The following is a 228359-nucleotide window of genomic DNA, read 5'->3' as shown; positions in this document are numbered from 1 at the left end:
GGCCTTAGCTGCTGCTGCGGACCAGCCTAGGTTGAGATCCAATGCTTGTGGAGCCTCCTCGAATGATCGGGTCCGCGAGTAGGCCCGGGGCCACGGGAGTGGCCTCGCAGGCGTCCACGGAAGGTCAGCGAAGCGGGTGGTGCTGGTGGCGACCGGTCGCCGCCCCGGAGCCATGGGCCACTTGTGGGCTAGGCTCTCGGCCTGTTCCTCTAGCGGAGGTTCCGGCCGACGTCAGAGCGCATTGCGTTCGGACTGCGGCTCTGATCTTGAAAACTGTCGTGAGGTAACCCCTCACCGTGGGTTCGAATCCCACATCCTCCGCAGGAGAACGGCCCCTGACCAGCAACTTTGGTCAGGGGCCGCCTGCATCGTTGCGGACTAGCGGGGAGGGCCACAGTGCTTGAGGAGCGCGAGTCGATCGGGAAGCGCATCCGGCGTCAACGACTCCGACTGGGCATGCCGCAAGCTGACTTTGCGGCCGCTGTCGGCAAGACGCAGGGGTGGGTGTCGAAGGTCGAGCGTGGTCGGATCGAACTCGACCGTTCCAGCACCATCAACGAGGTGGCAGCCGCGCTGCACTGTCATCCGAACGATCTGATCGAGCGGCCTTACGTCGCCGGGAACGCGTCGGAGAACCAATGGCAGGTGGCCGCGGCATCCATCCTGCGTGAGTTGCGGCGCTACGACCTGACGCCGGTGTTCGACGGTGCCCCTCGCTCCTCGGCCCAGTTGTGGCAGGAGACCGCCAGGCTCCACCGGCTTCGGGACGCGGCGGCCAATGTCGCCATCCTGCGCGAGCTTCCCGACTTCCTCCGGGAGGCCCGAGCCTTGGCGGAAAGCGGGGCGGGACACGAGCGGGAGGAGGCGTTCGGCATCTACGCGGTCTGCTGCAAGTTCGCCCACACCGCCGCGCACACTCTCGGCCACCCCGAACTGATCGCCATGGCCTGCGAGCGTGCGACCTGGGCAGCGCAGCGTTCCGGAGATGCCGTGCTGCCGGCAGTGGCTGACTGGATGCGGGTCTGGGACATGTGGGCCACCGCCGACTGGGAGGACTCTCTCGCGCTCACCGACAAGGCATTGCGGTCAATCGATTCGGCCTACGAGGCCGGCGAGCCGCTCGCAGTCCGGGCCTGGGGCACTCTGCAGCTTCGCGCGGCGGTGTCGGCAGCACGCGCCAACAACCCGGGGGAGACCGAAGATCGCATCTCCCTCGCGCGGGCTGCTGCTGTCCGGTTGGACACCCCGGTTGCACCTGTCTTCGATCGACACTCGTTGACCTTCTCCGCCGGGAACGTTCAAATCCACTCCATCTCCGTCCAGTTGGAGATGGGGGACCACGCAAAGGCGCTGATGCTCCATGAGCGGGCCGATCCCGCACAGGTCGCCACACTGCCCAACTCCCGGCGCGGCCACCATCGGATGGACCTGGCCCGTGCATGGCTGTGGGACGGTCGCCGCGACAAGGCGCTCGCCGAACTGGAAGAAGCCGAGCGGATCGCTCCTCAACTCGTGAGGAACCATCCGATCGGACGTGCCACCCTGCGCAAGATTGTCTATGCCGAGCGAGCCGGCACGCGCGAGAAGCTTCGCCGCATGTCCGACCGCTTTCACCTGGACGGATAGCAGTATTCCCCTGATTCATATTCAGCTGTAGTCGCCCGCCTACTGTCTGTTGCATGAGCGGACGACGCATCAATGACACGGGCGCGAACGACCCCGCAGATCTCGTTCAGGACTCGTCCACCGACCGCATAGGCGTCGCGGTGGATGTCCCGGGTGACGGCTTTCTTGCCCGAGCGGAAGGCGGTCCGCGCAGATGAGCCCTTTGGATACCGCGTCGTTCCCAGTACCGCAGGAGTGGGACGTTGAGCCCACTGTGGCCGCTGTGCCCGCCGCTCGGCGACTGATCGTGAGCATCGCCCGCTTCTGGAAGGTCCCACTGTCGGAGGATGCGCTTCGGGATGTCGAGCTGTGCGCAGGCGAGTTGCTGGCCAACGCGATGGAGCACACCCAGGCATCGTGCCGCGTCACCGTCAGGTGGACGGGTGAACGGCTGCGCGTGGAGGTCGCGGATACCAGCATTCGCCTGCCCGACCCGGACAACGCCCAGGACACCGCCACGGGCGGAAGGGGCTTGTGCCTCGTTTCTGGCCTGTCGCACTCGTGGGGCTGGACGCCGACGGGCGCGGGAAAAATCGTCTGGTTCGAGTGCGCGGCTGACCAACTCGTAGCCGGGGACAGGCATCTCGCAGTCCTCGTCCACGCCACTCAGAGCCAGGTCATGGACCGGTTCTCGCAGTCCGCCTGACCCAGCCCCAAATTCCCTTCCGGGGCAGAACGACGAGCAGAAACCCCGGGAGCTAGCACAACCGCGGCATGGGTCCCCAGCTGCGGCCACCGGTCAACATGAAAGGTCACCACCATGGAAAACATCACCGTCAGCGACCCCGAGCCCGAGCCCGATGAGGAGATCGTGGCGCTCGGCGACGCGACCACGCTCACCAAGGGCAGCACCAGTGAGAGCGTGGAGAACAAGCGCTCCCCGTACGGCGGCTGACCAGAAGCCTGCGGCGGCACCCCGACGTGACAGCCGGGGTGCCGTCCCTCCACACGGCGTCGACTTCGGAGATGATCACATGCTCTGGTACGGGGGCTACCTCACTCGGCCCGACGGGCAACGGCGGCCTGTCGGTGCTCAAATGCTGTGGGACACGCCCGCGCTGTGGTCAGCAGGCGTGCCGGTGCGGATCGCTGCTGGGTCCAACGGGCGTCGTCTGGCCGTGTTCGGTCCGTGTACCGCCTCGAACACCCAGCTCGATCAGCTTCTTCGCCGTCATGACCTCGCGGCGTGGGATGCGGCGGTCACGGCCTGGGCCGGGGCGTACACGCTGGTGCTGGACGACGCGGGTGGGTCGGTGTTCGTGTGGGCCGATCCAGCTGGGGCCTGCCCGTTGTACGTGGCGAGATCCGGTGGCGAAGCGGTGTGGGGGTCCAGTTCTCTGGCACTGGCTGCGCTGATCGGCGCCCGGCCGGATACCGCATGGCTGGCCGGACATCTGGTTGACCCCACCGCGTTCACCCCGGGGCGTTCCGCCTGGACGGGCGTTGAGCAGATCCCTCCTGGGCACCGCTTCACTGTGCGCTCCGGCGACTCAGTGACCACCGTCCCGTTCTGGCACCCGTCACAGCTTGCCTGGCCCGATGCCGTGCATCGACTGCGCGAAGACCTCGCCGGTAGCGTGCGTGCCCGTGCTGGGTCTGGGCCGGTCTCCTCGGACCTGTCGGGCGGCCTCGACTCTTCGACCTTGGCCGTGCTCGCGGCCCGCCTGGGTCCGGTCCTCGGGGTCACCTACCATCCCAAGGGGGTCACGTCGGGCGGCGACCTTGACCATGCCCGCGCGGTGGCCCGTGCTTCCCCGTCGATCCGCCACGAGCTGATGCCGATGTGCCGCGAGCACCTGCCGTTCACCGACCTCAGCAGGCTGCCGCTGACGGATGAGCCCGCACCCTCGGCCATCACCGTTGCCCAGTTGTCCGCACAGCTCAACTTCCTCGTCGGCCTCGGTGCCACGACGCACCTGACGGGCGACGGTGGTGACAGCCTCTTCATGCCACCGCCCGTCCATCTGGCGGACCTCGCCCGTTCCGGCCGGCTGTTCCGCCTGGCTTCCGACGCCCAGAGCTGGGCACGTCTCTACCGGGCCAGCCCCTGGCCTGTGGTCTCGTCTGCCTGGCGCGAACCTCGACGCCTCGTCGGTCGATCGAAAGCGGCACCGTGGCTGACCACCAACGCCAATGAACTGGCGCTTTCGGTCACCGCCCCGTACCCGGACATGCAACTGCTCGGTCATGCAGATGACTTCGTGCTCACTGAGGCCCGCTACGTCGGCCGGACTGCGGCCACAGAGGGGCAGTTGGCCTCGGTACACGGCATCACGATGCACAACCCGTTCACCGATCCGCGCGTAGTTGAAGCCGTTCTGTCTGTAGACGCCTCCCGGCGCTGGTCCGCGCGCCGCTACAAGCCGTTGTTGTCGGATGTTGCGGCACCGCTCCTCCCCGCGCAGGTGCTGGACCGAGGCGCGAAGGGCTTGTTCGCTGTCGATCATCACCACGGCCTGCGGGCCAACAAGTCCCAGGTCCTGGACCTGGTGGACGGTCACCTTGCCGAGCATGGGTTAATTCGGCCGGCTGCGGTCCGTGCTCTGCTCAGCCATGCCCTGCTGGGCGTCGACATCCCGTGGGGCCGGATCGAACCAGTACTCGGTGCTGAACTCTGGCTCCGCGCCGCCGAAGTGACACCCTCAACAGTCAGGTGGGAGGTAGGAGCCGCATGAAGCCTGACCCGGATACCCGCACCGCATTACTCGACCATGCCGCCGTGGTCGTCAACTATCGCACTGGCACTACCGTGGTCCTCACGGGTGACACCCTCGCTCTCTGGCTCGCGGCTCTACCCGCCAGTGGAGCACCCGCGCCGGTCACCGTCCCCGACTCGGACCCCTCGTGGGGCACAGTTGAAACCCCGGTCCGCCTAGAACCGCTGGATGCTCCGCCCTGGCGCTGGCGTCTGCCCGCGCTGGCCTGCCTGCTTGCCACCCTCTTGAGCCGCGAGATCGGCCCAGCCTCAACTCGCTTCGTCCGCCTGCTGCGCTTGGCCGAAGCCGGCCGGGCCCTTCCCGCTGCCGACAGCGCCAGCGCCCGCTTGGCAGTGCGCTCGGTGCGCTGGGGCGCCCGATGGATACCGGCGCGGGTCGCGTGTCTGGAGGAGTCCACCGCGGCTTCGCTCCTCCTCGCTCTCACCGGCCGGGGCAGAGCCTGGCGACACGGGGTAGCTACCGATCCGGTCCGACTGCATGCCTGGATCTGCGACAACCTTGGGCAGCCGGTCGAGGAACCGTCGCACACTGGCCAATACACCGTCCTCAACGGGTCCGACCGCCTTGGAGCAAAGATCAGATGAGCACTCCTCATGTCCTGCTCGCCGGTAAGCGCGTCAGTCTCGCCATGACCAACCGGGACCACCTGCCGGACTACCACCGCTGGGAGAACGACCCCGGCACGATCCTCGGGTACGGCACTCAGGTCACCCAGTCCTGGGAAGTCCGCGCCGGCGGCTGGGAGGGGCAGGGACGCAACCGCGACTATCCCCAGTTCGAGGTGATCACCACTGACGACCGTGCTCCCGTCGGCCTGACCACCTTGCAGATCGATTCCGCTGTGCGGACTGCCGAGTTCGTGATCCTCATCGCCCCTGAGCACCGGGGCAAGGGCCTGGCCACAGAGGCCACCTCGCTGACCCTGCGGTGGGCGTTCGAGTACGCGGCCCTGCGCATGGTCTGGCTCAAGGTGCTTGAGCCTAACGCTGCTGGGCTCACCGCCTACCAGAAGGCCGGTTTCCAGCCTGCCGGGCAGCTACGGCAATCCGGCTACTGGCTCGGTCGCCCCTGCAACGAACTGCTCATGGACGCCACCGCTGATGACTTCCTCGGCGGGGCTGAGCGGCCCTGACCCCAAGAGAGCGTCATAGCGCGCCGGACCAACCCGAATCTCTGATGGCTTGTCAGGGGCCGTCCCGGGTCCTGACCTTCCCCTTCCTCGTTTCAGACTTCCAGCCCACGGACACATTCTCGTCAGGTCCTCGGCTGGCCAAACACCTTGGCGTGGCACGAGGGACGATCGACAAGGTCCTTGGGCTGCTCCGCACGGAGGGGCTGATCGTGACTCGGCAGGGCAGCGGCCCGTTCGTCCGCGAGCGCACGTCCCGCGCCCCGTCGGGCTGCGTCCGCACCTCGAAGCCGCCTTCGAGTAGGAGCAGGTGACCTTGGACTTCGGCGGGTTCTCGAGCGAAAAGCTGCACAACGCGATGCAAGAGCCGATCGACAAGATTCGCTCGGCCGCCTGGCACCGGAGTCCATCACGGTGCCCATGGCCGTCCCGGTACTGGTCGACGACCTCCAGGACGAACCCGCGCTCCGTGAGCGCGCGCGGAACATCGCACTGACCAACGCCGACGGCATCGCGCACTCGGTCGAGGTACTGGCAGCGCTGGGGCTGGTCCAGTCAGCCGCAGCGCAGGTCAAGGTCTACAAGGCGTCCAGCCTCTTCAAGATCTACATCCTGAACCGCTCCGAAGCGTTCTTCGGCTTCTACCCGCTGCGCGAACGGACCGTCGCAATCGGCGGCGACAGCCACACGTTCTTCGATGTCACCGGGAAGGACACCACCCTGTTCCACCACTCGGCCGGCCCGGACGACGCGTCGCTCGGCTCGCAGTACGTTCAGCAGGCCCAGATGTGGTTCGACAGCGTATGGTCCTCTATCGCTTATGAGCGCCAGCCGTGACCGGTGCCCCGCCGTTCCTGGTGAACGTGCTTCGTCCGGTGAAGCACGTTCTGCTCGACTTCGACGGGCCGGTGTGCTCGGTGTTCGCCGGGCTCCCGGCTCCTGAGGTAGCGGATCGGCTCCGCGCGGCCCTGCTCGCCGCTGGCGGGCAGGGCCTGGCCGGCAGTAAGTCAGAGACCGACCTTCTCGCCCTACTCCGCCTAGTCGCTGACACCCGGCCTGACCTCGTCACGGTGGCTGACGACGTGCTGGCGGAGCTGGAGACAGAGGCCGTCCGAGTGGGTCGACCGAATCCTGGTGGTGAATCGGTTCTGCGGGCCTGCGCCAGCTCTGGCCGCTCCGTCTCGGTGGTCAGCAACAACGCAGGTGTGGCGATCGAGGAGTACCTATCCGCACGCGGTCTGACCGACTATGTGGTCGGGGTCTTCGGGCGCACTCCGGGAGAACCTGCATCCATGAAGCCGAACCCCCGCCTTCTCTTGGAAGCGATGGAGGCTACGGCCAGTAGGCCGGGTGACTGCATCTTCATCGGCGACGCGGTCAGAGACGTGGAGGCCGGTGACGCAGCTGGCGTGGCCACCATCGGCTACGCCAACAAACCCGGGAAGGATGCCAAGCTGGCCGCCGCCGGGGCTGTCGTCGTCGTGGACTCAATGCAGCTGATCGCCGACGTCTTGGGTGCTGGCTTGGGTGCCCTTTGAATGTGGTGGAGGCGCCGACAGGCTGCCGACGCCTCTACCACATTTCGATGCCGGCAAGGCGCAGTGCGCCCTCCCGATCTCTGGCCGCACCGCGCCAACGGTCCGGCCGAACCCTGTGTTTGCCGAGCAGCAAGAGCCGGGTCAGCCCGCAAGAACGTCGCAAGGCGCCTACTGGTTCCCAACGCTGTGCTTGCGGGGACATCCTGTCTACCTCGCTGTCAGCTGACAACAGCGCATGGGACCGCTCGCTGCCGGCTGGTGGGACAGCTGTCGACGCCAAGATTCTTCTTCCACTTCTGGAAGTACTTCTGACCTGGGGATCTGCGAGAGCCGTCCCAAAACGTACCCAGTCCGGATGGGCTTTTGTTTCATCGCCCAGTCTTGGACAACTTGAAACAACGGCGACTGGGATTGGACTCTTTCTGGCTGACAGACAATCATCTCCCGTGTGGCCACTGCGCTCTGGAACGCCAATTCCGGTGTGGCCTGCCGAGCAGCAAGATCAGTTGCAGCCTGCCGGGCTGCCCAGCATTGGGAGATCCCATGAAGAACCGTGAGGTGGCGCAGTTCCGAGTCCAGATTCCCGGGCGCGACGTTGCGACCCCGACGGCGCCCGCCGTTGTCATCATCTTGGTTGTGCTTGTGCTGGCGGCCCTGCTGACCGTCGCAGGCGTGGCCCCGTCCACCGTGTATGCCGCGCTCGCGACGGGAGGGATGGTTGCCTCTTCCCTCCTCCAGCAGCTCGGCGTCATCGCCGGCCCGACGAGGCCGTAGGGGTTCACGTCAGATGGGTCGCAAGAAGACACCCATCACGGCAGAGTCGCCCCTGCGGCCGCTCGCGCAGTTCCTCAGGGAATTGCGCGAGCGAGCAGGACTGACCTACCGGCAGATGGAAGCCATGCTTGATGGTCACCCGGGTTGCTCACTGGCGACGCTATCCCGAGCCGATCGTGGCACTAGCCTCCCGGCACTAAAGACGGTCGCGAGCTATGTGAGTGCGTGTGGTGGTGATCAGGTAGTTGCATTTCGCCTTTGGCAGCAGGCGCTTCGCGACTACCGATACTTGGACCATAATCCTGGGAAGCCGATTCCGCGGCGGCGCCCGCGGCCCGTAGTGAACCCCGAGTTCATTCACGAGCCATTGCAGTTGAGAGAAGCCATGGTGCGCATGCGGGCGCAGGCTGGTGAGCCCTCTCTGCGGGAACTTGCAACTACCGCGGAAGCTCTGGGCCTCGAACTGGCGAGGAGCACGCTCAGCGATGTGCTTGCTGGTCGGCGGCTGCCGTCCCTCCAGATGTTGCGCGCCTTCGTTCGTGTCTGCCGGGACAGGTACCCCGCCGAAGCGTGGGACCGGGCGTGGCTGCGTGTAGTCATGGGTGGCCACGGAGGCCAGCCGGACGACCGCCAACCTCCTCGATCTGGGTCGACTTGGACTCTGGTCCCTCTAGCGGCTTTGTCCCAAAGCTGGGTGGAACGGTTCGGCGCCGGTCAAGGGTCGGGGCCAGCTCGGGGCCACAGAATCACGTAGCACCGGCAGGATCGTAGTTCCCGCTGGTGAGCGTGTGAGTGAGCCCGCGTGCGGCTTCGATCTTGAAAACTGTCGTGAGGTAACCCCTCACCGTGGGTTCGAATCCCACATCCTCCGCAGGTGGGGGAGACCCCAGTCCAGGGCGGGTACCGGCGCGCAGCCGGTACCCGCCCTGCGGCGTTCGTCGCCCGGGCGGCGCAGTCCCGCCCCGCAGTGGCGGCCGTGGGCAGGTATGCCTGGAGGCATGGTGTCGCTCCGTGCAAGGTTCAGGGCTACTCGTGGCTGTCCCCACCACACTCCCGGCAGGGTGGTGGTCGATCTCGACCAGGTGCCCAAGCTGCTCGTCGCGGTGGATCCCCCCGCGCCGCCGCCTCGCCCGGTCGTCGGGCCCGTGGATCGGTTTCTGCTGGTGGTCCTGGTGCTGGCGTTCCTGGCGCTGATGGCCTTTCTGGGGTTCAGCATCGCCACGACCCGCAAGCTCGGGGTGCCGGACCTGTCGAGCGGGGTGTCCGTGGTGGCCGCCGGTCTGCTGGGGGCGGTCATCAATCCCCTGCAGGAGGGGGTCTTCTGGCGCAGGGTGCTGCCGGCGGTCGTTCTTCTGGCGTCTGCGGGGATCGGGGTCTGGGCGGCGGTCGAGATCTTCGCCGTCCCGGCGCGGCCGTCCGCCGGGACGGCGCTCACCGCGGCCCTGGTGGCGTTCAGCGCTCTCTTCCTGGACACCAGCAAGATCACGCACCCCAACAGCTGAGCCGACCGGGGTCGGCTTCCGTCGGGGCGGGGGTGCGCGGCAGAGTGCGGGGGGTGGGGTGTGTGCCTGGCGTGCCCCCGGGGCGAGAGGAGGCGGGCCGGTGAGTGAGCTGGTGGAGCGTTTGGTGAAGGGGCTGCCGGCGGGTGCGGTGGTGGTGGACCCGGCGGTGACGGAGGCGTACCGGCACGACATGGCGGGGTTCTGCGCGTCGGGGGCGCCGGCTGCGGTGGTGTTCCCGTCCACGGTCGAGGAGGTGCAGCACGTGATGCGCACCGCGACCGAGCTGCGGGTGCCGGTGGTGCCGCAGGGTGCGCGAACGGGGCTGTCGGGTGCGGCGAACGCGGTGGAGGGGTGCATCGTGCTGTCGCTGGTGAAGATGGACCGGATCCTGGAGGTCGACCCGGTCAACCGGATCGCCGTGGTCGAGCCCGGCGTGGTGAACGCGGTGCTGTCGCGGGCAGCGGGCGAACACGGGCTGGCCTATCCGCCGGACCCCTCCAGCTGGGAGTCCTGCACCATCGGCGGCAACATCGGCACCGGCGCGGGCGGCTTGTGCTGCGTGAAGTACGGGGTGACCAGCGAGTACGTGCTGGGTCTGGACGTGGTGCTGGCCGACGGCCGGCTGCTGCGCACCGGTCGGCGGACCGCCAAGGGGGTGGCCGGTTACGACCTGACCCGGCTCTTCGTCGGCTCGGAGGGGACGCTGGGCGTGGTGGTCCGTGCCGTGCTGGCCCTGCGTCCGGCCCCCGCACCGCAGTTGGCGATGGTCGCCGAGTTCGCCGGCGCGGACGCGGCCTGCGAGGCGGTCTGCGAGGTGATGGCGGCCGGGTTCACCCCGTCGCTGATGGAGCTGATGGACGCGGTGAGCGTACGGGCCGTCAACCGGCTGGCGCAGATGGGACTTCCGGAGACCACCCAGGCGCTGCTCCTGGTGGCGTTCGACGGGACGGACCCGGCTCGGGAGTTGGCTGCGGTCGGCGAGATCTGCCGGGCCGCCGGGGCCACCGAGGTGGTGCCCGCGGAGGGCCAGGCGGAGTCGGAACTCCTGCTCCAGGCCCGGCGCTTGTCGCTGACGGCGATGGAACTGCTGGGCACCACGATGGTCGACGACGTGGCCGTGCCGCGCTCCCAGCAGGGCGCGATGCTGAACGGGGTGGCCGCGATCGCCGAGCGCTACGGGCTGACCATCGGCGTGGTCTGCCACGCGGGCGACGGCAACACCCACCCGATCGTCGCCTTCGATGCCGACGACCCGGACGAGGTGGCCCGGGCCAAGGAGTCCTTCGACGCGATCATGGCGCTCGGTCTGGAGCTGGGCGGAACCATCACCGGCGAGCACGGCGTCGGACTGCTCAAGCGGGAGTGGCTGGCACGGGAGTTGGGGCCGGTCGGTCTGGAGCTGCAAAAGCAGATGAAAGGATTGTTCGACCCGCTGGGAATCCTTAATCCGGGCAAGCTGTTCTGAGCCATTCCGAAGGTGTTCGTGTGGGGACGGAGCGCCTGACCTGGCCTGTCCGGCTGATCGGTTGACCGATAACTATCGGCTTTCCGGCCGTCAGGGTTTAGTGCTTCGGCATCACGCGTTCGAGCTAAAAGCTCTGGGGGGGCTGGTGCTTTGTCGATTTGTTGCGCAAGTCTGTGTCTCGGCGTCGCAGCCCGCAGGGGTTCGTCTGGCCGCGAACTCCCGCACCAGTTCTTCGAATTCAGCTTCCTGGAGGATTCCATGGCTCGCTTCCGTACCGCTCGCGTGATCGTCGCCCTCGCCGCCGCCCCGCTTGCGGCAGGTCTGCTGCTGGCAGGGGCCGGCGCCGCCGCCGCCGACAACGGCTCCCTCGCGGGTGATCACTCGAACAGCAGCGTCGTCTCCAACGTGGGCAGCGGGAACGTCTTCGGATCCGTCGACGGCAACTACAACTGGACACAGCAGACGGCCACCGGCTCGGGCGCCTCGAACCAGAACAACACCCTTGGGGTGAAGGACAATTCGGGCCTCGTCTACGCTGACCAGTCCAACAAGAACGTACACATCGACTTCGCGCCCGTGATCGGCTGAGCGCGGGCCTGACCGGGCGGCGGGAAAGGGTCACCGCATTTCCGGTCCGTGGGCGGTGTCGGCAACGGCACCGCCCACCGGCATGTCCGCCCCCGGACGCCCCGGTCGCCCCGGTCGCCCCGGTCGCCCCGGACGCCCCCCGACGCCCCGGTCGCGCCCGGACCGGGCCTGCACGGCCCGCCGGCCTCCGCCGCCCGGGTGAAGCCTGCCGAAGCCTCGGGCGCGCCCGTCGAACCATCAGCTGATCTGACCTCAGGATCAGAGGATGGTCCGCTATCTCCGTCCTGCGGCACTCTCGGCCGCCGCCCTCGTCCTGCTGCTGGCCACCGACGGGACGGCCGCGCAGAGCGCCGACCTCGCGCTCACCGCCGCCCGGGTGGGGACGCTCCCGCCCCGGCCCGCGGCCCCCGCTCCGGCCCGCGCCCCCGGCGCGGTGCCCGCCGCGTTCCTGCCGTCCGCCACCGTGCTGGCCGATCCGGGCCGGGCCCTGCTGCGGGCGGTCCCGCACGAGCTCTTCACCGGCCCCGGCTTCGACGCCTGCAGCGCCCCGCCGCTGGAGGCGATGCGGGCCTGGCACGGCAGCTCCCCGTTCGGTGCCGTCGGCATCTACACCAGCGGTCGGCAGCGCGCCTGTGGCCAGGCCCAGTTGACCGCCGACTGGGTGCGCCAGGTGCGCGCGCTCGGCTGGCGGCTGCTGCCCACCCACGTCGGCCTCCAGGCGCCGTGCAGCAACAATCCGCGCAAGCCGCAGAAGATCGACCCCGCGAACGCCGTGCAGCAGGGACGCGACGAGGCGGCCGAGGCGGTCCGCGGCGCCCAGGCGGTCGGCCTGGGGCCGGGCAGCCCGGTCTACCTCGACATGGAGGCCTACCCGCCCGGGGACCCGGTCTGTGCGAAGGCCGTGGTCGACTTCACGCTCGGCTGGACCCAGGCGCTGCACGGCGCGGGGTACTGGTCCGGCTTCTACTCCAGCGTCGACTCCGGCGTCGCCGACCTCGTCAGCGCCGTCCGCGCCGGAGCCGCCCCGGCGCCGGACGCACTCTGGTACGCCCGCTGGGACGGCCGGGACACCACGGACGGGAGCGGCGCGGTCCCCGACGACATGTGGACCGGGCACCAGCGGATCCACCAGTACCTGGGCGAGGTCCACGAGACGTACGGCGGCGTCGGCCTCGACATCGACCGCGACGAGCTGGACGCCGTCGTGGCGCGCTGAAACGGACTCTCAGCCGGAGCTGGTGGCCGACCCGCGGCGGCCGGTGGTCGGCGTCGCGGCGCCCGGGGCAGCGGCCGGAGCCCCGCCGGAGGTGGTCGCCGATCCGCCGCCGCTGGTGCTGATCCGCCCGCCGGCCGCAGGGGCCTCGCTGCCGCCGCTGGTGCTGGTGCTGGGTCGTGCGTTGCGGGCGGCGGGCGTCCCGGGGGCGGTGCCGCGTCGGGCGCCGGTGATCGGTGTGCCGGCGGCGGTCGCGTCGAGGTCGAAGTCGGCAGCGGCCCCGGGCCGGCGCCGGGGGGTGCCCAGGGCGTAGTTCAACGGCGTCCCCGTCCCCGTTCCCACCCGCAGGGCCGGCACCAGCTGCCCGGCTCCCGGCGCCACGCCGGCCGGCTCTCCCCAGCGCCGCGTGCTCTGCCCCGAGCTCTGCCCGACACCCTGCCCCGCGCTCTGCCCGACACCCCGCTCGGCGTCCCGTCCCGCGCCCTGCCCCAAGCTCTCCGTGGCACCCCGCGCGAGGCCCTGCCGCTCGTCCCGCGGCGCCGCCGCCTCGGTGCCCACCCGAGTCGCCCGGGTCACCGGCTCGGCGCTCGGCCGGGGCACGTCGGCCCGGTCGATCCGGATCACCAGGTTGCGCTCCCGGTTGTCCCGGCCCGGCCAGTCGACGTCCTTGCTGTGGATCAGCTGGCTGCGCACCCCGCCCGTCTCCGTCCACTTGCCCAGCACCGCGCGGATGTTCGGCCGCCAGGCGCCGCCGTACTCGTGCTCCAGGGCCAGGTCCCACCCGTTCCTGGAGGCGGTGTCGTCGATCAGCTGGCTCGCGCCGACCGTGCCGGGGAGGATCACGGTGGCGCCGCGCCGGATGTTCACCACCACGCGCTGCGGGAAACTCGCGGACACCCCGACGACCGTGATCCTGCAAGGGCCTTCGTACCAGGGCATGGGAGATACCTCCGCGCTCGTGTCGACCGGGGGGCCCGGAGCCGAACCCTCCACCCAGTGACACGGCTGCCCGCGGTCGCGGGGTTCGGACCGGTCCGCGCTCCTCCTGAGCTCCTGGTCTCATCCGCAGCGATGCTGCTGACAACGGGCTCGGGCGGCGACAGAATCAGAGGGTGGTCCTTGCTACCCGCCGGTAGTGATCCCCCCGGGACCGCACCGCCCGCCCGGTCAAGGAGGACCTCCGTGTTCAGCACGATGCAGGACGTACCACTCACCGTCGCCCGGATCCTCGCGCACGGTTCGACCGTCCACGGGCGCGCCACGGTCACCACCTGGGACGGCACCGGCCCGGTCACCCGGACGTACGCCGAGCTCGGCGCCCGCGCCGCCCAGCTCGCGTACGCGCTCCGCGACGAGCTGGGCGTCACGCCCGAGCACGTGGTCGGAACGCTGATGTGGAACAACGCCGACCACATGGAGGCCTACCTGGCCGTCCCGGCGATGGGTTCCGTGCTGCACACGCTCAACCTTCGGCTGGCCCCCGCCCAGCTCGCCTACATCGTCAACCACGCCGCCGACCACGCGATCATCGTCAACGGCAGTGTGCTCCCGCTGCTGGCGGGCGTGCTGCCGCAGCTGGCCCCGACCCTCAAGCACATCGTGGTGAGCGGTCCGGGCGACCTGTCGCTGCTGGCCGGCTTCGCCGGGACCGTCCACGAGTACGAGCAGCTGATCGCCGGCCGCCCCACCGAGTACCCGTGGGAGGAGGAGATCGACGAGCGCCGCCCGGCGATGATCTGCTACACCTCCGGGACCACCGGCGACCCCAAGGGCGTCGTCTACAGCCACCGCTCGATCTACCTGCACTGCCTCCAGGTGAACTCCGCCGCCACCTTCGCGCTCACCCCGCAGGACACCGCGCTGCCGGTGGTGCCGATGTTCCACGTCGGCGCCTGGGGCATCCCGCACGCCGCCTTCATGTCCGGCGCGAACCTGCTGATGCCGGACCGCTTCCTCCAGCCGCAGCCGCTCGCCACGATGATCGACCTGGTCAAGCCCACCGTCAGCGGCGCCGTCCCGACCATCTGGAACGGGCTGCTGGACGAACTCGACCACCCGACCGCCCGCGAAACGCCGTACGACACCTCCTCGTTGCGGATGGTGGTGATCGGCGGCTCGGCCTGCCCGCCGGCCCTGATGCGCGGCTTCGAGGAGCGCCACGGCATCCGGCTGGTGCACGCCTGGGGCATGACCGAGACCTCACCGCTGGGCACCTTCGCGCTCCCGCCGGCCGGGCTCAGCGCGGACGAGGAGTGGGCCTACCGGGTCACCCAGGGCGTCTTCCCGGCCTCCGTGGAGGCCAGGCTGACCGGGCCGGGCGGCGAGCGGATGCCCCACGACGGCGTCTCCGCAGGCGAGTTGGAGGTCCGCGGCCCGTGGATCGCCGGTGCCTACTACGGCGGGGCCGGCCAGGACCCGGAGCGCCCGGAGGACAAGTTCTCCGAGGACGGCTGGCTGCGCACCGGCGACGTCGGCACGATCACCCCGGACGGCTTCCTCACTCTCACCGACCGCGCCAAGGACGTCATCAAGTCCGGCGGCGAGTGGATCTCCTCGGTCGAGCTGGAGAACCACCTGATGGCCCATCAGGAGGTACTGGAGGCCGCCGTGGTGGCCGTCCCCGACGAGAAGTGGGGCGAACGCCCGCTGGCCGCAGTGGTGTTGCGCCCCGGCGCCACCGTCGACCTGCCGGGCCTGCGCGCCTTCCTGGCCGGCCGGGTCGCCTCCTGGCAGCTCCCCGAGCGCTGGTCGCTGGTCGCGGCCGTGCCGAAGACCTCGGTCGGCAAGTTCGACAAGAAGGTGATCCGCGCCGAGTACGCCGCCGGCCTGCTCGACGTCACGGTGCTCGGCAAGGAGTAGTCCCCCCAGCCGCGTTGCGCGCGCTACTCCGGCACGGTCAGGTCCATGCCGGGGTAGTGCGCCGCGACGAAGCCGGCCCGCTCGTAGACCGGCGCGCCGTCCGCGCTGGCGTGCAACTGGACGAAGCGGACGCCGAGTTCACCCAGCCACCCGACCAACTCGCCGACGATCCGGCCGGCATGACCCTGCCCGCGCGCCGACCCGTCGGTGACCATCCCGTCGATGTACCCGCGCCGCCCGTCCAACCGCACCGGGCTCGGCAGGTGGTACGTCACCCACGCCATCCCGGCCGCGACCAGCGGCTCCCCGGGCGCGCCGCCGACGACGAAGCACTCCCAGTCCGCTCGCCGCCCGACCCGCTTCCCGAACCACCCGCGCGCGCTCGCCCGCCACGGCGCGTCGTCCGGCCCGGGATCGACCCCCAGGCCCTCCAACGCCACCGCCCGCAGGCGCACCAACTCCGGTATGTCGCCCGGCAGTGCCTGACGAGGCTGCATCCGACCCCCCGCCTCCGTGCCTAGTTTCCGGTCATCCCCAGCATCTGGCCCGGCTCGCCGAGAGCGCCGATCCGGCCCAGCAGGTCGACGATCCGGGACTGGACGTCGCCGCTCGTCGAGCGTTCGGCGAGGTAGAGCACGGTCTCGCCGGTGCGCAGGCGCGGGAGTTCGGCGGGATCGAGGTCGACGGCGGTGTAGACGACCAGCGGGGTGCGGTGCAGGCGGTCGTTGGAGCGCAGCCAGTCCAGCAGTCCGAGCCGCCGACGGCGGATCTTCAGCAGGTTCATCACCACCAGGTTGGGCTGCACACTGCTCGCCTTGGACACCCCCTCGATCTCCGAGATGGCGTGCTCGACGTGCATCCCGCGCCGCTCCAGGCTGCTGATCAGGGCCGAGGCGATGTCCGGGTCGGACTCCACCAGCAGCACCCGGGCGGCGTGGTTGGCGCTGTCGCGCGGGGCCAGCGCCCGGAGCAGGACGGCCGGGTCCGCGCCGTACGCGGTGTCCCGGTCGGCCTGGCCGAGGCCGGCGGTGACGAGCACCGGGACGCGGCTGTTCAGCGCGGCGGTGCGCAGCGACTGGAGGGCGGTCCGGGTGATCGGTCCGGTCAGCGGGTCGACGAAGAGCGCGGCGGGGTACGCCGCGACCTGTGCGTCCACCTCCTCGCGGGAGCGGACTATCACCGGGCGGTAGCCGCGTTCCTGGAGCGCCTGCTTGGTGGACGGGTCGGGCTCCGGCCAGACCAGCAGCCGGCGCGGGCGTCCGTCGGCGGTGGGGTTCACCATCGTGGGGTAGTCGGGGTACTCGGGGACCCGGGGGGTGCTGTTCGGGCCGCCGGGCGGCACGGCGTCGTCCTCGCCGGTCAGGCGCGGCAGGCCGCGGTCGCCCTCAGCGTCACCAGGGGCGTGAACAGGGGCCGGGCCCAGTTCGGCGATCGCGCGCGGTGCCTGGCGCTGCTCGACGGGCGCGGCCACCGGCGCCGGGGCGTCCGGCACCGGGAAGGCGGCGGGGAACGCGCTGGCGAAACCGCCGGCCGGACGCGGCGGGGTCAACTCGCCCAGCCCGCTGCCGACCGGGACCTGCTGCGGTACGGGCAGCGGACCCGGCGGGGTGCTGGGCATCGGGGGCACGGGCGTCTCGGTGAGGGCCAGCGCCGTGGAGGGCGCCGGTTCGGACGAGCGCGGCGCGGCGGCCTCCAGCGCGGCCGGGCCGCCGTCGGGACGCTCCTGGCGCTCGGCGCCCGCCGTCTCGGGAGAGCCGTCGATCGGGGCGCCGGGGATGCCGAGCCGGCGGCGGCGCCCGGTGGGCTGCACCGGCGCGGCCGGGCCGCCGGCACCGGCGGGCGCCTCGGCGGGCATCGGCGGCAGCGCGTGCTCAAGGCCGGGGTAGATCGGCATGCCGGCGTCGGGGACGCCCGGCAGCGAGAGCGCCGGTGCCTCGTCGGGCGCGCTGCCGGGGGCGGGCAGCGCGCGTCGCCGGCGGGACGGCGTCGGGGCCGGCGCGGGGTCGGTGTCGCCCGGCACGCCGTCGGGGCCGGCGGCGGAGCTGGGGCCCGGACCGAGTGCGAACGGGGTGCGCGGCTCGGCCGAGGCCTGCGCCGGAATGGCGGCCGGGCCGCTCGCCGTCGCGGTCTCGGCAGCCGGCTCGGAACCGGACGCGGCCGACGGCCCGGGGCCGAGCGCGAGCGGGCCGAGCGAGGGGCCGGTCTCCTTGGCGCGCGCCGCGCGGGCGGACCGCCTGCCCTCCGCCGGCGGTCTGCCGTCGGCCGCCGCCTGTGCTGCGGGCGCCTCGGCGGCCGGGTCACGTTCGTCTGCGGCGCCCGTGCCGTCGGCGTCCGCGGTCGCGGTGAGTTCGGGGACACCGGGCAGGTCCGGCAGGACGGCGGTGTCGGTCTCGCGCGGGACGAGCCGTCCGGCGCCGGACGCCGCGCGCGCTGCGGCGGCCCGGGCGGCCGCCGGGTCGAGGGGGAGTTCCACCACGTACGTCGTGCCGGCGTGGTTCGGCAGCTCGTGCGGCTGCAGCACCCCGCCGTGCCGCTCGACCAGGCCGAGGGCGATCGGCAGGTGCACCCTGCTGCCGCCCCGGCCGGGGCCGCGGACCTCGATCCGGGCCACCTCGCCGCGCTGGGCGGCGGCCAGCACCACGGTCGGCAGGCCCGCTGTGCCATCCGGATACGTCGTGCTGGTGAGGGACAGTCCGCTGACGTCTGCCACCAGGTGGGCCAGCGCCTGCGCCAGCCGCTCGTGGTCGGCGGTCACCTCGACGGGCGCGGCGTGCACCGAGAAGCGCAGCCGACCGGTGCCGACCAGCTGTCCGGCGAGCTCGACGGCGCGGTCCACCAACTCGTCCAGGGTGCTGACCCGGCGGGTCAGCCCGTCCGCGCTCTCGCGCGGCTCGCGCACGTCGCGGCCCTCGGAGGCGTCCGCACTCGTCGGAGCGGTCGCCGGCGCGGGGGCGGCGGCGGCAGTGTCCGCGCCGCGCTCGAAGCGCTGGTGGCTCAGCACGCCGTCGATCAGCACGCCGAACCGCCGGCACTCGTCCGCCAGCGCGCGCAGCGTCCAGTTGGCCTCCGGCCAGAGCTGGCCGGCCGGGTCGGCGGCCAGCGTGTCGATCCGCCGGCGCAGAGCGGCGAGGGCGCCGCTGACCTCGGTCTCCAGGACCGCCGTGAGGTGCTCGTTGCGGGCGGTGAGGGCCAGTTCCCTGGTCCGGTCGGTGAAGGTCATCACGGCGCCGACCAGCTGGTCGCCGTCCCGGACCGGAGCGGTGGTCAGGTCGACGGTGACCGCCCGGCCGTCCTTGCGCCAGAGCGTCGCGCCGCGCACCCGGTGCTTGCGGCCCGAGGTGAGGGTGTCCAGCAGGGCGGACTCCTCGGCGGCCAGCGGCGTGCCGTCCGCGCGGGAGTGCTGGATCAGCGGGTGCAGTTCGCGTCCGCCGAGCTCGCTGGCGCGGAAGTCCAGGATGTGCGCGGCCGCCGGGTTGACCAGCACCACGCGGCCTTCGAGGTCGACCCCGAGGACGCCCTCGGCGGCGGCCCGCAGGATCATCTCGGTCTGCTTGTGCTGGCGCCGCAGCTCCGCCTCCACGCCGAGCCGGCTGGAGAGGTCGCGGACCAGCAGGAGCAGCAGGTCGTCGGTGCCCGAGCGGGAGCCGGTGGCCCGGTAGAGGTCGTAGGGGACCGTGGGGGAGAGCGCGTAGCCGCGGCCCTCACTGGAGTTCTCGTCGGCGAAGTCGTTGCCGGAGACCTCGACGGGGAAGGTGGTGCCGTCCGTGCGGCGCGCGGTCATCCGGACCGGCCGGTCGGCCTCGTCCTGGTCGCGCGGGGCCGGGCGCATCGAGCCGGGGATCCGGCTGGGGTCGAACTCGGGCAGCAGGTCCAGCACGCCCATCCCGACCAGGGACGTCCCCGGGGTCTGCATGCTGCGTACGGCGGCGTTGTTCGCGTCCACCACCGTGCCGTTGCTGTTCACCAACAGCAGGGCATCGGGGAGCGCGTCGAGTATCGCGGCGAGGCGAGCAGCGCCTCGGGTCGGCCTGCTGCTCACGTCGACAGGTCTCCTTACGACTTACGACTTGCGGCTCGCCACTGCGGACCGGGCTGCTCCGGGGCTTGGAGTATCCCATTCTTTTTGCCGAGAGGACGACCGGCCTAGTAACGTTGTCAGCGGTTGGTGCCGAGCCCCCAGGCTGTGGCATCATCACATGCACACGGAGTGCGCCACCTGGTGGCGCGGTCCGGGTGCATGGAGGCTTCGCCTAGTCCGGTCTATGGCGCCGCACTGCTAATGCGGTTTGGGTCTTAAAGCCCATCCGGGGTTCAAATCCCCGAGCCTCCGCTCCGAAGAGAGCCCCGTCGACCTCGGTCGACGGGGCTCTTCTCGTTCCCGAGCAGGGACCGGCGGGAACCGGCAGGTGCCTGCCGGCCTCCGGCGGGCCCCCGCCGGCGGCCCGGAGATATCCGATTTCACCCCAGGTCGACGGTCATGTAATGTTGTCCCCGCACCGCCCCGGAGGATCGAATCGCCGGGGCGAGCGCTCATAGCTCAACGGATAGAGCACTTGACTACGGATCAAGAGGTTGCAGGTTCGAATCCTGCTGAGCGCACCGCGACAGACGAGGCCCCAGGCTCCGGCCGGGGCCTCGTCGCTTGCGAAGCGCGAGGTCACCCTCCCGGGATCGGGTAGGCTGGCCGAGCAGTACCGCAGGGTGGCTCCGGTCCCCCTGAGGCGCTCATAGCTCAACGGATAGAGCACTTGACTACGGATCAAGAGGTTGCAGGTTCGAATCCTGCTGAGCGCACCGAACCGAAGGCCCCCTCCAGCGGAGGGGGCCTTCGGCGTTTCCGCGCTCCTCGGGGGCGTCCGGACGGGTGGTTGCGGCGGCGTGGCGTGGAAACCCGCCGGTGACTTCCCGTTAGATCGTGATTCCTTCTTGTCACATCGTGTGCACAGGAGGGTCCATGAGCCCGAGAACGCCCCGGGGAAAACGCCGTCCGGTCGTCGTCGCCGTGGCGCTGGCCGCCGGGCTCACGCTCGGCTGGCTCCCCTCCGTCTCCCAGGCGCAGCAGTCGCCGGACGGCTGGTCGAACGACCACCAGGCGGTGCTGCGCTCCGGACTCACCGTCGACCTCGACTTCGAGGCCGCCCCCGGCGTCACCGTCCAGGCCCGGCCCGGCACCCTGGACGGCGCCGCCGGCCTGGGCACCCAGCGGGTCCCGGCCTACACCGACGGCGTCCGCCCCGGCGCCCCGGCGCAGACCTTCCAGCTCAGCCAGGACCGGCCGCAGGCCGACGGCGCGTGGCGCACCCTGGGCGCGCTGCGGCTCACCTTCTCCCGCCCGGTCCGCAACCCGCGGCTGCACGTCAGCGGCCTGACCGCAGCCGCCAAGGGAGCGGACGGCAGCACCGAGAGCGCCACCCGGCTGACCGTCATCGGCGGCACCCCGGCCGGTCCCGCGCTGACCGGCCGCTCCCCGTGGTCCGGCTGGACGGTCGGCGACGGCGTGCTCGCGCCGACCGGCGCCGACGGCTCCGGCGACGCCGCCGCCGACCCGGCCGGCACCATCGAGCTGGACGGCACCTTCGACACCGCGACCCTGCGGGTCGAGCAGCGCAGCACCGCGTCGGCGGGCGGCAGCACCCCGCCGGCCGCGCTGCGCCAGGCGTACACCGTCACCCTGGACGAGTCGCTCGGCAGCGCGCCGTCGGGGTACGGGAACGCCTCGCACGTGGTCTCCGACCTCTTCCTCGGCGCCGACGCGACCGGCCTGACGCCGGAGCACGTCCGCGGCGCGGTCCCCGCGCCCGCGCCGCCCGAGATCCAGCCGGGCCGGGTCGAGCACCTGGCCAACGACCCCACCCTGGCGTTCCCGCACGACGCCGCGATCGGCGGCTACTACGACCTGACCGTGCCGATCAGCCCCGGTCAGGGCCCGGCCACCCTGGCGGGCTGGATCGACTTCGACCGCAACGGCCGCTTCGACGCCACCGAGCGCGCCCAGGTCGACCTCCAGCCGGGCGCCGGCAGCGCGACCCTGGAGTGGACGGTCCCGCCGAACGTCTCCGCGGGGGACACCTGGGCCCGGCTGCGGATCGGCCGCGACCCGGCCCAACTGGTCGAGGCGGGCGGCTTCGCGGACTCGGGGCAGGTGGAGGACCAGGCCGTCCAGCTCGCGGTGGTCGCCGCCAGACCCGAACTCACCAGCCCGGTGGGCGGTGCGGCGGTCGGCGACACCCGGCCGGAGTTCCGCGGCGACAGCGGCGTGTCTGGCGCGACCGTGGAGGTCCAGGAGGCCGGGGCGGCGCTCTGCCGGGCCGCGGTGGGCGGCGACGGGACGTGGTCCTGCCGCCCCGACACGCCGCTCGCGCAGGGACGGCACACCGTGCTGCCCGCCGAGACGACCAGTGGGGGAGTGGTGCTGCGCGGGGATCCGGTGCAGCTGACGGTCAACACCACGCCCCCGCCGGCGCCGCTCTTCACCCTCCCGGAGTACACCAACGACCCCGGTCTGCTGATCACGGGCACCGGCGGTCCCGGCACCACGATCTCGGTCACCGACGAGAGCGGCGCGGAACTGTGCCGGACGGCCGTCCGGCCGGACCGCTCGTGGTCCTGCCTGCCGGTGGAGGAGCTGGCCGAAGGGCCCCACCAGCTCACCGCGTCCTCGGTCGACCCGGCGGGCAACCGGACGGCCGGGCGGCCGACCGCGCTGATCGTCGACACCATCGCGCCGGCCAAACCCGTCGTCACCTCGCCGCAGGCGGGCGAGGAGCTGCACGTCGTCCGGCCGCGGCTGGCGGGCCGGGCCGAGCCCGGGGCGACGGTGACCGTGGTGTCCGGGACGGACGGCGCGCTGTGCAGCGCGGTGGCCGCGGTCGACGGGAGCTGGACGTGCGCCGCCTCCCGGGACCTGGCGCAGGGCGAGCAGTTCCTGACGGCGACGGCCACCGACCGCGCGGGCAACGCCACTCGGGGAGACGTGGTCCGGGTCGTGGTGGCCCCGACGGTGGCTCCCACTCCCACTCCCTCTCCCTCTCCGTCGTCCTCTCCCACTCCCTCTCCCTCGCCGTCCTCGACTTCGAGCCCCAGCCCCAGCCCGAGCCCGACGCACGCGGCTTCGCCGACGGCGACGCCCAGCGCCGTCGCGGTGCCCATCCCCGTCCCCGTCCCTGTCCCCGCACAGTCGGCCCCGCCGACTTCCCCGTCCGCAACCCCCTCCGCAACCCCCTCCGCAACCCCCTCTGCCTCTCCCTCTCCCTCTCCCTCTCCCTCCGCTTCGGCGCTTCCGCTCGCCGTCCCGCTCGCGGAGCGGGAGCTGGCGGTGCCGCCGGAGGCGATCTCCACGGTGCGTCACACCTCCCTCGGCGGCTGGCGGACGGCGGGCTGCGGCGTGCTGCTGATCATGGCGGGCCTGTCGCTGCTCATCCGCAGGGTCTTCGCCCGAGGTTCGGGGGCTCGCCGGAGGTGACGGCGGTGATGAAACGTCAGATGTCGCGACACGCCGCAGATCAAATGTCGCATATACGCACTTATGTACTTAGCCTGACGACACAACGACCCTGAGGATCCGAGCATGGAAGCACCAACCCACTCTCCGCGCCGCACACCAGTCGGGGCGACCCCGATCCCCAAGGCGCTGCCGCCCGCCCCCGACGTCACCCCCACCCCCACCCCCGTGGCTGGCCCGCGCGGGGCCGGCGCGCAGTATCCACACCCTGTGGACGCCCGCGCCGAGATCGCCGCCCGCCGCCCGCCGCGGGCCGACCCCGATCTGCGCGAGCGCGAGGCGGTCGCCCTCCCGGGGTGGATCGCGCTGCTCGCGCTGCTGCTCGGGCTGGCCTCCATCGTCCTGGTGACGGCCCGGGTCGGACTGATCCCGCACTTCACCGACGCCGTCCCCGACCTGCGCTCGCCCGAGGTGCTCGCGGCCGGCGGACCGGTCGTCACCGGCCGCGCGCTCGCGGCCGTGACGGCGACCGGGCTGGCCTGCCTGATCGCCCTCGCCGGGCTGCTCACCAACGCGGGCGGTGAGACCCGGGTGCTCAGCCGGTGGGGACGCTACCGCGGGACGGTCCGCCGGTCCGGGCTGCTCTGGATCAACCCGCTGCTGCGCCGCCGCCTGGTCGACGTCCGGCTGCGGCACTGGCGCAGCGAGCCCGTCCAGGTCACCGACCGCACGGGTACGCCGATCGTGGTCCGGCTGCTGGTGGTCTGGCGGATCAAGGACACCGCGCGGGCGCTGTTCGCCGTCGCCGACCATGAGGACTACCTGCGCGAGCAGATCCACGCCGTCCTCACCCGTACCGCCAGCATGCTGCCGTGCGACAGCAACGCCGGTCCGGGCCCGGCGCTGCGCGATGGGCAGTGGTTCGCCGACGAGCTCACCCGCGCGCTCGCGGCCGAGGCGGCCCCGGCCGGTCTGGAGGTCTACTCGGTGCAGCCGCAGGCCCTGGACTACGCACCGGAGGTGGCCGAGTCGATGCGTCGGCGCCGGCTCGCGGACCTGGACGCGGGCCTGCGCACGGTGCTGGTCGACGACGCGGTGGAGGCTGCCGCGCTGGCCGTCCGGCGGCTCGAGCGGGCCACCACGCACGAGTTGGACGACGCGGCGCGCAGCGCGCTGATGGAGCAGTTGCTGGTCGCGTTCGTCGCTCCGGCCGGGGTGCCCAGCGCGATGTCCAGTGCGATGCCCGGCACGGTTCCGGCCCCCGCTGCCCGCGCGACCACCAAGAACCCGGCTCGCAAGGAAGGAAATCGAGCATGAGGATATCCACCGACCCCGCCCTGATCGGCTTCGAGGAACGCCGCGGCGACCTGGCGGAGCCGCGGGGCTGCGGGTGCCTGCACTGCGTCTCGCGCGGCAGCGCCCGGCGACTCGCCCCGGCGGGCGGGAGGGCGGCCCGACCGGCCCGGCTCGCCCGCACCGTTCGCGGCACCTGCCTCGCCACCACCGTGCTGGCCGGCGCCGGCGTGGTCGGCCTCGGTCTCGGCAGCGGGACGGCCAGCGCCGAGTCGGCGCCGAGCCGTGCCGGCTGGGACGGTTCGAAGTACTGGTTCCAGAACGCCGCCGGCGAGTGGCGCTACACCAGCCACTACGACGTCTACCTGAGCCGGACCTCCGGGGCGTCGACCGCTGCCCAGGCTCCCGAGAGCCCGGAGCCCGCCGCCACCGACGGCGGCATCCAGCAGGGGTGGGACGGCTCCAAGTACTGGTTCCAGAACGCGAGCGGCGAGTGGCGGTACACCAGCCACTACGACGTCTACCTGGCCCGGACGTCGGTCAGCGGCCGTCGGCAGGGGTGGGACGGCGCCAGGTACTGGTTCGTCAACGCGAGCGGCGAGTGGCGGTACACCAGCCACTACGACGTCTACGTCAGCCGCACCTCCGACACCCAGCAGGCGCAGCAGCCGTCTGCGTCGAGCAGCGGCGTCGAGGCCGCCGTCGACTACGCGCTGGCCCAGCTCGGCAAGCCGTACGTCTGGGGCGGCGACGGTCCGGACGGGTACGACTGCTCCGGGCTGGTGCAGCAGGCCTACGAGCGGGCGGGGATAGACCTGCCGCGGGTCGCGGACGACCAGTACGCGGCGACCACCCCGGTCAGCTCGGCCGACCTGCGGCGCGGTGACCTGATCTTCTGGTCCGACAGCAGCCGGGCCTCGGGCATCCACCACGTCGCGATCTACCTGGGCGGCGGCAGCTACGTGGAGGCCCCGCGCCCGGGTCGGAGCGTGCGGATATCCACGCTCAACCGCTCCTACTACCCGACCCACCTGGGCCGTCCCAGCTGAGTCGGCCCGCGTCCAAACCCCCGGGGCCCTGTCCACAGCCTGTGGACAGGGCCCCGGTCCGGTTCGGGTCAGGCCGAGGCGGCGTCCAGCAGGGCCAGCTCGTCCGCCGTCAGCTCCAGCGTGGCGCCGACCAGCAGCGGGGGGAGCTGCTCGACCGTGCGGGCGCTGGCGATCGGCGCGGCGACGGTCGGCTGCGCGGCCAGCCAGGCCAGCGCCACGCCGGCGAGCTCGACGCCGTGCGCCGCCGCGACGGTGTCCAGTGCGTCGAGCACCCGCGGGCCGCGCGGCTCCTCCAGGTAGCGGCCGGCGCCCTGGGCCCGCGCGCTCTGCACGGCCGGGCCGCCCGGGCGGTACTTGCCCGTCAGGAAGCCCGAGGCCAGCGCGGAGTACGGCAGCGCGGAGAGCCGGTGCTCGGCGGCGACCGCGGCCAGCTCGCCCTCGTAGCTGTCGCGTGAGACCAGGTTGTAGCGCGGCTGGATGGCGACGTACTTGGCCAGGCCCTCCCGGTCGGAGAAGTCCAGCGAGGCGGACAGCCGCTCGGCGCTGATGTTGGAGGCGGCTATCTCGCGGACCTTGCCCTCCTTCACCAGGGCGTCCAGGGTGCCGATGATCTCGGAGACCGGCGTGTCCAGGTCGTCGAAGTGGGTGTAGAGCAGGTCGATCCGCTCGATGCCCAGCCGGCCCAGCGACTTCTCGACGGTGGCCCTGATGTTCTCGGCCTTCAGGCCCTTGGCCTCCGGGTGGGCGCCGACCTTGGTGGCCACCGTGATCGAGTCCCGGTTGCCGCGGGAGCGCAGCCAGTTGCCGATGATGGTCTCCGACTCGCCGCCCTTGTTGCCCGGCACCCAGGCCGAGTAGACGTCGGCGGTGTCGACGAAGTCGCCGCCGGCCGCGGCGTAGGCGTCCAGGACGGCGAACGACTGGGCCTCGTCGGCCGTCCAGCCGAAGACGTTCCCGCCGAAGGAGAGCGGGAAGACGGTGAGGTCGGAGGTGCCGAGCGTCACACGGCGGCGGGAGTCACGGTGGTTATCGGTCATGAACGGGAGCAACGAGCCGGGGGCGTCGGCCATTCCGCGCCGCGCGGCGGACCGGAAGATCTTCACGCCGCTGTCGCAATAGCATGCGCGGGCCGAAGTTCGTTAGAGTCCCAGCCATGGCTGAGAACTATGAAGACCCCGCCGGCAGCACCCAGATGTTCCGCGCCTTCGTGGAGACCCCGGCGCCGCAGGCCCCCGGCAACGTCTCCGTGCACCGCAGCGGCAACCGCAGCGGCATGATCGCCGTCGTGGCGATCGTGGCCGTGCTGGTCGTCGGCGCGGTGGTCTGGCTCGCGATCTAGGGACCCATCAGGCGCGGGCCGTCAGCACGGCTCGCGCCACGCGTCCAGCTCCAGGTGCTTCTCCATCGAGCTGAGCTGGAGCTGCTTGGACTGGGCGCAGTACTGCGAGTTCGGCACGTTGTACTCGACGTGCAGGACCGCCTTGCCCGCCTTGATGAACGGGGTGAGCTGGTCGCACTCCTGGAACTCGGCGCACTGCTCGTCGATCGAGAAGTCGAAGTCGTTGACCAGGTCCGCGACCTGGGCGACGTCGTTCTTCAGTGCGACGCCGAGGCCCAGCTGGTGGGCGATGTCGGCCACCATCTTGTTGTACGCCAACTGGTCGGCCGCCGTCAGCGGGAAGCCGGACTTGTTGGCGTAGGCCTCCAGCAGGTCGGGCTCGATCGCGTCGAAGCCCTTGGCCTTGCACATCTGGAAGCGCTGGGTGAGCAGCGGGCGCAGCACGCCGAGTTGGCGGATGTCGAGCCACTTCTCGCCCTTCCACCCGTCGCCGGAGCCCTGCACGGCCTGCGGGAAGGCACCGGCGTCCGGGCGGAAGTTCTCCCAGGAACCGGCGTTGATGTAGCAGATCACCTTGCGGCCCTTGGCGTGCAGCGAGGCGACCACCGAGGCGTCGTTCTCGAAGCCGTCGATGTCGTACACCGGGACGTCGACCGACTGGTCCACCGTGCCGCTGAGTTGCCACTGCCAGGCGGTCCCCGGGGTCGGGTGCCAGTACGCCTGCGGGGTGGTCGTGGTCGGTGAGCTGGTGGTCGGTGAGCTGGTGGACGGGCCCGGCGAGGAGGGCGCGGCGGACGAGGCCGGCGGAGCCGCCGGGGAGGAGCCGGGCGCCGTCGGGGAGATCGCTGTGGTCGGCGAGCCGCTCGCGTCGCCGTCCCCGTCGTCGCCACCGCCGTCACTGCTGCAGGACGTGACGAACAGTGCGGTGGACAGGGTCAGCGCGGCCAGTAGCACGCGGGTGCGGCGCGTCACGGTGAGCACTCCAGGGATCGGGTTCAGGGTCGCAGGTGCGGGAGTGCCGTGGCGGCGGCGGAGGGGGGAGCTTCAGCGGGGACGGGGAGGCCGTAGGGTGCGCCGGCCCAGGGGTTGGCGCCGCCGCCGGCCACCGCGCAGCCCGCACCGGCCCGTCGGGAGGCGATCAACGCGCCTGCCGCGCGCGCTCGTTCGGCGGGGACGTCGTAGACCAGGTGGCAGAACCGGGCGGCCGGGTGGTGGCCCGTCCAGAGCGGCAGCACCAGGGCATCGTACTCGGTCCAACTGCCCTCGAAGGTGACCAGCAGGTCGCTCAGTTCGGGCTCGGCGTAGGCCGGTTCTGGGTGCACGCCGTGGCCCAGCACGACGGTCGCGCAGCCTGCCGCGCGGGCCGCGGTGGTGAGCCGGCGGTAGTGCGGGAGGGCGTCCGCGTGGCTGGCCGCCTGGTCGAAGTAGACCCCGGTGGTGCCGTACCACTGGCGGTAGTTCAGCAGTTCGGCCACCACCTCGGCGTGCGGGCGGCGGCCGTAGCCGGTGTCCACGTACCCGAGCAGGGTGACGCCGGCTGCGCGCAGCCGGTCCGCGGCCTGCTCGAAGGCGGGGTCGGGGGCCGCGCCCGGGCCGTCGGCGATGTTCAGCACGACGCCCCGGACGGCGGACGGCCCCGCCTCCGCGACCGCCTGCCAGGCCGCCGGGTCCACCGCGGGGTGGACGTACAGCGGCACCAGCAGGCGGGATTCGGTGAAGGTCATCTAGCGGTGGCCGCCAGCCAGAGGTCGCGCAGGGTGTCGGCGAGCGGGATGACGGGCTGCCATCCCAGTGCCTTCTCGGCCGCCGAGACGTCGGCCTGGTGCCAGGAGACCGCGGCCGAACGCTCCGAGCCCGCGCCGGTCTCGTGGATCCGGCCGGTGAAGCCGGAGGCCGCCACCAGACCGTCGGCGATCGCCCGGACCTGCTGGGCCTGCCCGGTCGCGACGTTGAGGATCCGCGGGAGCGGCCCCTCGGCCGTGACCGTGAGGGCGACCGCGCGGGCGACGTCCCGGACGTCGACGAAGTCGCGGTAGGCGGAGAGGTCCCCGACCGTGATGTCCTCCCGGCCGCCCAGGGCCTTCACCAACTCGCCCGCCAGCGAGGCCGCCGGCGCGCCGGGGCCCACCGGGTTGAAGACCCGCAGCACCACGGCGTCGAGCTTGGAGCCGGCCACCGCCAGGCTGCCGGCCAGCTTGGTGACGCCGTAGATCCCGACCGGGCGGGTGTCGGAGCTCTCGCTCAGCGGCACGCCCTGCTCGCACAGGCCGTACTCGCCGGCCGAGCCGAGGTGCACCAACCTGGCGGAGGGAGCCGCGAGTTGGAGCGCCTCGCAGAGCAGTGCCGGACCGCGGGCGTTCACCTCGGTCTGGTGGAGCGCGCTACCGGCCACCGCCCCGGCGCAGTTGACCACCACGTCGGGGGCAAGTGCCGCCAGGTCGTCGGCCAGCGTGGAGAGTTGGGCCGTGGTGAGGTCGACCCGCAGGTCGTGGCTGTCCCGGCGCCCACCGGTGACCAGGTCGGCCGCCGGGAGGGCGCGCAGGGCTGTGGCGACGTGCCGGCCGAGGAAGCCGTCCGCGCCGAGCAGCAGGATTCTCATGCGGCCCGCCCGTCAGCCGTGCTGTCGGTCTCGGCCTCGCTCGCCCGGTCGGCGGCCGCTCGGTCGGCGGCCGCGAGCGCGCTGTGCACCGCGTGCAGGCCGTCGCCGATCGGCGCGGGCTCCCGGAGCAGCAGCGAACGGCGCTCCGCGAACTCGGCGTTGGCCCGGTCGTAGTCGTCGGGGCGGCCGATATCCAGCCAGTACCCGTCGAACTCGTAGGCCGACGGCGGGGTCTTGGCCGCCAGCAGGTCGAGCACCAGGTCGTCGAAGCCGAGCGGCAGTCCGGGCGTGTAGGCGGACAGCGCGGAGCGCGAGACGCCGTAGACGCCCATCGAGACCCGGTAGTCCATGCTGGGCTTCTCGCGGAAGCCCGTGATGCTGCCGTCCTCGGTGTCCAGCACGCCGAAGTCGATCTTGACCTGGCGCGCGTAGGTGGCGATGGTGAGCGGCGCCCCACTGGCCTCGTGGTGCTTGAGGATGCCGGAGAAGTCCAGGTCGGTCAGGATGTCGCCGTTCATCACCAGGAAGTTCTCGGGCAGGCGGTCGAGCATGGTGAGCAACGGGCCCATGGTGCCGAGCGGTGTGTCCTCGACGGCGTAGCCGACCCGCAGCCCCCACTGCGAACCGTTGCCGACGTAGGCGCGGATGATGTGGCCGAGGTGGCCGATCGCGAGCGTGACGGTCTTGAAGCCCGCGCTGGCCAGTTGGCGCATCACGATTTCCAGGATGGCGTGCTGATCGCCGATCGGAACCAGCGGCTTGGGCAGTGCCGTGGTGTACGGCCGGAGCCGAACGCCCTTGCCACCGGCCAGGATCACTGCGTGCATGTGGTTCCCCCACAGGTAATGAACGAAAGAGACGAGCGGACAGGGTGCGAGTGCGGCCGGAGGGGCAGGTACCGGCCGCGTGGCACTGTGCTCTCGGAACCGGGTGGGCCCGCGAGGACCCGGCCTGGTTCGGACGGTTCAGATGGTGGTCGTTGGCGTCAGACGTTGTAGATGTCGGTCTTGTAGCGGGCCAGGTTGCCCGGCTCGCGGAAGAAGGCGATGGTCTGCTCCAGCCCCTCCTCCAGCGAGTGCGCGGGCGCCCAACCGGTGGCCGTGCGCAGCCGGGTGGCGTCCGCGACCAGCCGCATCACCTCGGAGTTGGCGGGGCGGATGCGCTGCTCGTCCTCCTTGACGGTGACGTCCACGCCCATCAGCTTGCCGACCAGGGTGACCAGGTCGCCGACCGAGATCTCGCCGCCGGTACCGGCGTTGAAGGTCTGGCCGACCACCGTCTCGGCGGGCGCGGTGCCCACCGTGTGGAAGGCGTTCGCGGTGTCCTTGACGAACATGAAGTCGCGGGTCGGACGCAGGTCCCCCAGGGTGATCTCCCGCTCACCGGCGGCGAGTTGGGCGATCACGGTGGGGATGACGGCCCGCATCGACTGACGCGGTCCGAAGGTGTTGAACGGGCGCAGGGTGACCACCGGGGTGGCGAAGCTGGCGTGGTAGGAGTCCGCCAGCCGGTCCCCGCCGGCCTTCGAAGCCGAGTACGGGGACTGGGTGTTGATCGGGTGGTCCTCGGTGATCGGCACGGTCTGCGCCGTTCCGTAGGTCTCGCTGGTCGACGTGTGCACCATACGCGGGATGTCGAGGTGGCGGACGGCTTCCAGCACGTTGAGCGTACCGGTGACGTTGGTCTCGATGTACGAGTGCGGGGCCTGGTACGAGTACGGGATGGCGATCAGGGCAGCCAGGTGGTAGACCGCCTCGGTGCCCTTGACCAGCCCGTTCACCGACCCCGGGTCGCGCACGTCGCCGAGGACGATCTCCACCGAGCCGAGCGTGTCGCGGTCCAGCGTCTCCAGCCAGCCGAAGGAGGAGAACGAGTTGTACTGGACCATCGCCCGGACGTGGTGACCGTGCGAGACGAGCTTCTCGACCAGGTGGGAACCGATGAATCCCTCGGCTCCGGTGACTGCGACAGTACTCATGACGTGGAATGCCCTATCTGTGGTGTGGTGGCGAACAGTCAGCGGTGCGTGGTGGTGCGCCCGAGGACGACCGTGGCGAGCAGGAAGAGCAGTACGGCGGCTGCTCCGCAGCCGTACAGCTGGACCTGCAACGGATCGGCCCCGGTGAACAGGACGGCGGACTCGAAGGCGGCCGCCGCCAGGCAGAGCCCGGCGGTGCGCCAGCTCAGTCCGAGCGCCTGGAGCAGCAGCGCCATCCAGAGCGTGGCGGCGAGCAGCAGCAGGGCGCCCAGGCGGGGCGGGTCCACCAGTGGGGTGTGCGGCCACAGCCGGGTCGCCGCCAGGTCCAGCGCGCCGACCACGGCCAGGTAGCCGAGCAGGCAGCCGGCCAGCAGCAGTACGGTCCGGCGGCGGAACCCGCCGGGGCTGTGGCTGGTACGCAGCGCGGCGGTCGCCAGGCTGCGGTACCGGTACAGGAGCCACTCGGCCAGGCCGAGGCTGAGCGTGAGCGCGACCATGGCGGCCCCCGTGCCGCCGCCCGCCACCGGCGGGTCGGACGGTCGGACGGCGTGGTGCACCGTCGCCCCGAGCCCCGCCACCAGCGTGAGGGTGCCGACGCCGAGCCCGAACAGGCCCGCCGCCGCGATCTCGTGCCGGGGTGGTTCGCTGCCGCCGGTGACCGCGGTGGTCCGCAGGCAGCGCACCACCTGCCAGACGGCCAGCCCGAGCGCGCCGGCCAGCGTGGCGAGCAGGATGGCAGCGCGCACCACGGTCGGTAGCGGCAGGGCCAGCACAAGGCCCGCGCCGACCACCGATGGCGCCAACGCGGCCAGCAGCAGACGTTCCTGACCGAGCACCAGGAGCACGGTCGCAGCCCCAAGGTACGCCGACTGACCGCCGGTGAACCAGAGCGCCGACCGCGGCCCACCCAGCAGGTAGCCGAAACCGGCCGCCAGCAGCGCGCCGCTCGGCGCGCCCACGGCCAGGGCCCGTCCGGCCGAGCGCCGATCGACCCGGCTCAGCCAGCTGTACGCCCGGTGCGCCAGCGCCTGGTTCCAGGCCCAGCTCAGCAGGGTGGCACCTGCCATCGCGGCCATCCCGGAGGGCATGCCGAAGCGCATCCGGTGGACGGCGAACAGGTCGGCGCCCAGCAGGTAGCCCAGGCCGGGCAGGGCGAAGACCAGGCCGCGCAGCGCGCAGCGCCAGGGATCGGCCCGCCACGGGTCGACCGCTGCCGCGGGGGTTCCCGGGTAGCGGCGGTCGACCTTGGCGAAGAGCTCCTCGGCGAGCGTGAAGGCGTCCGGGCGGCCGTAGTTCAGCGCGGCCTGCTCGTCCGTCAGACCGTCCGACTCCAGGAAGGCGGCGATCTCGTAGGGGTGCACCGCGTCGGCGCAGATGTCGGCCAGCCGCTCGGCGAGCTCGTCGATCGGGTCGGGGGAGAGCTCGGGGGAGGCGGTGGCCGTGCTCTCCAGGCGCGGCCGCTTGCGCTGGCGCGGCAGCGAGCGCAGCTGCATGGTCTCCTCGGCCCAGCCCGGGGTGCCCTCGTCGGGGACCAGGCGCAGCGGGCCGCTCATCCGCTTGCCTCCGCGCGTTCCCACCAGCCGTAGCCCACCTCGGGCTCGGCCGCCGTGGCACCCGCCAACACCGGTACGGGCTCTGCCGCTTGGTCGACCGCGACCACGGTGTTCGGCAGCCAGCGGCGCTCCCCCAGCAGCTCGGTGTAGATCCCGCGGAAGCCGTCGATGTTCTGCCGCAGGGTGAACTGCTCGATCACCCGCAGCCGGGCCTGCGCGCCCATCAGGGCCCGTCTCTCCGGGTCGCGCAGCAGCTCCAGCGCGGCCTGCGCCATCGGGGCGGGCTCGCGCGGCGGCACCACGAGACCGGTGTCGCCGACCGCTTCGCGCACGCCGCCGACATCGGTGGAGACGGTCGCCCGGCCCGAGGACATCGCCTCGATCAGGGTGAACGGGAAGCCTTCGCTGATGCTGCTGAGCATCACCACGTTGCCGGCCGCGTAGGCGTCCTGGATGTCCTCCACCCGTCCTTCGAAGACCACGGAGTCGCCCAGACCGAGCTCCGCGGCCAGGGCTATGCAGCCGTCCCGGTAGCCCTCCGCGCCGCGCGCGGTGCCGCCGAACATCCGCAGTCTGGCGTCCGGCATCTCCTGCCTGACCAGCGCGAACGCGCGGATCAGGGTCTCCAGGTCCTTGATCGGGTCGACCCGTCCGGCCCAGCTCAGGGTGGGGGTGGCGGGCTCCGCGCCGGCGGCCGGGAAGAGGTCGGGGTCCACGCCGTTGTAGACGGTGCGGATGTTGTCCGAGGGCGTCCCGCCGCGCTCCTCCCACCGACGGTTGTACCGGTTGCCGGGGGTGACCAGAGCGGCGCGCGAGTAGCTCTCCTCGGCCAGCATCCGGTAGAAGCCGAGCAGCAGGGCCTTGACCGGCCAGCGGTAGGGGCCGGTCCGGTAGCCGAGGTAGCGCTCTCTGAGGTAGATGCCGTGCTCGGTGAGCAGGAAGGGCACCGCGAACTGCTGGGCCGCTATCAACCCGGGCAGCGCCGCCAGTCCGCCGCTGACCGCGTGCGCGACCCCGTCGTGGGGCGGTTCGACGGACAGCGGGCGCAGCGCGTGCTCCAACAGGTCGGTGGCGTGCAGGGCGTCGTGCAGGGTGGGCTGGGCGGCGGCGGTCGGCAGGTAGGCACGGGTCCAGACGTGCTGGAGCGTCTTGAGGGCCGGCTCGCTGCGCAGCGCGGCGCTGAGCAGGCCCTGGCGGGCGTAGTCCGCGAAGCCGTACAGCTCGGTGCCGAAGTGGGTGGTGTAGACCGGGTCGAGGATGGCGTGCAGGAAGCGCTCGTACGCGTCGAGGAACCGTTTCAGCGAACGGCCGCGCGGCGGCTTGCGGTCGTCGGCCGGGCCCCAGAGCGGGGCCGGGGTCACGCTGCGGACGTTCGCCGGAAGCTCCCAGGCCAGGCCCTCGTTGCCGCTGCCGGTGACCGCGATGATGTCGAACTCGACATCGGGCATGCCCTGGACGAGCTGGTCGCACCAGACGCTGACTCCGCCGTGCGAGTGCGGGTACGTCCCCTCGGTGAGCAGGGTGACGCGCATCCTGGCTTCCCTCCCCCTGTCAGGCGCCCGATGGCGGCCGGGCGCTGCATCGGTGGGGACGTGGTGGGCCCCCACCGATGCTTCTGCTTACTGCGTGTTCACCGGGCGGCTGCGGTTGGCGGCCGCCCGGTGCGCACTGCTACTTGCTGGTGTTCGGAACCAGCGACTTGCCCTTGGTGCGCTTGATGTCGCCCGGACCGGCCGGGACCGCCTTGAGGACGCCCTGGGGCACGACGGCCTTCGGCGCGGCCGGGGCGATCTTGACGGTGTTCGCCTTGACGACAGCGGCTCCGCTCGGGGTGTTCGCCGCGCTCAGGGTGAGCGTGACGGAGCCCTGGAACGCGCCCGGGGAGACCCAGCCGGTGAGCGAGCCCGCGTACGGGGCGCCGAAGGCCGTGCTGCCGAGCAGCTGCTTCTGCGTGGTGCCGGTCGGCATGGTCGCCTCGATCTGCACGCCCGAGGGCGCGCTGACCGTCACGGTGCTGCCGATCCGGTAGCCGGTGACCTGGCCGTTGGAGACGGCGCCGGCCCAGGCGGAACGCTTCTGCAGCTCGGTGCCGATGCTGCTCTCGCTCATGTTCACCAGGGGGGTGTTGGTGTTGTACAGCCCCTTGTAGGTGTTCAGGATGCTGTTCAGCACCGGGTAGGCGATCTGGCCCTCGGCGAAGTTGGACTGGTGGATGAAGTGCGGACGCGGGTCGTTGTTCAGCACGTGGCCGAGGTCGATCCGGGTCTCCAGCGGCACGATGTACGAGGTGTAGCCGGTGGCCTCGCTCAGCGGGGCCGGCAGGCAGGTGGAGTTGCCCGAGGTCTCGCAGAGACCGCTGCCGCCGTTGGCCTTGCTGTTGTAGATCCAGTTGTACTCGTCGGTCTCCGTCGCGGCGGTGCTCGCGTTGTAGAAGACGTTCATCGGGTACCGCGGGACGGTCAGCGTGGAGCCGACCGCGCGCTGGGCCGGCTCGCGGGAGGCGTCGCTGCCGGTCCACTTGATGCCGGCGGCGGCGAGCGCGGGGGCGAGGTTCGGGTTGTCGGTGGGCTGCTGGGGCAGCGTCACCAGGCCCGAGTGCTCACCGGTGAGCAGTTCGGTCGGGTCGATCTTCAGGCCCTGCTGCTGGGCCCAGGTGATGTTCTGCTGGATCTCGCTCTGGATGGTCGCTTCGCTGACCCAGATGTCGTTGCCGCTGGCGTCGGTCTGGCACTTCCAGGGCACGACGGTGACGTCCTGCTGGCACCCGAGGAACGGGTGGTCCCAGGTGTGGTTGATGAACCGGAACGACGACTGGTCGGCCAGGAACTTCGTCAGCAGCGGGTCGGTCGTCGTGTTGTTCTCCGACTCCCAGTCCGCACTGCCACCGCCGTTGAACGGGAAGTCGATGGTGAAGTTGTTGGCCTTCTCCCACGCCACCAGGGTGTCGACGTCGGACGGGGTCATCCGGATCGGGTTCAGGTCCGGGCTGGTGTTGGGCGGGCAGGTGACGTCGCCCGGGGTGCACTTGAGGGTGCTGCTCCAGCGATCGTCCGACAGGAAGAGGTCGTCGGCGTGGACCGCGAAGTAGTTCTGGTCGTAGCCGAGGTGAACTCCCTGCGTCACCCAGTCCACCATGCCGCGCGCCAGCAGCCGGAACTGCTGCTGGTACTGGTTGTAGACGAAGGTGACGACCAGTTCCCGGCGGTTGTCGTGGGCGTACTCGCCCACCAGCGAACCGCGCGAGGTGGTTCCCGGGATCGGCGCGTCCACCAGGGGAGTGAACGTGGAGCCGGCGGGCAGGGTGGTCAGCGGGGTGGCGAGGTAGCCGTAACTCTCGCTGACGTTGGGGTCGTTGTCCTCGAAGGGGACGCTCCCCTTCAGGTATCCGAACGGACCCGCGGTGCCGGCGGCGGTGACGCCGCCCTGGGTGCCGTCCAGCGTGCCGATGTAGCCGGGGTTCTGAGCCCAGTTCAGGCCGACCGAGGGCTGCGCGTAGGTGTACGCGTCGATCTGGCGGATGCCGAAGGTCGCCTCGTACGTGGCGAGCGCGGTCATCTCGGCCGAGCCGGTGCCGAAGGGGTTGTCGTTCGGAAGCACGACGCCCTCGAACTTCGCCCGCGGGGCGCCGTTCAGGGTGTCACTGAGGAAGGCGGCGTTGATCGTCGGACGGTTCGGGTCCGAGAGCTTCACCGTGGTGTACGGGGTGCCCTCACTCGTCAGCTCTGCGGCGATGGCGGCGGTGGCCGGGCCACCGTCGTCCACCAGCAGCACGGTGAGGTCGATTCGGTTCTGTGCCGCGGCGTGCGCGGTCACGGTCTGCAGACCGGCAGCCAGCAGACCGACTGCCGCGCAGGCGGCAGCGCGACGGGTCGCTCGACCCATAGTTCGGTGTTCCTCCCCTGAGCAGGGCAGACGACCCCGACGTCCACCCCGAATGATCATTTTCGCGTCCCCCGTGCCGCACGAAAAATCGGTGCGGTTCACTTGCGACCATGGTGGGGCAGAAATACCCGGGCATGCCGCCGAACGGGTGAGAGGACTGCAAATCTGTCACAGATGTTCACGTCGGCGCCATGTTAGGCACTAACTGTGAGTTAGGGAAGACTTAATGGAGCAGGATTTTGCAAGTCCATGACATGTTCTGCTCCATAGGCACGTCACCTGCGGGAATATGACGTGGACAGTGTCAAGAGTGCCCAGCTGATGTGATGAACACTCACCGGACGTACAGGTTCGTACCCTTGTCTGGTAGATACAGCTGAAGGGAGCGGTCAGAGTGCTCTGCCCCCCCTCTGTGCCGCCTCGTTGTTCGATAATCCAGGAGGAACCACTGTGACTGAGCAGCCCACCCCGGCCGCCGACGAACTTTCCGCCCGGAGCCTCGGTTTGCGGGGTGCCGTGAACGCCCGTGATCTGGGCGGCTACCGCACGGCAGACGGCCGGGTGCTGCGCTCGGGCGTCGCACTGCGCAGTGACGGCCTGAACCGTCTGGGTGAAGAGGACGTGGAGCTGCTCGCCGACTTGGGCCTGCGTCAGATCGTGGACCTGCGCAGCCTGGACGAGGTCCGCGAGGCGGGCCCCGACCGGGTCCCCGGACTGCCGGTCGCCGACATCGCGGCCGCCGAACTGTCCTCCGTGCCGGTCACCGTGGAGCGCACCGCCCCCGACGGCATCACCCTGCACCATCTGCCGGTGTTCGCTGCCGACTTCGACATCTACGTCGCGCTGCGTGACGCCCTGGCCGACCGCGACCCGGTCAAGCAGCAGGATCTGCTCGGCGACGGCAAGGCGGCCGGGATGATGACCGGCCTCTACCGCTGGTTCGTCACCGACCCGGTCGCACGCGAGCGGTTCGCCACCGTGCTGCGCCTGATGGCCGCGCCGGACGGCACCCCGCTGCTCTTCCACTGCACCGCCGGCAAGGACCGCACCGGCTGGACGGCGGCCCTGCTGCTCACCGTCCTCGGCGTCGAGCAGGAGACCGTCTACGAGGACTACCTGCTGACCAACGCCCGTTCGGCGGCGCTGATCGAGCAGATCGTGGAGAGCTTCTACACCCGCGGCCTGATGCAGGACCCCTCGCTGCTGCTCCCGCTCTTCCGCGCCGACCGCCGCTACCTGGAGGCCGCCTTCGACGAGGTCGCCGCCGGCTGGCCGTCCTTCGACGCGTTCTGGCGCACCGGCCTGGGCCTTGACGACACCGTGCTGGCCGGACTGCGCAAGAACCTGCTGGACGACTGACGCGAACCGCTACAGTGAATCCGTCACGAGTCGTGCATCCGAGGAGGTGAGTCCGATTACCGCTGCAACAGGTCGGGCGCTCCCCTTTGACGACCACGCGGTCCACCAGGCATAGGTGCGAGGCCGCGGGAGCGCCCACAGGCGTCCCGAAAGGTTTCCCATGTCGGTTTCCCCCGCACTTCTCCCGCTTTCCGTCCTTGTCACCAGGCTCCGGGCCGCAGGCTGCGTCTTCGCCGAGGACGAGGCCCGACTGCTGCTCTCCACCGCCCGCGACCCCGCCGAGCTCACCGCCATGGTGGACCGGCGGGTCGACGGCGTTCCGCTCGAACAGGTCCTCGGCTGGGCCGAGTTCTGCGGCCTGCGGATCATCGTCGAACCGGGTGTCTTCGTGCCCCGGCGGCGCACCGAGTTCCTGGTCGGCCAGGCGGCCGCACTCGCCGGACCGGGCGCCGTCGTCGTCGACCTGTGCTGTGGCTCGGGCGCGGTCGCCGCCGCGCTGCTCGCGGTCCTGGACCGGCCCGAGCTGCACGCCGCCGACATCGACCCCGCCGCGGTGCGCTGCGCCCGCCGCAACATCGCGGCCGGCGACCGGGTCCACGAAGGCGACCTCTACGCACCGCTGCCCGCCGCGCTGCGCGGCCGGATCGACGTCCTGGTCGCCAACGCGCCCTACGTGCCCACCGACGAGATCGGCCTGCTCCCGCCCGAGGCCCGCCTGCACGAGCCACTGGTCGCCCTCGACGGCGGCGCCGACGGCCTCGACGTCCAGCGCCGGGTGACCGCAGAGGCCGCCCGATGGCTGGCCCCGGGCGGCCACCTGCTGATCGAGACCAGCGAGCGGCAGGCCCCCCACACCGCCGAGGCCTTCGCCCGCCACGGCCTGCTCCCACGCGTGGTCAGCTCGGACGAGCTGTACGCGACCGTCGTGATCGGCACCCGACCGTAGGCACAGGACCGGGGTGGTGGGGGTGCGCCCGGAGCTGGGCATCGAGGTCGGCGCGGGCGATCCGCTCGTCCGGAGTGGTCAGGCTCAGGGACTGGACGGCGCGGCTGAGGGCGAATCCTGGCGCCAGGAACGCGACGGAGAGTGCGTAGGTGAAGAACGGGACGGCAAGTACCGCACTGACGAACCGGCCGGGATTCGTTCGGAGCACCTTCCAGAGCAGCAGCCGTCCGGGCAGGGCCACCCGGTACCCCTCCGCGGTCGTGACCACCCCGAAGATCAGGACCCCCCACCACATCGCCCCGAAATGCGTGGTGTTGGGGTCATCCCAGAGGATCAACTTGTAGAGGAGCACGTAGATGACCGTCAGAGTCACGAACATCGCGAAGGCGACGAGGCGGTTCATCCAGTAGACGATTCCGCGTCGGTACCAGCTCGTCCCCACCCCGGGAATCGAGAGAGCCGTGACCCCGTCGGGCAGGTCGGAAAGCTGGACTCGACGCCAGTTCGGGGACACCACGCCGTCAGACGGAGGCAGCAGAGTCAGCCTCGGCCTCGGGGTGTGGGGCGTGCGGCTACCCGAAGATCCCATGCCACGCCTTCTTCCCCAGGTTCTCGACGGTGGACCCGGTCTTGCTCGCCAGGTCGGCCATGTCGGATCCGGTCTTGCTGACGCTGTGACCGATCCCGTCCCCGAGACCGCCCCAGAAGCCGTCCTTGTGCATGTCCTCGTCCCAGTGTTCGTGGAAGAGGTTGGACGTCAGGTCGCCGACGCCGACACAGACCACTCCACCAATCACCGCGCCGGAAGCGACGCCGATGACGCCGGCCCCGGCGAACCCGAGACCCGTCCCAATGGCGTCGGCCGCGCCGGCGGCGAGTGTGCCCGCTACAGCGCCAACGGCGAGACTGCCCACGTTGGCGAGAGCGTCCTCCGGTACGGCCTCGTACCAGGGCTGCCCCTTCTGGATGTCGTCGCGGGCCATGAAATAGGTACCGTCGACCGCAGCGATGGCGTCCAGGAACGGGACATCACCGATGAACTTCTCGGTCTTCTGGAACGCGCCCAGCTCGGCCGAGGTGCGGGCCTCGACGCCTATCAACGAGAGGGCCGTGGTCAGTCGGGTGTCCAGCTTGCTGGACAGGACGGTCTTGCTCTCCAACGCCTCGGCCGCGGTCAACTTGGTCTCGACATCCGCGAGCTTGAGCCGCGTGTCGTGCAGGTTGTCCTTGACGTCCTTGGGCATCGGGATGTTGGGGTTGGGTCGGGCGTTCTTCGCCGCTGTCCAGGCGGCCTGGGCCGCAGCCGCGTCGCCGCGCAGCTTCTCGGCCTGCTCGCCCACGGTCTTGCTGTACGCGGACGGTACGGCCCAGAGCCCGCGCAGGTAGTCGCCCACCGTGCCCTTGTCGCCGGTCGCCAGCGCGCTGTCGGTGCCGGTCTTGGGCGGAGCGACCTGGTCGTAGATCCCCTTCAGCGTGGTCGCCGCATCCACCCGCGCCTGCTCCGCGACCTGCAGACTCTGCGTCCACAGCGTCGCGTAGTCGCTTGCGGCCTGCGCCGCCGCCGGGTTGGCGGGCGGCGGGCTGCTGGGTGGTCCGACCGAAGGTGCGGCAGCGGGCGGCTGGCCGTCCGCGCCGATCGCGACTCCCTGCGTCCGGGCGTGGTCGGCGCCGTCCTCCAGGGCCGACTCGATGGCGGCGAGCTGCACCGCCAGGGTGTCGAGCGCGTCGCCGGTCGCCGAGATCACCGACTGCAGCGCTTGTGCGGCCAGTGCGTCGGTGCCCCAGGCCTGCTGGAAGGCGCCGGCTGCGTCGCCCGACCAGCCGGCGTCGTGGGCGACCTTGCTGACGCTGTTGTTCAGGAACGTCACCGCCTCGTCGATCTTCGGCAGGTAGCCGTAGAGCGTGCCCGCGAGTGCGGAGAGGCCGTGGATGTCGCCGCCCACCCAGGTGTGGGCGAACCCGTCGAGCTGCGTCGGTTTCTTGCTGGCCACTTCTGTCGCCTACTTCAGCTTCGTGATGGCGTAGCTGCCGCTCATGCGGTCTCCCCCACGTACCGGTCGAGGTCTTCGGGCGTCCAGCGCCAGGCCGATCCGGCTAGGGCGGGATCCAGCTCGACACGGGTTACTCCGACAGCGCCCATCAGCGCCCGGACCGCGCGCAGCGGAGACTGCGCCCAGGGCTGCGCCGGTCCGAGTTCCTCTACCAGGCGATCCAGCGAGGTGAACACCGGCAGAACCCGCGTGCCGTCGGGGTGGTCCCGCACCTCGTAGAGGAGCTCGCGCCGTCCATCGTGCAGGATCGGCCGCGCCGGTGCGTACACCAGCTCCGGCAACTGTGCCGCTCCCGTGCCCATGCCAGTCCCCCATGACTCGGATGTCGATGGCCCTGATCGGATCGATCGACCATACGACGAGTACATGGGGTGTGACGGTTCGGGGTCGAGATCGGGCGCTTGGGGGGACTCAGCCCTCGCTGATCAGGCCTTCACGCAGCTGGGTGAGGGTCTTGGTCAGCAGCCGTGAGACGTGCATCTGCGAGATGCCGATCTCCTCGCCGATCTGGGACTGCGTCAGGTTCCCGAAGAAGCGCAGCATGATGATCCGGCGCTCGCGCGGCGGGAGCTTGGCCAGCAGCGGCTTGAGCGACTCGCGGTACTCGACGCCCTCGAGCGCGAGGTCCTCGTAGCCCAGGCGCTCGGCGAGCGGGCCGTCGCCGTCCTCCTCGCCGGGGCTGGAGTCGAGCGAGCTGGCGGTGTAGGCGTTGCCCACGGCCAGGCCCTCGACCACGTCCTCCTCGCTGACGCCCAGGCAGACGGCCAACTCGGCGACGGTGGGCGAGCGGTCCAGCCGCTGGGACAGCTCGTCCCCGGCCTTGGTGAGCGCCAGGCGCAGTTCCTGCAGGCGGCGCGGGACCCGGACCGACCAGCTGGTGTCCCGGAAGAAGCGCTTGATCTCGCCGACCACGGTGGGCATCGCGAAGGTCGGGAACTCGACCCCGCGCTCGGGGTCGAACCGGTCGATCGCCTTGATCAGGCCGATCGTGCCGACCTGGACGATGTCCTCCATCGGCTCGTTGCGGCTGCGGAACCGCGCGGAGGCGTACCGGACCAGCGGCAGGTTGAGCTCGATCAGGGTGTCGCGGACGTAGGTGTGCTCGTCGCTGCCGGCGGTGAGGGTGGCGAGCCGGCGGAAGAGCGAGCGGGAGAGGGTGCGGGTGTCCAGGTTGGGGCCGAGGGCCGGCTGCTGGCGCGGCGCGGGGAGTGCGACGGCGGCGACGGGCGCGACGGGCGTGGCGGGCACGGTGTCCCCGACGGCCGAGGCGTGCTCCTGCGGAGCGTGCTCGGCGACCGCCGTGCTGCCGTGGATCTCTGCGCTGCCCAGCTCTGCGGACATGCACCCACCCCCTCGTGACTGTTCCAACAGGATCCGCCGCTCGGCGGTTCCCCGGTGTGCGCCCAAACCAACGACGCCCCCCACCGCTTGAATACCGGATCACAGTCCCCGGCAAACCCGAACGTCGCAAGATGTCACGCGACGGTAGCGCGCAGCAATGTCCGCTCCGTGATCACGGCGGTCACTCCTCCCAGTCGTTCCCGGTCCGCAGCCGGGTCAGGATCCGGGCCAGCAGCCGCGAGACGTGCATCTGGGACATCCCCAGTTCGGTGCTGATCTGGGACTGCGTCAGGTTGGCGAAGAACCGCAGCATGACGATCCGCCGCTCGCGCTCGGGCAGTTGCACCAGCAGGTGCCGCACCATGTCGCGGTGCTCGACGTCGGTGAGCGCCGAGTCCTCGTAGCCCAGCCGGTCGAGCAGCGCCAGGCCGCCCTCGTGCTCCTGCGCGGCCTCCAGCGAGGCGGCGCTGTAGGCGCGGCCGGCGTCCAGGCAGGCCCGTACGTCCTCCTCCGGGATCCGCAGGTTGGCGGCGATCTCCGGCACCTTGGGGGTGCGGCCGTGCGTCACGGTCAGCTCCTCCATGGCACCGCTGACCTGCACCCAGAGCTCCTGGAGCCGGCGCGGCACGTGCATGGTCCGGACGTTGTCGCGGAAGTAGCGCTTGATCTCGCCGAGGATGGTGGGCAGCGCGTACGTGGGGAACTGCACGCCGCGGTGCGGGTCGAACCGGTCGATGGCGTTGATCAGGCCGATCGTGCCGACCTGGACGACGTCCTCCATCGGCTCGTTGCGGCTGCGGAAGCGGGTGGCCGCGTAGCGCACCAGCGGGATGTTGACCTCGATGAGTGCCGCGCGGACCTGCTCGCGCTCGGGTGCGTCGGGGGGCAGCTCGGCGAGGCGTTCGAACAGCACCCGGGTCAGCGTGCGGACGTCGATCGGGCGGCCCGGCAGGCCGCTCGCGCTCTCGGCCTCCTCCTCCTGCTCGATCACGGCGCCCGCGCCGCTCACCTCGGCCGCAGTGTTGCCGCCGACCGGATCGACCGTGCCGCCACTGTCACTCGCCCTGCTCATGCCGGTGTCCGGCGTACCGTCCTGGATCCGCACGGACGTGTCATCCTCCTCGGTCCACCACCCTGTTGTGCCCGGCGAAATCGGTCATAGCATCACAAGCCGGGCGTAGTTCCTTCAAGCACCGCACCGAGGCGTGTTGGGAGCGGGGTGGCGCACGGGCGGCCACTCGGACCAGCCCGGCCGGGAACGCCGCGGCCCCCCGTCCCGGCTGCGACTGCGAGGCAGTCGACGGCGGGGCGGGGGGCCGTTGGGTCGTGCGGGTGCGATCTACAGGCCGCAGCCGGGATCAGACCTCGAAGTCGGCCACCACGAGGGTGGCGATCTCCTGCCACTGCTTGGCGACCACCAGGTGGGCCGGATGGGTGGCGTACGCCTTCAGGGCGGCTGCGTCCGCGACCAGGCTGTTGAGCGCGAAGTCGTAGGCGATGTCGCGCGGGCTGATGTTCCAGCCGATCTGCCACTCCAGCAGCTCGGGGATCTGCTGGTCGAGGCCCTCGAAGCCCTTGGCGGCGGCGAGCGCGCGCGGGTCGTCCTTGCCGATGCCTTCGTTGAGCTTGAACAGGACCAGGTGCCGGATCACAATGGCGCTCCTAGCGGTGATGAGGGTGGGTGACGTTGCTGACGGACCCCGCCACGGTAGCTGGCACCCACCGAGCCGGGCCGAGCCGTCCACCACCTGATCGGCTGCCCTGATCCGACTACTTGACCAGCCCGGTCATGAAGGCCCCCACCGACTTGGCCGCGTCCGAGATGCCCACGAAACCCGACTGGACCAACTCCGCCGCGCGTGCGGGGGAGTGGATGATCGTGTAGCCCACGAAAATCAGCAGAAGGTACATGCCGACCTTCCTCGCCTGTGCCATCGAACCGCCCTGCTTCCTCCGGCGTACGCCCTTTCGGCCCTGTCTCAGCCGCAGCTTATCCACCGGACGGCCCAACGCAGGTCAGCAACGCGTTCACCTGTTGGGACGAAGGTCCCGGGGCCTGGTGCCCTTTACCCGGATGCCGCCTCCCGGTCCGAGGAGCAGGATGGATCCCGTACCGAGGATCTGGCAGGAATCACCGGTACACCGATCCGGAGCCTCCCCGCTGTGGGACCGGTGCCGCGGCTTCCCCCCGACGCGGCCCCGGTTGTGGGACGCCTCCGCGGGGGAGCGGCCTCTGTCCCCCCGAGGCCGCTCCCCCCTCCTCATCTCCTTACGGACCGACCCGCATCGCCGAGGCCATGCCCAGCGCGCTCCGGGCGGCTTCCATCGCCGCTCGGGCGCGACCGGCGCCCCCGAGGGTCGCCGCCGCCCCGCCACCGACCGCGATCACCCGTACGTCGAGCCCGGCGCACGGTCGGCAGATGCCCGGCTGCGGCACCGGATCGTGGCACTTGGCGCACTCGTCGTACGAGGAGCTGAAGGCTGGGCGCTCGGGCGGCATCTTGCGCTTCAGGCGGGTACGAAGCAGGCCGACCGGGGAGTGCACGGCCGAGGGCAGGCCAGGCAACAGGGCCTGGGTCAGCTCGCCGGGCGTGCCGCCACGCTCCAGCCACTGCGCGACCAGCGGCGCCAGCGCCATCGCCTCGGCCTCACCCAGCCGAAGGCGCGGCTCAGCCTTGATCACCCGGAACAGCGTCACCGCCGCCGCCCGGACCTGCTCGTCGTCAGCCTTGGCTCGGTCAGGGAGGGCGGGTTCTTGGACCCGGTCCTTTACAAGAGGGATGTCAGCGCCGCCGGTTGTCGATTTACCGGAGACCGGACGGGGGACACCCGGCGGCAGGTCCGGTCGCTGCGGCGTGTCGAAGACGTGGGCCTCGCTGCGGATCGTCCCGTCCGGCAGCCGCAGTTTCACAACCCGGTAGTAGCCAGCCGCCGTCAGCTCCTTCAAGGCCTTGCGAATCGCCCCGCGCCCCTGCGGGCTGGAGTCCGCCATGGCCCGACCGTCCTCGCGCCAGTAGTCGGGGCGCGAGAGGAGGTCGGCCAGCAGGCCGCGGGCGGTGTAACTCAGCCGCCGGTCCTGCAGCAGACCGTTGGGCAGCACGGTGAAATTGCGCACGTGGGCGCTACGATGTACGCGCATCGGGAGTTGTCGCTCCTGTTGCCAGACCCCGGAGTGTTGATGCACTGCCGGGGTCACCTATGTTCGGTTGGACTTAACTGTAACTCCGTCAGTTCATTGTTGCGGCATCCACTTTCGGTGCGCTGAGAAGCGCTTAACCTACGGCCGTCCAGTTCCATGGTCGTGAACCGTGTCGCCCCTGGATGCAGGCGAGGCGATAGTGGGCTTCCTCGCGATGACGACGCGGATCCGTGGCGGCGTGCTGGAGGGCGAAGCAGGTAACGCGGAGTTCGCGGATGTCGCGGAGGATCTCGTAGCCGGCCCAGGTGGTCACGTCGGCGCCGTACGCGTCGCAGAAGGCCGCGTACTGCTGGTCGGAAACGGTGCCGAAGGTGGTGTGGCCGACGGCGGTGGCGGTGAGGTCCCACTCGGGTGGGCCCTGGGAGGTGCGTTCGAAGTCGAGAAGGTAGACGGTCGTGGGGGTGAAGGCGGTGTTCCCACCCCAGGCGTCGCCGTGAATGACGCTCGCCGGGCGGCCGGCGGGGAGGCTTGCCCAGGCCACCTGGAGGTCCGCGAGGCGGTTGCGGAGCCACTGCCGCTGCTCGTTGTCGAGCGTGGCAGCACCGTCGATCCGAGCTGAGAGGCGGACGAACGGGTCGAGTCGGCCCAACGGGAAGTCCGGGATCGGCAGTTCGTGGAGGCGGCGAAGGAGCGGTGCGATATCGGCGGCGGTGCCGGGCCGGTGTTCCGGTAGCTCGTGCCAGAAGGTCACCGGGCTGCCGTCGACATCCAGGGGCTCCCGCAGGTGGTCGAGCGGCCGCACAGCCGGGATCTCGCAGGCGCGCAGCCAGCGGGAGACGGCGAGTTCCCGCACAGCGGCGTCCCACTGCCCGGGGCGGCCGATCCGCGCGACGACCTGATGACGGAGTCGCCACAGGGCGTTCTCCCCGATCCGGATGGGCTCGGCCTCCTCTGCTGACAGGCCTGCGGCGGCGCAGGCCTTCAACAGCAGTGCGTGGGAGTCGTCGGTGTTGGTCACACCGCCACCGTAGAGGTGATCTGCTCGCGCAGGTCTCGGACGCCGGGCATCGTGCGGTGGCGGTGGGCGACGCGGCCCAGTTCTCCCAGCTCGTGGTTGGCCCGCAGGGAGCGGAGCCGGCTCACCTCGGCCAGCGCAGTGCGGCCGTCGGCCAGCGCTTGTTCTGGGTCGCCAGCTGCCATCCGCAGGGAGGCCAGCTTGGTCCGGGAGAACGTGCGGGACCTGGCGAATCCGTCGCCGTGACCGTCGACGGCGGTCTGCAGCCGCAGAAGGGCGTTCTGCGGCGGGTGGCCGGCAAGTGCCAGGTCGAACAGGGCGTGGCCGGTGTCGCCATGGTGCTGCGCACTGTCGTAATAGGCCATCCATGGGCCCTCGTTGGCGGTGACGACCGAGGCGAACGCATCGTCGGATGCTCCGATCGCGGTGAGGGTCTGCTGGGTGCGGCCCATCTTGGCCAGAGCTCGGGCGCGGGCGTTGTGGAGCATGGCCTGTTCAGCGGGGGAGAGGCGGTCCGCTCGGGCAAGACCAAGTTCGGCGAGGGTGAGCCCGTTGTCCGGGTCGCCCCGCCAGATGGCCTGCCGCGAGCGCAGGTTGTAGGAAATGGCGCGCAGCGGCCAGTTGTCCACCTCTTCGGCGCACGACGTGGCGAAGGCGAAGAGGCGGTGGGCGTCGTCATGGGCGAAGGCATCGAAGGCCGAGGCGCCGACGATGGTGGCCAGGCGGCTGACGGCACTGAATAGTTCGACTCTGAGCGGGGCAGGGCACTTGCTGTTCAGCAGGTTCGCGGCCCAACGGAGTTGGGCGAGTGCGGTGTCGCGGACCACTCCGGCGCCGCCGTAGAGATTGTCCCAACTGCGAAGTGTGGTTGCTGCTGTGCGGATCTGCTCGATGTCCGCAGGTCGCACGGCAGAGGGCGTGGCGGCAGCCTGGGCAGCGTTCATCAGCTGGAGCAGGGGGCCGGCGGCGAGAGCTGCGCTGGTCGCGGCGAGGAGGTTGCGTCGTTCCATGGGATTGGGCTCGTTCCACTCGGAGGCAGACCGTGGTTCTTCCAGCCTGCCTCCGCTCCCTGTCCGTCGGGGAGTGATTGTGCTCCTGTTGGGCGAGTTGTCCATTTCCCGGGAGCGGTTGTCCATTTCAGCCTGAGCCAGCGCCACGCTTCGTCCGAGGACTCCGCCGGTGTCGAGCACGACGTCCAGCGCCTTGGCATGTCGGAGACGGCAGGGGCGCTCGGCCTTCTCGAACTTGCTGATCAGGTCACCGCTGAGGTGGACCAGCGCGCCGAGCTTGTCCTGGCTCAGCTTCCGGAGCTCTCGCCAGTGCCGGATCTCGGCGCCGAGCCAGTGGGCTGCCGACCGGGTCGGGTCCAAGGGCTTTGGCGGTCGCGGCATTTGGTCCCCCGAGGCGTCTTTGTGGACAGCGACTGCTGTCCACTTGCCGGCACTGGTCAGACAGTTCGCGGCACGGCTGAATGTCTCTCAAGCGCTCACGCTCCATTACACACCGCGACTGGCGCGGTGTGGAGAGCGTTCGGTGTTATCCACGCGATCAGATCAGGACCGGCCAGGGCGCCTGGTGGCCAGTCGCAGACGAGGAGGTTGGTTCGTGCGAGACATCGGGTTCACCTCTGGGACCGGCGGCGTGACGACCAGTTGTGAGGGTCGCTCGGCGGGTTTGGTCGCCGTAGGCGGGAGGGTGGCAAGCGCCATAACGCTCAGGTGCGAGCTGAGGTCTGACACGAGGGCTGCCACGTGGGCTCGCTGGCGGGCCCACGAGCACTTCGGCGGGCATCTGCCGAAGGGCCTGTTGGGAGACCTCGAGCTCGTCCTGGGCGAGTTGGTGGCCAACGCGGTTGCGGCCTCGGGGCCGTCGGACCGGGTCGAGGTGAGCGTGGACCTGGCCGCGGACGGGCTACTTGTCGAAGTCGCCGATCAGTCGCCGGGAACTCCAGCGCCGCGGCCGGCCGACTCGTGCGACGAGGACGGTCGGGGCCTGCTGATCGTGGATGCCCTCACCGAGAGCTGGGGATGGCGTCCCAGCCCGGGCGGCAAGGTCGTCTGGGGCCTGCTGTTGCCCGCATCGCCTGGTATCCCGCTAGAGCCGCGCTGAACCGAATCGCTCATCCGCCTCCGGCTCCGATTCGCTTACTCGCGCCTTGAGTCGGGCCTGCTCTCGCACGCACTTAAGCCCATCATCACCTCGATTACGCAGAGGAGTACGTCATGGAACGCGTCAGCACGACCGTCCACAACGGCAGCATCACCATCGAGACCGGAACCCCGCTCCCCACCAACCTTGTTCTGCTGGAGCGCAAGGGGCTCGGCCACCCGGACACGCTCGCCGACCACCTCGCGGAGGAGCTCTCCCGCGAGTACAGTCGCTACACCCTGGAGCGGTTCGGCGCCGTGCTCCACCACAACTTCGACAAGCTCGCGCTGCTCGGTGGATCGTGCGAAGTCCGCTACGGTTCGGGGCGGATGACGGCTCCAGTGAAGGTCTTGCTGAATGGCCGGGCCGCGTACGCCTGCGGTGACAAGGACATTCCGGTGAAGGCACTCGCCGAGGACGTCGTGCGGACCTTCTTCCGCAGCCGGCTGCCCGAACTCACCGACCACCTCGATCTCGTCTTCAACATCACCAGCAACCCGAGCCCGGGTGCCGTCGTGACCGACGACTCGGGCACCGACCGGTCCCGCTGGTTCGCTCCGCGATCCGTCGACGACCTGCGTGAGCGCCGCGTCCGGCTCGCCAACGACACCTCTCTCGGCACGGGTTGGCGCCTGTGGCGCCATTCGAGGCCTTCGCCCACGCTCTGGTCGACCACTTCTCGGGTGACAGCGACTTCACGCGAGCGAACCCGTGGTGCGGCTCTGACGTCAAGCTCATGGGCCACTACGACGGGGAGCGGGCCGAGACTGTGCTGTGCGTCCCCCAGAAGTCCGCCCTCGTGGCCGATCGCGGCCACTACCTCGCCAACAAGGACGAGATCCTGGCCGAGTGCGGTCGCTTCGCCCAGCAGCACCTCCGGGATACCGAGGTCTCCTTCCGCCTCAACGCCCGCGACGTTCCCGAGAAGGACGAGCTGTACCTGACATACACCGGCAGCTCCATCGAGTCCGGTGACGAAGGCGTCGTCGGCCGCGGCAACCGCGTGAACGGCCTGATCACCCCGTTGCGTCCGATGAACATGGAGGGCGCCAGCGGGAAGAACCCGGTCTACCACGTCGGGAAGCTCTACAATCTGGCGGCGGTCCGGCTGGCCGAGCGGCTCCACGCGGAGACCGGCGGCTACGCGGAAGTCCACCTGGTCAGCGCCACCGGGCAGCGGCTCGATCAACCGTGGAAGGTGCTGGTCCGGCTGTCGGCCGAGGACGCCCCGCTCGACAAGGTTCAGGCTCAGGTGGCGCAGGCTCTCGCCGGTTTCCCTGAGCTCACCGACGAGCTGGTCCACCGTGGCGTCTGCCTCAGCTGATGGGCACTGTCTCCGATCTCACCTCGACTGGTGGGCGCCGGCGTCTGCTGACTCACTACGGTTCTGCCGTCGAAGGGTGGCTGGCGCAGGCCCCGGAGGCGTTCTCGACGGTTGCGCGCCGCTGGAACCTGACGCTGAGTCACTATCACGACGTCGGCCACGCCTCGCTGTTGATGGTCGCGCGCTACAACGGCAGCGGCCATAAGGTACTCCTCAAGGCGTGGCCCGACCGGGAGCGCTACCGCAACGAGCTGCTCGCCCTCCGGGCCTGGGCGGCCGGACCGGTGGCCCAGGTGGTCGGTTGTGCCGACGACCTCGCGATCATGGCGATGGAGGTGGTCGGGGCTGCTCCCGGTGGCGCGGCCCGCCCAGCCGGTGAGTACGAGCCGGTCGCCGCAGCGCTACAGCAGCTGCACGTTCTCGGCCGGCGCCAGTGCGTTCCGACGGCTGGGCTGCCCAGCCTTCAGGACTTCCTCGACATCGAGATGGCCCCTCGGATGCACCGACGCTTGCGGGAGGACGATCCCGGCATCCTCCGAGACTGGATCGGCGGGGTGGGGACCCTGGCCGGCTCGCTGTGGCATGACCCCAAGCAGGTGTCGGTCCTCCATGCGGACCTGTACCGGGAGAACGTGCTCTTTGACCGTGAGCACCGGCCGGTTCTGATCGATCCGTTGCCGCTGGTCGGCGACGTGATCTTCGACTGGGCCTTCTGGACCGTCTACTACGACCTGGGCACCGCCACCCTGGAGCGATTCGAGACTGCGGTCAGGACCGGTGGCCTCGATCCACAGCGCCTGTCGCGCTGGTGCCTGGTGCTGTGCGTGGACGGTTTCCTCTACTACCGCGAAGTCGGAGACGGGCGGGCGCCCGTCATGAAGCAGGTGATCGACGCTCTCGCCAGAGCAGCTGGACCGGGCCGACCCCAGGAGAGAAAGGGACGACTGTGACGACCTACCTGCTGCGCCACGCCAGCACCACCTACAGCACGAGATACCAGGTCAACGGCGATCCTGCGGTCGTGCTCCCGCTCGATGCGGCGGGACGTACCGCCTGCTCGGCGGCGCGCGACGCCCTGTGCACGCTCCGGCCTGCCGTGTGGGTCTGCTCAGGTTTCGCTCGGACGAGTGAGACCGCTCGGCTGCTGATGGCCGAACCTGGCGAGCAGATCGATGTCGAGTACCGACTCGACGAACTGCACTACGGAGAGTTCGAGGGCGGTCCGTTCCTGACCTACGCACGCTGGCTGGCCGCCCATGGTCCGTGGGCGCGACCTCCCGGTGCACGCGAGTCGCAGCGTGAGGGCATTCGCCGGATGCTGGCCGGCCTTCGGCGGATGGTGGAGTTGCCCTCACCCCGAGTCGTGATCGCCCACGGGCTGCTGGTGTCGGTACTGCGCTGGTGGCTGGAGCTGCCCGCCGGGGCGCCCACCGAGCCGATGCCGATTTTCTTCGACGAGGTGCGTTGCCTGGACCTGGTTCAGCTTGGAGACGAGGAACTGCTGTCCCTCGTCGGCGCGCTGCTCAATGAGCTTGCGGCAGAGGAGCGGTCGGGAGTTCCGAGCGGCGGATGGGAAACCGGGAGGGAGGTGGGCCTCCTGCTTGCTAACGTCGAAGCAGTATCTATCCAGCTGGAGGAGACGAACCCCCATGCATGATCCCCGCGTCCTTATCGAGATGGGCTCCGAGGCGGTTCGCCGCCTCGCCCGCCGCGGCTACACCCTGGATCTCTCTGCGTTGGAGTCTCTTCAGTCCCGTCGATCTCAGCTCGTCTTCAGCGTCGACGAGCTGCGGTCCGAGTCCAAGCGCGTCGCCCAGGAGGTCCAGCAGGCGGCCCGCCAGGGCGGCGACACGGAGAAGCTGAAGGAGCGGGCGCGCGAGCTCAAGGAGACGATCCGCTCGTCGGAGGCCGAGCAGGAGCAGGTCCAGGCCGAACTGCGGGACTTCCTCCTCACCATCCCGAACCTCCCGCTGGACAGCACTCCCGACGGTGACTCGGACGAGCACGCCGTCGAACTGCGCCGGGTCGGTGCTCCGCCATCCTTCTCCTTCGAGCCGAAGGACCACGTGGACCTCGGCGAGGCGCTCGGCATCCTCGACTTCGGACGTGCGAGCAAGCTCTCCGGCTCCCGGTTCAGCGTCTCGCGCGGCGCCGGCGCCGCCATCGAGCGCGCCCTCGCCACGCTCTTCCTGGACCTGCACACCAAGCGGCACGGCTACATCGAGCACTCGGTGCCGTTCCTGGTCACCCGCCAGACGATGACCGGTACCGGGCAGCTCCCGAAGTTCGAAGAGGATCTCTTCGCCACCACGATGGGCGACCGGGAGCTCTTTCTGATCCCGACCGCCGAGGTCCCGCTGACCAACCTCTACGCGGACGAGATCATTCCGCCCGCCGAACTCCCGCTCGCCCTCACCGCCCACACCCCGTGCTTCCGCTCGGAGGCCGGTTCGTACGGCCGGGACACCCGCGGCATCCTGCGCCAGCACCAATTCTCCAAGGTCGAGATGGTTCGCATCTGCGATCCCGAGGACTCGCAGGCCGAGCTGGAGAAGATGCTCGGTCACGCCGAGGCCTGCCTGAAGGAACTGGGCTTGGCCTACCGCGTCGTGCAGCTCGCGGCCGGTGACCTGGGCTTCTCCGCCCAGATCACGTACGACATCGAGGTCTGGCTGCCCAGCCAGCAGACCTACCGCGAGATCTCCTCTTGCTCGGACACCGGCGTCTTCCAGGCCCGGCGCGCGGGGATCCGCACCCGGGACGAGCACGGCAAGACCAAGCCCGTCGCCACGCTCAACGGCTCCGGACTGCCCATCGGCCGAACCCTGGCCGCTCTTCTCGAACAGTGCCAGCAGCAGGACGGATCGATCGTCCTGCCCGAGGCCCTAGCGCCCTACCTCGGATACCGCCGAATCGCGGCGGACGGAACAACGGAGGCATAAGTGTTAGTCGGAGTCTGCGACTTCCCCAGCAGCTACACCTTCCCGCCCGCCGGCTACGGCGGGATCGAACGCTGGCTCTGGGCGGTAGCGGAAGGCGCCCGAGCCGCAGGCGCCGACGTACACCTCCTCGGCCCCGGCTGGAGGACCGACCTCGGCGACAACTGGACCACCCGTCCGGTCCGCCTTGAGGACCTCCAGCCGGGCATCCGACAGACTCGCGAACTCCGTGCCACCGGGTACGACTTGCTTGTCGTCGGCCACGAGTACCCGTCGCATGCCGGCTGGCGCCGGGTCTGGGCCGATCTCGACTGTGATGTCGCGACCTTCCAGCACTCGCCGGTCTTCCGGCACACCATTGATGCCTTCGACGCGAAGCGCTCCCGGCTCTACTGCTACTCACCAGAGATGGCCGGGCTGTACGCATCCCACGCCCCGATGATCGAGCACGCCGTCCACCTCGGTATCGGCGAAGCGGAACCACCTGCTGTGCCCGGCCGAGACCTCGTCTGGCTCGGCCGGATCGATGAGGAGAAGGCCCCGCACCTCGCGGTGCGCGCGGCCCAGCTGCTCGGCCGGCGGATCCGCATCGTCGGACCGGTCTTCGATGGTGACTACATGCGGCGGCACCAGGCGCTCTTCGCGTCCGAACACGTCAGCTGGGCCGGGGAACTCGGCGGGGTGGCCAAGACCGCCGCGTTCTCCGAAGCCGCGGTCTACGTCTATACCTGCTCGCGCACGTATGTGGAGGCCGGCGCCGCGGTGTTCGGCGAATCCCTCCGCGCCGGCACCCCAGTCGCCGCGCTCTGCTGGCGAGACGGGACCTGCGCGGAGGCGGCACTGTGCGAGGCCACCGGAGCCGTCGCCCGGGTGGACCCTGAACTCGACGACGAGGCCGTGGCCGGGGCGCTGGCCACGGCGATCGAACTCTGTACGGACCTGGACGCGCCGACCGTGCAGGACATCGGCCTCCAGCGCTTCGACCCCGAGCGGCACTTCCGTGCTCTCGCGACCAGGCCGTGCTGACCACGGACATATCGTCGGGGCCAGTGGATCTCCTGAGCGACGGCCTCGGGCTCGGCTCGCAGTGGGAGTTCCAGCACGGCGACGACGGCCACTTCGAAATCCGCCACCGAGACCGCGGATCGCCGTTCCGGCCCACGACTCGGCCATTCTCCTGGGCCCACCTCCTGAACAAACTGGAGAACGGTTTCCGAGATGCCGGAGTAGACCGGGCCAGGCCACTGCCCATGCGCTGGGGCCGGGACACCGAGCTGACGATTTCCGCCGTACAGGCGCTCGATCCTCTCCTCAAGGACGGCAAGCCGTACGTGTTCCGTCGGGGATATCTTCCTCAGCCGGTCGTCAGACTGACCGGCGAGCGGGATCACACCGGATCCCTTCGAGACGGTTTCCTCACCTCGTTCGTCAACATCTCCCGCATCGAATCCGTCACTCGGCCAACGGAGTTCGCCGGAATTCTCGATCAGTGGCTCACGGTGCTCTCCGGGGTCGGACTCCACGCACGACACATCACCATCCACGGACGCAACGCCGTCTGGCAGCGACGCGAAGTCTGCGGTCTCACCGTGCACTTCCGTCACCTTGACCTGCCGATCGGGGACATCGTCCTGCTTTGGAACGCCGCAGATCCCACCTGCATGGGGGTGGACCTGGGCTCCGGACTCGAACGCCTCGCCTGGGCGCTCACCCGCCGGCCCTGGTGGGAGCTCATCTTCGGCACCTTCGCGGGCACCATCGCACCACCCGACGTACTCGACTCGGTTCGAACCGCCACCCTCCTCATCGGCAGCGGTGTAGCTCCTGCGGCGCGCGGCGCTGGAGGCGTGCTGCGCCGAATCCTCGCATCGGTGCCGCCAGAGGCCGCACCGATGGGAGTAAGTACCTTGGTGCGTCAGAGTCACGGCTACTGGAGTGGCACCTCGCCGATGGCCGTGCCCTGGCCCGAGGTCGCGCGTGCGATAGAGCGAGAGTTGCCCCGCCGAGGCACGGCCTGACAGCTTTGTGCCAGCGGACACGGTCCACTCCTAGGACAGCCCAGACGCCTCTGTCTGTGCCCCGCTTTCGTTTGTGGAACTCAGGGTTTGGTAGAGACTGGCAGCGCCGATGGCCCCGTCAGGCTCCCTGGGTCATGGCTCGCAGCGACTCGTCGGCTAGAGCCCCGAGCTCCTCATCGAGGTCATTGGACGAGAGCGAGTCGAACGAAATGAAGGCTTGAAGCCTCAGAACCCTCTTCAGTAGGTCGCGAAGGAAATCGCGCTCGCTCACCTCGTCTCGAGGCACATCGATTGCTTGCCAGACTCTGAGGATGCCGCGAACCAGGTGGGGGCTACCGCCGATGGAAGTCCGACGGGCGTAAATCTGGTCGAAGGCTGACTCGCCGAGTACGGAGAGGGCGGCGTACAGGTCTTCGCGCTCGGCCTCACTGTCGTGAACGAGATGGGCTCGCCACCACAAACGACCGAATACGTGCCGGGTAACGTCGGTGCCCAGGACACGGTCACGGTGGAGATCGGTGTACCGCCACGCGGCGACGTCGGGCATCGCCACCAGCGAGAGGAACGCCCACAGGTCGCCGGCGACGGCCTCGGCCGGGATGATCCCTGAGTCTCGATGGAGGATCTCGGCCGCGGCGATGTCGAACATGGCGGCTTGCTTGCGGTTGTGCGGAGCGGGGAACCCCCTCGCCTCGGCCGCTTGGACGATCGTGGCGCGAAGGTCCCTTAGCTGGGCGGTAGGCAGTCTGACACCGCCCGTAGCGGCGTAGAACATCGCCGTATGTGACAGTTCGGCGTGGCTCCGGAGTTCCTGTGGGGACTGACCCAGAAACGTCTCCCGCAGTTCCTTGGCCGCTCCGGTGAGAAGCCGAGGGAAGAGGTAGACCATCACGACTCCTTCGCGAAGAGGCCGACGGCACTCTGGACACGGGCTGACAAGAGCGAAGGGTCACTACGCCGCATACTTCGCAGGGAGGCCAAGGTCATGCCGGGAAGATGAGTGCGAACGACGCCGAGGAGCATGTGGCCGAGGGCGTCGGTCTCGAAGACCGAGTCATCGTCGAGGTCCTCGTTGGCGATCGTGTGCTCGATCAGGAGACGTACGACATCCTGACGGAGCGCTGAGTGGATCAGTTTCTCCGCGTGTCTCGCTTTCTCAGCCTTGCGCATGGCGTCCAGTACGACGGTGGTCCTGCTGTTGACGAGCAGGAGCACCGCACCCATGGTCGCGGCTTCGAGATTCGGCCCGACGTCCAGATACCAAGGGGCGTCCTCTGGATAACCCGCCTTTCCGAAGTCCACGACGGCCATTGGGAACTGTGAGGCGTCACCTTGGAGGCGCACCTGGGCGTCACGGTGCCACAGGACGGACCCGGCGCGGCGTGGGCCGGTCGGGTCGGGGTTGTCCAGGCGTGAGGGGAGGACGAGTTGGGTGTCGATGGACAGAACACCGCCGCTGTCCCGTCCGAGGACCGTGAAGGCCAGGTGTACCGATCGGGTCCCTACCCCCTGCAACGGCCTGTCCGCGGCGAGCATGCGCAGCCCGGAGCCGGACGAGTTCCAGACGACTGTGAGGGCGAGTTCGGCCTCGACGGGCAGCGCCGCCGTCTCCCGGACCTTGTCCAGATCCACTTCGACGGTGCACTCGAAGTCCAGGTCTCGCTGGTAGTCCCAATCGACTATCGAGGGTGGGAGCGGGACGCCTTCGCCATCTTCTTGTCTGAGGAACCAACCGCCGGTGGCGACGGCGTCCGGGTGTGGCCTGCGGTATGGGTAGGCGCGGCGGTTCACGTGGGCCCGTCCTTCCGGTCCGAGCTCACAGCGATCTCAGTGACGGTGTCCGGAGCCGGTTTGACGACGAGGGCCCAGATCCTCCCGTCGCCTCCTGGCACGTGGAGCTCCTCGGATCTCGAGATGTCTCCGGTGTCGGAGCGCCACCCCAGTACCGTGGGAACGGAAGCACCGATCGGTGGCTCGCTTTCCCTACCTAGAACATCGCTTAGCGCTACGGCGAGCCGGCCCCGCACCGCCTGCTCTCCTGCGTCGAGGAGTTCGAACCGCTGGATGAGGACCGCGTTGCCGTCGATGGTGTCGTGGAAGGGTTCCTCCAGATAGCGCAGACGCGCTCCCCGCCTGCCGTGGTGTCCGGTGCCGGGTGTCTGGCCCCCACTGACAGCCCCACCGCTGTCCTGCCCCTCGGTGCTGGCTTTCTGCCAGTTGGCGGGACCAATGGCAGTGGGGTCAGGGCCAGTGGGAAAGGCTGCCGAGCCGCCCTGCCCCGGTGCTCCCGCCATGAGTCCGGCCATGAGCTTGCTCATGCCGGCCAACGAGACACCGTCACCGGCGTTGTTGACAACTGCCGTGGGCCCTGACGCCTCCTTCATCGCGTCAGAGATCTTTTTGAGGGCGTGTCTCGCGAGCCGGCGGTCGTCGCCGCTCAACCTGTCGACCATCCAGTTGTCGTGACTGGCCGGCTCCGTCGCCGCGAAGATCCGGTCCATCGTCGGATCCGCTCGGAATACCGCCGCGTATCCGCCGTGCTCTTCGTAGAAGGGCGGGCCCTCGAGGTATCGGACGACGAGGTCGACGGGACGCATGAGACAGGTATGGTGCAGGCGCTCCCCGATGCCGGCCTCCTGTGCGACCCTCGGTGGCGGGCCGGGAGGCGCGATGAACTTGCGGACGCCGATGCGTCCGAGGGGCCGTCCCATCGTCTTGTGCTCGATGACTCTGTCCATCTCTCCATGCGCCCACAGAAAGGGCCGCAGGTGAGGTACCTCCGACGGCCGAGGGACGGGTATCTCCACGCCGTCGCGGGTGACGGAGAAGCGCATAGGGGAGCTTCCACCCTCTGGAAGCATCTTGGGCCAGAGGTTCCAGACCATTGCGTCGACGATCCACTGCATCGCCTCGCTGTCGTCCCGCTCGCCGAAATCGGGGTCGACGACGGCGACGGTGGTGCCGGTCCCGTCGGCCGGGAACGGCTTGAGGCCGAGCTTCCGCGCCATCTCGTCGGCCTCCTCGCCCACGAGAGGTTCGACGTAGCCGTCCTGTACACGCCCCCAGTAGTGCCGGCCGGTGAAGGTCTTGGGGCCGTCGACGGTATCCGTGCTGTAACTCTCGTGAACAGCCCAGCCGATGAGCCGTGTCTCGAACCCGTCGCCAACCCGACAGCGAGTGTGGACGAGCACGGTGTGCGGCCCGGATACGAGGTGGAAGACCACCTTGCCGTAGCCGTACGTACCGCCGCGGCTGTCCAGGTCTTGGGAACTGCCAGTTTTGCGGACGAAGGAGACGAAGTTGGAGTCGCCGTCGGCGACGACGTCGGCACGTGTGGGGCCGCCAAGCCCCTTCGTGCCGGTGTCCGTGACGGTCAGGACGCGTATGACCGGGCGGGCGAGGGAGGCTCGCAGACGGAGGTGTTCGACGGTGGGAGCGTTCTCCAACAGCAGATCGCGCCACACCGGGGCCTCGCTCGGTCCGAGCGTACGCAGCCCGATTCGATAGTCGACCGGTACGTCGCCGCAACGGGCGTCCCAGCTGTTCTGGGCCGACTCTCGGACCAGCAGCGTGACGGGGTCCATCTCGGTCGCGTCGAGATTCCTGAGGATGCCCTCGGCCGCACCGCCGCCACCCGGCCCGTACGACTCCGACAGCCAGCGTGGCGATGTGGTCACGTCGTTTCCCCCAAGAGCCGGAGCATGGTGGTCACCACGGCTGCGTCCAACGGCTCGGAACGAGCACCTGCCAGGTCGACCGTGTACCGGACGTCGAGGACCCCGGCCGGCACCTCTCCGCTGAACACCGAGCCCGTGGTGAGCCGTGGAAACCTGTCGTCGACGCAGTACCAGCGATCCTCGACAAGGGAGAGACGGGGCCCGTTCCGATGCTCGTCGTCCGAGAGCCGATATCCGACGGACGCGAGCTTAGAGAGCAGAGCGGCTTCGTCGTCACACAGTTCCATGGCCCGGGCGACGAGTTCGCCGAGCGTGCTTCCTCCCGGGTGCGACTCGAAGCGGTGCCAGGCGAGAAGGAGGTCTCCTCCTGCCGGGGCCTCCAGTTGGTCCAAACCGTGGACCTGGAAGACGCGGCGCTCGGAGACCGTGATGCTGCTCTTCACTTCCAGCGCGTGCTTGCCGTCGGTGAAGTCGTGGCGCTCGCCATTAGGTCCGACCCAATGGCGAACCGCTCCGGGGTCCTCCTGCAGCAACCGGGTCAGGACGAAGAGTTCGCCGAAGAGGCCGACGACCTGCTCGGTCGTGAGGGCTCGGGGGCTACTGCTGAACAGCTGCTTCCACCGCTCCACTACGGCTCGGGCGGTGCGGTAGGGGCGTTCGCCGTCGGCTTCCAACGCCACGAGGACGTCACCACACAACCCGGTGAAGACGTCGTCCAGTTCGCGTCTCGTGCAAGCTACGTCGGCGAAGCGTCCGTAGCTTTCCTCGTCCTCCAGAGGACGTTCCGAGATCCGGAGGGATGCGCTGACGAGTCCCGCCGAGACGCGCTGTCGTGACTTCAGCGGAACCAATAGGTGCCGCAGACCCGTACCGTCCATTGCGGCCAACAACGGCCCTTGCGCAGTCTGGACCGGCAGCGCAGAAGTCAGAACGGCCTGCCCCTCTGAGAGTGGAGTGGCCTCAAGACGGCGCCAGTGATCGTCCAGAACTATGCGAAGATCCGCCGTGCTCATCGGACGTCGTCCTCGAGCAGCATCGCCAACTCGTCACTGTCCAACTCGTCCTCCTCGAGGACGACGCCTGACAGGTTGGCGCTGTACCACTCGACCTCGCTGTCCTCGCCTCGGGGCAATGGGAAGACGAGACCGACGCCGATCACGTGGTCGACCGCGGCGAGCGGCTGACGACGTTCACGCCTAGTGGGCGACTCTCGATCGATGGGGTAGAGGGTGAGCAGACCGGTTTCCGGACACTGCGCCTGACGAGCCCTCTTGAGGGCAGCCTCGGTGACCTCTTCGAGTGCGCTCAAATCGAGGTCGACACCGGCGTCCCGGCGGCTCATGAGGGTCTTGATGTTCGCGGCCTCGGGACTGCTCGGGAGCTTCGCACGGAACACGCGGTCCACCGCGATGCCTGAGGCGAACTCGTAGCTGCTCTCCGCGGAACCGCTGAGCGGGGTGCCGATGATCGCGACGTTCCACCGCTTCAGGGCGCCTCCGCCGTGGGCCTTTACCCGCCGCTCGACGTAGCTGCGGATCAGGCCTGCGTTGCACTCCATCGACTTTTCATGGAAGCGGTAATTGCCGAGGAAGTCCAGGACCATGTCGTAGGGGACGTCGTGCAGCACATGGCGGCCCTCTGCGGAGCGGTCCTCGTGGCGGGCGCCGGCCTCGTGGAGGGCACGCTCGACGAGTTCACGCGCCGCAGCCTGGTTGGCGCGCAGCCAGTCTGCGTCGTGGGTGCGGAAGTAGCTGGTCTGAATCCGTTGGCCACCGTATGAGGCGCTGGCCTTGACCGCGTCCCGCATCTTGGCCGCTGCGGTGATCCGAAGTGAAGGGTGGTTGCGGAGCCGGACGGCGAATGACAAGGGCGTCTTGTCTTCGACCATGTACAGGTCGATGTCACGACGCATCTCGGACTCGACGGTGGCGATGTGACGGAACCAGTCGCGTAGCTCGTCGGTCATCCAGATTCGGGGCAAGTCAGCGTAACCGTCACGGAAACCGAACCAGCGCCCCATCTGGAGCAGAGTGTCGTAGGTGGAGGCGCCACGTACGAAGTAGCTCACTGCGAGGCCCTCAAGTGTGAGGCCACGAGAGAGGGTGTTGCCTCCGACCGCGATGGCCACCACCGGGCCGGTCTCGTAGTCGAGACGCTCGACGCTCTTGGAGTTGTCCAGGATGATCCGGCAGTCGTCGACGACCCCGGTCAATTTCGGGAGGAGCTCCTCGAAGAGCACCTTCTCCTCCCCGAAGTCCGGTTCCGTTCCAGGTACACGAGCCGTTTCCGAGTCCCACAGCTCACGCAGCTCGTTGAGGAGCGCATCGTCGCAGACCTTGATCATTTCAGAGGTTCGGCAACGGAAACGCTCGAGCGGCCCCTTGAAGCTCTCGTGAACCAGGGTGCTGACACTGGTGTGGACGAGCATCGTGGAATGCGGGACCCCGCGCCCGCGTACCCGGCGCGCGGCAGTGGCCAACCAGAAATAGAGGACGGCGGTCCGGAGGGCTCCGTCGATCTCTGGCGTGAAGTCCTCGATCTCGTCGCGGCAGGGCCGGACGAGCGGGATCTCTTCTTCTGGGACCGTGCGGATCATGTCGTAGCCGTCCGGCACGTCCTCAGGATCCTCACCATCGAGTGGTTCACGGCCGAAGAGGACCTCTGTCCCGAAGTGCCCGCGAGGCTTAGGCAAGTTGACGACGAAGTCCTGGGGATAGAGATCCTTGGCCGTCGGGTCGATGAGGAGGTTTGCGAACGGGGTCGCGGTGTAGCCGATGTAGCCACCGCGGGGGAACAGGTCGATGATCTCTCGGATCAGCGGGTTCGTTCGCTTGGAGGCGATGCTGGCCTGGTCTGCCTCGTCGTCGATGATGAGCGTCGGACAGTTCTTCAGGTAATCGGGGGCCTTCGCGAGCCAGTCCTTCAGCTTCACGAGCCGTGGCACGTTCTTCTTCACCACGCAGAGGACGTGCTGCTGGCTCTTGTGGGTGAAGAAGGCAGCCGGATTGCCGGCAGGGGGCTCGAAGTCGCCGTCCGGGCCCGTGAGGGGGTGCCATTGGTCGATGACCGGGTCGACGAGCTGACGTTCCAGCCGGAGCTGCGTCTGCCGGCGGAGGCCGTTGTGGACGCCCGCGAGGACGATGAAGAACTTGTACCCGGCGTCTGCGGCCTTGGCGATGAGAGCCGTGAAGTTGGTGGTCTTGCCGGACTGGACGTAGCCGACGACGAGTCCACGAGTGGAGAAGTCCTTCTCCATGGGGTGATCGAGCATCGAGACCACCTTGGTGGACGCCGCGTCCAGGTCCCGGAGGCCATCGTCGTCCCAGGACGGCTGCTTCCTCAACAGCTCCTGTAGGGCGGGCCAACACCGGTCGTCGTCCTGCGGCCCGACGTACCAGGTCTCGCGATTGTTGCGGACGACCGAACCGGGCTGACGCTTCTCCCGGATCTCGATGGTCTCCCGCTGGTGGCGCTCGGCGATGCGTTTGGCGAGATCATCGCTCATCCCGAAGAGCTTGATCGTTCCAAGGGCCTGCTCGGGAGTCTGAGTCTTAATCAGGCGCCGGAATGCCTCGTACTGCGCATCGAACTCGTCCACGGATCCCCTTAAGCCCCGCACCTCGGCCCGACACGGAACGTTGGCTCCACGCCGGACACACGACCTGACGACCGTACAGCAGCGACAGGGTCAGGCCACACGGATCGGTGCCGCCCGCAGACCTACCGCTGTCAGGCCGCGGTCAGGGCACGCTCCTTGGCGCGACGGCGGGTCTTAGTCGGCGTCGCCGGACGCTCGGCGGGCTGGGCGAGGAGAAGAGGCGCGAGATGTTCGGCGATGACACGGGCCAAGCCGACGGGGACGGCGTTGCCGATCTGCCGGGCGATCTCGTTCCGTGTGCCACACCACTTGAAGTCCATCGGGAAGCTCTGCAGAAGAGCCGCCTCCAGGTGCGTGATGGGACGGTGGAGCCACGGGTGGAGGTACCTCCCCTTCTCGGGCTTGAAGAACTCCGTGCGGATCGTCACGGACGGCTTGTTCCGGAACAACCGCCCCATGACATCAGCAGATCCGGTCTTGTGCTTCTTCCAGCAAGGGGAGAGCAGTTCCTCGGGGATGTCGAAGCGGTTCCCACCCTCCGGGATGGAGGCATAGCGCTGCATGGAATGCTCGGTGATGCCGTTCCGGCGGAGGTGGAGTTCATTCATGCTGAACGGTCCTTGGATCGCAGAGCCGTCGAACTTGCCTTCACGAATCGGCAGTTGTGGGTCGAGCTTCTTCAGAACGAGATCCGAGATCGTCTGCCAGACGGTCGACGGCTTGTTGGCGGAGGGGCCGGGGATCAAGAGGCTCTGCAGTTCGATCTCCGGTACATCGATGATTCGCCTGTCCGACCCGGGAGCTACGACCAGGTCTTTCCGCGCACCGACGAGGATCGTCCGCTTACGCCGCTGCGGCACGCCGTGGTCGTCCGCACTGATGAGATCGTGCCGGATGAGGTAGTCCGCAAGGAGCCCTCCGGGGCGGGTTTCGTTCACTAGCAGTTGGAACTCGGGGGCTCGCCTGAAGGCGTCGACGTTCTCCATCACGAAGAACTTCGGCCTGACGTCGGCGACGACGGTCAGGTAGTGGCGCCACAACTGGTTGCGCGCGTCGTCCGGGTCTTGGTTCCCGAGGCGGGAGAATCCCTGGCACGGCGGACCGCCGAGGACGATGTCAGCTCGGGGGATGCCGCCCTTCCGTTGTACCCACGCGGCGATGTCACCGTTGTGGACGTGAGAGCCGAAGTTGGCCGCGTAGGTCGCGGCCGCCGCGCGGTCGATCTCAACGGCGGCGATCGACTTGTAGACCTGACGTCCGTTGTGGCGGGCGTCTACGAACCCCTTGGTCAGCCCGCCACAGCCCGCGAAGAGATCGATCATGCGGAATCGACCGGAGGCGGGGAGGGTGCCGATGTCAGTCGGACTGAAGCCGCTGGTCGCGGAGGGGATGTCGGCCATGAGCGCACTCTAGCCGGCGAGGCATACCTGGTACAAGGCAGAGCCTGTATGACTCTACTACGTCGAACTTCCTTCGCGCCGGCCCCCATTTCGGTCACATCGGGCAGAGCCAACGCTTGCCACGGTTGGCCTTGCGAGCCTTATCGTCGGCTTTGAAGCACGCTCGACAGTGAGGGGACCTCAGTGACACCAGAGGGCAAGGGCAGGTCATCGGCGCCAGCCCTCCCCGACCGCATGTGGCGTCCGCGCCCAGGGCTCGACAGAGCGCAGCGGTCTCGGGAGCAGGACCGCACTGCGGGAGGCGCCGACTGTCGTTTGGTGGACGTCGGAGAAGGTCGCCTCCGACCAGCGAGCGTCGTCCTGAAGGGATCCATTCGCACCGGGCTGATCACTGCCGTCCTTCGCTGGTCCGTCGACGGCCGCTCGACGACCGTCCCGCTGGGGAAGCTCGACCGCCCCACCCGCGTCGAGAACCTTCGCGAGGGCTGGCGACTGGCGCGGGAAGCCGGGATGCTCTCGAAGCCGTCGGCCCCGGAGGACTCATGGGCCTCCTCCCCCGCCACACGGAAGTCGATGGTCGGGAATAAGGGCAGGGACACGAAACCGGAGCTGCGCCTCCGATCGCTACTCCACCGTGCCGGGCTCCGCTATCGGGTCTCAGCTCGGCCGATACCGTCACTTCGGCGGACGGCGGACGTGGTGTTCCCGAAGGCGAAGGTTGCCGTCTTCGTAGACGGTTGCTATTGGCACGGTTGTCCGGAACACCGGAGTGTGCCGGCGACGAACCGGGACTTCTGGGTTGAGAAGATCAAAGACACCAAGGCCCGAGACGCGGAGACGGTCCGCCTTCTGGAGAATTCCGGTTGGAAGGTGCTCAGGTTTTGGGAGCACACCCCGCCTGGCGAAGCAGCTCAACTTGTCATCGATGAGGTCGCCGCGGCTCGGAAAAGAATCAACACAGTCGGACCCGCCCTTCCCGAATGAATTGGTCGATGGTGTCACGCCAGAAGCAGTCAGTGGCGAATTAAGTAGGTAGATGACTAGGAGCTCCGGCTGCAATCAGTCGAAGCCCCTCGCGAAGCTGGCGGTGGCGATGAACTTCTAGTTCTCGGGATCTGTATTCGCTCCGTAGTCAACGTCCTGAGGTCCGACTCCATCTCGCCGCAGATGAACTCCCCTGTAGGCGCCACCCTCTAGGACGTCTCGGGTTCGGGCAACTTCTCTTTCTTTTCTGCTGAAGTGCGCATCTTCTACGTCGCCTTCAAGAATTGCGCGATAGTGTTCGTAGTACGTGCGGGCACGGGTCTGAATCTCCTGCCAAGAATAGAGTGCAGCGTCCTCGCGCTGCTCCCAGCTGGCCCGAAGGCCTGAGCTGATTTCAAATTTCTCACTGGAGATGAAGGCCATGAGTCCGACCTTCTGGGCGTCCCCCAAGCGGCGGGCATACTCTTCGAGATTGTAGAGATCATGAGTCGTGACAGCGTGGCCAGCTCGCTTAATTTCAATCACCACCAGTTCTCCATTTCCTGAGAGAGCGAGGAAGTCATACCGGCCCGCATACGCTGGGTCGATCAGATCTTCACGCCCCCAGTCTCGGAGTTTGGTAGTAATTCGCTTCTCTTCCGAGAATACCTGCCACTCGGGATTGATTAGCCAGGGGTAGTCGGCAATCAGGTCGTGGAGATTCTCCCGGCTCTTGCTGGATGCTGTTTCCGGAGCGTCGTCGACGATAAGTTCATAGAACTTGTCAATAATGTCAAGTCTCCCACGTACGACCTCCAATACCGCGCGACTTTCAAGAAGCTTCCAGTCGTGCATGTACTCCACCGCCTGTTGCAGCGCCAGGGGGTCTGATGCGGCAACGTCTAGCTCGGCTATGAAGTCGTGGAACTGCCGATATTCAAATGCGCGGAGGATGGTGTCTGCAAGTGGATCCACCCGGTCGCCTTCGGTGCCTGCTTTTCCGAGAAGCTCCAGAAATTTGTCCACCTGCTTGGCTGAGCTGCGATCGAGCCTGGCAATTCTCGCGGCAAAGGCCGGATTCGTTCCGACCTCGTCCTTGAGTTTCTGCCCTCGCTGCTCGATCCGCTCGCGTAGCAGTTTCCTTGTCAAGGCATCTCCCCATGCCTTCAACGGTACCGAGACATCGTCGTCCCAGTCGATTTCCTGCCTGTCTGTGGAAACTCGATCAGAGTCGTCATCGGATCCGGTGTCGAGATAGTCTGCCTCGATTACTCCGGTCAGATATTTAGTGCCGTGCTGTCCGCTTGCAGTTCCTTCGACGTCGAAGAAGTATGGAGGTGCTTGAGCGGTCTTGCCATTCACAATAACAGTGAAGCCTTGAAGTTCTTTGGGAAGCACGGTGTGACTGAATCCGGCCCACCATTTGATTGACTGTCCGGGTTCGATTTCGGTTGCGGCGTCGCCAGAGGCTGGCTCGCGCATATCAAAGGAAATATCCGGATCCGTTACCCGTTCCCCGTTGAGATAGATCTCCATCTCGCCTCGCACGGTGGCGCTGAAGCGGCGGGCTAGTGATCGATTGAGGCCCTCGATGCCAACGGGGGACTTGTGCTTGAGATCCTTCATCTCAATGCGAGTTCCACTGAGGTGGGGGAGTTCGGAGCTCTTCGGTGCGATAACTCCTGGAATTGCAACATCTTCTGTATGGTCAGAGTCTGTTTTAAGGGATTTGGCATCAAGTGTCAGGGTGCAGGCCTCTCCACCTCGCCACGTGGTGACCACCATAGTCCGAGCCAGGCCGAATCCAGCGAGCTTACCCACGCCCTTGCGGCCCATCACGCGCCTGCCATCGACCGTTCCCTGACCAGCGGATCGCCGATTTCTGCCGATTACTAGATAGTTCTTCTCAATCTCTTCGTCGCTCATCCCAGAGCCATCATCGGTCACCGTAAGGACGCTCGTTGTGGGGCTATAGGATTCTGCTCTTGGAATCTCGATGTCGACACGCTTTGCTCCCGCATCCCAGCAATTAGCCACGAGCTCCGCAATCGCTACGTCCCTTCTCTTATACATTTGGGTCCCAAGGTGCTCCAACGTTCGACCTAGCACGGTGATCTTGAAGTCTCGTGCGCGTGTCTCTGCAGCCATGGCGACACTCTACGGTCGCGCGGTCACCATTAGTAGCCTCCTTGCTCGGGAGTGGGACGGTGGGCGCGCCCTTCGTCAGGTCCCGCGACGTGGCTGCGTTGTCGTGCGCGACTCAGGCGTCGCCTTGCCGGAAGGGTACTGAGTGTTCCCCTCGGAGGTGGGCTGCGCCGCTCATCTCGCGCAGCCATCGAGGCGAGCGGTGGAGCCTTCTCGACTGTTCTCGGACCCGGTACGCCCGGGGTCTCACGCCGCGCGCCAGACTGCGGCCACCGTCGTGGTCATACTGGGTGGGCATCAGTGAGCGGGCGGTGACGGTTGTCATGGAGCGGTCGCCCGTGGCGATGGCCACTGCCGGCAAGCACATGGCCGCACAGTCCGGAACGGCATCGCCCAGCGGATCGGCGGTCTCGTCTGGAAGGTAGCGGCCGAGGGCGTTGAGGAGCCGTCAGGCGGGTCTGAAGCGGGTCCAGGAGCCAAAGCGGAACGGAAGCTGAGACGGCGAACGATGAAGGGCACCTACGAAATTTCGTAGGTGCCCTTCATCGTGCTGCTCTGGCGGTAGCGGTGGGATTCGAACCCACGGTGAAGTTGCCCCCACACACGCTTTCGAGGCGTGCTCCTTTGGCCGCTCGGACACGCTACCGAGGGAGACTCTACCGGACGGGTTGGGCTGGGTGGAAATCCGTTGTGGGAGCGGGGTCAGCGGTGGCCGTCGAAGAAGGTGCGGAGCTGGGTGGCGCAGGCGTCGGCGAGGACGCCGGGGATGACTTCGGGGCGGTGGTTGAGGCGGCGGTCGCGCATCACGTCGAAGAGGGAGCCGGCGGCGCCGGCCTTCTCGTCGAGGGCGCCGTAGACGACGCGGTCGATGCGGGAGAGGACGATGGCGCCGGCGCACATGGTGCAGGGTTCGAGGGTGACGACCAGGGTGCAGCCGGTCAGGCGCCACTCGCCGACGGCGGCGGCGGCCTGGCGGATGGCCTGGATCTCGGCGTGGGCGGTCGGGTCGGCGACGGCCTCGCGTTCGTTGTGGCCGCGGCCGAGGACGGTGCCGTCGGGGGCCAGCAGCAGCGCGCCGACCGGGACGTCTCCGGTGGGCAGGGCCAGGGCGGCCTCGGCGATGGCGAGGCGCATCGGCGCCGTCCAGCGGTCGCGTACCGGGTCGGGGCGTACGGGGGCCGGGAGCGGGGCGAGGTCGGGGCGGGGCTGCATCCCACCAGTGTCGGATATCCGGCAGCCCGTCCCGACCCCGCCCGTCGTCAGCGCACCGCCTCCAGGACCTCGGCGCAGCCCAGCGCGTCGGCGATCTCGCTGAGCGCCTCGCCGGGCTCGGCGCCTTCGCCGCTGAGGCCGAGCAGGTCGGGCGCGGAGATCCCGAACTCGCTCAGCAGCTCGGCGTCGCCGAGCGGGCCGACGGGGACGCCGCCGGGGCCGGTGGCCGGGCCGTCGTCCTCGTCCTCGTCGTCGGAGTCGGCGCCGCCCTCGGCGTCCTCACTGTCCTCCAGCTCGGTCACCAGGCTGTCGAGGTCGTCGAACTCACTGTCGCCGGCCCGTCCGACCAGCTCCTCGGTGAGGACGACGTCCCCGTAGGAGCTGCGGGCGGCAGCCGCGGCGTCCGACACGAAGATCCGTGGATCCTCCTCGCCGTCCACCCGGACGACGGCGAACCACGCGTCCTCCTGCTCGATGAACACCAGCACGGTGTTGTCGTCCTCTGCCGCTTCGCGTGCCAGGTCGGCAAGATCGGCAAGAGTTTCGACACTGTCCAACTCGGTCTCGCTCACATCCCACCCGTCCTCGGTGCGAGCAAGCACTGCAGCGAAGTACGCCACCAGGGACACTCCCAAATGGTCTCGGCCGTAGGCGATCTCGGGCGAACGCGGTCTGGCCGCCCCCGCACCAGAGGCGGTCCGCCTGTTCGGACCGTCCCATCGGCATCGTGACAGAAAGCCTGGCCTTGCGGGGGGTGTTCGGCAGCGCGTCTTTGCAGGTCGTGTCGGAATCGCAAGATCGGGGCGGCGTGTCGGGGTCGGGGTGGCGCGCGGGAGTGGCGCGCGGGGTCTCAGATCCGGAAGGTCCGCATGCGCAGAGCCTCGCGCATCCGGCGCTCCTTGGTCTTGCGCGGCTGGACCCGGGCCCGCAGTTCGCGGGCCTCGGCGAGCTCGCGCAGGAAGACGGCCCGCCGTCGCCGGCGCTGGGCCTCCGTCTCGGAGGGTGCGGCGCGCGGCTGGCCGGTGGGCTCCTCGGGGGGTCCGTCGACCGGGCCCGGGTTGCTCTTCATACGGTCTGACCTTCCCAGAAGTCCCGGTTTGATACCACAGGAGAGCCGTGGCACCTGTGGAGACCCGAGGGACGACAGGTGTGCGGACGAGTGCGGGCGCGGCGGTCGTACGGGTGTCCAGGCGCGGCTAGGCTCGGGAGTATGCGGATCCACGTCGTCGACCACCCCCTGGTGGCCCACAAGCTCTCCACGCTGCGCGATGAGCGCACCGACTCCCCGACCTTCCGTCGTCTCACCGACGAGCTGGTCACCCTGCTGGCCTACGAGGCCACTCGGGACGTGCGGACCGACGAGGTCGAGATCACCACCCCCGTCGCGGTCACGCTCGGCACCCGGCTCAGCTACCCGCGCCCGCTGGTGGTGCCGATCCTGCGGGCCGGCCTCGGCATGCTGGACGGCATGACCCGGCTGCTGCCGACCGCCGAGGTCGGCTTCCTGGGCATGGTGCGCAACGAGGAGACCCTGGAGGCCTCCACGTACGCCACCCGGATGCCGGACGACCTCTCCGGCCGTCAGGTGTACGTGCTGGACCCGATGCTGGCCACCGGCGGCACGCTGGTCGCCGCGATCCGGCTGCTGATCGAGCGCGGCGCCACCGACGTCACCGCCGTGGTGCTGCTGGCGGCGCCCGAGGGCATCGAGGTGCTGGAGAAGGAACTGGCGGGTCTGCCGGTCACGGTGGTCACCGCCGCACTGGACGAGCGCCTGAACGAGAACGGTTACATCGTGCCGGGCCTCGGGGACGCCGGGGACCGCCTCTACGGCACCGCGGGCTGAGGAAAAAGGAACGGACATGGTGAGGGCCTCAGCTCGGTGGAGCTGGGGCCCTCAGTCGTGTGTGGTGGCGGTCAGCAGCTGCCGGGGCCCGGGGAGGCGGACGGCGAGGGCTTCAGTGCCTGAGCCAGCGCGGCGGCTGCTGCGGTCGGGTCGAGCAGGGCGGTGTACGCGTCGCCGACGACGAAGTCCACGCTGCCGTCGGTCCGGGCGTCCGCCATCGAGGCGGCGCCGGCGACCTGGGAGCCGAGCAGGGTCGCCGCGCCGATCCCGGCCGGGCCGGCGATCAGTTCGGCGGTGCCGGGCAGCTTCTTGTCCAGGGCCGACGGGGCGTTGCCGACCTTGCCGACGGTGAAGCCGCGCTTCTTGAGCTCGTCGGCCGTCCGGGCTGCCAGGCCGGCCTTGTCGGTGGCGTTGTAGACGTTCACCGTGACGGTCTGCGGCTGCGGGATGGCGCTGGCCGCGGCGACCGGCAGCGGCGGGGCGGAGACGGCGGGCGAGGCCCCGGCCGTCTCACCCGCGGAGGGGGAAGCGGAGGCGGAAGCGGCGGGTGAGCCGGTGGCGGCGATCGGGGCGGCCAGCGGCTTGCCCGAGGGCGGTACGGACGCGCAGGCCTGCGCGGCGCCGTGCTTGGCCTTGCCGGTGAAGATGCCGACCAGCTGGACGCCGCCCAGCGCGATCAGCGCCAGGGCGAGCATCGAGCTGACGATCATCATGATCCGTCGGCCGCGGCGGGGCGGCGGGCCCAGGCGCGGGTAGCTGGTGCCGGTGACCCGGAACTGCTTCCCCTTCAAACCCTGGGGAGTCAACATGCTCACAGTCTGTCTCCCCTTGGTGGAAGGGCAGCCTTGGTGGCGGGCGAGGAATGCGGCCACCGAGGCGGAGAATCCGGAAACCCGGAGCGTGGCGCTGCCGTGGTCAGCAGCCTAGTCCGGTTTGCGACATGAAGGTAATAAATGATCATCATTTGGCGCAGAGGGACACTCGAAAGGGTGTACTGACGACCCGTTCGCCCGCCGTCCGGGTGAGGCGGGTGTTGACAGGACAGTCCTCATGGACGATCGCCATGAGGACTGTGGGAGGAGGGGAGGAGGGGGAGGAAAGGGAGGAGGGGTGGCTATTCCATTTCGAGCACGCGGGCGTGCAGCACCTGACGCTGCTGCAGGGCGGCGCGCACCGCGCGGTGCAGCCCGTCCTCCAGGTACAGGTCTCCGTGCCACTTCACCACGTGGGCGAAGAGGTCCCCGTAGAAGGTCGAATCCTCGGCCAGAAGGGTTTCCAGATCCAACTGGCCCTTGGTGGTCACCAGCTGGTCCAGTCGCACCGGGCGAGGGGCGACGTCCGCCCACTGGCGGGTGCTGGTCCGGCCGTGATCCGGGTACGGCCGCCCGTTGCCGATGCGCTTGAAGATCACACGGAAAGCCTACCGTTCCGGCGGGGCGTGGCACAGCAAGCTCGGCGTCCCGCGTTCCGGTTGGGGTGTCCGACCTGCGTCTATGGCGCGAACAGTGGACGAAGCACCGGTGTGCCGCAGTGGTCGTCGGGTTGTCCGGGTCGCGGGATTGCGGCGGTTTGATGGTGAATGTCACACCGGGCGGTGTTCGCCTAGCCGCGCAGTGCGGCTCCGATCCGGTCCATGGAGGAGAGCCGCATCAGGCCGTAGTTGTAGAACTCGACCTCGGGGACGCCCAGTTCGCGCAGCACGTTGATCTTCGCGGCCAGGTTGGCCACGCCGTCGCAGTCCTGGGCCATCGGGCGCAGGATCACGGCCAGGTCGGCCGGCCGGACGCCGTGCAGGGCGAAGGCGGCGACCTTCTCGCGGACCGCCTCCGGGGTCTTGGCGTAGCCGAGCGTCTCGATCTGCACGCCGGTGGCGGCCAGTGCGGGCAGGTCGATGCCGGAAAGCCAGCCGGCGCCGGGGCCGCTGCCGTCCATGAAGGTCAGCCGCATGCCGTGCTGCTCGGCCCGCTCGGCCAGTTCGGCGGTGAGCGAGGTGACCGTGGTCGTCCCGGCGTCGATGTACGCGGCCAGTGCGCCGCCCGCGAGCTGGTCCAGGGCGGCGGGCTGGGCGGCGGCCTGCTCGTCGGTCAGCCGGCGGCGGATCTCCGCGGCGGCGACGCGGCGCACCTCGGCGGCCGGGACGCCCAGTGCGTCGGCGGCGGCCAGGCAGTGCGGGCAGAAGCAGATGCCGAGCAGCGCCTCGGTCACCGGGCCGAGCTTCTCGAAGTAGCGCTCGTGGTGGTAGCCGTGCCGCAGGCCGTGGAAGTGCAGCGACTCGGCGCGGATCGCGTCGACGCCGTACCGGGCCAGTTCGTCCACCAGCGTGCCGGCGTACGCGCGGACCTCCGGGTTGGCCGGGCAGAGTTCGGTGAGGTGGCGGTCGCCGAAGGCGTTGGCGGGGGTGCAGTCGGGCTGCTGGAAGCCGAGCCGGTCGTTGTGGCAGAAGACGGTCCAGGCGTGCAGCTTGAGCCCGCGCCGGCCGGCCTCCTCGGCGGCCTCCGCGAACGGGTCGCGCTCGCCGATCGCCGCGGCCGCCCGGGGCACCAGTCGGCGGCCGGCCCAGCGGGCCGGGTCGGGCTGGAAGTACGCCGCGCCGGGCTCCAGGTAGCGGATCACCCGGTGCGGGTTGTGCGGGAAGACGTCGCGGGCCTCGTGGTAGACGGACGCCAGGGTGACGCCGCCGACGCCGGCCCGGTCGGTGAGGTTCCCGAAGAAGCCGTCCGCACCCTCGTCGATCAGGTCGGTGGCGAAGGCGAGGACGGAGGACTGCACGGCGCGGCTCCGGGGCAGAGGGGGCTGGACGGGGGCGGGAGGCCCACGCTAGCCGCCCGCTCCAGGATGGTCTATACCTGTGCCGGGTCGTCAGAGGCCGAGGTCGTCGAGTTCCTTGAGCAGGTCGGCGCGGGAGCCGGGCGCTGGGGAGGACTGGGCGGGAAGGGCGGGGCTCTTCGTACGGACCTCGCGCGGTTCACGGGGTTCGCGCGCCGCGCGGGGGCCGCGCTCGCGAAACAGCCAGGCCCCGGCGAGCCCGCCGACCAGGCCGCCGAGGTGGCCGAGCCAGCTGATCCCCGGCGTCCCCGGGACGGCCAGCGTGACGATATAGGCGAACGAGGCGCCCATCACCAGGCCGATCAGGCTGTCGATCAGGTGGCGGTCGAAGAGGCCGCGCAGCACCACGTAGCCGAAGTAGCCGAAGATCAGTCCGCTGGCGCCGACCGTGACGATGTCGCTGCGCTCGAAGACCCAGACCGCGAGTCCGCTGGTCAGCGTGATCAGCAGGGTGAGCGCGAGGAACTTCTTGACCCCGCGGTAGGCCGCCAGGAAGCCGAAGACGAAGAGCGGGCCCGAGTTGCCCTCCAGGTGCTGCCAGCTCAGGTGCAGGAAGGGCGCGGTGAACACGTCCGGCAGCCGGTCCAGCTGGTGCGCCTGGATCCCGAAGCGCTCGACCAGGAGGCCGCTGTCCGACCAGTTCCCGATCTGGACGGCCCAGATCAGGCAGAGGAACCCGAACATCACGAAGAAGGCCTTGCGGGCCTCCGCGATCAGCCGCGCCTCGGCGCTCTCGGTCCCAACGGTGTGTTTCCCGATGTCCGCCATGATCGATTCCCTCCCGGCCGGGTCAGTCCTACAAAACTGTAGGCCGGATCGGCCGGATGGGTGACTGTGCGCCTGTCCTGGCCGGCCGGGCTGGGCGCTGCCGTCACGATGAGTATATGAGCGCTCGTCAGATTGTCACGACTGGGCGGCTGGGTGCGATCGCACTGACAGCCTGTGCCGCCCTGCTGGCCGGCTCGGTCGCCGGGCCTGCCGGCGCCGCGCCGGCGCGCGGTGGCCGCACGGTCCGCGCCACTGTCAGCGACCCGGCCCAGTACGTCAACCCGTTCGTCGGCACCAAGCAGGGTGCCCCGGACTTCGGGAACGGCGGTGGCGCCGGCAACACCTTCCCCGGCGCCACCGCCCCGCTGGGCATGGTCCAGTGGAGCCCGGACACCGTCGACTACCAGCACGGCGGCTACCAGTACAACGACAACCGGATCCGCGGCTTCAGCCTCACCCACATCTCGGGGGCCGGCTGCGGCGACTACGGCAACATCCCCTTCATGCCGGTGCTGGGCAGCACCCCGGTCGGCCACTCCACCTTCACGCACGCCAACGAGTCGGCCTCCCCGGGTGCGTACGCGGTCACCTTCGACAACGGGGTGACCACCGAGCTGGCCGCCACCCAGCGCTCGGGCATCGCCCGCATCAGCTACCCGGCGGGTCAGACGGCCTCACTCACCATCGACGCGGGCAAGGCGTTCAACAGCGCCTCGGGGTCGGTGACGATCGGCGCCGACCGGGTCTCCGGCTACACCGACAGCGGCGGGTTCTGCGGGACCGGCAACCACTACCGGATCTACTTCACCGCGGTGTTCGACCGTCCGTTCAGCAAGGCGGGCATCGTCTCCAACGGGATCCTGGACACCACCCGGAAGACCGCGAGCGGGCGGACCGACGGCGTCGCCTCGCAGCCCGACAAGCCGATCGAGGGCCCCGGCGGCGGTACCGGCAGCCGGCCGCGGCAGGCCCGCCCGGTCCGTCCCGAGCTGGCCGAGACCGCCTCGAACGCGATGGCCCTGGTCTCCTTCGACACCAGCACCAACCGCTCGGTGACGGCGAAGGTCGGCCTCTCCTTCGTCAGCGCCGACAACGCCTGGGCCAACCTCACCGCCGAGCAGGGCGGGAACAGCTTCGACCAGGTGAAGGCCGGGAGCCGGGCCGCCTGGAACGACATGCTCGGCCGGATCGCCGTCGCCGGCGACAACGCGCAGGAGCTGCGGACCTTCTACACCGCGCTCTACCACGCGACGCTGGCCCCCGCCGTACTGAGCGACGTGGACGGCCGCTACCCGGGCTTCGACGGCGCGGTGCACACGACCGCGCGCGGGCACGTCCAGTACGCCGACTTCTCCGGCTGGGACGTCTACCGCTCGCAGGTCCAGCTGCTCGCCCTGCTGGCGCCCCAACAGGCCTCGGACATCGCCCAGTCGGTGCTCAACCAGGGCGCCCAGGCCGGGTACTTCGACCGCTGGACGCTGGCGAACGGGCCGACCGGCGTGATGATCGGCGACCCGCTGCCGATCATCGCCTCCGACATCCACGCCTTCGGCGGGACCGACTTCGACGCCTCCGACCTGGTCCGCCGCGCGGTTGCCGGCACCCGGGACCAGCGCCAGCGCGGCGGCATGGCGCCGTACGACGCGGAGGGCTTCGTCACGGTGGGCACCGACGGGGAGTACTGGACGGCCTCCGACACGCTGGAGTACGCGAGTTCGGACTTCGCGCTCGCCCAGCTGGCCGGGCGGCTCGGCGACACCGACACGCACGACGCCTTCCTGCACCGCTCGGCGAACTGGCGCAACCTCTTCAACACCACCAGCCACTACATCCAGCCGCGCAACGGCGACCACAGCTGGCCCAACTTCGACCCCACCTGGCAGGACGGCTTCGTCGAGGGCGACAGCGCGCAGTACACCTGGATGGTCCCCTACAACCAGCGCGGGCTCTTCGACGCGATCGGCGGCGACGGCGTGGTGACCAGCCGTCTGGACGGCTTCTTCCAGAAGCTCGACGCCGGCCCGAACGCGCCCAACGCGTACATGGGCAACGAGCCCTCGTTCAACACCCCCTGGGTGTACGACTACGCCGGCCGCCCGGACCGCACGCAGGACGTGGTGCGGCGGATCGTCACCACGCTGTTCTCCGACGCCCCCGACGGCGAGCCCGGCAACGACGACCTCGGCGAGATGTCCTCCTGGGTGGTGTGGGCCGCGCTCGGCATGTACCCGCAGGTCCCGGGCCGCGCGGAACTGGTGCTCGCCAGCCCGCTCTTCCCGCAGATCACCGTCACCCGCGGCAACGGCGTCTCGATCGACATCAGCGCGCCGGGCGCCTCGGACGCCGTCCGGTACGTGCACGGGCTGCGCGTGAACGGCGCTGACTCCCAGCGCCCGTGGACGGACGAGCAGTTGGTCTCCTCGGGCGGCACGCTGGAGTACACCCTGGCAGCGGACCCCGACCCCGGTTGGGGTCGCGCACCGCAGGACGCGCCGCCGTCCTTCGACGTCGGACCGGCCGTCGCGCACAGCGGCCAGGTCACCGGCCTGGCCGGGAAGTGCCTGGACGTCGAGGCCGGCGCGACCAAGGACGGCACGGCCGTCCAGCTCTGGGACTGCGACGGCACCGCCGCTCAGCACTGGACGGTGGCGCCGGACGGCTCGGTGCAGGCGCTGGGCAAGTGCCTGGACATCAGCAGCAGCGACGTGGCCGCCGGGACCAAGGTCCAGCTGTGGACCTGCAACGGGACGGGCGCCCAGCAGTGGTGGCCGCGGGCCGGTGGAGCGCTGCTGAACCCGCCGTCCGGACGCTGCCTGGACGTGCCGCAGAGCAACAGCGCGAGCGGGACCAAGCTGCAGATCTGGGACTGCAACGGGAGTGCCGCGCAGCAGTGGGCGGTGCCCGCCTGACGAGCGGGTTCATTCAGACACCACGACAACTCTTGGGAGGACGCGGATGACCACGTCGAACGCTGCGGGCAGGGTGCGCGGACTGCACGCGCTGGGTGAGTGGTGCGCGCGCCACTTCGTCGTGGTCATCGTCCTCTGGCTGGTCGCCCTCGGTGGTCTGCACGCCTTGCAGAACACCGTGGGCGGCACCTACTCCGACGACTTCTCACTGCCCGGCACCCAGTCGCACCAGGGGCTGGACGTGCTCAGCGCGCACGCGCCGAGCGCGGGCGGGATCAGCGCGCAGATCGTCCTGCACGACCCGAAGGGCCCGCTCACCGGCGTCGAGGACCAGGTCGGCCAGGCGGTCGCCTCGCTGCAGAAGCTCCCGCACGTGCTGGCCGCGGTGGACCCGCTGCCCTCGCCCGGGCAGACCTCGCCGCCGCCTGCCAACGCGGTCTCCCAGGACGGGACGATCGGCTACATCACCGTCCGCTTCGACACCAACCCCACCTCGCTGGGGCACTCGTACCTCACCGGGATCGACGAGGCCGTGGCGCCGATCCGGGCCGCCGGCGTCGATGTCGAGTACGGCGGGCCGCTCGGCGAGCTCGCCCGGCCCAAGGCCGCGGACCTGAGCAGCGAGGCGATCGGGTTCGCCGTCGCGATCGTGGTGCTGCTGATCGGGTTCGGCAGCGTGATCGCCGCCGGGCTACCGCTGGTCACCGCGCTGATCAGTGTGATCGTCGGACTGAGTTGCCTGAGCCTGCTGGCCGCCGCCTTCACCTTCGCGAGCGTGTCGCCGACCCTGGCCACCATGATCGGCCTCGGCGTCGGCATCGACTACGCCCTCTTCCTGATCACCCGGCACCGGCAGCAGCTGATCGACGGCGCCGATCCGGTGACGGGCGCAGGCCGGGCGGTGGCGACCAGCGGGCGCGCGGTGCTGGTCTCCGGCTGCACGGTGATCGTCGCGCTGGCCGGGCTGTACGTCTCCCGGGTCAGCTTCATCGGCAAGCTGGGTGCCGCCGCCGCGGTCACCGTGGTCACCGCGGTGCTCGGCGCGCTCACCCTGGTCCCGGCGCTGCTCGGCCTGGTCGGCCGGCGGATCGACCGCCTCCAGGTGCGCCCGCCGGTCGCCGAGGGCGGCGCGGAGGCGGGCTCGACGGAGCAGGGCGGCTGGCACCGGTACGCCCAGCGGGTGGAGCGCCGGCCGTGGTGGTTCCTGGCCGGGGGCGTGGTGGTGATCGGGATCCTGGCGATCCCGCTGTTCTCGATCAGACTCGGGCACATCGGCGACGGCGCGGACCCCACCAGCTTCACCGACCGCCGCGCGTACGACCTGATCTCCGAGGGCTTCGGGCCGGGGGCCAACGGCCCGCTCACCATCGTGGTCGACCAGAGCGCGGTGCCCTCCGCCGACCGCGCCGCACTCGCCGGCAAGCTCCAGACCGCTCTCACCGGGGTGCCCGACGCGGCGAGCATCAGCCCGTTGCAGCCCACCAGCGACGGTCAGGCGCTGGTGGGCACCGCGATCTCCACCGCCGCGCCGCAGGACCAGGCCACCACCCGGCTGTTCAACCACCTCAAGGACGACGTGCTGCCGCAGGCGGTGTCCGGCACCGCCGCCAAGGCCTACCTGACCGGGACGACCGCGGCCCAGGAGGACTTCCTGGAACTGATCTCCGCGCGGCTGCCGGTGATCATCGCGGTGGTGGTCGGGCTGGCCTTCCTGATCATCCTGATGGTGTTCCGCGGGCTGCTGGTGGCGGTCAAGGCCGCCGTGCTCAACCTGCTGTCGATCGCGGCCTCCTACGGTGTGGTGGTCGCGGTCTTCCAGTGGGGCTGGGGCGGGCCCGCGCTCGGGGTCTCCGGCACGGTGCCGATCGAGAGCTACGTGCCGATGATGATGTTCGCCATCGTCTTCGGGCTGAGCATGGACTACGAGGTCTTCCTGCTGTCCCGGGTGCACGAGACCTGGCTGCGCACCCAGGACAGCAAGGGCAGCGTCGCGCACGGGCTGGAGATCACCGCACGGGTGATCACCTGCGCCGCGCTGATCATGGTCAGCGTCTTCGCGGCGTTCATCCTCAGCCACAACATCGTGGTCAAGATGCTGGGCCTGGGCCTCTCGGTCAGCGTGCTGGTAGACGCCACCGTGGTCCGCCTGCTGCTCGTCCCCGCGGTGATGACCCTGCTCGGGCGGCACGCCTGGTGGCTGCCGCGCTGGCTGGACCGGATCGTGCCGCACGTGGAGGCCGAGGGCGAGGCGTGAGAGCGGCGGTCAGTTGCGGGCCTCGATCAGGAAACGGGTGGTGTGGGCGACGAAGGGGCCGTGGTGGCGGATCTGGTCGTGCAGGCGGCGGAGTTGGTCGCGGTAGCGGTCGACGGTGAAGTCGGGGACCATCCAGATCACCTTGCGCAGGAAGTAGATCACTGCGCCGATGTCGTTGAACTCGGTGCGCAGCGACTCCGAGCGGAGGTCGACCACGCGCAGGCCGGCCGCCTCGGCGGCTTGGCGGGCGTCGTCGGGGTGGCGGCCGCGGCGGACCTTCTCGGGCTGCGGGCCGAGGAAGTACTCGACCAGTTCGAAGACGCTGGACGGGCCGACCTGTTGGGAGAGATAGCTGCCGCCGGGACGCAGCACGCGGGCGATCTCCTCCCACCAGACGGTCACCGGGTGACGGCTGGTCACCAGGTCGAAGGCGTCGTCGGCGAAGGGCAGCGGCGGCTCGTCGGCGTCCGCGACCACCACGACGCCGCGCGGGTGGAGCAGTCGGGTGGCCTTCTCGACGTTCGGCGGCCAGGACTCGGTGGCCGCCGCCAGCGGGGGAAACCTCGCTGCGCCCGCGAGGACTTCGCCGCCGCCGGTCTGGATGTCCAGGGAGGCGGTGGCGTGGGCCAGCCGCTCGCTCATCAGGCGCTGGTAGCCCCAGGAGGGGCGCTCCTCGCGGGCCCGTCCGTCCAGCCAGGAGAAGTCCCAGCCGGCCACGGAGACCGACTCGGCCTCGGCGACCAGTTCCTCGAAGGTTCGTGACATGCCCGGATCGTTCCAGCTGGGGCTGCGAAACGGCCAGTTATTATCCGGTTTGGTGGGAAGTGTCGCCGACGGCCGGGGGAATTCCGGTTGCGGGTGCCGTCGGGGTCGGTCGAGGATCGGCGGATGACCTATACCGTTCGCCCCGTCCGGTCCGAGGAATGGCCGCTGGCCAGGGAGATCCGGCTGGCCGCGTTGCAGGATCCGGACGCGCACCTCGCCTTCCTGGACACCTATGAGGCCGCCGTGGCGCGACCCGAGCAGGTCTGGCGGGACCGTTGTGCGGCCGCCGAGGAGGGGCGGACGGTGCGCCAGTTCATCGGGCAGGACGCGGCCGGGCGCTGGCTGGGCACGGTCACCGTGCTCGTCGAACTGCCCGGCGACGAGGCGGCCTTCGGGGGGCCGCCGAGCGTGCCGCAGGCGCACATCGTCGGGGTCTACGTACGGCCGGAGGCGCGGGGCAGCGGTCTGGCGGAGGAGCTCTTCCGGGCTGCTGTGGCGTGGTCCTGGGCGCTGCCCGAACCGCGGGTGGAGCGGGTCCGGCTCTACACGCACGAGAAGAACCTCCGGGCCCAGGCGTTCTACGCGAAGGTCGGCTTCGTGCCGAGCGGGGTCACGGTGCCGGTCCCCGGTGACGAGTCGGCGCGGGAGATCGAGTTGGTCGCGCCGCGGGGGTAAGGGGGTGTTAGGCGGTTTGGGCCTGGCGGCGGTAGCTGCCGGGGGCCTGGCCGTAGGCGCGCTTGAAGGCCTTGCCGAAGGCGAACTCCGAGCCGTAGCCGGCCTGGGCGGCCACCGCGCTGAGCGGGACGTCGGCCTCCCGCAGCAGCTCGGCCGCCCGGGTCATCCGCCAGCTCTTCAGGTAGGAGAGCGGCGGTTCGCCGACCAGGGCGGCGAACCGCCGGGCGAAGGCCGCCCGGGAGAGGCCGGCCCGGGTGGCCAGCGACTCGACGGTCCAGGGCGCCGACGGATCGTCGTGGATCGCCGCCAGGGCCGGCGCGACCGCCGGATCGCGCAGCGCGGCGACCCAGCCGTCGGCGGCGGAGTCGGGCTGCTCCTCCAGCCAGGCCCGCAGGATGTAGAGCAGCAGCGAGTCGATCAGCGCCGGCACGATCCCGTCCGAGCCGATCCGCGGGTTGTCCAGCTCCGCGCCGAGCAGCTGGACGGCGGCGGCCAGTTCGGTGCGCCGCCCGTGCCGGGCCGGCAGGTGGATCACCTCGGGCAGCTGGCGGACCAGCGGGTGCGGGCGGCCCTGGTCCAGGTGGTAGCTGCCGCAGAGCAGGCTGGTGCGCGGGCCGTCGCCGCCGACCGAGACCGACCCGATCGGCCCGCCTTCGCAGTACTGCTCGGGCCGGGCCTCGGCGGCGGGGGAGGCGGGGTCGTCGGCGAGGATGTGGCCGCGGCCGTCCCGCAGGAACACCACGTCGCCCGGTCCCAGGGCGATCGGCTCCAGGGGTTCGGCCGCCTCCGACAGCGGGATCAGCCAGCAGGTGCCGTGCAGCACCACATGGAATCCCGCCCCCGCCACCGGTGGCAGCCGCAGCCCCCACGGCGCGCGGCCGTCGGTGCGCACCGAGGCCGGCCGTCCGGTCCGCATCGACGCCAACGCCTCGGTGAGGATGTCCATCTGTCGCTCCAGACTGTAGACCGACCGGCAATTGGGGGGCGGCGTCGCGGCCCGATGGCTCTCGCCTGGACGGCTTCTCCTCAGTCGCCGATGCTCCGCATGGACTCCTTCGTCGGCGCCGCCCAGACTCGGCCCTCGACCCGCTCCTTCACCCACCCCCCAATTGCCGGTCGGTCTTAGAGGGTCAGGACGATCTTGCCCTGGGTGCGGCCGGTCTCCAGCAGCTCGTGCGCCTTGGCCACCTCGGCGAGCGGGAAGGTCTCGGCGACGTACGGACGGATCCGCCCGGCGTCGACCAGCGCCGTGATCGCCTCCAGCGAGGCGTAGTCCGGCTCGACCGAGATCCCGGCGAAGCGCCGCCCCGCCGCCCGGGTGGCGGCCGCGAGCTGCGGGTTGCCGTGCTCCAGGATGGTGACCAGCACACCGCCCGGCCGCAGCACACTGAGCGAGCGCTCGCCCTGGGCGTTGGAGTCGAAGACCACGTCGAGGTCCCGCACCGCCTCGGTGAAGTCGGTGGTCCGGTAGTCGATCACCTCGTCGGCGCCGAGCTCGCGGAGATACGCGTGCTTGCCCTCGCTGGCCAGCGCGATCACGTGGGCCCCGCGGGCCTTGGCGATCTGCACCGCGAGGTGGCCGACGCCGCCGGCCGCGCGGTGGATCAGCACCCGGTCGCCCTCGGCGAGTTGGGCCGCGTCCACCAGGCCCTGCCAGGCGGTCAGCCCCGCCAGCGGCAGCGCCGCGGCGTGCACGTGGTCGAGCGAGGCCGGCTTGCGGGCCACCTGGCGGGAGGGGACGGCGACGTAGTCGGAGTAGCCGTTCGCGGCGCGCGGGAAGAACGGCATCCCGTACACCTCGTCGCCGACCGCGAAGCGGGCCCCCGGGCCGGCCTCCTCGACCACGCCGGAGATGTCCCAGCCGACCCCGAACGGCGGCTCCCCCAGCAGCGGGAAGTTCCCCGACCTGACGACCGCGTCCACCGGGTTGAGCGCGCTCGCGTGCACCCGGACGAGCACCTCGCCCGAGAGCGGCTGCGGGCGCTCGGCCTCGACGAGTTCGAGTACCTCGGGACCGCCGAACGAGTGCTGGACGACCGTACGCATGATGACTCCCTGGGTCTGGCGGGTTGATTTGATCAACTCGGTGGACTCCACGGTAGGGAGGATGCGCGAGACGCAGAATGGCCTTCCGTCTCGCATTCATGTCCGTTCGTCTTCCCACTGCGTCGTCGGTGTCCTGAGTCTTCGGTGTCAGAAGTTCTGGTGGCCGACGGTGTGGTGCTGGGTGTCGTACTCGTCGAGGGTGTGCATGTGGGAGGCGGCGGGGATGGGGATGGCGTAGGCGGTGAAGGCGGTGCCGGGGATGGTGGCGGTGGTGGCGGTGGTGGGTGCGGTGTTGGTGAAGTTCATGGTGGCGGTGGCGACGTCGGCGGCGGGTTGGGCGATGAAGATGCTGGCGCCGTCGGGGAGCATGTGCTGTCCGTACATGCCGCTGGGGTTCGGGGCGGTGAGGCCCTTGACGCCGGCGCAGTCGCCGTAGGGGCTGGTGGGCTGGTTGTTGAGGGTGGTTTGCAGGCAGACCAGGCTGCCTGTGCTCTTCTCGCCAGGGACGAAGTCCGGGGGAGTGGTCGGGTAGTAGGTCAGTGTGACCGACCAGGTGGTGCCGTCCAGCACGCCGCTGCCCACGATCTGCGACAGCTGGCCCGGGACCGTCGCCGCGGCGGCGGGGGGCGGGGGCTCCGGTGTTCCCGCCAGGTCCTTCAGGCTCCAGGAGAGGGCGAGGGCGCCGGCCAGTGCGCAGGCCGCGACGCCGGTCCGGACCCGGCGGCGGCGCGTGCGAAGCGCCCGGCCCGACCGCACGATCTCGGTGACCGGCGCGGGTGACGGGGTGATCCGCCGGGCCGAACTGGCCAGGGCGTCCTGGAGTTGATCGGTCATGAGGTCGCTCCCAACAGGTCGGCGGCGTGGTCGAGCAGGGCGGGGTCGGAGCGCAGCTTGGCCAGCGCACGGGACGCCTGGCTCTTCACCGTGCCGACGCTGCACCTGAGTTCCTCGGCGACCTGCTCCAGGCTCAGGTCCTCCCAGTAGCGCAGCACCACCACGGCCCGCTGGCGTTCGGGCAGCGCGGCGAGGGCCGCGACCAGCAGGTCGCGGTCCTCGCCGGGGTGGGCGGCCGCCGGTGCCGGGCGGTCCGGCAGGAAAGGCGTCAGCAGGTGGCTGACCCTTCGCCGCCGGACCCGGCTGCGGTTGTTGTTCACCAGTGCGCTTCGCAGGTAGCTGGCGGCGGTGTCCGGGCGTATCCGCCGCCAGTGCGGATACGCCTTCGCGAGGGTGGTCTGCACCAGGTCCTCGGCCTCGTGGAAGTCACCGGTGAGCAGGTAGGCGGTCTGCACCAGTGATCCCCACCGGGCCACCACGAACTCGCTGAAGCCGGCGTCCTCGCCTGCTCGCTCTGTGCCGCTGCGCACGGAAATGGGCGTCCTTCGGGTCGGTGCCGGTGTCAGAGGTTCTGGTGTCAGAAGTTCTGGTGGCCGACGGTGTGGTGCTGGGTGTCGTACTCGTCGAGGGTGTGCATGTGGGAGGCGGCGGGGATGGGGATGGCGTAGGCGGTGAAGGCGGTGCCGGGGATGGTGGCGGTGGTGGCGGTGGTGGGTGCGGTGTTGGTGAAGTTCATGGTGGCGGTGGCGACGTCGGCGGCGGGTTGGGCGATGAAGATGCTGGCGCCGTCGGGGAGCATGTGCTGTCCGTACATGCCGCTGGGGCTGGGGGCGGTGAGGCCCTTGACGCCGGCGCAGTCGCCGTAGGGGCTGGTGGGCTGGTTGTTGAGGGTGGTGCGCAGGCAGACCAGGCTGCCTGTGCTCTTCTCGCCGGGTACGAAGTCGGCGGGGGTGGTCGGGTAGTAGGTCAGTGTGACCGACCAGGGGGTGCCGTCCAGCACGCCGCTGCCCACGGTCTGCGACCGCGGGTCGCCGGTCGGCGCGGGGGTGGGGACCGGGACGGCCGTGCTGGTGGGCGACGCCTTCGCCGCGGCCTTCGCTGCGGCGAGCTGATCGGCGAGGGCTGCGGGGTACGCGGGGGTGGAGTCGGCGTTGGCGGACGTGCTCAGGGCGAGGCCGGCCAGGGCGGTGGCGGCCGCGGCGGCCACCGCGGCCGCGATGAGCTTCTTGGTCCGTGGCTGGGTCATGGTTCTCCTCGATCGCGCAGGGGTGAACGGTAGGAGTGGCGCCTCTCCACCCGTAAGTACTCCCGCTCTGCCGAACGGGTTGCACGCGTCGAGGACGGACATACGGACGGGCCCCGGCCGCGGGAAGGCGGCGGGGCCCGTACGGGTGTGCGTTCTCAGGCGTCGGTGTCGGCGTCCGCCTCTGCCGTCAGGTGGACCAGGATCTGGTCGGCCGAGACCAGGTCGTGCAGCGCGCAGGTCACCTCGTCCACCACGCCGGCGAACGGCGCCAGGATGCGGTTCTCCATCTTCATCGCCTCCACGATGACCAGCACGTCGCCCTCCGCGACCCGGTCGCCGACCGCGCAGCCCAGGCCGACCACCGTGCCGGGCATGGCGGACTTCACCACGTTGTCGACGCTCTCGCCGTCGCCCTGGTCGAAGGTCCGGGCGGCCAGCGACACCCGGTGGCCGGCCAGCGAGAGCTCGAAGCCGCCGGGGGTGCGCAGGCCGGTCCAGGCGACGTCCCCGACCGTGCCGCGGAACAGCCCGCCCTGGCGCGCGACCGAGACGCTGAACGGACGGCCGTCCAGCCTCACGTCCACCCGACCGTCGCCGCGCAGGCCGGTCAGCCAGGCCTCCCGGGCGCCGCCGGCGTCGCGCGTCAGGACGCGGCCCAGCGGTGCGCAGGGGTCCAGGTCCTGGCGGTTGAGCGCCCCGACGGTGCCGCTCCACGGGGAGGCGCAGGCGTCGCCGGTGGCCGGGAGCTCCATCGCGGCCGCGCAGGCCGCGGCCTGGGCGGCCCGGTCGCGATGGGTGGCCTGCGCGACGAACCCGTCCACCAGGTGGGTGTCCAGGCGCCCCGCGACCACCTGCGGCTCCTGGAGCAGCTCGGCCAGGAACCCGAGGTTGGTGGTCAGTCCGAGGACGGACGTGCCGCCGATCGCCTCGACCAGTTGGCGCAGGGCGGTCGGCCGATCCGGTCCGCGCGCGATCAGCTTGGCGATCATCGGGTCGTAGAAGGCGGTGACCACGTCGGGGTGGTCGAAGGCGGCCTCCACCCGGATGGTGTCGGGCCACTGGACGTGCTCCGCCCGGCCCGGCGCGGGTCGGAACCCCTCGTCCGGGTCCTCGGCGTAGACGCGGCACTCCACCGCGTGCCCGGCGGCGGTGATCTCGTGCTGCTCCCGCGGCAGCGCCTGCCCGGCGGCGACCCGCAGCTGCCACTCCACCAGGTCCACCCCGGTGATCTCCTCGGTGACCGGATGCTCCACCTGGAGACGGGTGTTGGCCTCCAGGAAGTAGAACCGGTCGTCGGTGTCGAGGATGAACTCGAAGGTGCCGGCGTTGACGTAGCCGAGCGACCGGGCACCCAGGACCGCGGCCTCCAGCAGCGCCTCGCGCACCCCGGCGGGCAGGTTGGCCGCCGGGGCCTCCTCGACCACCTTCTGGTGCCGGCGCTGGAGCGAGCACTCCCGCTCGAACAGGTGCACCACGTTGCCGTGCGTGTCGCCGAAGACCTGGACCTCCAGGTGCCGCGGGCGCGGGACGTAGCGCTCGGCCAGCAGCCGCCCGTCACCGAAGCTGCTGCGGCCCAACCGGACGGCGGCGGCGACGGCTTCGGCCAGTTCGGCCTCGGACTCCACCACCCGCATGCCCTTGCCGCCGCCGCCGGCGACCGGTTTGAGGATCACCGGGTAGCCGATCTCCGCGGCGTCCAGGGCGAGTTGCCCGGCCGACTCGGTGGCGTCCGGGGAGCCCGGCAGGATCGGCACGCCGGCCTCGGCCATCAGCGCGCGGGCGGTCGCCTTGTCGCCCATGGCCGTGATCATCGCGGCGTCCGGTCCGACGTAGACCAGGCCGGCCTCGGCCACCGCGGTGGCGAACTGCGGGCTCTCGGAGAGGAATCCGTAGCCCGGGTGGACGGCGTCGCAGCCGGTCCGCAGGGCCGCGTCGACCAGCGCCGCGATGTTCAGGTAGCTGTCCGCGGCGGGGCCGGCGCCGATCCGGACGGACTCGACGGCGCCCTCCAGATGGGCCGCCGTGCGGTCGGCGTCGGAGTACACGGCGACGTACTCGACGTCGAGGCGTCGGCAGGTGCGGGCGATCCGCCGGGCGATCTCGCCGCGGTTGGCGATCAGGACACGCTTGAGCATTTCCATCACATCCTGAACACGCCGAAGCGCGTCTCACGTTCGGGGGCGTCGGCGGCCATCGCCAGCGAGAGCGTCAGCCACTCGCGGGTCTCGGTCGGGTCCACCACGGCGTCCACCCACATCCGGGCCGCGTAGTACAGCGGGTGCGACTGCCGTTCGTAGGTGTCGATGATCGGGCGCTTGATCGACTCCTCCTCCTCGGGGGAGAGGACCCTGCCCTCCTTGGCCAGCTGGTCGCTGCGGATCAGCGCCATCACGGTGGCGGTCTGCTCGCCGCCGACGGCGGTGGACTTGGCGCTCGGCCACATCGCCATCAGCCGCGGGCCCATGGACCGCCCGCACATGGCGAAGTTCCCGGCGCCGAAGCTGCCGCCGATCACCAGGCTGAACTTGGGGACCTGGGCGCAGGAGACGGCGTTGACCAGTTTGGCGCCGTGCTTGGCGATGCCGGCGGCCTCGTACTCGGCGCCGACCATGAAGCCGTTGATGTTGTGCAGGAAGAGCAGCGGGATGTTGCGCTGGGCGCAGATCTCGATGAAGTTGGCGGCCTTCTGGGCGCTTTCGGGGAACAGCACCCCGTCGTTGATCAGGACGCCGACCGGGTAGCCGCCGATGTGGCCGGTGCCGCAGACGATGGTCGGGCCGAACCGGCTGCGGTACTCGGCGAATTCACTGCCGTCCAGCAGCCGGGCCAGCACCTCGCGGGCGGGGATGTGCTCGCGCAGGCTGGCGCTGATGATGCCGGGGAGTTCGGCGGGGTCGTACAGCGGCGGCCGCGGTGTCTGCGGCGGCCGCGACACCGGTCCGGGACCGTTGCGCAGGACGATCTCGCGTACCAGCGCCAGCGCGTGCTCGTCGTTCTCGGCGAGGTGGTCGGCGACACCGGTGACCCGGGTGTGCAGGTCGGCGCCGCCCAGGGTCTCGGCGTCGACCACCTCGCCGGTCGCGGCGCGGACCAGCTGCGGTCCGCCGAGGAAGATCGTGCCGTTGCCGCGCACGATCACCGCCTCGTCGCACATCGCCGGGATGTAGGCGCCGCCGGCCGTGCAGGATCCCATCACGGCCGCGATCTGCGGCAGTCCGAGCGCCGACATCTCGGCGATGTTCCGGAACATCCGCCCGAGGTGGTACTCGTCGGGGAAGAGGTCCTCCTGCAACGGCAGGTAGATGCCGCCGGAGTCGACCAGGTAGATGCAGGGCAGCCCGTTCTCGCGGGCGACCTTCTGCGCCCGCAGGTGCTTCTGCACGGTGAGCGGGAAGTAGGTCCCGCCCTTGACCGTGGCGTCGTTGGCGAAGACCATGGCCGGCCGGCCGCCCACCACGCCGATCCCGGTGATCAGCGCGGCCGACGGGACGGGCTCGTCGTAGACGTCGTGGGCGACCAGCTGGCCGAGTTCCATGAACGGTGTTCCGGCGTCCAGCAGCCCGAACACCCGCTGGCGCGCGGTGAGTTTGCCGCGTTCGGCGTGCCGCCGGTGGGCCTTCTCGTCGCCGCCGGCGATGGCGGCGGCCCGGGCGTCGGAGATGATCCGCCGCTTCTCCTCGAAGGCTTCGACGTTGCGGCGGAAGATCTCTGACGAGGTGTCGATTCGTGAGCGGAGTTGCGTCATCGGACCCTCCTGCTGGTAACGGTCGGGTGGTGGGTGGTTGGAGAAACTCTGGTGCTATCGGCGGGAGTTGCCGCGCAGGACCAGCAGCAGCGCCAGTGCGCTGAGGGCGGTGGCGACGGACGCCCAGGCGAGGTCGGCGTGCAGCAGCACCGCGAGAGTTGACACGACGCCGGCGATGGACTGGGCCAGGAAGCCGCACAGGGCCACCGCGTACGCGCCGTGCTCCTTCACCCCGCCCACCGCGACGGCCATACTGCTGGGGAACAGCGCGGCCTGGCCGAAGGTGGTGGCGCAGTAGAGCAGCACGAACACCGCAAGCGCGAGCTTGAGTTGGAGTCCGGGGACCAGCCACAGCACGATCATCAGCAGGCCGGAGGCGGTCATCACCAGGGCGCCGGTGCGCATCAGCCAGGCCGAGCCGGCCGAGGCCGCCAGCCGGTTCACCATCATCGCGCCGGCGAAGTAGGCCAGCCCGAAGAGGAGTCCGAAGTTGCCGTACGCCTCGACGCTCATGCCGAAGTGCTGCTGGATCACGAACGGCGCGACCTCCTGGAGCAGGACGATGGTGGCGAAGCCGAGGCCGCCGGCCACCGTGGGCAGCAGGAACGCCCGGACGGTCAGGATCCGGAGGTAGATCCGCACCATGCCGCCCTGTTCGTCGCGCCCGCGTCCGCGGCCGGGATCCAGCGCCAGCGTCGTCGTGCCGAGCGCGCCGAGCGTCCCGACCACGGCCAGCAGGACGAACCCGGCCTGCCAGTGCGCGTAGCGGCCGATCAGGCCGCCCAGGAACTGGCCGCCGCCCAGCGCGGTGACGAACGCGATCGAGAGCACCGAGAGCCGGCGGGCGAGCGCGTCGCCGCTGCCGAGGTCGCGCACGAAGATCCGCGCGATGATGGCCGCCCCGCCCGCGCCGATGCCCTGCACCGAGCGCAGGACCAGCAGGCCGGCGGGCGAGGTGTTCACCGCGAGCAGCGCGCTGGAGAGCACGAAGAGCGCGAGGGCGGCCAGCACGGACGCCCGGCGGCCGTAGCGGTCGGCCGCGCGCCCCCAGAGCACGACGGGCGCGGCCGCACCGATCACGAAGAGCGACACCGACAGGGTGGCGACGCCGCGCGAGACGCCGAGGTCGTGCTCGACGGCGGGCAGTGAGGGCAGGTAGATGGTGGTGGCCATCTGGGCCATGAACACCATCAGGCAGGCCACCAGCATGGTGCGCCGCTCGGACTTGCTGCTCGTGGCCGGGGCCGCTGGGGCCCGCAGGGTCTGCTGCTCAGACATGCCGGTCCCGCAACTCGTGCAGCAGACCGGCGAACTCGGTGATCTCGGCGCTGCTCATGTTGGCGCGCAGCATCAGGCGCAGGCCCGCCTTGCCCCGGGCGATCACCGGGAAGAAGATCGGGGAGGCGTAGTACCCGTGCTTCAGCAGGCCCTCGGCCAGCCGGACGGTGGCATCCTCGGCGCCGATGTCGACGAAGCGGATCGGCAGTCCGTCGCCGCTCAGCGCGGTCGGCACCAGGCGGTCGAAGAGGTCGACGTTCTCCGCCAGCCTGGCCTGCAACTCCTTGAGCTCGGGGGAGCGGTGGATCTCGGCCGAGGCCAGCACGGCGCCGAGGCCGGCCGTGTTGATCCGCTGCGACCACATCAGCGGGCCGCCGTTGCGCAGGGCGGTGTCGCGCCGCTGCTGGGCGCCCTTGCGGCCGAGGAAGATCGCGCCGCCGGACGCACCGAAGCCCTTGTTGAGCGAAGTGATGATCAGCGTACGGTCGTTGATCCCGCCGGCCTTCGCCATCTCCTCCAGGACCACGCCCCGGCCGCGCTCGCCGACGGTGGAGATGCCGTGCGCCTCGTCGAAGAACAGGAACAGGCCGTACTTCTCCTGGAGCCGCAGGAGTTCGGCCACCGGTGCCGCGCCGCCGGTGCTGTAGACGCCGTCGGCCACGTAGGCGACCTGGGGGTGCGTGCGGCACAGCTCCTCCAGGGCCTCCAGGTCGTTGTGCGCGATCGTGGTGACCGGCGCCTCGTCGGCGACGTTCGGCTTCATCGCGTTGAGGCAGAAGTGCGCGTTCTTGTCGAAGACCATCAACGGCGGCTGCTCGTCGGTGAAGAGGCCGGAGGCGATCAGCGGCAGGCTCGCCCAGGCCGCCGCGGCGCAGGAGGCCACGGTGATCGCCTCGACGTCGAACAGCTCCGACAGCGCGTCCTCGGCGTCCCTCAGCACGCCGAAGCGGATCCGCATCCGGGACGTCGAGGTGTTCAGCGAACCCTCGGCGAGCACGGCGTCGGCGGCGGCCTGGACGATCTTCGGGTGGGTGTCCAGGCCGAGGTAGGAGTAGGAGGACATGTTCACGAACTCGTGGCCGTCGGCCAGCGAGCGGTGGCGCCCGTCGCCGAGGCCGGCCGCGACGATGTCGAACATCCCGGCCCTGGTGGTGACCTCCCAGAAGTCGTGGCTGATCCGGGCCGACTTCTTGATGTTCATGTAGGAATGCACGCCGAACTCCTCGTTGAGATCTGAACTACGCGTAGTCGTAGAAGCCGCGGCCGGACTTGCGGCCCAGGAAGCCGGATTCGACCATCCGGGAGAGCAGCGGCGGCGGGGTGTACAGCGGCTCCTTGAACTCGCCGTACAGGGCGTCGGCCGCGGCGGCGACCACGTCGAGCCCGATCATGTCGCAGAGCCGCAGCGGGCCCATCGGGTGTGCGCAACCCAACTCCATGCCCTGGTCCACGAGTTCGGCCGAGCTGAAGCCCGACTCGACCATCCGGATGGCGGACAGCAGGTACGGGACCAGCAGCGCGTTCACCACGAAGCCGCTGCGGTCCTGGGTGGGCAGCGGCCGGCGGTCCAGCGTGTCGGCGATGAACGACTCGGCCCGGCGGCTGACGTCCTGGTCGGTCAGCAGTGTTGGAACCAGCTCCACCAGGGGCATCGCGACGACCGGGTTGAAGAAGTGGATCCCCAGTACCCGCTGCGGACGGGTCGTGGCGCGGGCCAGCTTGGTGATGGTGATGGCCGAGGTGGTCGAGGCCAGGATCGCGTCCGGCTCGAGGACCTTGTCCAGGGTGGCGAACAGGTCGAGCTTGATCGACTCGTCCTCCGGGACGGCCTCGATCACCAGCTGCCGGTCGCCGAGGTCGGCCAGGTCGGTGGTGAGCGAGATCCGGGCCAGCGCCGCGTCCCGCTCGTCCTCGGTGAGCTTCTGCTTGGCCACCCGCCGGTTCAGCGAGGCGGCGATCCGCTGCGGGGCGGAGGTGAGCGAGGACTCCCGGGAGACCGCCAGCCGGACGTCGAGACCGCGCACGGCGCACAGCTCGACGATGCCGGCGCCCATCGCGCCGGAGCCGACCACGCCGACGCGCTCGATGGGGTGGGCCGTGGTGGCGACGCCGTTTGTCATGACCGAACCGCCCGGAAATCATTAATGATCCGGATTGTCTTCGGTGGATTAGGGAATGCGTACAACGTGCGGTCTCCGGAGTCTCTCGCCACAGGACGCAGACGGCGTCCTGGCAGGTCGAAAGACTTCCAACGCGTGCTCGCGCCTGTCAACCGGCAATTATTTGCCGACTCCGGAATCCCGGCGGAATGCTGCGCCCGGGCCGACCGGTAAATATTTGCCGGTCGGCGGGTATTGAACCCCGGGCCGACCGGCATGTTTCATGTGATGACGACGAAGCGCAGGCTCTGTCGCCCGGCCGGAATCAGGACCTGGGTGACCACATCGACGACATCGGGGGAGACGTGCGGCAGGCGCAGGCGGAACGCATGGCCGTCCCGATTGGCGACCACGCAGAGCCGCTCCGCCCAGAGCCGGCGGCATTCCGGGTCGCGCAGGACGTCCTGCAGCAGGCTGACCAGCCCGGTGTCGTTCGGGTGCTCGGCCAGCGCGAAGCGGATCATCGCCAGGTACATCCGCGCGTGCCGGGGCCAGTCGACCAGCTGCTCGCGGGCCTCCGGCAGGATCAGGCCCCAGCGGATCAGGTTGGCGTCCGGGGCGAGTACCCACGGGAACCACTCGGCCATCGCCCGGTTGTGGCCCACGATGTTCCAGGAGCTGTCGGTCAGGTAGGCGGGCCTGGGCATCTGCCGGTCGAGGAGGTCCTGGAGCTGGCCCAGGCCGGAGGCGTCATCGGGCTTGTCCAGGGCGGCGTACGGGGTCCCGCCCAGGGCGTAGAGGTAGAGCGTCGCGCGTTCGTCGGCGTCCAGCAGCAGCGAGTCCGCGAGCAGCGTCAGCACCCGCGGGTCCAGCCGCGCGGTCGCGCCGCGCTCCAGGTCGCGGTACCACCGCTCGCTCATGCCGACGCGGTTCGCGAGTTCCACCTGCGGGAGCGGTTTACCAAGGTCGAGGCGCTGCCCGGCGCGGGTGCGCCAGCTGCGTAGCAGGGCGGCGAGTCCAGGGAGTTCTCCGGGCGCCGACTCGTCGGAAGTGAGGTCGACGGTGATTTCCTCGTGCGCCATCGAGACGTTTCTCCGGTCTATTACTCGGCATTCTCCAATTCCCGATGCTACCCCGGCTACTCGCCCGCGTGGGCCTTGCGGAGTGCGGCGATGTCGAGCTTGCCCATCGTGAACATCGCCTGCATGGTCCGCGTCGCCTTCTCCGGGTCCGGGTCGCTGATCAGGTCGATGGCCTCGGTGGGGACGACCTGCCAGGAGACGCCGTACCTGTCCTTGAGCCAGCCGCAGGCGCTCTCCTGACCGCCCTCGGTGAGCCGGCTCCAGTAGTAGTCCACCTCGTCCTGGTCGGCGCAGGGGATCTGGAACGAGATGGCCTCGTTGAAGGTGAACTGCGGCCCGCCGTTCAGTCCCACGAACTTCTGGCCGTTGAGTTCGAACTCGACCACCATCACGTCGCCGGCGGGGCCGGGCCCCGCCTCGGTGTAGCGGCCGATGCGGCCGAGGCTGGAGTTCTTGAAGATCGAGAGGTAGTGGTTCGCCGCCTCCTCGGCCTGACCGTCGAACCACAGGCAGGTGGTGAATCCCTCGGTGGACATCGGTATCTCCTTGCCGGTCAGGTGTTCACGACTGGATAATGCGTTCTCGCGCTCGATGTGATCATCCCCAGGGGGGATCGGCGGGCGCTGAGAACACGACCTCGGGGGCCCGACACTCATGCGCCAGCGCACTCTCGCCGGTTCCGTCGCAGCCGCACTGGCTCTGCTGGGGATCGGCCTGCCGGCCGTCCCCGCAGCCGCAGCGGACGACGCGAGCACGCTCTTCGTCAATCGTACCGACACGAACTGCTCGGACGCAGGCCGCGGTGCTGCGGCCCAGCCGTACTGCACCATCGCCGCGGCCGCCCGGGCGGTGCAGCCGGGGCAGACCGTGATGGTGCTCGGGACCTTCTACTCGGGTCCGGTGACGATCACGCAGTCCGGCACGCCGGGGCATCCGATCACCTTCACCACGGCGTACACGGACCAGGGGGACCGGTACCGCGCCGGGGCGGAGCTGTTCGCTGCGAGTCTGACCGCGCCCGCCCTGACGATCAGCGGCGCGCACGACGTGGTCGTCCAGAACTTCGCCCTCGACTCGGTCGGCTCGCAGGTCCTGGTCAAGGACTCCGCCCGGATCGTGCTCGACCACGACTCGCTGTTCAGTAACTACTACGTGATCCGGGACAAGGCGACCACGCCGCCGCCCGCGGTCCACCTGACCGGCAGCACCAGCGGGGTGACGGTCTCGCGCAACGTCATCCAGTGGTCGTCGGCCCAGGGCGTGCTGATCGACCCGGGTGTCAGCGGGACCGTCGTCACCACCAACGAGATCGCAAGCGGCGCCGGCTCGGCGATCGCCGCGACCGACGCCCCCGGTACGGTCGTGACGTCCAACTCGCTCTCGGGCAACTGCGGTCCGAACATCGTGCTGGCCGGGAACTCGTCCGGCTCCACGGTCGAGAACAACATCGCGGACCGGGCGGTCACCACCAGCCCGACCCCGAGCAATGTCCCGAACTGCGCCACCCCCGTCCAGCCGGTGGAGATCTCGCTCTCCGCCGGTTCCGTGCCGGGTACCACCGTGGACTACAACCTGGTCCACCCGGCCGCCGATGGGACCGCGTACAGCTGGGCCGGGCAGAGCTACGCGACGCCCGCCCAGCTCGCGGCCGCGACCGGTCAGGGCGCCCACGACCTCGACGCGGACCCGTTGTTCGCCGGCGACGCCTACGCGGACCTGTCGCTCGGCGAGGGCTCTCCCGCGATCGACTCGGCGGACTCGAACGCCACTGGGGAGCTCGCCGCAGACCTGATCGGCAACCCGGTGGTCGACGACCCGAACGTGGCCAACTCCGGTACCGGGAGCGGAACTCGGGATCGCGGCGCGTTCGAGCGGCAGGGGCTGGCCAACCTGAAGGTCGCGCTCACCGGAGGCCCGGGCCCCTACCCGCTGCCGGTGACCGCGACCGCCTCGGTCGACCAGCGCTGGCCGATCGCGGTCAGCTACACCTTCGACTTCGGCGACGGCTCGGCACCGGTGGTGTCGTCTTCCGCCACGGTGACCCATGTCTACGCGGGTGCGGGCCGCTACCCGGTCACGGTGACCGCCACCGGGCCGGACGGCGACCGACAGGTCGCCGCAGCGGGTGCCCCCGCTGTGGTCAACCCGCCCGCGCCGCTGGTGGATGCGTTCACGGTGAAGCAGCAGGTTTCGCGACCGCTGGACTACGTCGTTGACACCTCGGCGTCGTCCAGCCCCTGGACGATCACCAGCACCTCGGTGGACTTCGGTGACGGCAGCGGCTCGACCTCGTCCACCGAGCACACCTACAGCGCTCCGGGCCTCTACACCGTCAGCGTCACGTTGAAGGATGCGGGCGGGCGGGTCGCCACGACCTCGCACCCGGTGCAGATCACTTATCCCGTCTCTCGCTACTGGACCGCGGACCCCCGGCGAGTGCTGGACACCCGGGACGGCACTGGCGGCGTGCCGGCCGCGCAGGTGCCGGCGGGCGGATCGCTCACGCTCACCATTCCGAGCGGGCAGTACGCGGCGATGGGCATCGACTACGGGACGAGCGCCGTGGTCATGAACGTCACAGCGGTCGACGCCAGGGACTCCGGCTTCCTCTCGGTTGGTCCCGGCGGCGGGCCCCGGCCGACCAGCTCCAACATCAACTACGCCGCGGCGGCGGCGTCGCCCAACCTGGTGACGGTACGCGTCGGCGCGAGCGACACCGTGACGTTCTGGAACTCCGGTGGCAGCCCCGTGGACGTGGTCGCGGACCTGGTCGGGCAGTACAACTCCGGCTACGGCGACCGCTACACCCCCGTGGCGCCGACCCGCATCATGGACACCCGCGACGGCACCGGCGGCGTGCCGGTCGGTAAGATCGGCGGCCCGAAGGACGGTGAGTCCGGCTCGGGCTGCGGTTCCCACGGGGAGATCACCACGGTGGGCATCATCGGCACGCACGGAGTCCCGGCGAACGCGTCGGCCGTCGTCCTCAACGTCACGGTGACGCAGCCCGATCAGGACGGATACCTGGGGGTCTTCGGCTCGGCCGGGGCCTACGCCACCACCTCCAATCTCAACTACGCGGCGGGGCAGACCGTTTCGAACCAGGTCATCGTGCCGGTGGACAACCTCAACAAGCTGGCCTTCTGCAGCAACACGGGCAAGGAGCACGTCGTCGCCGACCTGTTCGGCTACTACAGCCCCGACGGCCAGGACTCGTTCACGCCGGTCGACCCCAGCCGCCTGCTGGACACCCGCAACAGCGCCAGTGCCAGGCTCGCGGCGAACGGCCAGCTGTCCTTCCAGGTCGCCGGCACCCCGGCGGTGCCCGCCGGCGCGGACGCCGCCGTCCTCAACCTGACCAGCACCGGCTCCGACACCGACAGCTTCCTCACCGCCTACGCCGACGGCGCGGCGCGGCCGGGGACGTCGAACGTCAACTTCGCGGCCGGGCAGACCATCCCGGACCACGCCACCGTCCCGATCGGCGCCGACGGCCGGATCGCCGTCTACAACCACGGCGGCAACACCGACGTGGTCGCGGACCTCTTCGGGTACTTCAGCAAGCCCTGATCTCGTCGAGGAAGTCGGCGATCAGCGGTGCGATCTCGGGCAGCTTCTCCTCCAGGGCGAAGTGGCCGGTGTCGAAGAGGTGGAGCTGCGCGTCCGGCAGGTCACGCAGGTAGGCGTGCGCTCCCGCCTCCGGGAAGAACGCGTCGCCGCGACCCCAGAGGATCAGCGTCGGGGGCCGGTGCTCGCGCAGCCACTGCTGCCAGACCGGGTAGAGCTCGACGTTGCTGTGGTAGTCGAGGGCGAGCGCGACCTGGGCCTCCTTGCGCCCCGGCAGGTCCAGGAAGTGCTGGTCCAGGGTCCAGCCCTCGGGGGCGACGGACTCGGTGTCGGTGGTGCCGCCCTCGTACTGTCCGCGGGTGACCGGGAGGGTCAGGATCTCCCGGACGCGCTCCTCGGCGCCGTCCACCCCCGGGCGGTTGGCGATCATGCCGAGTGCCAGCGGCGAGAGCCCCTCGGTATAGGTGTTGGCGTTCTGCACGATCAGTCCGCTGACCGCGCCCGGGAGGCGGGTGGCGAGCCGCAGGCCGACCGGGCCGCCGAAGTCGAAGGCGTACAGCGCGAAGCTCTTCAGCCCGAGGGTGCGGACGAAGCCCTCCATGACGTCGGCCAGGCGCTCGAAGGAGTACCGGAAGTCCGCCGGTGCCTCGGTGTGCCCGAAGCCCGGGTAGTCGGGGGCGATCAGGTGGTAGCGCGTGCCGAGCGCGTCGATCAGGCGGCGGAACTGGTGCGAGGCGGAGGGGAATCCGTGCAGCAGGAGGAGGGTGGGCGCGTCCGCCGGACCGGCCTCGCGGTAGAAGACCCGCACGCCGTCCACGTCGACGAAGCGGTGCGCCACTCGGGTGATCTGTACTGCGGTCATCTGTCCGGTCTCCCTTGGTGGTTGACGATGTGGTGGGCGGGGCTCAGCTCAGTTGCAGGCGGTCGATCAGCCCGGCCGCGGTGAAGGCGTCGACCAGGTCGCCGCGACCCTCGCTGAAGTGGGCCCAGCTGTCGAAGTGGGCGGGGACGACGCTGCGCGCGGAGAGGATCGCGGCGGCTTCGGCGGCCTGCGCGCTGTCGAGGGTGAGCAGGGCGCCGTCGAAGTTCGCGGTGCGGGCCGCGCCGGCGAAGAGGACGGCGGTGTCCACCGGGCCGAAGCGCTCGGCGACCTCCCGGACCAGGGCGAGCGAGGCGTTGTCGCCGCTGACGTAGACCGTGGGCAGGTCGGCGGCGGTCAGCACGAAGCCGATGACCTCGCCGATGATCGGCTCGCAGCCCTCGGGGCCGTGCAGGGCGGGGGCGGCCGTCACGGTGAGGACGCCGCCGTCGGGGCGCGTCAGCTCGAACGACTCCCAGGGCGCGAGACCGCGGGCGGCGCCGCCGCCGAGGCGCTGCGCGCCGCTGCGCGTGGTGAGGACGAGCGGGACGGTGGCCAGCAGCGCGCGGCCGGAGTGGTCGAGGTTGTCCGGGTGCTCGTCGTGGGAGAGCAGCACCGCGTCGATCGGGCCGAGGTCGGCGGGGTCGACGGAGGAGGGGGCGGTCTTGGTGAGGACGTTGCCGTTGCCGCGCGGGTAGTCGCCGGGGGCGTCGAAGGCCGGGTCGGTGAGGAACCGGAGGCCGCCGACCTCGATGAGGGTGGACGGTCCGCCGAAGACGTGGACGGTGACCTGCTGGTCGGTACTGGTCATGGCAACACCTCACGGGTAAGTCGGCTGTTTGCCGTGAGAGAAAGGTATCCGACTCTCACGGAAAACCGCAAGGTCTACCATGAGAGTCATGAAGGAGACCGCCGTGACCGCTGCACCCGCCCACCTCGTCCCGCCGGCCGCAGTTCCGCCGCCCGCAGTCCCGCCGCCCGCGCCGGGAGCCGAGCGCCACCTCGCGCTCGACTTTGCCAACAGCGCCCTTGTGCAGCCCGGCGGCCGCCTCGACCTGCTGGAATCGCCGGCTGCGGCGGCGCAGTGGCTGGTCGATCGAGATCTGGCGCCGGTCGGGGCCGGGTTGCAGGAGGTGTGCGCGGCTCGGCTGCGCGCGTTCCGTGAGCAGGTGAGAGCGCTGCTCTCGTCGCGGATCGCTGCTCTCGCGGCGCCGCCCGAAGCCCTGGCCGCCGTCAATGAAGCGCTGACCAGCGTCCCCTCGGCCCCGCTGCTGCTCTGGGACGAGGTCCACGGCCTGCACCGCGCCCAGCCGCACCCCACCGACCGCGTGGTGGATCGCGCCCTCGCCGTCCTGGCCGCCGACGCCGCCGACCTGCTCACCGGCCCCGACGCCGAACTCCTCGCCGCCTGCGGCTCCGCCCCCTGCACCCGCCACCTGCTGCGCACCCACGCCGCCCGCCACTGGTGCTCGGTCCGCTGCGGCGACCGCGCCCGCGCCGCCCGCGCCTACGCCCGCCGCAGCCAGGCGAAGGCCGACTGAGCAGCTGAGTCGCGCCGCTGTTATGCGCGGGCGTCGCCGTCACCCGGGGACACCAGGCCGGTTTCGTACGCGAGGACGACGGCCTGGGCGCGGTCGCGCAGGGTGAGCTTGGCGAAGATGCGGGCGACGTGGGTCTTCACGGTGGCTTCGCTGAGGGTCAGTTGGCGGGCGAGCTCGGTGTTGGAGAGGCCGCGGCCCAGGAGGGTCAGAACTTCGAGCTCGCGGGGCGTCAGGGTGGCGAGGTCGCGGTGGACGACAGGCGGACGCGGAGCCTGCGGGCGGTCGGGAACGGAGGCGGCGGAGGCGGCGGAGGGGACGGAAGCGGCGGTGGCGGCGAACTTCGCTACGAGGCGGCGGGTGATCGAGGGAGCGAGGAGGGCGTCGCCGGTGGTGACCAGGCGTACGGCGGAGGCGAGGTGGGCAGCGGTGACGTCCTTGAGCAGGAAGCCGCTTGCGCCCAGGGACAGCGCGGCGTAGACGTACTCGTCCAGGTCGAAGGTGGTCAGCATGATCACCCGGCAGGCGGGTGTCTGCCGCAGGATCTGCCGGGCTGCCTCCAGGCCGTCCATGGTCGGCATCCGGATGTCCATCAGCACGACGTCCGGCTGGAGTTCGATCGCCGCCGCCACCGCCTCGACGCCGTCGGCGGCCTCGCCGACCACCTCGATGCCGCGCGCGGTCAGGATCAGGCGGAAGCCGGTCCGGATCAGGGCCTGGTCGTCGGCGATCAGTACGCGGGGCGCGGGTTCCGGCACACTGCTCATGGCCGGTCCAGTGGGATGCGGGCGCGGACCCGGTAGCCGCCGCCCAGGCGGCGGCGCGCGTCCAGGTCGCCGCCGTAGACGGCGACCCGCTCGCGCAGGCCCAGCAGTCCGCGGCCGGTGCCGTTTCCCTGGCGGGGCTCTCGAACGGTGGCGGTGCCGGAAAGCACGCTCGGCCCGCTGTTCAGCACCTCCACCCGCAGGGAGTTGTCGGCATATCGCACCGTCACCTCGGCCTTCCCCCTGTCCCCGTACTTGAGCGCATTGGTCAGTGCCTCCTGGATGATCCGGTACGCGGCCAGGTCGATTCCGGCCGGCAGCGCGCGCGGCTCCCCGGAGATCCGCACCTCCACCGGGAGTCCGGCGAAGGCGATCCGGTCGATCAGCGGGCTGAGCCTGCTCAGTCCGGGCTGCGGTGCCAGGGAGGCGCCGACCGGACGGCCCCCGTCGGTGTCGTCCTCCCCGCTCGGCGAGGGGGCGAGCAGGCCGAGCAGGTTCCGCAGCTCGGTCATCGCGTCCCGTCCGGCTGTCTCGACGGCCAGCAGTGCCGCTGCCGCCTCGTCGGGCAGGCTGGTGAGCACCTCGCGGGCGGCCCCGGTCTGCACCACCATCAGGCTCACGTTGTGGCCGACGATGTCGTGCAACTCCTGGGCTATCCGGGCCCGTTCGCCGTCGACGGCGGTCCGGGACGCGCTCTCGCGCTCGCGCTCCAGCAGCCAGGCCCGCTCCTCCAGGGCCTGGCGGTGCAGCCGCCGCGCCCGCCGCAGGGCGGTGGCCAGCCAGCCGCAGCCCGCGCAGGCCAGGCACGCCACCGCCGATACGACGATCAGCAGGTCAGATTCGTTTCCCCACACATGATCACCTTCCCATCCCGGGCCGGTAGTCCGCATCCATCCGCGAGTACATCCCCAGGATGACGGGCCCGGGCAGATACACCCGGGGAGTGATCCGCGGTCCGCGGCGCCGCCCGTAGGTTTCCTGTCATGACTACGGGAGACAGCAGCAGCGCAGGTGAGGGCCAGGTCGTCGTCCAACTGGACGCGGTGCGCAAGGAGTACGGCGAGTCGGCGGCCCTGGACGGGCTGTCGCTGGAGATCAGGGCGGGGGAGGCGGTCGCGGTGATGGGGCCGTCGGGCTGCGGCAAGTCGACGCTGCTCAACATGGTCGCGGGCCTCGACCGCCCGACGTCCGGTCGGGTGGTGGTGAACGGCGAGGACCTGGGGTCGATGAACGAGACCGGACTGGCGCTGTTCCGGCGCCGCCGGATCGGCATGATCTTCCAGTTCTTCAACCTCCTCGACGACCTGCCCGCCCTGGACAACGTGGCGCTGGCCGCGCAGTTGACCGGCGCCTCGGCCGCGCAGGCCCGCCGCCGGGCGCTGGAGCTGCTCGACGAGCTCGGCATAGCCGACCGCCGCAACGTCTATCCGGCCGCGCTCAGCGGTGGCGAGCGCCAGCGGGTGGCCGTCGCCCGCGCCCTGATGAACCGTCCGGCGCTGCTGCTGGCGGACGAGCCGACCGGCGCGCTGGACAGCCACGCAGGTGAGCAGGTGATGGACCTGCTGATCGACCTCAACCAGATCGGCCAGACCCTGCTGATCGTGACGCACGACCAGCGGCTGGCCACCCGCTGCGCCAGCCGGCTGGTAGAGGTCGCCGACGGTCGCGTGGTGCGCCAGAGCACCCTGGAGCGGACGGCATGAGTGCCGTGTGGCAGGTTTCCCGCGCGGCCGTCCGGCGCCGCAAGCTCCAGACCTTCGTGATCGGGCTGGTCGTCCTCACCTCCACCGTCGCGCTGGTGGTCGCCCTCGGCCTGCTCGACGCCGCCTCGACCCCCTTCGGCAGCACCTTCGACAAGCAGCGCGGCGCCCAACTCACCGCCACCTTCGACCCGGCGAGCGTCTCGGACGCCCAGCTCGCGGACGCCGCCCACCGCCCGGGCGTGGCGGCCGTCGCCGGTCCGTTCGCCGAGGCCGTCCTGACCGCCCTGCCGCGCACGGCGGCCCCCGTCGCCGGCGTGGACGCCCTGCCGCCCGAACCGATCACGGTGGTCGGCCGCGCCGATCCGGCCGGCCCGGTGGACCGCGTCGACCTGTGGGCCGGCCGCTGGGTCCGCGGGCCCGGCGAGGTCGTCCTGATGCGGCCGCCCGGGCAGCGCTACGGAGCCAACGAGCTGCTCGGCAACCGGATCCAGCTCCCCGGCGCCCCGCCGCTGACCATCGTGGGCTTCGCCTCCACGATCAGCCAGACCGCCGGCGCCTGGGTCTCCCCCGACCAGATGCCCGCGCTGCACCCGACGGCCACCCAGCTGCTCTACCGGTTCACCGGCAGCGGCACGGCCGCCCAGGTCCGGGACGGCCTGGCGACAGTCACCGCCGGTCTGCCGCAGGGCGCGCTGCTGGGCTCGCTCTCGTACCTCACCGTCAAGCAGGACATGACCGGCACCGCCAACGCGTACGTCCCGTTCCTGATGGCCTTCGGCATCCTGGGCCTGGTGGTGGCGGTGCTGATCGTCGCCAACGTGGTCAGCGGCGCCGTCGTCTCGGGGTACCGGCACATCGGCGTGCTGAAGTCCCTCGGGTACACGCCCAACCAGGTCGTCTCGGTCTACCTGGTGATGGTCCTGGTGCCGGGCGTGGCCGGCGCCGTGCTCGGCAGCCTCCTCGGCGACCTGGCGGCGCAGCCGCTGCTGCACATGGTGTTCTCCGGCTTCGACTACGGGTACTTCAATGCCACCCTGAACCCCTGGGTCGACGTGGTGACGCTGCTGGGCATGCCCGCCGTCATCCTGCTCGCAGCCCTGTTCCCCGCGCTGCGGGCGCATCGGCTCTCGGCCGCCCGGGCGATCAGCGCGGGCAGTGCCCCGACCGCCGGACGCGGGCTGCGCATCCAGTGCCGGCTCAGCGGCACCCGGCTGCCGCGCGCGGTCAGCCTGGGGCTCGGCCTGCCGGTCGCCCGGCCCGGCCGTTCGGCGCTGACCCTGATCGCTCTCGTCCTGGGGGTGACCACGGTGACGCTCGCGAGCGGACTCTCCTCCTCGGTGGCCGCGTTCATCGACGCCGGCAACGACCATGTCCAGTCCGTGAGTTACGTGGGGGATTCGCAGGCGCCCGGCATGATCGCGCCCACGCTGACCGACCCCCAGATCGAGGAGAAGTTGAGCAGCCTGCCCGGTGCCCAGCACGTGGTCGCCGCCGCGCCGGTGCAGCTGCACATGGCGGGAAGCTCCCAGATCGTGCGCGGCTGGTTCCTGCGCGGGGACTCGGCGGGCATGAGCTCCAAGATGCTCAAGGGGCGGTGGATGAGCGGCCCGGACGAGGTCGTCGTCGGGTCGCCGTTCGTGACCAAGCACGGCCTGACGGTCGGCGACCACCTGACGCTGGAGCGCGGCGGTCAGCAGAAGACCGTGACCATCGTCGGCGAGATGATGTCCGGCGACGCCGACGCGGTGGACGCGCCCTGGGAGACGCTGACCGAGCTGGCGCCCGACTGGGGGACGGTCAGGTACGTCAACCAGTACTGGGTCCAGCTCGCCCCCGGTACGAACGTCGACGCCTACGACTCCGCGGTCTCGGCGGCGGTCCCCGGCCTCTACCCGTCGGCGAGCGGTGGCACGAACTCCATCTCGGTGACCATCGTCGGATCCACCTCGCTCCTCACCCTGCTGCTGGCCACGGTGGCGGCGCTCGGCGTGTTCAACACCGTCGTCCTCAACACCCGTGAGCGCCGCCGCGATCTGGGCATGCTCAAGTCGATCGGCATGACGCCACGTCAGGTGACGGTGATGATGGTGGTCTCGATGGCCGCCCTGGGTGTGGTCGGCGGGCTGCTGGGCGTCCCGCTCGGGCTGGCCGCCCACCACCTGGTCGTGCCGGCCATGGTCGCGGCGGTGGGCAGTGCCCTGCCGGACTCCATGATGAACGTCTGGCACGTCTCGACACTGGCCCTGCTGCTCCTGGCGGGGGTGGCCATCGCGGTCCTCGGCGCTCTGGTCCCGGCCCGCTCGGCGGCCCGGCTGACGATCGCCGAGGTACTGCGCAGCGAGTGACCACCCCCCCCGGGGGGGAGTCAACGCCGCGGCAGGAGCCCGTTCAGGTCGTCGTAGTCGAGCCGGCCGGCGAGCGCCGTGTAGGTGCCCGTCGCGAACAGCTCCCGGGCCGACTCGCGCACCACGGCGTAGGCGGCCTCGGCGACGGCGGAGCCGAGGCTGACCCGGGCGACGCCGAGCGCGGCGAGCTCGCCGAGCGACGGCGCCCCCGGACCGGCCAGCACGTTCAGCGGAACCGGCAGGCCCTCGGCGAGCGCGGCGACGGTCTCCGGTTCGGTCACGCCGGGCACGAAGATGCCGTCGGCGCCGGCCGCGACATAGGCCGAGGCGCGGTCCAGCGTCTCCTGCAGCCGGGTGGCGGGGTCGCCGACGGCGCGCAGGTAGGTGTCGACACGGGCGTTGACGAACAGCGGGACGCCCGCGGCGTCGGCGGCGGCCCGGGCGGCGGCGAGGCGCTCGGCCTGCTCGGCGACCGCGCGCAGCGGGGCGGAGCCGTCGCGCAGCGCGTCCTCCAGGTTGACGCCCACGGCGCCGGCGGCCAGCACGCCGCGTACGGTCTCGGCGACGCCGTCCGCGGTGCCCGCGAAGCCGCTCTCGATGTCGGCCGTGACGGGGACGGCGACGGCGGCCACCACGCGGGCGATGAGTTCCAGGGCCCGGTCGCGGTCCAGGTGGTCGCCGTCGGCCGCGCCCAGGCCCCAGGCGACACCGGCGCTGGTGGTGGCGATCGCGGGCGCTCCGGCGTGCTCCACGAGACGGGCGCTCATCGCGTCCCAGGCGTTCGCGAGGGCCAGGGGGGTGCCGCTGCGGTGCAGGGCGCGGAAGGTCAGGGCTCGGTCGTACAAGGTGTCCATGGCGACAGTTCAGCAGCCTGCGGCGGGTTCTGTCCGGCGGATTTGCGACAGCATGGCAACTCCTCCCTGGGGAGGGGGTTTGCGGGCCCGGGGCGGGCAGGCTGGTCAACGCCGCCTCGTTCGCGGTGCTCGCGACGCTGGCCTCCCGGCTTCCGGTGCTCAGCGCGGTGGGGAAGAGCCTGCGCCGGCGGTTCTCGGGCAGCGTGCTGCGGGACGGGTCGTTCCTGTCGTGCACCGGGATCAACGCGGTGCTCACGATGCACATGACCCTGCTCAGCATCGGCATCCCCCTGTGGATCGCTGGTGAAGGCCGGTGCCTCGCTCGCTGCCTGCTGCCTGCTGCTCATCGCGGCGCCGAAGCTGCCGCTCCGGCCGTTGGCCGCTGGGCGGGTGCGGGCCGAAGGTGGCCGCCCGGCCGCAGGACGCCGCGCTGGTCGAGGCCGGCTGAGTACCGCACACCGAAATACCGAAATACCGCACACCGAAATACCGCATGCCGCATTGCCGAATTGCCGAATACGCACAACTGAGCAGAACAACATGTCTGTTCCGCTGTACGTTCCGTCGGGCGAGGGCGAGTTCGTCAACATCCGTGACACGAAGAGGACTTACCTCAAGCTCACGCACCAGGAATCCGACGGTGGTGCCAGCCCGCACATTCACGCCAAGTCCACCGAGATGTTCTACGTGGTCAAGGGCGAGATCGAGTTCACCATCGGTGACAAGATCGTGGTCGGCGAGCCGGGTGCCTTCGCCTACGTCCCCAAGGGTGCGCCGCACGGCTTCACCAACCGGGGCAAGGAAGACGCCACCCTGCTGATCATGTTCTACCCGGTCTTCAACCGCGAGGACTACTTCCGCGGTCCGGGGCGCCTGACGGCCAACGGCCGTAACCCCAGCCTGGAGGAGCTGCAGGAGCACATGGCGAAGTACGACCAGGTCATGGTCTGATCCGCGGACTCGGCGATACGAATCCGGGCCTGGCAGCGAATTCGCTGCCAGGCCCGGATTCGTATCGTTGCTCAGTTGGCCGCGTTGATCCGGGTACGGAAACGCAGCTGCAACTCGCGTACCTGGGCTGCGAATTCGGGGGACGGGCCGGCTACCTCAAGTCCCGGGACGACGTCCTGAATGGCCAGCGGGCTCAGCGGCGAGGTCACCGGAACGCCCCATTCGGCCTTCCAGTCCCGGGCCTGCTGGGACGAACTCGCGTACACGATGCGGCCCAGTCCGACCCAGCCGTGCGCGGCCGCGCACATCGGGCAGTGCTCGCCCGAGGTGTAGACGGTCGCCGCGGCCCGCTCCTCGGGGCTCAGGTTGGTCGCGGCCCACCGGGCGAGTTCGAACTCCGGGTGCATGGTCGGGTCGCCGGTGGTGGACTCGCGGTTGCGGTCCTCGGACACGATCTTGCCATCCGCGTCGACCAGCACGGATCCGAACGGCCCGTCGCCGGCGTCCACCGCCTCGGCCGCCAGCTCCAGGCAACGGCGCAGGTAGGGCAGGTCGGCCTCGCTGACGGCGGCGGCGCGGTCAGCGTCGCTCTGGGGAAGGGCGTGGTCGTTGGGGGCCACTGTTGCTCCATCTCGGGGGGAACGGTCGGACATTGGCTAGGACCGGTGCATGGCGACGGTGGCCAGCGCGTGCCATGCCACCTCGGGCCGGAGGGTCTCGTTCGGATCGCCGTTGTACGGGTCGAGCACCACGGTCTCGGCGCCGGAGAGCCGCAGCTGCTCGAGGTCGTCGAGGATCTGCTCGATGGTGCCCTCACCGGCCCGGCGTTCCGGGTGGGTCAGCGGCTCATCGGTCAGCCGCAGGATGATGCGCGGAGCCAAAGCCGGTACCGGCCGCTGGAGTTCGGCGGCAATGGACTTCAGCCGCTCCAGCTTCTCCAGGTACGCCGACATGGTGAGCCGCAGCGGGTGCCAGGCCGTACCGAACTCCACGGCCCGGCGCAATCCGGCGTCGTGGTGGCCGCCCACCCAGAGCGGAATCTGTCCGCAGCGATAGTCGGCCTCGTTGTCCCATGCGGCCTGCATGGCTCGAAGGTGCTCGTCGGTCAGTGCGCCCCGCCGCTCGTGGGGCACGCCGAGCGCCTCGAACTCCTCCCGCGCCCAACCGATTCCGACGCCGAGAATCAGTCGTCCGCCGCTGAGTTGCTGAAGATTGGCCGCCATTCGGGCCGTCAGCAGGGGATGACGATAGGGGACGATGAGAACGGTGGTCCCCAGCTCTATCGTGGTGGTGATCCCGGCCAGCCAGGCGAGCGTGGTGAAGGGCTCGTAGAACGGCGCCGGATACTGTTTGGCGACATCCGGAGTGACAGCGACATGGTCGGAGACCATCAACAGATCGAAGCCGAGACCCTCCACGGTTTTGGCCCAGCGGGCCAGATTGTCCGGGGTTGTACCAGGTCCGAAGTTCGGGACATTCACGCCTATCCGCATGGCGCAAGGCTAGCAAGTGTTCACCGCCGGTGGGTGGTTCCAACTCAAAGCCTTCCCGATATGAGCATTCGTCACCGGATCTGCTGCCGCAGCTGTTTCGTCCTGCGCGCTCACTGCTTGCCCGCCCCCGCCTCGACCGGCCGGATGCGCAGCAGCGCGCGGCCGGGCAGGGCGGTCGCGGCCAGCGCGAGGACGACCACGGCGACGGCCAGCGGCACGGCGGTGCCGGCCGGGATGTACGGCGAGCCGCCGGTGAGGCCGCGGGCGACCGGGACCAGCGTCGTCCAGGCGATCGCGCCGCCCAGCAGCAGGCCGGTGGAGGCCACCAGCAGCGCCTCCCAGCGGAGCATCCCGCGCACCTGGCGGCGGGTGGTACCCGCCAGCCGCAGCAGGCCGACCTCCCGGCGGCGGTCCAGCACGGTCATCACCAGCGTGTTGGCCGAGGCGACGGCTGCGAAGCCGCCGAGCACCGCCGCCATCACGGTGTTGGCCCAGCTGTTGATCTCCCGGTCGTGGTCGGCCTGCACGCCGAAGCCGGCGGCGTCGGTGACGGTCAGCGCGGGGACGCCCAGTCGGCCCAGCGCGGACGCCACCGCGCCGTGGTCGGCGCCCGGCGCGTCGGCGACCAGCACCTGGCTGTCGAAGCCGGCCACCACGTGGCCCGCCAGTGCCGTCCGGGGCAGCAGGACCTGGCCCAGGCCCAGGCCGCGCTGATAGGTGGCGACCAGGGTGGGCCGCACCTCGGTGCCGTCGCCGAGCCAGAACGGGACGGGGTCGCCGACCTTCACGCCGAGGGTCTCGGCCAGCTGCGCGTCGAGCGCCACGTTCGTGGTGCTGTCGCCGGGGCCGCCCAGGGCGGCGAGTGAGCCGCTGCGGATCCCCAGGTCGAGCACCCGGGTCAGCTGCGCAGGGTCGCCCGAGACGCCCAGCACGCTCGCGGAGGCCAGCGTGTCGCCAGAGCGGTAGAGGGCCGAGCCGCGCAGTACCCCGACCGCCGCGTCCACGCCCGGGAGGTGGGCCGCCCGGTCGGCGGTGCCCGCCGGCAGACCCGGACCGGCCGAAATGAGCACCTGGTCGGCGACGATGCCGCCGCGCACCTGCTGGGCGGACACGTGGCTGACGGTGGTCTGCAGGAAGAGCAGCGTGCCGCAGAACGCGGTGACCATGACGATCGGGGTGATCGCGGAGGCCAGCCGGCGGGAGTTGGCGCGGGCGTTGTCGGCGGCCAGCGAACCGGCGGCGCCCGCGCCGCCGCCGCGCAGCGGCAGGCCGAGCAGGGTCGCGAACAGGTGGGCCAGCAGCGGGCCGAGCAGCGCCACCGCCAGCAGGAAGCACATCACCACGCCGAGCGCGGTGTTCGCGGCGTCGGCACCGGCCTGCTGCGCGGCGACCGTCGCCAGCACCACGCCGCCGACCAGGGCCAGCGTGCCGAGCACCGTACGCACCACGCCAGGGCGGACCCGCTCGATCGCGGCCTCGCCCAGCGCCTGGCTGGGCCGCATCCGGGACGGGCGGCGCGCCGCCAGGTACCCGGCGCCCAGCGCGGCCAGCAGACCGATGCCCACCGCGGCCAGCATCGGGATCGGCCCCACCGACAGCGACACCCCCTGCGGCACCGCGCCCCGTGCGACCAGCTGGCCCAGCCACCAGTGCGCCAGCGCCAGACCGGGCAGCACGCCGACCGCTCCCGCGACCGGCGCCAGCAGCATCGTCTCGGTGGCGATGGTGCGCCGGATCTGCCGGGGGGTGGCGCCGATCGCGCGCAGTAGCGCGAACTCGCGTCCGCGCTGGCCGGCTGCGAGTGCGACGGTGCCCATCACCACGAAGACCGCGGTCATCGTCGCGATACCGCCGAAGGAGCCGCCGAGCGCGATGAGCATCACCTTGGCCGCGCCGAGCTGCGGCTGTTCGACGGTGGTGCGGGCGTTCCCGGTCAGCACCTGCGGGCCGGACCCGACGGCCTGGCGGACCTGGCGGGCCAGCTCCGCCGTGCTGACGCCGGCCCGCGGCTGGACGGCGATCGCGTCGGCCAGGCCGGGGTGTCCGGACAGGCGGCCCGCGAGGTCGTCGGCGAACCAGGCTGTGGAGACCGGGAGTTGGGCTTCGGGCGTCAGACCGGAGATGCGATAGGCGGTGGAGTCCGCGCCGGGCGCGGTCAACGTGATCCGGTCGCCGACGGTCAGCCGGCGGGCGTGTGCGGTGCCGGCGTCCAAGGCCACCTCGCCGGCGCCAGGGGCGCGGCCCTCGGCGAGGGCGCTCGCCGCACCGGTCGCGGCGGCGGCCGAGAAGGGCCGACCGGTCAGCGCGCTCGCGGCGTCTGCCGGCGCGGCCTGCGCCGGCGTGAGCAGCAGCGGGAAGTCGAAGTCCGCTGCGGCGGCCGCGACGCCGGGTTCGGCCGCGATCCGCTGGGCCAGCGCCGCGTCCACCCGGGCCCGCTCCGGCAGGGGCGTGGACCGCGTCTCGTGGTTCTTGCCCTGCTTGACGGAGATCCGCGCGCTCTGGTCGGCGGCCACCAGCACCGGCGTCTGCGCGTAGCGCACCGGCGCCAGGTGGGCGGTCAGACCGGTCTGCAGCAGGGTGCCGCAGGCGGTGATGATCGCGGCGGCGAAGAGCAGCGCCACGAAGCTGCCGGCGAACGCGGCGGGACGGAAGCGCACTGAGGCGCGCGCGAGTCCGTTGCTCATGCCGCCACCGCCGTACCGTGGCCCGTGCCGTGGTCGGCGCTCGCGGCCGCCGAGGCGAGCCGGACCATCCGGTCGGCCACGGTCTGCGCGTCGGGCCGCTCCAGCGCTCCGGCCAGCGACCCGTCGGCCAGGAAGAGCACCCGGTCGGCGTGTGCGGCGGCCACCGGGTCGTGGGTGACCATCACGATGGTGGCGCCCAGGGTGTCCACCGCCCGGCGCAGCAGCCCGAGCACCTCCTGCGCGGTACGGGTGTCCAGCGCACCGGTCGGCTCGTCCGCGAAGACCACCTCTGGCTGGGTGATCAGCGCCCGGGCGATCGCCACCCGCTGCTGCTGGCCGCCGGAGAGCTGGCCGGGCCGCCGGCCGCCGTGCTCGCCCAGCCCGACCTGGGTGAGCAACTCCTTGGCCCGGCGCCGGTCCTGGCGCTGCCCCGCGAGTCGCTGCGGCAGTAGGACGTTCTGCTGGACCGTCAGCGAGGGCAGCAGGTTGAAGGATTGGAAGACGAAGCCGATCCGGCTGCGGCGCAGCTCGGTCAGCCGGTTCTCACTCAGCTCGGTGATCGCCTCCCCGCCCAGCAGGACCTCACCCGAACTGGGCCGGTCCAGTCCCGCCGCGCACTGCAGGAAGGTGCTCTTGCCGGACCCGGAGGGACCCATCACCGCCGTGAAGCTGCCCCGCGGCAGCACCAGATCGATCCCCCGCAGCGCCTGCACCGCACTGTCACCCCGCCCGTACAGCCGCCGCACTCCCCGCAACTCGACCGCGGGTGGCTCGATTTGCTGCTGCCACTGCTCGGCCTGCGGGTGCTCGGCACGCGGTCCCATGGTGTTCCCTCCAGCGCTGGTCATCAACACCGTCCACGCTAGAAACCGGGAGGTGCCACGACCACCCCGGCACCCGGCCTCCCGAGGGTGGGGTTTACCCCCGCCTCCACCGGCGGCCGCGGTTGTCGTCGTGGAGGGCTCATGGCAAGGCGGGCGAGCGTGGGCTTGCGCTTTCCGCTACGTCAACTCCTACGGTCAGCTGTGTGGCCGGACAGACCGGCCCGGCGATGGGAGGCGCGGCAATGGCCTGGTCGATCGCGGATGTGGCCCGGATGTCCGGGGTGACGTCCCGGACCCTGCGGCACTACGACGAGATCGGTCTGCTGCCGCCTGCGTGGATCGGTGGCAACGGGCACCGCCACTACGAGGAGGCGGATCTGCTGCGCCTGCAACAGATCCTGCTGATGCGGGAGTTGGGCCTGGGGCTGCGCGAGATCCAGGCGGTCCTGGACAGCCAGGTCGATCAGGTGGCCGTGCTGCGCGAGCACCACCGGCGGCTGCTGAGCGAGCGGGACCGGTTGGACACGCTCGCTCGTACGGTCGGGCGCACCATCGCCGAACTGGAGGAAGCCGAGGAGGACAACGCGATGGCGAAGATCAACAGGCCGGAGAACCTGTTCGAGGGGTTCGAGCAGTCTCCCGAGAACGCGGCCCGCGAGGCCGAGGTGCGCGAGCGGTGGCCGGAGGCGTGGGAGCAGTCCCGGCAGGCCGTCGAGACGATGACCGCCGCGGACCAGGAGCGGTGGCAGCGGGAGGCGACGGCGCAGATGATCCGCATGGCGGAGTTCATGGTGGCCGGCACTCCGGTGGCCGACCCCGCGGTGCAGGATGAAGTGGACGCCCACTACCGGAGCGTCTGCCGGTTCTGGACCCCGAACGCGCCCGCCTACAAGGGCCTGGCGCAGACCTACGTCGACGACCCGCAGTTCCGTGCGAACTTCGACAAGATCGCCGACGGCCTGGCCGTCTACCAGCGCGACGCGATGGTCCGCTACGCCGACGCCCGGCTGAGCTGACCGGTGCCCGCGCGGTCGGGGGCCTCCCGAAAGGCCCCCGACCGTGCTCGAACCCGGTCAGACCAGGTCGGACCCGGGTCAGACCCGGTCGGCGGCGATCAGCAGGTACTGGAAGGAACCGTCCCTGTAGGAGTTGAGGAACGCCTCCTCGATGCCGGTGACCAGCGAGGACGTGGCCCGCAGCTCCCAGTAGGGCAGCGTCGCCGCGGTGAGGTCGATGACGGCCTGCGGGACCAGGCGGTTGTCGGCCATGGCGCGCAGGTACTCCCGACGGGAGTGGATGTTGCACTCGAAGTGGGCGTTGATCTGCGAGACCCACTTCGAGGGCTGCCCGTAGACGGGGTTCCAGCAGCCGGTGATGGTCACGTAACGGCCGCCGACCGACAGCACGCGGGAGTGCTCCGCGAACAGGTCGTGCAGGTCCACGTACATGCTGGACTCGTTGTTCCACGAGGCGGCCGCCTGGCCGGTCTCGAACGGCATGTCCAGCATGTTGCAGACCTGCGAGCGGACGTAGGCGTCGATGCCGAGCTGACGCACGCGCTGGTTGGCGAAGTCGGCCTGCTTGGCCGAGAGCGTCACGCCCTCGACGCGGCAGCCGAAGCGCTGGTGCGCCATGACCATCGAGCCGCCCCGGCCGCAGCCGGCGTCCACCAGCATGCCGTCGCGCGGGACGTCGCCCAGGTGGTCGAGCAGCACATCGGCCTGGGCGGACTCCAGCCGGTGCAGCTCGGTGATCACCTTCTTCTCGCGCTCGCTGTCGCCGGGGGCGCCGAGGGCGGCGACGTCGACGTCCCCGATCCCGTAGTGGTGGTGGTAGAGGCCGTCGACGTCGCCGAGCCGCAGGTTGACGGGACGGGCTTCCTGGTCCCAGTAGCGGGCGATGTCGTCCTGGTACGGCGTCGCAGGACCGGGGATCGCGGTCCCCGCGCCGGCGTCGGTTGCGGTGTCGGGTGTGAGGTCCAGCGTGGTCACTTCGGTCAGCTCCCTGGTTACCAGAAATCGGGCAGGCTGTAGCGGTAGGTGTTGGTGCAGTGCCAGTGGTGGTTTCCGTCGACCCAGGCGGCGACGCCGCGCAGGAAGCGCAGCACCGTCGGGTCGGGATGGGTGAGGGCCAGCGCGGCCGCCGCCGTCTCGAAGGCGTGCATCAGGTCGTTGTGCACTTCGACCGCCTTCAGGTAGGCCTCGCGGTCGCCGCAGCCTTCGCGCTCGGCGACTACCACCGGCAGGTTCAGGTGCTTGCCGGGAGCGGCGAGCTCCTTGGTGTACGAGTACAGGTCGTTGACGATCGTGGTGGCGTTGGAGGCGAGTGCGATGACGCGCTGCATGGCGGGCAGGGTGTGCAGGTCGGCGGGGAGCTCGTAGCCGCCGACGGTGTCGGTGATGGTGGGGCAGGGGCGGAAGTTGTTGAACTGGCGCATCGCCAGGTACTCCCAGACCTGCGGGCTGTAGTCCGTCTCGGCCCAGGCCGCCTCGGCGAGGTACCCCAGGTGGAGGCGGGCCATGTCGTGCCGGTACCGGTCCGCCTGGGAGGGCGTGGCGGCCCGGACGAAGTAGTCCATCGCGGAGCGGTAGGCGCGCCGAGGGGCGTCCGCGTGGAGGGACTCCTCCCAGGCGGGCCGGTACTCCTCGGTGGTGTGCAGCGGGTCGAGGGCGGTGTGGGCCAGCAGGAGCCGGCCGCCGAGGCCGACCGGCGAGCCGCCGTGGTCCTCGCAGTAGCAGTCGTCCAGCACGTTCTCAGCCGCCATGAGCCGGGTGGCGAGCATCAGATGGTCGACGGTGGGGGCATCCGGGTGGCAGGCGACCATGTAGCGGCCGAGGACGAAGCCGTCGAACTGCTCCTCCCACTCCGGCGGGTAGAGCTGGACCTCGTCCACGGCCCAGGTCTTGATCCGCCGGCTCACCTCGGCCACCCGCTCCGGATCGGGCTCGGGGATGGGGTGGTAGTAGAGACCCGGGATCGGCTCACCCGGCTGCGGCGGCCCGTTCCGCTCGGGCGCTACGGCGGGCACGGCCGCTGCGGCTGGTGCTGCCGCCGCGGACGGTTCGGGCGTGTCCGCCGACAGCGGCCGGACCAGGACGTCCAGCGCCGACAGTCCCAACCGGTCGGGACCCACGCCGATCGGCCCGAGCGGAAGCCTGCCGCCCGAGCCGGCCGCGGTGGGCCGCCCCCGCCTGAGAGCGGCCGTGGCGGCAACGGGCGGCGCGGGGACGCCGGCCGCGTCGGTGCCGAGCCCGCTGGGACCGGGGGCGATCCGTCGGGGCCGGTCGGCGAGGTCGGCGAGGTCGGTCAGGTCGGCGAGGCCGTGGGTGGCCGCGGGCGCGGACGTTCGGGGCAGCGATGACACCGTCTCAGCTCTCCTTCACGGTTGGTGACCCGGCACAGGACGGCGCGGGTCAGTCATGCCGACGGCTGACCTCGACGTTCTCCAGCACGCCGAGCGCGTCGGGGACCAGCACGGCGGCCGAGTAGTAGGTGCTGACCAGGTAGGAGATGACGGCCTTCTCGTTGATCCCCATGAACCGCACGTTGAGGCCCGGCTCGTACTCGTCCGGGATCCCGATCTGGTGCAGCCCGACCACGCCCTGGTTGTCCTCGCCGACGCGCATCGCGATGATCGAGGTGGTGTGTCCGTCCGCGATCGGGATCTTGCCGCAGGGGAGGATCGGCACGCCGCGCCAGGCGGGCAGGTGGTGGCCGTCGACGTCGACGCTGCCGAAGTAGAGCCCCCGGCTGTTGCACTCACGGCCGAAGGCGGCGATCGCCTTGGGGTGCGCGAAGAACGCCTTGGTGCCCCGGCGCATGCTCAGCAGCTCGTCCAGGTCGTCCGGGGTGGGCGGGCCCCCCTGGGTCTGGATGCGCTGCTCGTGGTCGGCGTTGTGCAGCAGGCCGAAGTCGCGGTTGTTGACCAACTCCCATTCCTGGCGCTCGCGCAGCGCCTCGATGGTCAGCCGCAACTGGTGCTCGATCTGGTTCATCGGCTTGTTGTAGAGGTCGGCGACCCGGCTGTGCACCCGCAGTACGGTCTGCGCGACACTCAACTCGTACTCGCGCGGCGCGAGTTCGTAGTCCACGAAGGTGCCGGGCAGCTCCTGCTCGCCCTCGTGGCCGGCGGCGAGCTCGATGTCGGCCTCGCCGTGCCTGTTCTGCGCCTGCTGGGAGTCGGCGAGGTACTGCAGGATCTGGTCGCGCAACGCGTCGGAGCGGTCGACGAGTTGCTGGAAGGCCGGCCACGGCAGGGCGAGGACCGTACCGGAGGTGGCGGCCCTGACGGTGTAGCCCCAGCTGGCGTCCGACTGCATCAGCGCCTCGTCACCGAGGTGGTCGCCGTCCGCCAGCACGCCGAGTACGCTGCTCACGCCGTACTTCCCGGCGCCGATCTTGTTGACCTTGCCGTGCGCGATCAGGAAGACCTCCTCGATCGGCCGGCCCGCCTCGACGATCACGTCGCCGTGCTCGAAGTCCCGCTGGGTGAACCGGCTCGCCAGCTCCTCCAGCACCGCGTCGTCCTCGAACCCGCGCAGGACCGGTACTTCGCGCAGCGTCGGCGCCAGCACCCTGACCGCCGTGCCGTTCTTGACGAACGCGACCCGACCGCGCCCGACCGCGTACGACAGGCGCCGGTTGACCCGGTACGTACCGCCGGACACCTGCACCCATGGCAGCATCTTGCTCAGCCACCGCGAGCTGATCCCCTGCATCTGGGGCTCGGACTTGGTGGTGGTCGCCAGGTTCCGTGCCGCTGCGGTACTCAGGCTGAGCTGGGCCTGGTCCTGAGACGGTGTTGCCGTTGTTTCGACTGACATCGTGCTGCCTCTCCACGTGCGGTCTCAGACGCGGAGGCCCCGTCCCGGCCGCGCTCGCTCGACCGCTCGACCAGCTCGCCCGACGTCGAGACGACGCTCCGCAGTCCGATCAAAGCGGACCGTGACGCCCCCATTCGGCGGTATGCGGAGACCCTCGACAGCGTGTCGGCAGCTGCGCGCCGTCGCCGTGCGCTCTTCTGCGCCCTTGCGCGCCTTCACGCTCCGACTGACGCCGGACGCGCTCCCGGACCTACGCTGGAACGGCCGTACCGACTCGACGGCTGCACCGAAGGAGCCGGCCACATGGACACCGCCCCGAATCTGTTCGACGCCGAGCTCGCCGACAGCGACGGACGCGCTGCCGGCCATGCTCCATCGCTCGGCGACCCTCGGGAGCGAGAGGTTCCTCGATCGACTGCGGTCCGCGCCCTTCGAAGGGCTCGAGTTCGGGCAGCGCTCCTACGACGCGGCGGACGGCGACTGAGGCGCGCGGCGGGCAGCCGTCTCGCCGTTGCTCGATGACGGCTTGGTGATCACCCAGCCTCCGGTGAGGGCCTGTTGGAGCGGCGGGAAGAAGGCGTCCGCCATCTTCTGGTAGCCGGAGTCGGTGGGGTGCAGGCGGTCGGCGAAGTCACGCGGTTCGAACGTCGCGCCACCCGCGAACAGGAAGTGTTTCCCGGCGAGTTGTTCGACGAGGGCCAGCTCGCGGGCCCGGTCGTTGTACTGCCGGACGCGGTCCTGCAGTCCGCCGGTGTTGGTGATCAGGCCTTCCATGACGACGGTGACGTTCGGCGCGTCGGTGAAGATCTGGTCCACCAGCTTCTCGAGACGGTCGGCGGCGTGGTCCGGGTCGGGGTCCGGTCGCCAGTCCAGGTCGTTGGTGCCGATGTTCAGCAGGACGACGTCCGGTCGAGCTGCCGCCAGCCAGCTGTCCACTCCGTGCCGAACGTCGTCGACCATGTAGTAGCCGTGGCCCTCGTGCTGGGGGTTGGTCATGGTCCCGCTGGTCTGGTCACCCACGAACTGCACGGCGTACGCGGTCTGGTCGGCGACCAGGTCCCGCAGGTCCGCGCGGTACCCGTTCCCGCTGAGGCTGCCCTGGCCGACGGTGATCGAGTCGCCCAGCGGCATGACCCGAATGACCGTGGCCGCGGGCTGGGCAGCGGCCGCGCCCGCGAAGCCCAGGGCGGGGTTGGAGGTGGCGAGGACCACGGCAATACCGGTGAGAAGGAGTCGCGTCATTCGGTCTCCCAAATCTGGAATCTGCGGTGCCGCACAGGCACGCAGGTGCGGTGCTGACTGGCAGTCAGTATGTCCCCGTATTAACTGATTATCCGACTTTGACATCCAGGCATGACGGCAACACCCCCGATCGGTCGACTGGAGGCTCCCGTGCGCTGATCGCTGATCGCTGCTCATCAGCGCAGTCGGCGCAGTCAGCGCAACCCGCGGAAGAACTCCTGCACGTCGGCGACCAGCAGGTCCGGCGCTTCCATGGCGGCGAAGTGGCCGCCGCGCTCGAACTCCGACCAGTGGGTGATGTTGTTGCCGTACTCTGCGTAGCGACGGATCGCGACGTCCTCGGCGAACACGGCGACGCCGGTCGGCGTGGTGGCGGGCTCGGTGTGCCAGCTGCCGGAGTGCATGTTCTCGTAGTACATCTGCGCGGCCGAGCCCGCGGTGCCCGTGAGCCAGTAGAGCATCACGTTGGTGAGCAGCAGGTCGCGGTCGACGGTGCTCTCGGGCAGCTCGGCCGCCGGGAAGGTCCACTCCTTGAACTTCTCGACGATCCAGGCGAGTTGTCCGACCGGTGAGTCGTTCAGCGCGTACCCGACGGTCTGCGGGCGGGTGGCCTGGATCTGGAAGTAGCCGCCCCCGTCGTCCAGGTAGTTCCTGAGCCGGTCCAGCCTCGCCCGCTCCGCGTCGGTGAGGGCGGCCCGCTCCTCCTGCGCCACCTCCCCGAACGGGATGAACCCGAAGGTGGCCGCGTTGACGTGCACCCCGACGACCTGTTCGGTGGCGGCCCGGCCCAGTTCCGGCGCGACGAACGCACCGAGATCACCGCCCTGGGCGCCGTACCGCCGGTAGCCGAGCCGGCTCATCAACTCGGCCCAGGCGCCGGCGACCCGGGCGGTGTTCCACCCGGTCTCGCGGGTCGGCCCGGAGAAGCCGAACCCGGGCAGCGAGGGGATGACCAGGTGGAAGGCGTCCGCGGGGTCGCCGCCGTGCGCGGCGGGGTCGGTGAGCGGGCCGATGACCTTGAGGAACTCCACGACCGACCCCGGCCAGCCGTGGGTGAGGACCAGCGGCAGGGCGTCCGGCTCGGGTGAACGCACGTGCAGGAAGTGCACGTTCTGGCCGTCGATCTCCGTGCTGAACTGCGGGATCCCGTTCAGCTCGGCCTCATGCCTGCGCCAGTCGTAGGACGTGCGCCAGTACTCGACGAGCTCCCTGAGGTAGCCCAGCGGCACGCCGCGGCTCCAGCCCACGCCGGGCAGTTCGGCCGGCCAGCGGACGGCGGTCAGCCTGGCGTGCAGGTCGTCGAGGTCGGCCTGCGGGATGTCGATCCGGAAGGGAGTGATCGTTTCGCTCATGAGGAAAAAGCTATCGGCACTAGCGGACACCTTCTGTCCTATAGAACTGCCAGGCTTGGCGACATGAAGGAGACCTCCGCCCGCCTGCTCCGACTGCTGACACTGCTTCAGTCCCACCGCGAATGGTCCGGCCAGGAGCTGGCCGACCGCCTCGCGGTGAGCACCCGGACCGTCCGCCGCGACGTCGACAAGCTGCGCGACCTCGACTACCCGGTCAACGCCGTCAAGGGCATCGACGGCGGCTACCGCCTCGGCGCCGGCGCCCGACTGCCGCCGCTGCTCCTGGACGACGAGGAGGCGGTGGCCATCGCGGTGGCACTGCGCACCGCGACCGGCAGCGGCGTCGCCGGCATCGGCGAGATCGCCCTGCGCGCTCTGGTCAAACTCGAACAGGTGCTGCCGGCCCGGCTGCGGCACCGGGTCGACGCTCTCCAGGTCTCCACCGTGCGCGCCCCCACCGCGGCCCCCACCGTGGACGCCGAGGTCCTCACGACCGTCGGCACCGCCTGCCGCGACCACCGGCAACTACGGTTCGACTACCTCGGCCACGACGGCGACGCCACCACCCGGACCACCGAACCGCACGAACTCGTCACCTGGGGCCCGCGCTGGTACCTCGTCGCCTGGGACCTCGAACGCGACGACTGGCGCACCTTCCGCGTCGACCGGATCAGCCCCCGGACCCCCACCGGCCCACGCTTCACCCCCCGCGAGGTCCCCGGCGGCGACGCCGCCGCACACGTCGCCCGCGGCGTCGCCCGGATGTGGCCCTACCGGGCCACCATCCGCCTGCACACCCCGGCCCACTCCAGCACCGCCCGCTCGGCGGCCACCTACGGCACCGTCGAGCCCGTCGACGAGCACAGCTGCCTCCTGCACATCGGCGCCGACAGCCCCCGCGCACTCGCCTTCATCCTCGGCGCCCTGGACATCGACTTCCACATCGAGGACGCACCGGAACTCGCCGAACACCTACGGCGCACCGCCGACCGGTACCGCCGCGCCACGGCCGCCCCGGAGACACCCTGATGCGGCTGATCAGCTTTCGGGCTTGACCTCGGTGTCGACGAAGTCGCCGATGGCCCCGAAGACCGCACCGGGCTGCTCGATGTGCGGGAAGTGCCCGGCCTCGGCGACGGAGCGGAAGGTGGCGCGGGGGAACGAACCGGCCAGGGCGCGCTCGTACCCCACCGGGACGATGCCGTCCTGCTCGCCGGCCAGCACCAGCACCGGGACGGTGACCCGGTGCAGACGGCCGCGCAGCTTCGGGTCGTAGCAGAACGGGTCACCCGCGTAGACGGCGAGAGTGCGCTGGTTGGCGGCCATCGCGGCCTTCTGCTCGTCGCTGAACGCCGCGAAGTCGGGCCGCAGCTCCGGCTTGAAGAAGGCCAACTCGCTGGTGGCGACCGGTCCGAGGTTCGCCGGGTTCGCGATCTCCAGCGGCGGCTCGGGCTCGATGCCGGTCGAACCGAGCAGGACCAGCGCGGTGATCCGGCCGTGGTTGTCGCGCAGTCCCGTCTCGGCGGCGATCCAGCCACCGACCGAGCTGCCGGCCACCAGCACGCCGGTCAGGCCGAGCGAGTCGATCAGGTCCAGGTAGGACGACGCCAGATCGGCGACCGAGTCGAACGACTCCGGCCTGGGTGTGCCGTCGAAGCCGGGGTGGGTCGGCACGACCACGTAGGCGTGCTGGGACATGGCGGCGGCGAACCCGGCCATCGAACGCGGTCCGGCCCCGCCGTGCAGCATCAGCACGCCGGTGCCGTCCGTGTTCTCGCCGTACTCCTGGACGGTGAGGGTCAGGCCGCTGGGAAGGTCGATGGTGCGGGTGGTGCTGATGGGGGCAGTGACAGTCATGGTGGAGGTTCCTTACTCGAACTCGGTTGCGGCAGTGGTGGCGTAACGGACCATCACCTCGGTGACGAGGGGCTGGTCGCCGGGGTTGGCGAAGGTGTGCGGGGCACCCGGCGGAACCATCACCAGCGTCCCGGCGGGCACGGCATCCTCCTTCGTGAGAGTTGACTGTCATGAATGTATGCCGGGTGGCCTCATCATGCAAGTGGACTCTCATCATCAGGGTCGACTTGCTACACTGATCACATGCAGAAGAGCGAACCCAGGGCACCTCGGGACACCGGCGGCCGCGTCAACCAGAAGCTGCGCACGCGCACCGCGATCCTTCAGGCCGCGGTCGAGCTGATGCGCACCGGCGCCGACGTGACCATGCCCGAGGTCGCCAAGGCCGCCCTGGTGTCCGAGGCCACCGCCTACCGGTACTTCCCCGACCTGGCCAGCCTGCTTCAGGAGGCCATGGCCGGGCAGTGGCCCACCCCCGCCGAGGCACTCGCATCGGTCGCGGACTCCCCCGACCCGGTGGAGCGCATCGCCGCCGCGACCGAGCACCTGCTGCGCACCGTCCTGACCCACCAGGGCGCCACCCGCGCCATGATCGCGGCCACCATCACCCGGTCCGAAACCGCCGCCGCCCGCCCAGCCCTGCGCATCGGCCTGATCGACCACGCACTGGCCCCCCTGGCCGACACCCTGGGCGCAGCCGACCCCGCCGCACTGGCCCAGCTCAAGAACGACCTCACCGTCGTCATCAGCGCCGAAGCCCTCTTCACCCTCACCGACCTGTGCCGCCTGGACCCCGAAGCCGCCATCACCAGCGCCGTCCACACCGCAACCACCCTCACCCGAGCCGCCCTGACCGACCACGCCGCCAAGTCCGGGCCCGACACACCGAGCTGACGCCGAGCCAACCCGCGCGGCCCCTCTTGCGCCGTCGTCAAGCGGGTCGGCCAGGCGGAATCCGGTTGGTGCGGGTGAACGGCCGGTTCGTAGGGTTGCGGCATGCTCGACCAACCGACCAACACCCCAGCCGGCCCCGGGGCCGGCGAGTCCCCGCTGATCGCAAGCCTGCGGACGGCTGTTGCCGCAGCGCCGCAGGACATACCCCTGCGCCTCCACCTCGCCGAGCTGCTGCTCGGCGCCGGGTCCGCTGACGCGGCCGTGGCGGAGGCGGCCCTGGTGCTCAGTCAGGCGCCCGGGGACGCGCAGGCGCGGGCCCTGATGGCGCGGGCCATGGCCGCTCCGGTGCCCATGGAGCAAGCGCCGCCGGCCGCCCCCGCAGAGCAGCAGTCCGGCGGCTTCGACTGGGAAGCCGCCGCCCGCGAGGTCGGGGATGCCGTCCCGCCCCGGTTCGCTGCGGAACCTGACGTCAAGGAGGCCCCGCTCACCGCCGACGGCAGCGGCGACCCCGGGGAGGCACCCGCCTACGACGTGGACGCCCCCGGCGCGCCCGGTGCGGTGCGGCTCGCCGACGTCGGCGGGATGCAGGAGGTCAAGGACCGCCTGGAGGCCGCCTTCCTCGCGCCGATGCGCAACCCGGAACTGCGCAAGCTGTACGGCAAGAGCCTGCGCGGCGGCCTGCTGCTCTACGGGCCGCCCGGGTGCGGGAAGACCTTCATCGCCCGAGCCGTTGCCGGCGAGCTCGGCGCGAACTTCATCAACGTGTCGATCAACGACGTGCTCGACATGTGGGTCGGCAACTCCGAGCGCAACATGCACGAGGTGTTCGAAACCGCCCGCCGGCAGGCGCCCTGTGTCATCTTCCTCGACGAGCTGGACGCGCTCGGCGCCAAGCGCAGCCGCACCCAGCACAACGGGATGCGCAACACGGTCAACCAACTGCTCACGGAGCTGGACGGCGTCAACGACGTCAACGACGGGGTGTTCGTGCTTGCTGCCACCAACGTCCCCTGGGACGTGGACATTGCGCTGCGCCGACCCGGCCGGCTCGACCGCACCCTCCTCGTGCTACCGCCCGACGGCCCGGCCCGCGAGGCGATCCTCCACTACCACCTGCGTGAACGCCCCATCGAGTCGGTCGACTTGGCCAAGCTGGTCAAGGCCACCGATGGCTTCTCCGGCGCCGACCTCGCCCATGTCTGCGAGAGCGCGGCCGAGTCGGCGCTGCTGGACTCCGCCCGCACCGGAACCGTACGCATGATCAACACCAGAGACCTGCTGGGCGCTGCGAAGGCGATCCGGCCGTCCACCGAGCCGTGGTTCGCGGCCGCCCGCAACGTGGCGATGTTCGCCAACGAGGGTGGCATGTATGACGAGTTGCTCGCCTACCTGAAGAAGGCCCGGAAACTGTGACGACCGCTCCGCACCGGCTCGTCGAGCAGGCCACGGCACTGATGGACCTCAAGCGCATCGACGAGGCCCGCGCACTGCTCGCCCGGCGGCTCGCCGAGGACCCGACCGACATCGTCGCCTGGCTGCGCCTCGCCAGCTGCCATGAGGAGGTCCGGGACTACCAGGAGGTGCTCAACGCCACCAACCAGGTGCTGGCTCTCAATCCGGAGGAGTACGGCGCGTACCTGCGTCGCACGTACGCGTTCCGCCGGCTCGGCCGTCCGGACGAGTCGCTGGCCGCGGCCCATGAGATGCTCCGGCTGGAGCCGGAGTCCTGGCAGAGTCATGTGGGCCTCTCCGAGGCCCTGGGCGCGTGGCAGCCGCGCTGGCCGGAAGCCCTGGAGGCGGCGGCGACCGGCGTGCGGCTCGGTCCGGACCAGATCGCCGCTCACTACGCGCTGTGGAAGGCCGCGTTGATGAACGGCCGGGTGGACCTGCAGCGGCAGGCCGTGGCCGAGTCCCTGCGCATCGACCCGCACAACGCCTGGGCACTTGACCAGCGGGCCAAGTACGCCGAGATGGATGCCGCCGGCCCACGGCTGACGGGCGCGGGCGCCAGGCTCTCGGCCGCCGCCGAGGCGCTCACCGACGCGCTCGCCGCCGCCCCCCAGGCCCCGCAGGCCGACCGGCAGCGCAAGCACCTGGACGTGGCGGTGTTCCGGATGCTGCGTGGCACCCGCTGGCTCACGCTGCTCTGCCTGGTGATCGCGGCCCTGGCGGCGCGGGTCTTTCCAACCGGCAGCGACCCCACGGCCCTGCCGGGGCCGCTCGCCACCCGGCTCTACGGGCTCGCGCTGATGAGCGCCGTCTGGGGATTTGGTGCCTGGCGCCGCTACCGGGGGCTGCGGGCCGGCGTGCGGATGAGCCTGTGGTCGCTGGTCCGGCGGGTGGGCTGGGCGAGGCTGGTGGTCTGGCAGTCGGTCGGGTGCACGCTCGTCGCGGTGGTCGTGGTGCTGGTGCCATGGTCCGAACGAACCGTCCCGCAGGTGCTGTTCTGGGTGGCACTGGTGCCGACCCTGCTCACCATCTGGTTCGAGCGCGCGGCGACACGCAGCTGATGCGCACCCGCCAACCCGTGCCGTTCAGGCCTGATCCGAGGAGGCGCCTGCCGTACGGGTGAACTCGCGAATGTCCGGGGCGTTGGGCAGCGAGCCTGGCTTGTATACGGACAATCGGCTGGGAAGCTCCTCGCGGCGAGCCTGGCGTCAGCCACGCAGGGCCGTCGTCCAGGACTGTCAAGCCGCCCAACCCCTGCGTGGGCTCTGACGAAAGCGACTGATGCCATGAGACTGCTGCGCGCCGAGCGTGCGAGTGCCCCGCGTCGGATCCTGACCGCCCTACTGGTGAGCGCGACCTCGCTCGCGGTGCTGGCGCTGCCGACGAGTGCCACCGCTCAGGACACCCGGGCGAAGGGCTGGGGGAGCAACTCCACCTACCAGTTGGGCGCGGTGGACACCAGCAGCCGGTCGACACCGGGTGTGATCGCCGGGCTGACCGGCGCCGACCTCACCTCGCTGGTGGCTGGCGGGTACAACACCGACGGCTTCGGTCTGGCCCTGCTGAGGAACGGCACCGTGGACGCGTGGGGCTACAACGGCTACGGCCAGCTCGGCGACGGCACCACCTCCAACCACTCGGCCGCCGGCACCGTGGCCGGACTGACTGATGTGCGCGCGGTCGCCGCCGGCTGCTACCACAGCCTGGCGCTGCTGAACGACGGCACCGTACGGGCGTGGGGCTACAACGGCAACGGCCAGCTGGGCGACGGCACCAACTCCAACCGCTCCAACCCGGTCACCGTGGCCGGACTGAGCGGTGTGCGGGCGATCGCCGCCGGCTGCTACTTCAGCCTGGCGCTGCTGAACGACGGCACCGTACGGGCGTGGGGCTACAACGGCTACGGCCAGCTCGGCGACGGCACCCAGGTCAGCCGCACCAACCCGGTCACCGTGGCCGGACTGAACAACGTCCAGTCGCTCGCAGGCGGTCAGAACCACAGCGCGGCCCTGCTGAACGACGGCAGGGTGTGGGCGTGGGGCTCCAACAGCAACGGCCAGCTGGGCGACGGCACCAACTCCAACCGCTCCACCGCGGGCGCCGTCCAGAACATCGTCAACGCCCGCTCCCTGACGGCCGGCGGCAACTCCACCTACATCCTGCGGGCCGACGGCGCGGTGCGGGCGTGGGGCTCCAACGGCAACGGCCAGCTGGGCGACGGCAGCACCATCGACCGACTCACGCCGGTCGCTGTCCTGAACCTCGCCAACGTGAAGTCCATCGCCGCCGGCCAGTCGCACGCACTGGCCCTGCTGAGCGACGGCACGGTGCGGGCGTGGGGCTACAACGGCTACGGCCAGCTCGGTGACGGCAGCACCACCAGCCGCTCCACCCCGGTCGACGCGGCGGGCGCCGACAACTACCTGACCTTCATCGCCGCACCGGGCTACGGGTACTTCAGTCTCGCCGCCTGATCCCCACCCCCCGGGGGGCGCCACACCGGTGCACCCGGGGAACGCCGAAGGCCCCGGCCGGTTTCCCGGTCGGGGCCTTCGAGCTGTCGTGGTCAGCCGGTGGCAGGCACCGAGATCTTGTCGATGTCGGGGGCCCAACCGCCGTACTCGTTGCCGAAGGTGATCGTGTTGTAGCCCGCGTTCAGCGTCAGTTCCACGGACGCCGTCTGGGTCGAGTTCCAGTTGCCGTTCCCGTGGAACGAGACCTTCTGCAGATTTTCGCCGTTGGTCCAGATCGAGGCGTAGCGATCCCCGTCCCCGTTCACGTACTGGATGGTGACCGGGTACGTGCCGGCGTTCTGGGCATAGACACCGTTGATGTAGAGCTTGTTCGTTCCCCCGATCCAGCTCACCTTCTGGCCGCCCGAGCAGACCGAGCAGGCCGAGAAGACCGCGCCGGAATTGTTGGTCCAGCGGCCCGACACGATTGAGTGGGCGGGGTCCTCGGCCTCGTAACTCTGGGCGCCCGCGGTGGGGTTGATCAGCGCGGTGTACCAGGAGGCCGGCGCGCTGGGCGCGGTGACCCGGTACACCGCGGTGCCGTGAGCCGGGACCTGGGTGGTGATGCCGGCGGCGCTGCTCTGGACGACGGTGCCGGTGTACTGATCGGTCCAGGTTCCCGTGCCGGGGATGCCCACCGCGGCCAGGGAGGTGCTCAGGGTCTGCGCGTTCTCCGACCCGTTGTAGAGCGCGAGCGCGACGTCACCGTTGCTGAGCGGCTTCGCGAGGACGAGCGACCCCGAGGAGTTGACAAGCCGGCTCCCGCCGATGACCCTCGCTTGGACGCCCAGGGTGTCCTGGTCGATCGCGATGAGCCGCGGGTTCTTCAGCAGCGCCAGCGATGTCGCGTTCACGCTGCTCGGATTGGCGCTCGCGATCAGGGGTGAGGCCATCATCGCCCACATGGCGAAGTGGGTCTGCTCCTCGGTCGTGCTGAGCCCGCCGTTGCCGACCTCCAGCATGTCCGCATCATTGAACGAGCCCGGCTTGGCCCGCCAGGCCAGCGTGGCGTTCTCGGTGATGATGTTGGCAATGCCGTTGGGCCAGCTCTGGCCCCACCACTGGTTCCCGATGTCCTCGGTGCTGCGCACCTGGTCGGAGACGTCGCCCCAGTCCCGCGTGATGCCCGCGCCGGTATTGCTGCCGCTGTTCGGGTTGATGCTGAAGACGATCGGCCGGCCGGTGGCACTCAGCGCGTTGCGCATCTTGGCGAAGTCGGCGACCTGGGCGGACAGCGACGAGGCGCTCTCGCAGTAGTCGTACTTGAGGTAGTCGACGCCCCAGGACGCGAAGGTGTCGGCGTCGTTGACTTCGTGCCCGGCGCTACCGGAGTATCCCGCGCAGGTCTTGGCGCCCGGCGACTCGTAGATGCCGAACTTGAAGCCCCGCGCGTGCAGGTAGTCGCCGAGGGCCTTCATGTCAGGGTAGTTGGAGTTGCCGGTCAGGTTGCCGTTCGCGTCACGGGCCATCCAGCAGTCGTCGACGTTGACGTACCGGTATCCGGCGTCCCGCATGCCGTTCGCGACCAGGCTGTCTGCGACCGACTCGATCAGCGACTGGGTCGCGCCGCACCCGTAGGTGTTCCAGGCGTTCCAACCCATGGGCGGAACCTGGAGCAGCGGTGTCGGGGCGGCAGCGACCGCGGATGGGACCGCGCCGACCCCTGCCACCAGAACCCCCGCCGCCACGGCTGCCCGCCGCAGCCGCGAAGACCGACTCGTCCTTGTTGCCATCCGCTTCCCCAATCCCTGAAGCCAGCCCACTGGACCTCCCGGCCACTGGTGCGCCTGCCGCCTGGGCGGCGGCCGGCGACTGCCCCGGCCCGCCGCTGGGCCGTGACTCACCGACAGAAGCTCCACTGCAAAGAGGAAGTGAGGTACCAGCAACTACCATAAGTGAACATTGCTAGCCATAATTCGACGATATCGAACACGGCGAGTGACATCGAACGGCCCCGCTCACCCCTGTGTCAAGGCTTTGATCAAAAACAGGTGCCCCGAGACCTCATCGCTACCTCCGAGAACGCCCTGGACGGCCCTCCGGGGCCGACGAGGAAGCGCCGCAACCGAGGCCAGAGACGGCGTTGGCCCTGACCGCAGAACGGTCGGGGCCAACGTTTGCCCAGCTGGGTGAGTGCGGAGGATGCGAGATTCGAACTCGTGAGGGGTTGCCCCCAACACGCTTTCCAACTGTCCGTCCGGCCGTTCGGTGGCGGCCGCAGGCGTCCTGACCTGCGGCGGAGCGGCTCGCCTGCCGGGCCCTGAACAGCGCTGGACAGCGGTGAATGCAACCAAAACTGCAACCACTGCTGCCCTGCGAGCTAGCTGGTACTGGCCCCCTACCCCCCCACTCCCTGAATCCAGGGTGTTGCGGGGATCGCTAGAACCCGCCTTCACTCGCGAGGGGCATCGTGCTGTTTCGGCACCTGACCCGCACCCGTCCTCGGCCCGCCGACCGCGGATCCACAGACCGCGAAACCGGCAGCGGGGCGGGAGAACGCGCAGAGCCCGGGCGGTTGGCGCCGGGCCCCGGCGAGGCTCACCGAGCGTCAGGCGTGGCTGCCGCTGCGGCGACGGCGGCGCAGGCCGACCAGGGTGCCGACTCCCGCGGCGAGGATCGCGGCTCCGGTCAGTGCGACGGGTGTGCTGTCGCTGCCGCCGCCGGTGAAGGCGAGGGCCGGGCCGGAGTGCTTGGCAGCGGCGGCGGTCGGCTTGGCCGACGCCTTCGCGATGGCCTGGGCGACGGCGGCCGGCCCCGGGGTGACCGGCACGAGGGACGGCACGGTCACCGTCGCCGGAGTCGCCGGAGTCGCCGGAGTCGCCGGAGTCGCCGGCGCGGCCGGCGCGGCGGCGCTCGGGCTGTCGGCCCCGGCCGGCGCGCTGCCGATGGTGACGGAGGCCTCGCCCTCGTCGGTCACGTTGTCGTCGCGGACGGCCTTCGTGACGGAGTTCGTCAGCAGGATGCCCAGCGCGGGACCGGGCGGGATCGAGCCCTCCAGCGTGACCTGGATCTTGATCCGGAGCCTGCTGCCGGCGCCCGGCAGGAACAGCCAGGTGCCGGAGTCGGGCTGACCGTCGGGGTCAAGCGTGCCGAGGTACTCCAGCGGCCCCGGCTTGCTCTCCTGGCCCGGCACCACGACGGCGTCGGCCGGGTCCTCGGTCTCGACGGCGAAGGAGATCTTCTCGTTCGAGGCGAGGACCTTGCCGGCCTTGTCCGCGAACATGAAGTACGGGAGCACCAGGTCGTCGTTCCCGCTGTTGTTGCTCATGGAACCCGAGAACGTGATGGCGGTGCCACCGGGAACCACGGTCGGCTGGTCGGCCGTCAGCTCCACCTGCAGGTGGTGCGACGTGCCCGGCGTGTCGGCGAACGCGGCTGGTGCGGTGGTCAGCGAGCTGAGCAGTGCGGCACCGGCTACGGCGGAGGCGGCTATGGCCTGGCGGAATGTCATGGAGGAGCCTCGAGGGAGGGGGGAGATGGGGAGGGGAGAGGTGGGGAGAAGAACCCGCTGAGCTGCGGCATCAGCATGATCCTCACGGACCTTAGCGCAGGCCCGCGACCTGCCACTGGCTGCGGTGGTGCTGACGATCTCATATAGGACGTGCTCGACGCTCTCCCGGCTCTGCGGGACGCGGCGCCAGGTCCACGTCGCGCTGCGCTATGCCCCGATCCGTTGTGCAACCAGGTCGACCAATGGGTCCCGAGGGGCGGATCCTGCCGATGCGCGGAGTCTTCATGAGCCGACTGATGTCGAAGGCTCCCGCACCCTAGGCTTAAGTGGCCGTACCGACTCAAGGGCCGAACCGTGGAGGAGCCGATCATGAGTACTGCCCCGAATCTGCCGCTGCCACCGCGCCGTCCCGAGGAGTCTCATCCGCTGCGGACGATCCGGGAGATCCGGGAGTCCCTACCTGAAGATCAGGTTGGGCACTTCGATGCCGAACTCGGCGACACCGACATCGACGCCCTGCCCGCTATGTTGCATCGGTGGGCAACCCTTGGCAGCGACGGGTTTCTGGAGCGACTGTTGTCGGCCCCGTTCGAGGGGATGGAGTTCGGGGCGCGCTCCTACGACGATGCGGCGGGCAGCAAGTGATCTACCTGCTCGACACCAACGTGGTCGCCGAACTCACCACTCGGCCGAGGCCGGCCTCAGCCGTCGTTGCATAGGCCCGCTCGGTCCCCGCCCCTGCTCTCTACCTGAGCGTCATCACGATCGCGGAGATCGAGGCGGGTATCGACGGGACGCCTGACCCGCTACGGCGGGCGTCCTTCGAGCGGGCGCTTGAGGGCATCCGGGATGAGTACCGCGACCGGATCGCAGTCATCGGAGAGCGCGAGGCTTTTGCCTACCTTGCCATCCACCGGGAGCTCAAGAGCGCCGGAACAGTCCGCAGGGGTGCTGCTTCGGCGGTCATGGATGTCTCGGTGCCCCACACTGCGGGGGCGAGATCGACGGGGAAGGCATTGGGGACCCTCTACACCTGAGTCACGCCACTCGGTACGGTTGCTTCCTGCAGCGGACTGGTTACTACTGGCGGGGGCGGAGGCCGTGGCGGGGGACATCACGTTCGGCGAGTTCATCGCCAAGCTGCGGGGGCGCAAGGGCTGGTACCAGCGGGATCTGGCTGCCGAGGTCGACCGCACCGAGGACTGGGTGTCCGGGGTCGAGCGCGATGTGATCCCGGTTCGGAAGGTCGAGATGTTATCCCTGCTCGCTCGGGTGCTCGGCACGACGCTCGAAGAGCTGCTCGCGCATCCGCAACCCGCGGCGGTCGTGTCCAGTTCGCCTCGACGCAAGGTCAGCTCCGCTAGGCTGACGGCCAGTCCGGCTGAGGAGGATGACGAGGTGCGACGCCGTGAACTCCTGGCCGCCGCTGCTGCCGCCGTCTTCGGCCCGGTAGTTGGTACTCAGTCGGCCCAGGCGAGCCCGGCGCCCCTGGCTCCACTGGAAGACCTTGTGCTGTACGGCACGGTGGCCATCCCCGGTCAGCGCGAGCCGAGCGTGGAGACAGTTCGCGCGTCGATCGTGACGGCACGTCAGGAGTTCCGGGCGGCCTGCTATGACGCTCTCGCGGAGGCCCTGCCCGGGTGGATCGCAGCCGCGCAGAGTGTCGGCAGCCCCGAGGAGGCGGCCCGCTCGGTGGCCGCGCTCTACAACGTCGCGGTCCGGCTGTGCATCAAGGTCGGGGAGGACGGTCTGGTCGCCGTTACCTCCGATCGTGCGCTGACCGCCGCCCGTGCCGGCGGCGATGGGCTGATCACCGCCGAGGCCCAACGGATGGTCTCCAGCGCTTGGCGACGCCAGGGCCACCTGAGCCGGGCGACTGACATCGTGGTGCGAGCCGCCCATGACCTGCAGCGGGACGACACCGTCCCGGAGGCGGCCCGACTGGCCGCCCAGGGCGACCTGTACGCGACCGCTGCCTACACCGCCGCGAAGATGGGCGACCGCAGTTACGCTCATGTGCTGATCAACGAGGCTGCCGACACCGCCCGCGCCGCTGGTCGGACTTCCGGGCAGCTTGACGGGATCCAGGGCGTCGCCCTCCATCACCTTTCGGTGCACTACGAACTGGGCGACTCCGGCCAGGCGATCGAGTTGGCCCGCACCATCAACCCGGCGGCACTGCCGACGGCCGAGCGGCAGGCCCGGTTCTTCATCGACGTCGCCCGGGCCTTTGACCAGTGGGGCAAGCCGGAGCAGACGTTCCGCGCGCTGCTGGCCGCTGAGCAGGCCGCCCCGCAGGAGATCCACCGCGGGGCCGTCCGCGGCCTCGCCGCCGGCCTGCTCCGACACGACCGTTCCCTGCCCGGCGTACGGGAGTTCGCCGTCCGAGCGGGCGCCCAACTCAGCTGACCCGTAACGGGCTTACGGGCCCGTAGTCGCGTTACGGATCTGATCTTCACCCGGGCCTTTCACTAGGGGTAGCCGCTTGTCCCCGCTGCCGAAGGCCCTCTCATGCCGACGCACAGCTCCTCCGCCCTGCCCGCCGCCGGTCCGCTCCATGCCGCACCAGACCGCGACCGAGTCACCTTCCTGACCGCTTCCTGGGCCGCACTGAACGTTGCCACGGCCTGCCTGCTGGGCTTCGCCGTTCACCAGACCGAGGCCCACCCTTTGGCGGCCCAGGCCGCCACCACGCCGGACCTGCCCATCGTCTAGGTCCGGCACGTCTTCACTCGCTCGCCCGAGAGGAGAATCAGCCATGTATGGCCTCCCCGAATCGCCCACGATGAGCGCCGAGTTGGCACACATCGACTACCGCACCACCCCCGAGTACTACTTCGACACCGAGCAGGTCACCGACCCGCTCGTCCTCGCGCTGCTGAGCTGCTGCCCGACCGTCTTCGGCCTCAAGAAGGCAGTGGCCGACCTGCTGGCCGGACGCCTGAACATCACCCTGCCGGAGTCGGCGGGCACCATCGAACCGGGCGCCACGGTCCGCGGCCACGTGGTCGTTGCAGCCGGCGCCGTCATCGCCGAAGGCGCCTTCGTCACCGGCCCCGTCCTCGTCTGCCCTGGCGCGGTGATCGAGGCCGGCGCCCGCGTGCGGGACAACACCGTCATCGGCCCCGACTGCCGGATCGGGTTCGGCGCCGAGGTCACCCGTAGCCTCCTGCTCGGCGGCGCCTTCATGAAGCACACCAGCTTCGTGGGTGACTCCGTCCTCGGACTCGGGGTCAACATCGGTGCGTTCGTCTCCACCACCGGTCTGCGGTGTACCAGCGGCCCGGTCACCGAACCGGCTACCGAGGAGGTCAACGCCCACCTCGACGGTCACCGCATCGCCACCGGCCAGACCAAGTTCGGCGCCGTTATCGGCGACGGTGTGATCATCCCGGCCGGCACCGTGCTCCAGCCCGCCACCCTGATCGGCGCCCACACCGTGCTCTACCCCAAGACCCAAGTCGGCGGCTTCTTCCCCGCCGGAAGCCAGGGAAGGTAACCCGTGAACCAGAGCCGCCTGTCGACCGCCGACGACCGGGCCGTGCGCATCACCGGTGGCGTCCCGCTCAACGGCACCACCACGGTGCAGGGCAGCAAGAACATCGCCCTGCACCTGTACGCCGCAGCCCTCCTGGCCGACGAGCCGCTGACGCTCACCGGCGCCCCCGAGATCCTCGACACCCTGGTCTGTGTGGAGATCCTCAACCACACCGGCACCCCGACCAAGGTCATCGGCGACCGGTTCGAGACCACCCCGGCCGCCGCCTGGTACCCCGTCATCCCAGACGCGCTCGGCCGACGCATCCGCACCACCGCCGTGATGGCCGCAGCCCTGCTCGCCCGCGCCGGGCAGGTCACCTTCCCGACTCCGGGAGGGGATGCGTTCTGCCGCCGCTACATCGACCGCCACCTCGCGGCTATGGAAGCCGCCGGCGCGACCCTGGAGGTCAGCGGGGACCACGTGAAGGCCCGAATCGCCAGCTGGGACCAGGCGCCGTTCACCACGGATGCGGCCACTCGGCACTGGGGTCCGAGCCTCGGGGCAACAGTCACCGGCATGCTGCTGGCCGCCCGGGTTCGTGGAACCTCCACCATCCTCAACCCCAGCGTCGAGCCCGAGGTGCTGGTCACCGCCGCCATGCTTGCGGCCGGGGGCGTCGGCATCACCTGGGAAAGCACGTCCGCGCTACACGTCACCGGTGCCGACTGCATCACCGGCGGCACCTTCCGCGTGCCGCCCGACCGGCTGGAGGCCGCTACCCTCGCGCTCGCGGCCGCGATCACCGGCGGCACCGTGCACCTGGACAACTTCCAACCCAGCGAGTTCCCGGACGGGCTCCTGGTGGTCTTCGCCGACGCCGGGATCGAACTCGTCGCGGTGAACGGCGGTACCCTGGCGCGGTGCCCGGCGGGTCCCAGACCGGTGCAGATGGCCACCGGCCCCCACCCGGGCTTCCCGACCGACGTGCAACCCCAGCTGACCGCCTTTCTCACCCAGGCCCGCGGCACCTCCCGGATCGAGGAGCGGATCTACACCGAGCGGGCCACCCACGTCGGTCCGCTGCGGGCGTTCGGCGCCGCCGTCAACACCGACGGCGCGGTGATCACCGTCCGGGGCCCGTTCCCCCTCGCCGCCGCTGACGTGGCGGGCGAGGACATTCGTGCGGTGACCGCGCTCGTGATCGCAGCCCTGGCGGCCGAGGGCACCTCTACGATCCGAGGCATGTACCACCTTCGGCGCGGATACGGCAGCCTGCTGCCCAAGTTGGCCGCCCTGGGTGCCAAGCTGACGATTGATCAGGAGATGCCGTGACCGCCACCACTGCGTGGACCAAGACAGCCCTCGCCGGGCTGCAGGAGGCTCTGGACCTGCTGACCACTGACGGCATGGTGCCCGGCGGCGTCATCGCCCACGGCACGTACGACAGTGAGCCCGGCTACCTGGCCAGCGGCGTCGTTGCTCCCGAGTGCGGCGAGGCCCGGCCGGGCCCGGACACGGTGTACGACGTCGCCTCGTTGACCAAGGTGCTGGCCACCTGGCCGCTGATCGGCACCACCGGGCTCGACCTGGACGCCCCGGTCCGCAGCCTCCTGCACCGGCTGCCGGCCGAGGCGCCGGGCGGGCAAGTGACGGCGCGCCAGATCCTCTCCCACACCACCGGCCTACGGGCCGACACCCGTCTCGACCAGTACCGGGGCACCAGCACCAACCTGGCCGAACTCATCTGCCAAGAGGAACTAATCGCGGTGCCCGGCGCCGGGCATCGCTACATCAATCGCGGCTTCATCCTCGCTGGGCTCCTCCTCGCTCAGATCACTGGTCGGGGCCTGGACGAACTCTCCGCCGATCTGTGGCAGGGCCTGGGCATGACCGGCACCACCTACGGCCCGGTGGCCCGCGCCGCCCACGTCGCGCCGACCGAACAGCGCCTCCCCGGCGCCCCGCGACTGTGGGGCCTGCCGCACGACGACAACGCCGCCCTGCTCGGCGGCGTCGCCGGACACGCCGGGGTCTTCTCGACCCCGGCCGACCTCGCCGCCTACGCGACCGCCCTCCTTCACGGGAACGCCGACGGCTCGCCTATGGGTCGCTGGCTGACCGAGAGCATGGTCCCGCAGGCCGCGATCGAGCCCGGCCTGGACCGAGGGCTGGCCTGGATCCTGGCCGACGAAGGACGAGTGGCCTACCACCACGGCTTCACCGGTACCAGCCTCTACCTCCACCCGCCGACCGGCCGCTACCTGGCCATCTGCACCAACGCCGTCTACCACCACCAGGACAACCGCACCCGCCTCGCCCCGCTGCGGGCTCTCGCGCTCAAGACGCTCACCGACGAACCCTAGGAGGGAACCAGCCGTGACCGGCAGCACCACGCTCGCATCCCTGACCACCCTGCGGCTCGGCGGCCCCGTCGGGCACGTCCTGACCGTCTCCGACCCCGCCGACTGGCCCGAGGCCGTGCGCGCGATCGGCCAGCAACAGGAGGAAGCCTTCGCTGCAACGCTCTCCCGACTGGCCGCGCAGGTCATGGCAGCAACCGGAATCGCCTTGTTCCCCGAGCCCGTCGCTGTCGGTTCCTGGGGGTGGTCAACAGCATGACTCTTCGAGGCGGTGTCCTGGGCGGCAGTTTCCCGTGGACAGCTCTCCGTGCCAGTGAGCTGCCACACCAGGGCGCAGCTGGGGAACGCCGAAAGCCCCGGCCGGTTTCCCGGTCGGGGCCTTCGAGCTGCCATGGCTGGCAGAGGCGGAGGATACGAGATTCGAACTCGTGAGGGGTTGCCCCCAACACGCTTTCCAAGCGTGCGCCCTAGGCCACTAGGCGAATCCTCCGTGGGAGAGCTTAGTACATGTTCGGGGGTGCTCGCGACCACCTATCCGCAGGTGGTCGCGGGTGGCTGCCTGCGGATCGTCGATGGGGGTGGGGGTAGGGATTGGGGGCTGGGATCCGCTACTCTGGTGCCAGCCCCTCGTGTGGCGTTATCTCTCTGAACCCCCCCAGGGCCGGAAGGCAGCAAGGGTAAGAGGGCTCTGGCGGGTGCACGGGGGGTCTTTGCGTTCCCGGGCGGGGGTGGGGGAGCGACGGACGACGCGTTTGTCGGGCGGTCCCGATATCGTCGGTGGCGTGTCCCTAGCCCTGTACCGCCGCTATCGCCCCGAGACTTTCGCCGAGGTCATCGGGCAGGAGCACGTGACCGCTCCGCTCCAGCAGGCCCTGCGCAACAACAGGGTCAACCACGCCTACCTGTTCAGCGGCCCGCGCGGCTGCGGCAAGACGACGAGTGCGCGCATCCTGGCGCGCTGTCTCAACTGTGCGCAGGGGCCGACGCCGACGCCGTGCGGGGAGTGCCAGTCCTGCACCGACCTGGCGACCGGCGGGCCCGGGTCGATCGACGTGATCGAGATCGACGCGGCCTCGCACGGTGGTGTGGACGATGCGCGTGACCTGCGCGAGCGGGCGTTCTTCGCGCCGGTGCACAGCCGGTACAAGATCTTCATTCTGGACGAGGCGCACATGGTCACCTCGGCCGGCTTCAACGCGCTGCTGAAGGTGGTGGAGGAGCCGCCGGAGCATCTCAAGTTCATCTTCGCGACCACGGAGCCGGAGAAGGTGATCGGGACGATCCGGTCCCGGACGCACCACTATCCGTTCCGGCTGGTGCCGCCGGGCACGCTGCGGGACTACCTGGCCGAGGTCTGCGGGCGGGAGCAGATCCAGGTCGAGGACTCGGTGTTCCCCCTGGTGGTGCGCTCCGGGGCGGGTTCGGTGCGTGACTCGATGTCGGTGATGGACCAGCTGCTGGCCGGTGCGGGCGAGGGCGGGGTGACCTATCAGATGGCCACCGCGCTGCTCGGGTACACGGACTCGGCGCTGCTGGACGAGGTGGTGGACGCGTTCGCCGCGCACGACGGGGCGACCGTGTTCCAGATCGTCGACCGGGTGGTCGAGGGCGGGCACGACCCGAGGCGGTTCGTGACGGACCTGCTGGAGCGGCTGCGCGACCTGGTGATCCTGGGCACCGTGCCGGACGCCGGGGAGAAGGGGCTGATCGACGCTCCGCCGGACCGGGTGGCCGTGATGCAGGCGCAGGCGGACCGGTTCGGGGCGGCCGAGCTGAGCCGGGCCGCCGACATCGTCAACACCGGATTGACCGAGATGCGGGGCAATGCCGCGCCGCGGCTCCAGCTGGAGCTGATCTGCGCCCGGGTGATGCTGCCTGGCGCGTACAGCGACGAGCTGTCGCTGATGGCGCGGATGGAGAAGTTGGAGCGGGGAGCGGTAGCGGGACCGGGGACAGGGGCAGGTGGGGGAGGGGCGGTGATGGCGGCGCCGGTGTTCCAGGCGCCGGTAGTGGAGCAGCCGCAGCCGCAGCCGCAACCCGTGCCCGCTCCGGTGGCCGCGCCTGCCGCGCCACCGGCGGCGGCGGGGCCCGCGCCCGGTGCGTGGCCGATCCCGCGCAGCTTCCCGCCGCCCGGGCAGGAGGCGGCGGCCGCTCCTGTAGCGCCGCCTGTTGCGCCGCCGGTTCAGCAGCCCGTTCAGGCTGCCCCGCAGGTACCGCAGCCGGTGCAGCAGCCGTCCGCGGGGGCGCAGCAGGGCGCGGCGCAGGTGCGGCAGATGTGGCCGCAGATCCTGGAGGCGGTGAAGAACCGCCGGCGTTTCACCTGGATCCTGCTCAGCCAGAACGGCCAGGTCGCGGGCTTCGACGGCAGCACGCTCCAGGTCTCCTTCATCAACGCCGGTGCCCGCGACAGCTTCGTCGGCAGCAACAGCGACGACGTGCTCAAGCAGGCCGTCGCCGACGCGCTCAACGTGGACTGGCGGATCGAGTGCATCGTCGACCCGTCCGGCGGCGGCAGCCAGGCTCCCGCACCCACCGCGGGCAGCGGCGGCGCGGGCGGCTGGGGTGGCAGTGGCGGTGGCGGCGGTGCCTCGCCGGTGTCGCGGCAGCCGGCGCCCGCGGCCGCTCCGCCGGCGGCACCGGTTGCGCAGTTCGCCCCGTCCGCGCCGCCGGTCCAGGCGCCGAGTGCGGTCGCGCCGGCGGCGCAGCAGGCGCCCCAGCCGCCCGCGCGGCCCGCCGCGGCCGTCCAGCAGCCGGCGCCGTCCGCGTCGCCGGAGGACTTCGGGCCGGAGGAGGACGACGGTCCGGACGCGGTCGCCCCGGGCCGGCCGGTGAGCACCGTCTCCGGTCAGGAACTGATCATCCGGGAGCTCGGCGCGACCGTTCTGGAGGAGATCCAGCACGGCAGCTGATCGGAGCGGAAGAGGGGGAGCGGGGGACGCGGCGCCCAGGACGTAGGCTCGATCCGACGGAGGGCGGCGTGCCACGCGATGCGGCGCCGCATGGAGTTCTCAGGCAGGAGTGAACCGTGTTCCCTGGTGGTGGCCAGCCCAACATGCAGCAGCTGCTCAAGCAGGCGCAGAAGATGCAGGAAGACCTCGGCCGCGCGCAGCAGGAGCTTGCCGAGGCGCGGGTGAGCGGTTCGGCGGGCGGCGGCCTGGTCGAGGCCACGGTGAGCGGCAGCGGCGAGCTGCTGGCGCTGACCATCGCACCGGCCGCGGTCGACCCGGAGGACACCGAGACGCTCGCGGACCTGGTCCTGGCGGCGGTCCGGGACGCCAACGCGGCGGCCCAGAAGCTCCAGGCCGAGCGGATGGGCCCGCTGACCCAGGGCCTCGGCGGTATGGGCGGCGGCATTCCGGGTCTGCCCTTCTGAACATCTCAGATCATTCGGGCGTCGGACGGTGTGTCCGACGCCCGAATCGTTGGATGATGGCACCGGCGCACAAGGCGAACAAGAGCAGTGGGAAGGCAGAGCGGTGTACGAGGGCGTAGTTCAGGACCTGATCGACGAGTTGGGCAGGCTGCCCGGCGTCGGGCCCAAGAGCGCGCAGCGGATCGCCTTCCACATCCTGGCGGCCGACCCGGTCGACGTCCGGCGCCTGGCGCACACGTTGCTGGAGGTCAAGGACAAGGTGCGGTTCTGCGCGGTCTGCGGCAATGTCGCGGAGTCCGAGCGCTGCCGGGTCTGCCTGGACCCGAGGCGCGACCTGACCGTCATCTGCGTGGTCGAGGAGTCCAAGGACGTCGTGGCGATCGAGCGGACCCGTGAGTTCCGCGGCCGCTACCACGTGCTCGGCGGCGCGATCAGCCCGATCGAGGGCGTCGGTCCGGACGACCTGCGGATCAGGGAACTGCTGGCGCGGCTGGCCGACGGGACGGTCAGCGAGCTGATCCTCGCCACAGACCCCAACCTGGAGGGGGAGGCGACCGCGACCTACCTGGCCCGGCTCTGCAAGCCGATGGGGCTGAAGGTGACCCGACTGGCGAGCGGACTGCCCGTCGGCGGGGACTTGGAGTACGCCGACGAGGTCACCCTCGGCCGGGCCTTCGAAGGGAGACGACTGCTCGATGTCTGACAAGAGCGTGCACCCGGATGTGCACATCCAGGCCGTGCCGGCGCAGGGACCGGACGACTTCGCCGTGCAGATCGCGGACTCGGTCAAGAGCTTCGTGCTGGCCGTGACCGAGATCGCCAAGGGCGACGAGCCGGGCAGCGCCGTGTCGCTGCTCCTGCTGGAGGTCTCCCAGCTGCTGCTGGCCGGCGGGCGGCTCGGCGCCGTCGAGGACGTCCTCCCGGAGGACCGCTTCGAGCCGGACACCGGGCCCGAGCCGGACGGCGTGGAGCTGCGCGAGCGGCTCGCCGAGCTGCTCGCGCCGATCGACGTCTACCACGAGGTCTTCGACCCGTACGGCGCTCCGGAGAAGCCCAGCGCCTTCCGGATCTCCGACGACCTGGCGGGCGTGGTGAGCGACCTGCGGCACGGCCTGACGCACTACGACGAGGGCCGGGTCAGCGAGGCGCTCTGGTGGTGGCAGTTCTCCTACCTCTCCACCTGGGGCTCGTCCTGCACCTCGGTGCTGCGGGCGCTCCAGTCGCTGATCGCGCACGTGCGGCTGGACAGCCCGATCGGCGCGGTGCCGGACGGTGCGGACACCGACGACGACGGGTTGACCGACGAGCAGCTGGAGCAGCAGGCCGGCGACCTGATGGCCGCCGAGCTCGGCACCTGAGACCGGGCTCCAGGCGTCAGACCGCCGCGAGCAGGGCGCGCAGCAGGCCGTTCAGCTGCTCGGCCTGCTCGCCGCTGAGTGCGGCCAGCGCCTTCTGCTGCTCGGCCAGCCCCGCGCTGACGGCTTGGTCCACCAGGGCCAGGCCCTGCTCGGTGAGCGAGACCCGCAGCCCGCGCCGGTCCACGGGGTCGGGGGAGCGCAGCAGGAGTCCGGCGCGCTCCAGCTTGTCCAGTCGCCCGGTCATGCCGCCGGTGGTGAGCATCAGGGTGATCGAGAGGTCGCGCGGGGAGAGCACGTGCGGCGCGGGGGCCCGGCGCAGGGCGGCGAGCACGTCGAACTCGCCGCGGCCGATGCCGAACCGCTGGTAGATCTGCTCGCTGCGGTCGCCCATCGTGCGGGCCAGCCGGTAGATCCGCCCGAACACCGCCATCGCCTCGGTCTCCAGGTCCGGCCTGGCCCGCTGCCACTGGCCGATGATCGTGTCCACCTCGTCGGGTGGCAGAGGGCTGGCAGCGGGGGTGGCGGCTTCGCGGGGGTCCATGGGACAAGTCTGCCACAAGCTAGCTTGACCCTAAGTCGCTTAGTGCTAAGTTACTTCCAACTTAGCGACATGGGGGCAAGCATGACCAGTGAACAGCGGCAGCGCGTCCCGGGCGAGCGCGCCCTGCTGGCGGGGATGGCGGTCGACGCCGTGGGCTCGGGCATGTACGTCCCGTTCAGCCTGGTGTTCTTCCGGCACGTCACCGGCCTGCCGCTGCCGCTGATCGGCGCGGTGCTCACGGTCACCGGGCTGGCGGCGATGGCGGCGCTGCCGCTGGTCGGCGTGGCGGTGGACCGGTTCGGCGCCCGCCGCCTCCAGCTGTCGCTGTACGCGCTGCGCGGGCTGGGCTTCGCCGCCTACCCGTTCGCCGGCAAGCTGCCGGCCTTCGCCGCCGTCGCGCTGCTGACCGCGATCGGCGACCGCGGCTTCCCGGTCGTCCAGCAGGCCCGGATCGGGGAGCTGGCCAAGGGGTCGGACGTCGAGCGGTTGCAGGCGATCGCCCGCAGCCTGTCCAACGCCGGTCTGGGCGCGGGCACGCTGCTCGCCTCGCTGATCATCGGGGTGCTGGGCGACCGCGGTTTCACCGTGGCGGCCTGGCTCAACGCCGGGAGCTTCTTCGCGGCGGGCCTGCTGGTGCGCCGGATACCGGCGCAGCGCCGGCACGTCGTCGTCCGCGCCGGCGGGGAGCCGGTGCGGCGGGTCGGCTACCGCGCGGTGCTCGCCGATCGGCAGTACCTCGGACTGACCTCGGCCAACTTCCTGATCGCCCTCGGCTACTCGTCCCTCTCGGTGCTGCTGCCGATCTTCGCGGTCAGCCGGCTGGGCGCCCCGCAGGCGCTGACCGGCGCGGCCTTCGTGCTGAACACCGTGCTGTGCGCGCTCGCCGGGGTCCCGGTGGCGCGGGCCGCCAGGCGGCTCGGCAGCCGTACGGCGGCCGCGGCGGTCGGCGCGGGGTTCTTCGCGCTGGCCGCGCTGGGGCAGGCGGTGCTGGGCACCGTCCGGCCGCACGCGCTGCCGCTGCTGATGGCGGGGCTGCTGGCGGCCGTGGTGGTCGCCACGCTCGGGGAGCTGGTGCACAACCCGTCGGCCTCCTCGCTGGCCACCGCCGCCGCGCCGGCGGAGCTGCGCGGCCGGTACCTGGCGACGTACCAGCTCTCCTGGTCGCTGGCGAAGACCGCCGCGCCCTCGCTCTTCACCCTGCTGCTCGCGGTGGACGGCCGGCTGCCCTGGCTGGTGGTCGCGGCGGCGGCGCTGGCGGGCGGTGCGCTGCTGCTGCGGCTGGGCCGGGTCCTGCCGGCGCACGTGGTGCGGCCCGCCGCCGGGGCGCTCGTGGTCGCCGGGAGCACGAAAATCTCAAAAAATCTTCGACCGGCAAATCCGGAGCGGAACCCCCCTGCCCCCGAGAATTCTTTCGAACCCGCCCCGCATCCCCCGCAGAGTCGCCCGTCGCGCCGCAACCGGAGCGTCCACCAGGTAAAACGTCAGTCTCACGATATGGAATGCGGCTGAACTCCGCCGCCCGCTCGGTAGACTGGCCCGCGACCGAAAGTACCCCCTCCCAGAGGGGGTCCGGGGGACCGGACGGCGCCACCCGCGCCGGGCACCTACCCCCGAAGCTGACTTAGTCGAGGAGCGCACGTGGGCCTTGTCGTGCAGAAGTACGGCGGCTCATCCGTTGCGGATGCCGAGGGCATCAAGCGCGTGGCCCGTCGCATCGTGGACACCAAGAAGGCCGGCCATGAGGTCGTCGTCGTGGTGTCCGCGATGGGCGACACGACGGACGAGCTGATCGAACTCGCCGAGCAGGTTTCCCCCCTTCCCGCCGGCCGCGAGTTCGACATGCTGCTGACCGCCGGTGAGCGGATCTCGATGGCCCTGCTGGCCATGGCGATCAGATCCCTGGGACACGAGGCCCAGTCGTTCACCGGGAGCCAGGCCGGAGTCATCACCGACTCGGTCCACAACAAGGCGCGCATCATCGACGTGACGCCCGGCCGGATCCGCAACGCCCTGGACGAGGGCAACATCGCGATCGTGGCCGGCTTCCAGGGCGTCTCCCAGGTGAGCAAGGACATCACTACCCTGGGCCGTGGCGGCTCCGACACGACCGCGGTCGCGCTGGCCGCCGCGCTCAAGGCGGAGGTCTGCGAGATCTACACCGATGTGGACGGCGTCTTCACCGCCGACCCGCGGGTGGTGAAGAAGGCTCGCAAGATCGACTGGATCGGCTACGAGGACATGCTGGAGCTGGCCTCGTCGGGTTCCAAGGTGCTGCTGGACCGCTGTGTCGAGTACGCGCGGCGCTACACGATCCCGATCCACGTACGATCGTCGTTCTCCGGTCTGCCGGGGACCATCGTCAGCAACACCAATCCGAACCAGCCCGAAGGGGGCGAGATGGAGCAGGCCATCATCTCCGGGGTCGCCCACGACACGTCCGAGGCCAAGGTCACGGTCGTCGGCGTGCCGGACAAGCCGGGCGAGGCCGCCCGGATCTTCCGCGCCATCGCGGACGCCGAGGTCAACATCGACATGGTGGTGCAGAACGTCTCCGCCGCCTCCACCGGTCTGACCGACATCTCCTTCACCCTGCCGAAGACCGAGGGCCAGAAGGCCATCGACGCGCTCGGCCGGGTCAAGGAGGGCATCGGCTACGAGTCGCTGCGCTACGACGACGCGATCGGCAAGATCTCGCTGGTCGGCGCCGGCATGCGTTCCAACCCGGGGGTCACCGCGACCTTCTTCGAGGCGCTCTCGGAGGCCGGCGTCAACATCGAGCTGATCTCCACCTCGGAGATCCGGATCTCCGTGGTGACCCGGGGCGACGACGTCCCCGAGGCGGTCCGCGCGGTGCACTCCGCGTTCGGCCTGGACAGCGACAGCGACGAGGCAGTCGTCTACGGCGGTACCGGGCGATGAGCCGCAAGCCCAACCTCGCCGTGGTCGGTGCCACCGGCGCGGTCGGCACGGTGATGCTCGGAATCCTCTCCTCCCGGCAGGACGTCTGGGGCGAGATCCGGCTGATCGCCTCCGCCCGCTCGGCCGGCCGCCGGCTGACCGTGCGAGGTCGGGCGACCGAGGTCGTGGCGCTGAGCGAGGAGGCCTTCGACGGCATCGACGTCGCGATGTTCGACGTCCCGGACGAGGTCTCGGCGCAGTGGGCGCCGATCGCGGCGGCCAAGGGCGCCGTCGTCGTCGACAACTCCGGGGCGTTCCGGATGGACGACGAGGTGCCGCTGGTGGTGCCCGAGGTGAACGCGGCCGCGGCCCGGCTGCGTCCGCGCGGCATCATCGCCAACCCGAACTGCACCACCCTGTCGATGATCGTCGCGCTGGGTGCGCTGCACTCCGAGCTCGGCCTCAAGGAGCTGGTGGTCGCCTCCTACCAGGCGGCCTCCGGCGCCGGGCAGTCCGGCATCGACGCGCTGCGCGAGCAGACCGCCAAGGTGGCCGGCACGACCGTCGGCGAGCAGACCGGCGACCTGCGCGCGGTGATCGGCGACACCGGGCCGTTCCCGGCGCCGCTGGTGCTGAACGCGGTGCCGTGGGCGGGCTCGCTCCAGGAGGGCGGCTGGTCCTCCGAGGAGCTCAAGGTCCGCAACGAGAGCCGCAAGATCCTCGGCCTGCCGAACCTCAGGGTCTCCGCGACCTGCGTGCGGATCCCGGTGGTCACCACCCACTCGCTGGCCGTGCACGCGGTCTTCGAGCGCGAGGTCTCCCAGCTGCGCGCCCAGGAGATCCTGGCCCGGGCGCCCGGCGTGGTGCTGTACGACGACCCGGCGGCCGGCGAGTTCCCGACGCCGAACGACGTGGTCGGCACCGACCCCACCTGGGTCGGCCGGGTGCGCCGCTCGATCGACGACCCGAACGCGCTGGACCTCTTCCTCTGCGGCGACAACCTGCGCAAGGGTGCGGCTCTCAACACCGCGCAGATCGCCGAACTGGTCGCGCAGGAGCTCACCGGCTGAGGCCGGTCGGTCCGTACCGAGCGGCTGAGCCGCCCGGCCGATGCTTCGTCAACTTCCGGTTTTTTGCCCAGGAGCCCCCTTCCGGTGGAGGGGGCTCCGCTCTGTGCGGAAGAATGTCCGCCAGACGGGGCAACCCTGAGGGGGGATCGAGTGTCCAACGGCCGTGACAGACCTGGTGATGGTGGGTGCGGGGAGGGCGAAACCCGTACGCCCGGCAGCTGTGCGGCAGGTGGCTGAGCCCGGGATGACCATGGCTGCCACCGACACGGCGGGAGCCAGTGTCGACCTGCTCACCGAGACCTACCAGGCCCACTACCGCTCGCTGCTGCGGCTGGCCGCCCTGCTGCTGGACGATCAGGCCTCCTGCGAGGACGTCGTGCAGGAGGCGTTCATCCGGGTGCACGCCGCCCGCCGGCGGGTCCGCGAGCCCGAGAAGACCCTCGCCTACCTGCGCCAGACCGTGGTCAACCTCTCGCGCAGCACGCTGCGTCGGCGCATCCTCGGCCTGCGCCTGCTGCCCAAGCCGATGCCTGACATGGCCAGTGCAGAAGAGGGCGCCTACGATGCTCTCGAACGCGATCAGCTGAAGGCCGCGCTGCGCAAGCTGCAGCGGCGTCAGCGCGAGGTCCTGGTGATGCGCTACTACGCCGACATGACGGAGGCTCAGGTGGCCGAGTTGCTGGGGGTCTCGGTGGGGGCGGTGAAGGCGTACGGCTCGCGCGGCCTGGCGGCCCTGCGGGTGCTGATGGAGAGCAGTCATGACTGAGGATCAGCACGGTTCGCGGGGGCGCGCGGGTTCGCCCGGGGGCGCGGAGGAACGGGTGGGCTTCGAGGCGCAGGTCAGCGCCGAGGAGCAGGCGCTCCGCGCACTGCTGCACCGCGCGGTGGACGGCCTGCAGCCGGCGCCGGACGCGCTGCCGCGGATCCGGCGCGCCGTGCCGGTCCGGCGGGTCCGCCGCCGGCAGGCCTGGACCAGCGCGGCGCTGGCCGCCGCCGTCCTGGCCGTCGCGGTGCCGACCCTGCAGAGCCTGGGCGCCCTGCAGCTGTCGGACGGCTCGGCGGCCGGCTCCGGCACCGCCCGGCCCACCGAGGAGAGCGGCAGCCCCGGGCCCGCGTCGAAGCGCTGGCACCCGCTCCCCGGCCTGCCGCGGACCGGCCTGCCGGACGAGGACGACGCCACCGCCGCCTCCTCGGTCTCCCCGAGCGCGGGCATCACGGACCTGACGGGTGCCGCCGGCGGTCCGGCCGGGACGGGCGCCGCCGCGCCCGACTGCGGCAGCACCGATCTCGGGCACGGCAGCGCGCTGGTCGGCACGCCGGACGCCGCGGGTCGGCGCTACGGCTTCTTCACCGTCTCCAACGTCTCGGGGCGGGCCTGCCTGCTCACCGACCCGGGAACGCTGACGGTCGGCGGCGCGGCGGGCCCGGTCACCGTGGTCCTCCACACGCCGGGGGATCCGGCGGCCGCGCTGCCGGACCCGGCGACCCTGCCGAGCCGGCTGCTGCTGGCGGTGGCGGGGAGCTATCAGCTCTCCTTCGCCTGGGTGCCGAACACGCTGTGCCCGGTCGGCGGCGGCAGCTCCTCGGCGGTGCCGAGCGCCGATCCGAGCCCCAGCGCCACTCCGGGCGGCGGCGCGGGCAGCTCCGGCGGCTCACCGGGGACGGGCGCGCCGGGGGCGACCGGCAGCCCGGGCGCGGCGGGCGCGGCGGGCGACCGGGCCGACGCGCCGAGCGGCCAGGCCGGGGCCGCTCCGGCGGCGGATCCCGGCGGACCGGGGAGCACCGACACCTCGCCGGGTGACGGGCCCCCCGCCCCGACCAGCGGTTCCGCGGCGGCCCGGTCCAGCCCGGGGACGAGCCCGTCCGCGAGCGCGGCGCAGCCGTCGGGCCCGGCGGGCGCCTCGGGGACGCTCACCGTCGGCGACCGGCCGATCGGCGGCGGGCCGCAGGCGGCGGCCGCACAGCTCGACGGGGTGTGCGGCGGCGGCACGGTCTACCGCTCGCTGCCGCAGCCGGTGTCCTGACACGCACGCGGACGGGGACCCTGTGCGGGAGCGGGAGGAATCGATGGTTACCGTGGGGGTGTGTACCGGTTCCTCCTGACTCCGCGCTGGCTGGGCAACACCGTCCTCGCGGTGGCCGCCATCGCGGTCTGCCTGTGGCTGGGCTCGTGGCAGCTGGGCCGGTTCGAGGACCGGGTCGTCACGCACCACGCCAAGTCCACCGCGCCCGCCGCCGCGCCCGGCGCCGCGAGCCCGCTGGACTCCGTGCTCACCGCCGCGGCGCCGCTGGTGCAGGCCGGTTCGGTGGGCCGCGAGGTGACCGCCTCGGGCAGCTTCGACGTTGCCCATCAGCTGCTGGTCCCCAACCGCACGGTGGACGGCAAGCAGGGCTACTACGTGCTCACGCCGCTGCGGACCGCGGGCGGCCGGGCCGTCGCCGTGGTGCGCGGCTGGGTGGCGGGCGCCCCTGGAACGCCTCCCGCGCCCCCCGCCGGCCAGGTCACCGTCACCGGCCGCCTCCAGGCGCCCGAGACCAGCGACAGCGCCGGCGCGGTGGCCGGCGGGCTGCCGGCCGGTCAGCTGGGCACCATCGACCCGGCCACCCTGGTCAACCTGCTGCCGTACGGCGCGTACGACGGCTGGGTGGCCGAGGACGGCGGGCAGGCGGGCCTGACGCCGGTACCGACCACCCAGCCGGAGGGCGGCGACGGGCTGACCGCCCGGGCGTTCCAGAACCTCGGCTACACGCTGGAGTGGTTCGTCTTCGCCGGTTTCGTCGGCTTCATGTGGTTCCGGCTGCTGCGCCGCGAGGCGGAGGCCGCCCAGGACCGGGCGCTGGGGCTCGACCCGGTCCTGGAGACCTGAGCAGGCCTAGCTAGTGGCCAGGTGCCGGCGGACGAAGTCGATCTCCAGCCGCTGCTGCTTGATCCGCTCCTCCACCACCAGCGAGCCGTGCCCGGCGTCGTACCGGTAGACCTCGTGCGGGCTGCCCAGCTGCTCCAGCCGCGTGACGTAGTTCTCGATCTGCTGGATCGGGCAGCGCGGGTCGTTCAGCCCGGCGCTGATGTAGACCGGCACCTTCACCCGCTCGACGTAGGTCAGCGGCGAGGAGGTCCGCCAGCGTTCGGGGACCTCCTGCGGGGTCCCGCCGAAGAGCGTCCGGTCCAGGGACTTGAGCGCCTCCATCTCGTCCTCGTAGGCGGTGAGGTAGTCCGCCACCGGGACGACGGCCAGGCCGAGCGACCAGTCGTCGGGCTGCACGCCCAGGCCCAGCAGCGTGAGGTAGCCGCCCCAGGAGCCGCCGGAGAGGATCAGCCGCGCCGGGTCGGCCAGGCCCGAGGCCACCGCCCAGGCGCGCACCGCGCCGATGTCCTCCAGCTCGATCAGGCCGACCCGCTCGCGCAGCGCGTCCGTCCAGGCCTGGCCGTAGCCGGTCGAGCCGCGGTAGTTGACCCGGACCACCGCGAAGCCGTGGTCCAGCCAGGCGGCCGGGCCGGCCGCGAAGGAGTCGCTGTCGTGGTGGGTCGGACCGCCGTGCACCTCGAAGACGGTCGGGAACGGGCCCTCGCCCGCCGGGCGCTGCACCAGGGCGTGCACCCGTCCGCCCGGGCCGTCGACCCAGACGTCCTCGACCGGCACCGAACCGGGCGGCACCGAGCCCGGCGCGCGCAGCACCACGGTGCCCGCGGTGGAGCGGACGGCGGAGGGCTCGGCGGCCGAGGACCAGAGGAACTCCACCGTCCCGTCCGGCCGGGCCGTCGCGCCCGAGACCGTGCCGCGCGGGGTGTCCAGCCGGGTCAGCAGGCCGTCGGCCAGGTCGTAGCGGAACAGCTCGCTGCGGGCCTCGAACTCGTGCTCGACCAGCAGGGCCTTGGCGTCCGGGTGCCACTGCGCGGAGACGTCTCCAGGCAGCGTGGCGCCCTCCGCGGTGCGCAGCGGCAGTTCGGTCTCCGCGCCGGTCCGCGGGTCCCAGAGCATCGGCTCCCAGCGGCCGCGGCGCTGGTGGGCCACCAGCAGGCGGCTGTCGCCGGGGACGGGGGCGAAGCCCAGGCAGGCCAGGCCGCGCGGCTCGGCGCGGCCGGTCACGTCGTCCAGCTCGCCGACCGTGGACCCGTCGGCGGTGCGCACCACGCGGATCGCGCTGTGCATCGCGTCGCCGTGCTCGGTGTGGTCGATGGCCAGCAGGTCGGCGTCGTGGGAGAGGTCGCCGATGCCGCCGTACTCGGCGTGCCGGTAGATCTCCACCGGCTCCGCCGCGCCCGGGCGCAGCAGGTGCAGGGTGGTGCCGTCCGCGTCGGTGGACCGGCCGACCACCACGGTGCCGTCCCGGCCCAGCGCCAGGCCCGCGTCGTAGGACGGGGCGAGGCCGGGCACGGCCACCTCGTCCGGGCCGCCCGCGAAGGGCTGTCGGCGCCAGACGCCGAACTCGTCGCCGTCGGTGTCGTCGAACCACCAGACCCAGGCGCCGTCCGGGGACAGCGCCGCGTCGGTGGTGCCGTGCGGACGGTCGGTGACCCGTCGGTGGGTGTCGGCGGCCCGGTCCCAGGCGTACACCTCGAAGGTGCCGGTGGCGTTCGAGACGTACAGCGAACGGTCCGGGGCGTCGTCGGCCCACTCGGGAAGGGAGAGCCGCGCCGCCCGGAACCGCTGTTCCCAGGCGGGCACGTCGTTCTTCTCGCTACTCATCCACCCATCCAACCCGATTCGGCCCGGGAGGGGCAGCTCCCCTGCGCCTGCCCCTCTCCGGCCTCGGGCCCGTACGGGTGTTCAGGCGCCGGGCACCTTGTCGAGGAAGCCGTGCACCGCGCCGATCCGGCCGTCCGCGGTGGCCACCAGGACGTCGAACCCGACCACCAGCGCCTCCCCGCCGGCCGGGCCGAGGTCCCAGGTGAAGCGGGCGATGCCGTGGTGGGCGTCCACGCCGCCGGCCCCGAGAGTGAAGACCAGGCCGGGGAACTGGCTCTGAACGGCGCCGATCACCGCGTCGAACTCCGCCCGGCCGACCGTCTGCGCCAGCGGGTCGGTGTAGGTGGCGTCCTCGGCCCAGATGTCCTCGATCGCCTTGCGCCGGGCCGCCGGGTCGGTCTCGTTCCACAGGGCGAGGTACTGGTCGGCCAGCTGCTGAAGGTTCGTCATGGTTCTTCTCCTGGTGGGGTGCTGTCGTCCGTGTTCCGACTGGTTACGACCGTACGCAGGACGCGGTCGGCCCGAATCAGTCACGCATGGGTAGGCTCGGCCCATGCTGTACGGGAGGGCACGGGAGCAGGCCGCCGTCGACGCCATGCTGGCGGGCGCGCGGGCGGGGCGCAGTGCGGTGCTGGTGCTGCGCGGGGATCCGGGGATCGGCAAGAGCGCGCTGCTCGACCACGCCGCCGAACGGGCGGGCCTGGAGCACCGGTTGATCCGGGTGACCGGTGTCGAGTCGGAGGCCGATCTGCCCTACGCAGGGCTGCATCTGCTGCTGGGGCCGGCGCTGGACGGGCTGCCCGCGCTGCCCGGTCCGCAGCGCCGCGCGCTGGAGGGCGCCTTCGGGCTGGCCGACGGCGCCGGCCCCGCGGACCGGCTGCTCACCGGCCTCGCAACCCTCGCGCTGCTCGCCGAACTCGCCGCCGACCGCCCGCTGGTGTGCCTGGTCGACGACGCCCAGTGGCTCGACCGGGCGTCCGCCGAGGCACTGCTGCTGGCGGCTCGGCGACTGGACAGCGAGGGAGTCGTGCTGCTCTTCGCCGCGCGGGACGGCGAGGGGGCGTTCCCGGCGCCCGGACTGCCCGAACTGCGGCTGGCCGGGCTCGATCCGACCTCCGCCGCAGCGCTGCTGACCTCGCGCCATGACGGTCCGGCGGCCGAGCGGGTGCGGTTCCGGGTGCTCGCGCAGGCGCAGGGCAATCCGCTGGCGCTCACCGAACTGCCGGTCGAGTTCGCCACGGTGCCCGGATCCGCCGCCGACTCCGCCTTCCTGGACGGCGGACTGCCGCTGACCGGACGGCTGCAACTGGCCCTGCACGGCCAGGTCACCCGGCTGCCCGCCGGCGCCGGGACGCTGCTGCTGGTCGCGGCGGCCGAGGAGAGCGGCGACCCGGCGATCGTGCGCGCGGCGGCCCACGAACTCGGCGTCGGCGCCGAGGACTTCGCGGCCGTCGAGGAGTCCGGGCTGCTGAGCCTCTCGCCGCACGGCCGGTACGTGCTGCGGACCTCGCTGCTGCGCAGCGTCCTGCTGCAGCAGGCGGCGCCGGACCGGCGGACGGCGGTCCACCGCACGCTGGGCGAGCTGCTGCGCGCGGCGGGGGAGGAGGACCGCGGCAGTTGGCACCTCTCGCTCGCGGTGAGCGGCCAGGACGCCGAGCTGGCCGAGGCGTTGGAGCGCGTCGCGGCCCGGGCCGGCGCGCGCGGCGGGCACGCCGGCGCGTCCGCGGCCTACGAGCGGGCCGCGCGCCTCAACCCCGACCGGGCGGCGGCGGCCCGCTGCCTGCTGCTGGCTGCCGAAGCAGCCCTGGACGCCGCCGAGTCGGACCGGGCCCAGGCGCTGGCGGTGCGCGCCGGGGAGTGGGCCGCGGATCCGTACTCCCGGGCCGTGCTGGACTGGGTCCGGGCCACCGCGCACTTCCGGCGGGGTGCCTATCCGGACGCCTACCGGCTGCTGCTGGCCGCCGCGCAGAGCGAGATCACCCCGCCGGACGCCGCCCGGCTGCTGCTCCAGGCCTTCCACAGCGCCTGGTACCTCGGGGCGGCCCAGACCGAGCAGGTGCTGGACCGGCTGGCCGCCCTGCCGCTGCCGCCCGACGACCCGACCGAGCCGCTGGTCCGCCACCTGCTGGCGACCGCGCTGCCGGTGCTCGGCCGCACCGGCCCGCCGCTGCCGACCGCCGCCGAGACGGTCCGACGGGCTCGCGCGTCCGGTGCGTCCGGTGCGTCCGGGGCGGACGGGGTGCGCGAACTGCTGCCGATCTGCGGCGCGACGCTGATCCCGGGCCGCGACGCGGAGACCTACCAGCTGGCCACCGAGCTGATAGCCGAGGCGCGCCTCAGCGGGGCGGTGGGCCCGCTGCCCACCCTGCTCTTCTTCCTCGCCGAAGCGGAGCTCTTCCACGGCCGGCACCGGGACGCGGAGGTCAGCCTCGCCGAGGGGCTGGCGCTGGCCCGGGACACCGGGCAGCCGCAGTGGCTCAGCCAACTCTGCGCGCTCGACGCGTACGTGGCGGCGCTGCGCGGGGACGGCGAGCGGGTGGCGGACCGGGTCGCCGAGGCGCTGGCCGACGCCTCCTCGGCCTGGGGAGCGCCGGCGGCGGGCTCCGGCTGGGCCCAGTGGGCCCTGGCGGTCCACGACTTGGGGCAGGGCCGGGCGGCCGGGGCGGCCGACCGGCTGGCCGCGCTCACCGGCGGACCGTTCAAGTACCACGTCGCGGCCGTCCGGGCGGTGCCCGACCTGGTGGAGGCGGCCGTCCGGCTCGGCGAACCGGAGCGCGCGGCCGAGGCGTTCGAGCGCTACCGGCGCTGGGCGTCGGCGGCTCCCGGGTGGGCACGGGCGCTGGTGGCCCGCTGCCAGGCGCTGCTCGGGCCCGACGAGCTCGCCGAGTCCGGCTACCTGGCGGCGCTGGAACTGCACGCCGGCGACGACCGCCCCTTCGAACTCGCCCGCACCAGCCTGCTGTTCGGCGAGTGGCTGCGCCGGGGACGGCGCCGGGCCGAGGCCCGCGGCCCGCTGCGCAGCGCGTTGGAGACCTTCGAGCGCCTCGGCGCCACGCCCTGGGCCGACCGCGCCCGCAGCGAGCTGGGCGCCACCGGCTCCGCGCCGCCCGCCGCCGTCCCGGCCGGCCCGCTGGCCGCCCTGACGCCGCAGGAGGTGCACATCGTCCGGCTGGCCGCGAAGGGCCTGTCCAACCGGGACATCGCGGCGCAGCTCTTCCTCAGCCCGCGGACGGTGGGGCACCACCTGTACAAGGCCTACCCGAAGCTCGGGGTGGCCTCCCGGGGTGAACTGGCGGCGCTGGTGTAGGCCGGCGATCGGCTCTCAGCCCTCGTCGTCCGGGGCCAGGCTCGGGATGTCGGCCCGGTAGAGGGTGACCAGCAGCCCGTACGCGTCGCCACGCGGGTTGTTGGGCGGCGTCAATTCGTCGTTCTGCCGGGCCAGTTGTGCGGCCAGGGCGTGCGCCTCGTCGGGGGTCAGCCAGAAGTGGCGCAGCAGGGTGTGGTCGGCTTGGCCGGGAGCCTCGGGCAGCATCTCGTCGAGCGCCGCCTTGACGAGGAACTCCGATCCGACGTCGGCGTCCTCGGCCAGCTTGAAGCCCCGGCTGACCAGGGCGAAGTACTGCTCGGTGCCGCCGCGCACCTGCCGGGTCTCCGCCAGCCGGACGATGCCCGCCTCGCGGAGCACGCGCACGTGGTACGCGATGGTGCCCTTGGCCATCCCCAGCGCGCCGGTCATCTGGCGCAGGGTCGCCGGCCGCTGGCGCAGCACGTTGACCATGCGATGGCGCACCGGGTGCCCGAGCGCCTTGAACTGCGCCGGCGTCTGCAGCACCAGCGGTTCGGAATCCTTTACCTGCTCGGTCTGCTCGTCATCCATGCGTTAAGTGTCTACGAACGTCGATGCTTTGACAAACATCCTGCGACGACAGCAGAATCCCTCCCGTCGAAGTGTTGAAGAAATTCGCCGCTTCCGGGGGCCCGCCTGTCCGCACCCGGAAGGGCCCCACCCGAGGAGTTCCATGCCCGTCTCGACGGCCCAGGTCGCCACGACCGGCCCCGCCCATGCCACCCGGCAGCTCGTCGTGCAGCTCGTCTCGCACCTGTGCGAGGAGGCCGTCACCGAACTCGCCGCCGACGGCCGCGGCATCATCACCTTCCGTCAGGGGACCTGTGTACTCGCGCCGTTCGGACACCAGCTGGACCTGATCGCCGCCGCCGCCGACCACGACGCGCTGGCCGGCGTCCAGAGGGCGGTCACCCGCCACCTGCACATCGCCAGTGGCGCGGAGCTCCCGGTCGACTGGACCGAGCCCGCCGCGGGCGAGGATCTGGACCTGCTCCACCCACTGCTCGGCGACTACCTGCTCGGCCAGTGCACCCCCGCCGACGAGGTGCTCCAGGAGCTGGTCGCCGAGACCCGCGAGGCCACCGGACGCGCCGCGGGCATGCAGATCTCGCAGGACGAGGGCGCCTTCCTGGCCATGCTGGTCCAGCTGGTCGGCGCGCGGAACGCCGTCGAGGTCGGCGTCTTCACCGGCTACTCCTCGCTCTGCATCGCCCGCGCCCTGCCCGAGGGTGGCCGCCTGCTCGCCTGCGACGTCAACGACGACTGGGCCGCCATCGCCCGGCGGTACTGGGAGCGGGCCGGCGTGGCCGACCGGATCGACCTGAAGGTCGGCCCAGCCATCGACACGCTGCGCGCGCTGCCCGCCGAGCCCGCCATCGACATCGCCTTCATCGACGCCGACAAGGTGGGCTACCGCGCCTACTACGAGGAGATCGTCCAGCGGCTGCGCCCCGGCGGCCTGGTCGTGCTGGACAACGTCTTCCTCGGCGGCCGCGTCCTCGATCCGGCCTACCAGGGCGAGGACCACGTGGCGATGCGCAGCCTGAACGAGCTCATCGTGGCCGACGACCGGGTCGACTCGGTGATGCTGGCCGTCCGCGACGGGGTCACGCTGGCTCGCAGGCGCTGAGGTTCGCGGTGGCCGCCGCGGCGAGCGAGCGGGCCAGTTGCTCGGCCGCCGCGTCGTCCAGGGGGGCGTGGCCCAGCAGGAAGCGGTACCAGAAGAACCCGTACGCCTGGTCCACCAGCAGGTCCAGGTCGACGCCGGGCGCCTGCGGCGAGGTGTGACCGGCCAGCAGGGCGCGCAGCTCGGCGCGGCGGGCGGCGGTGTGCAGGCGCAGCAGCTCGGAGGCGTGCGGATCCTGCGCCGCCTCGCGGAGCAGGGAGTGCAGCACGGAGCACGTCGGTTCGCGGCGGGCGGCGCGGAAGGTGTCGGCCAGGAAGGCCGCGAGATCGGCGTGCAGCGATCCCCGGGCGGGGGAGGGCGGGATCTGCTGTTCGGCGACGGAGGCCAGCGCGTCGAGCAGGACGGCGCTCTTGGAGGGCCACCAGCGGTAGATCGTCTGCTTCCCGACCCGGGCCTCGCGCGCGATGGCGTCGATGCTCACGGCGCCGCCGTCCCCGCCGCCTGCTGAGGGACCGGCTGCTGCGGCGGTCAGGCGCAGGGCGGCGTCCAGGATCGCCTGCCGGGCCTCCTCGTTGCGTCGGCGGCCGGTGTGCGGGCGGCGGGCGCCGGATTCGGGTGCGCTGCTCATGGTGTCCTCTCGTATTCGCTTGACGAGACGTCAGGTCTTGGCAATTATTGACGAGACGTCGAGTCTCGACAAGCGGGGCTCGGCGATGGGGAGGGGTTCTTGATGACTCAGTCACATTCGCTCCAGGGTCAGTACGCCGTCGTCGTCGGAGGCAGCTCCGGCGTCGGAGAGGCGGCGGCGGCCATGCTCGCCGCCGACGGTGCCGAGGTGCTGATCGCGGGCCGGGACCAGGGCAGGCTGGACGCCGCGCGGGAGCGCATCGGCGGCAAGAGTGCCGCGCGGCAGCTGGACGGCGCAGATCCCGAGCAGGTCCGCGCCTTCTTCGCCGATGCGGACCGGAAGATCGACCACCTCGTGCTCTCGCTGAGCGGCGCGGCCGGCTCGGGCCCGATCGCCACGCTCGAACTGGACCAGCTCGCCGCCGGGTTCGACGGCAAGTTCTGGCCGTTCCTGCGGATCCTCCAGGCGGCGCTGCCGCACCTGAGCCCGGAGGGCTCGGTGACCTTCGTGACGGCGGCCTCCGCCGGCGCGGCCTTCCCCGGGACCGCCGGTCTCGCGGCGATCAACGGCGCACTTCAGGCCATGGTCCCGCCGCTCGCCGTGGAGCTGGCCCCGCTGCGGGTCAACGCGGTCTCGCCCGGCGTCATCGACACCGCGTGGTGGAGCGCCGTGCCGGCCGAGCAGCGTGCCGAGATCTTCGACGGCCTCGCCGCGGCCACCCCGGTCGGCCGGGTCGGCCGCGCGGAGGATGTCGCCGGGGTGATCCGGATGCTGGTCGGCAACACCTTCATGACCGGCACGGTGATCGACTGCACGGGAGGGGTCAACCTGCCGACCGGGCGCTGAGCCGCCGCTCCCCCTGGATGCCACTGTTGGTTCGACCATGCGACCTAGGTTGTCGGTCTAGGTAGGTTGCATTCCTATCTAGCTGGTGATGGAATGCAGTCATGGCCGCAGACCGCAGATCCAGCTGGCTCAAGGGTGTCCTTGACCTCCTCGTCCTCGCCGTTCTCACCGAGGGTGAGAGCTACGGGTACGAGATCTCCAAAGCCCTGGCAGCAGCCGGACTTGGCGAGATCAAGGGTGGAACGCTCTACCCGGTGCTCAACAGGCTGGAGGAAGCCGACCTGGTGGTAGGGGAGTTCAGGGTCGCCGAGCGCGGCCCCGGGCGCCGCTACTACCAGCTCACCGGCCAGGGCCGACGCGCCCTGGCCGAACAGAGCGCGTCGTGGCTGGAGTTCCACACCGCGGTCAGGACCAAGCTGAGCAGCACACATCCGGGGGGAGCATCATGAGTGGCAACAACGGTGACATCGCAGGGGGTTCGGGCATCCAGAGCGGCGACTACTTCGCCGAGCTTGCCGGGTGCCTGAGCGCCGCCGGACTGTCGCAGGAGCAGGTGGCGACGACCGTCGCCGACCTCCGCGGCTACCTGGCGGAGAGCGAATCCACCGACGCGTACGAGGAGTTCGGCGCGCCGCGGACCTTCGCGGCCGGCCTCGTCGAGGGACGGGTGGCCGACGAGCCGGACGCGCAGGCGGAGACCTGGAAGTGGGCCACCGACATCTACGCCGACCGCCAACTCCTCAACCGCTACGGCGACCAGGGCTGGGAGGTCGAGGGCCTCGACCGGCTGGGCCGCTTCGTGTGCCGCCGCGATGCGCAGGCGGCGATGCGGTGGGAGTACCGGCGGGAGATCGCGAACAACGCGAAGGAGCGCGAGTCGGTCGCGGCCGGGCTCGCGCTGGACGCCTGGGAACCGTGCGGCCACTGGCTGTACTTCATGTACTTCAAGCGTCCGAAGGCGGCAAGTGCCGGGCCGGCGGCGGAGCTTGACGACCTGGTGGCGCCGCCGGCCAAGCAGCTCTTCCTCAGTGGCAGGTACCGCGGCAAGTTGAAGCAGTTTGCGGCCGCCGCGGTGGTCTCGGGCACGGTGTCCGCGCTGGTGCTCTCCTACGGCGGTGACGGCGTGTTCCTGCCGTTCCTGATCGCCTCGGTCGTCGCGGCGCCGGTCGGCGGGTACATCGGCTGGTCCCGGATGAAGCGCGAGATCACCGCGGCCGAGGAGGCCTGAGCCGAGGCCCGCGTCAGCTCCAGCCGGGGGCCGGCGGCAGGGGCCAGGACGGCGGGGTCGACAGGGGGCGGTCGGCGGTGAGCGGGGCGTCGGTCGCGCGGCCGCTGAGCCAGCCGAGCACGGCATGGCCCGGGCCGCTGAGGGTGGCACCGGTCGGGGCGAGGGTCCAGGAGCGGCCGAGGTCGGGGGCCTCGACGCGGGAGAGCGGGAAGTCGCGCGCGGCCAGCGCCGCGAGGGTGTCGTCGAGGGCCCACGTCACGTACGTACCGGGCCAGTCGGTCGAGCGGTAGCCGATGTCCAGGTCGACGTGGTGGGTCTCCAGCTCGCGCCGGCAGCGGTGCAGGACGTACCAGGCCGGGTGCCGCCAGCCCGCCAGCGCCGTCACCAGGGTGTCCCAGCGATCGGCGGGCATCGATGCGCAGACGTCGGCCAGGCGGGCCAGGCGGGTGCGCAGGTCGGCGGCGAGTTCGCCGGCGGGGCGGGCGGCGCCGTCCTGGAGCTCGCGGGCGAGCACCGCGGCGTCCGTCCGCGGACCGGGCTCGGCGCCAGTGCGGGCCGTGGCCAGCAGCCACAGGTAGGCGTCGACGCCGTGCACGAGGTGGGTGACGACCTGGCCGCGGGTCCAGCCGGGCAGCGTCGAGGGCGCGCCCACCTCGGCGTCGGTCAGCGCGTCGAGCGCGGCGGTGAGTCGGGTACCGGAGCGGGTGACGTCCGCGATGAGGTCGAGCACGTCCGTACTGTAGCGGCAGCCCCGCCGCCGGCACCCTGGCGGACCCGTCCTCCTCAGCCGATCGGCTGGGTGAAGCGGATGCGGTTGCCGAAGGGGTCGCGCAGACCGCAGTCGATGCCGTACGGGCGCTCGGTGGGCTCCTCGGTGAACTCGACGCCCTTGGCCAGCAGCGTCTCGTACGTCTTGCGGCAGTCGTCGGTGGTGAAGATGAGCCAGCCGCCCATGGCGCCCTTGGTCACCAGTTCGCGGACCTGCTGCGCCGTCTCCTCGGACAGCGCCGGAGCGCCCGGCCGCTCCAGCATGATCTGGCGCTCCGGGTGGCCGGGGATGCTGACGGTCAGCCAGCGCATGAAGCCCAGGTCGACATCGGTGTTGACCTCCAGGCCGAGCTTGCCGACGTAGAAGTCGAGGGCTTCGTCCTGGTCGAGGACGTACATCTGCGAGTGCGTGATGGCGTTGAACATGGGCACCACGCTACGGCGCGGGCCGGACGAAAACTTATCCAAAACTGCTCAGCCGCTGCGCCTACTCGCGCGGTCGCATCCACGCCATCGCGAAGCACGTCGGCACGCGCGCCGCTGCCGCCGCCTCCCGCCGGTACGTCCTCGGCGACCGGCCGACGATGTCGCGGAACGTGCGGCTGAACGTCCCCGGGCTGCCGAAGCCGACCTCGAAGCAGATGTCCGTCACGCTGCGGTCGGTCTCCCGCAGCAGCGACATCGCCCGCTCGACCCGGCGGCGCTGCAGGTAGCGGTGCGGCGTCTCGCCGAAGGTGGCCCGGAAGGTGCGGGCGAAGTGCGCCGGCGACACATGGGCGATCCGGGCCAGGTCCGGGACGTCCAGCGGCTGCGCGTAGGCGCGGTCCATCGCGTCCCGGGCCCGCAGCATGCGGCGGTTGGTCTCTTCTGCGGCGCGGCTCACGGTGCCATCCCACCACGCGAGAGCCTGCCGGACGAGTGGTAGGTCGCCCGCCCGCGCATGCCCGCCGGTCGCCGATGGGATGTTCTCCGCCACCGACTCCACCACCGACTCCGCCACCGACGAACGGAGCCCCTCATGCGTCGCCGCCGCGGCATCCTCCTGCTCGCAGCCGTTCTCGCGTCCCTGTCCGTCACCGGCTGGTCCGCCCAGGCGGGCGGCACCGCGCCGAGCGACGACCCGCTCCAGCAGTGCGGCGTCGTCCGCAGCGGCGACACCCCGCTCGGCGCCGCCGAGGTGACGCTGTATCAGGCCGGTGACCACGACGGCGCGCCGCCCGCTCGACTGGCGACGACGCGCAGCGACCCGGACGGCAGGTTCCAGCTCTCCTACCGCCGGCCCGCCGGCCGTGACGCCGTCCTCTACCTCATCGCCGACGACCGGCACGCCGGACCGGTCCGGCTGGCCACCGTGCTCGGAGCGCCGGGTCGCGGGCCCGACGTCGTGATCAACGAGCGGACGACGGTCGCGGCCGCCTACGCGATGGCCCAGTTCACCGCCGGCGCCGCGATCTCCGGCACGCGTCCCGGACTGCAGAACGCCGCCGCGATCTCGCACAACCTGGCCGACATCAGCACGGGAGACGTCGCCCGGCTGCTCGCCGCCGCGCCGAACGGCCCGCTCACCTCGACCCTGCGCACCTTCAACTCGCTGGCCGACCTCCTCGCCGGCTGCGTCGACGGGCCGACCTGCCGCTCGCTGCTCGGCCTGGCGCAGCCGCCCGGCGGACCCGAGCCCGAGGACACCCTGCAGGCCGTCGTCGACATCGCCCACGCGCCCGGCAACCACGTCGCCGAACTCTTCGCTCTGTCGGCCACGAAGCCGACATACGAACCCGCGCTGCCGTCGGCCCCCGACGCCTGGACGCTGGCGCTGCGCTACGACGGCAACGGCCATGAACTGGACGGCCCGGGCAACATCGCGTTCGACGCGAACGGCAACGCCTGGGTCACCAACAACTACCGCTTCGACGCGGACCCGCGCGCCTCCGTCTGCGGGGCCAGGGACATCCTGAAGCTCACCCCGACCGGCGCGGACGCCCCCGGCGCCCCCTACCGCGGAGGCGGCCTCTACGGCGCGGGCTTCGGGATCACGCTGGATCCCCACGGCGACGTCTGGGCCGGGAACTTCGGCTTCCAGGGATCCGCCTGCGGCCTCGACGCGAGCCGACTCAACCGCAGCGTCTCGCAGTTCGGCCCGGACGGCCGAGCCGTCTCGCCGCCGCGCGGCTGGCGCACCGGCGGCATCGTCCAGCCGCAGGGGATGGTGTCGGACCCGGACGGGAACATCTGGATCGCCAACTGCGGAGCGCGCAGCGTGACCCTGATGCCCAAGGGGCGTCCGGAACAGGCCCGCAGCATCACCCCGCCCGCCGACGGCCTGGTCAAGCCCTTCGACATCGCCATCGACCCGGCCGGGCAGGCGTGGGTGACCGGGAACGGCAACGACAGCGTCGTGGTGCTGTCCCACGACGGCGAGCCGATCCACTCCGTCACCGGCGGAGGCATCAAGAAGCCCCTCGGCATCGCCTCGGACAGCCTGGGGAACCTCTGGGTGGCCAACAGCGGCATCGTCCCGCTGCCCTGCGAGGACGGCACGACCGCCCCTCGCGGCCGCGGCGCAGACCGTCCAGCCCGGCACGCCGGGAGCCCCCGGCGCCTCGGTGACCATGATCCGGCCCGACGGCACGACCCCCGAGCAGCCCTTCACCAACGACGGACTCGTGCTGCCCTGGGGAGTCGCCGTCGACGGCGGCGACACCGTCTGGGTCGCCAACTTCGGCGGCCACCGGCTGGCCCAGCTCTGCGGCGCCCGCCTCTCGTCCTGCCCGCCCGGCTACACCACCGGCCGGCCGATCTCACCCGCCGGCACGGGCTACACCAGCGACGGTCTGGACCGCAACACCGGTATCCAGATCGACCCCTCCGGCAATGTCTGGCTCGCCGACAACTGGCAGACCGTGCCCCTCCAGACCAACCCCGGCGGCCACGAACTGGTCGTCTTCATCGGCCTAGCCACCCCCGTCCGCACCCCCCTGATCGGCCCCCCGCACCGCCCCTGACCGCTGAGCTGATGCACAATCCAGAGGATGATCACGGACCCGAGCTCTGGAGGCACGATGCAGCATCTCGTCCGACCCGACGGCAGCCCGCCGGTCAACGGCTACAGCCACGCGGTGGTGTTCGCCGGGCCGATGGTCGCGGTCTCCGGGCAGGTCCCGGTGGACGCCGAGGGGCAGTTGGTGGGTGCGGAGGACGGCGAGGCCCAGGTGCGGCAGGTCTTCGCGAACCTGGGCCTCGCGCTGGCGGCGGCGGGCGCCGGGATGGAGCACGTGGTCAAACTGACGGTCTATCTGACCGACCTGGCCGATCTGGACGCCTTCCGCCGGGTCCGCGACGAGTACCTGGACCCGGCCCGCCCGCCGGCCTGCTCACTCGTCCAGGTCGCGGGGCTGGTCCACCCCGCCTTCCGGGTCGAGATCGACGCCCTCGCCGCGCTGCCCGCGCTCAGTTAGCGGCGTTGAGTGTGTCGGTGACCTGGGTGAGGGTGGCCGGAGCGGTGTCGGACAGGTTGCTGACGAGGGTGGCGGTGACGGTCCCGCCCGCACCGACCGTCCAGAGGTCGGGCACGCCGTCGGAGTTGATGTCGGCGGCCTGAAGTGTCACGTCTGCGCCGGTGTTCCAGCCGGTGGCGACCGGGTAGGCGTGGTAGTTGAGCTTGCCGGTGGTGGGGTCCGCCGCCAGGTTCTCCCACAGGTCGAGCTCACCGGTGGACTTCTTCCACAGGTACATCGCCGTGCTGGTGCCGCCGCCGGTCGCGGGCAGCTGGGTGGTGGCGATGGTCCAGTTGTTCCAGTCGGCAGTGCCGTCCGGCGTGTTGACGTTCAGCGCGACGGGGAACTGGTACTGGCCGACGACGGTTCCACCCTGGTAGAGGTCCAGGCCGTACCCGTTGGCGGCGTCGCCCAGGACGCCGAGCAGGTCGGGGAACCCGGTGCTGCCGCCGGAGGTGGTGCCCGCGTCGGCCAGCTGCGTGGGGTTGTTGCCGTTGAAGTCCTGGAAGGTGCCGGACGTGATGGTGTTCCCGCCGGCGGCGAGCGGGGCACCCGTGCCGTTCCCGCGCAGGACCAGGCCGCCGCCCGCGTGGATGCCGGTGGGGTAGTAGACCAGGACGTCCTGGTTGGGGCCGGCGGTGAAGCGTCCCGTGATGGCCGTCGCACCGTCGAAGTCGGACGGTGAGCCCGCGCTGCTCCAGCCGGTGCCGTTGACGCCGATGTCGGTCGGTGAGGTGGCCACGTGCCCGTCGCCGTGACCTGCTGCCAGCCAGATTCCGGAGGGCAGGCCGTTCTGCGCGCCGACGGTGAGCAGGTCCGGGACGCCGTCGCCCGTGAGGTCGCCGGTGGTCAGGTCCGGCGGGGGCGTCGCGGCGACGAAGTTGATGGTGGCGGTGCCGCCGGGATTGCCGCCCGCCGACAGGCTGGTGACGGAGAGGCTGTTGACGGCGGTCGTCGGCGTGAGCGTGAGGACGGCCCGGCCCGACGCGTCGGCGGTGACGCTCACGGGCGCGGCCGCGTCGAGCTGGTAGGTGTAACCGCTGGGAACCGTACCGCCGGTGGGCGCACCGACGGCGAAGCTGACCGGCTTGCCGATGGTCGCCGATCCCGGCTGGGCGAGGACGGGCGTGCCCGGACGGGTGGGATCGAAGGAGAAGTGGCAGGTGGTGGACCAGCCGCTCTTCAGGGTGGCGTCGGCGGCCCGGACCTTCCAGTTGAACTCGGTGATCCGGCCGCCCGCGGCAGCCTCCAGGACGGCCTTGGGCAGGACGTACACCGCCGACGAACCCGAAGGCGCCGTCAGCTTCGTCGGGTCCGACTCGGCGACGGGAGTGTCGTCGCCACCGTCCTTCACCAGCTGGAACTCGGCGCCGAGCGTGCCGCCCTGGGGGCCCGACAGCACCGCGTACAGGGTGACGTCGGTGTCGCCGACGAGGGTGTCCCCCGGGCAGGAGGAGACCGGGGACGTGCTCAGGGCGCTCGGAACGGACGGGCGCTGCTGCGGCGCTGCCGACGCCGCGACGGGCTGGACAAGGCCTGCTGCTATCAGCACACCGAGCGCGGCCGCGGTAGCGATGCTACGGCCGGCGGTCGGCTGGTATGACGAGGACGAGTCCACTGGGCGCTCATTTCGCATGGGGGCTTGGATGGCCCCGATCCGCGTCAGGATAGGGGCCGTCCAGTACCTCCGACCAGCGAGTTCTGCTCGGGTGGCGGCTAGTTGTGGAAGTAGCCGAACAGGTCGGCGACCACCTGGGTGCTGCCGCTGAAGTTGTAGACGTCGAAGGCGCCGTCGGCACCGACCGGGGTGGTGACGTGGTTCGGCACGGTCTGACCGGCGGTGAAGTTGAGGTTGCTGGTGCCGGGCCGGTCCGCGCCGTCCGCCCAGACGGTCAGGAAGCCCGGCTGGGTCGGCTCGGTGGCGGTGATGTTGAGCACCGCACCGGTCGTCCCGGCGGGGGCGCCGGTGGCGACGGAGAGCCGGCCGCCGGAGCCGATGGCGTTGCCGGGACGGGTGTCCAGCAGCCTGCGCGGGGTGACGGGTTGGAACAGCGCCTCGCCGCTGGGGCTGTAGTAGCCGAAGAGGTCGACCACGGCGTGCGCGTCGCCCGCGAAGTTGTAGAGCTTGACCGTGCCGTCCGGCCCGATCGGGACGATGACCTGGTTGGCCACGGTCTGCCCGGCGGTGAAGTTGACGTTGCTGGTGCCGGGCCGGGCGGTGCCGCCGGGGTAGACGGTGAAGTAGCCCGCCGAATCCGGCTCGGTGGCGGTGACGTTGAGGACCACGGCCGTGGCGTCGGTCGGCACGTTGTGCTGGCCGCGGATCTGGACCGAGGTCTCGCCGCCGGCGCCGAGCGGGTTGTTCGGGCGGGTGTCGAGCAGCCGCACGGGCGCCTGGGCGGTGTACTTGAGCCAGGTCTGGGGGTTCGAGCTGTAGTAGCCGAGGATGTCCACCACCACGTCGGTGTCGCCGAACCTGTTGTACACCGACACACCGTCCGGCCCGACCGGTACCGTCACGAGGTTCGGAACCGCCTGCCCTGCAAGGAAGTTGACGTTCGAGGTGGACGGCCGGTCGGTGTCCGCCGGATAGACGGTCAGGAAGCCGGCGGAGTCCTTGGCCACGGCCGTCACGTTGAGCACCACGGCGTCGGGGGTCTGGTCGAACGGCAGCGGGTTCAGGTTCTCCCGATCCCGGTTCAGCAGCGGGATGGTGAGGGTCTGGCCCGGGCCGAGCGTGCTGCGGGTGTTTCGGGTGTCCAGCACCCGGGTCGGCGTCAGGGTGTAGTAGGACGAGGGCTGGTAGCCGACGTGCACCTGCTGCTCGGCCGTCCGGACGTTGCCCCCGTCGTCGCGCACTGTCAGGGTGACGGTGTAGTCGCCCTCGCGGTGGTAGGTGTGCTCACAGCTGTTGAAGCCGAGGCAGCCGCTCTGCCCCGTGCCGTCGCCGAAGTCGAAGAGGTAAGTGCTGATCGACCAGGACGAACTGGCGGTCGCGCTCGCGGTGTAGCCCAGCGCCTGGTCGTTCGGCGCGACGGCCAGCGCCGCGACGAACGGCCCGGGCGGGACGACCGTCATCGGGTCGGTGACGGTCGTGGCGCTGCTCTCCCCGTCCTTCAGGACCGCGACCACGGACACGTTGTACGTCCCGGTGGCGGTGTACGTGTGGGACGCCGAGCTGTCGGCGGTCGTCACTCGCGTGCCGTCACCGAAGTCGTAGGTGTAACTGACCAGGCTGGACCAGCCGTTGAACGACGTGACGGTGAAGGTGACGGCCGCGCCGACCGGCAGCTGACCCGCGCTGGGGATCACGGTCGGTGCCTGGGCGGCGGGGGTGTACTCGTACGCGCCGCGGTCGTAGACGCCCGTGCCGGTACCGGTGTTGGCGACCGTCGGGTCGTCGATCCGCTGGTAGCCGCGCAGGTCGGTGGACAGCTCGCCGGGCGCGTTCGCGTCCGCGGAGTCGATCGCGGGGGAGCCCTCCGTCAGTTCGAGTCCGAGGCTGTAGTAGCGCGGGTCCGCGGTCAGGTCGTGGGCGCCCTGGAGGTAGGGGGCGGGCTGGCCCAGCGGGGGGTCGGCCAGGTTGTAGTCCTCCGCGGTGCCCTGGTAGGAGGCTGTCGAGACTGCCAGCTCCGACATGCTGCTGCACTGGGCCTGACTCCGCACGAAACTGTCCGCAGCCAGGATGTTGTTCTCGACCACGGCCTTCGAGGAGTTGCCGAGCAGGGCGACGGCCGGCGTGCAGCCGGTGCTGACGGTGTTGCCGGTGACGACGGTCCCCGGGGCGTCGGTCACCTGCACACCGCCGCCGTAGGCGTTCTCGATGGCGTTGCCGGTCACCACGGTGCCGGTCGCGCCGGGCTCCACGACCACCGAGTTGACGTTCTCGGTGTAGAAGGTGTTGCGGCTGATGGTGGTGGCGGCGGAGGTCCCGGTGACGTCGAGTTCCGCGGCGGTGTTCTGGAACGCATCCTTGAACGAGTTGCCGTCCAGGGTCACCCGGCTGGTGCCGTTCAGCACCACGCCCCCGCCGGCGGTGTCGAGGACGAAGCCGGAGATGGCCACGTCGTGCACGCTGTTCAGCACGAAGCCCCTCGGCAGCGTCGTGGGGCCGCCGCCGGCCCCGTAGAGCTTGGCCATCCCGGTCAACCCGCTGCGGATCGAGCCGCCGCGGAAGGTGATCGGCTTGTCCGGGGTGCCCGAGTGGGTCAGCGTGACCTGGGTCTGCCGGTAGAGCCGCGGCGCCACCTGAACGGTCTGCCCGGGCTGGACCACGTCGGCGGCCGCCTGGATGGTGCAGAAGGGCTGCTGCTGGGTGCCGCTGCCCGCGTCGGAGCAGTTGGCGGTGCGGATGTCGTCCACGTAGATGGTGGAGGCGTCGGCCAGGGCCGAGGCCGGGACGGGTAGTCCGAGGAAGGCGGTCGCGACGGCGGCGAGGCCGGCGAGGTGTCGCAGGCGCATGAAAGTATCCCCCCGTTGAATATCCGGTCCGCGCCGGGCAGCTGTGGGCCCGGCGGAACCGCCCTCATCATTGGACACGAGGAGCCCGCCGACCGCTAGGGCCTTGAAGGTTGCGGTACCGATGGGGACGAGAGGCAGTCTGTCGATGGAGTTCGAGGACCGGGTTCCGTTCATCGCCCGCCTGGAGGCCGATGACCGGCAGGCGCTGCTCGCGTGCGGGACTCCGCTGGTCTTCCCGGTGCGGGCTGTGCTGTTGCGCGAGCACGAGCCGTCGGCGCACGTCCTGATCCTGCTGTCCGGTTGGACGAAGGTGACCTCGGCGGCAGCCAACGGCTACGAGGCGCTGCTCGCGCTGCGCGGCCCCGGGGACCTCGTCGGCGAGGGGGCGGCGCTCAGCGGTCGGCATCGCTCGGCCACGGTCACGGCGCTGGGGCGGGTGGAGGCGGTGGCCGTGGAGGCCCACCGGTTCGGCGCCCTGCTCGACGAACGTCCGGGTATCTCAAAGAAGTTGCTGGCACTGGCTGCTGACAGGATGCGCGACAGCGACCGTCGGCGGGTGCAGTACGCGGCCCTGAACGTGCAGGAACGGGTGGCCCTGCTGCTGCTGGAGCTGATGCGTATCCACGGGCAGGAGACCGAGGAGGGCGTGTCCCTGACGCCCGGGCTCACCCAGACCGAACTGGCGGGGTCGGTGGGTGCGTCGAGAGAGGCGGTCGCGCGGCTGCTGAAGGGGCTGCGCGAGCGGGGAATCGTGCGGACCGGGCGCCGCGGTCTCGTGGTGGTGAAGCCGGAGGTCCTGCGGCAGATGGCACGCCAGGCGGATCGCTGAGCACGGGTCCGGGTGCGGTCCGAGCGCGAGTCCGGCCAACGGCCGCACGCCTGCTCTGTGTACACGGTCACATTCGCAGTGTGCTAGTTTCCGTCGCCGCACCCCCCTTGCTCCTGGCACCTTTTCAGGTGTCCAGACGGGCCTCGCCAGGCCCTACGTCTCCTGCGGAAGGCAGTCAATGCGCGAGCCTGTCAACCGGACCATCCTGCTGCTCGACATCGAGCGGTTCAGCCGTCGTGACGACGTGGTGCAGGCCGTCCTGCGGCGGACCATGAACACCGTCGTCTCGCAGACCCTGCTGGCCGCCGGGGTGGAGGCCACCCAGCAGTACCGCGAGGACCGCGGCGACGGCCTGATCGTGCTGCTCGGCGGGGACGTGGCGAAGGCGGCCGTCCTGCGTGCGCTGCTCACCGCCACCCCCGAGTTGCTGCACGACCACAACCGGCTTGCCTCGGCCAGTGCGCAGATGCGGCTGCGGATGGTGCTGGCCACCGGTGAGGTCGCCGACGACCCCCAGGCCGGCACCACCGGCGGGCTGGTCGGGCACGATCTCAACCAGGCCTTCCGGTTGCTCGACTCGGACTCCCTGCGCGGCGCCCTGGCCGGGCGGACGGACGCGGAGTGCGTGCTGGCGGTGAGCGCGGCGGTGTACGAAGGCGTCGTGCGGCACGGTCACCGAGGGGTCCGGCCGGAGCACTTCCGGCGTACGGACGTGCAGGTCAAGGATGGAGTGCTGGCCGCGTGGATCCATCGGGGAGGCGGGCAGCCGGAGATCGCCGCAGGTGAGCAGCAGGCCGCAACTCCGTCCCCGGTCCAGGAGCAGCGGCAGCCCGCCGGGGCGGTCTTCCACTTCCATGGCGCCCCGGTGGTGCACGGTTCGCTCGTCGGCGGTGACCAGCACGGGGTGAGCGGGGGCCAGGTGACCGGCGACGTCATCCTCGGCGGCACGCTCAGCAAGGGCGCCGAGCTGTGACCCCCTCCCCTGTGGAGCACGGCCCGGCCGCCGAGGAGGCGCCGGCCGGGCCGGTGCGACAGCCGGACGCTGCGCCGGATGCCGCTGCCGCTGCCGCGGACGCGGAGGCGGCCGCCGCCGAGGCCGAAGCCGTCGCCGAACACGCCTGGGACTCCCGGCGCGACCTGTACCGGCACAGCCCCGGCATCATGCTCGGCCGTTCCGCGCAACTGGGCGGCTCGCTCGTCGGCGGAGACCAGCACGGGGTGAGCGGCGGCCAGGTGACCGGCGACGTCATCCTCGGTGGCAGCAAGATCGAGTACCATCTCGGCGGCGACGGCGAGGAGCGCTCCGGCGAGATTCCGGTCGCCGAAGTCGACCTGCTCGCACAGCACTTCGTCTATCCGGCCGATCCGCCGCCGGGTGCGGGGCAGTCCGAGAGCGCCTTCGACCTCGCCCTCGACCGGCTCAGGCGGCAACGGGTCGCCGTCATCTCCGGTCCGGCGACGACCGGTCGGCGCGCTGCCGCCCTCATGCTGCTGCGCGCCGTCGGTTCGACCGGCTACCGGGCGCTCGACCCCGGGCTCTCCCCGGGCGGGCTGGTCGGGGAGCTGCGGGAGCGGTGCGGACACCTCCTCGCGGACTACACCACGACCCCCGAGCGCCCGCTGCGCGAACACCATCTGCGGGCCCTGAGCGAGAAGTTGCGTGCCTGCGACAGCCACCTCGTCATCGTGGTCGGGCCGCATCCCGCCGTGCACAGCGGCATCGGCTACGTGCCGTGGCAGCCGCCCGAGCCCGACCAGCTGGTGCGCGGACACCTGCTCCGCAAGGACCTGGGCGGACGCGAGGTCGACGCGCTGCTCGACCTCCAGGAGGTCCGGTCCGTGCTCGGGCACCGCCGCCCGGTCGGCGATCTGGCCCGCTTCGCCGACCAGATCGCCGAGTACGCCCGCGGCGTGCTGTCCCTGGAGGATCTCGCCGCGTTCGGCGACTACGCCGCCGAGCGGCAGGTACGAGCCTGGTTCGACGACACCGATGGCCAGTCGCTGCACGACAAGGCGTTCCTGATCGCACTCGCCGCCTTCGACGCGGCCCCCTACCCCCTCACCGCCGAGCTGAGCGACGTCCTCTTCGGACTCCTGCACCGCATCGAGAACCCCGGCGAACCGGCCCCGATCCCCGTCTTCGGCACCTCCAGCGCCAAACGCGTCGAGCACGCCCAGGCGGACCGCTACCAGGAGACCGAGGAGACCGAGTGGGGTCCCGTGCTCCAGACCAAGATCCAGTTCCGGGATCGGAGCACCGCGATCACGCTGCTCGGTGAGGTCTGGACCGGACATCCGTCCGCGCGCCCCGCGCTGGTGGCGTGGCTGCGCCGGTTGGCGGACGACCCCCGGCCACTGGTCCGCACCCGGGCGGCGTTCACGGCCGGCGTGCTCGCCTGGACGGACCTGCCGTCGGCCATGGCCCTGCTGATCCGGCCCTGGGCCGCCGATCGGCGGTTCCGCGCCCGGCTCGCCGCCGCGAACGCGCTCGCCCTCGCGCACCACCTGAACGCGCCGCACGTACCCCGCATCCTGCACGAGTGGTGCACCGCGGACGACCACCGCCTGCGCTGGACCGCCGTCCGCAGCTACGCACTGGTCGGGGACGCCTTTCCCAGCCAGGCCGTCACCGCGCTGGTGGCGGCGGTGCGTGCGCTGGAGGTGCGCGGGTCGACCCGCGCATGGTCCGAGGAGCTCGACGAACTCGCCCAGTCCGCAGCCACGTTGCTGCTCGCCACCGGGCTGGGCGTTGCCGACGCAGCGCCGGCCGACACCGCGGCCGAGCTCTGGCCCACGCTGGTACCGCTGGCACAGCAGCGGGGCCTGATGCGGGAGTTCGTCCTGCGCACGGTCATCCACGCGTGCGGGCCCACGGACGGCGAGCCCGGCAGCGGACGCCCGCTTCTGCTGGACCTCTTCGCCCGCGCGGAGAGCACCTCCGGCACCCCGGGCGCCTTCCTGCGGCAGTCGCTCGCCGCCCTCTGGCGCACCGTTCTCAACGATCCGATGTGCTCCGCGGCCGGACTTGAGCAGCTGCGCGGCTGGATCCGGGCCGCCGCCCTCGATCCGGGGGCCGAGCACGCCCTCGCGGAGCTGCTCCCCCTGCTGGCGGTCTCGGTCGAGGACACCAAGCGGCTCGCCTACCTCCTGGAGAACCTGCGCGGCGGTGCGGACGAGCCGTCCTGGTCGGCCGCGGTCGTCCGGCTGCGCGCGACCCTCCCATCTCCCCAGCCCGCGCCGTAGACCCGCGCAAGTTGTTCGGAACCTCCCAAGGAAGGCCGCCTGATGATGAACCCGCCACCCCAGTGGCAGCAGAACGCGAACCGCGACTCGCAGCTGGTCGACCCGGTCGTCACGATCCAGGGGCTCTCGCGTCTGAAGCCGCTGCGTTCCACCCGGGTTGACTACGCCCTGGTCTTCACCACCGCCCAGGGCGGCCTCGACACCTACCTCCCGCCCAGCCGCCCGAGCCGGACCGAGCTCGCCACCCGCCGGTGGACCAACGTCTACGAGGTGGACACGGGTCTGCACCAGGCCTATGCCGTTCTCGCGCTGCCCAGCAGCAACGACGCGTTCCTCTTCGAGGTCTCGCTGAGCTTCAGCTGGCAGGTGGTGGCCCCGGCGGCCTTCGTGGCCAGCGGAGAGCGCAACGTGCCTGCCATGGTGGAGCGTTGCGTCGACGGCCTGCTGCGGCCCGTGCTGCGCGGGTACGCGACCGAGGACAGCGCCATGGCGGAGAAGGTGGCGCAGGAGGTGCTGGCGGCGTACGGGCAACTGGGCGCGGCGGAGGGCCTCCAGGTGCGGTGCGGCATCCAGATCCGCCGGGACGAGGAGGCGCTGCGGCACGCGCGGGAGCTGCGCGAGATCGAGTTCGCCCGGCAGAAGCTCGACCCGCAGCACGCGCTGCTCATGCGGGAGGACGAACTGGCGGCCCAGCGGGCGCTGGCTCAGGGGCAGCAGGAGCACCGGATCGCCCTGCAGGGCCAGAACCTCAACCACGAGCGGCAGTTGATCCGTGGACAGCAGGAGATCGAGCTCCAGGAGATCGAGGCGAAGAAGATCGAGTACTACACGTACTACCTCGAGCGCGGCGGGCCGAGCGCGATGGCCTTCCACCTCGCGAGCCACCCCGAGGACACCCGGCTGATCATGGAGAACCTTCGGCAGGACCAACTCCTGGCCATACAGAATCAGTTGCAGGTGGCCATGCAGGCGCTCGGCGGCGGCCCCGGCGGCCTGGAGGAGCACCAGTTGGACGAGCCGCGCAGGCTGGCGGCGAACGTGATCAGGGAGGTCCTGAGCGCGAAACTCTCACCGGCGGCTCCCGCGAACGCGACTCCCGCGAACCCGGCTCCCGCGAACGCGACTCCCATCGACGCGGCGCCGGTGGACGCGGCTCCCTCCTTCGGCTACCGCATTCCGGCTCCGCAGGCCCCGCGTTGACGGCCGGGCAACCGGAGTCGGCCGCTCCGGCAGAGAGTCCCGACCTGGGCACGGCCGAACGCCTCCTCGCGGACCTGCGGCAGGAGGCGGCCCGGGCGGACGGCAAGGGCTCGGTCCTGGTGGGCGCCCAGGGGATGGCCGCCGCCGCCCTCGTCGGCGTGCTGACCGCGCGGGGCTGGGATCCAGGCGCGCTGACCGCTCCCGGACGGCTGATGTGGTGGACGGGCGCGGCCTGCTTCGTCGTGTCGCTCTGCGCGGTGCTGATGGCGGTGCTCCCGCGGTACCGGGCCCGCGCGTGGCAGCCCGGCATGCCCCTCACCCACTTCGCCGACATCCGCAGCGCAGCCGCCCACGGGACGACGGTCCTGGAGGAGGCGCTACGGGAGACCGAGCGCGCCCCGCTGCCCGCGATCCTCACCTCGCTCGGGGAGAACAGCCGGATCGTCGCCGGCAAGTACGGGTGGCTGCGGTTCGGCATGGCCTGCTTCACGGCTTCGCTCGTCCTGCTGCCGGCCTCCCTCCTGGTGGGCTGATCGACCCGCGGCGCTCGCCACCTCATGACACTCAGGATCAGGAGACGTACAGCCATGCCTGCCTCCGCCGACGCCCCGCCGCCGTACCCCGGCGAGGCACCGCCGCCCGCCTGTCCCGCCGGCGATCCGCCGCCCGCCTACCCGGGCACGCCATCGCCGAAGGCGCTGCCGCACCGTCCCCCCGTTCCCCCGCCACCGGCCCACCCTCCCCTGCTGCCTCCCCAGCCGCCTCCGCTGCGGGACGACCTGCCCCTGCAGTCCGGACGCACGTACCTCAAGGCCCGTCAGCGCGGCGCGGACGGGGCTGCCATCTCGCAGCTGGTGGTGACCCTGCCGACAGCACTGGTCAGCCTCGGCGTCGTGGCGACGGTCTTCTCGATGGTCAACCCGGTCCTCGGGCTGGTCGGGACCGTGCTGTGGCTGCTGTCCGGTGCCCTGGTGTTCCACCGGCCCACCGAGGCGGCCATCGCCCAGCACCTGCTGGCCATGCGCCGCCCGGATCCGGCGACCGCCCAGCGCCTGGCGGTGGTGTGGGAGGAGGTGACCCGCCGGGCCGGGGTCCGGCACGGGACGTACGAGCTGTGGATCGAGGAGCGCGACGAGCTGAACGCCACGGCGGCGGCCGGCCATATCGTCGGCGTGACCCGGCATGCGATGGACCGGCTGCCCAACTCCCAACTGGCCGCGATCCTCGCCCACGAGCTCGGTCACCACGTGGGCGGCCACACCTGGGCGGGCCTGCTCGCCCACTGGTACGCCCTGCCGGCCCGGATGCTGGGGCGGGTGCTCTTCGCGGGAGTCTCCGCTCTGATGCGCTCCAAGAGCGCGCCGGGCGTCGGCTGCGGAGGCTGCCTCATCCTGGTGATGGTGTCGTTCGTCGCCACGCTGACCTTCGAGCAGGGCATGTGGTGGCTGGTCGTTCCCGTCGCGGTCGCCCCGCTCTTCGTCGCCTGGCTGCACCGCCGCGCGGAGTTCCGGGCGGACGACTACGCGGCCGGCCTCGGCTTCGGCGAGGAGCTGACGGCGGTGCTCGCCCAGGAACACCGCAGCCGGACCACACCGGTCGCCTTCCCGAGCCCGCCGCCCAGCCCATGGCCGCATCCGCCCCAGCCCGGCGGGCCCTATTCCTACCCCGCACCCCCGGCATACGCCCCGCCACCGCCCCACGCGATGGTGACGCCGGCGGCCCACCGCGACCTGGAGGCCCGCCTCCAACGCCTGCACCGCAACCGGTGACCGCACCCGGGAGCCGCGCGGGGTGCACCGGAGTGCACCCCGCGGTGACAGTCGGCCCGGTCAGCCCGCGTGTACGGCGGCGACCAGGTCGGGCAGCAGCTTCGCCGCGTTCGGTGTGCCGAGGCCGGTGACCGGGTCCCACCCGGCTGTGGCGGGGTAGCCGGGCACGGTCGGGTCGGTCGTGTTGTTCCCGGTGGTGACGTCGTAGAAGTCCGACGCGTACTTGGCCGGGTCGGAGCCGATGCTGTAGAGCGCCGGGTTGATCAGTCCCAGTCCGCCGCCGCCGAGCTGGTCGGCGATGGCGACCAGCCCCGCCCACTGCGGGCAGGACAGCGAGGTACCGCCGATGTCGTACCAGCCCGCGCTGCACGGGGCGGAGCCGCACGTCAGGCCGCCCTGGCCGGACGGCGGCAGCGAGACGTAGACCAGCGCGCCCGTTCCCGAGGCGGCCTGTAGCGCGACGTCCGGCACGCCGCGCATCGCGCCGATCGGCGTGCTGCCGACGGGCAGATCGGCCTGGTAGTCGGGCTTGCCGAAGAACTGGCTGAAACCGCCCCCGGAGTTGGTCCAACCCACCTCCGACACACCGGGATTGGCCCCGCACTGGGCCGGCTTGTCAGCGCTGTCGGTCACCCGGGAGTCGGTGGCGGCCGGGTCCGTGCAGAGGTACGTACCTCCGACGCCGGTCACCAGCGGGTCGGAGGCGGGCCACCCGACCGACGGGTAGGGCAGCGTCGTGCCGCCCTGCTTCACCGGTGTCTTGGTGCTGCCCGCGCTGCCGCTGTCGCCGGACGAGCTGAGGACGGTGACGCCGTTCTGGGCAGCCGACTTGAAGGCGTGCCGCAGCTGCTCCACCGACTGCGCGCTGCCGAAGGCGCCCTCGTCCGAACTGAAGGACTGTGAGATCACGGTGGCGAGATGGTTGTCCACGACGTACTGCTCGGCGGACATCATCTGGGGGAGACCCTGAACACCGAGCGTCTCGGAGGTCGGTGTGCTCACCAGCAGGATGTTGGCGCCGGGCGCCATCGCGTGCGCGGTCTCCACGTCGAGGGCGACCTCCAACGCCCAGCCGCTCTTGTCCTCCTGCCCGGTGCCCTGGCCGGTGGGCGGCGGTGCGACGGTCGCCGGGGAACCCTGAAGATGCAGCTCACTGAAGGTCGGCATGCCCGGCGCACAGGTGACGCCCTCCTCACCGCACATCGCCGCCACGCCGAGGCCCTGATCGAAGACGTGCAGGTCATGGGCCATGGTGTCGCTGCCGTACGAGTCGACGACGGCGATCGTCTGCCCCCGGCCGTCGTTCCCGGCGGCGTAGAGCGGGCCCAGGTCGTAGGCGGCGCGGATGCCCTGCGGCGAGAAGCAGCGACGGCCCGCCGAAGCGCACTGAGCCGCTGTCGGGGGTGTCTCACCCGTGGTGAGCTGGGTGTACTCGGCGACCGTCGGGTGGACCGCTGGATAGTGGGCGGCCGAAGCGGTGCCGCTCGGAGCGGAGAGCAGACCGGTGCCGGCGAGAGCGAGCGTGCTCACTCCTGCAACCAGCCAGCGACGTGCGGTGGAAGCCGTCAAGACAGTCCTCCTCGTAGGGTGGTAAGGGGACTTGCTCTGCCCGACCCGGGCCGCCGCGGCGCGTCCATCCGCCTGACGGCTGCGGGCCGCGGCGAGTCTAGGGGCGGACGTCCGTCCGATCAACGGGTGCCACAGGAATGCGCTTGCGGCTCTCTCCGGCGGCTCGGCGGTACGCCGAGGGGGTCAGGCCCGTCCACCTGCGCACAGCGCGGGTGAGGGCTGCCGGAGTGGCGAAACCCACCCGTCTCGCGATGGCGGTCACCGGCAGCCCGGTCGGCTCGGGCTCGGCCAACAGGGCCAGCGCACGGTCCCGTTGCACAGCCTCCACCAGGCTGGAGAACGAGCACCCTTCCTCCTGGAGGCGCAACTGGAGCGTGCGGCGGCCCACCGCCATCGCCCGTGCCACGTCCGCCAGCCGCGGCGGGCCGTCCGCCCCCACGTCCTCCTGCAGGCCCGCCCGGACTGCCGCCGACCAAGGTGTGCGGTTCAGCGCGAGTTGCCGCTGTGCATAGGGGGCCAGCATCGCCAGCACCGCCGGATCGGCCTGCCGCACCCGCGCGCGCAGAGCGGCCGGCCCGAACACGCAGACGTCCGTCGGCTGTCCGAACACCACCGGGCCGAGCGCGCGGTGGTACGCCGCCGGCCGCATGGGTTCGGGCCGCCGCAGCAGGACCTGGTCCGGTCCCGCGCTCTCCCCGGCGAGTCGACGAACTGTGCGGCACAGCATGGCGAAGCAGGCGTCCACGGTATCCGGATGTGCCGCACCGTCGTCCAGGGCCCGGATGCCCACCGAAACCGTGGCGGGCCCACTGCCGGCGGGGCGCTCCCGTACGACCAGCTCGTTGCGGCCGACCAGGGGATGGAAGCGCGCCAGGCTGCCCAGCATCGCGGCGATGTCGGGGCTGTTGGCGAGGATCGGCGCCAGCACCCCGCCGAGCGCGGTGGTCTCGGCCGACTCGGCGAACGCCAGCCCAGGGTGTGCCACACCGGCCAGCTGAATCGCGTCCCAGAGCGGTGCGAGCCAGTCGGCCTGCGCTCGGTCATCCGTCGTTCCGAGGCCCAGCAGTGACGCTCCCCGCGCGAGGGCGTACACCCGCAACTCCGCCTCCACCAGGTCGGTGCTGTTCGGGCTGCCCTGGTCGTTGTCCCGGGATGCGCGGGAAGGCAAAAGCGGTACGCCCAAGGGAAAGCACGCCTCTCGGGTCAGCTGCGAAGTTGGCGGCATGGAACTCGACACACCGGCACGGCCGATTCTGACCTACGGTACCTACCCCCTGCTGGCGACGGCCACGGCCGCGGTCACCTGGGCAGCCGTCACCCACCGCCTGGCGATCTCCCGGGACGCGGCTCTCGCTCTGCTGACCATCGGCACCATCGCCATCGCCTTCACCGTGGAGCGGGTCAACCCGCTGCTGGACCGCTGGCGGATGACCCGGGACAGCTTCGTCGGCCGCGACCTGCCCTTCATCGGACTGGCCTTCGTGGTCGAGCAGGTCGCGACCATGGGCGTCTCCCTCGTCGCGGCCCGTTTCGTCCCGGACGGCGGGTTCGGGCCGCTCGCCGGGGTCCCGCTCCTCGTCCAGGCCCTGGTGGTCCTGCTGGCGCTCGACCTGCTCTGGTACGCCTACCACCGGGCCGCCCACACCGTCCCCCGGCTGTGGCGGGCCCACGGAGTGCACCACTCGCCGTCCCAGCTGTACGTCCTCATGCACCCGGTCTTCCACCCGATCGACCTGCTGGTCTCCCGGTTCGTGATCTCCCTGCTGGTCTTCCGGTTCAGCGGCGCGACCCCTGACGCCGCATTCCTGGCCCTGGTGGTGCTGAACCTTCAGCAGACGATCAGTCATATCAACTCCGACCTCCGCACCGGGCCGCTCAACTACCTGCTGATCGGCGCCGAGACTCACCGGTGGCACCACGGTGCCGGCGAGCGGGCCAACTACGGCTCGGCGCTGGCGGTCTGGGACATCGCCTTCCGCACCTTCGTGTACGAGCCCACCCGGGTGCCGGACCGCCTCGGGCTCGACGACCCGGCGTCCTACCCCGACCCGCGCCGCTTCCACGCCACCCTCGCCTGGCCGCTCCGGCGGGCCGGCGCTGCGACGCCGGCACCGGGCAAGTGATCGCTCTTCTCCGACGCCCCAGGGGGCGGGGTCAGGCCGCGGTCGCCTCCACACCTGCGCGGCTTCGGGTCTCCTGCCGCACGGTACGCCGGCGCCGGGACGGCATGCCCGCGGTCGGGTTGGCGACGCCCCAGGCCGCGCCCTTGCAGATCAGTTCCTTGTAGAGGGCGGCCACGCGGCCCGTGAGGGCGCTGTCCTTCGCTCGGTCGTCGGCGGTGACGAACTGGATCAGGCCCTCCTTGCGACCGAGCGAGATGCACTGCTGAAAGTAGCGGATGGTGACGCTGGGGACCTTGGTGTCGGTGAGGCGGGCGGCGATGGCGTCGGCGGCCTGCCAGGCCATGGGAACACCCGAGGCGCAGGACATCCGGAGGGGCTTGTCGTTCGGGCCCGTCGCCATCGCCGCGTCGCCCACGGCGTACACGTCCGGGTGGGAGACCGAGCGCATCGTGGAGTCGACCACGATCTGGCCGCGGTCGGTGAGCTCCAGGGTGGTGGCCTGGGCGATCGGGTGGACGGCGAAGCCGGTGGTCCAGACGGTGACCTCGGCGGGGATGGTCGTGCCGTCGTCCGCCGTCACGCCGTCCGCCTCCACGGCGGTGACTGCCGTGTGTTCGTGGACCCTGATGCCGAGTTCGTCGACCACCTTCCTGAGGTGGGCGCGACCCTTCTCCGAGAGCCAGTCACCGAGAGCGCCGCGAGCCGCCAGGGCGACATCGAGGTCCGGGCGCGTCTCGGCGATCTCGGTCGCGGCCTCCAGGCCGGTCAGGCCGCCGCCGACCACGACCACCGGCCGACCGGTGTCCAGGGCAGCCAGGCGCTCGCGCAGGCGGAGGGCTCCGGGGCGGCTGGAGATCTCGTGGGCGTGTTCGCCGGTGCCGGGTACGCCCTCGTCGTTCCAGCCGCTACCGAGGGCGTAGACCAGCGTGTCGTACTCCAGTTCCTCCCGCGCGGGGCCGCCCACGATGCTGACCGTCACCGTCCTGCGGTCCACGTCCACGGCGGTGACCTTCGCGAGCTTCAGTTCCACGCCCGTGCCCGCGAACATCTCGCTGAACGGCCTGGGCACGAGGTCCTGGCCGGCCGCGAGCTGGTGCAGCCGGACACGCTCGACGAAGTCGGGCTCGGGGTTGACGAGGGTGATGGCGACGTCTTCGCGGTGCAGCCGCTTGGCGAGGCGGCCGGCGGCGACGGCTCCGGTGTAGCCGGCTCCGAGGACGACGATGCGGTGCTGCATGTGCCTGCTCCTGTCTGCGCGGGGTCCGCCGTTGTCTTGCGCGGTTTCGCCCCTTGAACCGGGCAGCCCGGCGTTTCCTGACAGGATCGGGATGTGAAGCACGTCACAGCTTGTGTCGTATCGGATCAGAGGGTGCAGAGCGGGGAATCCCCGTGGTCCGCGGCGGCCCACTGCTCGGTCGCGCGCACGAGCTTGTCGGGGTTGACCTGGCTGCGAACGGCGGCGATGCCCTCCGCGGTGACCTCCAGGCAGGTGATCCCGACGACCCGGCCGTCCACGACCGCCACGATGGCCGGTTCGCCGTTCGCGGTCGTGGCGTGGATCTCGGCCGCGCCGCCGACATAGGCCCGCTTGGCCTCGCTGGGCTTGAACAGGCCGCGCAGGAACTTGGCGACCGCGAGCGCTCCCTCGAACGCCTTCGCGCGGGCCGGGACCTTCCCACCGCCGTCGCCGACCGAGACGGCGTCCTGAGTGAGCAGGCGCACGAGCGGTTCGGTACGGCCGCTGGTCGCCGCGGCCAGGAACTCCTCGACGATCCTGCGGGCGGTGGCCTCGTCGATCTCGGTGCGCGTCCGGCCGTCCGCGACGTGCTTCTTGGCCCGGTGGTAGATCTGCTGGCTGGCGGCCTCGGTGATGTCCAGGATCCCGGCGATCTCCCGGTGCGGGTAGTCGAAGGCCTCACGCAGCACGTACACCGCCCGCTCGTTGGGCGACAGGCGCTCCAGCAGGACGAGGACGGCGTACGACACCGACTCGCGCTGCTCCAGGGTGTCGGCCGGGCCGAGCATCGGGTCCCCGCCGAGCAGCGGCTCGGGGAGCCACCTCCCCACGTACGTCTCACGCCGGGCGCGTGCCGAAGTGAGCTGATTGAGGCAGAAGTTGGTGAGGACCTTGGTCAGCCAGGCCTCGGGCACCTCGAGTCGCCCGACATCGGTCGCCTGCCAGCGCAGGAACGTCTCCTGCACGGCGTCCTCCGCCTCACCCGCCGAGCCGAGCAGCCGGTAGGCGATTGCCTCCAGCCGGGGCCTGGCAGCCTCGAACCGGTCCACGTCGCTCATGCTCAGGGCCATGCCCGCGGATCCTACTCGCCCCGGCGGCGGAGCGGCAGGCGCGACAGCGCTCCCCTGATCCGCAACAGATTGACGTATCGCGGTATATCGATACGATTTCCCCATGCCCACCTTCGACGCCGCTCCAACGGCTCTGATCGTTCACGCCCACCCCGAGCCCCGCTCGTTCAACTCCGCCCAGATGGCGGTGGCCGCACAGGCCCTCCGCGACGCGGGCTACCAGGTCGATGTCGTCGACCTGTACGCCTCCGACTGGGCCCCGGTCCTCGCGGCGGCGGAGTTCGCCCCGCTGGGCGGGCAGGTGTTCAAGCCGCAGGCGGAGCAGATGCGTGCGGTGCGGGACGGGACGCTGGACGAGGCGGTGAAGGAGCAGGTCGACAAGGTGCTCGCCGCCGACCTCCTGGTGCTGTCGTTTCCGCTCTGGTGGTTCTCGCTGCCGGCCGTCCTCAAGGGGTGGGTCGACCGGGTGTTCGTGATGGGTGCCCTGTTCGGCGGGGAGCACGGGTTCTTCGACGCCGCCGCGCTGGCCGGGAAGCACGCGGTGCTGCTGTTCACGACCGGCGGGTCCCACGAGATGTTCCAGCCGGGTGGGGCCTTCGGACCGCAGGACGAGTTCCTGTTCCACATCCACCGCGGGATGCTGGAGTTCGTCGGCTACCAGGTGCTCGACCCGGTGGTCAGCTACGGGCCCGCCCACCTGGACGACGAGGCGCGGGCGGTGGCGCTGGAGGAGGTCCGGAAGGCCGTCACGGTCACGGCGGAGAACGCCAGGCCGAGCCGGTGAGCCGTCGGCCGGGCGGGCGTCGGACGGTGTCCGGCGCCCGCCCGGCCGTTCGGACCGGCCGTTCGGATCAGCGTGCCGCCGGGGCGGTGATGCGGCGCTCCTCGACCACCGGAGCGGCCGCGCTACCCAGGAGGCGCAGAGCGGCCTCCGAGGGGGAGCCGGGCTCGGCGGTGTAGGCGATCAGGCGCTGGCCCTCGGTGCCGGGGATGACGAGGTTGTCGAAGCTGAGCTCCATCGCGCCGACCTCGGGGTGGCGCAGCTGCTTTACGCCGGAGGTGCAGGTGCGCACCGGGTGCTGGGCCCAACGGGAGGCGAACTCGGCGGAGTTCATCGAGAGCCGGCCGACCAGCTCGGCCAGGGCCCGGTCGTCGGGGTGCCGGCCGGCGACCAGGCGCAGGGCGGCCACGGCGAGCTCGGCCTGCTCGTGCCAGTTGGTGTAGAGCTTCCGGTACTGCTCGTCCAGGAAGAGCATCCAGGTCAGGTTGGGGCGGGCGCCGGGGGTGTCCGGGCTCTCGAACGGCAGGTGTCCGGCGAGCAGCGCGTGGCCCAGGCGGTTCCAGGCGAGGACGTCGTTGTGCCGGTCCATGATGATGCCAGGTACCTCGGTCATGGCCGTCAGCAACTGCCGGGCGGAGGCGCTGACGTAGGTCACCCGGGGCGGGGCGGGGCGGGAGGTCGCGGTAGCCGGGCGGGCGAGGTCCTTCAGGTAGGCGGTCTCGTCCTCGGTGAGGCGCAGGGTGCGTGCGATCGCCTCCAGCAGGCCGTCGGAGACGCTGGTGGCGCGGCCCTGTTCGAGGCGGGTGTAGTGGGTGATGCTGATGCTGGAGAGCGTCGCCAGTTCCTCGCGCCGCAGCCCGGAGACGCGGCGGCGGGTCGGCTGCGGGGTGATGCCGACCTCCTCGGGGCGCAGCGCCGCACGGCGCGACTTGAGGAAGTCTCCCAACTCGGACGAGGCGTTCATCCATGCCTCCAGTTCGGCGGATTGCGATGGGCTGCTTGGCCACTGACCTCCCATCATGCCCGTCGGCACCGGGCGCCGGAAGCCGCGAGGGTAGTCCTGCGATGACTACCCTCGCACTGGCTGTGCAAGACAGGGTTCTGGCTCGGGACCCCGGAGTGGACCAGCCTTTTCCCGTCAACCGCACGCGACGCGACCAAGAGCGCCGCGTGTCAGGACCACGAGGAAAGGGACACGACGTCATGTCAGTCACTGAGACAGAGGTGGCCGGCGCCGCGTCCGGCAGTGCCGCCGGCGCGGCACCGGCTGTGCTCACGCCCCGGCTCCGGCTGGTGCTGGTGCTGCTGCTCGCGACACAGTTCATGCTGGCCGTGGACTTCGCCATCCTGAACGTGGCGCTGCCCGCGATCGGCAGCAGCCTGAAATTCTCGCTGGCGAACCTGCAGTGGATCGCCACCTCCTTCGCGCTGTGCGCGGCGGGCTTCACCCTGTTCTTCGGCAGGGTCGCCGACCTGTTCGGCCGCCGGCGGCTGTTCCTGGGCGGTCTCGTGGTTCTGGGTGCCGCCTCCGCCCTGGGTGGTCTGGCACAGAACTCGGAGATGCTGATCGTGGCCCGCGTCCTCCAGGGCCTGGCCACCGCCGCGGTGACACCTGCCGGCCTCTCGCTGATGACGACCTCGTTCCCGGAGGGCCCGCTGCGCCAGAAGGCCCTCGGCCTCAACGGGGCGCTGATGTCCACCGGGTTCACCACCGGCGCCATCCTCGGCGGTGTGCTGACCGACCTGCTGTCGTGGCGGTGGGCGTTCTTCATCAACGTGCCGGTCGTGATCGCCGTGCTGATCATGGCCCCGACGGTCATCAAGGAGTCCCGGCCCGACGAGCGCCCCAAGCTGGACGTGCCCGGCGCCATCACCGTCACGCTCGGCCTGCTGGCCATCATCTTCGGTCTCACCCAGGCCGGTGAGAAGGGCTGGGGCTCGGCGACCACCCTGCTGTCGCTGGCGGCCGGTGCGGTGCTGATGCTGGTGTTCTACGCCGTCGAGCGCAAGGTGGCCGCGCCCCTGGTGCCGCTCAGCGTGCTCGGCAAGCGGTCGGTGGCCTGGGGCAACGTGGCCGGCCTGATCGCGTTCCTCACCGAGTGCTCCCTGGTCTTCCCGCTGACCCTCTACCTGCAGAACGTGCTCGGCTTCTCGCCGCTCGCCGCCGGTCTCTCCTTCGGTGTCCTCGGCCTGGGCACGGTCACCGGTGGCGTCACGGCCTCGAAGGTGATCGGGAAGCTCGGCAGCAAGCAGACGCTGATCGTGGGCGGCATCCTGCAGACCGTGTTCACCGCGGCCCTGATCGGCCTCGGCGACGACCGCGCCTGGCTGTGGCTGATGCTCGGGGCCAGCTTCGTCGGCGGCGTCGGCAACATGCTCGTCATCGTGGGCTTCATGGTCACCGCCACCTCGGGTCTCGCCGACCACGAGCAGGGTCTGGCCACCGGCCTCGCCACCATGACCCAGCAGGTCGGCATCACCATGGGCACCCCGATCATGAGTGCCGTCGTCACGACCGCCGCGGCGGGAGCCGGCGCCTCGGCCATGCTCGGCGGTCTGCGGGTCGCCATCGCGGTGAACGCGGCCATCGTGCTCCTCGGCCTCCTCACCAGCGCCCTGTTCCTGCGCAGCGACCGGGCGCCCGCGCCGACGGCGTAGTCGCACGGTGGCGGACGGTGGACGGTGCGAGCCCGACCACCGGAGGCGGCTCCCCGCCCGTACCGGGACGCGATGCGTCCCGGTACGGGCGTTTTCCGGCCCGGTGGCCGGACGGAGTCCGCCGGCGCCCCGGCGCCCGGCGCGAGGACCGCAACGGAGAGCAGGCAGCAGGCAGCAGGCAGCAGTAGGAAGCAGGAAGCCCGAGAGCCTGCCACACGCAGTGCGTGGCAGGCTCTCGGGCCGACCCGCTTCCGGGGGAAGAAGCGGAGTCACGTTGCCGGTCTGGCGCCGTCACCCGGGTGACGGACCGTCAACGCTCCCAGCATTACTGGGAAGTCAGGCATCGAAGGGGAACACGAAGCGCTCGAACAGCTCGGTCTCGCCGGCGTCGGCGCCGCGCATCCGCAGCGCGAAACTGACGAGCGAGTGGTCGAGCATCGAGATCCGGTCGCCCTCCTCCTTGGCGCCCTCGGAGATGTTCTCCACGACCCAGGTCATGGCCGAGAGCCCGTCGTAGCGCTCCCGGGGGGTGAAGAGCAGCTCTGAGGCGCCGATCTCCCCGAGGATGTTGAGCACGTAGCTGACCGGGAAGGCGCGGTTGGCCCGGTTGTCCGCGGTGCTGTCCAGGTCGACGAAGGAGTCGGCCAGGCGCTCCAGCGCCGCGTCCGGGATCAGGTCCATCCGGCCGGTCATCATCGAGAGTTCGATGATGTACGGGTAGGCGTTGCCCCTGGGCGAGTAGTTCTCGCCGGGGTCGACGATGTCCAGGACCGCCGCGACGTCCCGCAGGAAGGCGTCCAGCTCGGGCAGTTGGTCCGCGAGGCGGCCCAGGTTGTGCAGGGCGATGACGTAGTACTGCGACATGTGCACCCGGGTGGTCCAGGGGATCTGGCCCATCAGGGACCTGGCCTCGGCCAGCGCGTCGATCGGACGCGTCAGGTACTCCGGCCGGCCGCACATGGCGACGGCGTTGAGCATGGTCAGCAGCGGGTAGACCTTCTTCCACGGGATCGGCATCGGGTTGGGGAAGTCGGGCCAGTTCCCCACCTCGTCGGCCCGCGTCAGGTACTCGAGGACCTCCTGCATGAAGTCGCGCTCGCCGTCGAAGATGTGCTCGGTGTAGCCGAGCAGTGCGATCACGGACATCAGCATGCCGCCCACGCGCCCGCAGAAGTACGGAACGGGGAAGCCGTCCAGCAGGTCCAGCGCCTCGACGACGTGGTTGCGCTCGGGGGTGACCAGGCGCTCGCGCAGGCCCAGCTGCCCCAGGGCGAGGAAGACCGTGCAGTAGGCGGAGACCCGCTCGTACTCGCCGTGCCGCCCCTGGTTCTCGTCCTCGATCTGGTCCGGTGCGATCTCGTCGATCATGCCGAGGACCTCGGCCGGGAAGTCCAGTCCCTGGTTGACCAGGAGCGACAGGTCGAGTCCGAGCTTGGCGAACGCGTCCATCAGGATGCTTCCGGCGGTGACCCGGTAGTAGGGGTTGGGCACGGCCCGGGCGGAGTCCAGCAGCGGGCCCACGGCCGGCTCGATCCAGGCCCGGTCGCGGCCGGGCTCGGCGACCTTCAGGATGAACTCCGTCAACTCGCGGGAGAACAGGGTGTATCCGTCGGACGGCGAGACCTTCGCCGCGAGCCGGTCGAAGGTGTCGCGGAGGTGCCCGGCGACGCTGGGGTCGAAGTCGACGGGGTACTGGCCGAGGCCGATCCCGCGGAGCATCCGGCTCCACGGGGTCGCGATCATCCGGGACTCCTTGGGCAGGTCGCCCAGCCCGGAGACGGGAAGGGAGCGCGGAACGGCGTTCATGTGTGCGGTCCTCCAGTAGGGACGGTCGTGCGTGTGGCCCAGGTCGGTGCCGAGCACCGAACGGCTTCACGGGGTGGTGGTCAGGTGGGGCAGCGGGGGCACCGGGAGGCCCAGGAACTCGGTCCTGCTGCCCTCCAGCAGTTGCAGGGCCCAGTTCAGCCACTTGATGCCCTCGCAGTAGATCGCCACGGGGCGGCGCTGGGTCTGGTAGCTGTCGACGAGGGTGCCGTCCAGCTCCTTCTGGAAGTGGAAGGGGGGCATGGCCGTGAAGTGCTGGCCCATCATGAACACGAAGCGGACCAGCCAGTACGGGTCGTCCCGCAGGTAGGTCGACTCGGGGTCGTCGAGGCCCAGCGCGGCCGTCATGACGGAAGCGAAGTAGTCCTCCATGCCCTGCGGGGCCTCGGTGTTGACGCCGCTCCCGGCCGCGGTGACGTCCCGCACCCGGTAGGCCCGCTGGTACGGGTTGTCCTTCAGGAACGCGATGTCGACGCTCGGGGTCCTGCCCTCGGCAACGTCCACGGTCATGGTGAACTGCTCGAAGTGGATCTCGTCGTAGTGGCCGATGGAGTTGTGCCACGGCTTGTTGTCGTACATCGCGTCGTCGCGGGTGTCCCGGCCGTCGCTCTTGAAGCCGATGGCCCGGGGGTCGAGGAACCTGATCCCCAGGGCGGCGGCGGTGATGGCGTCCAGCGCCGCGTCCACCTCCTGCTGCGGGGCCCCGGACTCGATCAACCGCTGGGCGTGCCGCAGGGGCTCACTGTTGGTGATCTTGATGTTCTCGGTATTGGTGTCGCCCATCACGAGGGAGTGGAAGGCCGGTTCGAGGACCATCGCGAACTCCGGGGTCCCGCGGAATCTCCTCAGCAGGGCCGAGTGGTTCAGGTAGCAGACGCCGTTGACGAGGATCCGCTCGGTGTCGAGGAGTTGGGCGCCGAAGGTGTGCGGGGCCGTGCGGCGGCACAGGTCCAGGCGGTCCTCGATCTTCGTGAAGTAGGAGGTGTCGAGCGTCTCGCCGGGTGCCGGCACCCGGCCGATGCTGTGCACCTCGCTGTTGAGCACCCGGATGATCTGCTCGTAGAGCCGGGCGACCACGGCGGGCGGCGGGACCTGCTTCTCGACGTACCGGCTGACCTCCTCCCCCGCCAGGTAGCTCATCTCGTAGATGACCTCCCGGTCGACCGTGCGGTCACCGGTCCGCAGGTGGGCGGGCACGGGGATCTCGCGCTCCAGGACGGAGAAGACCTCGGGGAAGTAGTCGCGGACCGGCTCGGGCAGGGCGGCGAGGAACTCGGCCTGCTTCCTGGCCTTCGTGAACGGCGGGAGCATCACGCCGTGCCCGTCCGGGTTCCAGCGCGCGGTGGTCAGGGCCTCGCTGAGGACCTTCCGGACCGTGATGTGCCGCTCCCCCTCCTTCCGCACGAAGACGGTCATGGACTCGCTGCCGCCCTGTCCGAAGCCGACGATCGTCTCGTCCGCGTTGACGTAGGCGCAGACCGTGCTGGCGAGGACCCGGCGGCCGCGCGCGTTGGCCAGGACCCGCTCGTTCTCCCCGGTCAGGGCGAGGACGCAGGCGAACTCGAACTCGTCGAGCGCCGGGTTCACCCGCTGCTTCCAGGCCTCGGCCGGCTCGGTGACGGCGACGATGCGGGTGGCGTACGGCCCGGTGTCGACGTCGGTCACGGCCGGCGCCGAACCGAGCGCGATGATCTGGCAGTTGCCGTTGAGGTGGATCGGCCGGACCGGGTTGTCGAGGGCGGTCCCCCGCAGGACGGCACGGGTGGCGTCCGCCAGGTCCTTGCGCGACTGGATCGGCACGCCCTCGGGGGAGACGAGGGGGATGTCCGCCGCAGTGAGGCCGTCCAGGATCCGGTCCGCCACGCCGGCGCGCGTGTGCTCGGCGCTCAGGGTGACCGCGTCGGCCAGGGAGACGGCTCCGGAGACGGCCAGGGCCGCCAGCCAGCCCGCGACGTCGTTGCCCTCGAGGTAGTGGTCACTCTGCGCGAGCAGTGCGGGCCGGTGCTGGGCGAGGGCGTTGAACAGCAGGTACTGGTGGACGATGCGATGCCCCGCGGGGTGGAGGTCGCCGTCGAGGTGCAGGCCGCCGAGCATCCGCTCGTGGCTCTCGGTCGCCGTCGGCTGGGTCCGCAGCAGTGTCCTGGTCCGTCGGGCCAGGGCCGCGTCGTCGGGGTGGGACGGTGCGCCGAAGTGGAAGGCGAGGACCTCCGGGCGCTCGGTGTCGAACGTCCGCGTGCCGATGCCGCCGTTCGCGTCACGCACCGAGAGTTCCAGGTAGGCCCGGCCTGGTGTCGCGGACTCCTCGGCGGTGATCCGTTTCTTCGTCCGCGCCCTGACGACGAGTTCGCTCCGGTCGAGGGCGATGTGCGCGCGGTGGTTCCGGGTGTGCTGGAAGGTCTCCAGGAGCCGGTGGAACGCGGGCGAGCCCGCGCTGCCCGGGCGCAGCATCTCCGTGGTGATGACCCGCCCGAGGGTGCGGGAGAAGTAGTCGTCGCAGAAGTCGTTCTCGGCGGAGAGGCGGAACAGCTCGCGCAGGAGATGGTGGTCCTCGCGGGTCAACTCCTCGCCCGAGCCGTGCAGTTCCTGCAGTCGGGAGAGCAGCGCGCTCACCACGTTGACGGCGCTGAGGAACCGGGTGGTGTCCTTGTGGCTCCCGGTGTAGGCCGTGACGGGGGCGGCGACGTCGTTGTCCCGCAGCAGCTTGACGGACTTCTCCCCCAGCCCCAGCTCCATCACCAGGTCCAGGTCGAGGCTGTTGAGGCTCTCGCAGGTGTCGCTGGAGGACATCACCCGGTCGGTCATGGCCAGGACCCCCTGGCGGACGGCGGCCCCGGTGGTCAGCAGCGACATGTCGTGGTTCGACACCACGGGGACGCGCGGGCCGGTGAAGCTGATCCGGTGGACCTCGATGAACCGCTCCAGCGCCTCCCGGGCGGGACGCATCCGCGCGGAGTGGGCCAGGAAGACGGTCGGTTCCTTCAGTTCCCAGCTGGTGGCGCCCGGGACGGCGGCCACGAACGCGTCGAACCCCGCCTTGGCGCCGGGGCGCACGTACAGGTTGGCCTGCGTCGGCGCGTAGGTCTTGTGGAGTTCGACGTCCGCGAGCGGGAACGTCTCCCGGATGACGTTCAGGACCGCCGCGAGGGCGTCCGGACTCTCCGTCCTGACGGCGACGACATGGTAGGGCTCACCGATCAGCGGATTCCGCCGGACGGAATCGTCGAGATAGCGGGACACCTCCCGGCCGAAAGCCTCGTCGGTGTCCTGCGGGCCGGCCGCCTGGAGCATGAGCGGGGTGAATACCCGGGCGATCCTGACGCCGTCGAAAACGGACAGGGAGCCGCTGGCCACCGCGGCCGTCAGGACACCGAAACTCTCGCCGGTGTAGGTGACGAAACCGACCGGGGCACCGCTCCGCGCGATCCGGTCGCGGAGGTAGGCGTCCAGCGCGAGGCTGTGCACCAGCAGGGACGCCCCGATGAAGCCCTGCCGTTCCAGCGCACCCTCCGGGAGGTTCTCGGGTTCGGGGAGGAGCAGGTCAGGGCGGTCGGGAACGCCCAGGGCACGGGCGGCTTCGTGGTAGATGCCGGTGACTTCGTGGACGCCGGAGTCGAGAAGCTCGCGGCCGAGGCCCCGGTAGAAGGACCGGCTGCCCAGCCCGGGGAAGAAGCCGGCCGCCCGGACGCGGTCCTTCGCGCCGGGGACGTCCTCGACGAGCGCGGGTCGTGCGGAAACGGCCGGGGCGGAGCGGGTGGGGGACGTCATAAGGGACAGAGAGCGGGGCACGATCATCGCCTCTCGGAAATCTTCTCGGCGCCGACATCACACGCTCGCCATTGGGCGCGGAATATTTTTGTCCGTCAGTTCGACAAGAAGTCTTTCCGTTTCCCCGGACCTGCTTCAACACGCTCCGGTACAGGCTTCGACAAGTCTCTACGGGCCTCCGTGAGGAAATGTCAGGGAATTTCAAAGACGTCTGGACAGTGCGGGTGTGCGGGTCCAGCTGCTGCAGGGTGCCGCGCTCGGCTCGCGAGCGGCTCGCACGGCCGCAACACATCGCTTATCCTCGATGTGACCACAGGTGGCTACGCGTCGGCACGGGAAGGCTCATGACGACACACGACAGACCCGCGACAGGCGACCTCACGCCCCTGCTGGAACCGCTCAAGGCGCTGGCGAACCCCGTGCGGCTCCAGGTGCTCCAGTGGCTGCGCGAACCGGAGCAGCACTTCCCGGTCGAGCCCGCTGTCACCGACCCCCGCGAGGTCGGCGTCTGCGTCAGCCACATCCAGGCCAAGACCGGGCTCGCGCAGTCCACCGTCTCCGCGTACATGGCGGTGCTCGAACGCGCGGGTCTCGTGCGGTCCACCCGGGTCGGCAAGTGGACCCACTACCGGCGTGACGAGGAGCGCATCGCCTCGTTCGCCGCGGATCTCGAACGGGAGATCGGGCGGTCACCGACGACGGACCTCCTGCGCCGATGAGGACGGGCCCGGGGCTGCGTCCGCGACCCGGGCCCGTCCGTCACCCGTGTACCGGCGCGCCGCGGGCGGCGCCCGCCGGGATCTCCGTTCCGGAAGGCCGGAAACACTGGAATTCGTCCGCGCCGTTTTCCACCGGCCCGGTTTCACGCATGTGCCGGGAGATCGGCCGACGCTTCTCCGATCCGAAAACCGACGCCGCGCACCGTGACTATCCAACGGCTCGATCCGAGCTTGTTCCGCAAACTGCTGACGTGCGTGTCGATGGTGCGGCCACGACTCGACCACTCGTCGTCCCAGACGCGGCTGAGCAACTGGCGCCGGGACAGGGTGGCGCCCGGCTGGGAGGCCAGCTGGTACAGCAGGTCGAACTCCTTCGGGGTGAGGTCCACCCGCCTTCCGGCCACCCGGAGTTCGCGCGCTCCGGTGTCGATCCGCAGCGGACCGTGGGTCAGCACCCGTGCCGACCGAGGCTCGGGCATGACCCGGCGCAGCACCGCCTCCATCCGCGCCAGCAGTTCCCGCAGGCCGTAGGGCTTGACGAGGCAGTCGTCGGCCCCCGCCTGTAACGCGAGCACGCAGTCGAGTTCGGCCCTGCTCGCGGTCGTGCAGATGACCGGGACATCGCCGGCCGCTCGAATCCGGCGACACACTTCCAAGCCGTCCAGATCGGGCAGGCCGAGGTCCAGGAGGACCATGTCGACGCCGCTCTGGGCCCGCAGTGCCTCGACCCCGGTGGACACGCTGCGGGCCACATACCCGTGTCTGTGCAGTTCCTGCGTCAGATCGTCGGCGGCGGCGGTGTGGTTCTCGACGACGAGAACCTGCAGTGCCTGTCCGTCCTCCGCTGGTTGCCCTGCTCCGCCGTACGGTCTCGCCAGATCCATGACCTGTCGATTCACCCCATGCTCCTTCCCCCGAAGGTGCGACCAAAGAAAAACGAGCGCGCCAAACGCTCCGTAGGGAATCTAACAGGCGGACTTGTCGGTATGTCAATCATCAACAGCATCGGACGATCAGGCTGTAGGCGCGGAGGGTACTCATGAAATGACCTGTTTAGAACTCGTCACAGGATCATGAGGACAGGTTATTGAGGCGACGCCAGCAGATTGGTCCGCAGGTGAGCGAGACGAAGGCGTTGTGGAGGGAGGCGTCCACCCAGGGGCGCGTCCAGTCGATCAATCCGGCCGCGTTCAACTCGGTCAGGAGTATGCAATGGAGGGCCTCGAACACCCCAGCCTCCCCGCAGGGACCTGCGGGAGGGGATCCGCACGGTCATGCGAGGACGAGGCGTTCCGCCGGCGCATCCACGAGCCAGGGCCGTTGCGCCCATGACGCGCCTTACGGCCCGCCCGCCGCGCAGGGTGCGGCAGAGCCCGTCCGGGACTTTTCTCCAGGATTTCTCCAGAGCGGCCCCCGACAAGCAGTCAGGGCCGGTGTCCTGTGAAGGACACCGGCCCTGAGCTGGTGTTACTGGGTCGGGGTGGCGGGATTTGAACCCACGGCCTCTTCGTCCCGAACGAAGCGCGCTACCAAGCTGCGCCACACCCCGGTCCTGCGGTTTGTTGCTCTGTTTCCTTCGCAACGAGTAGAACTCTACCCGACGCAGGTCAGGAGACGAAATCCGTTCCTGCGCGGGTGGGGGAGAGGCGTCAGGGGCGGGGGGTGAGGGTGAGGAGGGTGGCCTCGGGGGGGCAGGCGAAGCGGACGGGGGTGTAGCGGTTGGTGCCGCAGCCGGCGGAGACGTGCAGGTAGGCCTCGCGGCCGCCGGCGCGGTGGGTGGAGAGGCCCTTGACGCGCTTGGTGTCCAGGTCGCAGTTGGTCACCAGGGCGCCGTAGAAGGGGATGCAGAGCTGGCCGCCGTGGGTGTGGCCGGCGAGGACCAGGGGGTAGCCGTCGGCGGTGAAGGCGTCCAGGCTGCGCAGGTAGGGGGCGTGGACGATGCCGATCGACAGGTCGGCGTCGGCTGACGGGCCGCCGGATACCTCGGCGTAGCGGTCGCGGCGGATGTGCGGGTCGTCCAGGCCGGTGAACTCGACGTCCAGGCCGTTCAGGGGCAGCCGGCCGCGGGTGTTGGTGAGGTCCAGCCAGCCGGCGGCGTCGAAGCCGTCGCGGAGCTTCTCCCACGGGTTGTGGATCGCGCCGGTGATGCCGTGGCGGCCGGTGCCGTCGGCGTTGTTGAGGCCGTGGTTTCCGCTGGCCAGGGCCTTGAGGTAGCGGGTCGGGCTCTTCGGGGTCGGGCCGTAGTAGTCGTTGGAGCCGAAGACGTAGACGCCCGGGAACTCCATCAGCGGGCCGAGCGCGTCCAGGGCGGCCGGCACGGCGAGCGGGTCGGAGAGGTTGTCGCCGGTGTTCACCACCAGGTCGGGGCGCAGCCCGGCCAGGCTCTGCAGCCAGCGCTGCTTCTTCCGCTGCCCGACGACCATGTGGATGTCGGAGACCTGGAGTACCCGGACCGGCTTGGCCCCCTTGGGCAGGACGGCGGCCTGCACCCGGCGCAGCCGGAAGGAGCGGACCTCGTACCCGAGGGAGTAGGTGAGGCAGGCGGCGCCGGTCGCGGCGATTCCGAGCGGAACGGAGTACAGCTTTCGCATCGTCCCATCGTCGCAGACCGTGGCACGGCGGGTGTACGCCCCCTGACACGCCGGGAGCGTGCGCCGGGCGGGGCGGGGGTTAATCGGGGGCGGTCGGTGGGTGCAGGTGCAAGACTCGGCTGCATGACAACGCTCAAGGAGCGGCTGCGGGATGACCTGACGGCCGCGATCAAGGCTCGGGACGAGCTGCGCTCGTCCACCATTCGGCTGACCCTGGCCGCCGTCACCGGAGCGGAGACGGCGGGGAAGGTGAAGCGAGAGCTTTCGGACAACGAGGTGCTGCAGGTCGTCCGCGGGGAGGCGAAGAAGCGGCTGGATGCCGCCACCGCCTTCGAGGCCGCCGGCCGGACCGAGTCCGCGGCGCGCGAGCGGGCCGAGGGCGTGGTGCTGGCGGAGTACCTGCCGACGCAGCTCAGCGACGAGGAGTTGGCGGCGATCGTCGCCGCGGCCGTCGCCGAGAGCGGGGCGAGCGGTCCGCAGGCGATGGGCGCCGTGATGAAGATCGTCCGTCCGAAGGTGGACGGCCTCGCGGAGGGCGGCCGGGTGGCCGCCGCGGTGAAGTCGGCCCTGCAGAAGTAGTCCGAAGAGAAGTAGTCCGACGTAGTTCTAGTGGTGGGCGGCGGGCCAGCTCGGCTTGCCGGGCGGGGCGCCGCCGCCGATCGCGCCGCCGATTCCGCCGCCCGGGATCGGCGGCAGGCTGCCGCCGCCCCCGATCCCCCCGCCGGTGGCCCGGGCGGGTGCGGGGGCCGGGGTGTTGGGGCCGGGCGGCGGTGCCGCCGGGGTGTTGGGGGCCTGGCTCTGGCCGGGGTTCGGCGCGGGAGATCCGGGAGAGCCGGGAGATCCGGCGGATCCGGGAGCGGAGGACGCCGCCGCGGTCGGCGAGGGCAGCGTGACCAGCTGGAACGTGCTCTTCGGGGTGCCGGCGAGCGCCTCGCTCATCGCCTCCTGCCAGGCGGGGCCGGGGCCGGTGGAGCCGTACACGCCGTTGTTGTCGGCGAAGGACCGGCCGCCGATCTTGATGCTCCCGTCCATCTTGACGCCGCCCTCGGGGCCGCCGAGCCAGACCACGCCCACCAGGTCGGGGGTGTAGCCGTCGAACCAGGCCGCCCGGCGCTCGTCCGTGGTGCCGGTCTTGCCGGCGATCATGCGGCCGTCGTCGAGGCCGAGCGCGCTGCCGGTGCCCTTCTCGGTCACGCCGTTGAGCAGCGTGTTGATGGAGTCGGCGGTGCTCTGCTGCATCACCTGCTCGCAGTTCGCCTCCGGGACGGGCAGTTTGCGGCCGTCGCTGCCGGTGACGGAGCTGATCGCGACCGGGGAGCAGAAGGTGCCGCGTGAGGCGAAGGCGGCGTACGCGCCCGCCATGTCCAGCGGGCTCATCTCCTCGACGCCGAGCGTCATCGCCGGGACCTCCTCCAGCGGCGCGCCGCTGGCCTTGGTCCGGATGCCCAGCTTGTTGGCCATCTGCTTCATCGGGCAGAGGCCGACGTCCTGCTCCAGCTGGACGAAGTAGGTGTTGACGGACCGCGCCATCGCCTCCGGCATGCCGAACGGGCCGACCTCGGTCGGGCTGTCGTTGTTCACCAGGTCGTGGCCGGTGTTGGTCCAGCTGCCCTCGCAGGTGCTCATGGCGGGGTAGGGCATCTGGGCGGGGGCGGGGTACTGCTGGTTCAGCGGGGTGCCGGCCTCCAGGGCGGCCGCGGCCAGGATCGGCTTGAAGGTCGATCCCGGCTGGAAGCCGTTGCCGCCGCCCATCGCGGCGTCCGCGTTCAGGTTGACCACGGTCTGGTGCTTGGTCGCGTCCAGGCCGTACGGACGGGTCTGGGCCATCGCGAGGATCTCGCCGGTGCCGGGCTTGATCATGGTCATCGCGGCCGAGACCGTGTCGGTCGTGTACACCTTGGTGGTGACGGCCTTGTTCGCGGCGGCCTGCTTGTCGGGGTCGATGGTGGTGTAGATCCTCAGGCCGCCGTCGTTCCAGAGCTTGCTGCGCTCGGCGGCGGAGGCGCCGAAGACGGGGTCGCCCTTCACCACGTGCCGGACGTAGTCGCAGAAGAAGCCCATGCCGGCGTTGGCCGTGATGCAGCCGTTCAGCGGCTCGTGGTAGTTCAGGTTCAGCGGGGTGGCGGTGGCGTCCTTGGCCTGCTGCGGGGTGATGTGCCGGTACTCCGCCATCTTGGCGATCACCGTGTCCCGGCGGGTCCTGGCCGCCGCGGGGTGCAGCATCGGGTCGTACGCCGAGGGGTTCTGCACCAGGCCGGCCAGCGTCGCGGCCTCGGCGACGGTGAGGTCCTTGTTGCTCTTGCCGAAGTAGCGGTTGGAGGCGGCCTCGACGCCGTACGCCTGGTGGCCGTAGAAGGTGATGTTCAGGTAGTTGGTGAGGATCTGCTGCTTGGGCAGCTCCTCCTCCAGCTTCATCGCGTACTTCAGCTCCTGGATCTTGCGGCCCAGGCTCTTCCTGGTGGCCTCCAGGAAGGCCGCCTGGTCGTCGCCGGCCTGCTCGACGAAGACGTTCTTCACGTACTGCTGGGTCAGCGTGGAGGCGCCCTGGGTCGCCGATCCGGACTCGGCGTTCTTGCTGATGGCCCGGGCGACGCCCTTGGGGTCGATCGCACCGTGCTCGAAGAAGCGGTTGTCCTCGATGTCGACCTGCGCCTGACGCATGATCGGGGACATCTGATCCTGGGTCAGAATGGTGCGGTCCCGGTCGAACACCTTGGCGATTTGTTGGCCCTTGCTGTCATAGATGAACGAGGCCTGCGAGAGCGTGGGGGTCTTGAAGTCGTCCGGGATGTTGTCGAAGCTTTCCGCGCCGTTCTTCGCCGCGACACCGAGCACGCCCACGGCCGGCAGTGCGAGGCCGGCGAGCAGGAATCCGGAGAGGACGCTGACCCCGAGGAACTTCGCCCCCTGGCCGGCCGACTCGATGCGGGGGGTGCCCGGTCGGCCTGCCGTTTTGCCGGGGCGCTGGGCGGTTGTGAAGCGCTTCGGTGCCATGAGGGCGACTCTACGTTTCCACGTTGTGGATTCCTGCCCTTGAAGGCACGCGTTCGCCTACGCTTGACGAGGGGTGGTGGCAGCTTCGCTCCGTACACACTCAAGACTCCTGTAGGTGTTGAGAGTTGTCCGAATTGATGGGGTATGAGATAGCTGTCGCGGTCATTCTGTGCCGTCGGCGGGTCCTCCTGGGCCGCCGTCTGTGGCACAGCGTGACGAAAGGGGCGATCCAGGCGCCCGCAAGGCCTGCAACCTGCGATCACTCCAACGAGTGATCTGACGGGCACCCATAGTCCAATCGGGTCATTCGAGATTGGGCCCTGGGGGGCTGTTGCGCTTCGCCAATCTTCCGTAACGTCCTCAACTGGCAGCGGTGAATATGCCGTTGCCGCCGTGGGGGAGCCTCGATTCGGGAGAGGACGGCGCCGGCATGGGCTGGGTAGATGACTGGAGTGCGCAGGCTGCCTGCCGCACTAGCGATCCGGACGAGTTGTTCGTCCAGGGGGCGGCGCAGAACCGCGCCAAGGCGGTGTGCAGCGGCTGTCCGGTGCGCACCGAGTGCCTGGCGGACGCGCTCGACAACCGGGTCGAGTTCGGGGTCTGGGGGGGAATGACCGAGCGCGAGCGCAGGGCGCTGCTGCGCCGGCGTCCGACGGTGATGTCGTGGCGGCGGCTGCTGGAGACCGCCCGTACGGAGTACGAGGAGTCGTTGGCGACCGGCGTGATCCTCTCGGACTACGCCCAGGCGGGCTGACGCGAGGGCACAGCGGGCAGGGGCTCAGTCCTCGGCCGTGCCGCCCAGCCGGTGGCCGATCAGGCGCAGCCCGTCCAGGTCGTGCACGTCGCCGGCCAGGGCCGGCACCTCGACGATCGGCACATCGGGGTAGACCGAGACGAACCGGTCCCGGGTGCGCCGCTCACGGACCATCACTTCCATCCGCTCGGCGTGCAGTCGGAGCAGTCCGGCGGCCAGCACGTCCGCGTCGGCCTGCCCGGGTTCGTGCTCCGCGCCGTTCTCCTCCAGGCTCTGCGCGGCGGCATGCGCGCGCTCGGCGGAGAGCTGCGGTGCGCCGGTGCCGTGCACCCGGTTGAGGACGAGTCCGGCGAGCGGCATCTCGTCCGCCGCCAGCCGGTCCACGAAGTACGCGGCCTCGCGCAGCGCGTCCCGTTCGGGGGCGGCGACCACCAGGAAGGCCGTGCCCTCGGCCTTGAGCAGCTGGTACGTCCGGTCGGCCCGCTCGCGGAAGCCGCCGAACATCGAGTCCATCGCGGCCACGAAGGTTTGCAGGTCGGTCAGCAGCTGGCTGCCGAAGATCTTGCCGAGGGTGCCGGTCACCATGCCCACCCCGACGTTCAGGAACTTCATCGCGCCCCGGCCGCCGACCTTGGCCGGGGCCATCAGCACCCGGATGATCCGGCCGTCCAGGAACGAGCCGAGCCGGCTGGGCGCGTCCAGGAAGTCCAGCGCCGAGCGCGAGGGCGGGGTGTCGACCACGATCAGGTCCCAGGCGCCGGTGGCCCGCAGCTGGCCGAGCTTCTCCATCGCCATGTACTCCTGCGTCCCGGCGAAACCGGCCGAGAGCGACTGGTAGAACGGGTTCTCCAGGATCGCCCTGGCCCGCTCGGGGTCGGCGTGCGCGATCACCACCTCGTCGAAGGTGCGCTTCATGTCGAGCATCATGGCGTGCAGCTCGCCGGGGCCGTCCGGGCCGTCGGGGCCGGTCACGCCCTTGACCGGGCGCGGGGTGTTGTCCAGCTCGGTCAGGCCCATCGACTGGGCCAGCCGGCGGGCCGGGTCGATGGTCAGCACCACCGTGCGGCGCCCGCGTTCGGCGGCCCGCAGGCCGATCGCGGCGGCGGTGGTGGTCTTGCCGACCCCGCCGGAGCCGCAGCAGACCACGATCCTGGTCCGCGGGTCGTCGATCAGCCGGTCGACGGAGAGCTCCTGCTCGGTGGTCATGCCGCCCCCTGTGCCTTCAGCTCGCCCGCCAGCCGGTACAGCCCGCCCAGGTCCACGCCACCGCTGAGCAGCGGCAGCTCGTAGGAGGGAAGCCGCAGCGCGGCGAGGTCCGCGCGCTGCTCGTGCTCCAGTGCGACCCGCTCGGCGTGCTCGCGGGCCTGGTCGAGCAGCGGGTCCAGCAGCGGCTCCACCGCGGCCCGCCGGGTCGCCGCCGTCCGGGACCGGCCGCCGAGCCCGGCCTCCACCAGCGCCAGCGCGACCTCCTCGCGGTGGTCGCCGTGCACCGCGGCCACCGCGGCGGCGTCCAGGACGGGCGGCCGGACCATGTTGACCATGACCCCGCCGGTCGGCAGGCCGGCCGCGCGCAGCTCGGTGAAGCCGTCCACGGTCTCCTGCACCGGCATCTCCTCCAGCAGCGTGACCAGGTGGACCGCCGTCTCCGGCGACTTCAACACGCCCATCACGGCCTGGGCCTGGCTGTGTATCGGCCCGAACCGGGCCAGCCCGGCCACCTCGGAGTTGACGTTCAGGAACCGGGTGAGCCGCCCGGTCGGCGGCGCGTCCATCACGACCGCGTCGTACGCCCGGCGCCCGTCCGGCCCCTTGCGCCGGGCCGCCTCGCAGGCCTTGCCGGTGAGCAGGACGTCCCGGACGCCCGGGGCGATGGTGGTGGCGAAGTCGACGAAGCCGACTTTCTGCAGCGCCTTGCCGGCCCGGCCGAGCTTGTAGAACATGTCGAGGTATTCCAGCAGTGCCTGCTCGGTGTCGATGGCCAGCGCGAAGACCTCGCCGTTGACCTGGCCCCTGCCCTTGGCGGGGCCGCCGAGTTGGGCGGCCGAGACGGTGGCGACCTTGCGCTCCTCGTACGGCAGCGCGGCGATGCCGAACAGCTCGGCGATGCCCTGCCGGCCCTCGACCTCGATCAGCAGTGTGCGCCGCCCCTCGGCGGCCAGCGCCAGTGCGAGCGCGGCGGCGACGGTGGTCTTGCCGGTACCGCCCTTGCCGCTGACCACGTGCAGGCGGACGCCCTCCCAGTCGGGGCCGCCGCGCGCCTCGGTGGGCTCCTCCGTACCTGCCACGCTCCGTCTCCGTCCGCTGCTGGCTCGACCGCTCGGCTCCGGGGGATCGACGGTCCCCTCCTCGCGAGGGTAACCAGCGCCCGGCCCTGATGCCGGGAGCATCCGGGTGACGAGCGGCATTCTTGCCCGGTTTGTGTCCCACCTCACATCGCCTCGGGGGGCTCGGCGACCGTCTAGAGTCAGCCCCATGACCAAGTGGGAATACGTAACCGTGCCGCTGCTCGTCCATGCCACCAAGCAGATTCTGGACACCTGGGGTGAGGACGGCTGGGAGCTGGTCCAGGTCGTTCCCGGGCCCAACAACCCGGAGCAGCTGGTGGCCTACCTGAAGCGGGAGAAGCAGGCATGAGCAAGGTCGAGAGCAAGCTGGCCGAGCTCGGCCTGACCCTGCCCGAGGTGGCCGCGCCGCTGGCGGCGTACGTGCCGGCGGTGCGCGCGGGCGAGTTCGTCTTCACCTCCGGCCAGCTGCCGCTGGTGGCGGGCAAGCTGCGGAACACCGGCAAGGTGGGCGGCGAGGTCACCCCGGAGGAGGCCAAGGAGCTCGCGCAGATCTGCGCGCTCAACGCGCTGGCCGCCGTGAAGTCCGTGATCGGTGACCTGGACCTGATCGAGCAGGTCGTCAAGGTGGTCGGCTTCGTCGCCTCCGCCCCCGACTTCACCGGGCAGCCGGGTGTCATCAACGGCGCCAGCGAGCTGCTCGGCCAGGCGCTCGGCGAGGCGGGTGTGCACGCCCGCAGCGCGGTGGGTGTCGCGGTGCTGCCGATGGACGCGCCGGTCGAGGTCGAGATCCAGGTCCGCGTCCGCGCCTGAGAGTGGTTGGTCTGAGCCTCTGTTCAGAGCCGTGCCCGGGTGCATAGCATCCGGGCATGGCTGCGCACCTCCCCGGCCCGACCCCGGCCGCTCCCTCCATGCCACCCGGCTGGCCTGCCCGGATCCGGGCCCTGGCCGCCGGCGAGCTGACCCCGCCCGTGCCGAAGCCGTCCGCCACCGTGGTCCTGCTGCGGGACGCCGCCGACGGGCCGCAGGCGTACCTGCTGCGCCGCCGGACGTCGATGGCCTTCGCGGCCGGGATGTACGCCTACCCGGGTGGCGGGGTCGACCCGCGGGACGCCGAGGCCGCCCTTGCCTGGGCCGGGCCGAGTCCGGACGCCTGGGCGGCCCGGCTGGGCGTGGACCGGGCGACGGCGCAGGCGGTGGTCTGCGCGGCGGTTCGGGAGACCTTCGAGGAGGCCGGCGTGCTGCTGGCCGGCCCGGACGCGGACACCGTTGCCCCGGCGCGGGACTGGAGCGCCGAGCGCGCCGCGCTGGAGGCCCACCAGCTCTCCTTCGCCGAGTTCTGCCGCGAGAACGGCCTGGTACTGCGCAGTGACCTGCTGGGCGGCTGGGCCCGCTGGGTGACGCCGGTCTTCGAGGACCGGCGCTACGACACCTGGTTCTTCGTCGCCGCGATGCCGCCCGGCCAGCAGGCCGCGGACGAGGTCGGCGAGGCCGACCGGGTGGCCTGGCTGACCCCGGCCGAGGCGGTCCGCGGCTGCGCCGAGGGCCGCTACGGCATGCTCCCGCCGACCGTGTCGGTGCTGCGCGAGCTGCTGCCGGTCCGGACGGCGCGCGAGGCGCTCGACGCGTCGGCGGCGCGCGATCTGGCTCCCGTTCTCGGCACAGCCGAGCTGGCGGGTGATCGAATGACCATCCGATGGTCAGGGTATGAAGAGCTGACCATCGATGGCACGTATCCCGAGGAAGGACCCCCAACCGATGATCCACAATGACGTGGCTCGCCGTACGGTGCGTACACTCCCCGCCCGGAGCCTGGAGGCCCGGCGCGCGCCGGGCCGCCGGCTGTGGCGCGAGCCGGTGGTCGGCGCGACCGACCCGACCTGGCGCCCGTTGGTCCGCCCCCTCGCCCCTCGCCCGCTGGCCCGGCGCACCGAAGGCGGGCGCCTGGACGAACTCGAAGGCATGCAGTGACAGGTCTGCTCCCCGGTGACCCCGCCGACACCGTCGGCGGGGCCGCCACCCCCCGGGCGCTCTGCGTCCTGGCGCCCAACCCGTCCCCGATGACCCTGGACGGGACCAACACATGGCTGCTCGCCGAGCCCGGCTCGGACCTGGCGGTGGTGGTCGACCCGGGACCGCTGGACGAGGGCCACCTGCGCCGGGTGATCGAGATCGCCGAGCAGCGGGGGCAGCGGGTCGCGCTGACCCTGCTCACCCACGGCCACGCCGACCACGCCGAGGGCGCCGCCCGCTTCGCCGAGCTGACCGGCACCGAGGTCCGGGCGCTCGACCCGGTCCACCGGCTCGGCGGTGCGGGCCTGCACGGCGGCCAGGTGATCGAGGTCGGCGGGCTGGAGCTGCGGGTCGTCCCGACGCCCGGGCACACCTCGGACTCGCTCACCTTCCACCTGCCGGCCGACGGCGCGATCCTCACCGGCGACACGGTGCTGGGGCGCGGGACCACGATGGTCGCGCACCCGGACGGCCTGCTCGGGGACTACCTCGACTCACTGCGCCGGCTGCGCTCGCTCGCGGCCGAGCACGGGGTGCACACGGTGCTGCCGGGGCACGGGCCGGTGCTGGCCGACGCGCTGGGCGGCGTCGAGTACTACCTGGCGCACCGGGCCGGCCGGCTGGCGCAGGTGGAGACCGCGGTGGAGGCCGGCTGCCGTACCGCCGAACAGGTGGTGGCGCGGGTCTACGCCGACGTGGACCGGGCGCTCTGGCCGGCCGCCGAGCTCTCCGTGCGGGCGCAGCTGCGATACCTCGAGGACCACGGACTCATTTGAGTCCGTGGTCCTCGGGGAGAAGTGCTCAGCGCGAGCGGCGGGAGAGGCGCTCGACGTCCATCAGGACGACGGCGCGGGCCTCCAGCTTGAGCCAGCCGCGGCCGGCGAAGTCGGCCAGCGCCTTGTTGACCGTCTCGCGGGAGGCGCCGACCAGCTGGGCCAGCTCCTCCTGGGTGAGGTCGTGGGCGACGTGGATGCCCTCCTCCGACTGCACGCCGAAGCGGCGGGAGAGGTCGAGCAGCGCCTTGGCGACCCGGCCGGGGACGTCCGAGAAGACCAGGTCGGACATCACGTCGTTGGTCCGCCGCAGGCGGCGCGCGATGGCGCGCAGCAGGGCGATGGAGACCTCCGGGCGGGCGTGCAGCCAGGGCTGCAGGTCGCCGTGGCCCAGGCCCAGCAGCTTGACCTCGGTCAGCGCGCTGGCGGTGGCCGTGCGCGGTCCCGGGTCGAACAGCGAGAGCTCGCCGATCATCTCGCTGGGGCCGAGCACCGCGAGCATGTTCTCGCGACCGTCCGGCGAGGCGCGGTGCAGTTTGACCTTGCCCTCGGCGACCACGTAGAGCCGGTCGCCCGGGTCACCCTCGTGGAAGAGCGACTCACCACGGGCGAGGGTTACCTCGGTCATGGAAGCGCGCAGCTCGCCGGCCTGTTCGTCGTCGAGAGCCGCGAAGAGCGCGGCCCGCCGCAGAACGTCGTCCACGTGCTTCCTCCTTCTCGGCCGTCCCGTGGCTGGTCACGGACGGCGCAAGTACTTGCTGTTCCCCATCATGCCGGACGCACAAACAATGCGATCTATCACTAAGAATGACGCATGCTTCTCAGATCATATGAGGAGGGGGGCGTCACCCGCCCACCTCCAGGTAGGCGAGCACCGCGAGTACCCGGCGGTGGTCCTCCTCGGAGGGCGGCAGAAAGCGCTTGAGGTGGAGTGCACTCAAGGTCCTAGAGTGCAGCCGGTGGACGGCCCGACAGGGCCGCAGTCCCTCGGAAAGGAACGGACCCATGCGCTATCGCGTCCTCGGCGGCACCGGTATCGAGGTGAGCGCGTACTGCCTCGGCACCATGATGCTCGGCGCCGTCGGCAACCCCGACCACGACGACTGCGCCCGGATCGTGCACGCCGCGCTCGACCAGGGGATCAACTTCGTGGACACCGCGGACATGTACTCCGCGGGCGAGTCGGAGGAGATCGTCGGCAAGGCCCTGCGGGGCCGCCGTGACGAGGTCGTCCTCGCCAGCAAGGTGCACTTCCCGATGGGCGAGGGCCGCAACCGCGGCGGCAACTCGCGGCGCTGGATCCTCCAGGCGGTCGAGGAGAGCCTCAAGCGCCTGCAGACCGACTGGATCGACCTCTACCAGGTCCACCGCCCCGATCCCACGACGGACATCGAGGAGACGCTCTCGGTCCTCGGCGACCTCGTGCGCCAGGGCAAGATCCGCGCCTTCGGCTGCTCGACCTTCCCCGCCGAGGAGATCGTCGAGGCGCAGCACGTCTCCGAGCGCCGCGCGCTGCCGCGCCTGCGGACCGAGCAGCCGCCCTACTCGCTGCTCGCCCGGGGGATCGAGGCCGATGTGCTCCCGGTCTGCCGCCGCTACGGCATGGGCGTGCTGACCTGGAGTCCGCTCGCCTCGGGCTTCCTCGGCGGCCGCTACCGCAAGGGAGCGCCGGTCGACTTCTCCACCGGCCGCCCCGCGCTCACTCCGGCCCGCTTCGACCCCGCGATCCCCGCGAACGCCGCCAAGTTCGACGCCGTCGAGCAACTCGCCGAGCTCGCCGCCGACCTGGGTTGCACGCTGCCCGAACTCGCCGTCGCCTTCCCGGTGGCGCACCCGGCGGTCACCTCGGTGATCATCGGACCGCGCACCCGCGAGCAGCTGGACGTCCTGCTGAAGGGCGTCTCGCTCACCCTGGACGACGCGGCCCTCGACCGGATCGACGCGATCGTGCCGCCCGGCACCAACCTCTACCAGCCGGACGGCGCCTGGCGCCCGCCGGCTCTGGTCGACGCAGCCCAGCGCCGCCGCCCGCTCACCGAGCGAGCGGCGGGCTGAGGGCCCGCGTCTACTTGGGCAGCCGGTCCAGGATCCAGCTGCCGAGCTCCTCGGTCATCTTGCTGTGCGGGGTGTTCTCGGAGGAGAGCAGGAAGTCGTCCAGCTCGCTCTCCACCTTCGGCAGCGCGTTGATGTCGGTGTAGAGGTCGGTCTGCTTGTCGAGGTCGCGGATGGCCACGGCGCTCACGGCGGGGACGAAGCAGACCCAGGCGGCCGAGGGTTCGACCTCGGTCTTCCCGGTGATCTTGAGCTTGCGGCCGGCGATGCCGAAGCTCTCCAGCGTGCCGCCCGGCGCGCCGTCGAGCTCGGGCAGGCCGTTGGTGGTGATGCTCCGCTCGGTGAGCAGCCCCTTGAGGCGGGCGACCTCCTGGTTGCTGCCGCTGCTCTGGGTGCGCAGGGTGGTGCCGGCGAAGTAGCCGGAGGTGACCTTTACGGCGTCCAGGCCGGGCTTGACCCCGTTGCCGTCCCCGGTGCCGCTGCCGTTGGCGACGCCGATCTTGCGCGGCAGCTGCGGCCAGTTGCCGACGCTTTCCAGTTCGTCCAGGAACTCGGTGCGCAGCTGGTCCTGTTCGGGCGTGCCGGTGGTGGTGGAGATGTGGCGCCACAGCAGCTGGCGGGCGGCGTCGCTGTTGATCTGCTGGGACAGCGCCGGGGTGGCCTTGAGGAAGTGCGCGAGGGCCTGCAGGGCGATCGGGATCCAGGCGCCGCGGTGCGGGCTGTCGTAGGAGAGGTAGACCGCGGTCTCGTGCCTGATCTGCTCGGTCTCCATCTTGGCGAGCGCGTAGCGGGTGACCAGGCCGCCCATGCTGAACCCGCCGACGGTCAGCGGGTGGTTGCCCCGGCGCTCCGAGATGGTCCGCTGGATGCACTCGATGGCGACGTCCGCGTTCTTGAGGATCGAGGCGCTGCGGTCGTCGTAGCCGAGCAGCACGAGGTCGTAGCCGCGGCGGCGCAGCTCGGTGACGAAGGCGTAGTCGCCGCGCTCCAGGCCGTCCCAGAGCACGTCCAGCTTGCTGGGGCCGCTCTCGAAGCCGTCGGAGAGGATGACCGGCTTGCTCAGGCCGAACTTGCTGTTCGCGTAGTACACCCAGGCTGTGCCGCCGCGCAGCTGCCAGACCGCGTCAGGCGCCGGTGCGGGCGGGACCTCCTCGCCCGGCTGCGGGGCGAGGAAGCTCCACGGCTCTACGACGGGCTCGTTCTGCTCGCTCATAGGTGATCCTCTGCATTGGTGGGTAGGGGCCCCGGGCGGTATGACCCGCCCGGCTCCGCCCTACCCACCTCGCCCGGAGCGCCATGCACACGCCACTCGAACGAGTGAACTTACCTATGAACGCCAATACTTGACGGCATGTCATGCATTCGTCGAGAAGCGGCGCAGCACCAGCCGGGCCACCGCGTCATGGGCGCCGAGCGGGGCCGAGGTGAGGCAGGCGGCGGTGTCGGCGGCCCGGCGGGCGAAGAAGCCGGGGGCCAGCAGGTAGCGGGCGACGGAGACCTGCGGGTGGCCCTCGGCGCGCAGGGCGGCGACGGCTTCGGCGGGGGTGGGCGAGGGGCCGCACAGGTGGGCGGGGACGACCGGGGCACCGAGCCGCGCGCCCAGCAGGCGGGCCGTCCGCGCGGTGTCGGCGTTGGCCGCGGGGTCGCCGGAGCCGGCGGCGGCGAGCACCACCGGTGCGTCGCCCGGCGGGCGGCCGGCCTCGGCGAGGCGGTCGGCGAGGGCGGTCGCGAGCAGCGGGTCGGGGCCGAGCGCGGGGGCGATGCCGGCCCGGACCCGGGGTGCGGCGGCGACGGCGGCCGGGATGTCGACGCGCACGTGGTAGCCGGCGCCGAGCAGCAGCGGGACGAGGACGACCTCGCCGTCCAGCGCGGCCAGCGCCTCGTCCAGCGAGGGGCGGACCAGGTCGAGGTAGCCCACCTCGACCCGCAGGCCGGGGCGCAGCGCGCGGACCCGGTCCAGCACCGCCGCGGCGGTCGCCGCGCCGGCCCGGTCCCGGGTGCCGTGCGCGACGGCGAGCAGCGTCGGGGCGTTCTGCGCCCGGCGTGCCGTGGTCCGCGGCATCGTCGGCTGCGGCGCCGTCATCCGTCCACCGCCAGCCGGTAGCCGCGCTTGGGGATCGTCCGCACCAGGTCGGCGTGCGGGCCGAGCGCGCCGCGCAGCCGGGCGACGGCGGCCTCCACCGCGTGCTCGTCCGGCCCGGCGCCCGGCGCGGAGCCCGCCCAGACCCGGCGCAGCAGGTCGGCGCGGCTGAGCACCCGGCCCGGCCGCTCGGCGAGGGCGCGCAGCACGGCGGCCGGCACCGGCGGCAGCCAGAAGGCCTCCTCGTCGACCAGCACGGCGTTGCCCTGCAGCACGACGCGGTGCGTGCCGGTGTCCAGTTCGCGCCGGTTGCGGGCGGGCAGGGCCTCGGCGATGGTGCGCACCAGCGAGCCGAGCCGCCCGCGCTCGGGGCAGACCACCTGCACGCCGTACTCCTCCAGCGGCCGGGCGCAGACCGGCCCGACGCACACCGGCATGACGTCGTCGCGCAGCGCGGCCAGTACCTCGGTGCGCAGCCCGCCGGCGGCGGCGGTGTCCAGGAAGGCGGTGATCGCCGGCGCGCTGGTGAAGGTCAGGGCGTGCACCTCGCGGCGGACGGTCTGCTCGACCAGGCGGCGTACGGCGTCCGGATCCTCCGGCGGGGCCCAGCGGTAGACCGGGACCTCGATCACCTCGGCGCCGCGCTCGCGCAGCGCGGCGGCGAACCCGTCCAGCGGGGCGCCGTGCTCCTGGACGGCGATCCGGCGGCCCTTCAGCTCCCGGGCCAGCAGCCAGGTGAGCAGCTCGTCGCAGGCCTCGGAGCGCGGCGAGTAGGTCTCGTCCAGGCCGCTGGCGCGGACCGCGCCGGTCGCCTTGGGCCCCCGGGTGAGCACCACGGCCTCCCGGCAGGCCACGGCGAGTCGGGCGCCAAGTCCCCAGCCCTCGGCGGTGCTCATCCAGCCGCGCCAGCCGACGCCGGTGGTGGCCACCACGTAGTCCAGCGGGCCGGCCAGGCAGCGTTCGGTGGCGTGGCGCAGTGCACCGTCGTCGTCCAGCGGCAGGATGCGCAGGGTGGGTGCCTCGATCACGCGCGCACCCCGGCGCCGGAGCAGCGCGACGAGCTCGTCGCGGCGGCGGGCGGCGGTGACCCCGACGGTGAAGCCGGTGAGTGGGCCGCTCGGTTCTCTGAGCGGCGGCTCGCCGGAGGCAGCGGTTCTTGTTCCCATCCGTGCAGGCTGGGCCCGGCGGGTTTCGGCCGCGTTGCGCCGCCGTCACGTCGGGGTTAGGTGACGGTCCGACGCTGTTACGGAAGATGTCGTTCGTCCGACCTTGTCCGGGGCGGGCCGTGAGCAGGGCGTACCGGGGGCGCAACACGGGGGACCCGGCCGCGTAACGGGCCCGGACGACGCTGCTTCCATGACGACGACCGACACCCACCCGTCAACCACCCGCCCGCAGACGACCCGTAAGGACCTGGTTCTGGTCGGTCACGGCATGGTCGGCCAGCGCTTGCTCGAGGCGCTGTTCGAGCGGCCGGGAGCGGAGTCCTGGCGCGTGACGGTGCTGGCCGAGGAGCCGCGCCCGGCCTACGACCGGGTGCACCTGACCTCCTGGTTCTCGGGCACCTCGGCCGAGGAACTGTCCATGTGCCCACCGGAGTTCCTCGCCGAGCACGGCGTGGAGCTGCGGCTCGGCGACCCCGTCGCGGAGATCGACCGCGCCGCCCGCACCGTCACCACCGCCGCCGGCCACCGACTGCGCTACGACGCGCTGGTGCTGGCCACCGGCTCGTACCCGTTCGTGCCGCCGGTGCCCGGTCACGACGCGCCGGGCTGCCACGTCTACCGCACCATCGAGGACCTGGAGGCGATCAGCGCGGGCGCCGCCGGGGCCCGGGTCGGCGCCGTGGTCGGCGGCGGCCTGCTGGGCCTGGAGGCGGCCGGCGCCCTGACCGCGATGGGCCTGCGCACCCACGTGGTGGAGTTCGCCCCGCGCCTGATGGCCCTCCAGGTGGACGAGGGCGGCGGCGAGGTGCTGCGCCGCAAGATCGAGGACCTCGGCGTGCTGGTGCACACCGGCGCCGGGACCCAGCAGATCACCACCGGCGAGGACGGCCGGGTGCGCGGCATGGCGCTCTCCGACGGCACCGAGCTCGACGTGGACCTGGTGGTCTTCTCCGCCGGGGTCCGCCCGCGCGACCAACTGGCCCGCGCCTGCGGGCTGCTGGTCGGCGAGCGCGGCGGCATCACCGTCGACGAGCACTGCCGGACCGCTGACCCGCACGTCTGGGCGATCGGCGAGTGCGCCCAGGCCGTCGACGGGAGGGTGTACGGGCTGGTCGCCCCCGGCTACGCGATGGCCGAGGTGGTCGCCCGCGAACTCACCGACGCCCAGGGCTCGTTCACCGGGGCTGACCTGTCCGCCAAGCTCAAGCTGCTGGGTGTGGACGTGGCCAGCTTCGGCGACGCGCACGGCACCACCGAGGGCGCGTTGGAGGTGCTGTACGCCAACAGCAGGGAGGGTGTGTACAAGAAGCTGGTGATCGGCCGCGACGGCGCGCTGCTCGGCGGCGTCCTGGTCGGCGACGCGGAGTCGTACGGCCTGCTGCGGCCGCTGGCCGCCAGTGGCGCGCCGCTGCCGGCCCCGCCGGAGCAGCTGGTGCTGCCCGCCTCGCTCGGCGCGGCGGCCGGACCGCTGGTGCTGCCGGACGACGCGGTGGTCTGCTCGTGCCACAACGTCAGCAGGGGCGCCGTGCGGGCGGCCGTCCGCGAGCAGGGCTGCGGCAGCGTCCCCGAGGTCAAGAAGTGCACCAAGGCCGGGAGTGGCTGCGGGAGTTGCGTCAAACTGCTGGGTACCATCGTGGCCGAGGAGCTGGCCGCCGGCGGAGTGGAGGTCGCCCGCGGGATGTGCGAGCACTTCACGCACACCCGTGCGGAGCTGTACGAGATCGTCCGGGTCAAGGGGATCACCTCCTTCCGCCGGTTGGTCGAGGAGCACGGCACGGGCGTGGGCTGCGACGTCTGCAAGCCCGCGGTCGCCTCGATCCTGGCCGGCCTGGGCAACGGGCACATCCTGGACGGCGAGCAGGCCGCGCTCCAGGACACCAACGACCACTTCCTGGCCAACCTCCAGCGCAACGGCTCCTACTCGGTGGTGCCCCGGATCCCCGGCGGCGAGATCACTCCCGAGGGGCTGATCGTCATCGGCGAGATCGCCCGCGACTTCGGGCTGTACACCAAGATCACCGGCGGCCAGCGGATCGACCTCTTCGGAGCGCGGGTGGACCAGCTGCCGCCGATCTGGAAGCGGCTGGTCGACGCGGGATTCGAGTCCGGACACGCCTACGGCAAGGCGCTGCGCACCGTGAAGTCCTGTGTCGGGCAGACCTGGTGCCGCTACGGCGTACAGGACTCGGTCGGCCTGGCCATCGAACTGGAGCTGCGCTACCGGGGGTTGCGCGCACCACACAAGCTGAAGTCGGCCGTCTCCGGCTGCGCGCGGGAGTGCGCGGAGGCGCAGAGCAAGGACTTCGGCGTGATCGCCACAGCGGAGGGCTGGAACCTCTACCTGGGCGGCAACGGCGGTATGACGCCCCGTCATGCTGACCTCTTCGCGGCCGCCCTGGACCGCGAGACCCTGATCCGCACGATCGACCGCTTCCTGATGTTCTACATCCGCACCGCCGACCGCCTGGAGCGCACCGCCCCCTGGCTGGAGCGCCTGGAGGGCGGCATCGACCACCTGCGGGCGGTCATCGTCGACGACTCGCTCGGCATCTGCGCCGACCTGGACGAGTTGATGGCCCGCCATGTCGACACCTACGAGGACGAGTGGGCGGCCACCCTGGCCGAACCCGACCGCCTGCGGCGCTTCGTCTCGTTCGCCAACGCGCCCGGCGTGCCCGACCCGACGGTGCGCTTCGTCCCCGAGCGGGGTCAGATCCGCCCCGAACTGCCCGGCGAGGACGGGAAGTCGCCGCAGCCGGCCCTGATCGCCGGCGCCCACCTGGAGGTTCGAACCCGATGACGACAGCCCTGACCACGAACACAACCGCCACCGTGGAGATCCACGACGGTTCCCGCTGGACGCCGGTCTGCGAGCGCGCCGACCTGGTCCCGGGCCGCGGCGTCGCACTTCTGCTCGACGGCGAGCAGTTGGCCGTCTACCTCGGCGGCGACGGCGAGTTGTACGCGGTCGAGAACCGCGACCCGTTCAGCGGCGCGTACGTCATGTCGCGCGGCATCCTCGGCAGCCGCGGCGAGGTGCCGGTGCTGCTCTCGCCGATGTACAAGCAGGCCTTCGACCTGCGCACCGGCGTCTGCCTGGACGAGGACTTCGCGCCCGACGGCTCACCGGCGGTGCTGCGGCAGTGGCCGGTGCGACTGGGCGCCGCCGGCTCCCCGGCCGAAACCCCCGCTGCCCCGGCCCGGTTCGGCCGGCGCCGCGGAATCGACGACTGGCGCCCGGAGGACGCCGAGTTCTGGGAGCGCACCGGCGCCCCGATCGCCCGCCGCAACCTGGTCTTCTCGGTCCTCTCCGAGCACATCGGATTCTCGGTGTGGAGCCTCTGGTCGGTGCTGGTGCTCTTCCTCGGCCCGGAGTACCACATCGACCCGGCGGGCAAGTTCACGCTGACCGCGCTGCCCACCGCGCTCGGCGCGGTGCTGCGGCTGCCCTACACCTTCGCGGTGGCCCGCTTCGGCGGCCGGAACTGGACGATCCTCAGCGCCCTGCTCCTGCTGGTCCCCACCGCCCTGGCCGCCGTTGTGCTCAAGCCCGGTGTCTCGTACGGCACCCTGCTGGCGGTCGCCTGCGTCGCCGGGGTCGGCGGCGGCAACTTCGCCTCCTCGATGGCCAACATCAACGCCTTCTACCCGCAGCGGCTCAAGGGCTGGGCGCTGGGGATCAACGCCGGCGGCGGAAACCTCGGCGTGCCCGCCGTCCAGCTGGTCGGGCTGCTGATCCTGGCCACCGCGGGCGCCACGCACCCCCGCCTGCTGCCGCTGGCCTACCTCCCGCTGATCGTGCTGGCGGCCCTGGGCGCCCTTTTTCGGATGGACAACCTCACCGCCCTGCGCAACGACCGGCGCGCCCTGCGCGACGTCGGGCGCGACCCGCACACCTGGGTGATGTCGATGCTCTACATCGGCACCTTCGGCTCCTTCATCGGTTTCAGCTTCGCCTTCGGGCAGGTGCTCCAGGTCCAGTTCCACCATCAGTTCGACACCCCGGTCAAGGCCGCCTACCTGACCTTCCTCGGCCCGCTGCTCGGCTCACTGGTCCGCCCGGTCGGCGGGCTGCTGGCCGACCGCTGGGGCGGCGCGCGGGTGACCCTGGCCACCTTCGCCGCGATGGCCGCCGGCGCCCTGACCGTGCTGCTCGCCTCCCGGCAGAACTCGCTGCCCCTCTTCATCGCCGGCTTCGTCGCCCTCTTCGTCCTCAGCGGCATCGGCAACGGCTCGACCTACCGCATGATCCCGGCCATCGCCCGCCTCCGCGCCCAGCAGACCGCCGGCCCCGGCGCCGACCCGCAGCAGACCGACCACGACGCCCGCCGCCGCGCCTCGGCGATGATCGGCATCGCAGGAGCGGTCGGCGCGTTCGGCGGCGTTCTGGTCAACATCGCGCTGCGCCAGTCCTTCCTCAGCACCCACAACGCCAACGCCGCCTATGTCGCCTTCCTCGCCGACTACGCCGCCTGCCTGTTGCTCACCTGGCTGGTCTACGCCCGCCGCCCCAGCGCGGTCTGACTGTCGTACAGGCCCTACAGGAGACCGACGGCGGTGAGCAGCGCGATCAGCACGGTAACGGCCATCACGAAGGTCACCGCCCCGTTCCTGACCCGCCCGGCCCAGCTCGCGGCGGGATCGGTCGGCAGCCAGGCGGCCACCACGGCGAGCAGCAGGCCGGTCAGCAGCACGATGCAGACCAGGAGAACCCTGACCGCCGAGATCTGAGTCACGATGACACCGTCCAGGAGGAGTTGCGGCCACGCCGACGGCGTCGCGGAGATCCATCCTGCACCGGTTCAGCGGCGCGGGCCCCATTGATTATATTGTTCCGGGAACGAGATTTTGTTTCGCTGATCAAATGGGGAGCAGCAGCGATGGGGGACCGGAACGGCGGCAAGGGTAGGCCGTGGGGGCCGCTCCGGGGCGAGGACGACGCGCTGAACCGGATCGCGGTCCTGCTGCGCGAGCAGCTGGAGCGCGCCGGTCTGACGCTGCGTGATCTGCAGGACCGGCTCACCCCGGAGCTGCTCAACGACCAGCCGGTGCCCAGTGCGACCACGCTGTCCAAGCGGTTCTCGGGGGAGGGGCTGGCCGCCGCCGGCACGCTTGCCGCTGCGGTGATCGGCCTCTGCGCGCCAGACGAGGAGGTCGCCGGACTCCTGGAGAAAGCACAGGAGTTGTTCGCCGAATCGCGCAGGAACCGTCAGCAGAAGCTGCCCGAGCCGCCTAGCGTGACGCAGCCTGGCATGGACGAGAGTACGGACCCGCCGTCGCTGATGGCGGAACAGATCGCCGCCCTCCAGGTCGAACTGTCGGCCGAGCGCGCCGCCCGGTACCAGAGCGAGGCCGCCGTCACCTTCCTCCTCGGCTACCTGGCGGGGACGCGCGCCGCGAAGCCGGAGCGCCCGGCAGCGGTACTCGCCCTCCCCGAGCCGCTTCCGGCCCGGACCGCAGCTCCTTCCGTCGCACCCTGGGCCCGGTCCACCAGTCCGAACCCGATCGCCGATGACGAGGAACTGCTGCACGTAGCCGGGGTTATGCACAGCCTGGACACGGACGGCTCGCGATTCGCCCGAGTGATCAGAACGGCCTTCGACAAGGTGCTCGACGGCCCGTTGACCGGAAGGTACGAACTCCGTCAGTTGGGCAAGACGGAGAAGACCTACCTCAGCACTCTGATCGAGATGACAGTGCAGCGGGAGTTCGGGCTTGCCGATGGAACCGCCATGGACTACCTGATCGACGGCGTCGAGGTGGATCTCAAGTTCAGCCAGCGGGGGCTGTGGATGATCCCCCCGGAGTTGAACGGGCACCTGACTCTGCTGCTCTCAGCATGGGAGGAAACCTCCACCTGGTCTCTGGGCATCTGCCGTATCTCCTCTGACCTGCCCCTCGGGCGTGGAAACAGGGATGGGAACAGGATGCTGTCCGTCCGCAGCGCGAGGGAGGGCATCCACTGGCTCCACCAGCAGGCTGAGTTCCCCGATAACGCCCTGCGCTCGGTACCTCCGCATGACCTTGAGGCGATCTTGCAGCCTGGCGCGAGCAGGTTGCGGATGGCCGAGCTGTTCCGTCGGGTCCAGGGCCGGGTGCTATCGCGGAACGTGCTGGAGACGGTGACCATGTCCCAGGACTCGATGCGACGTGTGCGGGACGTGCGCCCCTTCCTGGAGGCCGAGGGGATCGCCGTACTGGGCGGAACTCCTGAAGGCGTCCGCAGTGCCCGCAAGCTGTGGCTGCCCGTGCCCAGCTATGGCGACCATCTGAGCGTACGACTGACACGAGCAGGCGCCGCGCACGAAGGAGCACCCACGTTGCTGCTGGGCGACGAGCTCTGGACGGTCGCCCGCCCGGAGGATCCCGTGGAACCACTTCCACAGCTCTCATGAGTGCCAGGCGAGCCCAGCGCTCAGTTCGCCGCGGAGCTCTGATTCGCCGCACAGGATGACGCTGGTCCCGTCGAGCCGAGCGCGGAGCGCGAACGATCCCATGGCCTCGATCGAGTCGGCCGCCACCCGCACCCCGTCGATCACCAGGGTGCCCGATGACTCCTCGACCGTGGAGAGTTCGTCGAGGAACCCGAGAATCGGGGGAAGCACGTCGGGCTCCAGCTGCACGGTGGCGGAGGCCACCATGGAGAGGAACTCGGCGAGCGGTCCCGTCATGTCGTCGCCCGGCCTGACCTGGACCGAAGCGGGAAGGTCCCGGATGGTTCGTACGGTCGCCTGCGGAATGCGCCCCTCGTAGTAGTGCGCATCCACCGACCAGGGGTGGCCGTCGACGCTGCCCTGCCCGAGCATCCTCACCCACCCCGGCCGCGGCGCGGCCAGGATGGCGACCCGGGTCCCGAACTCCCGGATGATCTCATCCCTCATTGAGCGGCCCGGTCAGGGTGGAGCGGAACGCCACTTCACCCTGCTGGTGGCCGGAGACCTCGACGCTGACGATGCCGGGCTGCTCGGTCGGCAGGACGGTGGCCTCGATCCAGCAGGGCGCGTCGAACTCGACGTACCGGCTGAAGGCCGTGGTCACCGAGGCCGGGGTGAACATGCCCGAGGTGCGGGCGTTCGCGGCCTGGTGGGCGGCTTCGATCAGGACCAGTCCGGGGACGTGGTCGACCGGGTGGTCGAAGAGGGCGGGGTTGCCGGCGTCGCAGCGGAGCTGCCACCGGTGCGCCCGGCCGGTGGGGGAGAGGACGATCTCCTGGGCGGCGGTGCGGCCTGCGACCCGCGGCAGGACGGGACCCGGCAGGGGCCATTCCCCCCACCCGGTGATGACGGCGTAGTCGCCCCGCAGGCGGCGGAAGACCGCGGGGGATATCCAGGAGAACCGGCTGTCGGAGCGCGCCACCACCTGGCCGCCCTGGCGGATCGTCATTTCTATCCGCAGGCCGGTGAGTGTGTGTCCGCGGCGCCCGGCCTCCGTGCAGACGGCCTCGACCTCCACGGCTGCCGGCTCCCCGGCCGTCAGGCGGTAGTGCGGGTCGACGGTGTAGTCGAACTGCTCCAGCAGCGTCTGGTGGGTGAGCGGGGCGCCGAACTCGGCGTGCGCGAGTGCCAGTCCGCTCTGCCGGATGGTCTGCGGGATCAGCAGCGAGTCCGGCCGGCCGTCGCGGCCGGGCGAGGCGTCCGCCGGCCAGACGGCCGTGAGCGAGCACCGCGTGTCGTCGTGGCGGGTCCATCCGGTGATGAGCACTGAGTCCTCCACACGGAGGTGGACGAGCTCCTTGGGGATCTTTTCGACCATTTCGAACCGCTGCGGGCGAGGTGTCTCCTGGGCGGTGCGGACTCGCTGGCGCGGGATCCGCAGCGTGCTCGGGAAATCGAATGCGGGTTGCGGAAGCATCTGGTACAAGGTCCCCCCCTGAGACGATGTATGCACTCGAGTAGGCGATCGATCTGCCCTCGGGTAACATACTGACTATCTGGTTTCTTTTACAAGAGTTGTTAAGAGCTACAGAGCGGAAGACAGGAGGCTCAAATGGTGCAGCAGGAGCGTGCGATCCGGACTCGGCGGGCGATCTTGGAGGCGGCGGCCCTTGTCTTCGACAGATTCGGCTACGAGGGTGCCACGATTGCGGAGATCCTCAAATGCGCCCAAGTCACCAAGGGCGCCCTGTACTTCCACTTCTCCTCGAAGGAGGAGCTGGCGCGTGGGGTGCTCGACGAGGCGGTGACGACCGACGGCGTCCAGCCGCAGGCGTTCAAGTTGCAGGAGATGGTGGACACCGGGATGGCGCTGGCCTACCGACTCCCGCAGGAGCCTCTGCTGAGTGCCTCGATCAGGCTCTCCGTGGACAAGTCGGCGCGGGCACTGTTCGGTACCAAGTGGCCTGACTGGATTGCGCTGTTGGCCGGCCAGATCCAGGAGGCCAAGGATCAGGGCGAGGTACTGCCGCACGTGGTGCCGAACGACACCGCGCGGATACTGGTGGGTGCTTGGACCGGTGCGCAGATCATGGCGGAAGCCCTGCCGGGCAATCCCGGCCTGGAGAGCGAGGTCGCCCTGCTCTTCGACCACGTGCTGCCCGGCATCGCCGTGCCGGCGGTGCTGGCCCGGCTGGACACGTCTCCGGACCGGGGCACGCAGCTGGTTTCGCAGGCCCGCGCGCAGGTCAGGGAGATCTCGGAGACCCCGGACGGGACCGCGGCCTAGGGCCGGGCGCGCAGCGGCATGTGGATGGTGGTCCGGGTGCCGCCGCCGGGGATCTCCTTGATCTCCAGCCGGCCCCCGGCCCGTTCGAGCCGCTCGCTCACCGGGCCGAGCGCCTGACCGCGGGAGCCGGACGTCCGCGGGCCCTCGGCGCCGGCCCCGTCGTCCGTCAGACCGGCCCGGGCCCACCAGCGGGTGACCCGCACCGTCACCGTCACGCAGCCGGTCCGGGTCCGTCCGAAGCCGGTGCGCAGGCAGTGGCGCACGGCGAGGAAGAGTTCGCGGCGGCACGCCTCGGACATCCGCCGCTCGTCGCCGGCCACGGTGACCAGCACCGTCAGGCCGGCCGGAGCGGCCTGGGCGGCGAACCCCTCGATGGCCTCCCGTAGCGGGGGCAGCTCGGGCCACTCCTGCTCGCGGGTGTCCTGAGCGCTCCGGTGCTCGGGCGCTCGGGTCGGGCCACTGCGGTCCGCGTCGCCGCTGTCCCGGCGGTGGTCGGCGTCCCGGCGCATCGCGTTCCCCAGGGCGCGGACCATCCCCACCGAGCGCAGCCGCCCGGCCTCGTGCGTCGCCGGGGCGGTCTCCAGTACCTGGAGCAGTGCGCATTCCAGCAACAGGTTTCCCGCCGCAGCCAGTTGGTCAGCCGGCAGCCCCTCGGTCGACGGCGCCGGTGTGCTTCCGGGGGCCGCCGCCTCGGCGAGCACCCGCCCCGCGTAGTCGAGCAGTGCACGCCGCAGCGGGACGACGTCCTGCGTGGGGCCGTCCAGGACGCGGGGCAGCGAGGACTCGAAGCGCCGCAGGATCGCGGCCGGCTCGCCCGGCGACAGGACGGCGGTGCGCCGCGCCGCCTCCGCAGCCGGGGGTTCAGCGGCGAGGATCGCGGTGACGGCCGGTCCGGCCGCCCGGTGCGAGGCCGACCGCGGTGCCGCGGCGCCGGTGGATATGGCGGGTCGGGCGTGCACGGACCGGCGCAGGCCCTGCTGGAGGGCTTCGGCGAAGCCCTCCCCGACGGCGGCCTCCAGTAGCCCGACTGCCGACTGGCGGCTGGGGCGGGTCGAGACGTCCACGGTCCTCCTCGGATGAGTGTGCGGACAGGCGGCCCGGTCGCCTGCCGGCAGCGTCTGAGGTGCTGCGGTGCGACCGGAAGAACCATAACAAACCGCCATCGCTGTTTGTCAACCCTTTGGCAGATCGATCACCACGGTCTGTCAGAAACACCTGATCATCCGTCAGGCCCCGTGTGGGGTAGGCGCCATCGGCTGTCGTGGATCATCCAGGCGGAGTTGGGGCGCGCAGGCGGCCACCTGTCGAGTCCCTGTCAGGAGAGAGGTTGCCAAACCGACCTCGCGGTTTGTACTCTCGTGGGCAACGGTCGGTTCGCGGCTCCCCAGCCGCCTGGACGCGGAGGAGCGGCGGATGAAGATCGGCTTCCCGATCGGCTTCCCGATCGGCTCCCCGGCGGCGGATATTCCGCCCGGCGAGTTCCCCCGCGAGGTCCGGCCTACGGTGGATTTCCCGAGGCCGGAAACGTCCGTCGAAGTTCAGGAATTCTCGCCCGTTCGTCAACTCCTCAGGGCGCCCGTCAGATGTTCTGCATTCTGTGTCAAGTTTGCGACAATCGGGCTGACTCGCCCGCGGCGCGAGCGCCATGCTCGAGCAATGCATCCAGGCCAGTCAGCTTCCGAAACTTCCGAAATCGGCGCGCTGCTCGACCGTTACCTCCTGACACTCGACGACGAAGAACTCGACGACGAATGGGCGCGGAGCCTGTTCGCCGATGAGGCCTGCGTGGAGTTCCCGATGAGTCGGCACGAGGGAATCGACGGCCTCGCCGAATACCACCGTCTCGCTCTGGCGGCGTTCGAGAGCACGCAGCACCTCAACTCGCCCGCCGTCGTCGACCTCTCCGGGGACGACCGGGCCACGCTGCGCGCCAACCTGATAGCGACGCATGTCCACCTGCCCGGAGCGGCGGAGCCGATCTTCGCCACCGGCACCCTGGCCACCGGCGAAGCCCGTCGAACCCCCGACGGCTGGCGGCTCACGCTGCTCTCCTTCCGCCTGCTCTGGAAGACCGGAACACCGCCCGGACCGGCCCGCGACGACGCGGTCCGCCAGGGCGCCGACGCGAACAGAGGGGAGGGTTGATGAAAAGCCTGGCCTCCCCCCAGGACACCAGAATCGCCATGATGCTGGCCGGGATCGCCATCGTGCTGCTGACCGGGCTCCTGCTCGGCCGGTTCGCCCGGAAGCTGCGCCAGCCCGTCGTCATCGGCGAGATCATCGCCGGTATCGTGCTCGGCCCGAGCGTGCTGGGCCGATTCCCCGGCCACCTGTCGAACCACCTCTTTCCGGCTGACGTTCGACCGCTGCTCTCGGCGGTCTCCAACGTCGGCCTGGTGCTGTTCATGTTCGGCGTGGGCTGGGAATTCGAGAAGCGGCTGATCCGGCCGCACGTCGGCATGGCGGTCGGGGTCTCGCTCTCCTCCATCGCGCTGGCATTCGGCCTCGGCATGGGGCTCGCGACCCTGCTCTACCCGCACCACGCGTCCGCGGCCGGCCACCACATCCCGTTCACCGCCTTCGCCACCTTCATGGGCGCGGCGATGTCGGTCACCGCGTTCCCGGTGCTGGCCCGGATCCTCAGCGACAACCGTCTGATGGACACCCGGGTGGGCTCACTGGCGCTGGCGAGCGCCGCGATCGACGACGTACTCGCCTGGTGCATGCTGGCGTACGTCTCGGCCCTGGTCAGTTCGGGTGGAAACCTCACCTCCCTCAGCCGGATCGGGCTGTACAGCGCGGGCTACGTCGCGCTGATGTTCCTGGTGGTCCGGCCGCTGCTGGCCGCGCTGGTCTGGCGACTGGCGAGCTCCGACCGCTGGTCCACGCTGCTGGTGATGCTCTGCGCGGGCGTGTTCCTGTCGTCCTGGCTGACCACGGTGATCGGCATCCACGCCATCTTCGGTGCCTTCCTGTTCGGCTTCGTGATGCCGCGTGAGCCTGCCCGGGTGCTGGCCGAGCACCTGCGCAAGCCGATGGACAACCTGAGTCTGGTGCTGCTGCCGGTGTTCTTCATCGTCACCGGGCTCGGCGTCGACATCGGTGCGCTGCATGGTGCGGACTACGTCGAACTGGCGCTGATCGTCGCCGTCGCGTGTGCCGGAAAGCTGCTCGGGGCGATCGGTCCCGCCCGGCTCGCCGGTCTCTCCTGGCGGGAGTCCAAGGACCTCGGGCTGCTGATGAACACCCGCGGCCTGACCGAACTCATCATCCTGAACGTGGCCGTCAGCCTGGGCGTCCTGGACGGGCGGATGTTCACCATGATGGTGATCATGGCGCTGGTCACGACCGCCCTGGCAGGCCCGCTGCTCTCGCGGCGTGAGGCCCTGGCTGCCTCCTCGCCGCGCTCCGAAACCTCCGGAACCCCCGAAACTGCCGCAGCCGCCGATCCCCTCGGTTCCGCTGCACCCGCCGCTCCCGCCGAAGCGGTCCAGAACGTCCAACCCGTCTAACCCGTCGCGGACTTCATTGGCCGCGTACCTGAGTGAGAGGACAACAGTGATGTCACCACAGCAGTCATCGAGCCAGACGCTGCCGATCGAGGCGACCGCGTTGCGTCGGGTGTGCGCGCACTTCGCGACCGGTGTCACCGTGATCACCACCGGCGAGCCCGGCAACTCGGAGGCGGCCACGGTCAACTCCTTCACCTCGGTCTCGCTGGACCCGCCGCTGGTGCTCTTCTGCCTGCACCGGCAGTCCCGGCTGCGACCGGTCATCCAGGAGTCGGGCGGCTTCGTCGTCAACTTCCTGGCCCGCAGCCAGGAGCCGCTGGCGTGGGCGTTCGCGGGCCGCGAGTCCGCGGTGGTGGAGAACGTGGCGCACCACCGGTCCGAGCACGGGCTGCCGATCCTCAGTGAGGCGCTGGCCTTCCTGTCCTGCCGGCTGATCGAGGAGTACGACGGCGGCGACCACACGATCCTGCTCGGCGAGGTGGTCGAGCTGGGCGCGCCCAGCCAGGACGAGGACCCGCTGATCTTCTACCGGGGTGCCATGCGCGTCCTGGAGGACGAGCTCAGTGGCGCTCCCGCGGCCTGATCCGACCTCAGGGCCTGCCGCTGGGGAGTCGCTCGGTGGCGTCGTACTCCGCCCGGGACTCCTCGACGCTGTCGATGTGTGCGGTGGACCAGTCCGCCAGGGCGGCGAACAGCGGCGCCAGACTGCGGCCCAGTTCGCTGATCTCGTACTCCACCCGGGGCGGGACCTCGGGGTGGTAGGTGCGGATCACCAGACCGTCGCGTTCGAGCTGGCGCAGCCGCTGGGTCAGCACCTTGGGCGTGATGGTGGCGATGTGGCGCTGCAGCTCCACGAACCGCAGCCGGCCCTGGGCGTTGAGCGTCCAGAGGATGGGTGTGGTCCAGCGGCTGAACACGATGTCGACCACCGGGCCGATCGGGCAGGCCTGTTCGGAGCTGTGCCCCGTGGCGCCCATGCCCGTGCCCGTGCCCATGCCCATCGTCTCCAGGTTCATGCTCTCTCCCCAGGTAGCCACTTTCCTATAGGTACCTACTATACCGAGGCTGCTAGCTTCGTGGAGTCGAAGCAATGACGACTCCCTGCAAGGACGACGGCGCCCTGGGCACCTGCCACATCCCCGCAGAAACGTGCCGGACGAGACTCCGGTTCCGACCCATCCGCTAGGAGCGACATGGCGATTCCCGAAACACTCAACAGCCGATCCCAGACCACAAGTGCGCCGCCCGCCCAGGGAGCCCGCAAGCCCGGGCTGATCCTGGTCTTCCTCTGCATCGCCGGCTTCATGACGTTCCTCGACGTGTCGATCGTCAACGTCGCCCTGCCGAGCATCGAGCGCGACCTCAACATCTCCGAGAACTACCTGCAGTACATCGTCACGACCTACGGCACGGTCCTCGGCGGCTTCCTGCTGCTCGGTGGCCGCCTGGCCGACACCTTCGGGCGTCGCCGGATGCTGCAGACCGGTCTGGTCCTGTTCGCCGCCGCGTCCATCCTGGCCGGCGTCGCACAGGGTCCCGCGATGCTGATCGTCGCGCGCGGTCTGCAGGGCCTGGGCGCGGCGTTCATCGCCCCGTCCGCGCTCAGCCTGCTGACGAACACCTTCGCCGAGGGCCCCGAGCGCAACAAGGCGCTGGGTGCCTGGGGCGCCGTCAGCGGTATCGCCTCGGTCGTCGGCGTCATCCTGGGTGGCCTGTTCACCGAGGGTCCGGGCTGGCGCTGGATCTTCTTCATCAACGTTCCGATCGGCATCGCGGCCGCGATCGCCGCGCCGTTCGTCGTGATGGAGAGCAAGGCCGAGGAGCGTCGCCGCAGCTTCGACACCGCCGGGGCCGTCGTCCTGACGGCCAGCCTCGTCCTGCTGATCTACACCCTGGGCCAGACCATCGACGCCGGGTGGACCTCGGTTCGGACCCTGGGCAGCCTCGCCGCCGTGGTCGTCCTGCTGGTGGCGTTCGTCCAGGTCGAGAAGCGCGCCGAGTCCCCGCTGATCCCGCTCGGCATCTTCCGCCTGCGGGTGATGCGTTCGGCCAACATCGCCGCGGTGCTGCTGTTCGGCACCCTGGTCACGCTGTTCTTCTTCGCCAGCCTGTTCATGCAGCAGGTGCTCGACTACTCGCCGATCCGGACCGGTCTGGCCTACGTGCCGCTCGCGATCATCGTCTCGGTCGGCGCGGGCGTCTCCTCGCAGCTGGTCACCAAGATGCCGGCCAAGCCGGTGCTGGCCGGTGGCCTCAGCCTCACCACCGTCGGTCTGCTGATGCTCTGGCAGGCACCCGTCCACGCCAGCTACCTCACGGACGTGCTGCCGGCCTTCCTGATCGCCGGCCTCGGCCTCGGGATGTCCTTCGTGCCGCTTCAGGTGGCCGCGTTCGCCGGGGTCGAGAAGGCGCAGTCGGGCCTGGCCGCCGGTCTCATCAACACCAGCCAGGAGGCCGGTGGAGCGCTCGGTGTGGCGGTCGCCGCCACCATCGCGTTCAGCCGGGTTCCGGCTCTGACCAAGTGGGCCAACGGTGACCCCGCCCGCGTGCTGTCCGCACGGGCGAGCGTCTTCCACGAGGCGTTCCTGATCGGTGCCGGCTTCGCGGTGGCCGGTGTCGCCGTCACGCTGCTCCTGCTGCCGATGATGCGGCCGTCCGAGCAGGGCGATTCCCCCGCCCCGATCCACTAGGGAGGGACGCGCACGATGTCCTTCCCCCTCTCGGCCCAGGCCGAGGCGTTCCTCGCCGAGAACCACATCTGTACCCTCACCACCTCCCGTCCCGACGGCTCGCCGCACGTGGTGCCGGTGCGCTTCACCTGGGACGGGAAGGCGGGCCTGGCCCGGGTGATGACGGTCTCCGGCCGCCGCAAGACCCGCAACCTGCTCGCCAACCTCGGCAGCCGGGCAGCGATCTGCCAGGCGGTCGGGGGCAACTGGATCACCCTCGAAGGTCCGGCCACGGTCTCCAACGACCCGCGCCGGGTCGCCGAAGGAGTCCGGCGCTACACCAAGCGCTACTGGTCTCCGCCGCCCAGTCCCCCCGGACTGTGCGTCATCGAGATCGCGGTGGACAAGGTGATGGGACTCAGCTGAGTCCCCAGCCCTCTGCGTGGCGGTCCAGGAGTTCGCTCCTGGGCCGCCACGCGTTTGCCGTATGCGGCCGGGAATTCCGCGGCAGCAGCACTTGTAGCGGATTTGACGAAGTTGTCAGAGCCCTGTCCTGGCAGGCATTTACCTCTCCGGAAGCCCTCGGGATACTGGAAAAAAACACCAGCCGGAAGAGGAATGATGGACAACTTCGACGCGGACGTCATTGTCGTAGGAGCAGGTCCCGCGGGACTCATGCTCGCGGGCGAACTGCGCCTGGCCGGCGTGTCGACAATCATTGTCGACCGGCTGGCCGAGCCGATGCAGCAGTCGCGGGCGCTCGGTTTTTCGGCCCGCACCATCGAGGAATTCGGACAGCGCGGTCTGCTGCCGCGATTCGGTGAGCTCGAGACCATTCCGATCGGGCATTTCGGTGGACTTCCCATCGACTACCGGATCGTGGAGGGCGGCAACTTCGGCGTCCGTGGCGTGCCGCAGTCCTTCACCGAGACGATCCTCGCCGACTGGGCGAGCGGCCTCGGTGTCACCGTCCGCCGCGGCCACGAGGTCGTCGGGCTTCAGGCCGACGACAACGGTGTCGACGTGGAGCTCAACACGCCCGAGGGCCCGCAGCGGCTGCGCGCCGCCTACGTGGTGGGCTGCGACGGCGGCCGCAGCGCGGTCCGCCGGCTGTCCGGCATCGAGTTCCCCGGCACCGACGCGACCATCGAGATGAAGATGGCCGACGTGGCCGGCGTCCAGCTGCGGCTGCGCCCCACCGGCGAGATCGGCCCCGCCGGCATGGTCGTGGTGCTGCCGCTCGGCCCGCACGCCACCCGCGTGGTCGTCTACGAGCGCAACGCCGAGCCCCGCAAGACCCACGAGGCCCCCAGCTTCGCCGAGGTCGCCGACGCCTTCGAGCGGGTGACCGGCGAGGACATCCGCGGTGGCAAGCCGCTGTGGACCAGCTTCTTCACCGACGCCAGCCGTCAGGCGCTCAGCTACCGCCAGGGCCGGGTCTTCCTGGCCGGCGACGCCGCGCACATCCACCTGCCGATCGGTGCCCAGGGCATCAGCGCCGGCGTGGGCGACGTGGTGAACCTCGGCTGGAAGCTCGCCGCCGAGATCAAGGGTCACGCCCCGGAGGGCCTGCTCGACACCTACCAGAGCGAGCGGCACCCGGTCGGCGCCAGGATCGTGGCCAACACGCTCGTCCAGCGCTCGCTCTACCTCGGCGGGGACGAGATGCAGCCGCTGCGCGACGTCTTCTCCGAGCTGGTCGTCCACGAGGAGGTCCAGCGCCACCTGGTCGGCATGGTCACCGGCCTGGACACCCGCTACGAGGGCGGCCCGCAGGACCACCCGCTGCTCGGCCGCCGGCTGCCCGACCAGGAGCTGCTGGTCGGCGACGAGAAGACCACCACCTACGAGCTGCTGCACACCGGCCGCGGCGTGCTGCTCGACCTGAACGACGACGCCGAGCTGCGCAGCACCGCCGCCGCCTGGGCCGACCGGGTCGACGTGGTCACCGCCACCCGCCACGACTCCGAGGCGCCGCAGGCGAGCCTGCTGGTTCGTCCCGACGGCTACATCGCCTGGGTCTCGCCGACCGGCTCGTCCGAGAACCTGGCCGACGCCCTCACCCGCTGGTTCGGCAACGCCGCCCAGTGACTGCGACCTCGTCGCGCCCGCACCCTCGCGGTGCGGCGCGGCGGGGAGCCCGATCCGACACCTGGTCATACGACAAGCCGCTGCGCGAGAACGCGCCGCGGAACATCGAGAAGAGGAGTGCGGTCTTGACCTCCAAGGCTATGGCACCGAACGAGGCCCCCAAGGCCGCCAAGGTGCAAGAGTGCGACGTCGTGATTCTGGGCTCGGGCCTGGGTGGCTCGATCACCGGGGCGATCCTGGCCCGGCAGGGCGCGAAGGTGGTGCTCATCGACGCGGGGCAGCACCCGCGCTTCGCGGTCGGTGAGTCGCAGAACCCGCAGCTGGTGGAGTGGTTGCACCTTCTCGCGGTGCGGTTCGACGTTCCCGAGATCAAGCACCTGCTGGACGTGAAGGCGATCACCGACAACCTCGGCCCGTCGCACGGCAAGAAGCAGAGCTTCGGCTTCGTCAAGCACAAGAAGGGCCAGGAGCCCGACCCGCGCGAAGCCAACATGTTCATCATCCCCAAGATGCTGACCGAAGCCAGCCACATGTTCCGCCAGGACACCGACTCCTACTACCTCAACGTGGCTGCGAAGTACGGCTGCACGCTGCGGCAGAACTGGCGTGCCACCGACCTGGACTTCGACGAGGACGGCGTCAACGTCACCGGCCAGAACGGCGAGGTCTTCCGCGCCAAGTTCCTGATCGACGCCAGTGGCTTCCGCTCCCCGCTGGCGGAGAAGTTCGACCTGCGCGAGAACCCGCCGCGCCACAAGCACCACTCCCGCTCGCTGTTCACGCACTACGTCGGCATCAAGCCGTACGACGACGTCAACAACTACCCCGAGGCGCTGCAGCCGCCGGCCCCCTTCAACGGCGGCACGCTGCACCACCTGATCGAGCGCGGCTGGTTCTGGATCATCCCGTTCAACAACTACAAGGACTCCAAGAACCCGGTCTGCAGCGTCGGTCTCACCTTCGACGAGCGCCTGTACCCGAAGCCCAAGGACATGACTCCCGACGAGGAGTTCAACATGTACCTGGACCAGTACCCGGCCGTGAAGCGGCAGTTCGAGGGTGCCAAGCGGGTCCGTGAGTGGGTTTCCACCGACCGGATCCAGTACTCCTCCAAGCAGACCATCGGCCACCGCTGGTGCCTGATGTCCCACGCGGCCGGGTTCATCGACCCGCTGTACTCCCGCGGTCTGTCCAACACCTTCGAGGTCGTGGACGCGCTCGTCAGCCGGGTCCTGGAGTCCCTCAAGGACGACGACTTCTCGGTGGAGCGCTACGAGTACGTCGAGCGGCTCGAGCAGGGCCTGCTGCACTACAACGACGAGCTGGTCAACGCCTCCTACAACTCCTTCTCGCACTACCGGCTCTGGAACGCGGTGTTCCGGGTCTGGGGCTGCTTCACCACGCCGGCCACCATCCGGATGCTCCGGGCGCGCCAGAACTTCCTGATCGACGGCGACGACCGCCACTTCAAGGAGATGGAGGAGTCGCGCTTCCCCGGCCTGTGGTGGCCGGACAGCACCGGCTTCAAGCACCTGCTCGACGTCACCGCCGAGACCTGCGAGAAGTACGAGGCCGGCGTGCTCGACGGCGACACCGCCGCCGACATCGTCTTCAAGGCCATCCGCGACTGCGACGTCGTCGTCACCCCCTTCGGGTGGAAGGACGACGAGGACCACCGCTACTTCCTGCCCAGCACCGCCACGATGATGAAGTTCATGTACTGGGCGAACGTCCAGGCGCCGCCGGAGATGCGCCCGATCGGACGCGCGCTGCTCTCCGGCATCGTCAAGTCCGGTGCCAAGGGCAAGAAGGCCACCTGATCCGAAGCACTCGGCACCGGCACCCCTCGGGTGCCGGTGCCGCTTTCGGTGTGTCAACTCCTTGTGTTAACTCCAGCTGTTTCATTGACGATTGGACGTCACGTGATCTCTCGTAGAACCCTCCTCGGTGCGGGGACGGCCGCGGTCGGCCTCAGCGCGCTGCCGGCCGGCGCGGTCTTCGCGAGCGGCAGCAGCACTCCCTGGAGCCAGCTGGCGAGCCACCTTCAGGGCCAGCTGGTCCTGCCGACCGACCCGACCTACAGCACGGCCAAGCAGCTCGAACTGATGCAGTTCGACGCGATCAACCCCCAGGGCGTCGCCTACTGCGTCAGTCCGACCGACGTGTCGGTGGCCATGCGGTTCGCGCAGGACAACTGCCTGCCCGCCACCGTGCGCAGCGGCGGGCACAGCTACGGCGGGTACTCGACCACCCCCGGCCTGATCATCGACACGTCCCGGCTCAACGCGGTGACGCTCAGCGCCAGCGGCTCGGTCTCGCTCGGCCCCGGCTCGCAGAACGTCGACATCCTCAACACGCTTGCGCCGTACGGGCTGGTGGTCAGCGAGGGCGGCTGCCCGACGGTGGCCGTCGGCGGCTTCCTCCAGGGCGGCGGGTTCGGCTTCCTGACCCGTCCGACCGGGATGGCCTGCGACGCGATGACCTCGGCGCAGATGGTGCTGGCCGACGGCTCGATCGTGACCGCTTCGGCGCAGCAGAACCCCGACCTGTTCTGGGCGATCCGCGGCGGTGGCGGCGGCAACTTCGGTGTCGTCACCTCCTACACGGTCACCCCGCACTCCGGTGACGCGATGGCCTTCGCCAACCTGTCCTTCTCGTACGACAGTACGGCCGAGGTGCTGAACGGCCTCACCCAGTGGATGGTGAACGCGCCGCGGACGATCGGTGGCGGCGCCTACATCGTGATGGCCGACGCGGCCGCGGGCACCGTGCCGACCACCACGGTCAGCCTGGCCTCGCGCGGCACCCCGACCGAACTCACCGCGGAGATCAGCCGGTTGATCTCCCTCACGGGTGTTGCCCCGGTGAACCAGCAGAGCGCCACGATGACCTACCGCGACCTGATGATGATGGTCTTCGGCTGCGGCGGCCTGACCCAGGACCAGTGCCACCGGGTCGGCGCGACCTCGACCGGCCAGATCGCCAGGCCCTCGTACAGCCTGGAGCGCACCCGGCTGTTCAGCGGGCCCACCCTCGACCAGACCGGCTGGGCGCAGGTGATGACCGCGTTCGAGGCCGACCGGATCGCGGGCCAACTGCGCAACCTGGAGGTGCAGATGTGGGGTGGCGCGGCCAACGACCCGCAGCGCACCGACACCGCCTACGTGCACCGCGACAGCCTCTTCTCGGTCGCCTACCGCACCACGATCAACGACCCGGCGGCCGACAGCACCGCGTCCAGGGCGGTGGCCCGGACCTGGGTGGACGCCAGCTTCGCGACCATCGACCCGTACTCCAACGGTGAGACCTACCAGAACTGGATGGACCCGGCGCTGACGGACTGGAAGTCCTCGTACTACGCCGAGAACTACCCGCGGCTCGCCCAGATCAAGTCCTCCTACGACCCGTACCGGTTCTTCCGATTCGCCCAGGGCATCGGCGCGGCCGGCTAGTTGGACGCGACACGTGCAAAAAGGGGCGGACCCGCGTGCGAAACGCACGCGGGTCCGCCCCTCGTCAGCCGTCGTTCACGGACGGCGGCCGTACCAGGCCACCAGCTGGTCGATGGCCGGGGCGTCGGCCGGCACGTCCACCACTGCGCCGAAGGGGGCGGTGGTGCGGGCGTCGGCCGGCACCGCGCGCTTCATGGACGCGAGCGAGGGCGCGAGGACCGACGGGTCCCAGGCCGGGGTCTGGCCGGTGGCGGTGGCCAAGTCCCAGGTGTGCAGGGTGAATTCGGTGGTGTAGATCACCAGGGCGATCGCACCCGGCATCATGCCCATCGGCAGCTGGTGCGGTCGGCCCAGCATGCTGGGGTCCGACCAGACCGCCTCGACCTCGCGGACGGCGGCGTCCCAGGCCTCGGCCCAGGCGCCGTCGGCGATGTCCTCGGCGAGGTTCGGAACGGTGAAGAAGGCCTCGCCGCGGCCGATCGCGGCGACCCTGCGCAGGATGGAGACAAGGTGGTTGGACAGGTCCCGGACGTTGTACTCGGTACAGGGAGTGGCGTCGTCGAACTGGTCAGCGCGGACGGCGGCGAGGGTCTGGCCGGCCAGGGCGAGGGCCTTGGAGAAGCCCGGCCGGGGGTCCGCGCCGAATCCGGCGGCGGGCGGGGTCACGGGGTGGTTCACGGTGTCGGTCATGAACCCAGCCTGACGGGTGAAGTGGCCATCTACTGGCCTGTTTTCCGAACTCTTTTCCCGCGCGCGAATCGGACCGGACGATGAAGGCCGACCGGCTGGTGGCGGCGCTGCTCTTCCTGCAGACCCGCGGACAGGTGACCGCGAGCGAGGTCGCCGCCGAGCTCGAGGTCTCCGAACGCACCGCGCGACGCGACCTGGAGGCGCTGGCGACGGCCGGCATCCCGGTCTACGCGCAACGCGGACGAGGCGGTGGCTGGTCACTGGTGGGCGGCGCCCGGACCGACCTCACCGGGCTCACCGCCGGCGAGATCAGGGCGCTCTTCCTGGTCGCCGGACCGTCCTCGTCCACCACACCCGAGCTGCGGACCGCGCTGCGCAAGCTGGTGCGGGCCCTTCCGGCTACCCTGCGCTCCGACGCGGAGGCCGCGTCCCGGGCGGGCGTCACCGACGGCACGGACTGGTCGCGCTCGGCGGTCACCGCGAGCACGCTCCACCTGGAAGCCCTGCAACGGGCCGTGGTGGACGGTCAGCAGGTCCGGCTCGGGTACGCCGGACCGGGCAAGCCGGCCGGCGAGCGGATCATCGATCCGCTCGGGCTCGTCTCCAAGGCGGGCGTCTGGTACCTGGTCGCCGGGGTCGAGGACGTCCTGCGGACCTTCCGCCTCAGCCGCGTCACCTCCGTTGCGGTGACCGGGGATCCGGTGGTCCGGCCGGAGGGCTTCGATCTCGCCACCGCCTGGCGTTCGCTGGTCGCCCAAGTGGAGGAGCGGATGCTGGCGGCCACCGTACGGGCCCGGGCCGAGCGGAGCGCCGAGCCGATCCTGCGGGGGCTGTTCGGCGGCCGGCTGCGGGTGGGCCGGGAGCTGCCCGACGGCTGGGTGGAGGTGGCGATCGACGGGCCGTCACCGGACGTGCTGGCGGCGCAGCTGGCCGGGCTCGGTGCGCGGGTCGAGGTCCTCGACCCGCCGCAGGCCCGCGAGCAGCTCGCGCGCCTGGCGGCCGAACTCGCCGCCACCTACGGGCCGCCGCACGTTCCCGATCTCCCGGATATTCCCGATCGCCCGCACTGACCACGCTTGCAGCAGATTTGACGAATTTGTCGAAAGCCTGTCCGTTCGACTATTTACCGGGCTCGCCGGATCTCGCGATACTGGAGAACAAGAGCCCGGCGCGACGGTCGGCGAATCCCCCACGAACGACCCGCCAATGCCGCCGGGCGTGTGATTCCCCGTGCCTGCCCGTGTCATTCGAAATCCATTCCCGTCTCATCTCCTGAGGAAGCGAGAAGACTGTGCCTTTCATCTCGACCGAAGACAGTCACCTGACCGTGCTCAACCTCTTCCAGACCGACACGCCGGAGAAGCAGATCAAGCTGCTCGCCGCGATGCGGGAGATCGTCGACTCGGCCGCCTACCCGGGCTGGATCTCCAGCACCGTGCACGCCGGCCAGGACGCCCCGGGCACCGCCAACTTCATCCAGTGGCGCAGCGGCGAGGACCTGGAGAAGCGCTACGAGGGCGAGGAGTTCAACCACCGCACACTGCCCCTCTTCGGTGAGATCACCACCTCGATCCGACTGCTCCAGAACGAGATCGCGTTCGCCCAGCGCCACCCCTCGCTGGACGGCATCACCGAGATCTCGCCCAACCGCGACGACTACACGGTCATCGACGTCTACGGCGTGGAGAAGGAGGACCAGGAGGACCTGATCGACGCCCTGGGCGCCTCGCGCGAGTGGCTGCTGGAGACCCCGGGCTACCGCTCGCACACCGTGCTGCGCGGCCTGCGTGCCCGCGGCATCGAGGGCTCCTTCGTCGTCTCCTACTCGCAGTGGAACGACAAGGAGTCCTACGACGCCTACCGCGCGCTGTCGGCCGACCAGCAGTCCCCGGAGCAGCAGAAGACCGCGGCCCGGCTGGCCACGCTGCCGACCTGGAGCGACACCAACACGTACCGGGTCGTCCACACCCGCTCCGCCGGCGAGTAGGACCCGGATCCACGCCGGCTGGCGGCGGTCACGGTCGGTTTCCCCCGGCCGACCGTGACCACCGCCCACTTCTCAGGACGGTCCCGGGAGGTGATAAACGATGCGCGTCCTCGTGGTGGAAGCCGACGAGAAGGCCGCCGACGCGCTGGTGGGACGACTGGGCAGGCACGGGCACGAGGTCGACCGGGTGGATTCGGGCCGGGCTGCCCTGAACGCCTGGGAGCAGGCCGACCTGGTCCTTCTCGACCTGGAACTTCCGGACCTGGACGGGGTCGAGGTCTGCCGGGACATCCGTACCAGGAGCAGTACCCCGGTCATCACCTTCACCGCCGCGGACACCGCACTGGACCGGGTTCTCAGCCTCCAGGCCGGTGCGGACGACTGCCTGGTGAAGCCCTACTGCTACCGCGAGCTGCTGGCCCGGATCAACGCGGTCATGCGGCGCACGGCAGCTCCGCCCGCGGCGGACACGGTTCTGCGCGGCCGCCTGCGGATCGACCCGCGCAGCCGCCGGGTGCTGCTGGGCGAGCGGGTCGTCGAGGTGACCCGCAAGGAGTTCGACCTCCTCTACCTGCTCGCCTCCCTACCGGAGACGGTGGTCTCCCGCAGGGACCTGATGGCGAAGGTGTGGGCCGAGGACGGGACGAACTCCAGCCGGACCGTCGACACGCATGTCAGCACCCTGCGCAACAAGCTCGGTGACGGCGACTGGATCGTGACGGTCCGCGGAGTCGGTTACCGGCTCGGCGACGGCACGGACGTCTGAGCTGAACGGTGGTGCCCGGTCGTGATCCCCTCGGGGTCGCGACCGGGCACCACCGTTTTGGCATGTCTGGCGCCGGGGGCGACGGATTAAAAAACCATCTGCGATGTTTTGATCTTGCGATCGCGCCGCCCTGTCCTGGGTTGCCCCAGGCAAATCGGACTTTACGGTACCTGTCGACCGTCAGATCTGTCAGGACTTGACTACACAAAGCAAACTTTGACAAACCGCGATGCTGGTTTGTACGCTCTCGGTGAGCTAGGAGTGCAACTCGGACTGGACTAGAGCTTGGGGGAGACATGAGTCAGCGCTTGACCGACAGACCGGAGTCTCGACTGCCGTCCGCGCACCCGCAGGGCCCTGCCGGGGTCTGGCGGGTCCTCGTGGTCGAGAGCCTGGTCAACGACATGGAGGCCCTGGTCAAAGGGTTGCGGCGGCACGGGCACGACGTCACAGGAGTCCGCACGGGGGTCGAGGCGCTGCGCGCTTTCGAGGACGTCGACTTCGTCCTGCTGGACCTCGAACTCCCCGACCTGGACGGCCTGGAGGTCTGCCGGACCATCCGGACGGCCTGCGACGTCCCGATGATCGCCGTCACCGCCTCCGGCACCGAGCTGGACCGCGTGCTCGGCCTGCAGGCCGGCGCCGACGACTACGTGGTCAAGCCGTACGGCTTCCGCGAGTTGATGGCCCGGATGGACGCCGTCATGCGCCGGGTCCGGCCGCAGCCCCCCGCCGCCCAGGTCGTCTCGCACGGCCCGCTGCGGATCGACGCCAGCTCCCGTGAGGTGAGCCTGGACGGGCTGGGGATCGAGGTCACCCGCAAGGAGTTCGACCTGCTGTACCTGCTCGCCTCGCACCCGGACACGGTGATCCCCAGGAAGCGGCTGATGCAGCAGATCTGGGGGGACTCCTGGTCACGCCGCACCGTGGACACCCATGTCAGCAGCCTGCGCAGCAAGCTCGGCTCGGGCGGGTGGATCATCACCGTCCGAGGCGTCGGGTTCCGCTTCGGGCAGGCGGCGGCCGAGCAGGTGTCGGCGTGAGCCGGGGGTGAGCGGCCGGCGTCACGCGCGGCGCAGGGGGTGGGTTCCGACCATGGGAACCCACCCCCTTTCGGTGTCCGCCGCAGGCCTCCGGCGGCCGCGAACTGGGCATCTGACCCGGTTCTGACATCCGCTTTGCGGTCGACCGACAAATCCGCCGCCACTTGGCGGAACCTGACCGAAGCCTGAATCCGGAAACCTTGAGCCGGGGCGCGCTCTCGAACAATCATGGAGTCACGATCCGGAGCGCATTTCACGGGGGAATTCCTCGGAAATCCAGCGCGGATATGAGCGCGTGAATGAAAAGGAGGACCCGTCGTGCGCAAGGTGCTCATAGCGAATCGCGGGGAAATCGCCGTCCGCGTCGCCAGGGCCTGCTCGGATGCCGGTATCGCCAGTGTCGCCGTGTATGCCGAGCCCGACCGGGACGCGCT

The 228359-nt window shown here is 70.9% G+C and carries 200 protein-coding genes, 6 tRNA genes, 1 other RNA gene and 6 pseudogenes; 109 read left to right on the top strand and 104 right to left on the bottom strand.

Annotated features, from left to right (window positions below):
• The first annotated feature begins 396 nt into the window (after positions 1-396).
• The 13 genes from P3T37_RS11115 to P3T37_RS11055 all read left to right on the top strand — a co-directional run bounded on the left by P3T37_RS11115 (position 397) and on the right by P3T37_RS11055 (position 12594).
• Complete coding sequence (locus P3T37_RS11115; protein ID WP_280723345.1) at positions 397-1626, top strand: helix-turn-helix domain-containing protein; 1230 nt, start codon at positions 397-399, stop codon at positions 1624-1626.
• Between the two features lie 193 nt (positions 1627-1819).
• The gene (locus tag P3T37_RS11110; protein WP_280723344.1) at positions 1820-2311 is read left to right on the top strand and encodes an ATP-binding protein; all 492 of its coding nucleotides are present in this window, start codon (positions 1820-1822) and stop codon (positions 2309-2311) included.
• A gap of 114 nt (positions 2312-2425) precedes the next feature.
• Positions 2426-2560, top strand: a complete 135-nt coding sequence (locus tag P3T37_RS11105) for an albusnodin family lasso peptide (protein ID WP_280723343.1) — start codon at positions 2426-2428, stop codon at positions 2558-2560.
• Positions 2561-2639: 79 nt separating this feature from the next.
• Positions 2640-4340 (top strand): albusnodin/ikarugamycin family macrolactam cyclase, encoded by a 1701-nt coding sequence (locus tag P3T37_RS11100; RefSeq protein WP_280723342.1) that lies wholly within the window; start codon positions 2640-2642, stop codon positions 4338-4340.
• Positions 4337-4966: a lasso peptide biosynthesis B2 protein gene (locus P3T37_RS11095; RefSeq protein ID WP_280723341.1), complete on the top strand. Its 630-nt coding sequence runs from the start codon at positions 4337-4339 to the stop codon at positions 4964-4966. Before P3T37_RS11100 ends, P3T37_RS11095 begins: the two co-directional genes overlap by 4 nt.
• Before the next feature lie 44 nt (positions 4967-5010).
• The gene (locus P3T37_RS11090) at positions 5011-5514 is read left to right on the top strand and encodes a GNAT family protein (RefSeq protein WP_280723340.1); all 504 of its coding nucleotides are present in this window, start codon (positions 5011-5013) and stop codon (positions 5512-5514) included.
• Positions 5515-5931: 417 nt separating this feature from the next.
• A complete protein-coding gene (locus P3T37_RS11085; protein ID WP_280723339.1) occupies positions 5932-6348 on the top strand; it encodes a hypothetical protein in 417 nt (138 codons plus the stop codon).
• Complete coding sequence (locus tag P3T37_RS11080; RefSeq protein ID WP_280723338.1) at positions 6345-7049, top strand: HAD-IA family hydrolase; 705 nt, start codon at positions 6345-6347, stop codon at positions 7047-7049. The genes P3T37_RS11085 and P3T37_RS11080 overlap by 4 nt, the downstream gene beginning before the upstream one ends.
• Before the next feature lie 543 nt (positions 7050-7592).
• Positions 7593-7823: a hypothetical protein gene (locus tag P3T37_RS11075; RefSeq protein ID WP_280723337.1), complete on the top strand. Its 231-nt coding sequence runs from the start codon at positions 7593-7595 to the stop codon at positions 7821-7823.
• Positions 7824-8884: 1061 nt separating this feature from the next.
• On the top strand, positions 8885-9325 hold the full coding sequence (locus tag P3T37_RS11070) for a hypothetical protein (protein WP_280723336.1): 441 nt from the start codon (positions 8885-8887) through the stop codon (positions 9323-9325).
• Between the two features lie 100 nt (positions 9326-9425).
• Positions 9426-10790 (top strand): FAD-linked oxidase C-terminal domain-containing protein, encoded by a 1365-nt coding sequence (locus P3T37_RS11065; RefSeq protein WP_280723335.1) that lies wholly within the window; start codon positions 9426-9428, stop codon positions 10788-10790.
• A gap of 258 nt (positions 10791-11048) precedes the next feature.
• Entirely contained in the window at positions 11049-11378 is a 330-nt protein-coding gene (locus P3T37_RS11060; protein WP_280723334.1) for a hypothetical protein, read from the top strand.
• 265 nt (positions 11379-11643) lie between these two features.
• Positions 11644-12594, top strand: coding sequence for a DUF1906 domain-containing protein (locus tag P3T37_RS11055; protein WP_280723333.1), 951 nt, complete (start codon positions 11644-11646; stop codon positions 12592-12594).
• A 9-nt stretch (positions 12595-12603) separates the two neighbouring features.
• Here the strand turns inward: P3T37_RS11055 and P3T37_RS11050 are convergent, their stop codons facing one another.
• The gene (locus tag P3T37_RS11050) at positions 12604-13488 is read right to left on the bottom strand and encodes a hypothetical protein (RefSeq protein ID WP_280723332.1); all 885 of its coding nucleotides are present in this window, start codon (positions 13486-13488) and stop codon (positions 12604-12606) included.
• 285 nt (positions 13489-13773) lie between these two features.
• Between P3T37_RS11050 and P3T37_RS11045 the strand changes: the two genes are divergently transcribed.
• Positions 13774-15450, top strand: a complete 1677-nt coding sequence (locus P3T37_RS11045) for a long-chain fatty acid--CoA ligase (protein WP_280723331.1) — start codon at positions 13774-13776, stop codon at positions 15448-15450.
• Positions 15451-15473: 23 nt separating this feature from the next.
• On the opposite strand, the gene P3T37_RS11040 is transcribed toward P3T37_RS11045, so the two are convergent.
• On the bottom strand, positions 15474-15947 hold the full coding sequence (locus tag P3T37_RS11040) for a GNAT family N-acetyltransferase (protein WP_280723330.1): 474 nt from the start codon (positions 15945-15947) through the stop codon (positions 15474-15476).
• Between the two features lie 20 nt (positions 15948-15967).
• Positions 15968-19489 (bottom strand): PAS domain-containing protein, encoded by a 3522-nt coding sequence (locus P3T37_RS11035; RefSeq protein ID WP_280723329.1) that lies wholly within the window; start codon positions 19487-19489, stop codon positions 15968-15970.
• Between the two features lie 200 nt (positions 19490-19689).
• Here P3T37_RS11035 and P3T37_RS11030 point away from each other — a divergent pair.
• From P3T37_RS11030 to P3T37_RS11005, 6 genes are all read left to right on the top strand, one after another.
• Positions 19690-19780, top strand: a tRNA-Ser gene (locus P3T37_RS11030).
• Between the two features lie 196 nt (positions 19781-19976).
• Positions 19977-20049, top strand: a tRNA-Arg gene (locus tag P3T37_RS11025).
• A 122-nt stretch (positions 20050-20171) separates the two neighbouring features.
• Positions 20172-20244, top strand: a tRNA-Arg gene (locus P3T37_RS11020).
• 160 nt (positions 20245-20404) lie between these two features.
• Positions 20405-22912 carry an Ig-like domain-containing protein gene (locus tag P3T37_RS11015; RefSeq protein ID WP_280723328.1) on the top strand — a complete coding sequence of 836 codons (2508 nt, stop codon included), beginning with the start codon at positions 20405-20407 and terminating at the stop codon, positions 22910-22912.
• 105 nt (positions 22913-23017) lie between these two features.
• On the top strand, positions 23018-24208 hold the full coding sequence (locus P3T37_RS11010; RefSeq protein WP_280723327.1) for an SPFH domain-containing protein: 1191 nt from the start codon (positions 23018-23020) through the stop codon (positions 24206-24208).
• Positions 24205-25233, top strand: coding sequence for an NlpC/P60 family protein (locus P3T37_RS11005; protein ID WP_280723326.1), 1029 nt, complete (start codon positions 24205-24207; stop codon positions 25231-25233). The genes P3T37_RS11010 and P3T37_RS11005 overlap by 4 nt, the downstream gene beginning before the upstream one ends.
• 68 nt (positions 25234-25301) lie before the next feature.
• Here the strand turns inward: P3T37_RS11005 and P3T37_RS11000 are convergent, their stop codons facing one another.
• Positions 25302-26270: an aldo/keto reductase gene (locus P3T37_RS11000; RefSeq protein ID WP_280723325.1), complete on the bottom strand. Its 969-nt coding sequence runs from the start codon at positions 26268-26270 to the stop codon at positions 25302-25304.
• A 116-nt stretch (positions 26271-26386) separates the two neighbouring features.
• On the opposite strand from P3T37_RS11000, the gene P3T37_RS10995 reads away from it, so the two are divergent.
• Positions 26387-26572, top strand: coding sequence for a hypothetical protein (locus tag P3T37_RS10995; RefSeq protein WP_280723324.1), 186 nt, complete (start codon positions 26387-26389; stop codon positions 26570-26572).
• Between the two features lie 21 nt (positions 26573-26593).
• Here P3T37_RS10995 and P3T37_RS10990 read toward each other — a convergent pair whose 3' ends face one another.
• The 8 genes and pseudogenes from P3T37_RS10990 to P3T37_RS10955 all read right to left on the bottom strand — a co-directional run bounded on the left by P3T37_RS10990 (position 26594) and on the right by P3T37_RS10955 (position 36584).
• The gene (locus P3T37_RS10990; protein WP_280723323.1) at positions 26594-27544 is read right to left on the bottom strand and encodes an endo alpha-1,4 polygalactosaminidase; all 951 of its coding nucleotides are present in this window, start codon (positions 27542-27544) and stop codon (positions 26594-26596) included.
• 23 nt (positions 27545-27567) lie between these two features.
• A complete protein-coding gene (locus tag P3T37_RS10985; RefSeq protein ID WP_280723322.1) occupies positions 27568-28296 on the bottom strand; it encodes a spherulation-specific family 4 protein in 729 nt (242 codons plus the stop codon).
• Positions 28293-29171 (bottom strand): NAD(P)-dependent oxidoreductase, encoded by an 879-nt coding sequence (locus P3T37_RS10980; protein ID WP_280723321.1) that lies wholly within the window; start codon positions 29169-29171, stop codon positions 28293-28295. Before P3T37_RS10980 ends, P3T37_RS10985 begins: the two co-directional genes overlap by 4 nt.
• A gap of 122 nt (positions 29172-29293) precedes the next feature.
• Positions 29294-29998 (bottom strand): annotated as a pseudogene (locus tag P3T37_RS10975) (sugar phosphate nucleotidyltransferase); the annotation flags it as partial.
• Between the two features lie 158 nt (positions 29999-30156).
• Positions 30157-31149 carry an SDR family NAD(P)-dependent oxidoreductase gene (locus tag P3T37_RS10970; protein WP_280723320.1) on the bottom strand — a complete coding sequence of 331 codons (993 nt, stop codon included), beginning with the start codon at positions 31147-31149 and terminating at the stop codon, positions 30157-30159.
• Positions 31150-31187: 38 nt separating this feature from the next.
• Positions 31188-32726 carry a hypothetical protein gene (locus P3T37_RS10965; protein WP_280723319.1) on the bottom strand — a complete coding sequence of 513 codons (1539 nt, stop codon included), beginning with the start codon at positions 32724-32726 and terminating at the stop codon, positions 31188-31190.
• The gene (pelF, locus tag P3T37_RS10960; RefSeq protein ID WP_280723318.1) at positions 32699-34234 is read right to left on the bottom strand and encodes a GT4 family glycosyltransferase PelF; all 1536 of its coding nucleotides are present in this window, start codon (positions 34232-34234) and stop codon (positions 32699-32701) included. The genes P3T37_RS10965 and pelF overlap by 28 nt, the downstream gene beginning before the upstream one ends.
• Positions 34235-34373: 139 nt before the next feature.
• Entirely contained in the window at positions 34374-36584 is a 2211-nt protein-coding gene (locus tag P3T37_RS10955; RefSeq protein ID WP_280723317.1) for a hypothetical protein, read from the bottom strand.
• A 450-nt stretch (positions 36585-37034) separates the two neighbouring features.
• Between P3T37_RS10955 and P3T37_RS10950 the strand changes: the two genes are divergently transcribed.
• Positions 37035-37943, top strand: a complete 909-nt coding sequence (locus P3T37_RS10950) for a tyrosine-protein phosphatase (RefSeq protein ID WP_280723316.1) — start codon at positions 37035-37037, stop codon at positions 37941-37943.
• A 160-nt stretch (positions 37944-38103) separates the two neighbouring features.
• Positions 38104-38889: a putative protein N(5)-glutamine methyltransferase gene (locus P3T37_RS10945; protein ID WP_280723315.1), complete on the top strand. Its 786-nt coding sequence runs from the start codon at positions 38104-38106 to the stop codon at positions 38887-38889.
• On the opposite strand, the gene P3T37_RS10940 is transcribed toward P3T37_RS10945, so the two are convergent.
• The 11 genes and pseudogenes from P3T37_RS10940 to P3T37_RS10890 form a co-directional block, all read right to left on the bottom strand.
• Entirely contained in the window at positions 38840-39292 is a 453-nt protein-coding gene (locus tag P3T37_RS10940; RefSeq protein WP_280723314.1) for a hypothetical protein, read from the bottom strand. The two genes, P3T37_RS10945 and P3T37_RS10940, sit on opposite strands and share 50 nt — an antisense overlap.
• A 169-nt stretch (positions 39293-39461) precedes the next feature.
• Complete coding sequence (locus P3T37_RS10935) at positions 39462-40880, bottom strand: hypothetical protein (protein WP_280723313.1); 1419 nt, start codon at positions 40878-40880, stop codon at positions 39462-39464.
• A 41-nt stretch (positions 40881-40921) separates the two neighbouring features.
• Positions 40922-41242 (bottom strand): SAV_915 family protein, encoded by a 321-nt coding sequence (locus tag P3T37_RS10930; RefSeq protein ID WP_280723312.1) that lies wholly within the window; start codon positions 41240-41242, stop codon positions 40922-40924.
• A 109-nt stretch (positions 41243-41351) separates the two neighbouring features.
• Positions 41352-42281 carry an RNA polymerase sigma factor SigF gene (locus P3T37_RS10925; protein WP_280723311.1) on the bottom strand — a complete coding sequence of 310 codons (930 nt, stop codon included), beginning with the start codon at positions 42279-42281 and terminating at the stop codon, positions 41352-41354.
• Positions 42282-42462: 181 nt separating this feature from the next.
• Positions 42463-43386: an RNA polymerase sigma factor SigF gene (locus P3T37_RS10920; protein ID WP_280723310.1), complete on the bottom strand. Its 924-nt coding sequence runs from the start codon at positions 43384-43386 to the stop codon at positions 42463-42465.
• Between the two features lie 253 nt (positions 43387-43639).
• On the bottom strand, positions 43640-43933 hold the full coding sequence (locus tag P3T37_RS10915; protein WP_280723309.1) for a Dabb family protein: 294 nt from the start codon (positions 43931-43933) through the stop codon (positions 43640-43642).
• Between the two features lie 118 nt (positions 43934-44051).
• Complete coding sequence (locus P3T37_RS10910) at positions 44052-44192, bottom strand: hypothetical protein (protein WP_280723457.1); 141 nt, start codon at positions 44190-44192, stop codon at positions 44052-44054.
• Between the two features lie 358 nt (positions 44193-44550).
• Complete coding sequence (locus P3T37_RS10905) at positions 44551-45420, bottom strand: hypothetical protein (protein ID WP_280723308.1); 870 nt, start codon at positions 45418-45420, stop codon at positions 44551-44553.
• Between the two features lie 133 nt (positions 45421-45553).
• Positions 45554-46438 (bottom strand): aminoglycoside phosphotransferase family protein, encoded by an 885-nt coding sequence (locus P3T37_RS10900; RefSeq protein WP_280723307.1) that lies wholly within the window; start codon positions 46436-46438, stop codon positions 45554-45556.
• Positions 46435-47445 (bottom strand): hypothetical protein, encoded by a 1011-nt coding sequence (locus P3T37_RS10895; protein ID WP_280723448.1) that lies wholly within the window; start codon positions 47443-47445, stop codon positions 46435-46437. Before P3T37_RS10895 ends, P3T37_RS10900 begins: the two co-directional genes overlap by 4 nt.
• A 171-nt stretch (positions 47446-47616) precedes the next feature.
• Positions 47617-47826: pseudogene (locus P3T37_RS10890) on the bottom strand (helix-turn-helix transcriptional regulator); the annotation flags it as partial.
• Positions 47827-47968: 142 nt separating this feature from the next.
• On the opposite strand from P3T37_RS10890, the gene P3T37_RS10885 reads away from it, so the two are divergent.
• The 8 genes and pseudogenes from P3T37_RS10885 to P3T37_RS10850 all read left to right on the top strand — a co-directional run bounded on the left by P3T37_RS10885 (position 47969) and on the right by P3T37_RS10850 (position 54864).
• Positions 47969-48544 (top strand): ATP-binding protein, encoded by a 576-nt coding sequence (locus tag P3T37_RS10885; protein WP_348533229.1) that lies wholly within the window; start codon positions 47969-47971, stop codon positions 48542-48544.
• Positions 48545-48657: 113 nt separating this feature from the next.
• A pseudogene (locus P3T37_RS10880) lies at positions 48658-49152 on the top strand (methionine adenosyltransferase); the annotation flags it as partial.
• A 65-nt stretch (positions 49153-49217) separates the two neighbouring features.
• Complete coding sequence (locus P3T37_RS10875; protein ID WP_280723306.1) at positions 49218-49907, top strand: methionine adenosyltransferase; 690 nt, start codon at positions 49218-49220, stop codon at positions 49905-49907.
• A complete protein-coding gene (locus P3T37_RS10870; RefSeq protein WP_280723305.1) occupies positions 49907-50857 on the top strand; it encodes an aminoglycoside phosphotransferase family protein in 951 nt (316 codons plus the stop codon). The genes P3T37_RS10875 and P3T37_RS10870 overlap by 1 nt, the downstream gene beginning before the upstream one ends.
• Positions 50854-51564 (top strand): histidine phosphatase family protein, encoded by a 711-nt coding sequence (locus P3T37_RS10865; RefSeq protein WP_280723304.1) that lies wholly within the window; start codon positions 50854-50856, stop codon positions 51562-51564. Before P3T37_RS10870 ends, P3T37_RS10865 begins: the two co-directional genes overlap by 4 nt.
• A complete protein-coding gene (gene serS, locus P3T37_RS10860; protein ID WP_280723303.1) occupies positions 51557-52849 on the top strand; it encodes a serine--tRNA ligase in 1293 nt (430 codons plus the stop codon). The genes P3T37_RS10865 and serS overlap by 8 nt, the downstream gene beginning before the upstream one ends.
• A complete protein-coding gene (locus P3T37_RS10855; protein ID WP_280723302.1) occupies positions 52850-53872 on the top strand; it encodes a glycosyltransferase in 1023 nt (340 codons plus the stop codon). It begins immediately after the preceding gene.
• Between the two features lie 23 nt (positions 53873-53895).
• Entirely contained in the window at positions 53896-54864 is a 969-nt protein-coding gene (locus tag P3T37_RS10850; RefSeq protein ID WP_280723301.1) for a hypothetical protein, read from the top strand.
• Positions 54865-54982: 118 nt separating this feature from the next.
• Here P3T37_RS10850 and P3T37_RS10845 read toward each other — a convergent pair whose 3' ends face one another.
• The 6 genes from P3T37_RS10845 to P3T37_RS10820 all read right to left on the bottom strand — a co-directional run bounded on the left by P3T37_RS10845 (position 54983) and on the right by P3T37_RS10820 (position 63539).
• Complete coding sequence (locus tag P3T37_RS10845; protein WP_280723300.1) at positions 54983-55753, bottom strand: DUF6339 family protein; 771 nt, start codon at positions 55751-55753, stop codon at positions 54983-54985.
• Positions 55753-56655 carry a hypothetical protein gene (locus P3T37_RS10840; RefSeq protein WP_280723299.1) on the bottom strand — a complete coding sequence of 301 codons (903 nt, stop codon included), beginning with the start codon at positions 56653-56655 and terminating at the stop codon, positions 55753-55755. Before P3T37_RS10840 ends, P3T37_RS10845 begins: the two co-directional genes overlap by 1 nt.
• Complete coding sequence (locus P3T37_RS10835) at positions 56652-58541, bottom strand: hypothetical protein (protein WP_280723298.1); 1890 nt, start codon at positions 58539-58541, stop codon at positions 56652-56654. Before P3T37_RS10835 ends, P3T37_RS10840 begins: the two co-directional genes overlap by 4 nt.
• Complete coding sequence (locus P3T37_RS10830) at positions 58538-59554, bottom strand: PD-(D/E)XK motif protein (RefSeq protein WP_280723297.1); 1017 nt, start codon at positions 59552-59554, stop codon at positions 58538-58540. Before P3T37_RS10830 ends, P3T37_RS10835 begins: the two co-directional genes overlap by 4 nt.
• Complete coding sequence (locus tag P3T37_RS10825) at positions 59551-62139, bottom strand: Z1 domain-containing protein (protein WP_280723296.1); 2589 nt, start codon at positions 62137-62139, stop codon at positions 59551-59553. Before P3T37_RS10825 ends, P3T37_RS10830 begins: the two co-directional genes overlap by 4 nt.
• A 131-nt stretch (positions 62140-62270) precedes the next feature.
• Positions 62271-63539 carry a DNA cytosine methyltransferase gene (locus P3T37_RS10820; RefSeq protein ID WP_280723295.1) on the bottom strand — a complete coding sequence of 423 codons (1269 nt, stop codon included), beginning with the start codon at positions 63537-63539 and terminating at the stop codon, positions 62271-62273.
• A 318-nt stretch (positions 63540-63857) separates the two neighbouring features.
• On the opposite strand from P3T37_RS10820, the gene P3T37_RS10815 reads away from it, so the two are divergent.
• Positions 63858-64523 (top strand): very short patch repair endonuclease, encoded by a 666-nt coding sequence (locus tag P3T37_RS10815; RefSeq protein ID WP_280723294.1) that lies wholly within the window; start codon positions 63858-63860, stop codon positions 64521-64523.
• Between the two features lie 117 nt (positions 64524-64640).
• Here the strand turns inward: P3T37_RS10815 and P3T37_RS10810 are convergent, their stop codons facing one another.
• The 5 genes from P3T37_RS10810 to P3T37_RS10790 all read right to left on the bottom strand — a co-directional run bounded on the left by P3T37_RS10810 (position 64641) and on the right by P3T37_RS10790 (position 68928).
• Complete coding sequence (locus P3T37_RS10810) at positions 64641-66650, bottom strand: ATP-binding protein (RefSeq protein WP_280723293.1); 2010 nt, start codon at positions 66648-66650, stop codon at positions 64641-64643.
• Positions 66651-67203: 553 nt separating this feature from the next.
• Positions 67204-67293 (bottom strand) — tRNA-Ser (locus tag P3T37_RS10805).
• Positions 67294-67349: 56 nt separating this feature from the next.
• Complete coding sequence (tadA, locus tag P3T37_RS10800; RefSeq protein ID WP_280723292.1) at positions 67350-67859, bottom strand: tRNA adenosine(34) deaminase TadA; 510 nt, start codon at positions 67857-67859, stop codon at positions 67350-67352.
• A gap of 47 nt (positions 67860-67906) precedes the next feature.
• Positions 67907-68479, bottom strand: coding sequence for a hypothetical protein (locus P3T37_RS10795; RefSeq protein WP_280723291.1), 573 nt, complete (start codon positions 68477-68479; stop codon positions 67907-67909).
• A 230-nt stretch (positions 68480-68709) separates the two neighbouring features.
• Positions 68710-68928 (bottom strand): hypothetical protein, encoded by a 219-nt coding sequence (locus P3T37_RS10790; protein WP_280723290.1) that lies wholly within the window; start codon positions 68926-68928, stop codon positions 68710-68712.
• 141 nt (positions 68929-69069) lie between these two features.
• Here P3T37_RS10790 and upp point away from each other — a divergent pair, with 141 nt between their 5' ends.
• On the top strand, positions 69070-69705 hold the full coding sequence (upp, locus tag P3T37_RS10785) for a uracil phosphoribosyltransferase (RefSeq protein WP_280723289.1): 636 nt from the start codon (positions 69070-69072) through the stop codon (positions 69703-69705).
• A 71-nt stretch (positions 69706-69776) separates the two neighbouring features.
• Here upp and P3T37_RS10780 read toward each other — a convergent pair whose 3' ends face one another.
• The 4 genes from P3T37_RS10780 to P3T37_RS10765 form a co-directional block, all read right to left on the bottom strand.
• Complete coding sequence (locus tag P3T37_RS10780; RefSeq protein WP_280723288.1) at positions 69777-70514, bottom strand: LytR C-terminal domain-containing protein; 738 nt, start codon at positions 70512-70514, stop codon at positions 69777-69779.
• A gap of 305 nt (positions 70515-70819) precedes the next feature.
• The gene (locus tag P3T37_RS10775; protein WP_030061387.1) at positions 70820-71116 is read right to left on the bottom strand and encodes a type II toxin-antitoxin system VapB family antitoxin; all 297 of its coding nucleotides are present in this window, start codon (positions 71114-71116) and stop codon (positions 70820-70822) included.
• A 191-nt stretch (positions 71117-71307) separates the two neighbouring features.
• Positions 71308-72474, bottom strand: coding sequence for a hypothetical protein (locus P3T37_RS10770; RefSeq protein WP_280723287.1), 1167 nt, complete (start codon positions 72472-72474; stop codon positions 71308-71310).
• Between the two features lie 90 nt (positions 72475-72564).
• Positions 72565-73299, bottom strand: coding sequence for a rhomboid family intramembrane serine protease (locus P3T37_RS10765; protein ID WP_280723286.1), 735 nt, complete (start codon positions 73297-73299; stop codon positions 72565-72567).
• Positions 73300-73415: 116 nt separating this feature from the next.
• Here P3T37_RS10765 and P3T37_RS10760 point away from each other — a divergent pair, with 116 nt between their 5' ends.
• Entirely contained in the window at positions 73416-76208 is a 2793-nt protein-coding gene (locus P3T37_RS10760) for a lectin (RefSeq protein WP_280723285.1), read from the top strand.
• A 46-nt stretch (positions 76209-76254) separates the two neighbouring features.
• Complete coding sequence (locus tag P3T37_RS10755; protein WP_280723284.1) at positions 76255-78462, top strand: MMPL family transporter; 2208 nt, start codon at positions 76255-76257, stop codon at positions 78460-78462.
• 9 nt (positions 78463-78471) lie between these two features.
• On the opposite strand, the gene P3T37_RS10750 is transcribed toward P3T37_RS10755, so the two are convergent.
• On the bottom strand, positions 78472-79227 hold the full coding sequence (locus P3T37_RS10750) for a class I SAM-dependent methyltransferase (protein ID WP_280723283.1): 756 nt from the start codon (positions 79225-79227) through the stop codon (positions 78472-78474).
• Positions 79228-79350: 123 nt separating this feature from the next.
• On the opposite strand from P3T37_RS10750, the gene P3T37_RS10745 reads away from it, so the two are divergent.
• Positions 79351-79902: a GNAT family N-acetyltransferase gene (locus P3T37_RS10745; protein WP_280723282.1), complete on the top strand. Its 552-nt coding sequence runs from the start codon at positions 79351-79353 to the stop codon at positions 79900-79902.
• A gap of 7 nt (positions 79903-79909) precedes the next feature.
• Here P3T37_RS10745 and P3T37_RS10740 read toward each other — a convergent pair whose 3' ends face one another.
• From P3T37_RS10740 to P3T37_RS10685, 12 genes are all read right to left on the bottom strand, one after another.
• The gene (locus P3T37_RS10740) at positions 79910-80848 is read right to left on the bottom strand and encodes an AraC family transcriptional regulator (RefSeq protein WP_280723281.1); all 939 of its coding nucleotides are present in this window, start codon (positions 80846-80848) and stop codon (positions 79910-79912) included.
• Positions 80849-81024: 176 nt separating this feature from the next.
• The gene (locus tag P3T37_RS10735) at positions 81025-81948 is read right to left on the bottom strand and encodes an NADP-dependent oxidoreductase (protein WP_280723280.1); all 924 of its coding nucleotides are present in this window, start codon (positions 81946-81948) and stop codon (positions 81025-81027) included.
• 147 nt (positions 81949-82095) lie between these two features.
• Entirely contained in the window at positions 82096-82782 is a 687-nt protein-coding gene (locus P3T37_RS10730) for a hypothetical protein (protein WP_280723279.1), read from the bottom strand.
• Positions 82779-83312: a SigE family RNA polymerase sigma factor gene (locus tag P3T37_RS10725; RefSeq protein WP_280723278.1), complete on the bottom strand. Its 534-nt coding sequence runs from the start codon at positions 83310-83312 to the stop codon at positions 82779-82781. The genes P3T37_RS10730 and P3T37_RS10725 overlap by 4 nt, the downstream gene beginning before the upstream one ends.
• A gap of 47 nt (positions 83313-83359) precedes the next feature.
• On the bottom strand, positions 83360-84028 hold the full coding sequence (locus P3T37_RS10720) for a hypothetical protein (protein ID WP_280723277.1): 669 nt from the start codon (positions 84026-84028) through the stop codon (positions 83360-83362).
• Positions 84029-84183: 155 nt separating this feature from the next.
• Positions 84184-86163 (bottom strand): biotin carboxylase N-terminal domain-containing protein, encoded by a 1980-nt coding sequence (locus P3T37_RS10715; protein WP_280723276.1) that lies wholly within the window; start codon positions 86161-86163, stop codon positions 84184-84186.
• Between the two features lie 5 nt (positions 86164-86168).
• A complete protein-coding gene (locus tag P3T37_RS10710) occupies positions 86169-87773 on the bottom strand; it encodes a carboxyl transferase domain-containing protein (RefSeq protein WP_280723275.1) in 1605 nt (534 codons plus the stop codon).
• 54 nt (positions 87774-87827) lie between these two features.
• Entirely contained in the window at positions 87828-89051 is a 1224-nt protein-coding gene (locus P3T37_RS10705) for an MFS transporter (protein WP_280723274.1), read from the bottom strand.
• Positions 89044-90264 carry an aminotransferase class I/II-fold pyridoxal phosphate-dependent enzyme gene (locus P3T37_RS10700; RefSeq protein WP_280723273.1) on the bottom strand — a complete coding sequence of 407 codons (1221 nt, stop codon included), beginning with the start codon at positions 90262-90264 and terminating at the stop codon, positions 89044-89046. The genes P3T37_RS10705 and P3T37_RS10700 overlap by 8 nt, the downstream gene beginning before the upstream one ends.
• Before the next feature lie 25 nt (positions 90265-90289).
• Complete coding sequence (locus P3T37_RS10695) at positions 90290-91171, bottom strand: 3-hydroxybutyryl-CoA dehydrogenase (protein WP_280723272.1); 882 nt, start codon at positions 91169-91171, stop codon at positions 90290-90292.
• A gap of 260 nt (positions 91172-91431) precedes the next feature.
• On the bottom strand, positions 91432-92232 hold the full coding sequence (locus tag P3T37_RS10690; protein ID WP_280723271.1) for a helix-turn-helix transcriptional regulator: 801 nt from the start codon (positions 92230-92232) through the stop codon (positions 91432-91434).
• Positions 92233-92288: 56 nt separating this feature from the next.
• Positions 92289-92768, bottom strand: coding sequence for a VOC family protein (locus P3T37_RS10685; protein WP_280723270.1), 480 nt, complete (start codon positions 92766-92768; stop codon positions 92289-92291).
• A 118-nt stretch (positions 92769-92886) separates the two neighbouring features.
• Between P3T37_RS10685 and P3T37_RS10680 the strand changes: the two genes are divergently transcribed.
• The gene (locus tag P3T37_RS10680) at positions 92887-95802 is read left to right on the top strand and encodes a PKD domain-containing protein (RefSeq protein ID WP_280723269.1); all 2916 of its coding nucleotides are present in this window, start codon (positions 92887-92889) and stop codon (positions 95800-95802) included.
• Here P3T37_RS10680 and P3T37_RS10675 read toward each other — a convergent pair.
• Positions 95789-96661 carry an alpha/beta hydrolase gene (locus P3T37_RS10675; RefSeq protein ID WP_280723268.1) on the bottom strand — a complete coding sequence of 291 codons (873 nt, stop codon included), beginning with the start codon at positions 96659-96661 and terminating at the stop codon, positions 95789-95791. The genes P3T37_RS10680 and P3T37_RS10675 overlap by 14 nt on opposite strands.
• Before the next feature lie 43 nt (positions 96662-96704).
• Complete coding sequence (locus P3T37_RS10670) at positions 96705-97469, bottom strand: MBL fold metallo-hydrolase (protein ID WP_280723267.1); 765 nt, start codon at positions 97467-97469, stop codon at positions 96705-96707.
• An 88-nt stretch (positions 97470-97557) separates the two neighbouring features.
• Here P3T37_RS10670 and P3T37_RS10665 point away from each other — a divergent pair, with 88 nt between their 5' ends.
• Entirely contained in the window at positions 97558-98199 is a 642-nt protein-coding gene (locus P3T37_RS10665; RefSeq protein WP_280723266.1) for an ABATE domain-containing protein, read from the top strand.
• A gap of 20 nt (positions 98200-98219) precedes the next feature.
• Here the strand turns inward: P3T37_RS10665 and P3T37_RS10660 are convergent, their stop codons facing one another.
• On the bottom strand, positions 98220-98963 hold the full coding sequence (locus P3T37_RS10660) for a response regulator transcription factor (protein WP_280723265.1): 744 nt from the start codon (positions 98961-98963) through the stop codon (positions 98220-98222).
• Positions 98960-99814 carry a histidine kinase gene (locus P3T37_RS10655; protein WP_280723264.1) on the bottom strand — a complete coding sequence of 285 codons (855 nt, stop codon included), beginning with the start codon at positions 99812-99814 and terminating at the stop codon, positions 98960-98962. The genes P3T37_RS10660 and P3T37_RS10655 overlap by 4 nt, the downstream gene beginning before the upstream one ends.
• Before the next feature lie 129 nt (positions 99815-99943).
• Between P3T37_RS10655 and P3T37_RS10650 the strand changes: the two genes are divergently transcribed.
• Both P3T37_RS10650 and P3T37_RS10645 read left to right on the top strand, forming a co-directional pair.
• Positions 99944-100663, top strand: a complete 720-nt coding sequence (locus P3T37_RS10650; RefSeq protein ID WP_280723263.1) for an ABC transporter ATP-binding protein — start codon at positions 99944-99946, stop codon at positions 100661-100663.
• Positions 100660-103008, top strand: a complete 2349-nt coding sequence (locus P3T37_RS10645; RefSeq protein ID WP_280723262.1) for an FtsX-like permease family protein — start codon at positions 100660-100662, stop codon at positions 103006-103008. The genes P3T37_RS10650 and P3T37_RS10645 overlap by 4 nt, the downstream gene beginning before the upstream one ends.
• A 20-nt stretch (positions 103009-103028) precedes the next feature.
• Here the strand turns inward: P3T37_RS10645 and P3T37_RS10640 are convergent, their stop codons facing one another.
• Positions 103029-103862 carry an isocitrate lyase/phosphoenolpyruvate mutase family protein gene (locus P3T37_RS10640; RefSeq protein ID WP_280723261.1) on the bottom strand — a complete coding sequence of 278 codons (834 nt, stop codon included), beginning with the start codon at positions 103860-103862 and terminating at the stop codon, positions 103029-103031.
• Positions 103863-103987: 125 nt separating this feature from the next.
• Between P3T37_RS10640 and P3T37_RS10635 the strand changes: the two genes are divergently transcribed.
• Together P3T37_RS10635 and P3T37_RS10630 are read left to right on the top strand one after the other, a co-directional pair.
• On the top strand, positions 103988-104392 hold the full coding sequence (locus tag P3T37_RS10635) for a hypothetical protein (RefSeq protein ID WP_280723260.1): 405 nt from the start codon (positions 103988-103990) through the stop codon (positions 104390-104392).
• 10 nt (positions 104393-104402) lie between these two features.
• Positions 104403-104813: a cupin domain-containing protein gene (locus P3T37_RS10630; protein ID WP_280723259.1), complete on the top strand. Its 411-nt coding sequence runs from the start codon at positions 104403-104405 to the stop codon at positions 104811-104813.
• Between the two features lie 71 nt (positions 104814-104884).
• On the opposite strand, the gene P3T37_RS10625 is transcribed toward P3T37_RS10630, so the two are convergent.
• The 4 genes from P3T37_RS10625 to P3T37_RS10610 all read right to left on the bottom strand — a co-directional run bounded on the left by P3T37_RS10625 (position 104885) and on the right by P3T37_RS10610 (position 109814).
• Positions 104885-105433 carry a nucleoside deaminase gene (locus tag P3T37_RS10625; protein WP_280723258.1) on the bottom strand — a complete coding sequence of 183 codons (549 nt, stop codon included), beginning with the start codon at positions 105431-105433 and terminating at the stop codon, positions 104885-104887.
• Positions 105434-105469: 36 nt separating this feature from the next.
• Positions 105470-106306: an LLM class flavin-dependent oxidoreductase gene (locus P3T37_RS10620; protein ID WP_280723257.1), complete on the bottom strand. Its 837-nt coding sequence runs from the start codon at positions 106304-106306 to the stop codon at positions 105470-105472.
• A gap of 110 nt (positions 106307-106416) precedes the next feature.
• Positions 106417-108990 carry an FtsX-like permease family protein gene (locus P3T37_RS10615; RefSeq protein ID WP_280723256.1) on the bottom strand — a complete coding sequence of 858 codons (2574 nt, stop codon included), beginning with the start codon at positions 108988-108990 and terminating at the stop codon, positions 106417-106419.
• Positions 108987-109814 (bottom strand): ABC transporter ATP-binding protein, encoded by an 828-nt coding sequence (locus P3T37_RS10610; RefSeq protein WP_280723446.1) that lies wholly within the window; start codon positions 109812-109814, stop codon positions 108987-108989. Before P3T37_RS10610 ends, P3T37_RS10615 begins: the two co-directional genes overlap by 4 nt.
• A 242-nt stretch (positions 109815-110056) precedes the next feature.
• Here P3T37_RS10610 and P3T37_RS10605 point away from each other — a divergent pair, with 242 nt between their 5' ends.
• Positions 110057-110830 (top strand): MerR family transcriptional regulator, encoded by a 774-nt coding sequence (locus P3T37_RS10605; protein WP_280723445.1) that lies wholly within the window; start codon positions 110057-110059, stop codon positions 110828-110830.
• Positions 110831-110908: 78 nt separating this feature from the next.
• On the opposite strand, the gene P3T37_RS10600 is transcribed toward P3T37_RS10605, so the two are convergent.
• The 5 genes and pseudogenes from P3T37_RS10600 to P3T37_RS10580 all read right to left on the bottom strand — a co-directional run bounded on the left by P3T37_RS10600 (position 110909) and on the right by P3T37_RS10580 (position 117231).
• Complete coding sequence (locus P3T37_RS10600) at positions 110909-111796, bottom strand: geranyl diphosphate 2-C-methyltransferase (protein ID WP_280723444.1); 888 nt, start codon at positions 111794-111796, stop codon at positions 110909-110911.
• 26 nt (positions 111797-111822) lie between these two features.
• Positions 111823-113216: pseudogene (locus P3T37_RS10595) on the bottom strand (family 2 encapsulin nanocompartment cargo protein terpene cyclase).
• 11 nt (positions 113217-113227) lie between these two features.
• A complete protein-coding gene (locus tag P3T37_RS10590) occupies positions 113228-114637 on the bottom strand; it encodes a family 2B encapsulin nanocompartment shell protein (RefSeq protein WP_280723254.1) in 1410 nt (469 codons plus the stop codon).
• A 459-nt stretch (positions 114638-115096) separates the two neighbouring features.
• Complete coding sequence (locus P3T37_RS10585) at positions 115097-115879, bottom strand: SGNH/GDSL hydrolase family protein (RefSeq protein ID WP_280723253.1); 783 nt, start codon at positions 115877-115879, stop codon at positions 115097-115099.
• A gap of 194 nt (positions 115880-116073) precedes the next feature.
• A complete protein-coding gene (locus P3T37_RS10580; protein ID WP_280723252.1) occupies positions 116074-117231 on the bottom strand; it encodes an epoxide hydrolase in 1158 nt (385 codons plus the stop codon).
• Between the two features lie 63 nt (positions 117232-117294).
• On the opposite strand from P3T37_RS10580, the gene P3T37_RS10575 reads away from it, so the two are divergent.
• Positions 117295-118260 (top strand): YafY family protein, encoded by a 966-nt coding sequence (locus P3T37_RS10575; RefSeq protein WP_280723251.1) that lies wholly within the window; start codon positions 117295-117297, stop codon positions 118258-118260.
• Positions 118261-118269: 9 nt separating this feature from the next.
• On the opposite strand, the gene P3T37_RS10570 is transcribed toward P3T37_RS10575, so the two are convergent.
• Both P3T37_RS10570 and P3T37_RS10565 read right to left on the bottom strand, forming a co-directional pair.
• Entirely contained in the window at positions 118270-119088 is an 819-nt protein-coding gene (locus P3T37_RS10570) for an alpha/beta hydrolase (protein ID WP_280723250.1), read from the bottom strand.
• Between the two features lie 12 nt (positions 119089-119100).
• A pseudogene (locus tag P3T37_RS10565) lies at positions 119101-119226 on the bottom strand (cupin domain-containing protein); the annotation flags it as partial.
• Between the two features lie 105 nt (positions 119227-119331).
• Here P3T37_RS10565 and P3T37_RS10560 point away from each other — a divergent pair.
• The 4 genes from P3T37_RS10560 to P3T37_RS10545 all read left to right on the top strand — a co-directional run bounded on the left by P3T37_RS10560 (position 119332) and on the right by P3T37_RS10545 (position 123905).
• Positions 119332-119982: a TetR/AcrR family transcriptional regulator gene (locus tag P3T37_RS10560; RefSeq protein ID WP_280723249.1), complete on the top strand. Its 651-nt coding sequence runs from the start codon at positions 119332-119334 to the stop codon at positions 119980-119982.
• A 102-nt stretch (positions 119983-120084) separates the two neighbouring features.
• Entirely contained in the window at positions 120085-121395 is a 1311-nt protein-coding gene (locus tag P3T37_RS10555; RefSeq protein WP_280723248.1) for an AAA family ATPase, read from the top strand.
• A complete protein-coding gene (locus P3T37_RS10550) occupies positions 121392-122492 on the top strand; it encodes a tetratricopeptide repeat protein (RefSeq protein WP_280723247.1) in 1101 nt (366 codons plus the stop codon). The genes P3T37_RS10555 and P3T37_RS10550 overlap by 4 nt, the downstream gene beginning before the upstream one ends.
• A 225-nt stretch (positions 122493-122717) precedes the next feature.
• A complete protein-coding gene (locus tag P3T37_RS10545; RefSeq protein ID WP_280723246.1) occupies positions 122718-123905 on the top strand; it encodes a hypothetical protein in 1188 nt (395 codons plus the stop codon).
• Between the two features lie 92 nt (positions 123906-123997).
• Here the strand turns inward: P3T37_RS10545 and P3T37_RS10540 are convergent, their stop codons facing one another.
• Positions 123998-125545 carry an alpha-galactosidase gene (locus tag P3T37_RS10540; protein ID WP_280723245.1) on the bottom strand — a complete coding sequence of 516 codons (1548 nt, stop codon included), beginning with the start codon at positions 125543-125545 and terminating at the stop codon, positions 123998-124000.
• Positions 125546-126492: 947 nt separating this feature from the next.
• Entirely contained in the window at positions 126493-127395 is a 903-nt protein-coding gene (locus tag P3T37_RS10535; protein ID WP_280723244.1) for a hypothetical protein, read from the bottom strand.
• A gap of 369 nt (positions 127396-127764) precedes the next feature.
• Here P3T37_RS10535 and P3T37_RS10530 point away from each other — a divergent pair, with 369 nt between their 5' ends.
• From P3T37_RS10530 to P3T37_RS10500, 7 genes are all read left to right on the top strand, one after another.
• Entirely contained in the window at positions 127765-128040 is a 276-nt protein-coding gene (locus P3T37_RS10530; protein ID WP_280723243.1) for a hypothetical protein, read from the top strand.
• A gap of 456 nt (positions 128041-128496) precedes the next feature.
• Positions 128497-129804: a helix-turn-helix transcriptional regulator gene (locus P3T37_RS10525; protein WP_280723242.1), complete on the top strand. Its 1308-nt coding sequence runs from the start codon at positions 128497-128499 to the stop codon at positions 129802-129804.
• A gap of 102 nt (positions 129805-129906) precedes the next feature.
• The gene (locus P3T37_RS10520; RefSeq protein WP_280723241.1) at positions 129907-130110 is read left to right on the top strand and encodes a hypothetical protein; all 204 of its coding nucleotides are present in this window, start codon (positions 129907-129909) and stop codon (positions 130108-130110) included.
• 43 nt (positions 130111-130153) lie between these two features.
• Complete coding sequence (locus tag P3T37_RS10515; RefSeq protein WP_280723240.1) at positions 130154-130894, top strand: hypothetical protein; 741 nt, start codon at positions 130154-130156, stop codon at positions 130892-130894.
• A 3-nt stretch (positions 130895-130897) separates the two neighbouring features.
• Positions 130898-132208 (top strand): UDP-N-acetylglucosamine 1-carboxyvinyltransferase, encoded by a 1311-nt coding sequence (locus P3T37_RS10510; RefSeq protein ID WP_280723239.1) that lies wholly within the window; start codon positions 130898-130900, stop codon positions 132206-132208.
• Positions 132205-133239, top strand: coding sequence for a serine hydrolase domain-containing protein (locus P3T37_RS10505; RefSeq protein WP_280723238.1), 1035 nt, complete (start codon positions 132205-132207; stop codon positions 133237-133239). Before P3T37_RS10510 ends, P3T37_RS10505 begins: the two co-directional genes overlap by 4 nt.
• 13 nt (positions 133240-133252) lie before the next feature.
• A complete protein-coding gene (locus P3T37_RS10500) occupies positions 133253-133495 on the top strand; it encodes a hypothetical protein (protein WP_280723237.1) in 243 nt (80 codons plus the stop codon).
• Between the two features lie 146 nt (positions 133496-133641).
• On the opposite strand, the gene P3T37_RS10495 is transcribed toward P3T37_RS10500, so the two are convergent.
• Positions 133642-133726 (bottom strand) — tRNA-Ser (locus P3T37_RS10495).
• A gap of 131 nt (positions 133727-133857) precedes the next feature.
• Here P3T37_RS10495 and ffs point away from each other — a divergent pair.
• The 5 genes from ffs (at position 133858) to P3T37_RS10470 (ending at position 137967) form a co-directional block, all read left to right on the top strand.
• An RNA gene (ffs, locus tag P3T37_RS10490) (signal recognition particle sRNA small type) lies at positions 133858-133948 on the top strand.
• A 70-nt stretch (positions 133949-134018) separates the two neighbouring features.
• The gene (locus P3T37_RS10485; protein ID WP_280723236.1) at positions 134019-136145 is read left to right on the top strand and encodes a DNA polymerase III subunit gamma and tau; all 2127 of its coding nucleotides are present in this window, start codon (positions 134019-134021) and stop codon (positions 136143-136145) included.
• A gap of 116 nt (positions 136146-136261) precedes the next feature.
• Complete coding sequence (locus P3T37_RS10480) at positions 136262-136609, top strand: YbaB/EbfC family nucleoid-associated protein (RefSeq protein ID WP_280723235.1); 348 nt, start codon at positions 136262-136264, stop codon at positions 136607-136609.
• A gap of 103 nt (positions 136610-136712) precedes the next feature.
• Positions 136713-137312: a recombination mediator RecR gene (gene recR, locus P3T37_RS10475; RefSeq protein ID WP_280723234.1), complete on the top strand. Its 600-nt coding sequence runs from the start codon at positions 136713-136715 to the stop codon at positions 137310-137312.
• The gene (locus tag P3T37_RS10470) at positions 137305-137967 is read left to right on the top strand and encodes a DUF5063 domain-containing protein (RefSeq protein ID WP_280723233.1); all 663 of its coding nucleotides are present in this window, start codon (positions 137305-137307) and stop codon (positions 137965-137967) included. The genes recR and P3T37_RS10470 overlap by 8 nt, the downstream gene beginning before the upstream one ends.
• A gap of 16 nt (positions 137968-137983) precedes the next feature.
• Here the strand turns inward: P3T37_RS10470 and P3T37_RS10465 are convergent, their stop codons facing one another.
• Positions 137984-138508, bottom strand: coding sequence for a MarR family transcriptional regulator (locus P3T37_RS10465; protein WP_280723232.1), 525 nt, complete (start codon positions 138506-138508; stop codon positions 137984-137986).
• Between the two features lie 81 nt (positions 138509-138589).
• On the opposite strand from P3T37_RS10465, the gene P3T37_RS10460 reads away from it, so the two are divergent.
• The 6 genes from P3T37_RS10460 to P3T37_RS10435 all read left to right on the top strand — a co-directional run bounded on the left by P3T37_RS10460 (position 138590) and on the right by P3T37_RS10435 (position 145343).
• Complete coding sequence (locus P3T37_RS10460) at positions 138590-140017, top strand: MFS transporter (RefSeq protein ID WP_280723231.1); 1428 nt, start codon at positions 138590-138592, stop codon at positions 140015-140017.
• Positions 140018-140146: 129 nt separating this feature from the next.
• On the top strand, positions 140147-141427 hold the full coding sequence (locus tag P3T37_RS10455) for an aspartate kinase (RefSeq protein WP_280723230.1): 1281 nt from the start codon (positions 140147-140149) through the stop codon (positions 141425-141427).
• On the top strand, positions 141424-142476 hold the full coding sequence (locus tag P3T37_RS10450) for an aspartate-semialdehyde dehydrogenase (protein ID WP_280723229.1): 1053 nt from the start codon (positions 141424-141426) through the stop codon (positions 142474-142476). Before P3T37_RS10455 ends, P3T37_RS10450 begins: the two co-directional genes overlap by 4 nt.
• 244 nt (positions 142477-142720) lie before the next feature.
• Positions 142721-143242: a SigE family RNA polymerase sigma factor gene (locus tag P3T37_RS10445; RefSeq protein ID WP_280723228.1), complete on the top strand. Its 522-nt coding sequence runs from the start codon at positions 142721-142723 to the stop codon at positions 143240-143242.
• Complete coding sequence (locus P3T37_RS10440; protein ID WP_280723227.1) at positions 143235-144500, top strand: hypothetical protein; 1266 nt, start codon at positions 143235-143237, stop codon at positions 144498-144500. Before P3T37_RS10445 ends, P3T37_RS10440 begins: the two co-directional genes overlap by 8 nt.
• Positions 144501-144560: 60 nt before the next feature.
• Positions 144561-145343 carry an SURF1 family protein gene (locus P3T37_RS10435; protein WP_280723226.1) on the top strand — a complete coding sequence of 261 codons (783 nt, stop codon included), beginning with the start codon at positions 144561-144563 and terminating at the stop codon, positions 145341-145343.
• 6 nt (positions 145344-145349) lie between these two features.
• Here the strand turns inward: P3T37_RS10435 and P3T37_RS10430 are convergent, their stop codons facing one another.
• On the bottom strand, positions 145350-147164 hold the full coding sequence (locus P3T37_RS10430; RefSeq protein WP_280723225.1) for a prolyl oligopeptidase family serine peptidase: 1815 nt from the start codon (positions 147162-147164) through the stop codon (positions 145350-145352).
• 81 nt (positions 147165-147245) lie between these two features.
• The gene (locus tag P3T37_RS10425) at positions 147246-147614 is read right to left on the bottom strand and encodes a nuclear transport factor 2 family protein (RefSeq protein WP_280723224.1); all 369 of its coding nucleotides are present in this window, start codon (positions 147612-147614) and stop codon (positions 147246-147248) included.
• Positions 147615-147717: 103 nt separating this feature from the next.
• Between P3T37_RS10425 and P3T37_RS10420 the strand changes: the two genes are divergently transcribed.
• A complete protein-coding gene (locus tag P3T37_RS10420; protein ID WP_280723223.1) occupies positions 147718-150471 on the top strand; it encodes a LuxR family transcriptional regulator in 2754 nt (917 codons plus the stop codon).
• Between the two features lie 15 nt (positions 150472-150486).
• Here the strand turns inward: P3T37_RS10420 and P3T37_RS10415 are convergent, their stop codons facing one another.
• Positions 150487-151041, bottom strand: coding sequence for a winged helix-turn-helix domain-containing protein (locus P3T37_RS10415; protein ID WP_280723222.1), 555 nt, complete (start codon positions 151039-151041; stop codon positions 150487-150489).
• Between the two features lie 142 nt (positions 151042-151183).
• Here P3T37_RS10415 and P3T37_RS10410 point away from each other — a divergent pair, with 142 nt between their 5' ends.
• On the top strand, positions 151184-152140 hold the full coding sequence (locus tag P3T37_RS10410; RefSeq protein WP_280723221.1) for a DUF2218 domain-containing protein: 957 nt from the start codon (positions 151184-151186) through the stop codon (positions 152138-152140).
• On the opposite strand, the gene P3T37_RS10405 is transcribed toward P3T37_RS10410, so the two are convergent.
• On the bottom strand, positions 152118-152765 hold the full coding sequence (locus P3T37_RS10405; RefSeq protein WP_280723220.1) for a TetR/AcrR family transcriptional regulator: 648 nt from the start codon (positions 152763-152765) through the stop codon (positions 152118-152120). The genes P3T37_RS10410 and P3T37_RS10405 overlap by 23 nt on opposite strands.
• A gap of 102 nt (positions 152766-152867) precedes the next feature.
• Between P3T37_RS10405 and P3T37_RS10400 the strand changes: the two genes are divergently transcribed.
• The 3 genes from P3T37_RS10400 to P3T37_RS10390 all read left to right on the top strand — a co-directional run bounded on the left by P3T37_RS10400 (position 152868) and on the right by P3T37_RS10390 (position 154839).
• Complete coding sequence (locus tag P3T37_RS10400; protein ID WP_280723219.1) at positions 152868-153611, top strand: SDR family oxidoreductase; 744 nt, start codon at positions 152868-152870, stop codon at positions 153609-153611.
• A 101-nt stretch (positions 153612-153712) separates the two neighbouring features.
• Positions 153713-154060: a PadR family transcriptional regulator gene (locus P3T37_RS10395; RefSeq protein WP_280723218.1), complete on the top strand. Its 348-nt coding sequence runs from the start codon at positions 153713-153715 to the stop codon at positions 154058-154060.
• Positions 154057-154839: a hypothetical protein gene (locus tag P3T37_RS10390; protein ID WP_280723217.1), complete on the top strand. Its 783-nt coding sequence runs from the start codon at positions 154057-154059 to the stop codon at positions 154837-154839. Before P3T37_RS10395 ends, P3T37_RS10390 begins: the two co-directional genes overlap by 4 nt.
• A 13-nt stretch (positions 154840-154852) precedes the next feature.
• Here P3T37_RS10390 and P3T37_RS10385 read toward each other — a convergent pair whose 3' ends face one another.
• From P3T37_RS10385 to P3T37_RS10370, 4 genes are all read right to left on the bottom strand, one after another.
• Positions 154853-155569: a maleylpyruvate isomerase family mycothiol-dependent enzyme gene (locus P3T37_RS10385; RefSeq protein ID WP_280723216.1), complete on the bottom strand. Its 717-nt coding sequence runs from the start codon at positions 155567-155569 to the stop codon at positions 154853-154855.
• 53 nt (positions 155570-155622) lie between these two features.
• Complete coding sequence (locus P3T37_RS10380) at positions 155623-156033, bottom strand: VOC family protein (protein ID WP_280723215.1); 411 nt, start codon at positions 156031-156033, stop codon at positions 155623-155625.
• Positions 156034-156094: 61 nt separating this feature from the next.
• Positions 156095-156490 carry a helix-turn-helix transcriptional regulator gene (locus tag P3T37_RS10375; RefSeq protein WP_280723443.1) on the bottom strand — a complete coding sequence of 132 codons (396 nt, stop codon included), beginning with the start codon at positions 156488-156490 and terminating at the stop codon, positions 156095-156097.
• Positions 156491-157617: 1127 nt separating this feature from the next.
• On the bottom strand, positions 157618-158043 hold the full coding sequence (locus tag P3T37_RS10370; RefSeq protein ID WP_280723214.1) for a hypothetical protein: 426 nt from the start codon (positions 158041-158043) through the stop codon (positions 157618-157620).
• Positions 158044-158216: 173 nt separating this feature from the next.
• Between P3T37_RS10370 and P3T37_RS10365 the strand changes: the two genes are divergently transcribed.
• Both P3T37_RS10365 and P3T37_RS10360 read left to right on the top strand, forming a co-directional pair.
• Positions 158217-158609 (top strand): hypothetical protein, encoded by a 393-nt coding sequence (locus tag P3T37_RS10365; RefSeq protein ID WP_348533233.1) that lies wholly within the window; start codon positions 158217-158219, stop codon positions 158607-158609.
• A gap of 57 nt (positions 158610-158666) precedes the next feature.
• Positions 158667-159062, top strand: a complete 396-nt coding sequence (locus tag P3T37_RS10360) for a RidA family protein (protein ID WP_280723212.1) — start codon at positions 158667-158669, stop codon at positions 159060-159062.
• Here the strand turns inward: P3T37_RS10360 and P3T37_RS10355 are convergent.
• Entirely contained in the window at positions 159055-160653 is a 1599-nt protein-coding gene (locus tag P3T37_RS10355; protein WP_280723211.1) for a hypothetical protein, read from the bottom strand. The two genes, P3T37_RS10360 and P3T37_RS10355, sit on opposite strands and share 8 nt — an antisense overlap.
• Positions 160654-160817: 164 nt before the next feature.
• A complete protein-coding gene (locus tag P3T37_RS10350; RefSeq protein ID WP_280723210.1) occupies positions 160818-163562 on the bottom strand; it encodes a PKD domain-containing protein in 2745 nt (914 codons plus the stop codon).
• Positions 163563-163683: 121 nt separating this feature from the next.
• Between P3T37_RS10350 and P3T37_RS10345 the strand changes: the two genes are divergently transcribed.
• From P3T37_RS10345 to P3T37_RS10320, 6 genes are all read left to right on the top strand, one after another.
• Complete coding sequence (locus P3T37_RS10345; RefSeq protein WP_280723209.1) at positions 163684-164391, top strand: Crp/Fnr family transcriptional regulator; 708 nt, start codon at positions 163684-163686, stop codon at positions 164389-164391.
• 178 nt (positions 164392-164569) lie between these two features.
• On the top strand, positions 164570-165364 hold the full coding sequence (locus tag P3T37_RS10340; RefSeq protein ID WP_280723208.1) for a hypothetical protein: 795 nt from the start codon (positions 164570-164572) through the stop codon (positions 165362-165364).
• Positions 165361-167634 (top strand): hypothetical protein, encoded by a 2274-nt coding sequence (locus tag P3T37_RS10335; protein WP_280723207.1) that lies wholly within the window; start codon positions 165361-165363, stop codon positions 167632-167634. Before P3T37_RS10340 ends, P3T37_RS10335 begins: the two co-directional genes overlap by 4 nt.
• A 42-nt stretch (positions 167635-167676) precedes the next feature.
• On the top strand, positions 167677-168834 hold the full coding sequence (locus P3T37_RS10330) for a PE-PGRS family protein (protein ID WP_280723206.1): 1158 nt from the start codon (positions 167677-167679) through the stop codon (positions 168832-168834).
• Positions 168831-169367 carry a Pycsar system effector family protein gene (locus P3T37_RS10325; RefSeq protein WP_280723205.1) on the top strand — a complete coding sequence of 179 codons (537 nt, stop codon included), beginning with the start codon at positions 168831-168833 and terminating at the stop codon, positions 169365-169367. Before P3T37_RS10330 ends, P3T37_RS10325 begins: the two co-directional genes overlap by 4 nt.
• Before the next feature lie 54 nt (positions 169368-169421).
• Positions 169422-170603, top strand: coding sequence for a M48 family metalloprotease (locus tag P3T37_RS10320; RefSeq protein ID WP_280723204.1), 1182 nt, complete (start codon positions 169422-169424; stop codon positions 170601-170603).
• A 60-nt stretch (positions 170604-170663) separates the two neighbouring features.
• On the opposite strand, the gene P3T37_RS10315 is transcribed toward P3T37_RS10320, so the two are convergent.
• Positions 170664-172133 (bottom strand): S53 family peptidase, encoded by a 1470-nt coding sequence (locus P3T37_RS10315; protein WP_280723203.1) that lies wholly within the window; start codon positions 172131-172133, stop codon positions 170664-170666.
• A 136-nt stretch (positions 172134-172269) separates the two neighbouring features.
• Positions 172270-173340, bottom strand: a complete 1071-nt coding sequence (locus P3T37_RS10310) for an AraC family transcriptional regulator (RefSeq protein ID WP_280723202.1) — start codon at positions 173338-173340, stop codon at positions 172270-172272.
• Positions 173341-173395: 55 nt separating this feature from the next.
• Between P3T37_RS10310 and P3T37_RS10305 the strand changes: the two genes are divergently transcribed.
• A complete protein-coding gene (locus P3T37_RS10305) occupies positions 173396-174295 on the top strand; it encodes a sterol desaturase family protein (protein ID WP_280723201.1) in 900 nt (299 codons plus the stop codon).
• A 31-nt stretch (positions 174296-174326) separates the two neighbouring features.
• Here P3T37_RS10305 and P3T37_RS10300 read toward each other — a convergent pair whose 3' ends face one another.
• Complete coding sequence (locus P3T37_RS10300; RefSeq protein WP_280723200.1) at positions 174327-175532, bottom strand: FAD-dependent oxidoreductase; 1206 nt, start codon at positions 175530-175532, stop codon at positions 174327-174329.
• Between the two features lie 125 nt (positions 175533-175657).
• Positions 175658-176602 carry an RNA polymerase sigma factor SigJ gene (gene sigJ, locus P3T37_RS10295; RefSeq protein WP_280723199.1) on the bottom strand — a complete coding sequence of 315 codons (945 nt, stop codon included), beginning with the start codon at positions 176600-176602 and terminating at the stop codon, positions 175658-175660.
• Positions 176603-176705: 103 nt separating this feature from the next.
• Here sigJ and P3T37_RS10290 point away from each other — a divergent pair, with 103 nt between their 5' ends.
• Entirely contained in the window at positions 176706-177386 is a 681-nt protein-coding gene (locus P3T37_RS10290) for an NAD(P)H-dependent oxidoreductase (RefSeq protein ID WP_280723198.1), read from the top strand.
• Positions 177387-177453: 67 nt separating this feature from the next.
• Here P3T37_RS10290 and P3T37_RS10285 read toward each other — a convergent pair whose 3' ends face one another.
• Positions 177454-178347, bottom strand: coding sequence for a helix-turn-helix transcriptional regulator (locus tag P3T37_RS10285; RefSeq protein WP_280723197.1), 894 nt, complete (start codon positions 178345-178347; stop codon positions 177454-177456).
• A gap of 239 nt (positions 178348-178586) precedes the next feature.
• On the opposite strand from P3T37_RS10285, the gene P3T37_RS10280 reads away from it, so the two are divergent.
• Positions 178587-180041: an MFS transporter gene (locus tag P3T37_RS10280; protein ID WP_280723196.1), complete on the top strand. Its 1455-nt coding sequence runs from the start codon at positions 178587-178589 to the stop codon at positions 180039-180041.
• A gap of 336 nt (positions 180042-180377) precedes the next feature.
• On the opposite strand, the gene P3T37_RS10275 is transcribed toward P3T37_RS10280, so the two are convergent.
• Together P3T37_RS10275 and P3T37_RS10270 are read right to left on the bottom strand one after the other, a co-directional pair.
• Complete coding sequence (locus P3T37_RS10275; RefSeq protein WP_280723195.1) at positions 180378-181847, bottom strand: hypothetical protein; 1470 nt, start codon at positions 181845-181847, stop codon at positions 180378-180380.
• A gap of 66 nt (positions 181848-181913) precedes the next feature.
• Positions 181914-185630, bottom strand: coding sequence for an ACP S-malonyltransferase (locus P3T37_RS10270; RefSeq protein WP_280723194.1), 3717 nt, complete (start codon positions 185628-185630; stop codon positions 181914-181916).
• A 344-nt stretch (positions 185631-185974) separates the two neighbouring features.
• Between P3T37_RS10270 and P3T37_RS10265 the strand changes: the two genes are divergently transcribed.
• Positions 185975-186349, top strand: coding sequence for a metalloregulator ArsR/SmtB family transcription factor (locus P3T37_RS10265; RefSeq protein WP_280723193.1), 375 nt, complete (start codon positions 185975-185977; stop codon positions 186347-186349).
• Positions 186350-186492: 143 nt separating this feature from the next.
• On the opposite strand, the gene P3T37_RS10260 is transcribed toward P3T37_RS10265, so the two are convergent.
• The 3 genes from P3T37_RS10260 to P3T37_RS10250 all read right to left on the bottom strand — a co-directional run bounded on the left by P3T37_RS10260 (position 186493) and on the right by P3T37_RS10250 (position 188940).
• Positions 186493-187248, bottom strand: a complete 756-nt coding sequence (locus P3T37_RS10260) for a response regulator transcription factor (protein ID WP_348533228.1) — start codon at positions 187246-187248, stop codon at positions 186493-186495.
• Between the two features lie 576 nt (positions 187249-187824).
• Positions 187825-187898, bottom strand: a tRNA-Pro gene (locus tag P3T37_RS10255).
• 100 nt (positions 187899-187998) lie between these two features.
• Complete coding sequence (locus P3T37_RS10250; RefSeq protein ID WP_280723192.1) at positions 187999-188940, bottom strand: metallophosphoesterase; 942 nt, start codon at positions 188938-188940, stop codon at positions 187999-188001.
• Positions 188941-189063: 123 nt separating this feature from the next.
• Between P3T37_RS10250 and P3T37_RS10245 the strand changes: the two genes are divergently transcribed.
• On the top strand, positions 189064-189519 hold the full coding sequence (locus P3T37_RS10245) for a GatB/YqeY domain-containing protein (RefSeq protein ID WP_280723191.1): 456 nt from the start codon (positions 189064-189066) through the stop codon (positions 189517-189519).
• 27 nt (positions 189520-189546) lie between these two features.
• On the opposite strand, the gene P3T37_RS10240 is transcribed toward P3T37_RS10245, so the two are convergent.
• The gene (locus P3T37_RS10240) at positions 189547-191934 is read right to left on the bottom strand and encodes a transglycosylase domain-containing protein (RefSeq protein ID WP_280723190.1); all 2388 of its coding nucleotides are present in this window, start codon (positions 191932-191934) and stop codon (positions 189547-189549) included.
• 430 nt (positions 191935-192364) lie between these two features.
• Between P3T37_RS10240 and P3T37_RS10235 the strand changes: the two genes are divergently transcribed.
• The gene (locus P3T37_RS10235; protein WP_035799998.1) at positions 192365-192688 is read left to right on the top strand and encodes a WhiB family transcriptional regulator; all 324 of its coding nucleotides are present in this window, start codon (positions 192365-192367) and stop codon (positions 192686-192688) included.
• Positions 192689-192712: 24 nt separating this feature from the next.
• Here P3T37_RS10235 and P3T37_RS10230 read toward each other — a convergent pair whose 3' ends face one another.
• Both P3T37_RS10230 and P3T37_RS10225 read right to left on the bottom strand, forming a co-directional pair.
• On the bottom strand, positions 192713-193894 hold the full coding sequence (locus tag P3T37_RS10230; RefSeq protein WP_280723189.1) for an ArsA family ATPase: 1182 nt from the start codon (positions 193892-193894) through the stop codon (positions 192713-192715).
• Positions 193891-194973 carry an ArsA-related P-loop ATPase gene (locus tag P3T37_RS10225; RefSeq protein WP_280723188.1) on the bottom strand — a complete coding sequence of 361 codons (1083 nt, stop codon included), beginning with the start codon at positions 194971-194973 and terminating at the stop codon, positions 193891-193893. The genes P3T37_RS10230 and P3T37_RS10225 overlap by 4 nt, the downstream gene beginning before the upstream one ends.
• 187 nt (positions 194974-195160) lie before the next feature.
• On the opposite strand from P3T37_RS10225, the gene P3T37_RS10220 reads away from it, so the two are divergent.
• Genes P3T37_RS10220 through P3T37_RS10200 form a run of 5 tightly spaced genes read left to right on the top strand, consistent with a single transcriptional unit; the run spans position 195161 to position 197759 of the window.
• Complete coding sequence (locus P3T37_RS10220; RefSeq protein WP_003981536.1) at positions 195161-195322, top strand: DUF4177 domain-containing protein; 162 nt, start codon at positions 195161-195163, stop codon at positions 195320-195322.
• Positions 195319-195783, top strand: coding sequence for a RidA family protein (locus tag P3T37_RS10215; RefSeq protein ID WP_280723187.1), 465 nt, complete (start codon positions 195319-195321; stop codon positions 195781-195783). Before P3T37_RS10220 ends, P3T37_RS10215 begins: the two co-directional genes overlap by 4 nt.
• Before the next feature lie 56 nt (positions 195784-195839).
• Entirely contained in the window at positions 195840-196742 is a 903-nt protein-coding gene (locus tag P3T37_RS10210) for an NUDIX domain-containing protein (protein WP_280723186.1), read from the top strand.
• Complete coding sequence (locus P3T37_RS10205; protein ID WP_280723185.1) at positions 196729-196941, top strand: hypothetical protein; 213 nt, start codon at positions 196729-196731, stop codon at positions 196939-196941. Before P3T37_RS10210 ends, P3T37_RS10205 begins: the two co-directional genes overlap by 14 nt.
• Complete coding sequence (locus P3T37_RS10200) at positions 196938-197759, top strand: MBL fold metallo-hydrolase (protein WP_280723184.1); 822 nt, start codon at positions 196938-196940, stop codon at positions 197757-197759. Before P3T37_RS10205 ends, P3T37_RS10200 begins: the two co-directional genes overlap by 4 nt.
• Before the next feature lie 25 nt (positions 197760-197784).
• Here the strand turns inward: P3T37_RS10200 and P3T37_RS10195 are convergent, their stop codons facing one another.
• Positions 197785-198459, bottom strand: a complete 675-nt coding sequence (locus P3T37_RS10195; RefSeq protein ID WP_030240972.1) for a Crp/Fnr family transcriptional regulator — start codon at positions 198457-198459, stop codon at positions 197785-197787.
• 302 nt (positions 198460-198761) lie between these two features.
• On the opposite strand from P3T37_RS10195, the gene P3T37_RS10190 reads away from it, so the two are divergent.
• Positions 198762-199811, top strand: a complete 1050-nt coding sequence (locus tag P3T37_RS10190) for an aldo/keto reductase (RefSeq protein WP_280723183.1) — start codon at positions 198762-198764, stop codon at positions 199809-199811.
• Between the two features lie 10 nt (positions 199812-199821).
• Here P3T37_RS10190 and P3T37_RS10185 read toward each other — a convergent pair whose 3' ends face one another.
• The 3 genes from P3T37_RS10185 to P3T37_RS10175 all read right to left on the bottom strand — a co-directional run bounded on the left by P3T37_RS10185 (position 199822) and on the right by P3T37_RS10175 (position 203054).
• Positions 199822-201021 carry a hypothetical protein gene (locus P3T37_RS10185; RefSeq protein ID WP_280723182.1) on the bottom strand — a complete coding sequence of 400 codons (1200 nt, stop codon included), beginning with the start codon at positions 201019-201021 and terminating at the stop codon, positions 199822-199824.
• 141 nt (positions 201022-201162) lie between these two features.
• Positions 201163-201891, bottom strand: coding sequence for a CbiX/SirB N-terminal domain-containing protein (locus tag P3T37_RS10180; protein ID WP_280723181.1), 729 nt, complete (start codon positions 201889-201891; stop codon positions 201163-201165).
• Positions 201888-203054 carry a uroporphyrinogen-III synthase gene (locus P3T37_RS10175; protein ID WP_280723180.1) on the bottom strand — a complete coding sequence of 389 codons (1167 nt, stop codon included), beginning with the start codon at positions 203052-203054 and terminating at the stop codon, positions 201888-201890. Before P3T37_RS10175 ends, P3T37_RS10180 begins: the two co-directional genes overlap by 4 nt.
• Before the next feature lie 190 nt (positions 203055-203244).
• On the opposite strand from P3T37_RS10175, the gene nirB reads away from it, so the two are divergent.
• From nirB to P3T37_RS10160, 3 genes and pseudogenes are all read left to right on the top strand, one after another.
• Positions 203245-205854 (top strand): nitrite reductase large subunit NirB, encoded by a 2610-nt coding sequence (gene nirB / locus P3T37_RS10170; protein ID WP_280723179.1) that lies wholly within the window; start codon positions 203245-203247, stop codon positions 205852-205854.
• Positions 205851-206201: pseudogene (locus P3T37_RS10165) on the top strand (nitrite reductase (NAD(P)H) small subunit); the annotation flags it as partial. The gene nirB and the pseudogene P3T37_RS10165, both read left to right, overlap by 4 nt.
• Before the next feature lie 9 nt (positions 206202-206210).
• The gene (locus P3T37_RS10160) at positions 206211-207578 is read left to right on the top strand and encodes a nitrate/nitrite transporter (protein ID WP_280723441.1); all 1368 of its coding nucleotides are present in this window, start codon (positions 206211-206213) and stop codon (positions 207576-207578) included.
• A gap of 14 nt (positions 207579-207592) precedes the next feature.
• Here P3T37_RS10160 and P3T37_RS10155 read toward each other — a convergent pair whose 3' ends face one another.
• Positions 207593-207790: a hypothetical protein gene (locus P3T37_RS10155; RefSeq protein WP_280723178.1), complete on the bottom strand. Its 198-nt coding sequence runs from the start codon at positions 207788-207790 to the stop codon at positions 207593-207595.
• A gap of 144 nt (positions 207791-207934) precedes the next feature.
• Between P3T37_RS10155 and P3T37_RS10150 the strand changes: the two genes are divergently transcribed.
• Positions 207935-209449, top strand: a complete 1515-nt coding sequence (locus P3T37_RS10150) for a NaeI family type II restriction endonuclease (protein ID WP_280723177.1) — start codon at positions 207935-207937, stop codon at positions 209447-209449.
• Here the strand turns inward: P3T37_RS10150 and P3T37_RS10145 are convergent.
• A complete protein-coding gene (locus P3T37_RS10145) occupies positions 209444-209935 on the bottom strand; it encodes a hypothetical protein (RefSeq protein ID WP_280723176.1) in 492 nt (163 codons plus the stop codon). The two genes, P3T37_RS10150 and P3T37_RS10145, sit on opposite strands and share 6 nt — an antisense overlap.
• A complete protein-coding gene (locus tag P3T37_RS10140) occupies positions 209925-210806 on the bottom strand; it encodes a ScbA/BarX family gamma-butyrolactone biosynthesis protein (RefSeq protein WP_280723440.1) in 882 nt (293 codons plus the stop codon). The genes P3T37_RS10145 and P3T37_RS10140 overlap by 11 nt, the downstream gene beginning before the upstream one ends.
• 234 nt (positions 210807-211040) lie before the next feature.
• Here P3T37_RS10140 and P3T37_RS10135 point away from each other — a divergent pair, with 234 nt between their 5' ends.
• On the top strand, positions 211041-211715 hold the full coding sequence (locus tag P3T37_RS10135) for a ScbR family autoregulator-binding transcription factor (RefSeq protein WP_280723175.1): 675 nt from the start codon (positions 211041-211043) through the stop codon (positions 211713-211715).
• Here P3T37_RS10135 and P3T37_RS10130 read toward each other — a convergent pair.
• Positions 211712-212779 (bottom strand): hypothetical protein, encoded by a 1068-nt coding sequence (locus P3T37_RS10130; protein ID WP_280723174.1) that lies wholly within the window; start codon positions 212777-212779, stop codon positions 211712-211714. The genes P3T37_RS10135 and P3T37_RS10130 overlap by 4 nt on opposite strands.
• 349 nt (positions 212780-213128) lie before the next feature.
• Between P3T37_RS10130 and P3T37_RS10125 the strand changes: the two genes are divergently transcribed.
• From P3T37_RS10125 to P3T37_RS10115, 3 genes are read left to right on the top strand one after another with little or no spacing between them, the layout of a single operon-like run.
• A complete protein-coding gene (locus P3T37_RS10125; protein WP_280723173.1) occupies positions 213129-213860 on the top strand; it encodes a nuclear transport factor 2 family protein in 732 nt (243 codons plus the stop codon).
• Complete coding sequence (locus P3T37_RS10120) at positions 213860-215227, top strand: cation:proton antiporter (RefSeq protein WP_280723172.1); 1368 nt, start codon at positions 213860-213862, stop codon at positions 215225-215227. Before P3T37_RS10125 ends, P3T37_RS10120 begins: the two co-directional genes overlap by 1 nt.
• A gap of 49 nt (positions 215228-215276) precedes the next feature.
• Positions 215277-215810, top strand: a complete 534-nt coding sequence (locus P3T37_RS10115; protein ID WP_280723171.1) for a flavin reductase family protein — start codon at positions 215277-215279, stop codon at positions 215808-215810.
• Positions 215811-215817: 7 nt separating this feature from the next.
• Here P3T37_RS10115 and P3T37_RS10110 read toward each other — a convergent pair whose 3' ends face one another.
• Complete coding sequence (locus P3T37_RS10110) at positions 215818-216204, bottom strand: helix-turn-helix domain-containing protein (RefSeq protein ID WP_280723439.1); 387 nt, start codon at positions 216202-216204, stop codon at positions 215818-215820.
• A 216-nt stretch (positions 216205-216420) separates the two neighbouring features.
• On the opposite strand from P3T37_RS10110, the gene P3T37_RS10105 reads away from it, so the two are divergent.
• From P3T37_RS10105 to P3T37_RS10085, 5 genes are all read left to right on the top strand, one after another.
• Positions 216421-217917, top strand: coding sequence for an MFS transporter (locus tag P3T37_RS10105; protein WP_280723170.1), 1497 nt, complete (start codon positions 216421-216423; stop codon positions 217915-217917).
• A gap of 15 nt (positions 217918-217932) precedes the next feature.
• Positions 217933-218322 carry a pyridoxamine 5'-phosphate oxidase family protein gene (locus P3T37_RS10100; RefSeq protein ID WP_280723169.1) on the top strand — a complete coding sequence of 130 codons (390 nt, stop codon included), beginning with the start codon at positions 217933-217935 and terminating at the stop codon, positions 218320-218322.
• A 195-nt stretch (positions 218323-218517) separates the two neighbouring features.
• Positions 218518-219987 carry an FAD-dependent monooxygenase gene (locus tag P3T37_RS10095; RefSeq protein WP_280723438.1) on the top strand — a complete coding sequence of 490 codons (1470 nt, stop codon included), beginning with the start codon at positions 218518-218520 and terminating at the stop codon, positions 219985-219987.
• A 125-nt stretch (positions 219988-220112) separates the two neighbouring features.
• Positions 220113-221807, top strand: coding sequence for a tryptophan 7-halogenase (locus P3T37_RS10090; protein ID WP_280723168.1), 1695 nt, complete (start codon positions 220113-220115; stop codon positions 221805-221807).
• A 102-nt stretch (positions 221808-221909) separates the two neighbouring features.
• Positions 221910-223439, top strand: coding sequence for an FAD-binding protein (locus P3T37_RS10085; RefSeq protein ID WP_280723167.1), 1530 nt, complete (start codon positions 221910-221912; stop codon positions 223437-223439).
• A 75-nt stretch (positions 223440-223514) separates the two neighbouring features.
• On the opposite strand, the gene P3T37_RS10080 is transcribed toward P3T37_RS10085, so the two are convergent.
• Complete coding sequence (locus tag P3T37_RS10080) at positions 223515-224129, bottom strand: TIGR03086 family metal-binding protein (RefSeq protein ID WP_280723166.1); 615 nt, start codon at positions 224127-224129, stop codon at positions 223515-223517.
• Between the two features lie 80 nt (positions 224130-224209).
• On the opposite strand from P3T37_RS10080, the gene P3T37_RS10075 reads away from it, so the two are divergent.
• From P3T37_RS10075 to P3T37_RS10055, 5 genes are all read left to right on the top strand, one after another.
• A complete protein-coding gene (locus P3T37_RS10075) occupies positions 224210-225199 on the top strand; it encodes a YafY family protein (protein ID WP_280723165.1) in 990 nt (329 codons plus the stop codon).
• Between the two features lie 221 nt (positions 225200-225420).
• Complete coding sequence (locus P3T37_RS10070) at positions 225421-226116, top strand: antibiotic biosynthesis monooxygenase (RefSeq protein ID WP_280723164.1); 696 nt, start codon at positions 225421-225423, stop codon at positions 226114-226116.
• Between the two features lie 100 nt (positions 226117-226216).
• Positions 226217-226882 (top strand): response regulator transcription factor, encoded by a 666-nt coding sequence (locus P3T37_RS10065; protein WP_280723163.1) that lies wholly within the window; start codon positions 226217-226219, stop codon positions 226880-226882.
• A gap of 308 nt (positions 226883-227190) precedes the next feature.
• Positions 227191-227925 carry a response regulator transcription factor gene (locus tag P3T37_RS10060; RefSeq protein WP_280723162.1) on the top strand — a complete coding sequence of 245 codons (735 nt, stop codon included), beginning with the start codon at positions 227191-227193 and terminating at the stop codon, positions 227923-227925.
• 318 nt (positions 227926-228243) lie between these two features.
• On the top strand, positions 228244-228359 hold a 116-nt coding region (locus tag P3T37_RS10055), incomplete at its 3' end, for a biotin carboxylase N-terminal domain-containing protein (RefSeq protein ID WP_280723437.1).

Origin of the sequence: Kitasatospora sp. MAA4, from assembly GCF_029893355.1 — a bacterium.
Classification (GTDB): Bacteria; Actinomycetota; Actinomycetes; order Streptomycetales; family Streptomycetaceae; genus Kitasatospora.
The sequence above is the reverse complement of the archived record's forward strand: the minus strand, read 5'-3'. Positions and strand labels throughout refer to the sequence as shown.

Bases quoted from the DNA above. Each gene is read 5' to 3' on its own strand.
- P3T37_RS11110 (WP_280723344.1), top strand. From the start codon at position 1,820: ATGAGCCCTTTGGATACCGCGTCGTTCCCAGTACCGCAGGAGTGGGAC.
- P3T37_RS11105 (WP_280723343.1), top strand. From the start codon at position 2,426: ATGGAAAACATCACCGTCAGCGACCCCGAGCCCGAGCCCGATGAGGAG.
- P3T37_RS11100 (WP_280723342.1), top strand. From the start codon at position 2,640: ATGCTCTGGTACGGGGGCTACCTCACTCGGCCCGACGGGCAACGGCGG.
- P3T37_RS11095 (WP_280723341.1), top strand. From the start codon at position 4,337: ATGAAGCCTGACCCGGATACCCGCACCGCATTACTCGACCATGCCGCC.
- P3T37_RS11090 (WP_280723340.1), top strand. From the start codon at position 5,011: ATGACCAACCGGGACCACCTGCCGGACTACCACCGCTGGGAGAACGAC.
- P3T37_RS11085 (WP_280723339.1), top strand. From the start codon at position 5,932: ATGGCCGTCCCGGTACTGGTCGACGACCTCCAGGACGAACCCGCGCTC.
- P3T37_RS11075 (WP_280723337.1), top strand. From the start codon at position 7,593: ATGAAGAACCGTGAGGTGGCGCAGTTCCGAGTCCAGATTCCCGGGCGC.
- P3T37_RS11060 (WP_280723334.1), top strand. From the start codon at position 11,049: ATGGCTCGCTTCCGTACCGCTCGCGTGATCGTCGCCCTCGCCGCCGCC.
- P3T37_RS11055 (WP_280723333.1), top strand. From the start codon at position 11,644: ATGGTCCGCTATCTCCGTCCTGCGGCACTCTCGGCCGCCGCCCTCGTC.
- P3T37_RS11040 (WP_280723330.1), bottom strand. From the start codon at position 15,947: ATGCAGCCTCGTCAGGCACTGCCGGGCGACATACCGGAGTTGGTGCGC.
- P3T37_RS11015 (WP_280723328.1), top strand. From the start codon at position 20,405: ATGAGCCCGAGAACGCCCCGGGGAAAACGCCGTCCGGTCGTCGTCGCC.
- P3T37_RS11010 (WP_280723327.1), top strand. From the start codon at position 23,018: ATGGAAGCACCAACCCACTCTCCGCGCCGCACACCAGTCGGGGCGACC.
- P3T37_RS11005 (WP_280723326.1), top strand. From the start codon at position 24,205: ATGAGGATATCCACCGACCCCGCCCTGATCGGCTTCGAGGAACGCCGC.
- P3T37_RS11000 (WP_280723325.1), bottom strand. From the start codon at position 26,270: ATGACCGATAACCACCGTGACTCCCGCCGCCGTGTGACGCTCGGCACC.
- P3T37_RS10995 (WP_280723324.1), top strand. From the start codon at position 26,387: ATGGCTGAGAACTATGAAGACCCCGCCGGCAGCACCCAGATGTTCCGC.
- P3T37_RS10985 (WP_280723322.1), bottom strand. From the start codon at position 28,296: ATGACCTTCACCGAATCCCGCCTGCTGGTGCCGCTGTACGTCCACCCC.
- P3T37_RS10980 (WP_280723321.1), bottom strand. From the start codon at position 29,171: ATGAGAATCCTGCTGCTCGGCGCGGACGGCTTCCTCGGCCGGCACGTC.
- P3T37_RS10970 (WP_280723320.1), bottom strand. From the start codon at position 31,149: ATGAGTACTGTCGCAGTCACCGGAGCCGAGGGATTCATCGGTTCCCAC.
- pelF (WP_280723318.1), bottom strand. From the start codon at position 34,234: ATGCGCGTCACCCTGCTCACCGAGGGGACGTACCCGCACTCGCACGGC.
- P3T37_RS10955 (WP_280723317.1), bottom strand. From the start codon at position 36,584: ATGGGTCGAGCGACCCGTCGCGCTGCCGCCTGCGCGGCAGTCGGTCTG.
- P3T37_RS10945 (WP_280723315.1), top strand. From the start codon at position 38,104: ATGTCGGTTTCCCCCGCACTTCTCCCGCTTTCCGTCCTTGTCACCAGG.
- P3T37_RS10940 (WP_280723314.1), bottom strand. From the start codon at position 39,292: ATGAACCGCCTCGTCGCCTTCGCGATGTTCGTGACTCTGACGGTCATC.
- P3T37_RS10930 (WP_280723312.1), bottom strand. From the start codon at position 41,242: ATGGGCACGGGAGCGGCACAGTTGCCGGAGCTGGTGTACGCACCGGCG.
- P3T37_RS10925 (WP_280723311.1), bottom strand. From the start codon at position 42,281: ATGTCCGCAGAGCTGGGCAGCGCAGAGATCCACGGCAGCACGGCGGTC.
- P3T37_RS10910 (WP_280723457.1), bottom strand. From the start codon at position 44,192: ATGTACCTTCTGCTGATTTTCGTGGGCTACACGATCATCCACTCCCCC.
- P3T37_RS10905 (WP_280723308.1), bottom strand. From the start codon at position 45,420: ATGCGCGTACATCGTAGCGCCCACGTGCGCAATTTCACCGTGCTGCCC.
- P3T37_RS10895 (WP_280723448.1), bottom strand. From the start codon at position 47,445: ATGGAACGACGCAACCTCCTCGCCGCGACCAGCGCAGCTCTCGCCGCC.
- P3T37_RS10870 (WP_280723305.1), top strand. From the start codon at position 49,907: ATGGGCACTGTCTCCGATCTCACCTCGACTGGTGGGCGCCGGCGTCTG.
- serS (WP_280723303.1), top strand. From the start codon at position 51,557: ATGCATGATCCCCGCGTCCTTATCGAGATGGGCTCCGAGGCGGTTCGC.
- P3T37_RS10845 (WP_280723300.1), bottom strand. From the start codon at position 55,753: ATGGTCTACCTCTTCCCTCGGCTTCTCACCGGAGCGGCCAAGGAACTG.
- P3T37_RS10830 (WP_280723297.1), bottom strand. From the start codon at position 59,554: ATGAGCACGGCGGATCTTCGCATAGTTCTGGACGATCACTGGCGCCGT.
- P3T37_RS10820 (WP_280723295.1), bottom strand. From the start codon at position 63,539: ATGGCCGACATCCCCTCCGCGACCAGCGGCTTCAGTCCGACTGACATC.
- P3T37_RS10810 (WP_280723293.1), bottom strand. From the start codon at position 66,650: ATGGCTGCAGAGACACGCGCACGAGACTTCAAGATCACCGTGCTAGGT.
- tadA (WP_280723292.1), bottom strand. From the start codon at position 67,859: ATGCAGCCCCGCCCCGACCTCGCCCCGCTCCCGGCCCCCGTACGCCCC.
- P3T37_RS10790 (WP_280723290.1), bottom strand. From the start codon at position 68,928: ATGAAGAGCAACCCGGGCCCGGTCGACGGACCCCCCGAGGAGCCCACC.
- upp (WP_280723289.1), top strand. From the start codon at position 69,070: ATGCGGATCCACGTCGTCGACCACCCCCTGGTGGCCCACAAGCTCTCC.
- P3T37_RS10780 (WP_280723288.1), bottom strand. From the start codon at position 70,514: ATGTTGACTCCCCAGGGTTTGAAGGGGAAGCAGTTCCGGGTCACCGGC.
- P3T37_RS10765 (WP_280723286.1), bottom strand. From the start codon at position 73,299: ATGGCGGACATCGGGAAACACACCGTTGGGACCGAGAGCGCCGAGGCG.
- P3T37_RS10760 (WP_280723285.1), top strand. From the start codon at position 73,416: ATGAGCGCTCGTCAGATTGTCACGACTGGGCGGCTGGGTGCGATCGCA.
- P3T37_RS10755 (WP_280723284.1), top strand. From the start codon at position 76,255: ATGACCACGTCGAACGCTGCGGGCAGGGTGCGCGGACTGCACGCGCTG.
- P3T37_RS10750 (WP_280723283.1), bottom strand. From the start codon at position 79,227: ATGTCACGAACCTTCGAGGAACTGGTCGCCGAGGCCGAGTCGGTCTCC.
- P3T37_RS10745 (WP_280723282.1), top strand. From the start codon at position 79,351: ATGACCTATACCGTTCGCCCCGTCCGGTCCGAGGAATGGCCGCTGGCC.
- P3T37_RS10740 (WP_280723281.1), bottom strand. From the start codon at position 80,848: ATGGACATCCTCACCGAGGCGTTGGCGTCGATGCGGACCGGACGGCCG.
- P3T37_RS10735 (WP_280723280.1), bottom strand. From the start codon at position 81,948: ATGCGTACGGTCGTCCAGCACTCGTTCGGCGGTCCCGAGGTACTCGAA.
- P3T37_RS10730 (WP_280723279.1), bottom strand. From the start codon at position 82,782: ATGACCGATCAACTCCAGGACGCCCTGGCCAGTTCGGCCCGGCGGATC.
- P3T37_RS10720 (WP_280723277.1), bottom strand. From the start codon at position 84,028: ATGACCCAGCCACGGACCAAGAAGCTCATCGCGGCCGCGGTGGCCGCC.
- P3T37_RS10715 (WP_280723276.1), bottom strand. From the start codon at position 86,163: ATGCTCAAGCGTGTCCTGATCGCCAACCGCGGCGAGATCGCCCGGCGG.
- P3T37_RS10710 (WP_280723275.1), bottom strand. From the start codon at position 87,773: ATGACGCAACTCCGCTCACGAATCGACACCTCGTCAGAGATCTTCCGC.
- P3T37_RS10705 (WP_280723274.1), bottom strand. From the start codon at position 89,051: ATGTCTGAGCAGCAGACCCTGCGGGCCCCAGCGGCCCCGGCCACGAGC.
- P3T37_RS10695 (WP_280723272.1), bottom strand. From the start codon at position 91,171: ATGACAAACGGCGTCGCCACCACGGCCCACCCCATCGAGCGCGTCGGC.
- P3T37_RS10690 (WP_280723271.1), bottom strand. From the start codon at position 92,232: ATGGCGCACGAGGAAATCACCGTCGACCTCACTTCCGACGAGTCGGCG.
- P3T37_RS10685 (WP_280723270.1), bottom strand. From the start codon at position 92,768: ATGTCCACCGAGGGATTCACCACCTGCCTGTGGTTCGACGGTCAGGCC.
- P3T37_RS10680 (WP_280723269.1), top strand. From the start codon at position 92,887: ATGCGCCAGCGCACTCTCGCCGGTTCCGTCGCAGCCGCACTGGCTCTG.
- P3T37_RS10675 (WP_280723268.1), bottom strand. From the start codon at position 96,661: ATGACCGCAGTACAGATCACCCGAGTGGCGCACCGCTTCGTCGACGTG.
- P3T37_RS10670 (WP_280723267.1), bottom strand. From the start codon at position 97,469: ATGACCAGTACCGACCAGCAGGTCACCGTCCACGTCTTCGGCGGACCG.
- P3T37_RS10665 (WP_280723266.1), top strand. From the start codon at position 97,558: ATGAAGGAGACCGCCGTGACCGCTGCACCCGCCCACCTCGTCCCGCCG.
- P3T37_RS10660 (WP_280723265.1), bottom strand. From the start codon at position 98,963: ATGAGCAGTGTGCCGGAACCCGCGCCCCGCGTACTGATCGCCGACGAC.
- P3T37_RS10650 (WP_280723263.1), top strand. From the start codon at position 99,944: ATGACTACGGGAGACAGCAGCAGCGCAGGTGAGGGCCAGGTCGTCGTC.
- P3T37_RS10645 (WP_280723262.1), top strand. From the start codon at position 100,660: ATGAGTGCCGTGTGGCAGGTTTCCCGCGCGGCCGTCCGGCGCCGCAAG.
- P3T37_RS10640 (WP_280723261.1), bottom strand. From the start codon at position 103,862: ATGGACACCTTGTACGACCGAGCCCTGACCTTCCGCGCCCTGCACCGC.
- P3T37_RS10630 (WP_280723259.1), top strand. From the start codon at position 104,403: ATGTCTGTTCCGCTGTACGTTCCGTCGGGCGAGGGCGAGTTCGTCAAC.
- P3T37_RS10620 (WP_280723257.1), bottom strand. From the start codon at position 106,306: ATGCGGATAGGCGTGAATGTCCCGAACTTCGGACCTGGTACAACCCCG.
- P3T37_RS10615 (WP_280723256.1), bottom strand. From the start codon at position 108,990: ATGAGCAACGGACTCGCGCGCGCCTCAGTGCGCTTCCGTCCCGCCGCG.
- P3T37_RS10610 (WP_280723446.1), bottom strand. From the start codon at position 109,814: ATGGGACCGCGTGCCGAGCACCCGCAGGCCGAGCAGTGGCAGCAGCAA.
- P3T37_RS10605 (WP_280723445.1), top strand. From the start codon at position 110,057: ATGGCCTGGTCGATCGCGGATGTGGCCCGGATGTCCGGGGTGACGTCC.
- P3T37_RS10590 (WP_280723254.1), bottom strand. From the start codon at position 114,637: ATGTCAGTCGAAACAACGGCAACACCGTCTCAGGACCAGGCCCAGCTC.
- P3T37_RS10585 (WP_280723253.1), bottom strand. From the start codon at position 115,879: ATGACGCGACTCCTTCTCACCGGTATTGCCGTGGTCCTCGCCACCTCC.
- P3T37_RS10580 (WP_280723252.1), bottom strand. From the start codon at position 117,231: ATGAGCGAAACGATCACTCCCTTCCGGATCGACATCCCGCAGGCCGAC.
- P3T37_RS10575 (WP_280723251.1), top strand. From the start codon at position 117,295: ATGAAGGAGACCTCCGCCCGCCTGCTCCGACTGCTGACACTGCTTCAG.
- P3T37_RS10570 (WP_280723250.1), bottom strand. From the start codon at position 119,088: ATGACTGTCACTGCCCCCATCAGCACCACCCGCACCATCGACCTTCCC.
- P3T37_RS10560 (WP_280723249.1), top strand. From the start codon at position 119,332: ATGCAGAAGAGCGAACCCAGGGCACCTCGGGACACCGGCGGCCGCGTC.
- P3T37_RS10555 (WP_280723248.1), top strand. From the start codon at position 120,085: ATGCTCGACCAACCGACCAACACCCCAGCCGGCCCCGGGGCCGGCGAG.
- P3T37_RS10545 (WP_280723246.1), top strand. From the start codon at position 122,718: ATGAGACTGCTGCGCGCCGAGCGTGCGAGTGCCCCGCGTCGGATCCTG.
- P3T37_RS10540 (WP_280723245.1), bottom strand. From the start codon at position 125,545: ATGGGTTGGAACGCCTGGAACACCTACGGGTGCGGCGCGACCCAGTCG.
- P3T37_RS10535 (WP_280723244.1), bottom strand. From the start codon at position 127,395: ATGACATTCCGCCAGGCCATAGCCGCCTCCGCCGTAGCCGGTGCCGCA.
- P3T37_RS10530 (WP_280723243.1), top strand. From the start codon at position 127,765: ATGAGTACTGCCCCGAATCTGCCGCTGCCACCGCGCCGTCCCGAGGAG.
- P3T37_RS10520 (WP_280723241.1), top strand. From the start codon at position 129,907: ATGCCGACGCACAGCTCCTCCGCCCTGCCCGCCGCCGGTCCGCTCCAT.
- P3T37_RS10515 (WP_280723240.1), top strand. From the start codon at position 130,154: ATGTATGGCCTCCCCGAATCGCCCACGATGAGCGCCGAGTTGGCACAC.
- P3T37_RS10470 (WP_280723233.1), top strand. From the start codon at position 137,305: ATGTCTGACAAGAGCGTGCACCCGGATGTGCACATCCAGGCCGTGCCG.
- P3T37_RS10465 (WP_280723232.1), bottom strand. From the start codon at position 138,508: ATGGACCCCCGCGAAGCCGCCACCCCCGCTGCCAGCCCTCTGCCACCC.
- P3T37_RS10460 (WP_280723231.1), top strand. From the start codon at position 138,590: ATGACCAGTGAACAGCGGCAGCGCGTCCCGGGCGAGCGCGCCCTGCTG.
- P3T37_RS10450 (WP_280723229.1), top strand. From the start codon at position 141,424: ATGAGCCGCAAGCCCAACCTCGCCGTGGTCGGTGCCACCGGCGCGGTC.
- P3T37_RS10445 (WP_280723228.1), top strand. From the start codon at position 142,721: ATGACCATGGCTGCCACCGACACGGCGGGAGCCAGTGTCGACCTGCTC.
- P3T37_RS10440 (WP_280723227.1), top strand. From the start codon at position 143,235: ATGACTGAGGATCAGCACGGTTCGCGGGGGCGCGCGGGTTCGCCCGGG.
- P3T37_RS10430 (WP_280723225.1), bottom strand. From the start codon at position 147,164: ATGAGTAGCGAGAAGAACGACGTGCCCGCCTGGGAACAGCGGTTCCGG.
- P3T37_RS10425 (WP_280723224.1), bottom strand. From the start codon at position 147,614: ATGACGAACCTTCAGCAGCTGGCCGACCAGTACCTCGCCCTGTGGAAC.
- P3T37_RS10420 (WP_280723223.1), top strand. From the start codon at position 147,718: ATGCTGTACGGGAGGGCACGGGAGCAGGCCGCCGTCGACGCCATGCTG.
- P3T37_RS10415 (WP_280723222.1), bottom strand. From the start codon at position 151,041: ATGGATGACGAGCAGACCGAGCAGGTAAAGGATTCCGAACCGCTGGTG.
- P3T37_RS10410 (WP_280723221.1), top strand. From the start codon at position 151,184: ATGCCCGTCTCGACGGCCCAGGTCGCCACGACCGGCCCCGCCCATGCC.
- P3T37_RS10405 (WP_280723220.1), bottom strand. From the start codon at position 152,765: ATGAGCAGCGCACCCGAATCCGGCGCCCGCCGCCCGCACACCGGCCGC.
- P3T37_RS10400 (WP_280723219.1), top strand. From the start codon at position 152,868: ATGACTCAGTCACATTCGCTCCAGGGTCAGTACGCCGTCGTCGTCGGA.
- P3T37_RS10395 (WP_280723218.1), top strand. From the start codon at position 153,713: ATGGCCGCAGACCGCAGATCCAGCTGGCTCAAGGGTGTCCTTGACCTC.
- P3T37_RS10390 (WP_280723217.1), top strand. From the start codon at position 154,057: ATGAGTGGCAACAACGGTGACATCGCAGGGGGTTCGGGCATCCAGAGC.
- P3T37_RS10380 (WP_280723215.1), bottom strand. From the start codon at position 156,033: ATGTTCAACGCCATCACGCACTCGCAGATGTACGTCCTCGACCAGGAC.
- P3T37_RS10365 (WP_348533233.1), top strand. From the start codon at position 158,217: ATGATCCGGCCCGACGGCACGACCCCCGAGCAGCCCTTCACCAACGAC.
- P3T37_RS10360 (WP_280723212.1), top strand. From the start codon at position 158,667: ATGCAGCATCTCGTCCGACCCGACGGCAGCCCGCCGGTCAACGGCTAC.
- P3T37_RS10350 (WP_280723210.1), bottom strand. From the start codon at position 163,562: ATGCGCCTGCGACACCTCGCCGGCCTCGCCGCCGTCGCGACCGCCTTC.
- P3T37_RS10345 (WP_280723209.1), top strand. From the start codon at position 163,684: ATGGGGACGAGAGGCAGTCTGTCGATGGAGTTCGAGGACCGGGTTCCG.
- P3T37_RS10340 (WP_280723208.1), top strand. From the start codon at position 164,570: ATGCGCGAGCCTGTCAACCGGACCATCCTGCTGCTCGACATCGAGCGG.
- P3T37_RS10330 (WP_280723206.1), top strand. From the start codon at position 167,677: ATGATGAACCCGCCACCCCAGTGGCAGCAGAACGCGAACCGCGACTCG.
- P3T37_RS10320 (WP_280723204.1), top strand. From the start codon at position 169,422: ATGCCTGCCTCCGCCGACGCCCCGCCGCCGTACCCCGGCGAGGCACCG.
- P3T37_RS10305 (WP_280723201.1), top strand. From the start codon at position 173,396: ATGGAACTCGACACACCGGCACGGCCGATTCTGACCTACGGTACCTAC.
- P3T37_RS10300 (WP_280723200.1), bottom strand. From the start codon at position 175,532: ATGCAGCACCGCATCGTCGTCCTCGGAGCCGGCTACACCGGAGCCGTC.
- sigJ (WP_280723199.1), bottom strand. From the start codon at position 176,602: ATGGCCCTGAGCATGAGCGACGTGGACCGGTTCGAGGCTGCCAGGCCC.
- P3T37_RS10290 (WP_280723198.1), top strand. From the start codon at position 176,706: ATGCCCACCTTCGACGCCGCTCCAACGGCTCTGATCGTTCACGCCCAC.
- P3T37_RS10285 (WP_280723197.1), bottom strand. From the start codon at position 178,347: ATGAACGCCTCGTCCGAGTTGGGAGACTTCCTCAAGTCGCGCCGTGCG.
- P3T37_RS10280 (WP_280723196.1), top strand. From the start codon at position 178,587: ATGTCAGTCACTGAGACAGAGGTGGCCGGCGCCGCGTCCGGCAGTGCC.
- P3T37_RS10275 (WP_280723195.1), bottom strand. From the start codon at position 181,847: ATGAACGCCGTTCCGCGCTCCCTTCCCGTCTCCGGGCTGGGCGACCTG.
- P3T37_RS10270 (WP_280723194.1), bottom strand. From the start codon at position 185,630: ATGACGTCCCCCACCCGCTCCGCCCCGGCCGTTTCCGCACGACCCGCG.
- P3T37_RS10265 (WP_280723193.1), top strand. From the start codon at position 185,975: ATGACGACACACGACAGACCCGCGACAGGCGACCTCACGCCCCTGCTG.
- P3T37_RS10250 (WP_280723192.1), bottom strand. From the start codon at position 188,940: ATGCGAAAGCTGTACTCCGTTCCGCTCGGAATCGCCGCGACCGGCGCC.
- P3T37_RS10245 (WP_280723191.1), top strand. From the start codon at position 189,064: ATGACAACGCTCAAGGAGCGGCTGCGGGATGACCTGACGGCCGCGATC.
- P3T37_RS10240 (WP_280723190.1), bottom strand. From the start codon at position 191,934: ATGGCACCGAAGCGCTTCACAACCGCCCAGCGCCCCGGCAAAACGGCA.
- P3T37_RS10235 (WP_035799998.1), top strand. From the start codon at position 192,365: ATGGGCTGGGTAGATGACTGGAGTGCGCAGGCTGCCTGCCGCACTAGC.
- P3T37_RS10230 (WP_280723189.1), bottom strand. From the start codon at position 193,894: ATGACCACCGAGCAGGAGCTCTCCGTCGACCGGCTGATCGACGACCCG.
- P3T37_RS10220 (WP_003981536.1), top strand. From the start codon at position 195,161: ATGACCAAGTGGGAATACGTAACCGTGCCGCTGCTCGTCCATGCCACC.
- P3T37_RS10215 (WP_280723187.1), top strand. From the start codon at position 195,319: ATGAGCAAGGTCGAGAGCAAGCTGGCCGAGCTCGGCCTGACCCTGCCC.
- P3T37_RS10210 (WP_280723186.1), top strand. From the start codon at position 195,840: ATGGCTGCGCACCTCCCCGGCCCGACCCCGGCCGCTCCCTCCATGCCA.
- P3T37_RS10205 (WP_280723185.1), top strand. From the start codon at position 196,729: ATGATCCACAATGACGTGGCTCGCCGTACGGTGCGTACACTCCCCGCC.
- P3T37_RS10190 (WP_280723183.1), top strand. From the start codon at position 198,762: ATGCGCTATCGCGTCCTCGGCGGCACCGGTATCGAGGTGAGCGCGTAC.
- P3T37_RS10185 (WP_280723182.1), bottom strand. From the start codon at position 201,021: ATGAGCGAGCAGAACGAGCCCGTCGTAGAGCCGTGGAGCTTCCTCGCC.
- P3T37_RS10180 (WP_280723181.1), bottom strand. From the start codon at position 201,891: ATGACGGCGCCGCAGCCGACGATGCCGCGGACCACGGCACGCCGGGCG.
- P3T37_RS10175 (WP_280723180.1), bottom strand. From the start codon at position 203,054: ATGGGAACAAGAACCGCTGCCTCCGGCGAGCCGCCGCTCAGAGAACCG.
- nirB (WP_280723179.1), top strand. From the start codon at position 203,245: ATGACGACGACCGACACCCACCCGTCAACCACCCGCCCGCAGACGACC.
- P3T37_RS10150 (WP_280723177.1), top strand. From the start codon at position 207,935: ATGGGGGACCGGAACGGCGGCAAGGGTAGGCCGTGGGGGCCGCTCCGG.
- P3T37_RS10145 (WP_280723176.1), bottom strand. From the start codon at position 209,935: ATGAGGGATGAGATCATCCGGGAGTTCGGGACCCGGGTCGCCATCCTG.
- P3T37_RS10140 (WP_280723440.1), bottom strand. From the start codon at position 210,806: ATGGTCGAAAAGATCCCCAAGGAGCTCGTCCACCTCCGTGTGGAGGAC.
- P3T37_RS10135 (WP_280723175.1), top strand. From the start codon at position 211,041: ATGGTGCAGCAGGAGCGTGCGATCCGGACTCGGCGGGCGATCTTGGAG.
- P3T37_RS10125 (WP_280723173.1), top strand. From the start codon at position 213,129: ATGAAGATCGGCTTCCCGATCGGCTTCCCGATCGGCTCCCCGGCGGCG.
- P3T37_RS10120 (WP_280723172.1), top strand. From the start codon at position 213,860: ATGAAAAGCCTGGCCTCCCCCCAGGACACCAGAATCGCCATGATGCTG.
- P3T37_RS10115 (WP_280723171.1), top strand. From the start codon at position 215,277: ATGTCACCACAGCAGTCATCGAGCCAGACGCTGCCGATCGAGGCGACC.
- P3T37_RS10110 (WP_280723439.1), bottom strand. From the start codon at position 216,204: ATGGGCGCCACGGGGCACAGCTCCGAACAGGCCTGCCCGATCGGCCCG.
- P3T37_RS10105 (WP_280723170.1), top strand. From the start codon at position 216,421: ATGGCGATTCCCGAAACACTCAACAGCCGATCCCAGACCACAAGTGCG.
- P3T37_RS10100 (WP_280723169.1), top strand. From the start codon at position 217,933: ATGTCCTTCCCCCTCTCGGCCCAGGCCGAGGCGTTCCTCGCCGAGAAC.
- P3T37_RS10095 (WP_280723438.1), top strand. From the start codon at position 218,518: ATGGACAACTTCGACGCGGACGTCATTGTCGTAGGAGCAGGTCCCGCG.
- P3T37_RS10080 (WP_280723166.1), bottom strand. From the start codon at position 224,129: ATGACCGACACCGTGAACCACCCCGTGACCCCGCCCGCCGCCGGATTC.
- P3T37_RS10075 (WP_280723165.1), top strand. From the start codon at position 224,210: ATGAAGGCCGACCGGCTGGTGGCGGCGCTGCTCTTCCTGCAGACCCGC.
- P3T37_RS10065 (WP_280723163.1), top strand. From the start codon at position 226,217: ATGCGCGTCCTCGTGGTGGAAGCCGACGAGAAGGCCGCCGACGCGCTG.